Below are 230,686 nucleotides of genomic sequence, written 5' to 3' on the forward strand. Positions count from 1 at the left end.
GTGGCACATGGTTACGGAACGATCCGCCTAACAGAACTGGATCACGAGTTTACAGCCATTGGCCCGGATTCGCTCGTCTTTACCGGCGATATTCGAGGTGGGCTCGAAGGCATGCACGTTTACAAAATCAACGATTTTTATTATCTGTACGGAACCTACGGTGGCGTTGACGGGATTCAGGTGGCCCTGCGGTCGAAAAATATTTATGGCCCCTACGAGCAAAAAGTGGTGTTGGAAGAACGAACACCGGGTGTCAACTTTGGCGTTCATCAGGGAGCGCTCATCGAAACGCAAAGCGGCGAATGGTGGACCATGCTCTTTGTCGACAGCGGCCCGTTTGGGCGCATGCCCAACTTACAGCCGGTGACTTGGGTTGACGGCTGGCCGATGGTCGGTGTTGACGGGAAAGCCGTTGTAACTTATCGTAAGCCCAACGTTGGTCAGGAATTTCCGGTGAAAGATTTTCCCCGCTCGGATGAGTTTGATGGCAACACGCTCGGCATGCAATGGGGCTGGAACCATAATCCGGATTCAACCCAATGGTCTTTGACTGAGCATCCGGGAGTTCTTCGGTTGAAAACAGCTAAAGTTGTTACCGGCTTGCTGGAAGCCCGCAACACCTTAACTCAACGTCCGTTCACGCATTACGATCAATCCATTCCTTCCGTCGCAACGACTAAAATTGAAGTGGCAAATATGAAAGAAGGTGATATGGCTGGTCTCGGTATTTTTCAGGAAGACTATGCCTTTATTGCCGTGAAACAAGTTGCAGGTGAGAAACAGCTGGTCATGGTAAATAGAGGCGAAACGATTGCTTCTGTTCCGCTGAACGAGGCGACGACCGTTTATCTGCGAACAATAGCTTCAAACAAAACCAAGCTGGCAACCTTCGAATACAGTTACGATAACCAGTCGTTCGAACAATTAGGCAATGAACTGACCATGGCCTTCAGCCTGAAAATGTTTACCGGCAACAAATTTTGCCTGTTCAACTATGCAACCAACGAATTGGGCGGCTACGTCGATTTCGACTGGTTTCGGGTTGAATAACGAACAATTTAAAATCATACTAAACCCAAATAAAATGAAAAAACATATTCATGCCGTGGTGATTTTCATACTCACTGGCATTGGAAGCTTTGCACAAACAAAAGCTCCGGAAATTAAAGACGATTTTCAACCGTCAGAACTCAACCAGCCCGGTAAAGAATATCCCATGGTAAACTCGCAGGGGTATGCCCGTTTTCGGATTGAAGCTCCCGAAGCAAAAAGTGTGGTGGTAAGCCTTGGTTTAGGAGGAACAAAAGGTGGTACTCCGCTTACAAAAAACGACGATGGCGTTTGGATGGGAACGACTTCGGGGCCAATGGACGAAGGCTTTCATTATTACCATGTAACGATCGATGGCGGCGTTTTTAACGATCCGGGAGCGTTGAATTATTACGGCTCGGCTCGCTGGGAAAGTGGTATTGAAATTCCGGCACACGACCAGGATTTCTACGCGCTCAGGGATGTTCCGCATGGAAATGTACAACAGATTCTTTTTCCATCACCAAGTACTGGAACTTCGCGCCGGGCTTTTGTTTACACACCTCCGGGTTATTCAAAAAGCCAATCAAAACGTTACCCCGTTCTTTACCTGCAACATGGTTGGGGCGAGGACGAAACCGCTTGGACCAACCAGGGACGAGCCAATCTGATTATGGATAACCTGATTGCTGAAGGAAAAACGGAGCCTTTTATTATTGTGATGACCTATGGAATGACCAACGATACCAAATTCGGTGGATTGCGCGATTTCAAAATTGAACCGTTTCAAACGGTGTTGGTGGACGAACTGATGCCTTATGTGGATGAGCATTTCCGCACAATTCCCGGTCAGGCACACCGCGCAATGGCCGGTTTGTCGATGGGAGGCATGGAAACAAAAATGATTACCTTAGCACGACCGGATGTGTTCGCGTACTATGCCTTGTTGAGTGGAGGGACCTACAAGCCCGAAGAAATTAAGGATAAGTCGCAGGTGGATTTGATCTTTCTGAGTTGTGGTAGCCGCGAGAACCCGGATGGGGTAAGAAGCGCAGCGGACGCACTAAGAAAGGCGGGGGTTAATGCGGTTTCCTTCGTGTCGGAAAATACAGCGCACGAGTTTCAAACCTGGCGACGTAGTTTACGCGAGTTGGCTCCGCTTTTGTTTAAAAACTAACGACTGAATACTTGAAAATGAACTTGAACTTGTTAAAGGCGTCGTCGGCGCTGTGTTTCATAATGCTCTCGTTTATGTTGAAGGCACAAAACGACGGGAACTTAAAACTATGGTACAACAAACCAGCCGAAAAATGGGTCGAAGCACTTCCTGTTGGGAATGGACGTTTGGGGGCAATGGTTTTCGGCGATCCCTCAAAGGAAACCATTCAGTTAAACGAAAACACGATTTGGGCGGGACAGCCCAACCGCAATGACAATCCCAATGCAAAAGCTTCGCTCGGAGAGGTTCGAAAGTTGATTTTTGAGGGAAACTATAAGGAAGCTGAACAGATTGTTAACCGCGATTTTATCAGCAAAACTTCGCAAGGAATGCCCTACCAAACGGCTGGCAATCTGAGGTTGAATTTCCCGGGGCACGAGGATTTTTCGGATTATTACCGTGAGCTCGATTTGGAGAAAGCCGTCGTGTCGTCGCAGTACAAATCGGGTGGAGTGACCTACAGAACAGAAATGTTTTCTTCTTTTCCCGATCAGCTAATGGTTGCCCGTATTTCGGCAGATAAAGCCGCAGCACTCGGTTTTTCGGCAACCTTGGATCGCCCTTCCGAAGTAACATTGAAAGCAACAGCTGACAACGAACTGACCATGTCGGGTGTGAGCAGCGATCACGAAGGCGTGAAAGGCGCCGTTCAATTCGAGGTGAAAGTGAAGATTTTAACCGAAGGTGGGACGGTTACGACATCCGACTCATCCCTAACGGTTAGCGAAGCGACAAGTGCAACGATCTACATTTCAATTGCTACTAACTATAACAATTACCAGGATATTAGCGGAAACGCAGATGCTCGGGCAACAGCCTATTTGCAACAAGCCTTACCGAAAAGCTATAAGCAACTTCTTTCGGATCATATTGCCGATTATCAGAACTATTTCAACCGGGTGAGCCTCGATTTGGGAACCACCGATGCAATTAAAAATCCAACTGATGTTCGGGTGGCCGAATTTGCCAGCGGGAACGATCCGCAGCTGGTGGCCTTGTATTTTCAGTTTGGCCGTTATTTGCTCATTTCGTCATCGCGTCCGGGCGGGCAGCCTGCCAATTTGCAAGGGATTTGGGCCGACGGATTGGTTCCGGCCTGGGACAGCAAATACACGGTGAACATCAATACCGAAATGAATTACTGGCCCTCGGAACCGACCAACCTGACCGAAATGAACGAACCATTGGTACAAATGCTGAAAGAACTTTCGGTAACCGGGCAAAAAACCGCGCAGGATATGTATGGTGCGCGCGGCTGGGTGCTGCACCATAACACAGACTTGTGGCGCATTAATGGCCCGGTAGATGGTTCGCAGTGGGGCATGTGGCCTATGGCAGGAGCCTGGTTCTCGCAACATTTGTTTGATAAGTACGCTTTTAACGGCGACAAGGAATACCTGGAAACGGTTTACCCGGTGATAAAAGGTGCCGCGCAATTTTTTCTGGATTTTCTGACCGAAGAACCGGAACAGCACTGGCTGGTGGTGGCGCCCTCGGTGTCGCCCGAAAATACGCCGGCAGGGCACGCTTCCAACATCTCAGCCGGAACAACAATGGACAACCAGTTGGTTTTCGATTTATTCAATACAACAGTAAAAGCAGCTCATATTCTGGATACGGACCCTGAATTTGCGAATCAGGTGAAAGCTGCTCTGAGCCAGTTGCCCCCCATGCAAATTGGCCAATGGGGACAGTTGCAGGAATGGATGTACGACTGGGATAATCCCGACGACAAGCACCGGCACGTGTCGCATTTGTGGGGCATGTTTCCCTCGAACCAAATTTCCCCCTATCGCAATCCCGAATTGTTCTCGGCGGCAAAAACATCGCTCATAGCCCGTGGTGACGAATCAACCGGCTGGTCGATGGGCTGGAAAGTAAACCTGTGGGCCCGCCTGTTGGACGGCGACCACGCCTACAAGTTGATTACTGACCAACTCAGCCCGTCCATTCAGTCCGATGGTTCGCAAAAAGGCGGCACTTATCCGAATTTGTTCGATGCCCACCCGCCATTCCAGATTGACGGGAACTTTGGGTGCACTTCGGGTATTGCCGAGATGTTGCTGCAAAGCCAGGACGGAGCCATCCAGCTGCTTCCGGCGCTGCCTTCGGTTTGGAAAAACGGTCAGGTAAGCGGGTTGAAAGCAAGGGGCGGCTTTGAAGTGGCCATTGAATGGAAAAATGGGGAACTGGCTTCAGCCTCAATTCAATCCAGGATGGGCGGAAATTGCCGGATTCGTTCGTACGTTCCGTTAAAGGGAAAAGGATTGACAGAAGCTTCAGGCGCAAATTCCAACCCGTTTTATTCGGTGGCGCAAATCAAGCAACCGTTGAATCATTCTGAAAAAGCAATTGCTAAACCCGAGCTGAAACTGGTTTACGAATATGATGTTGTAACAGCGGCAGGACAAACCGTGGAACTGGAAAAATTATAAGCCGGCGACAGGCGGCCATACAATCCAATGTAGAGCCGGGCCTGCCAGTATCGCTCTTCGAATGCAGTTGGCGGACGAGAGCATCGGTTTAGCCCATCTGAACCTTGACCGCAATAGGACAATAGCGGTCAAGGTTTTTGCTGTCTGCTGGCTTTCATGCCTTCGGGGGGCTCAGGACACGACCATATCTAATTTTAAAATTGATTTATCTAATATTTAATAGCTGTTTTGATTTCACCACTTATCATTGTTGGGTTGAATTTTTTGACGAAACCTGATTTTAAACCTAACTTATGATGACACGAGTGACAAAAATGGTCATTGGGCTTCTATTTACTTTTTGCTCCCTCACAGCCAGTGCCTGGCAAGGAATGCCAACTCCCCAACTTCATGTCGAAGGCCGGTATTTAAAAGATCCGCACGGAAACACAGTCAACCTGCATGGTTTTGCACAAACCTACAGCCCTTGGTTCAACGAGCGGGGGCAATATTGGACGAATTACGATGTTGATGGCTGTTTGGAATACAACCAGGGAATTATTGATGGCGTTTTGAATGCCGGATGGAAGGTTAATTTCCTGCGTTTACACATGGATCCGTATTGGAGCAACACCCCCGGCTGTACGCCCGATGGCCACGAGCTGCCAAATTGTTTTGATGAAGCGCGGTTTCGCAAATACCTCGATGAGGTTTTTATACCGATGGCCGAATATGCCATCTCCAAGGGATTGTATGTGGTGATGAGGCCTCCGGGGGTCTGTCCTGAAGTGATTGGTCTGGAAGACGACTATAACTATGCCCAATACCTGATGACGGTTTGGGATATTGTTTCATCCCACCCGAAAATTAAAAATAACGATGCCATCATGTTTGAGCTGGCCAACGAACCGGTGAAGGTAAAACTGGCCGATGGTTCGGTGGGCAATAATAGCCAGGCTCATTTTGATGTGCTGAAAGCAATCTTTCAACCGGTTGTGGACCGGATTCGCGAAAATGGATTTCACAATGTGGTCTGGATTCCCGGATCGGCGTATCAGGCGCAGTACAAAGGCTACGCTATTAATCCGGTTGAAGGCGAAAATATTGGCTATGCCGTGCATATCTATCCCGGATGGTTTGGCAGCGCCGATGGCTATGAGGTTTTTCAGCGCGAGTGGGATAAAAATGTCAAGCCGGTTTCGGATTTTGCACCAATCATGATTACCGAAATGGACTGGGCCGACGAAAAATACGATTCATCCTGGGGGAAAGGCTATACCGGTACTGCCGGAGCTGATGGCTTTGGCGCTAACTTCAAGAAAATCGCCGATGATGCAGGCAATGCAAGCTGGCTGGTTTTCACCAATGCTGATTTGCTCGCTAAGTTTACCGACGTGGCGCCCGCAGAGGGCGAGCCCTATACGTTTCTCAATGACCCCGAGGCTTGCCCCTGGCCGGTTTATCATTGGTTTCAGGATTATGCTGAAACCCAGTACCCCCGACCGGATTTTAGCCGCCGCCCAACAGCCGACAATGGCGACGGCACCTATACCAATCCCTTGATATTTGCCGATTTCCCCGACCCGGATGTGATTCGCGTGGACGATACCTATTATATGGTTTCAACCACCATGCATATTTTCCCCGGAGCTACAATATTGAAATCGTATGATCTGGTGAACTGGGAATATTGCAGCAACCCGCTCGATAAAATTGAATCGACGCCTTGTTACAATATGGATGCCGCCTGCGACCGCGAAGAGGGCCTTTTCCGCTATGGTCACGGGCAATGGGCAACAAGTTTAAAATATAACGACGGTACCTACTACCTGCTTTTTACAACTTTGGAAGAGGGAAGCTACCTTTTGACAGCCAGCAATCCGGAAGGTCCTTGGCAGAAGACGAAACTGTCCGGTTCGTTTTACGATCCTGGTTTGTTTTTCGACGATGATGGCAAAACTTACGTCATATTCGGAATAAATACCCTGAAAATTGCGGAGCTGGACGATGATTTTGAAGTTGTTCCCAACTCGGAAAAGGAGGTTTACAGCTGGACGGTGAAGGAAGGGCTGGAAGGAAGTCACCTTTATAAAATCAACGGCTACTATTACATTTACGGTACTTACGGCGGCTGGCCGGCCTATCAGGTTGCTTTGCGGGCGACCAGCATTTACGGGCCTTACGAAGAGAAACTGCTTCTGAACGATGATAACATTCACCAGGGAGCGCTCATTGAAACCCAAACCGGCGAGTGGTGGACAATTTTATTTTACGATAAAGGCGCTTTCGGCCGTCTGCCGAACTTGCAACCCGTCAGCTGGGAGGACAACTGGCCGGTGATCGGTGTTGATGGCAAAGGGGTGACCACTTACACGAAGCCGAATGTCGGACGCGAATATCCAAAAAACTTTCTGCCCACAACCGATAATTTTCGCAACTACCAGTTGGGAATGCAGTGGGGCTGGAATCATAATGCCGACGACTCGAAGTGGTCGTTGACAGACCGTCCGGGATATCTGCGTTTGGAGACCGTGAAGGTTGTTGAGGATCTGAAACATGCCCCAAACACCCTCACCCAGCGCATCTTCGGGTATCCTGACGACCTGACGCATTCTTATGGAACGGTCAAAATGGATGTTGAAAATATGCAGGAGGGCGATGTGGCCGGGCTTGCAGTATTTCAGGACCCCTATGCTTACATCGGCGTGAAGATGGTGAATGGCCAAAAGTGGTTGTACCAGGTGAACAACAGCCTGGCCACCACTGGCGAGGAATTTACAGGGACCGAGCTGTACCTGCGGGCCATTGCCAATTATACCACCAGCCAAGCGAGCTTTTATTATAGTCTGGATAACGAAACTTACACCAAGTTCGGCAGCGATCTGGATATGAAATTTGATTTGTCGGTATTTACCGGCAATAAGTTCTGCCTGTTCAACTTTGCCACGCAACAAACCGGAGGCTACGTTGATTTTGATTGGTTTACAACCGAACCTGTTTTCACCGAAGACAGCTATTACGATGATTCGTTTGTGGGGTACAGCGAGGAGGAGCTGACCCTCTCGGATTTGCTTGTTGAGGGTGGCGATATTCAACTGTTAACCGGCGGGATGTCTACTTTTACGGTGACCGCGGTATACGCCAGTGGCCGGACCAAAGACGTCACTCTCAGCGCAACTTACGAAAACTCAAATCCGGATATCATCGAAATTGTGAACGGGAACATCGTGGCCAATGCCGATGGCGAAGCAACCATTGCGGTGAGCTACAAGGGGGAACTGGGCGACCCGATGACAAGCTACTTTACGGTGAGTTCATCCACATTTCCGTTGTCCGATGAGCTTTTCGACCCTTCGATATGGGAAACCGGTTCCTTCGACGAAACCACCGGCAGCCTGATCACCGGGCAGTATGGCTTTGGCGGTTGGCAATACGCTGCCGGTATCGACATTTCCGACTACAAGTACCTGGTTGTGAAACTGGCCAGTGCCGGAGCTTGCGGCGCATCGTTCCGGCTGTTCGACAGCAATAATTACTGGAGTTCGCCGGCTGCCTACGATCTTACCGGTAAAACCATGCAGGTGGTGACTCTGGCATCGATGACCAATGGCGACGGAGCAGTTGTGGATCCTTCCCACCTCTACATTGTCGGGTTTTGGTCGACCGGGGGCTGCACGATTGAGATTCAGGATGTTTACCTGTCGAATACGGATGATTACATACCTACTGCTACCGACGATATCCCCTTGCAGGACGACTATGACGAAAATGCCATCGTAGATGTTTATTCCATGCTGGGGGTGAAAATCCGCTCCGGCGTCATCCGGCGAAACGCCACAAAGGGCCTCCCTGTTGGTGTTTATATTGTTGGTGGCGAAAAAGTGGTTGAAACGCGGATCTGGTAAAGCCTCTGTAAGCTGTTCGGCTTATGATGAGAATTGAACGAATTGATTTGGTTTTAATAGGACAACTTAAAGTAGTTAGATTAAGCAAGTAGTAGTGAGGGGAGGATTGGTTGTTTGCAGCTGGTTTCCCCTTTTACTGCTGTTGGCTATAAGTTTTCATGAAAGAGGTTGATTGGAAAATACTATTTTAGACCGCTTAAACTATTTTCTGTTGGGTGATTTGCCTGAATCACTGCAATCCAGTAGAACGAATTGTTTTAGCTCTGTTTAAACAATCGGGAAGAATATGAAATTTATTGGTCGGGATGAATGTCGACTTAGAAATTGCGGGTATGAAATTAAGAATTCAAATACAGATAGTCTCCGTCTTTTTATTACTCATCGCACAGGCGATTCCTCTGAGGGGCGCGGCAAATGTCCAATTTTACAATATCAACGAGGAATATGGAGTCTCCATACGCGAAACCAATAGTGTTTGCAGCGACCTGAACGGCTTCATCTGGATTTCCTCGAAGATGGGAATTGTGCGTTTTTCGCAGAATGATATCCGTACTTATCAGCTTCCCTATGAGACGGAGGATGTGATTACGGTAAAACTGCAGTACAAGTTTGAAGAACTCTATGCTTACACCAACAACGGACAGATTTTTAAATATGATGCTATTCGCGACCGTTTCATTTTGCTGGTGAATATCGCCGAGAGCCTGAATAATCCGTACCTCTCAGTTAATTCAATCCTGATCGACAGTCAAAAGCGGATATGGGCTGCTTCCTCTTTTGGCCTGTACTGTTACGATACTTCGAGCGGATTAAAGTCGCTGGAGCAGAACGAGACGGTCCATTACCTGGGCTGGTACGACGAAACCCATTTTTTCTACTTCCTCGACGGAGAGGTGAGATTGTTTAATACGATTCGGTTGACTTCAGCCTGTTATTATAAATTACCTGATAAGCTAACTTGTGCCGTCTCGAGTATGTGGTTCGATAAAGCACAAAACGAACTTTGGTTGGGCACCTTGGGCGAAGGGCTTTGCCTGTTGACTGGAACGCCGGATCGTCTTCAATTTATTAATTTCAACCAGATACCGAATCAACCAATCCTGGCGATAGAACCGAGCTCAGATTCAATTTTGTTCCTGGGCATCGACGGACAGGGCGTATGGGAGTTTGACCAGACAAACCGCCGAGTGGTTGCGGTCTATAAAGAGGATGCGGATCGTCCAAACTCCTTGAAAGGGAATGGGGTGTACGATATTTATTGCGACCCCAACAACCGGGTGTGGGTCTGCACCTACAGCGGTGGAGTCTCCTTTTTCGATCAGGAGAACCCGATTGTGACCCAAATCGGGCATTTGGTGAATAATCATAATTCACTAATTAATGATGAAGTGAATAGTGTCCTTGAGGATTCGGACGGTAATGTCTGGTTTGCAACAAATAATGGAATTAGCCGGTGGAATGAGAAAACGAACCGGTGGAACTCCTATTATTATAATAACGAGGAGCATGCTCAGGTGTTCCACGATCTTTGTGAAGATGATCAGGGGCAGATTTGGGCCGGCACCTATTCGTCGGGGGTGTATGTGCTGGATCGAAAAACCGGCCGGCAACTGCATCATTATTCGCTTGAGGAGTCAGGTGGCACATTCAACAATGATTTTGTGTTTGATATCTTAAAAGACGGGCAAGGAAACATTTGGATTGGAGGGGTGCGCGGCGATCTGATCTGTTATTCCCCGCGAAGCAAAAAGTGCAAGTCGTTTGAGGGGATGACTGTGAATGTCCTGCTTGATTATAGTGAAGATAAACTGTTGATTGGTACAACCTTTGGGCTACAGTTGTTTGATAAAGAAAAAGGAACAACCGAAACCTTGGTCGATGGTTATTTGGTATACGACCTGTATGTGAAAAATAACAATATCTGGTTGTGTACCAGCGGAAATGGGCTTGTTAAGTATAATATCGAAACGAAAAAGACAGCGTTGATAACAACCGATTCGGGCCTTCCTTCCAATTTTGTAAAAAGCATTGCCTGGGCCGATGGCTATTTCTGGATTGGCACCGAACAGGGCTTGTGCAGGCTGCGCGAAGAAGATAGCGAGCTGCTTACCTTTGGTTCAAATATTGTGCTCAGCAACGTTTCGTTTAATCAAAATGCCTTTTCGGTTCTTTCGAACGGGAAACTGGCCTGGGGAACCAACAAAGGTGCTGTTATTTTCGACCCGAAGGCTGTTGTCCCCACCAAGGATCATGGCCAGATATTTTTTCAGGACCTCACCATATCGGGTCGTTCCATTCGCGACATGGCTTCGATCGACTTAACCAAACCGCTCGATAGCCTTGAGGATATTTCACTTCGGTATTATCAGAATACTGTCAGCATGGAGCTGATTCCGATTGGAGTGATCTCGCCCGGTTCCAGGTTTTCGTGGAAACTTGATGGTTTGGATAAACAGTGGACGAAGCCGGGCAACAACCGAATTCTGTCGTATTCGAACATTCCGAGCGGAGACTATACACTGCGGATTCGAATGTTCGATAGTTCATTGACCGATGTGCTGGCCGAACGATCGGTCAAACTTCATATCATTCCTCCGTTTTGGGAAACCTGGCTGTTTCGGATCGCAGTGTTTGTATTCTTAGTTGGAATGGGAATATTTCTGTTTGCATTTTATATCGGCCGGCTGAAAAAGCAGCATTCGGACGAGAAAATTCGCTTTTTTGCCAATACGGCACATGATATGCGCACCTCGTTAACATTGATAAAAGGCCCGATTGAAGAACTCAATAAGGAAGAAGGCTTGTCGGCTAAAGCATTGCAGTACTTACATATTGCGACCGAGCAAAGCCGACGTTTGTCCAAGGTGGTTACCCAGTTGATGGATTTTCAGAAAGTTGATATCGGAAAAGAACGTTTAACGCTGACGATGGTGGATCTGGTTAAGCTGATCGGTAACCGGATCATGATGTTTGAGTCGTATGCAAAAACCAAAAACATCGAACTGAAGTTTAAATCCGAGTTCCCCGAATTTGTGACCGCTGTTGATGAAGTGATGATCGAGAAAGTGATTGATAACCTGCTGTCCAATGCCATCAAATATTCCTATGCCGATGTTTCGGTTCATATTAACTTTCAGGTGCCAGGCAACAAATGGGTGCTCGATGTGCAGGACATTGGCTTGGGAATCAGTAAAAAGGCCCAGCGGCAGTTGTTCAACGAATATTATCGCGGCGAAAATGCGGTGAACGCGAAAATCGTCGGATCGGGTATTGGCTTGCTGTTGGTGAAGAATTACGTGAATCTGCACGGAGGGAAGGTGAGCTGTTACAGCCAGCAAAGCGTGGGTTCCAGTTTCAGTATTTCAGTCCCGGTGATGAAAACCATGGACGCACACGAGCCTGAAAATAAGCAGAACGATACTGTACCGAACGGTCATGTCGCAGCGAAGGTTGTCCGAAGTACAGTGCTGATGAGTGAAATGCAGTCACTGTCCAGGAATAAAATGAAAGTTCTGATCGTGGAAGATCACGATTCTTTACGCGAGTTCCTGAGATCGACCATGGAGGAGGAATTTCAAATTGAATTGGCTGAAGACGGAGAGCAGGCCTGGGAAATGATTCAGAAAAATACGCCCGACCTGGTGGTTTCAGATATCATGATGCCGCGAATGGATGGATACGAGTTGTGCGAAAAATTGAAGTCGAATTACGAAACTTCACATATTCCGATCATTTTATTAACGGCCTTGTCGAACAAATCGCAGCACCTGAAAGGACTTGGGCTTGGCGCCGACGACTATTTGACCAAGCCATTTGATGTGACCTTGCTTCAGCAACGGATTAAAACGATTATTCAGAATCGCGAATTGATTAGGGACAAGGCGCTGAAAATCATCAAGCAGACTGAGAACGATGAAGCCATTCTGGATAATGAGCTAAACGATAAGTTTTTGAAGCGGATGGGGGAAGTGGTGCGCGAAAATATCGCCAACTCGGAGTTTACGAAGGACGATTTTGCAGCAGCGATGAATGTGAGCCCTTCATTGCTGTATAAAAAGATTAAATCGCTGACCAACCAGTCGCCAACCGATTTTATCAAATCCATCCGATTGGATCATGCCTTGGATTTGATTCAATCGCATAAATATACCGTAACCGAAGTCAGCGAGTTATGTGGCTTTTCTTCGGTGGGCTACTTCAGTACCGTATTCCGGAAACACTATGGCAAATCGCCAACTCAAGTGGTCTGAGTCTGTGCTGTCAGTCAGGGCAAAAGCCGGGATCCCGTTTTTCAGGATTCCGGCTTTTGCTTTTCAGGAAGTGGGTGAATGCGAGCCTGGCCGACCGCAATGTCATCAACGATTGGCCTCCGGGGAGCACTGCTGCTTTCATCGCGTGGGCTGGTTCCCAGGGGGGCGGGAGGTTTCTTGCTGTTTTCCTCAGCATTGCTTTTCCGCCGATTCGCTCAATACGCGTTCCGGTCTGTGCCCGCCAAAGAAACCTGGCATTCATTTTTTTGCCTGGTTTTTAAATAAATGATTCTGTAATGGGCAGTAGTATAGGTGTTTGTGTGCTTGTTGTTGTGCCGTATCCGAAATTGAAAATCAAATATTCAAAATTGAAAGCCCCCTGAAGCAGTCCGATCTACTTTTGATTTCAGTAGGTGTCGAAGTCTGAACGGAACATCGAATGCAGCTCGATAGCTAACTAAACAATTACTCGCTATTAACCTAAATGATAAATAAAATGAAGAAAAAAATCTCCATTTCTATTCTTCGTGGAGTTGTGCTTTTGCTCGGTGTTTCAACCGGTTTGATTTCCTGTAATTCTTCGATTAAAGCAAACAAGGTGCAGTTTGCGTCGGATAGCCTGGTGGCTCATTTCGATTATTTCACCTATAAGGGTGAGGATGATTTTTACAAGGAGAATCCGCTACCCGGCGACGACTATTATTATAACCCCATACTTCCGGGCTGGTATTCCGATCCAAGCATCTGTTCCAATGGTAAGGATTACTTCATGGTCACGTCAACCTTTTCGTTCTTTCCGGGAGTGCCGCTTTTTCACAGTACCGATTTGATGAACTGGAAGCAGGTGGGGCATGTTTTGGACCGCCCCGAACAATTGCCGCTCGATGGACAACGGACCAGCGAAGGAATTTTTGCGCCGGCCATCAGCTATAATCCGCACAATCAAACCTGGTACATGATTACCACCAATATCCGCAAGGGCAACTTCTTTGTGAAAACCAAAGATCCCTTTGGTGCGTGGTCCGACCCGGTTTGGCTGCCCGATGTACATGGCATCGATCCTTCCTTCTTCTTCGACGACGACGGTAAAGCGTACATTGTGAACAACGATGAGCCCGACGGTGGTTCCACTTATGAAGGGCACCGTGCCATCCGTGTTTTGCAATTCGATGTGGAAAGCGAAAAGACCTTTGGCCCGAGTATCATGTTGGTTAACGGTGGCGTCAACCTGGCCGAAAAGCCGATCTGGATTGAAGGGCCTCATCTCTATAAAATCAATGGCAATTATTTTCTGATGTGTGCTGAAGGGGGAACTTCGGTCAATCACCGTGAAGTGATTTTTAAAGGTGACACGCCAACCGGAAAATTTAAGCCCTGGGCTAACAACCCCATTCTTACCCAAAAACATTTAGATCCCGATCGGGCGCTTCCGATTACTTGTGCCGGTCATGCCGATTTGATTACAAAAGATAACGGCCAGTGGTGGTCCGTGTTTCTGGCCTGTCGGCCTATTGATAACGAATTTGAGAACCTGGGACGCGAGACCTACCTGATGCCTGTTCACTGGAGCCAGGATGGCTTTCCCTACATCACCAAGGGCGACGAGCTGGTGCCGCGCATCATTCAAATGGAAGGGGTGAAAAGGGATACAAGCGCAACTTTCGGCAACTTCGAGAAAGTGGACGATTTCGATCGGTCCGAGCTAGCCCTGGAATGGATGGCTTTGCGGGGGCCGGCAACCGGGCTGTACTCCTTAACCGAAAATCCGGGCTATTTAACACTGAAATGTGCCGATGTAGCCTCGAACGAGTTGAAGACGCCGGCTTACCTGAGCCGCCGCCTGCAGCATCACAAATTTGAATGCAGTACCAGCTTGTATTTCAATCCCCAATCCGAGTCGGAATCCGCCGGTCTGCTGCTCTACAAAGATGAGACGCATCAATACCTGATGGTGCTGGCCAAGGTCGGCAACCAATTGCAAACCCAGCTGAAGAAGGTGGGCCGAGGAGGAGCCGAGCTTCTTGCTTCTCAGAAGATCGGCCAGACCGACGGGCCGGTTAAGCTAAAAGTTTCGTCGAACGGCCGCGAGTTTAGTTTCTTCTATACCACAGCTGACGAGTGGAATTTGCTGGCCTCGAAAGTGGATGCCCGCTACCTGTCAACCGCCGAGTCCTACGGATTTACCGGAACCAACATTGGGCTCTATGCTTCCTCAAAAACCGAATAATCGAACGACTGATAACCGGCAGCTTCAGGCTGCGGGTTGTCCTGATAAAATGATTAATAACCTAAAAATTATGAATTTATGATTGAAAACTTTCTGAGTGAGAAATCGCTGCAAAGCTGCCTTTTCTTTCGGGTTCTGAAACGAAATTGGCATGAACGGTTCAGGATTGTCCATGACCATCAGGGACAAATTTCCATTTGAACGATGAACTCTTATGTCAATTTAATTTGAGAATGTAATGAAAAAAACAAATGATCTATTATCTCAAAAAGAATCCTTGCCAAACAGCCTGAGGATTGGACTGTCAAACTGCCTTCTGGTTCTGATTTTTGCTCTGTTTTCGGTTTCTGCTTTTGCTCAAAATAGCAAGCAAATCAGTGGGGTGGTTACGGATAGCCAGGCGAATCCGGTTATTGGTGCTACTGTCATGGTAAAAGGCACTACGATCGGAACAGCAACAGATGTAGACGGGAAATTTACCTTAAATGTTCCCGAGGACACCAGAGTACTTCTTGTTTCATTTATAGGAATGGAACCCAAAGAAGTTGAGCTCAAAAACAAAACAAGTTTTAAAATTTCGCTAAGCGACCAGACGACCGAGTTGGGAGAAACGGTTGTTGTTGGTTACGGACAACAGAAGAAGGAAAGTATTGTGGGCGCCATTGCGCAAACAACCGGAGATGTGCTGGAGCGATCGGCTGGTATTTCCAACGTCGGACAGGCATTAACCGGTAACCTTCCGGGGGTTGTCACGATCTCAAGTACCGGGATGCCCGGGGAAGAGGATCCTCAGATTTTGATTCGTTCAGCCAGCTCGTGGAACAACAGCGAGCCGCTTGTACTGGTCGATGGCGTTGAACGTCCGCTAGGTGCAGTGGATATCGGATCGGTTGAGTCCGTTTCGGTGTTAAAGGATGCGTCAGCCACCGCCGTTTTCGGGGTAAAAGGTGCAAACGGGGTAATTCTGATTACCACCAAACGCGGTCGCGAAGGTTCTGCCAAAATTGATGTGGCGATGAGCGCTACCATGAAAGTGCCTTCAAAACTGCCCAATAAACTGGACTCGTACGATGCCCTGATGGCCCGGAATTATGCAATCGAACATGAGCTTGATTTGACTCCGGAATCGTGGGCTTACATTACGCCACAGGACATTATTGAAAAATACCGCTATCCCGCTAACCTGGAAGAAGCAGAACGCTATCCAAACGTGGATTGGCAGGATGAGCTGTTCAAAAGCTTTGCCATGTCCTACAACGCGAGTGTCAATGTTTCGGGGGGAACTAAAGTCGTGAAGTATTTTGCTGCTGCTGATTTTGTGCACGAAGGCGACCTTTTCGATATTTATGACAACGGCAGAGGTTATCAGTCGGGATACGGTTACAACAGGCTTAACGTACGCAGTAACCTCGATTTTCAATTAACAAAAACAACGACCCTTAAAGTAAACCTGGCCGGTTCCAACGGAGCCAAAAAAAGTCCGTGGAACCAGACAAACTCGTCGGATTGGGCCGTTGCTCAGCAATGGGCCGGTGCTTACAATATTGCGCCCGATGTTTTCTTGCCCGTTTATTCTGACGGTTCGTGGGGGTACTATCCCAATATCGTGAATGTTACGAACTCGGCAGCCAACCTGTCTTTATCAGGGGTTATGAACACCACAACTACCCGGATCAACACCGATTTCATTCTTGATCAAAAATTGGATTTTATTACCAAAGGTTTGAGTATTAGAGGAACGGTGTCCTGGGATAACGTATTTGTTGAATACAACCGCGGTGTCAACGACCTGTACAACGATGCCCAGTACAAATGGATCGATCCTGATACGGGCACGGAATATTATGCAAATGATTTCGACAATAATAATAAGTTCGATTTTATGCAAGGGGTTCTCTGGACGATTGAAGGAGGAACCATGCAAAACTGGGCAACCCAGCGTAACCTGGATTATCAGGTGCAATTAAACTGGTCACGTCAGTTTGGCAAGCACGATATTTCGGCCATGGGATTAGGTAGTCGTAAAGAGCGGGCAACAGGTAGTGTTATCCCTTCATATCGCGAAGACTGGGCATTCCGTACCACTTACAACTATGCTTCAAAATACTTCCTGGAATACAATGGCGCTTACAACGGTTCCGAAAAATTTGATACCAAATACCGGTTCGGATTTTTTAATTCCGGGGCTATTGGCTGGATGATTTCTGAAGAAAATTTCATGCAAAACATCGGTTTCCTGGATATGCTGAAACTACGGGCATCGTATGGTGAAATTGGTGACGACAGCGGCAGTCGCTGGTTGTATATGACCCAATGGGCTTATGCCAATGGTGCAGGAGCGAGTTACATGGATCTGAATGCGACGCAAAGTCCCTATAAATGGTACACCGAAACATCAGTCGGTAACCCCGATGTACGATGGGAAAAAGTAAGTAAGCTCAATGTGGGCGCCGATTATGCTTTCTTCGATGGCTTACTGGCAGGTAGCGCTGAGTATTTCCGCGATGTACGTACCGACATTTTAATTGCCGGTGGAGATCGTTCTGTTCCTTCATACTTTGGAACAACCCCGGCTACTGCAAACCTTGGAGAGGTACATACACATGGTTATGAGTTGCAAGTTCGCATCAATAAGCGGTTATCAAATTCAATGCGTCTTTGGGCCGATTTAAGCATGACCCATGCTGTAAACGAGATTATTAACAGGGATGATCCGCAGTTGTATGCCGATTACCAAAAGCAGGCCGGATACAGTATCGGGCAGACCAGATCGTATGTTGATGCCGGTTATCTGAACTCTTATGATGCCCTTTACGGCAGCCCGGCTTACGATGCAAACGATGCGAATAAATTAACCGGTGACTATTACATTATTGACTTCAATGCCGACGGTGTTGTGGACAGTGAAGACCAGGTGCCGTATGGCTATTCAAGTTCTCCGCAAAATACCTATAACGCGACGATCGGTTTTGAATGGAAAGGCTTTAGCGCATTCGCTCAGTTTTATGGGGTAAACAATGTAACACGTGGTGTCTCGCTTACCAGTTTTGGCAGTATGCTGAATACTGTATACGATCAGGGAAGTTGGTGGTCGGTTGACGATCTGAATGCCGATGTTACGGTTCCTCGTTACGTGTCAAGCACAAGCGGTTACAGTCGGGGTACCCAGTACTTGTACGACGGGTCTTACGTTCGTCTGAAAAATGCTGAAGTTGCTTATACATTAACCAATGGATTTGTTAAGCGACTAGGAATGAGTAGCCTGAAACTCTATTTGAGTGGAAACAACCTCTGGGTGTGGTCGAAAATGCCTGATGACCGTGAATCCAACTTTGCCGGATCGAGCAATACCGGAGCTTATCCTACCATGAAACGCTACAGTTTTGGTGTCAGATTTACATTATAAAATTAGAGACGATGAAACAGCATAAATACAAAATTCTGCTATGGGGCAGTCTACTGTCATTTCTAACATTCGGGTTATTCTCCTGTGAAACTTATTTGGAAAAATCGCCCGATTCAGTTGTATCAGAAGAAACAGCTTTTGAGAATTTTACAAATTTCCAGGGCTTTATCGAAGAAATGTATAACTGCATCCCGGATAAGGAAAAGAAATATTGGACGACTTCATTTAACTGGGGCGACGACGTAATTTTCAATCCCTCAGGTAACTGGCATGTTACTCATCAGATTGATCTGGGTAACTTTTGGGCCTGGCAGGTGGGTAAATTAGGACAGGATGGTTGTTGGTTTGACGACGCATCTGCCAATCCTACTTCCAGCTCAAGGTTTGATCATGGACTTTATTCACATGCGTGGTATTGTATCCGGAAAGCCAATATGGGCCTTGCCAACCTGGATAAGCTGGTCTCGGCAACGGATGAAGAGCGTGATCTTATCGAAGGTCAGTTGTATTTTTTCAGAGCGTGGTGGCATTTCGAGATGATGGAATACCTGGGCGGATTACCTTATGTTGATCAGGTATTGCCTGCCGGCGAAGCACTAACCCTGCCACGGGAATCGTACCAGGAGTGTGCCGATAAAGCCGGTGCGGATCTGAGAAAAGCAGCCGACCTGCTGCCCATCGACTGGGACAATACCACTGTTGGGAAAAATACCCTGGGTAAAAACCAGTTGCGTGTCAACAAAATTATGGCCTTGGGTTATCTGGGGAAAAACTATCTGTGGGCCGCCAGTCCTTTAATGAAAAACGGCGCACAAACCGGTGGCGGAAATACCTATAATTACGATGAGAGTTATGCTCAAAAAGCAGCCGAAGCCTTTGGCGAATTGTTAGCTTTAGTTGAAGGTGGTGAAACCCAATACGAATTGGCCGAGTTCAACTATTCCGATGTCTACAATCATAAAAGGGCAAGTGGTGCTACGAGTTGCTATAGCGACATATTTTATACCTCGGGCCAAAGCTGGTTGATGCCGGGTAGTACTGAAGCGATCTTCAGGGGGCCGTCAAACGATTACAACGGTAGTAACTGGGGAGCCACCAAAACTTGGGGGCCAACGATTAATAACCTGGTTGAAGGGGGAGAAATTCGTACCCCGGCTGCCAATTATGTCAATTTATATGGAATGGAGAATGGCTTGCCTTTGGACGATCCAAATTCAGGCTTCGATCCGGAATACCCATTCAAAAACCGCGACCCGCGCTTTTACCACGACATTGTATTCGACGGCTTCAAGTACGTGAACGGTACCATGACAAACGACATGGAGTATTTGCGTTATTGCGGGCTTGCGACTAACGGAACCATGAGATCGGTTACAAACGGTAGCCGTACCGGTTATTTCATTCAGAAATTAACCCCGCACACGGCCAACAAATACGACGGGTTGTACAACTGGAGCGGTAACCTCCACGTGTACCTGCCTTACATGCGTTTGGGCGATATTTATACCATGTATGCCGAAGCTTGTGCTGCTGTTGGTGGCGCCAGCGCAAAAGCATCCAATTTCTCGAAAACGGCCGAAGAGGCCATTAATACCTTGCGCGACCGCGTGGGAGCTGGCCATGTGGGCGCTTCTTACACGGGGAGTCGGGATGCTTTTATCGATGAAGTGAGAAGGGAACGTGCTGTTGAACTGTCGTTCGAAGGATTTCGTTTTAACGACCTGCAGCGCTGGTTGCTGCTCACCGAATACCCGTATAATATTAAAACGTCTCAGGAATTCGACCGGGTTGAAGACAATAGCTTCTTTACGGACAATGACCCCAAAGATGCTAGAGTATCCAACTTTAGGGAAGAACTTATTTTAACTCGCGATTTCGGAACGAAACACTATTGGTTTCCTTTAAAAATTGAAGATGTATCCATGTATCCGGAGTTCTACCAAAACCCCGGGTGGTAATCTTACTGAGTTAAAGTAGCATGTAATATTAAAGGAATTAAAAAATGAAATATATACAAAGACGATTCATTTTATATGCAATGTTTGCATTACTTCCCTATTTGTCGGAGGCACAAACAGTTGCGCTAACCGGATCTGATTCGCTTAAGAACGATGAAGATCAGTTGGTTCAGGTCGCCTACCGGAAGGTAGCACAAAACGACCTTCTGGGAGGAGTTTCTGTAGTCAATTACGAAGAGTTGACAAAGAAAAATTATAATACCTATACCCTCGATAACCTGCAGGGCTACATCGGTGGCTGGAATGGTAATTCGTTGTGGGGAATGGACGAATACCTGGTTTTGGTCGACGGGGTTCCGCGCGACGCAAATAACGTTTCACCAACGGAAGTTGCCCAGGTTACTTTTCTGAAAGGGGCATCGGCAGTGGTGTTATACGGTAGCCGGGCAGCCAAGGGTGTCATCTACATAACAACCAAGAGAGGGCAGGAAGGAAAACTGAAAATTGATGTACGTGCCAATACCGGCATGTCCGTTCCCAAAAGTTATCCGAAATACCTTGGCTCGGCAGAATATATGACGCTGTATAACGAGGCCCGCGCAAACGATGGTTTAAGTGCTTTATATAGCGATGAAGAGATCTACAACTACGGTTCAGGAGCAAATCCATATCGTTACCCGAATGTCGATTTTTATTCGTCGGAATTCTTAAAAAGTGCCTATAACCGAACCGATGTAAGCACCGAGATCTCAGGTGGAGGTGAGCGTGCACGTTTTTATACCAATGTTGGATTTAATTACGCTGACGATCTGCTGAATTTTGGCGAAGCCAAAAAGAATAATACCAATCGTTTAAATGTTCGCGGTAATGTAGACCTGAAACTGAACGATTTTATCACGGCTTATATCGATGCCAATGTCACTTTTTATAATTCGAGAAGTGCCAACAGTAACAATGGTAGTTACTGGAGTTCGGCAGCAAGCTTGCGTCCGAACCGTGTTGCTCCGTTAATTCCGCTGAGTTATATTGATCCGAACGATTTGGCTTCTCATGAGCTAATTAATGGAAGTAACAATATTATTGGCGGTCAGTATTTTCTTGGCGGAACACAGGTTGATCAAAGCAACGTATTTGCCGACTATTATGCAGCCGGACACAGCACCTGGACCAGCCGCCAGTTTCAATTCGATACCGGTCTTGATTTCGATTTGAAAGGATTGCTGGACGGACTTGCGTTCCACACCTTGTTTGCTGTCGACTATGCCACCTCGTATTCTACTTCCTACAATAACTCGTATGCTGTTTACGCACCAAGCTGGTACAATTACAACGGTGCCGATGTTATTGGCGGTTTAACCAAGTACAATAAAGACGAAAAATCGGGTGTGCAAAACATCAGCGGAAGTACAAGTAACCAAACGGTTGCTTTCTCGGGGTATTTTACCTACAAAAAATCGGTAAATGATGTGCATAACTTTTCTGCCATGCTGTTAGCTTCAGCTTTTCAGAAAACACAAACAACAGTTTATCACAGGACCAGCAACGCAAACCTCGGATTTCAGCTGTGCTATGATTACAAGGACAAGTATTTCGCCGATTTTAGCACCGCTTTGGTTCACTCGGCAAAATTAGCCGAAGGTCACCGCGAAGCGCTTTCTCCCTCATTGACCTTGGGCTGGAAATTGCACAACGAAGATTTTCTGGCCAATTCGTCCGTAATCGACGAACTTGTATGGAGTGTTTCCGGAAGTATTTTGAATACCGATTTGGATGTGAAATACGGCGACGACGAGTACTACTTATACGAAGGAACCTACACCCAGGCCGACGGTGCCTGGTGGGGCTGGTACGACGGGGCATCGGAACACTCGACCAACTCGGTTAGAGGCGCCAACGAGGATCTCACCTTTATTAAAAGAAAAGAATTCTCGACGAATGTGAATGCTTCTTTATGGAACAGGTTGATTACGGTGAATACGTCTTTCTTCATGAATTCGATGGAAGGATTGATTATCCGGCCATCAACGCTTTTCCCCAACTATTTCTTTACCTACTATCCCGACGCTTCGTTTATTCCGTATGTCAATTACGACAACAACAAACGCACCGGGGTTGATTTCAGTGTCAATTATAACAAGAAGGTTGGAGAAGTTGACTTTTCATTAGGCGTGTCGGGTACTTATTATACGACAAAAGCTACCCAGCGCGATGAAAATTACGAGTACGACTACCAAAACCGGGTTGGAAAAGCAATTGATGGTATCTGGGGATTGGAAAGTGCCGGTTTGTTCCAAAATCAGGAGGAGATCGACGCATCTGCGGAGCAAACTTTTGGTGGCACCGTTAAACCCGGCGACATCAAATATGTTGACCAGAACGACGATGGAGTTATTGATGATAAAGACAATGTATTTCTGGAAAAAGGTGGCTGGTACGGCGCTCCCCTCACCTTGGGCGTTAACCTGACAGCCAAGTGGAAAGGCCTTACATTCTTCGCTTTGGGAACCGGAAGTTTTGGCGCTTATGGTATGAAAAACAATTCGTACTACTGGGTTTATGGCGATGGCAAATATTCGGAGCTTGTTCGCGACAGATGGACTGAAGCGACGGCAGCAACAGCCACTTACCCCAGGTTAACCACCGAAAGCGGAAGTAATAATTTCCGGAGTTCTGATTATTGGTTGTATAAAACCAACCGTTTCAATCTGGCTAAAGTTCAGGTAACCTACGACATACCGGAACAAAAGTTGGGGAACTCGATCATTAAAGGGCTCTCTGCTTATGTCAGCGGATCAAACCTGTTAACGATTTCGAAAGAACGCGAAACCTTGGAATTAAGCGTAGGTAGCGCTCCGCAAACACGATTCTATAATGTCGGTATAAAAGCCACGTTCTAACGGATAAGTAATAAAAAAGTAATTCGATTATGAAAAATATATTAAAACTTTTAATACTGGTCGTTCTGTTGCCGGTTGCCGCTTGCGACGATTTGCTTGAACCCGCAATTGAGAACAACAGGGGACTGGAGGCTATGTATGAGGAACCATCTTATGCACAAGGTATTTTAGCCAACGCATATATTCTTCTCCCGTACTCAGGCACGCCGAATAGCGACCTGGCAACCGACGATGCTGTTTCTAACGATAACAGCAATAGTTATCTGGCAATGGCAACCGGTTCGTGGACCTCGGAGACTAATCCGGTGTCGCAATGGCAGGGGCGCCGAAACGCAATTCAGTACATTAACCTGTTTCTCGAAAATGTGGATCAGGTTGTCTGGAGTAAGGACGAAGTCATTAGTTCGATGTATAATGATAAGCTGAAAGGTGAAGCTTACGGCTTGCGTGCCATTCAGTTATACTATCTTTTATTGGCTCACGGCGGATGGACCAGTGGTGGCGAATTGTTGGGTGTGCCAAACCTGACAGCGTCTGAAAACACGTCTTCAGATTTTAACGTGCCGAGAAACACCTTCCAGGAATGTATCGATCAAATCATGTCGGATGCCGATGAAGCTATCGATCTGCTTCCGCTTGATTTTGGTGATATTTCCAGTTCCGAGATCCCTGCTAAATATGTGTCCCTGGGAGTAACAAATTCGAGCGACTACAACCGTGTTTTTGGAAACCTGATGCGTGGCCGTCTTACCGGTCGTATTGTTGAAGCGGTGCGTGCCCAGGCTGCACTCTTAGCCGCCAGCCCTGCTTATAGTGCAGGAACTACGGTAAGTTGGGAGGATGCTGCCAACTACGCCGCGACTGTTCTGGACCGTATCGGTGGCGTTAGTGGTTTGGCCGCAAACGGAAATACCTGGTATGTCAATACTTCCGAAATTGCAAGCCTTGCGGCCGGGGCAAATCCTGCTGAGATTATCTGGAGAAGCGATGTTAGTCAAAGCAATACGCTGGAGGCTGATAACTTTCCTCCTTCACAGTATGGCGACGGGCGTGTAAACCCAACACAAAACCTGGTCGATGCTTTCCCGATGTTAAACGGTTACCCAATCGACGACGCCAATAGCGGCTATGACGAGAATAACCCGTATGCGAACCGCGACCCGCGTTTGTCGGATTACATTGTGGTTAACGGAAGTACCCAAGGCCCGAATAGCGACGTAATTACAACTGGAACCTATGGTACCAATAACGATGCAATTAACCGCGAGAGTGGATACTCAACCCGCACTGGTTACTACCTGCGCAAGTTGTTACGCTACGATTGTAACCCGAATCCGAATTACGATACCCAGCAAAAGCACTATACAGCGCGCATTCGCTATACCGAAATTTTCCTGAATTATGCCGAAGCTGCCAACGAAGCCTGGGGGCCAACCGGAAACGGAGGGCATACCTATTCAGCTTATGATGTGATTAAAGCAATTCGCGAAAGAGCCGGAATTGGCACAGCGAACAACGATGCTTACCTGGAATCGGTTAAAGGCGACAAGGAGCAAATGAGAGAGCTGATCCGGAATGAAAGACGCCTGGAGCTGTGCTTCGAGAACAAACGGTTCTGGGATTTGCGCCGGTGGAAAGTGTCACTGGGCGACCTGAACGAAACAGCTGCCGGAGTGCAAATTGATCAAACAAACGGCACCTTAAGCTATACCCCTGTCAATGTTGAATTGAGAACATACAAGGACTATATGTATTATGGCCCGATACCTTATGGTGAAGTACAAAAGTGGAGTAACCTGCAACAAAATGCAGGCTGGTAATTCACCGATTAATAACATGATAAAGATTGTAAAATATGAAACAGTTTAAATTAATATTGATCTTATCTGTCGGATTATTTTCCTTACTGGTAACTTCTTGTCATAACCAGGAGTTTGATTTCCCTGACTATGATTATTCTTCCGTTTACTTTGCCTATCAATATCCGGTGAGGACGATTGTTCTGGGTGAAGACAGAACGGCCGACAATACCCTGGATAACGAGCATAAATGTAAAATCTATGCAACAATGGGTGGTGTGTATTCCAATGATAATTCGATTGCAATTGACATTGCTGTTGATAATTCGTTGTGCAATAATTTATACTTCGACGAGGACTTTGCTTCTCCCGTTACTGCAATGCCATCGAACTATTTTTCAATGGCAGCTGATCAGATTGTGCTGGACAAAACACTGACTGATGGTGTTGAAATCCAATTGACAGATGCCTTTTTTGCCGATCCGGACGCATTGACCAATACCTATGTGATCCCATTGCGGATGACTAGTGTGGCCAATGCTGATTCAATTCTTTCAGGGCAACCAAAGTCAGCCACTGCCAATAGTGTGAACTCGGCGGATTGGGACGTGCTTCCCAAGGACTATGTGCTTTATTGCGTCAAGTTTATTAACCCATGGCACGGGTATTACCTGCGCCGTGGTGTTGACCAGATTACTGAAGGAGCTTCAAGCACGACCAATGTCAGACACGAAACTTATGTGGAAGACGATGAGGTTTGTGAAATGACAACCGCTTCATTAACAACCGTTGAATATCCGGTAAGTGTTGTAAATACCAGTAATGTGGCCGAAACATGTACATTGCTCCTAACCTTCAATGGGAATGGATGTACCGTTTCAACAACCGATGAGGGTTTCACGGCTTCGGGTAGTGGCTCTTATGTTGTTGATGGTGAAAAGAACAGTTGGGGAAATACGGACCGTAGTGCAATCTATCTCGATTATACCATTGACATGGACGGTAAAACCTACGCGACAAAAGATACCCTTGTTGCCCGTAACCGAGGTGTTGTTTTGGAAACATTCTCTCCATCTTATAACGAAAATTAATCGCTTAAATCAAGATGAATATGAAATATTTAAATAAAATATTGCTTGGTGCGGTTACGCTTTCGGTAATGGTATCTTGCGTCGACGATAGTTTGCTGGACTACAAGGTGGAAAAACCGGAAAGCATTGCCCAGCTGGAGTATCTGAACGATTACGATGTGCTGAAATCTTATGTCGATCGCAGCACTGACCCCGACTTTAAGTTGGGGGCTGGTGTGTCGGTTGGCGATTTCAACAAACAAGGGTTGGCATACAGCCAAATCGTCAGCAATTTTGATGAAATGACGGCCGGCTGGGAAATGAAACACGGCGCTGTCGTACAGAGCGACGGAAGTTTGGATCTTACGAGTATAGAGAAATTTGCAGCTACAGCCCAAGAGGGTGGCCTGAGCATTTTTGGACACACCCTGTGCTGGCATGCCAATCAAAATGCAACTTACCTGAATGGCGTAATTGCCCCCTTAGCCGTCGAACCTCAGGTTATTGCCAACTCGTTGGATCAGAGTGGTCTGGAAGATGGCTCGTTTAATGGCTGGGGAACGGATAACAGCGGAGAGGGTATTACCATCGAAACCGGTGGAGGAATGGCTGCCGGCACCGATGCTATAAAGCTGGTTGCCTCGTCAGCTTCATCAGAGGCAACGGAACTTCAGCTGACAACTCCGGATGTTACCCTCGTTGAAGGGCATGCCTATAAAATTATTCTTTACATTAAGTCAGATCAAGTCGGCGAAGGACGTCTTTCCTTCCAAGGCTTGTCAAACAACACACCATCAAAAGACTGGATGGGGACGGGGGCAGCTACCGAAACCTTTGTAACACAAAAATACTGGAAAAAGGTAGAATGCCAGGTAAACGATTTTGAAGCCGGTACATTTAAAGTTAATCTGGACTTAGGCTATCAACCTGGCGTTACTTACTATGTTGATGTCGATAACTTCTTTGTTATCGACACCCAGGGAGAAGCTTCTTTTGTTAACCTGATTAACAATGGCGATTTTGAAGCCGGAAATATTAACGGCTGGGGAGGCTGGGGAAATTCCTCTACGCGAACCTTGTCTGCTGATGGCGAAGGATATGGCGGATCTGGTTACTGCATTAAAGTTTATAACCCGTCGGCGGTTAATTTCTGGGAAGTGCAATCTGCTTACACGTTTGATGCTCCTTTGGAAGAAGGAGAAGAATATGTGTTGAGTTTTTATATCAGACATGACAATCCGAATGGAGACATCAGACCAGAGTTACAAAGTAGTTCGTGGCAGGATGGTGCAGACGGTTTTGGAACCGTTTACCTAAATAACGACTGGACTAAAGTGGAATTACCGGTTACTCCAACTTCTGGTGAGCGTATTAATTTGATTATCAGTTACGGCTCAATGGCGGGAACAGTCTACATGGATAATTTTGTGCTTGCGAAAGCCTCTGGCGGTTCTTCGGAAGAAGGATTTGTTGTCGAAAAAAGCGATGAGGCCAAAAAAGAATTGGTTGACGCAGCCTTGACTGATTGGATCTCTCAAATGGTCACAAATACCAAAGATTACGTCAAAGCCTGGGATGTGGTCAACGAACCAATGGATGACGGCAGCCCTTACGACCTGAAATCGGGCATCGGTAAAACAGACTTGGCAGCCGATGAGTTCTACTGGCAGGATTACCTGGGCAAAGATTATGCTGTTATGGCTTTCAACCTGGCTGCTCAGTACGGAAACAGTGACGATAAATTGTTCATCAACGATTATAACCTGGAGTACAATCTGGATAAGTGTAAAGGCTTGATCGCTTACGTGGAGTATATCGAGAGTAAAGGTGCCCGGGTCGATGGCATCGGAACCCAAATGCACATTAACGTCAGTTCGGATAAGGATAAGATTAGCCAAATGTTCGAACTGCTCGCTGCTACCGGGAAATTGATTAAAATTTCGGAATTGGATATCGGTATCGACGGCAAAAAAACATCAGAGGCGACTGACGAAGATTACCAAGCGCAAGCAGAGATGTACAAATATGTTGTCCAAAAATATTTTGAACTGATTCCCGCAGCGCAACGATATGGAATTACGGCTTGGAGTCCGCTTGATAGTCCGGCGAGCTCATCGTGGAGGGCAGGAGAGCCCATTGGTTTATGGACCGAGGGGTATTCCAGAAAGCCTGCTTATGGCGGATTCGCCGATGGATTTGAGAGTAACTAAGAAGCATATATACTATTTTGTCATTGGAAGGGAGATTGTCTGTTTGGGACAGTCTCCCTTTGTTTTATTTGTGCCGGCTTCGGATTACAAACCGGAGATACAATATTGGGTAAATAAGAAGACTTCCTTGGATTGATACAGGCGCTACAGATCTCTTAAAATGACTTTGTGTATAAAATTAGAACTGAAATATTCGAAATTAGAAGTCAGCTTCGGAGAGGTGGTTTATTTTTGAAAGTACGGAATAGCTTATTGGCTGTTTCGCTGAGCGAAAATACAGATTCGTTTAAAACCAAATTTATCAAACCAATTCAATGACTAAACCAAACCAATTACAGCTATCCCTTTTGGGGATATTTTTCCTGCTTTTGTCGGGATGTTCAACTGATACGAATGACGAAATTGCAGTATCCGTTTCTCTAGCTTTCGATGAAAGTTCTCTTCCAACTGAAGATCTTCCTGCTGATGGTGGCGATGTTGTTCTGGACGTGAATTGGGCTAATACGAATTGGACGGTTAAGGCAGGAGATGCTGTAAGCGGTGAAAAATTTATTAGTCAAATTACACCCGGTTCAGGAGGGGATGCCGATAAAGGTGACTCCCAAACTACTGTCACAGTTTCCTTTTCTGCAAACCAGACGATGAGCGCTAACCAGCAGAAAATTATCCTACGTTCGTATAGTGGCGGGCAAGCTGACACAATTATTCTGAAGCAAGCCGCTAAACCAACTCCCAAGATTAATATTTCTTTAGACCCCAATACCAGCTATCAGACAATTTCCGGATTTGGTGGCGCCAATATGATCTGGGGTACGGATTATTTAAGCGAAAGTGAAATGAACTTAGCTTTTGGTACCGGGGATGATGATTTAGGACTCTCAATATTGCGGGTACGTTTGTCCTCGGATAAAAATGACTGGGCTGGATTGGTAAATACCATTAAGCTGGCGAATGAGCGTAAAGTAAAGGTACTGGCCAGTCCCTGGTCTCCGCCGGCAGAATGGAAAAGCAATAGCAGCACCGACGGAGGCGGACATTTGCAGGAAGAGCACTATGCTGATTTTGCGAACTATATTAATGAGTTTATCCAATATATGGATTCACAGGGTGCCACGGTTGATGTGGTTTCAATTCAAAACGAACCCGATTGGCTAGCCGGTTACGAAGGTTGTGAGTATACCATCGCTCAACTGTTAAATTTTATGAAGAACAATGCCGGTTCCATTTCCGGAGCCAAAGTTCTGGCTGCTGAGTCTCTAAATTCGAATCATGCTTATACGGACGACATTTTGAATGATCCGAACGCCGCAGCGAATCTCGATATTGTTGGCGGACATTTATATGGCTCGGGACTGACAAGTTATCCGCTTGCAGTGCAAAAAGGGAAAGAAATATGGATGACAGAACACCTGCTAAATCTGGACAGCGGTAATAATCCGGATAATTGGACAGCAGATACCCCTGTTGGTCGTGTTTGGAACGAAACCATGGAAATGGTGACGGAAATTCAGACCTGTTTGAGTTATAACTGGAATGCTTATATCTGGTGGTATATCCGTCGGTATTATTCGTTTCTGGGAGATGGTGAGCGAGGAACAACTCGTGGCCAGATTCTGAAACGAGGTTATGCGATGTCTCAGTTCTCAAAGTTTATCCGTCCGGGATACGTTCGAATTAAAGCAGAACTTGATAACACAACAACAGCATTGAGTTTGACGGCTTATCAGGGTGATGATAAGTTGGTAATTGTTGTTGTCAATCCCTCTGATTCCGAAATTCCGGAGGTGACCATCGCATTACCCAGTTCCGCATCATTGGCCACTGCATACACGACCTCTGAGCTTGTTAATCGCAAGAAGGAGTTGCTTGTTTCGAATGATTCGGGAGTCGGGTTAAACATACCCGCAAAGAGTATAATAACGATTGTTGTCACGAATTAGGACAGAAAAATTAGAAACAAAAAGCAATTCAGGAATATGTTTTTTATAGGTAAAATGAGGAGGCTGCTGTTTTTCTGTACATTATGCGCATTGATGAGCTGTAACGCGCAGGTGAATCAGATGATCGGCGGGCGCCAACGAATTCGGATTAACAACGATTGGCACTTTTTCAAATACCCTTCAGACTCACTTGCTGATAAGTTGATTTACGATGTTCGTCCGCAAACCGACGAGGGCAATCTGGTGAAAGACGCCGATTCGAAACCGACAGAAAGTGTCGGTCTAAAGTCGAAAGCCGATGTTTTAAAGCCCTGGATATTACCTTCGGCCAACAAGTTTATCGCCGAAGCAAACCCACGGCACCTGCGCCCCGAAGGGAATCCTGGTGGCGATTTCCCTTTTGTGCAGCCTGATTTCGACGACCACGAATGGGAAACGGTCAGGCTACCCCATGATTGGGCCATCAAAGGCCCGTTTCAGGAAGGCTGGGATTCGGAAGTGGGAGGCGGCATGGGCCGTTTGCCTTCAAACGGGGTCGCCTGGTACCGTAAAAAGATTGCTGTTCCGGCCTCGGACAAAGGCAAATCCATTTTCCTGGATATCGATGGTGCCATGTCCTACGCCATGGTTTGGTGTAACGGGCACTTGGTTGGTGGTTGGCCCTATGGTTATGCATCTTTCCGGCTCGATTTAACGCCTTATTTGGTTTATGGGCGAGACAACCAGTTGGCTATTCGCCTGGACAACCCGAACTATTCGTCACGCTGGTATCCGGGCGGCGGGCTGTACAGGAATGTCTGGCTTGTCAAAACCAATCCGGTTCATGTCGGGCAATGGGGCACTTACATCAGTTCAAAAAATAGTTCAAAAGAATCGGCAACAGTTCTTTTAGACCTGAAACTCGATAATGATTCCCCGACAGATGCTTCAGTTCAGCTTGAAAGCAAAATATACGCCTTGGATGCTGAAGGAAACCGGACAGCGACAGCTGTTGCCTCATTTTCGTTGGTGGATGCGATGGTGCCCGCGGGGGAAAGCGTTCAGCTGAAGGATTCTGTTTTGGTCGAAAACCCGGCACTCTGGGGGCCGTCTCCATCTCAAACCCAGAATTTGTATGTGGCAGTAACCAATGTTTTGAAAAATGGCGAAACGATTGACACTTACGAAACCCGTTTTGGCATCCGCGACATTCAAGTTGACCCCGATAACGGGCTAGTTGTAAATGGTGAAAAAATTAAAATTCAAGGGGTAAACCAGCACCATGATTTAGGTGCATTGGGCTCCGCATTCAATAAGCGGGCTGCTGAACGGCAGTTGCAAATACTGGCAGAAATGGGCTGCAACGCCATTCGACTGGCTCACAATCCACCGGCGCCGGAGTTGCTCGAACTAACGGACCGCATGGGATTCCTGGTAATCGACGAAATTTTTGACTCGTGGGAGCGAAAGAAAACGCCGTACGATTTTCATTTGATTTTCCCGGATTGGTCGGAACCGGATACACGGGCATTCATCCGTCGCGACCGGAATCATCCCTCGGTAATAGACTGGAGCTTCGGGAACGAAGTGGGCGAACAATATACCGGTGCTGCCGGCGCAGCAGTGGCTCAGCGACTGGTTGATTTTGTGAAACAGGAAGATCCGATACGTCCGACCATCACGGCGATGAACTTTGCCAAGCCGTTTATGGAATTGCCCGCAGTTGCCGATATGATCGGCCTGAACTACCAGGGCGAAGGAATCCGGCAGGACAAGATGTTTGAAGGAACCGACCGGATTCGTACAGCCCCGCAATACGAGGCATTTCACGCGAAATTTCCGGATAAAATGATTATAAGCACCGAAACAGCTTCGGCTTTTAGTAGTCGTGGTGTGTACCTTTTCCCCGTAACCGATGCGGTTAGCTCACCGGTTCGCGACGGGATGGGCGGCGATTCAAAATTGGCACAGGTCAGTTCGTACGAGCTGTACGCGGTTGATTTTGGCTCCAGCGCCGATAAGGTGTTTGCTGCCCAGGATGCGCATCCGTTTGTGGCCGGCGAATTTGTATGGAATGGTTTCGACTACCTGGGTGAACCGACACCTTATTATCAGTCGCGCAGTTCCTATTCCGGAATCATCGACCTGGCTGGCTTCCCCAAAGACCGTTTTTACCTGTATCAGTCGCGCTGGCGCCCCGATTATCCGATGGTGCACATTCTGCCGCACTGGAACTGGCCGGACCGGCTCGGACAAATTACCCCGGTGCATGTGTTTACCTCAGGCGACGAAGTGGAATTGTTCCTGAATGGAAAATCGCTGGGTAAAAAGAAAAAAGGCGAATACGAGTACCGCCTGCGTTGGGACGGTGTGCTTTACGAACCGGGCGAGTTGAAAGCTGTAGCTTATAAGAATGGTCAAAAGTGGGCTGAAGAAGTTGTTCGCACGACCGGTGACGCGACTCAGTTGTTGGCCGAAGCAGATCGCAGCGAACTAATTGCCGATGGCGACGACCTGGCATTTATAAGCGTGAAAGTCGCCGATAAAGATGGCCTGACGGTGCCGGATGCGTCGAATCTGATTCAGTTTAAGATACAGGGCCCGGGCGAAATTGTAGCGACCGACAATGGCGATCCAACCAACATGAAATCATTTGCTCTTCCCGAACGGGAGGCTTTCAATGGCTTGGCCTTGGTGATTGTTCGCGCTAAGGTAGGCGAGCCGGGAACCATCACCTTAACGGCCGGATCAAATGGCTTGCAAATGGCGCGGATTCAAATCCGAGGAAAATAAAATGCCGGAGAATTGTCATTTGAATCTCAGCTTTTCTGAAAATTGATTTATTAAAACCGATATAACTAAAAAATTATGGAAATAATGAAATTGACACTTTTTTTCGTTTTCCTACTATCGATTTCCAAGGCTTTATTGCTCTTTTTTATTGGTCTTCTGGTTAAAGCACTTTTTGAGTCACTCGTACCTAATTTATTGAATAATTATGCAATGAATTGCGGTGGAGACTGGACTTCTAGTAATCTGGTTAAGTGGGGGAAATGGATAGGCGTGGCAATCATTTTAGTCGCCGTGCTCTACGGTGTACAGTCCTTCGTTCAGTGGCTGGTGAGCATGCAGATTCCCAATACGGTACGAGAAATGATGTTGAACAATTAAAATATGAAGGGCTTCTGTTGTGCTAATCATCGATAATCCTTCGGCCTAATAAATGATAGAAAATAAAGCCAAAAAACAATGATTGAAAAAATTGACAATTTAATTTTAACCAGAACAATGAGGAGGACTATTTTGTGGCTCGTTGTTCTTTTCCCGTTGTTCGCAACAGCGCAGCCTCAGCCGGGCAGCATTACTTTTTTAAAGGCGAACGGAAGTATCTCGGTTGCCGAAAATGGCAAGGCTACGCCAGTCGTTATTAGTGGAAACGATTTTCCAGGAATTAAGACAGTGGCAGGTTGGTTCTGTCGTGATATTGAAATGGTCTCTGGACAAAAACCAGACTTTTTTCAATCTGAATTACCCGCTGAGAAACAGTTAATTCTGATTGGTACCATTGGTAAAAACCAGTGGATTGACCAGCTAATAACGGACGGTAAAATTGATGTTTCAGACTTAAAAGGCCAGTGGGAGCGGAGCCTCACGCAGGTGGTCGAGAATCCGTTTCCGGGAGTCGAAAAAGCGTTGGTGCTGGCTGGTAGCGATAAGCGCGGAACCATTTACGCCATGCTGAATTTGTCACGTGCCATGGGCGTTTCACCCTGGTATTGGTGGGCCGATGTTCCGGTTGAAAAACACGAATCGGTGTATGTAAAGGCCGGCCGCTCTGTTACCGAAAGCCCCAAAGTAAAATACCGTGGCCTGTTCCTGAATGATGAGGAACCGGCGTTGGGAAGCTGGGTGCGTGAGAAGTTTGGCGGTTTCAACTCTAAATTTTACAGCCAGGTATTTGAGCTGACCTTGCGTTTGCGCGGGAACTTTCTGTGGCCGGCCATGTGGGGAAAAGCCTTTTTCGATGATGATCCCGAAAATGGTGTGCTGGCCGATAAATTGGGTATTGTGATGAGCACTTCGCACCACGAGCCGATGGGACGGGCACAGGCCGAGTGGCACCGCTACGGCTCCGGCCCCTGGGATTACAACAAAAATGCTGAAGTACTTTCCGACTTCTGGCAGAAAGGCATGGAGCGCAACAAAAACTGGGAAGCCATTGTCACCGTTGGCATGCGCGGCGATGGCGACGAGGCGATGGAGGAAGGGACCAACATCGCCTTGCTGGAGAAAATCGTGAAAGATCAGCGTAAAATCATCAGCAAAGTAACCGGCAAAAAGGCCGGAGAAACGCCGCAGGTGTGGGCGCTTTACAAGGAAGTGCAGGACTATTACGACAAGGGCATGCGTGTTCCCGACGATGTGACCCTGCTGCTGTGCGACGACAACTGGGGCGATGTGCGTAAACTTCCGGACGTAAACGCGCCGGTTCACAAAGGTGGTTACGGGATGTATTATCACGTGGACTACGTTGGAGGCCCGCGAAGTTATAAATGGATCAATGTCAGTCAGATTCAACGAATTTGGGAACAAATGAACCTGACCTACAGTCACGGGGTGGACCGTATATGGGTGCTCAATGTGGGCGACCTGAAACCCATGGAGTTCCCGATTAGTTTTTTCCTGGACATGGCTTGGGATCCCACGGCCTTCAATGCCCAGAACCTATATCAATATACCGAAGAGTGGTGTTCGGAGCAGTTTGGCGAGCAATATGCAGCCGATGCAGCCCGGATTCTCAACTTGTACACCAAATACAATCACCGGGTGACGCCTGAGTTACTGGATGAGAAAACATTCAGCCTCGAAAATTACACGGAGTTTGAACGGGTGCGCAACGATTATCGCGACCTGACGCTGGATGCGCTGCGGATTTATAACTTCTTACCAAATGCGTATAAAGATGCTTTCGACCAGTTGGTGCTTTTCCCCACTAATGCAACTTCGAACCTGTATGAAATGTACTATGCGGTGGCGAAAAACCACCAGTTGGCAGCCGAGAACAAGCCGGAAGCCAACGACTGGGCCGATGTGGTGGAAACCTGTTTCGTCCGCGATTCGCTGTTAACCATTCATTATAACCAGCAAATAGCCGGTGGAAAATGGAACCACTTGATGGATCAGACGCACATTGGCTATACAAGCTGGGCTGACCCGAAAACGAATATTCGACCCAAGGTGATACAGGTTGAAGTGCCGGAAGTTCCGAATTCGGAGCTCGCGTTTGAGGAAGCCGATGGCTATGTTTCCATCGGGGCGGCGAATTATCAGAAAGCGAATGGCTCGGATAAAATTCATTGGGAGGTGATTCCCGATTTGGGCAAAACCGGCTCCGCAGTGACGACTTTCCCGCAAAACGCTTATCCGGCAAAGGGCGATTCGGTTTACCTGGAATATGCCATTGATTTTAAATCGACCGGTCAGTTTGATGTGCAGGTGCTGGTTTTGCCAACGCTGAATTTCAACGCCAATAAAGGCTTGCGTTACGCCATTTCGTTTGATGGAGGCGCCGAGCAAATCGTCAACTTCAACGGGAAGTATCGCGGCGAATTGGGACAATGGCAGGCCGAACGGATCATTGCAACAACAACGCAGCACCACATTCCGCAGGCCGGTTTGCACCGTTTGCGCATCCGCGTGCTGGAACCGGGAATTGTACTGCAAAAAATACTAATCGACACCGGAGGTTTGAAGCCCAGCTATTTGGGTGCGCCTCAAAGTAAGCAAATCAAATTTTAAGAGATGAAAAGATATGAACTGACTTTCGGGCTGTTTCTTTTACTGCTGTTCACGAGCCTTTCGTATTCGGCCAAAGCTGCTGTAAAACTCCCCCGTCTGGTGAGCAAGGGCATGGTGCTTCAGCGCGATGTGCCCTTGAAAATCTGGGGTTGGGCCGATCCATCCGAAAAAGTGAAGGTGGAATTTTTAGGTGAGAGTTACAAAACCAAAGCCGACCAAAAAGGGAACTGGACGCTGGAGCTGCCGGCAACTCCCGCTGGCGGCCCGTACACCATGAACGTAAATGAGCTGGAGCTGACTGATATTCTGGTTGGCGATGTGTGGCTTTCGTCGGGGCAATCGAACATGGAATTACCGGTTCGCCGGGTGATGGATTTGTATGCCGGCGAAATTAAGCAGGTCGATAATGACAACATTCGCTTGTTTCGTTCTTCAAGCCGAAAAGAACCGGAAATGGCACAGATCGATTACCCCGATGGCGCGTGGTTGCCGGCGACGCAGCCAAACATCGGCGAGTTTTCGGCGGTGTCGTGGTTTTTTGCCAACGACTTGTATCAAAAATACCAGGTGCCCATCGGCATCATCAGCACAGCGATCGGTGGTTCGCCGGCCGAGTCTTGGTTAAGTAAAGATAAGGTTGAAAAATACCTGGATGCCTGGAAAGCGGACAAAGCACACGGTGATTCCATCCGGGCGAAAATGAAGGCTGAAGAACCGGAGAAGCTGGCCTATAACTGGAATGTTGAAGTGAATAAAAATGATCCCGGCGCCGGAAAATGGTCCAAAGCGGATGTTGATGTTTCCGGTTGGCCGCAAATTTCGCTTCCCGGATATTGGTCCGATAAAGGCGTGGAGTTGCGCAATGGCTCCATCTGGTTTTGCAAGGAATTTGAGCTGGCCGATTCGTTGGCGACGCAGGAAGCCGTTTTGCGTTTAGGGCGAATTATCGATGCCGACTCGGCTTTTGTGAACGGTGTTTTTGTTGGCAACATCACCTATCAATATCCGCCGCGCATTTACACGGTACCGCAAGGGGTGCTGAAAGCCGGCAAAAACAAGCTGATGGTGCGTGTTTTCAGCCAGGGATGGCGTGGTGGTTTTGTGGAGGAAAAGCCGTACGAATTGCGGGTGGGCTCGCAGGTTATTGACCTCACCGGCGACTGGAATTACCATGTTGGGGCGAGTCTTAACCCGCCTGTTGTTCCCGGCGCTCCGGGATTTATGCCCGGCGGCTTGTACAACTGCTTGGTCGCGCCGGCCTTGAACTTCGGCCTTAAAGGCGTGATCTGGTTTCAGGGCGAATCGAACACCGGACGAGGAAAGGAATACGAGCAGCTGTTTAAAACAATGATCCAGGATTGGCGGGTACATTTCGCTCAGCCTGAATTGCCATTTCTGTTTGCGCAGCTGGCTAACTTGGGATTGCCGCAAAAACAACCCGTTGAAAGTGGTTGGGCCGAAGTTCGCGATGCCCAGCGTCGCACGCTGGAGCTGCCCAATACCGGCATGGCTGTAACTTTCGATATTGGCGAGTGGAATGACATTCACCCTTTAAATAAAAAAGAAGTAGGCAGACGCTTATTTCTGGAGGCCGAACGGGTTGCGTACAGTGATAGCCCGGTGGTCAGCTCGGGCCCGTTGTACGAATCGATGAAGGTGGAGGACGGAAGTATCGTTCTTCAATTTAAATCGGTAGGCGAAGGTTTGTATGCCAACAGCCTGTTGAACGGTTTTCAGCTTGCCGGTGAGGACGGTCGCTTTGTTTGGGCCAATGCGGTGGTGCTGAGTAAAAACACCGTGAAGGTTTGGAGCAGAAGTGTTTCTAATCCCCGGGCAGTGCGTTATGCGTGGGAAGATAATCCGGCTGATGCAAACCTGAAAAACAAGGAAGGGCTTCCGGCTTCACCTTTTACAACCGAACACAACTAACTAAAATGAAAATAATGACGCAGAAGATTTCTGTATTGGAGAAAATTGGCTACAGTCTTGGCGACCTGGCAGCCAACCTGGTTTTTCAAACCCTGATTACTTACCTGGCCTATTTTTACACCGACATTTACGGACTGGAAAACAACCATGCTTCCATCATCATGTTGTCGGTGGGGCTGGTTGCCGCTTTCCTGTTTAACCCTATAATCGGAGCGCTCGCCGACCGTACCGAGTCGCGCTGGGGAAAATTCCGTCCGTGGATTTTGTACACGGCTGTTCCGCTTGGTGTAATGGCGCTGCTGGCATTCAGCACTCCTGATTTTTCGTACAAAGGGAAGCTGATTTACGCTGCCGCTACTTACACGCTTTTGTTGCTGTTGTATGCGGCCAACAACCTGCCGTATTCGGCCTTGAGCGGGGTGATAACCGGCGATATGGGCGAGCGAAACAGCATTTCATCGTATCGTTTTGTGGCCGTGATGTTTGCCCAGTTTTTTGTGCAGGTATTTATGTTGCCCATTATTGAATATGCGGGCGGCGGAAATAAAGCAGCCGGTATGGAAACGGTGATGACCTGGCTGGCGATTATCGGAACGGTGATGTTGCTGATTACCTTTTTGACAACCCGCGAGCGGATTATTCCCAAACCGGAACAAAAATCGAGTTTGGCCGAAGACCTTTCCGATCTGGTGAAAAACCGTCCCTGGCTGATTATGCTCACGGTGACAATCCTGATTTTTGTGACATTGGCGATGAAAGGTGGTTCGTACGTGTATTATTTCAATAACTATGTGGATGCTGAAACGCTTGCGAATTTTATTAGTCCGATCTTAGGCGCTTTGTCGGCTATCGGCCTTAACTTTTTTGGTTCCGATCCGGTTTCGGCCGGCTTTGGCTTGTTTAACGCCGGAGGGATTATCTTTATGATTGTCGGCATTTCATTTTCTAAAAAATTGGCCGACAAATACGGGAAGCGCGACGTGTACATCAGCGGCTTGCTTGTTTCCACCATCTTCATTTTCATTTTCTTCTTTTTCCCGGCAAAGAGCGTGGGGCTGATGTTTACTTCTCAAATTTTTCACGGTTTCTTCTACGGCATCACGATCCCGATTCTTTGGGCCATGATTGCCGATGTGGCCGACTATTCGGAGTGGCGGACAAACCGTCGCGCAACAGCGATCATTTTTTCGGCAATGATGGTAGGGCTGAAGGCCGGCCTCTCCATTGGCGGCGCGTTGGTGACCTGGATTTTGGGCCTTTACGGCTACATCCACAAAGACGCGACCATGGTAGCCGGCCAGGAAATTATTCAACCTGAATCGGTGGCTGCAGGCGCGAAAATGTTGGTTAGTGTTTTCCCGTCCATTCCATTTTTGCTGGCTGCAGTTTTGCTCTTTTTTTATGTCATTAACAAGAAGATGGAAACGCAGCTTCAAAACGAATTAATGGCAAGGCGTAATGAAAATTGAAACAATAATTGAATCTCATTGATATGAAAAAAATGAAATATAGTTCCTTCCTTTTCGCCCTCGTGGTATTGCTTTCCGGCGGGTGTGATGGTGCAAAAGAAAAGCAGCACGAGACGCTGAAGGACGCTTTTGCCGGTCAATTTTACATTGGCACAGCGCTTAACGAATGGCAAATTACCGGGAAGGACACTGCAGCAGTTAACGTTGTAAAAGAGCAGTTCAATGCCATTGTCGCTGAAAACTGTATGAAAAGCGGCGAGATACAACCGGAAGAGGGCACGTTCGATTTTTCGCTGGCCGACCCGTTTGTTGACTTTGGCGAAAAAAACAACCTGTTCACGACCGGGCATTGCCTGATCTGGCATTCGCAGGCCCCACGCTGGTTTTTTACCGATAGCCTGGGCAACGACGTTTCGCGCGAGCTGTTGATCCAGCGGATGAAAACGCATATTGAAACCGTGGTTGGGCGCTACAAAGGACGAATAAAAGGCTGGGACGTGGTGAATGAAGCGATTATGGAAGACGGCTCGTTCCGAAACAGCAAGTTTTACCAGATTATTGGTGAAGATTTCATCAAGCTGGCTTTTCAGTTTGCCCACGAAGCCGATCCCGACGCCGAGTTGTACTACAACGACTACAACGAGTGGTATCCGGGCAAACGGGATGCGATCGTGCAAATGGTTAAAAAATTGAAAGCTGAGGGCATTCGGATTGACGCTGTCGGTATGCAAGGGCATATTGGTTTGGACGGCCCCTCGTTGGACGACTACGAAGCAGCCATAACAGCATACACCGGCGCAGGTGTAAAAGTGATGATCACAGAACTGGATCTATCGATTTTGCCGAGTCCGAAACCAGGTGATTTAAGCGCCGACATTGCTACAAACTTCGAATACCGGAAGGAAATCAACCCTTATGCAGACGGACTTGTTCCGCAGGAAAAGCAGGACGAATGGGATGCCCGTATGGTGGATTTCTTCAAGTTGTTTCTGAAACATGCCGATGCCGTCAGCCGGGTAACGCTTTGGGGCGTTTCGGATCGCGGTTCGTGGAAAAATGATTTCCCGGTTCGCGGACGCACGGATTATCCGCTGCTTTTTGACCGGAATTACGAACCAAAACCAGTGGTGGCAAAAATTTGTAACGAAAGCCCCCTCTGACTCCCCCGGGGGGGGAGGAAAGAAAACCCAGCCCCGATTTGCAGGGTGATTCAAATGAAAAGATTGTCCAAAATAGAAATAATTTAACACTCTTCGTTCCCCTCCTTCGGAGGGGTTAGGGGAGGCTAAAATTTAAAGCATGAAAAAAGCAAGATATCTAGTTCCGGATTTATATACAGCTGATCCGGCAGTGCATGTATTTAACGGTAAACTGTATATTTATCCTTCGCACGATATAGAATCGGGCATTCCGGAAAACGATAATGGTGATCATTTCGATATGCGCGACTATCATATCTTTTCGATGGATGATATCGAAGGTGAAGTGACCGATCATGGTGTTGGATTGGATGTAAAAGACATTCCCTGGGCAGGACGTCAGTTGTGGGATTGCGACTGTGCCCACAAGGACGATAAGTATTACCTGTATTTCCCGTTGAAAGACCAAACCGACATTTTCCGTATCGGTGTTGCGATTAGTGACAAGCCTGAAGGACCTTTCATTCCGCAGGAAGCTCCCATGAAAGGTAGTTATTCTATTGACCCTTGTGTCTTCGAGGATGAAGATGGTTCTTACTACATGTATTTTGGTGGTTTGTGGGGCGGGCAGCTGCAGCGCTACCGCAACAACAAAGCCATGGAATGCGGACAGGAGCCCAAGGATGATGAACCGGCGCTGTCATCGCGCGTGGTGAAATTGAGCGACGATATGCTGGAGTTTGGGGAAGAGCCGAAGGAACTGCTTATCGTGGATGAAAATGGTCAGTTGATCACGGCCGGCGATCACGACCGTCGTTTTTTCGAGGCTTCGTGGATGCACAAGTACCAGGGGAAATATTACTTCTCCTACTCAACCGGCGACACCCATAAATTGTGCTATGCCGTGGGCGACAACCCTTACGGACCATTCACCTACCAAGGCGTGATTTTAACGCCAGTAGTGGGATGGACAACCCACCACTGTATTGTTGAATTCAACGAAAAATGGTACCTGTTCCATCACGACTGCGTGCCTTCGGGCGGCAAAACCTGGCTGCGAAGCCTGAAAGTTGTGGAACTGGAATACCATGAAGATGGTACCATAAAAACGATTGAAGGAATCGGTAACTAACAGGGCCCTTGTTGGGCAATGCTATCAACGAGAGAGGGTGCCGGCTTATTCCGACACCCTCTGTTCGTATTGAGGACAAGGTGCAACAAATGCTATTCTGATTTCACCTGTATGGCTTTAGATCATTGATTGCAGTGGCGAATTAACCGGATCAGGCCGCTTTCAGTTTTAACCCTGACTTTCTCTTTTTGGATATACTTTTCGATGTCTGGTTGATACGATTTTAACTCCTCCAGCAGTATTTTCGGGTTCTTGATTACTTGAGGGATTGCATCACCCTCGGCGATTAAATATTCGTCGTCCAGGGGAGTAAAGCGATTGGGTTGTGCATCCTGAAATCCAATGGCTTTCGTGGCTTCTTTCAATTCAATGCGGTATTTTTTATAAAGCTTGATGTTTCCGTTAACCAACAGTTCCAGGACCCCTTGTTCAGTCTCATTTTTTGTCCGATACTCCGACTCTAAAAAGGTGTGGGAACCAAGCTTGAATTGATAAACTTGTCCCGAATTGCTAATTTCCAGAATTTGGCCATTGGCATTTTTAAATTCGATTTTATCGGAATAAATGTTGTATCTCAAAGGTACATTCTCAATCAGAATGCTGTCATTGATGATAACTTTTCCGACTACGAAATTCTCGTCAAGAAATGGAGAGCCTTCGATGTTCGTATAGGTGTTTTCGTTATTTCTCTTGTAGGTCAGGTGATCCGATAAGCTGCTTAAATCACGAATTGTAAACGCCTGTGAATATCCAATCAGGTTGATAAAAAGAGATAGCCCAAGCAATGCCAGTTTCTTCATCGTTGTGTTTTTTTAGGTTTGAAATATGGTTGTGAGTTTAAATTTAGGCAGGCTCGCTGCGGTTCGTATTAAAATTTAGATAATAGTTTTGCTATTAGGAATATTCTGCATGAAAAAAACGGCCATCTCTGGGCAAGTGATGTAGAAACAGTCTGTTACCTTCGAGTCGTTCGTTTTGTCGATCTCAGATTATTTGATTTTCTGAAACAAATTCCTCACCTTGGTCATTAAAGTCTGACTCAAACCAATTGATGTGATCAAATCGAAAAGCGAAGAAGAACTGATTCGCGAGTTAAAGCAGGGCGATCGAAAGGCTTTTCAGCTCCTGTTTGAACTGTATGCGAAACGCATTTTTGCATTTGCAAAGGGCTATTTAAAGTCCGCTAGCGACGCAGAGGAAATTGTGCAGGATGTCTTCGTAAAGGTTTGGCATGCCCGGGAATCAATTAATACCGAACTTTCCTTTAAAGCGTACCTTTTTAAAATTACCTACAACGGCATTCGTGAATATTTTAACAAGCAAAGTCGCGAGAACCGATACAAACATGAGATTCTGGATTATGCCATCGAATTCGACAACCGGACCGAAGAGCGCATTGACTACAAGTCCCTATTGGATTTGGTGGAAGAAAAGATTGAACAGTTGCCTCCACGGCAGCGCGAAATAATCTTGTTGAGTAAAAAGCAAGGCGTGCCAACCAAGGAGATTGCCGCCCTGTTGGAAATATCGCCCCGGACAGTTGAAAAACACCTGTCGGAAGCGCTGAAGCAATTGAAGAAAGAGCTCAGTGATGATCAGGTTGCAGGGCTCTTGTTTTACCACCTGTTTCTTGATCCGAAAAAAAAGTGAAAAAAAATCGACTTCTGACTACGTAGTTTTTCGTTCCCATCCATATTACTTATGTAGGCGTTCAATTTTTAGCCTGAAGAATATGGGAGATCGTAAAAAAGCAATAGATAATTTTTTCCGGGGCAAATACTCCCGGAAAGACTACTTTTCCATCCAATCGGAATTTGAAAAAGAGAAAGCCGATGAGGATTTTCTTTTCGAATTGGAACAACAATGGGATACCTTAAAGGATGAACCTGCCGAAGGATTTCACAGGCAGACGGTTTGGAATAATGTTGTTAACCACTTGGATTTTAATCAAGCAGGCAAAGTAAGAAAGCTTTCCTTCCTGACAGTTTTTCAGCGGGTAGCAGCCATTCTGTTTATCCCCCTGGCGATCGGCTTTCTATTCTATGTTTACACTTCAAAATCAGTTCGCCAAACCGAGGCATGGGCCGAAATTACCTGTCCTCCGGGTGTGCGAACCGAATTTCATTTGCCCGACGGGTCAACCGGAGTATTAAACGGTGATTCAAGACTGAAGTATGCGGTCAATTTTAGTTCGAACCGGACGGTCGAATTAGTCGGGCAAGCCTATTTCGATGTGGTGAAGGATAAAAAGCATCCGTTTAATGTGGCTACCGATCAGTTGAATGTGCAGGTGTTGGGAACCACCTTCAGCGTTTTGGCTTATCCCGGGCAAGCACGCGAAGAAGTAGTTTTGAAGACCGGAAAAGTAAATGTTTCAACTGCGGATCAAAAGCCGTTGGCCCAGCTGTCGCCCGATCAACAATTTGTACTGGATACGGAGAACCGGAAATACTACACCACAAATGTTAACGCAACAGCTCTGGTTTCGTGGATTGAAGGCAGGCTCGTATTTAAAAATGAATCATTCGATGCTGTTGCCGAACGCCTGAGCCAATGGTACAATGTGGAGATTGAGATTGCCGATGCCAACCTGAAAAAATATAAATACTACGGAACCTTCGAAAACGAATCGATTGAAGAAGTGCTCCATCTCTTAAAACTAACCGCACCCATAAAATATAAAGAAATTGACCGGGTAAAACTGGACAATGGAACCTTTTCGAAACGTAAAATAATATTCGCAACAGATGAAAAAAGAGTAAATGATTTCAACTAAAAAATGGGAGGTGCTACCAACACCGTCCCATTTGTAAAGCAGTCAAAAACAGCAAAAAATTTAACTACTTAATCGTTCAAATTTATGAAAAAAAATCGAACGCTTAGGGGTAATACCCGAGGCTTGTCAAAAGTATTGAAGATTATGAAACTCACGATGTTTCTCATTCTTGTTTTCGCGTTGCAAACTTTTGCAACCAAATCCTACTCGCAGCGAACCCAGCTGACTCTCCAACTGAATAATGTCAAGGTCTTAAATGTGTTGAATGAGATCGAAAATTCGACCGATTACTATTTTCTTTTCAATAAGGATATGGTTAATGTCGATCGGCGTGTGTCCATCTCAGCTAACCAGGAAGAACTGGACGCCGTATTAAAAGAATTGTTCGCAGGTACGAATGTTAGTTATGTCATTTCCGACCGGCAAATCGTATTGACAACGGAGGGCAAAACCAATAGTCAAACACAGCAACAGCAAAAAGTCATAAAAGGCAAGGTCACCGACACTGCCGGAAGTCCGCTTCCCGGTGTAACAGTGGTTGTAAAAGGTACAACCCAGGGTACAATTACGGATGTGGATGGTAATTTCAGCTTAAGTGGCATAAGTTCGACAGATGTGTTGCTCTTTTCATTTATTGGTATGATGACGAAGGAGATGCCCGTTGGAAGTCAAACGACGGTAACAGTTGCCATGCAGGAAGAAACTGTTGGTGTAGAGGAGGTTGTGGTTGTTGGTTACGGCACCCAAAAGAAGGCGAACCTGACCGGAGCTGTCGGTAACGTACAGATGGAGGATCTGGAAAGCAGACCTTTGACTAATGCCAGTTTGGCTTTACAAGGCACTGTTTCCGGGGTTTATGCCCTGCAGAATTCCGGAAAACCGGGTGACGATAATGCCATTATCGATATCCGCGGGGTCGGAACATGGACAAACAATGCGCCCTTGATCATCATTGATGGATTCCCGGGATCGATGTCGGATGTCAACCCGAATGATATCAAATCAATATCCGTTTTGAAGGACGCTGCATCATCTTCAATTTATGGTAACCGCGCAGCTAACGGTGTAATTTTGATTACCACCAAACGGGGAGCTTCCGGTAAAATGCAAGTAAGCTATACCGGTTATTATGGTGTGCAGAAAGCAACCCGGTTGCCCAGTGTTTTAAACTCGGTTGAATACGCAACCCTTCGTAACGAAGCTGCTGATAATGCAGGTGTTGTTCGAACCTATTCGGCTGAGGATATCGAAAAATTTGCGGCACACAACGATCCGATGTATCCCGACATCAACTACTTTGATGTTTATTACGGCCAGGCAAATACACAAAATCATCGGTTAAGCATGACCGGAGGTAGCGAAAATTTGCAGTTTGCATTTATGCTTGGACATCTGGATCAGGATGGTATCATGGTGGCGACTAATTATAAGAAGACCGATTTCCGTTCCAATATTGATGCCTATTTTTTGAATGATAAAAAATTGCGAGTGTCGACTAAGTTGGCTGGTAATTATGGTATTAAAGGTGAACCGACCAGCGTTTGGAATGCAACCTGGTATGCGACACTTGCGCCAGTTTACCCACTCCAAAATGCTGATGGGGAATACATGAGTGTAAACGGCGAATTGAATCCTTATGCCGAAATTAAAGCGGGTAGTACCTCCAAGACGAAACGCTATAACTTCAACGGTCAGTTAGAAGCTGAATACACGATTGTTGAAGGTTTAAGCGCACAGGCTACTTACGGCTATAATGTTGTGACTTCGAACACAAATGCGTTTAATGCGAATGTCGTTTTGGCCAATAAGGACGGAAGTTATAAAACAGAATCATCCGATTTGAGAGTCACTGATGCGACCGACGTGCAAACAATGTTGACGACTTTGCTCAAATACAATAGCACCTTCGGAAAGCACAGCCTCAATTTATTGGCTGGTTACCAGGAAGAAGAATTTACCTACGACTGGCAGGATGGTTATCGGCGTAACTTCGTTAATAACACCCAACGGGTTTTAAATTTGGGAGATGCGGCGACTCAAACGAATAACGCCGGAAGTTACGATTTGGGGTTACGATCTTATTTCGGGCGAATAAATTACATCTACGATGAGAAATACTTGTTCGAAGCGAACATTCGGCGCGATGGTTCTTCTCGATTTGCAAAAGGAAATCAATGGGGTACATTTCCTTCATTTTCTGCCGGATGGATCATGTCAAAAGAAAATTTCATGTCGAACGTTGAATGGTTAAACTCGTTGAAAATTCGTGCTTCCTGGGGGCAACTTGGAAACGAAAATATTGGCAACGGTCGTATGTATACCGCGAGCGATATTCTGAGCTCCGGAGTTAACTACTCATTCGGGGGTGACTTGTATTCGGGAGTAGCAGTGCGCGATTTGACCAATAAAGAGTTAACCTGGGAAACTTCTCAGCAATTGAACTTCGGTGTTGACTTGACTTTGGCTAACGGCTTTGAAATGACGGCCGATTATTTCGACAAGAAGACAAAGGATTTGCTGTGGCCGCAAGGAATTCCTTTGACAATGGCAAAGAATGCCCCTTATGTCAATAATGGAGAAGTTCAAAATAAAGGGGTTGAAGCTTCCTTTACTTACCGGAAAAAATTCACAAATGGGATGAATTTCCGCGCCACTTTCAATGCGTCGCACATTGTGAATAAAATTACAAAGATGTCTCCGGAGGACATCGCGTCGCCAAAAGCTAAGATTGTAGGTTCCGCCATCAACTCGTTCTATGGCTATGAGATGGATGGAATTTATCAGGTGGACGATTTTGACTACGACGGTAGTACATACACCCTGAAGCCGAATGTAACTTCTGTTGTTAACTACAACGCCCAACCCGGGGATATCAAGTTTAAGGATCTTAGTGGTGATGGTGTCGTTGACCCGAATAATGACAGGACGGTAATCGGGAAGCAATATCCTGACTTGACCTATTCATTGAATTTGAGCATGGAATGGAAGCGGTTTGATTTTAGTGCCTTCTTCCAGGGGGTTGCCGGCATCGAGGGGTATCTCTACTATGAAATCGCGACTCCTTTTAGTGGCGTTGCCAACATGGGCTCGTGGTGGAAAGGTCGGTGGACTCCAGAAAATCCATCCAATAGCTTGCCTCGGTTGGTTTTAGATGAAACCCGAACCAATATCCATTCATCGTTCTACATGGAGGACGCTTCTTATCTTCGTTTGAAGAATATTGAGTTAGGCTACACGTTCAATCCGAGACTGGTCTCAAAAATTGGTTTGGGTTCGGTACGTGTTTATGGTAATATTCAAAACGCCTTTACAATTACGAATTTTAAAGGTTTTGATCCAGAGCAAAATGTTGATCAAACCAGAGCCGAGGCTTTCCCTCAAGTTCGGGTAATGACTGTGGGTTTAAATGTTAACTTTTAAAAGATCAGAATTATGAAAATTCTAAATAGAATCATCACAATATTTATTGCGTCAGCTGTCTTATTCGGTTGTGCCGAAGATCTTCTGGACAAGACGCCTAAGGACGCTTTATCTCCGGTAACCTTCTTTCAGAACGAAACGCAAACTTTAATGGCCTTGGTCGGGGTGTACAATGCCATTCAACCTAATGCCACGCCCACCCATTTTTATCAATTTGAGTTTATGTCCGACAATGGGTATTGCCAGGCGGCCTGGCAAGGTTCTAACGAGGTTGGGTCGTGGAGTACCAACTCAACAAGTTGGGCTCCGTATGCCAAGTGGACACTGGATTATGCGATCATTTCCAGAGCAAATGAATTTATGCAGAATTTAGAGAACGCTCCGGTTAGCGATGATGTTAAGTCGCAGATGATGGGCGAGGCAAAATTCCTCAGAGCTTACGCTTATTCTGATTTGATCACTTACTTTGGTGATGTTCCTTTGATTACCAGTGTGCAAACACTCGAAGATGCTTATGTATCGCGAGATGCCAAAAGCGATGTGCTTACCCAGATTCTGAAAGATTTTGATGATGCGATCGCTGTTCTTTCTCCGACGGCTTCCAGCCCGGGACGTGCAACTAAAGGTGCCGCACTGGCTTATAAAGCAAAAATCTTGCTTTTCAACGAACAATGGGCCGAGGCTGCGATAGCTGCCAAACAGGTCATTGATCTGGACGTTTATGACTTTTTCCACGACTATGTTGGTCTTTTCGAAGAAGCCAATGAAAATAATGAAGAAGTTATTTTCGACATTCAATATACCACATCACAAACCCAACCCTGGCCTGCCGAGCCGTTCGTACTGGGTACCTGGCAAACATCCAACATTACAGCCGATATGATTAACTCGTATTATATGACCAATGGTTTGCCGATAACCGATGCAGCATCTGGATATGATGAACAGGACCCGTTCACAAACAGGGATCCGCGGTTGGACGCCACCGTGGTACTGCCAGGCACAATGTATGGTGAGGCGACTTTTATTCCGGCAAGCTATGCCGAATATCCTTGTGGTGCGAAACCACGCAAATATGCTGAATATGGGGTTGCCGACGTAAATATCAGCACCTTGAATACCATTTTGATGCGTTATGCCGATGTTTGCCTGATGCGTGCCGAAGCATTGATCGAGTCAGGAAGTACTGATCAGGAAATTTATGATTTGATTGATGACGTACGCGCCCGGGTTGGGATGCCTACTGTTGAATCAGTTGAAGGGACCGGACTAAGCCAGGACGAACTTCGTGAAATCGTGCGTCATGAGCGGAGAGTTGAATTCTGTATGGAGGGAACCCGATATGGCGATATGTTGCGCTGGAAAGACGAATCGCTGGTTCACGACGTGTATGGATATGACAAATCGAAATTGTCCGATCCGGCAGATCCGGCCAAATGGGTGTTCTCGCAAATTAAAATTGCACCACGGACATTTAATGCGGCAAAAGGATGGTTATGGCCAATTCCACAAGCCGACATTGATATTAACGAGAACTTACTCCCACAGAATTCGGGATACTAATCAAGAGGATACTAATCAAGAGGAGTGATTTTAATTGCTCCTCTTGGCTTATTAATAGATCGAGTACGAGGGGGTGATGAGTTGCCGATTTTGAGTGTTGAATAACTAGACGTCAATCAATGAAAATAAAACGAAAAAAGCTGTTGAAAAGAACGATTTCCTTATTCTTCCTGTTTACCGCCGCCACAGCTACTGTAAACAGCCAGTCTGTCAATTGGCTTCGCAGTACCGAAAACAAAACCTGGGAACAGAAAACATTAAAACTTGAAAAAGCGCCGGCAACAACTCCTGTGCTTGAGCTAAAAGGAGATGAAGAGCTTTTAACTTTCAAGGCTTGGGGCACCTGTTTTAACGAACGCGGCTGGGATGCTTTAAATATGCTTCCACGCCAGCAGCAGGACGCAATTCTTGGGCAATTGTTTGCTCCGGATGGCGATCTTCGGTTTTCCATTGGTCGTTTCTCGATGAATGCCAACGATTATGCCCGCGACTGGTACAGTTGCGATGAAGTGAGCGGCGATTTCCATCTGAAGTATTTCAATATTGACCGCGATAAAACCACCTTGATTCCTTTCATCAAAGCAGCTCAGGAGAAGAACCCGGATTTAACCTTCTGGATTTCGCCCTGGTCGCCACCGTCGTGGATGAAAATTAACCACTACTATTCGGTGGTGAGCAATGCCGAATACAATGAGTTGGATTCCAAACTGGACTATTTGCTTTTTGAAGATTGTGCGAAAAGCTATGAAGGGGTATTTCCGGGGAAACTGGCGGTAAACGATTATTTCATCCAGGATCCACGTTACCTGCAGACTTATGCCAATTATTTCTGCAAGTTCATCGATGCCTATGCTGCCGAAGGGATTCCAATTAACCAGGTGATGTTCCAGAATGAGCCCTGGAGTTACACGCCGTATCCCGGTTGCGCCTGGACGCCCGAGGGAATTATTCGCTTTAATGCCGAATACCTTGCTCCGACCTTAAAGAAACAACACCCGGAAGTAGATTTGTATTTCGGAACGATCAATACCAACCACTACAAAGTTATTGACGAGGTGCTTTCCGATCCGCGCATGCCGGAAACCTTTACAGGTGTCGGTTTTCAATGGGAGGGAGGGCAAATATTGCCTCGTATTCGCGAAAAATACCCCAACTACAAATACGTGCAAACGGAGAGTGAATGTGGATGGGGCTCGTTCGACTGGGGCGCGGCCGAGCACACCTTTAACCTCATCAATCACTACCTGGGCAATGGCTGCGAAGAATACACCTTCTGGAATGCCATCCTTGCCGACGATGGCGTGAGCGGCTGGGGCTGGAAACAGAACGCCTTGATCCGGGTTGACTCGAAAGCAAAAACAGCCACCTATACACCGGAGTATTTTGCCGTGAAGCACTACACCCGCTATCTGGCACCGGGAAGCAAAATCATGGCTTTTAAAGGTGGGAAAGAAGATAAGTTCCCGGTTATGATCGTTAAAAATCCGCAGGGCCAGTACCTGGTATTTGCGGGCAACTTCAACGATGAGAATAAAGCACTGACCGTGCAAATTGGAGAGCGGTTCCTGAACGTGACCTTGGCAGCTCACTCTTTAAACACATTTCAAATTTCTGAGTTTCGGCTTTAGGGGGACGGCGGCGAAATAGCGTCGTAAAAGTGAAACGTTAATCCGCAGGTGTATTTCAGCAGCATCTGTCGATTTTGTCACCCTAATCAGTCAAATCTGTGACAAGTCCAAACAGGCTTGTTGAATAACTTTGAAACAATATAAATGTGTAAACCAAGATCAATAAAAATGAACAAATCAAAGACTGGATTAATAACTGCAATCCCAAAATGTTTCCTGTTCTTTGCGGCGATTATCTCGCTCGCTTTCAATAAGACAAAACTTTCGATGACAGACGTATCCCTGTTTGTTGTGAAAAGAACCTTCAATTACATACTGCTCGTTGCCTTTTTCGGCCTTTTTACGGTTGCTTGTTCTTCGAAATGTGATTCGAACTCCGCCAATATCGTTAGGAAGCAGAATTTCGATTTCGATTGGCGATTTGCATTGGGAGATCAACCTGATGCGGGTAATTCGAATTTCGACGATTCGAGCTGGCGACAGTTGGATTTACCGCACGACTGGAGTATTGAAGGCCAAATAGAAGCGGAAAACCCCACCGGGAACGACGGCGGCTATTTTCCTGCAGGAATTGGCTGGTACCGGAAAAGTTTCACGATTCCCAAAGAATGGAAGGGGCAAAAAATCGGGATTTATTTTGAAGGTGTTTACATGAACTCTGAAGTGTTTGTCAATGGAAAATCCCTCGGTGTTCATCCCTACGGATACAGCTCATTCGATTACGATCTTACACCATACATTCATTTTGGAAAAGAAAACCGGATTGCAGTCCGGGTCGATAATTCGCTGCAAAAAAACTGCCGCTGGTACAGTGGCTCCGGCATTTACCGACATGTTTGGCTCATGGTTAATTCCCCGGTGCATATTGCTCATTGGGGCGTTGGTATTACGACACCCGAAGTGAGCAGGGAAGTTGCTTCGGTTGAGGTGAATACCCTGGTTGAGAATGAAACCGGAAAAGCTCAAAATGTCGAGCTGATTACAGTTCTGACCGATAAAAGTGGTAAAACTGTTGGCAAATATGAGCTTAGCATTGAACTGGAGCCGAATAGTGAAAAAGCGGTGACACACCGGATGCAAATCAATAATCCGTTGCTGTGGAGCCCGGATGCTCCCAACTTGTATGTCGCTGAGTCGATCATCAAAAAAGGAGACATCGAATTAGATCGTGTGCAGAACAGCTTGGGGATTCGTTCCCTAAAATACTCGGCCGAAAAAGGTTTTGTGTTGAATGGAGAAACGATTAAGCTGAATGGTGGTTGTGCGCATCACGACAATGGTGTTTTGGGTGCCGCAGCTTATGACCGGGCCGAAGAACGGAAAGTTGAATTGTTAAAAGCCGCAGGTTTTAATGCCGTCCGTACGTCGCATAATCCACCCTCCGAAGCATTTTTGGATGCCTGCGACCGCTTGGGACTTTTGGTAATCGACGAAGCATTTGATGGCTGGAAACAAGCCAAAGATCAGACACCACACGACTACTCAACCCTATTTGATGAAAATTGGCAATCTGACCTCGACGCGATGGTTTTGCGCGATCGTAATCACCCGGCAATTGTGATGTGGAGTAGTGGTAACGAAATTATGGAGCGTACATCGCCGGAAGCGGTAAAAACGGCCCGCATGCTGAACAGTTATATTCGTCAGCTGGATCCTACCCGGCCGGTAACATCGGCAATGACCAGCTGGAATCAGGGATGGGAAATCTTTGATCCGCTGATGGCCGAACATGATATCTGCGGTTACAATTATATGATGCATAAATCGGAATCGGATCATGAGCGGGTTCCGGAACGGGTCATTGTTCAAACCGAGTCGTACCCGAAAGATGCTTTTTATAACTGGAAAATGGTGCAGGATCACGATTACATTATCGGTGATTTTGTGTGGACTGCAATGGACTACCTGGGCGAATCCAGTATTGGCCGCTATTATTACCCGGGAGAACCCGATGGTCAGCACTGGGAACGCAACTTCTTCCCCTGGCACGGCGCGTATTGTGGCGACATCGACCTGATCGGTTGGCGAAAACCCATTTCGCACTATCGAAATATCCTCTGGAACGATATCGAAAAACTGTACCTGGCAGTTCGCGAACCAAATCCGGCCGAAGGCGCGATTAAAACAACCATGTGGGCTGTTTGGCCAAGCTGGGAAAGCTGGAACTGGCCCGGATTTGAAGGTAAAAAGATCGACGTTGAAGTCTATTCGAAATATCCCAAAGTCCGGTTATACCTGAATGATAAGTTGGTTGGTGAAAAACCAACGGGCGTGGATCAGCAATTTAAAGCAACTTTTAGCTTGCCCTATGCTCCCGGCAGCTTGAAGGCCGTCGGCGTTGTTGATCAACAAGAAGGCGAATCAACAATACTGAAAACTGCTGGTAACCCGGCGAAAATCAGGTTGACAGCTGACCGCATGGAACTTAAAACGGATGGACAGGATTTGTCCTACGTTACGGTGGAAGTAACCGATGAAGACGGCAATCTGGTTCCCAATGCAGCGAATGAACTCGAATTCTTCGTTTCGGGAGAAGGCTCAATTGCCGGACTCGGTAATGCAAACCTGAAAGATACAGAGCAGTACGTTGCGAGTCGATGCTCGGCGTGGAAAGGCCAGGCGCTGGCCGTGCTCAAAAGCTCTAAAGAACCTGGTGCACTCAAATTGACGGTAAGTTCGCCCGGATTACAGGAAGGCACGATGATGATTAAGATTGAACCGGAGCAAGATTGATTTTCGCAACAGAACTAAAAACGATAGTCAATATTGTTTGCGTTGTAATCTTTTAGGTAATGTTGAAGGTTCCGGGAGAGCTGGAAGGGGTATTTCAGCAGCATTTGTCGAATTTGTTCTCCCATTCTATCGAATCTGTGACATTCCGGAGGACGCGTGTTGAATAATTTTGAGACAATCATGAAATTTAAATCAAGAATAAATACAATGAACAAATCAAAGACTGGACTAATCACTGCAATGACAAAATGTTTCCTGGTTTTTGCGGGACTCATTTCGCTCGTTTCGTGCCAAACTGAGCCTCCGAAAACCGATGCTTACCTGTTTGTTTACTTCACCGGAAACGGTCCGGGCGAAGAAGCCATTCGTTACGCGGTTAGTACCGATGGCTACAATTACCGGGCGTTAAATGATAACCAGCCGGTACTCGATTCCAAAAAAATCAGTACTTCGGGTGGTGTCCGTGATCCGCATATTTTGCGTGGTGCCGATGGCAAAACCTTCTACATGGTGGCCACCGATTTGTATGTGCCGGAACAGGGCTGGAACAATTATGCCATGATCCTGATGAAATCAACAGACCTGATTCATTGGGAAACATCAGTGATCAATATTCCGGAAACTTACCCCGATGAGTTTGGCGAGGTCGACCGCGTTTGGGCACCGCAAACCATTTACGATGAGCAAACCGGGAAATACATGATCTATTGGTCAATGAAAGATCGTGGTGCACATCCGGATATCATTTATTACGCTTATGCCAACAAGGATTTTACCGGCCTGGAGGAAGCTCCCAAACAGTTGTACTTTCCACCTGCTGAAAGCAACACCAAGGCCTGTATCGATGGCGATATCATTCCTTTCGAAGGTCAATTCTACCTGTTTCACAAGGCTGAAGACGGTGACCCCGGCATCAAATTGGCTATTTCCGACAAGCTGACGGAAGGCTACCAGCTGGTGAGTGACAAGCGTGTCGACAGCCAAACCGTGCCCGTTGAGGGAAGTGGCATTTTCAAACTGAATAATTCGGATGATTATATCCTGATGTACGATATGTACACCAGCGGTCGCTACCAGTTTACCAAGAGTGCGGATTTGCAACACTTTTCGGTAATCGACGAAGAAATCTCGATGAACTTTCACCCGCGGCACGGCACGGTGTTGCCAATTACGTGGGAAGAGTACAACCGGTTGATGACAACCTATGGCAAAACTGACGATTTGTTTATTTCTGCCACTTCTGATCAATTGAAAAAGAGCAATGTGGTGATCGATGGCGAGAAAAAGACCATTTATCTTCCGGTGAAAGTTGGAACCGACTTAGCTGCTTTCGACCCGATGATGACGGCCTGGAAAGGCATCACCGTTGCACCGGAAGGGCCGCAGGATTTTTCCAAAGGCTCGGTTGAATATACTTTTACCATTGTCGGACAGGATCCGGTGAGCTATTCGGTTTTGGCTTCGGAAGACCACAATCCGGCATTGGTTGGCTTTTATGCCGACCCGCAGGTTTTATACTCACAAAAGACAGGCAAATACTATATCTATCCAACCTCTGATGGTTTTACCGGTTGGTCTGGCTATTACTTCAAGGTGTTTTCATCGGATGACCTGGTGAGCTGGACGGATGAAGGCAAAATCCTGGATCTGAAAGCGGGCGACGTGCCATGGGCTGATGGTAGCGCCTGGGCGCCAACCATTGTTGAAAAGAAAGTCGGCGACGATTATAAGTACTATTATTATTTCAGTGGAAACTACGTTGCCGGCGGCGGCAAGCAAATTGGAGTGGCAGTAGCCGACAATCCAACCGGACCGTTCGTGGCCGAAAAAGAGCCGATGATCAAAGAATCTCCCGCAGGTCGGGGACAGCAAATTGACCCGTGTGCCTTTATCGATCCTGTTTCAGGAAAGTCGTACATTTACTGGGGCAACGGTTACCTGGCAGCTGCTGAGTTGAATGACGATATGATTTCAATAAAACCGAAAACAATCAAGGTTTTAACGCCCAAGGGAGGTACACTCGCAGATTATGCTTTTCGTGAAGGGATCTACGTTATTTACCGCGACGGCACCTACTACTTTATGTGGTCGGTTGATGATACCGGTTCTGCAAATTACCATGTAGCTTACGGTACTTCCAAATCACCCATGGGCCCGATTAAAGTAGCTGAAAAACCAATTGTGTTGATTCAGGATGCCGCCAATGGCATTTACGGAACGGGGCACCACTCCGTCGTGAAGCTTCCTGGCAAGGATGAATGGTACATCGTTTACCACCGCATCAACAACAAACATTTAAATGATGGTCCCGGGTACCACCGCGAAGTTTGCATTGATAAAATGGAATTCAATGCTGATGGTACGGTTAAGCAAGTTACGCCGACTGTAAAAGGAATTTCCCCAGTTCAATAATAAATGATTAGACGAAAAGATATGAAGTTGAAATTATTATTCCCGCTTTTGCTTTGCCTGCTTGGCATTGGCTCGTTGCATGCTCAGCCAGGCTTTGGCAAAGCAATGCTTACCAACAAAGATTGGAAATTTATGCTGAAGGATGTCGAAAATGGCCAGCAGGCCGGTTTGGACGACAGCCGTTGGCAGACCATTGATTTGCCTCACGACTGGAGCGTGAAGGGGCAATTAAGTCCGACATTGGCCAGTGCAACCGGTTATTTGCCTGGTGGTATTGGCTGGTATCGCAAGCATCTGGAGGTGCCCGCCGACAAAAAAGGTGAAAAAGTGTACCTGTATTTCGGAGGCGTTTACAATCGGAGCGAGGTGTTCGTGAACGGCGAATCGCTGGGTAAGCGGCCCAACGGGTACATTTCCTTCATGTACGACGCAACGCCTTACATTAATTTTGGTGAGGAGAATGTGATTGCCGTTCGGGTGGATCACAGCCAGTCGGCCGATTCGCGCTGGTACACCGGTTCGGGTATTTACCGCGACGTCTGCGTGGTTTACGCCAACCCGGTTCATTTGGCGCAATGGGGTGTTTATGCTTACCCGGAGCAACTGGGAAAAGGTTATCAGTTGCAGGTTGAAGTGAATGTTGAAAACGGTTCTTCTGAATCGTCTGCTTTAACCGTGAAAAACGAACTGTTTGACGGATCAGGCAAGTTGATTGCCCAATCAGCCGGTAAATTGAAAGTAGAGGCCAACCAAGCAGGTAAAACTCATACTGCATTGAAAGTGGCGAGCCCCGAACTTTGGTCGCTCGATACGCCGAATTTATATACCCTGAAAACTTCGGTTTACAGCGGAAATGATTTAATTGACGAAACGACTACAACAACCGGTTTCCGCCATTTCACCTTCGATGCGAATAAAGGTTTTGCCTTGAATGGCGAATCAATGAAGGTGAAAGGTGTGTGCTTGCACCACGATGGCGGCGTGCTGGGATCGGCCGTTCCCCGTGAAGTCTGGAAAAGAAGGCTGATCACTTTAAAAGAAATCGGTGTGAACGCCATCCGCACCAGCCATAATCCGCAAGCTTCGGATTTATATGACTTGTGTGACGAGCTTGGTTTGCTTGTTCTGGATGAAGCCTTTGATGAGTGGGAATACCCCAAACGCAAATGGCTCGAAGGCTGGAATGTTGGAACACCGGGCTACCAGGGAACCTTCGACTTTTTTGAAGAATGGGGAGAACGCGACCTGGCAGATCAGGTGATGCGGGATCGGAACCATCTTTCCATTTTCGCCTGGAGCATTGGCAACGAAGTGGATTACCCGAATGACCCGTATTCACACCCGGTGTTGGCCGGCGGGGCTGAAACGGGTTTCACCCAACCAATTTTCGGAGGTTACAAGAAGGATGCTCCCGATGCCATGCGCCTGGGCGTTATTGCCGAGCGCCTGGTGAAAGTGGTGAAGCAGTACGACCAATCGCGCCCGACAACGGCCGGTTTAGCGGGTGTGGCTATGTCGAACCAAACCGGTTATCCGTTTGCGTTGGACATCTGCGGTTATAATTATACCGAAAGTCTGTATGATCACGATCACGCCGAGTACCCCGAACGCGTGTTGTTCGGTAGTGAAAACCGTCACGAGATTGGCGCGTGGAAAGCAGTGACATCGCGTGATTTTGTTTTCGGCCAGTTCCTTTGGACGGGAATTGATTACCTGGGGGAATCCGGTCGCTGGCCGTCGCGCGGTTTCTATTCGGGGCTGCTCGACTTTGGTGGTTTTATCAAACCGCGGGGTTATTACCGCCAGTCGCTGTGGGCTGAAAAGCCAATGGCTTACCTGGGAACCTACCCGACACCGGGACATGGCAGCAAGAGCCAGATGAAAGATGTGTGGTCGCAGCTGGATGCTGACAATGCCAGTGGCAATTACGAAGAAAAAGTTCCTTCGATGGATGCCTGGCCAATATGGAACTACATGGAAGGCGAGTTGATTCGTGTGGTTTGTTACACGAATGCTGCACAGGCTAAACTACTGTTAAACGGGAAAGTGGTCGGGGAGAAGAAACCTTATAACGACGAAACCGGAATCATTTTCTGGGATATTCCTTACCAGAATGGCAAGCTGGAAGTTATTGGTCTGGATACTGATGGCCAACAAGTGAGCAGCTATACGCTTCAATCAACAGGTCGACCTTACGCGATCGAAGTGATCGAAGGAGATAAAACCATAAGCAAGAACGGTGTGGCTCAGATTGCGATCCAGGTTGTTGACGAAAATGGCATCCCGGTGATGCTGTCGGACGACGAGGTCGCTTGCCGGATTTTGGGTGATGCCGAACTTCTCGGCCTGGAAGCCAGCAATAACGAAGATATGGGCGACTATACCGATAACAAGCAGCGTGTATTCCACGGCCGGTTGATTGCCTACATCCGCGCCGGGGAACAATCGGGAGATGTGAAAGTGAAATTCTCGGCTAACTGGTTGAAAGCGGCTGAAACGCAATTTACAGTAGAATAGAATAGTCAGATATACTCATTTTTCTTACCGTGCTCCTGATTGATGCTTTGCGAAAGTCAGGAGCACTTTTTTGTGCCGGTGATTCACCTTAAATTGATTCTTTATAAGTTATGCTTGTGCTTGCGGTACAATGGTGGAGGTGCTTAGCCTATCCCAAACACCACCAGCGGGCTGGATGGAATGTGTTGGAAAATTGATTGAACGGGCACAAAAGGCAGGGTGATTTTGTGATTTAAGTCATTATCAGTTAGAGTTGTATGGTGTGAAATCCGACCTTCACGGGCGAATTGGGAGTTTGCGGCTTATGAGCCGGCGATTGGCTTTGGCTGGCAATTGTATTTCAACCTAACTTTGCCTGAATCCTAAATAATTGTGAAATTATCTTTATGCAGATTGGTCCTACGGTGGTCGTTATTCAATAAAAATTTCTAGTTTTGCTACTCAAATACGCATTTGGTCGGTTAGGCTAATTTTCGATTTGTTACGAATTTAGCTCATTCTGATTTGATGCAATGAATTAATAGATAGTTGCTTGCCTTTATCTGGCTGAGGTGGTTAATCATCGTTTCATGCTTTATGTTGGCTTGGATGGATAAATTGCGGGTGTTAACTCAAGTTAAATTGGTTTTGCAAATGAAGATACTACGATATATTTTCGCATCTATATATTTGAATGTTTCTGTGCGGTTCCGCTTCTGCCGGTATCCGCTGTCAACGGCCGATCGATATTGAGCTGTTTCGAAAACATTCAACCAAACATTTGTCAACTATAGGATATGATCTTTCATTCAGCCGTTGAACCCATATATTTTTTATTGCCTGTTTTGGGATTCCTGATTGGTCTGTTCGGCACCATGCTGGGCGGTGGCGGCGGTTTTTTCTTTTTACCGATACTGACACTCCTGTTAAATGTGCCGGCACAAACGGCAGTCATAACCTCACTGGTGGCAAGTATGCCTATTGGGCTGGTTGGCTCGTGGGGACATCACCGGAATGGCAACATTGATTTGAAAGTTGCGGCAATGTTTGTCGTTGTTGGCATTGTCGGGGCATTTGCCGGAGCAGCAATCACCAGTCGCATAAGTTCGGAACAGCTAAAAGCATTTTTCGGTATATATTCAATTTTGATAGCTGCTCACATTATATATGGTAGTTTGAAAATGAAAAAAGAACAACAAAGCGAACAGCATGTTGCGGTAACGAAGAGCGAAAAGCTTGTCCGTAGTTCGTTTTTCGGATTGACGGCAGGGTTGATAACCGGAACTTTCGGAACCAGCGGAACAGCACCGGTATTGGCGGGTTTATTCTCGCTCCGGATTCCGATAAAACTGGTAATCGGAACGTCGCTTTTGGTGGTTCTGGTAAATACGGTTTTTGCCATCGGAGCCCACCTTTTTGTAGGACAGGTAGACCTCACCCTGGTTTATTTTTTAACGATGGGCTCAGCGCTCGGTGCAGTTACCGGCCCTCGTTTGCTGGCTAAGTCGAAACGGGTTGACCGTTCCGAAACAAAAGCTCGCTATATGTATGCCTTGGTGATGGTGGCTATCGGAATTTTAATGATTATCAGATAAAAGATAACCGGATATGATTCAAACAATCTATGTAATAATTCTAGCTTATTTTATTTTAGGTGGTGTTGGCTTTTATTTCATTAACCGGCGCAAGGATCCGGCAGTTGCCCGCGAAAGCTACACCAAGTTTATCGCTTACTTTTTTATCATCAATATCTTGTTTTTCAGCATTACCATAAATCCACTCATTTTTCGATATGTGGCCTTGCTGATTGGTATGGTGGGGCTTTATGAGCTGTTTAAACTGTTCCGAATTCGCAACAGAGCCCACAAATCATTCTTTTTGGCCGCATTGCTGATCTATTTTGGTTTGTTGGTTGGCTTCTTCTTGTTTAGTCGTTTCCCCAAGGAGTTGATTTTGTATGCTTTTTTAGTGTTGTCAATTTTCGATGCTTTTAGCCAAATCAGCGGGCAATTGTTTGGGAAAACGAAAATTTTGCCCCGCATCAGTCCCAATAAAACCGTTGGAGGAATGGTCGGCGGAGCCTTGTTTGCCATTGGCAGTTCATTCGTATTGAACGACCTGTACCCGGGCACAATGCTAAGCGCGGTGCTTCTGGCGGTTGGGATCGTTATTTTTGCTTTCCTGGGCGATATTGCAGCATCCTATTATAAGCGGCGCTTCGAGGTGAAAGATTACAGTAAACTAATTCCCGGGCATGGCGGATTTCTCGATCGCTTCGATAGTCTGATAGCCGGTGGTGCCTGGGTCGCGTTTTTTGTATATGTGTTCAATTTTTAACAGAACAAAGAAATTTTAGAATGGGAAATATTATTGTACTATCCATTGTTTATCTGATCGGGATTGTTGTATTGCTCGCCTTTAACGAGCTGAACTATCGGCGACTTAACCTGAAGGGGGAGTTTACCCGCAAATTTGCACACTTTATGGCGACCCTGGCGGTCGTTCCTTTTCCCTATATCTTCCCGTCACATTGGTACATCCTGGTGCTGGCGGGCTTGTTTTTTGCCGTGCTTTTTATTACACAGTACAGCAAGCAGCTTAAATCAATTCACGATATTGAGCGAAAATCGATCGGCAGTTATTTGTTACCCTTGTCGATCTATGTTACCTTCCTGATTGCAAGCTTACTCGATAATAAATTTATCTATATTCTGCCCATGCTTATTTTGGCGGTTTGCGATCCGATGGCTGCTATTTTGGGCATCAACATTAAAAACTACAATGGCCGGATTAAACTGTTTGGTCATAAGTTTAACAAAACCTGGCTGGGCTCGGGCGCTTTTTTAGTAACCAGCCTGGTAATTAGTTTGATTGCCCTTTATTTCCACCGTGGTGTGTTCGATTTGAAGACATTCTGGCTGGCAATGCTCGTGGCGGTCGTTAGTACCTTGGGCGAGTTCTTTAGCTGGCGTGGGTCCGATAACCTGAGTATACCGATGAGCGTAGTTTTAGTATTACTACTTTGCTTATAGAAATTTTCTTTCGTAATTTGACTTGAAGAACAGAAAACAGACATTATAACGCCTTTGAACAGACAATTAGAAGAGAAAACTAAAATTTTACTTTCATGAAGAGAATCATTATAAATGGAGCAAATGGCTATGTTGCCTCGAACTTTATCAACGAGTTGCTCAAACAGCACTACGAGGTGATCGCTTTTGTTCGCGGAAATCAAAAATATTCGGCAGACCAGCGGATGCTCGATGTAATGGCCGACATTAACGATGGCGTATTTCAACAGCCTAAGAACCTGCGTATCTTCAACTATTCCCTGTTGGACGAAAATTTCGGCTTGTCGGAACAAACGTTGCATGAGCTTTTTCAGGGCGATGTTGATTATTACCACTTTGCGGCAAGCTTGAAATACGATTTTAAGGCTAAAGATGAAATTTTTCAAACCAATATGGATGGTGTGGAAAACTCAGTTGCCGTATTTTCGAAGTATGCGGCTGCCGATTCGCGTTTCTTCTTTATCAGTACGGCCTATTCGTGCGGAAAACTCGCCGGCCGTTTCGAGGAGAAGTTCTACGATGTTGCCGAAATCGATGCCTTTCGCAACTATTATGAGCAGTCGAAGCGCTATGCCGAAAATCTGATTCGGAAACATATCGAAAATGACGGACTGAACGCGCATATTTTGCGTTTATCGCAGGTTGTGGGAAATAATAAGACGGGCGTTACAAAAACCGACTATGGAATTTTCGATTTCTCGCGGCGGATTCAAAGCTTGGCGTTGCGGAATCCTAATCTGGAATTACGAGCCAAAATTGATCCGGAATCGACTCAAAATCTGATTCCCATCGACAAGGTCGTGAGTTATCTGTTGCAGACCGTAAAAATTGAGCAACTGCCGGTGATTATGAATATGGTTTCCAAAAATGCCATCCGAAACAGCGATATCCTCAATAGCCTGCATCGTTTATTGCCCATTAAACTGGTTCCCCAAGTGGAGCTTGATAAGGCAGAGATGAATGTTTATGAGCGGATTATATCGATCGGGATGTCCTTCACAGCAAGCTATACCGGAACCAATATTGAATTTGATACCACCAAGCTGGACGAGGTAATGGAAGCCGATGACAATGAGGCCAGCCCGGAGTCGATTCACCGTATGATTGCCTATTTTCTCGAGGAAAATTCAGATAAGAAAGCTAAAGTTGCCTGTTAACCTTCCACAAAACAAAAAACAATGAAACAGATTACAGTAAAAGGAGAAAAGATTATAAATGTGCCCAATTTTATCAGCCTTTACCGGCTGTTGGCCTTTCCCCTAATATTTTATTTTGCATTAACCGGGCAGGAAAAATATTACGTTATTTTTCTTTGCATCAGTCTGGTGAGCGATGTCCTCGATGGCAATATTGCCCGTTATTTTAAACTGCAAACCAATTTCGGAGCAGCACTCGATAACCTGGCCGATATTTGCACTTATGCCATGGCTTTGCTGGGCTTGTTCCTGTTTAAATGGACCGAAATTGAACCGCATGCCTGGATTTTGTATTTGTTCCTGACCGTTTTTGTGCTTAGCTATATTGTTGCCTTTGCCCGGTTTGGTAAGATTCCCGGCTTACACCTGTACTCAGCAGTGTCGGCAGGCTATATCCAAAGTATCTTCTTTTTTGTGCTTTTTGTATTTGGCTTTTATCCCTGGATGTATTACCTGGCAGTGGGCTGGGGGGCTTTTGCCTACATCGAGAAGATTTTTGTTTTGCTGAAGCTGGATGATATCCGCATTGGTGTAAAAGGACTCTACTGGCTTTTGAAAAGCCAGAAAAGCCGTTCCTAAAGTTCAGAATCCATGTTAAGGATATTTGCTATCGCCATTTTTATGGCAATTGTAAGTTCCGGGGTTTTTGGGCAGAGCGTTTCGGGTGTTGTGCGGGAAGCCGATTCGAATGAAAGCATTCCCTTTGCCAACATCTGGATTAAAGGAACCCTGCAGGGAACCCAATCGGAACTGGACGGGCGCTTTACCATACCGGCGCCCAAAGGAGATACCCTGGTTGTGTCGGCCGTTGGCTTTGTGCAACAGGAGTTTATCCTGAAGCGCAATCAAAAGAATGAACTGACGGTTCAGATGCAAAAAGATGTGAAGAAAATTGATGAAGTTACGGTCAAATCCGATATTCCTTTTGCCCGGGTGGTCTTCAATCAAATTCAGAAGCATAAAAAGGAAAACCGCGAAAAGCTCGAGAGCGTACCGGCGTATAAAAAACTGGAAAATACGACTGTCTATATTGCGGTCGACACAACGGCAAAGGTGAGCCGGTTTTTCAATAATATGTCCGATGTAACGGTTAGTCTGGAAGGACAGGATATGCGCTTTTCGCCGGTTTACCTCGAAGAACTTGCCGAAGATGTAAAGGGAGACTCGGCTGATGTGGTCTATGTGAAGAAGGACGGTATTTTTCCGCGTTCCGAGTCGTTCATCGAAAGCTTCATCCTGAAAAATGTGGCCGTTAAGATGGACTTCTACGACGACCATATTGTTATTATGGATCGGGGATATGTCTCCCCGTTAAGTCGAACGGCACTCTTGTATTACGACATCTATTTCAATGATACAATTTACCAGGACGGGCAGAAATATTATCATCTGACTTATGCTCCCAAGAATCCGCGAAATCCGCTTTTCTCGGGCAGCTTTACCGTTGATGCCGAAAACTATGCGCTGTCGAAAATTGAAGCCTTTATTTCGGGCAAAGCCAATCTGAACTTTATCAACGGGTTTCGGGGCTGTGCCAAATATCAGCTTGACCACGACGGAAATTATTTTTTTGATGCCCAGCAGGTCGATATTAATATGTCGCTCAAGTCGAATAAAGATTCGGCGGCTTACAGTTCGCGACGGCTGGAAAGTGTGAGCAGCGGAAACTGGTTGATTAATAAGACGACGAGTTACTCGACATCGCCGCGACTGGATGCCGTGAAAACGCGCGACTGGAAATCACAGCCCGAGTTTGCTCTCAGCTCACTGGATGATGAAACCTACCGGAGTGTGGATAAGCTGAAACAGGCACCAATCGTCAAAAATGTCGATAAAATTGGTGGTGTAGCCCTAACCAGCTTCTACAATATGGGCAAGATTGACCTGGGGCCGGTGTTCGATATTTACTCGACCAACATGATTGAGGGGAACCGTTTTTCGATTCCTGTGCGGACTAGTGAGCAAATGTTCGAGCGTTACTCCATTGGTGGGTTTATTGGTTATGGTACAAAAAATAAGGAATTTAAATTCGGGGCCAATTTTGATATGCAGCCCGGAAAAACCGATAAGTTTTTGTTCCGTTTTCGTTATTATAACGATTATAACCTGATCTCGCAGGATCGCTTTTTGCGATTTATTAAGCATAACCCGAACAACAAGGGAAACAGTAACTTCATTGCGGTTTTCACCACCAAAGAGAAAAACCCGTACCTGAAGGAAGAGAAATATCTGGAAGCACGAATCGAGTATAACAGCCCGAACGACTTTCACCTGGAGGCTTCGCCCTATGTCAATTGGAATTACAGCACCTCCTATGTGTCATTCACCAAAGATGGGGTGCCGTACGAGAAGTTCACGAACTACGGGGTGTTGGTAGACGCCCGCTTTGCCTTTGGCCAGCACTACGATAAGTATTTCTTCGATCGGATTTACTATGTAGACCCAATTCCGGTGATTGATGTTGGAGTCGATTTCGGACGCCTGTCGGTACCGGGAATGGACGGAGACCAAGGCTTTTATGCCCGTTTCCATAGTTCCATTCAAGGGCGGATTTTGTTGGGACAGATGTTCGTAAACTATATGCTCAATGGCGGTTATTTGTTTGGCGATGCGCCATTCGATCAGCTCGACCTGCCGGTGGGCTCCATGTCGCTGGGCTATGCCAAGTTTCGATTCAATCTGTTGCATCATGCTTCGTTTGCCCACAATGCCTACGTAAACCTGCATTCGCATTTGAACGGAGGAGGGGTATTGCTCAATAAAATACCCTTGATTCGGAAACTGAAATTGCGGGAGGTGGTTTCACTAAAAGCTCATTACGGCGACTTAACAAAGTCGTATCATGGTGTGTTCGATCTGCCCGACTTCTTTCGGAACGAAAAGAATACACCCTATGCCGAAATTGGCTTTGGGGTAACCAATCTTTTCAAAGTTTTGCGGGTTGAATATGTGCGTCAATTGGGCAGTACCTACCGGAATAGCGATTTCACCTATAAAAATGGCATCTTCTTCCGGACCGAAATGAGTTTTTAAACTATATTCAAGGAATGAAAAATCTGAAGGGAAAAGTCGTTTGGATTACCGGAGCATCGTCGGGGATTGGTGAAGCACTGGCGATTGCCTTTGCCCGCGAAGGAGCCTTTCCGGTGTTGTCGGCGCGTAATAGGCAAAAGCTCCAACAGGTGCAGCAGCAATGCTTGCAGCACACCGCAGAATGCTGGATCCTGCCACTCGACCTGTCTGACGCGGCTGCCCTGGAAGGAGCCGCGGAGGCAGTTGTTCAACAAGCCGGGCGTATTGACCTGTTGGTGAACAATGCCGGACGTAGTCAGCGTTCGCTCGCCAGGAATACACCGCTGCAAATTGATCGGGAGATCATGGAGCTGAACTTCTTCAGTGTTGTTGGCTTAACAAAATTGGTGTTGCAGCAGATGCTTCGGCAAGGATCCGGACACCTGGTGGTGATCAGTAGTATCACCGGAAAGTTTGGTTTCCCCTGGCGTACGGCCTACAGTGCTTCGAAACACGCTGTACAGGGCTATTTTGAGGCCTTGCGAGCCGAGCTGGTCAACGAGCATATCGATGTGACCATCGTGTCGCCGGGCCGCGTTAATACAAATGTGTCGAAGAATGCAATCACCGCGACTGGTGAGGCCTACGATAAAATGGACGACGGGCAGGCAGCAGGTATGCCCGCCGACGAGTGTGCTGCGCAAATTGTTAAGGCGATCAAAAAGAATAAAAAGGAAATACTGGTGGGCCGTAAAGAGTTGCTGATGGTGTACATCCGGCGTTTTTTGCCTGCTTTGTTTTATAAATTAGTGACCAGGATTAAGAACTAGAGCTGAGGCTCTTTAAAATAGAATCACTCTATGAAAAAAAATATTGTTGGTATTCAGCAGGTTGGAGTTGGTGTAGTGAACGCCAAAGAAGCCTGGAAATGGTATCGGAAAGTATTTGGCATGGACATCAATGTCTTTGAAGATACGGCAACAGCCAAACTGATGAAGCATTATACCAACGGCCAGGAATGTGAACGTTACGCCGCACTGGCGATGAATATGGAAGGTGGCGGTGGTTTCGAGATCTGGCAGCATACCGGGCGAAAGCCCCAGGCACCGGTTTTTGATGTGCGTTTGGGCGATACCGGAATTTTCATCACCAAGATGAAATGTCGGGATGTGCGAAAGGCCTACCGTGAACATCAGGCCTTGGGGGTTCAGTTGTTGTCGGAGCCGACTAGCGATCCGAAAGGAAACCTGCACTATTATCTGCTCGATCCGTATAACAATATCTTCGAGGTGGTAGCCGATTCGTATGTTTACAGGAAGGAAAAATCGGTAACAGGCGGCGTTGCCGGCGTGGTGATTGGAGTTTCGGACATCGAGGAAGCCCGCAAAGTATATTCCGGCATTCTGGAATACGATCAGCTTGTCTACGACGAAAGCGGGCAGTTTGCCGATTTCGAAGCCTTGCCTGGTGGTGGCGAAAAATACCGCCGTGTGTTGTTGAAGCATAAAGGACGCACCGGTCCGTTCAGCAAAATATTGGGGCCCACCCAAATTGAGTTGGTGCAGGCACTCGATCGCAAGCCCGACCACATCTTCCGGGAGCGTATTTGGGGCGAGCTGGGGTACATTCATCTGTGTTTCGATATTCAGGGCATGGAATGGCTTCAAAAGGAATGCGACGAAAAGGGTTTTGCCTTTACGGTAAATTCGGCCGATAGCTTCGATATGGGCGTTGCTGCGGGGCATTTCTCCTATATCTCCGATCCCGACGGAACACCGATTGAATTTGTGGAAACCCATAAACTTCCCATCGTCGAAAAACTGGGATGGTATATGAACCTGAAAGGTCGCGATCCGAAGAAATCGTTGCCCAATTGGATGGTGAAAACACTTCGTTTTAACCGCGTGAAGGATTAGTGCGGAAGTGGCTGAAATGGGCTCCGATTGCCGGAGTGAAGACTAAAAAAGAAGAGAACCGCGATCGAAATCAACGGTTCTCTTACAGATGGGCAGGAGCCTCTCACGGGACTCGAACCCGCGACCTGCTCATTACGAATGAGCTGCTCTACCAGCTGAGCTAAAGAGGCTGAAATGATAGCCCGAAGTTAATTGCTTCGGGCTATCGTTGTTCTCGGCGAACAATATATTTTTCAGAAAATAACTATTTTTTGGCGAAAGCAATCTTGATTACTTCCTCGAAATAGTTCACAAAGTGGGGAGTGATCCCTTCTTTCAGATAGTCGGGCAAGGCCTCAAAATCTTTCCTGTTCTCGGCGGGGAAAATCAGCTCGAACACTTTCACCCGGCGGGCAGCAATGGTCTTCTCGCGAACGCCTCCAATGGGTAAAACCTTGCCGGTCAGGGTTAGTTCGCCGGTCATGGCCAACCCCTTGCGGACCGCTTGGTTGATTGCCAGCGAGTACATCGCCAGGGCCATGGTGATTCCTGCCGACGGACCATCCTTGGGCGTTGCACCGGCCGGGACATGCAGGTGTACCAGATGGTTTTTGAAAAACTCCCTTTGGTCGTTCTCGAGTAAGCTTTGAACGTACGAGTAGGCGATTTCAGACGATTCCTGCATCACGTTGCCGAGCTGACCGGTTTGCTTTAAACCCGGTCCCCGGCCTTTTACACCTTGTGCTTCGATGTATAGCGTTGCTCCCCCCAGAGCAGTCCATGCCAGGCCCAGTGTCACTCCGGGAAGCGATTTTTGGTATAGCTCTTCAGTGGTGAATACCGCTTGTCCCAGAAATTCGCTCAGGTTGTTTTTGCTGACGTTGATTTTAGTGTCGCCGTTCTCTGTCAGTAACAGCGTCGACTTGCGCATAATCTTTTTAATTTGATTTTCCATATCGCGGACACCGGCTTCGCGGGCATAGCTGTCGGCAATTTCGACGAGGGCTGCGTCGGTAATATTTACTTCGCTGGCTTTCAGTCCGTGTTCCTTGCGTTGTTTGGGAATCAGGTAGCGTTTGGCGATTTCCACTTTCTCTTCCAGTATGTAGCCGGAAAGCTTGATAATTTCCATCCGGTCGAGCAAGGGGCGCGGAATGGTATCCAGCTGGTTGGCAGTGGTCACAAACAGGATGTTCGATAAATCGTAGCGCACATCCAGGTAGTGATCCAGAAAGTCGCTGTTTTGCTCCGGATCCAGCACTTCCAGTAAGGCCGATGCCGGATCGCCCTGGTAGCTGGCGCCGATTTTATCAATCTCGTCGAGCATGATCACCGGGTTGGAAACACCAGTCCGTTTCAAACTTTGAATCAATTTGCCGGGCATGGCACCGATGTAGGTGCGTCGGTGGCCTTTAATTTCGGCTTCGTCGCGCATGCCGCCAACCGAGAAACGGTAGAACTCGCGCCCCAGGGCATCGGCGATCGATTTGCCGATAGAGGTTTTGCCAACCCCCGGAGGGCCAACCAGACAAATGATCGATCCGGATACTTTGCGCCGCTTGACGATGGTGCTCACAAATTCCAGGATGCGTTGCTTCACATCGTTCAGCCCGTAATGTTGCTCATCGAGTATTTGGCGCGCTTTGGCCAGGTCGTAATTGTCTTCCGAAAACACGCCCCAGGGCAGATCGGTTAGCCAGTTCAGGTAGGTCCGCGAAACCTGGTACTCGGCCGAGCCACTCTCCAGTGTTTGCAGTTTGTTCAGCTCTTCCTGAATAACACCGGCGACCTCATCGGACAAGACGAGCTTTTGAATTTTCTTTTCAATCGTTTCTGTCTCGCTGGTTTTATCGTCTTTTTCCAGTCCCAGTTCCTGCTTGATAATTTTTAGTTGTTCACGCAGGAAAAACTCGCGCTGCTGAGAGGATATTTTCTCTTCAATCTGTTTCTGAATGTTTTGTTGAAGCTCATTTAACTCGATTTCCTCTTTCAGTAGTTTCAGCAACAAGTCGCTGCGGTGAAAAAGATCGATCGACTCGAGCACCGGCTGCAGTTTGTCGCCGTCAGCCGTCAGAAACGACGCCACCAAGTCCATTAGCAGGCCGGGTTTCTCCATACCAACCTGCGACAGAGCCAGCTTCATCTGTTCCTGAAACATGGGGTTTAGCTGTATCAATTTTTTGACCAGGTTAATGATTGCCAGAGTGTACGCTTTCAGCTCGTTGCTGATTTCCTGCTTTTCTTCGTATTCGTACTCAACCTGCCAGTGGGGAATCCCCAGCCGCGTCACTTCCCGCTTGTAATGAAAACGCGTGACGGCCTGTGCAAAAAACTGGATGCTGTCATCGGTCTTGTTGATGATCTTTAGAATCTTCAGCAAAGTGCCCGTTCGGTGTTTGCGCGAATCAAAGAAATCAGCTTTGTTCTCTTCCTTGATGTAGGAGACACCTATGAAACCACCGTTTTTCTCGATGGAATACAGGACAGCCTTTACAACTTTGCGGTTCACGAAATTTAATGGTAAAGCCAAGCCGGGAAAAACAGGGCGATTCTCGAGAGGAAGGACTACAATATTATCCGGATAAACCTCCGATACCAGCACAATTCCGGCATTTTCAGTGGTGTTGTTTTCCATGTTGTTTCAAATTTTAGAAGACCTTCAGTTCTTTCGTTCCAGCCGGAAATTAAGATATCTATTTTTCCGCAGGAAACGATGGTTACAGGTTTTCAAACATAAAACCAAAGCCCGATTGCGAACGAATTGACAGGCGAAACTGCCATTTTGGTCGGCTTCGTATCTGGCAGAAACGAAAAAACGACAGTTGCGGTAATCAATAGATCGTTAGATTTTCAGATTTCAGACTGTTCGACATTTGTAATGTCATTTGTATTCATCGCATCACGGAGTCTTTGCATTTGCCGAATTTCAGCAACGAAAGCTGAGATTAAAAAGAATAAAAAATGATTGGCGCACACATCTCAATTTAGATGGCTTCGTATTTTTTAATAGTTTTGACCTGGTTAAAACGGTTTTGGGTTCTTTGAGCTTTAAATTAAAAAACAATTTTTATGTGGTATCGTATCTGTATCGGTCTTTTGTTGATCTGTGAACTTGCTGTTAGTCAGTCGACACAGCCCGCGTATAAAGACCCGGCCTACTCGGCTGAAGTGAGAACAAAAGATTTGTTGCAACGCATGACCTTAGAGGAAAAGGTGGGGCAAGTTCTTTGTTTTATGGGATGGGAGATGTATGAGATTAAAGGAAATGATGTTGTTGCTTCCGATCAGTTTCAAACCTTGGAAAAGGAGCAGCTGGCTGGTATGCTGTGGGCAACTTTTCGTGCCGATCCATGGACTAAAAAGACACTCGAAAACGGATTAAATCCGGAATTAGCGGCTAAAGCTGCTAACGCTTTGCAGCGTTATAGTATTGAAAATTCCCGTTTGGGAATCCCGATGTTTTTTGCAGAAGAAGCTGCCCATGGGCACATGGCTATCGGAACAACGGTGTTCCCCACTGGTCTGGGGCAGGCTGCAACATTCAACACAACACTCATTGAAAAAATGGGGCAGGCGATTGGTGAGGAACTGCGCCTGCAAGGTGCGCACATTGCTTACGGGCCAATTTTAGACCTGGCTCGGGAACCACGTTGGTCGCGCGTAGAGGAAACTTATGGTGAGGATCCGATCCTGGTTGCCCGGATGGGCGAGGCGATGGTTGCTGGTTTGGGCGGCGCCGACGTGACCCGGCCGGGGAGTGCCATTTCAACCTTGAAACACTTTATTGCTTACGGAGGCCCCGAGTCGGGGGTAAATGGAAATGCGTCGGTGGTGAGTCGTCGCGATCTGCTGGAGAATTATTTCCCGCCATTCCGCGATGCTATTGACGCCGGCGCTCTGTCGGTGATGACTTCGTATAATTCAATCGATGGAATTCCTTCGACTATGAACAAAGAATACCTGACCGGCATTTTGCGCAATGAATGGAACTTTCAGGGCTTTTCGGTTTCCGACCTGTACAGTGTGCAGGGAATTATGGGCTCGCACTTCGTGACCCAAACGGTGCAGGAGGCAGCGATCAAATCGATTGAGGCCGGGACGAATGTCGATTTGGGTGGAATTGCCTATGCCGAATTGCGGCAGGCTGTGAAGGATGGAAAGCTGGCCGAAAGTGTGATCGATTCGGCTGCGTACAACGTATTGCGCTGGAAGTTTGCCATGGGCTTGTTCGATAATCCTTACGTAGATCCGAAAGAAGCGAAAAAGAAAGTGCACAGCGATGCCAATATTGCATTGGCGCGGGAGTTGGCTCAGCAATCAACTGTTTTGTTGGAAAACAAAGGCGTGTTGCCATTCAATAAAAAAGGGATTAAAGTAGCGGTCGTTGGTCCCAATGCCGATGTGATGTACAACCAATTGGGTGACTATACCTCGCCGCAACCGGCCGAAAATGTGGTGACTGTATTGGAGGGAATTCAAGCTAAAGTGGGCGCTAAAAATGTGATTTATGCCAAAGGATGTGCTATCCGCGATACCACGCAAACCGATATCGCATCGGCCGTAAAAGCTGCCCAAAGTGCCGATGTTGCCGTAGTGGTTGTTGGTGGTTCCAGCGCCCGCGACTTCAATACCGACTACCTGGCTACCGGCGCAGCCATAGCCAACAGCAAATTGGTAAGCGATATGGAAAGCGGCGAAGGAAACGACCGCATGACCTTAGGCCTGATGGGCGATCAAATGAAACTGCTGAAAGCCGTTAAGGCAACCGGAAAGCCGGTGGTGGTTATTTATATTGAAGGGCGGCCGTTGAACATGAACTGGGCATCGGAAAATGCCGATGCTTTGCTGACTGCCTGGTATCCGGGTGAGCAAGGTGGAAATGGTATTGCCGATGTGTTGTTTGGCGACTACAACCCAACGGGCCGTTTGCCAATTTCGGTGCCTCGCGGAGTGGGCCAGTTGCCGGTTTATTACGATAAGAAGAATCCTGTTGCTCACAACTATGTGGAGGGAACTTCGGCTCCCTTGTACACCTTTGGTGAAGGCAAAAGCTATTCAACCTTCAGCTATGCAAATCTGAAGATTGAAGCGGTGGATGATTTTACTTACACTGTTTCGTTCGACCTGACCAATACGGGCAAGTACGATGGGGCAGAAGTCCCGCAATTGTATTTGCGTGACGAACATGCGTCGACCGTTCGCCCGATTAAACAGTTGCAGGCTTTCTCGCATGTTTTCCTGAAGAAAGGCGAAACCAAGCCGGTTTCTTTCACGATGACGAAGGACATGTTTAGCTTGATTGGTGTTGATTACAAGCGGGTGATTGAACCGGGCGACTTTAAAGTGATGATTGGCTCGTCGTCGAAAGATGCGCAGTTGGAAGGAACAATAACTTTGGAAAAAGGATTTCAATATTAAGCTGATCAGTTCAGTTTTATTAGCAGAATGATGTCATCCCGAACTTGTTTCAGGATCTTTCAATAAAAAAAGTCATCCCTAATTTAATTGGGATGACTTTTTTGTTTTAGTCGATGGGATTTCCAAATGTCAGAGTGTCCTTCCGGACAGGAGTTACTTTTTGGCTTGACCCCAAAAGTAACCAAAAAAGTCAAGGCTGATTTTTATCTGCAAGCGCCATCTTACGAAAAGCTAAGTTCAGCCGGGTGATCTCCACTCCGGCAGCTGCCGGATCGGAGCTTCCCGGTTTCTCTAAGCTTTTCGGTTGATTCCGCTTTTGATAAAAATAGGCCAACCCCGACCGAGTGAGATTTGCTTATCCCGGTTCTTTAAAACACAATGCTCAGGCTTCAGTATTGGTTGTTTGATCGTGTTCGTTGGCCGTTAAAACGCCCGCGCGAGAGGGTGTTTTGACAAGATTTTTGCTTCCCGGCCTATGGCAGGCAGGCTTTTCATCGATTGGAAAAGGAAGAGCCAGTCTGGCTTGAGGGCCGAGCAATTAAAAAGATGAAACTTGACAAACATCCAGTGATAGTTATTGTGGACTCAATTCTTAATTTCAAGCCACAAAAAATCCCGATTGGATGATCATCCAACCGGGATAGCTATGATGTTTCGAAAAACTTCGACTAGTAAGCAGTAATGATACCGATGAAGTCTTCAGCTTTCAGTGAAGCACCACCGATCAAACCACCGTCAACGTCCGGGTTGGCGAACAACTCAGGAGCATTGCTTGGCTTACAACTACCACCGTAAAGAATTGAAATTTCTTCAGCAACTTCAGCACCGTATTTGGCAGCAATAGCTTCACGGATGTCTTTGTGCATTTCCTGAGCTTGCTCAGTTGAAGCAGTTTTACCAGTTCCGATTGCCCAGATTGGTTCGTAAGCGATGATCACTTTTTTGAAGTCGTCAGCGCTCAGGTTGAAGATTGTTTCTTCCAATTGGTTGATGACATATTCTTTTTGTGTTCCAGCTTCGCGAATTTCCAAAGCTTCACCACAGCAGTAGATCGGAGTTAATCCGTTTTCCAATGTCAAAGCCACTTTTTTGTTCAAAATTTCGCTTGTTTCACCGTAGTATTCGCGTCTTTCAGAGTGACCTAAGATAACGTATTGAGCACCTGTTGATTTTACCATCGATGCAGAAACTTCGCCAGTGTAAGCCCCTGAAGCTTCAGCTGCACAGTTTTGAGCTGCAACGCCTACACGTGCGCCATCCACTGATTCAACAACTTTGGTGATATGTGTAAAAGGAGCTCCTAAAACAACAACAACATCTTCCGGTCCTTTAGCAGCAACTAATTGGTTTACAGCTTTTGCTAATTCAACACCTTCCTGAACGGTAGTGTTACATTTCCAGTTACCGGCAACAACTTTTTTTCTCATTTTTATTTGATTTGTGGATAGAAATTATGATTTCAATTGTCGAGCCCAAAATTAGAAAAAAGGAGGATAAACCGAGCCTGTTTTTAAAGGGTATTTGGGGAATTTAACCTTTGTTTAAACCCTTTTTGAATTAGAAATTCAGTGTTCGCCAACCTTCTTTTAGGTAGTTGGTTAACGGAATCCCCATGGGACGTACGTCGATGTCGAGCTCTTTCAGGTCGGCTGCAACATTATACATGTTGGCACAGGCAATGCAGGCCTCGACAACCACTCCTGCATCCATCATCTTTTTTACATCTGCTTGCAGGTCTTCATTTTCAGCCAGTAGTTTAGCCGAGGGACCCCAAACAATCAGGACAACATCTTCGAACCAGCCCTGTTTTTTGGCATTTAAAGTATACATGAAGCAAACTTTCTGCGCCACTTCCGGGTCGCCACTCGACCAGATGACGGCTAGTTTGTTGGTGGTCTCATTCATTTTTGCCGGGTTTTGTGCTTGCGCTGAAAAGCTGATTCCTGAAAGCACGAAGAGGAATAAAAGTAGTTTTTTCATGATAAAAATAGGTTATAGCAGGCAAGTTATGAACCGAGTAGAGGAAATCAAAGTCGGTCATCCGCTTTTAAACATTTTTTATCAATTCTTCAGGGCTTTTAACGCGGATGCAAATCTTTTATCTCCAGCAAATCGAATTCCGAATAGCTAAGTTGGTTCGCTTGAATGAATGCTTTATTGATCTGAAACAATACGCTGTTGAAGCTGTCCTGGGGAAAGGTGTTTTCAGCCGAAAATTCCTCGTCGTCGAATTCCCTAAAATTTAGCTCGCAGGCCGAAAGTTCCCATTGTTCCTCATTTAAATAGAGCAGGGGGAGGCCATGCGTACGGCAAATAAAGGGGCGATGTGCGTAAACCTGACAAACGGAATCTTTCAGGAAAATGCAGCTGTTGTCGTTTGCCCCGGCGGTTTCTACCGGTTTATCGTTCAGGCTTTGCTGAATGGCATAGTACTCCACCGGAAAAATCCGATAGTTCATGCAGCACAAGTCGCAGCCTTTGCGGCACTGCATCTGGTTGTGGTGAAGCGTTGATAGTTTTTCAGCGAGCTCATCAACCTGGCTAATGAATTGTTGGTATCGTTCAAAATTGTAGTTCATTGTTCTAAAATCTACGGTAATAGTCTATGGATGGACAAAAAAATAACCTGAAGCAGCCAACGTTTTCGTTTCGCCGTTTCAGGTATTTGCGATATCTCGATTAGTAATTTATTCAACAAATATCAATCCCGGATTGCTGCCTGTGATGCTGCGTCCTCCTTCCGGTGTAACCAGAAAACTGTTTTCGATGCCCACCATGCCGATTTCGGGAATACCCTTCTTGGGTTCCACGGCGAACACCATGTTTTCCTGAATGGGCATTTTGAATCCTTTGGCGAGTACGGGTAATTCATCAACTGTCAAGCCGATGCCATGTCCTAAGAACTTGACCTGACGGTTGCCAAAGCCCATGAAGTTTTGCTTGAACTCATCGCTTAGCTCGGCCATGATTGTCTCGTAAATCATCTCTGGAGTGTTCCCTGGCTTGAGCATTTCGGCCACCCGGTTTTGGATGGCAACACATTGTTGGTGGATGCTTTGAACCTCTGCAGGTAGCTTCTCGCCAAACATATAGGTCATCGTTTTATCGGAGTGATAGCCGTTAACACCCAGACCCATATCGACAAACACCAGATCCCCTTTTTTCAGCTTGCGATCGCGGCTTCCCAGGCTGGGGACGGCGGCGTTCAACCCCCGGTTTCCGCCGGGACCATCAAAATTGGTTGGAATCAGCGAGCTGGTGCCAAAGCCCAGCTGTGCCACAACAATGTCGGTATCGTGCATGGCAAAACGAGCAGTGCCCTGATGCCCTTCTTTTACCATCACCTGGTAAAGTTCGGCTGCCAAATCAGCTTCACTCATGCCTTCGCGCAGTAGTTCCGGTACTTTTTCTTCCAGTACCCGTTGGTGAATCTGGCCTGCTCTTTCCATAAATGACAACTCCCAGGCGCTTTTCACGGCGCGCGTCATCGAGATTTGAAAATCGAGCGGCTTAAACGATTCGAAGGGAAAATATTTTTGTACCCGACTGAACATGGCTAAGGGAACAAATTCCGTTTCCAGGTATATTACTTTCGGTATCGCCGAATAGTGGGCCGAAGCTTCGCGGTAGCTGCCCATAGGCCGGATATTCGCAAATTGCGACTCGCGAATTGCTCTTTCGTAGCTACGGCGCACCCAGTAGGTGGCATCCTTGTCGCGTTCAATGACCAACATCCCCTCGGACATTGATCCGGTGAAATATAAAAGGTTTACCTTACTGAAAATCATCGCCATTTGCCAGTCCGGATTTTGGCTGGTCATGATTTGGCAAAAGGACGCCATCCTCGCTTTCAGCTCGGCGGCGGGTGTTTGTTCACTCATAAATATCTATTTGGGATACAAATATAAGGTTCTCGATTGATTCGGTTTGGCCAGTTACGCCAAGATTAAGAACTGTTAACGAAACCGCATTTCGGAGAAGAATTCTGCAGGGGTCCAAAACGAATATTAACAACAGGCTGAAGTTTTTCACATTAGGCGTGTTTTAGTGCTTTGAGGCCAATACTTCCTAAGGAATTTCTATCTTTGCAGCGTCTTTCAGACGGCCTTGCGGGGAAGATGATTTAACGAGCTCTATTCGGGTATTTTAGATTCTTTGGCGGGCAAATTAAAAAATCGGGCAAAAGCCCAAACATGTCAACTTTATCTTAAAAAGAGATTCAACATGATTTCATTTTTTAAAACTCCTCAAGGCACGGTTCTCGCTGTGCAATCAACAGGTTCCTTTGCTGAAACTGACATCGAAAAACTGCTTTGGCTATTTGGCGAAGCAACTTTTGTTGATGGTGAATCAATCGAAGGCTTTTTTGTTGGCCCACGTCGCGAAATGATTACACCGTGGAGTACTAATGCTGTGGAAATTACCCAAAACATGGGCCTTTCAGGCATTATCCGTATTGAAGAGTTTATGGCCGTTCCGGATGACAAAGCAGGTTTTGACCCCATGCTTCAACGGATGTACAACGGTTTGAAACAAGATATTTTTACCATCGATAAAAAGCCGGATCCGATTATCGGAATCGAAGACATTGCTGCCTACAACGAGCAGGAAGGTTTGGCTTTAAGTGAAGATGAAATCGCGTATCTGAATGAGGTTTCAGAAAAACTGGAACGCAAGTTGACTGACAGCGAAGTGTTCGGTTTCTCACAAGTAAACTCAGAGCACTGCCGTCACAAAATTTTCAACGGTATTTTTGTAATCGACGGGGTTGAAATGGAAAGCTCGCTTTTCAAAATGATCAAAAAAACCTCGGAGACGAACCCGAATAAAATTGTATCGGCTTACAAGGATAACTGCTCGTTCGTGCAGGGACCAACAGTTGAACAATTCGCTCCGAAGACGCAGGATAAGCCTGATTTTTTCGAAGTAAAAGATATTGAAACAGTTCTTTCGCTGAAAGCCGAAACGCACAACTTCCCGACAACAGTTGAGCCGTTCAACGGTGCAGCAACCGGTACCGGTGGTGAAATTCGCGACCGTATTGCCGGTGGAAAAGGGGCTTTGCCAATCGCTGGTACTGCCGTGTACATGACTTCGTACCCGCGTACCGAAGATGCCCGCAACTGGGAGCAAGCAATGGAAGAGCGTCCGTGGTTGTACCAAACACCGGAAGAAATCCTGATTAAAGCATCGAACGGTGCCAGCGACTTTGGTAACAAATTTGGTCAGCCGCTGATCTGTGGTTCTGTATTGACTTTTGAGCACTTCGAGAACTACAAAAAATACGGTTTCGACAAAGTAATCATGTTGGCTGGTGGTATTGGTTTTGGTCGCAAAAAAGACAGTCTGAAAGACTCGCCAACAAAGGGTGATAAAGTTGTTCTGTTGGGTGGCGATAACTACCGCATCGGTATGGGTGGTGGTGCCGTATCGTCGGTGGCAACCGGTGAATTTGAAAACGCCATCGAGCTAAACGCGGTACAACGTGCCAACCCGGAAATGCAGAAGCGTGCTTACAACGCCATCCGTGCCTTGTCGGAAGCAGATGAAAACCCGATCATTTCAATCCACGACCACGGTGCCGGTGGTCACCTGAACTGTTTGTCGGAATTGGTGGAAGAAACCGGTGGCCTGATTGATACCGATAAATTGCCTTGTGGGGACCCGACCCTGTCGCAAAAAGAGTTGATCGGTAACGAGTCGCAAGAGCGTATGGGCTTGGTGATGCACGAAAAACACGTGGATCTGTTGAAGACCATTTCAGATCGCGAACGTGCTCCGATGTATGTAATCGGTGAAGCAACCGGCGACATGCAGTTCACTTTTAAGAACTCGAAAACAGGTGAAACACCAATCGACTGGCAATTGTCGTATATGTTTGGTAATCCGCCAAAAACGGTTTTGACCGATACAACATCGACTGAAAAATTTGAAGAACTGGCTTACGAGCCTGCTAAAATAGAAAGCTACCTGGAAGATGTTTTGCAACTGGAAGGTGTGGCTTGTAAAGACTGGTTGACTAACAAAGTTGACCGCTCGGTAACCGGCCGTATTGCCAAACAGCAAGGTGCCGGTAAATTGCATTTGCCGTTGAATAACCTCGGTGTAATTACCCTCGACTATCAAGGAAAAGCTGGTTTGGCTACCTCTATCGGTCACGCGCCGGTAGCAGCGATGATTGATCCGGCGAAAGGTTCAATCCTGTCAATTGCCGAATCATTGACCAACATCATTTGGGCGCCGATGCCGGATAAAATCCGCAGTGTATCGTTGAGCGCCAACTGGATGTGGCCGGCAAAAAATGCCGGAGAAAACGCTCGTATCTACAGTGCGGTAAAAGCAGCCAGCGATTTTGCTTGCGCGCTAGGTGTGAACATCCCGACCGGTAAGGACTCGATGTCGATGACTCAGAAGTACAAGGACGATGTGGTTTACTCTCCGGGTACCGTGATTATTTCGGCTTCGGGTGAAGTTACCGACGTGAAAAAAGTGATTGAACCGGTATTGGTGAACGACGCCAGCAAACCGGTTTATTATATCGATTTCTCATCAACAGCTTTGGCTTTGGGCGGTAGTGCCTTTGGTCAGATTGTGAACAAGATCGGACAAGAAGCGCCGACTGTTGCTGATGCGGAATATTTCGTGAAGACTTTCAACACCGTTCAGGATTTAATTGAAGACGAGTTGATCGTAGCTGGTCACGACGTTGCTTCGGGTGGATTGATTACCACCTTGTTGGAAATGTGTTTCAGCGACAACGAAAGCGGATTGAAACTGGATCTTTCAGGTTTAGGTGAAGCGGACAGCGTAAAAGCTTTCTTCAACGAAAACCCGGCAATTGTTGTTCAGGCGGCTGATGCAGCGGCTTTCGAAAGCAAACTGAATGCAGCTGGTGTTCGTTTTGTGAAAATTGGTACTCCTGCCGAAGCTCGTGAGTTCACGGTTGTAAACGGTGCTGCTGGCTTCAATTTAGATATTGACTCACTGCGCGAGTTGTGGTTTAAAACATCATACCTGATGGATCGCAAACAAAGCGGCGAAAAACTGGCTTTGGAGCGTTTCAAAAACTATAAGAAAAACGAGCTGGTTTACGATTTCAAAGACTTTACCGGTAAAGCTGCCGACTATGGTATCGACCTGAAACGTCGTACAGCAAGTGGAGTAAAAGCGGCGATCATCCGCGAAAAAGGGGTGAATGGCGACCGTGAAATGGCTTACATGTTGTATCTGGCTGGTTTCGATGTGAAAGACGTTCACATGACCGACCTGATTGCCGGACGCGAGACACTGGAAGATGTGAACCTGATTGTTTATGTTGGTGGTTTCTCAAACTCCGACGTACTCGGTTCAGCCAAAGGATGGGCGGGTGCTTTCAAATACAACGAGAAAGCCCGCGTTGCCTTGGAGAACTTCTACAAGCGTGAAGATACCTTGAGCTTGGGTGTGTGTAATGGTTGTCAGTTGGCTGTTGAGCTGGGCTTGATTTACCCGGAACACGAGCAGATGCCGAAGATGCTACATAACGAGTCGCACAAGTTTGAATCGAACTTCGTGGGCGTTGAGATCGCTGAAAACAACTCGGTGATGTTGAAAACAATGGCCGGCATGAAATTGGGTGTTTGGATTGCGCACGGAGAAGGAAAATTCAGCTTCCCGTATGCCGAGAGCGAATACAATATTCCGTTTAAATACGCCAACAAATTCTACCCGGGTAACCCGAACGGTTCCGACTACGATGCAGCTGCAATCTGCTCGAAAGATGGTCGTCACCTGGCGATGATGCCTCACCTGGAACGCGCTTTCCGTCCGTGGTTGTGGCCTTACTACCCGGCCAACCGCAAAAACGAAGAAGTTGCTCCCTGGATCGAAGCGTTTGTGAACGCACGTAACTGGATCATCGAAAAAACAAAAGCATAAGACTAAAAAGCATAAATCAGAAGCGGCTGTCCCCTGGGGATGGCCGTTTTTGCATTTATGAAAGCTGATGGACGCGCCGATACAATGCTCCAATGCATATAAGCCTAAGCCGTAAATGCGTCATGAAAATGCTTGTGCCGAATTATACCGATTAGCCATTGTAATTTCAGCGTTTCGCTTAAAGCTCATTCTGAAAAAAAAATTGGCATTAGGACGACGTTCTTCCGAGAAGATCAAGGTGAATTTTACGCTGTCGGGCTACTTCGAGCTTGAGGCGTGCAGCTCAAAGCTTGTTGCTTTGCTATGCCTTTACCTCAAAGGGAATGCGGAAGTTGCAGCCTGCTTTGAAGTTGGTGCAGCCGTAAGCTGTTTTGCCCTTCACGATCTTGCCCACATTGCATTTGGGGCACGTGCTGTCTTCTTTGATTTCGGTGCTTAAAACGATTGCCGAATCATCATCAATCAAAAGCCGGCCGTCAATTTTCAGATCGTCGTAGGTGAAGCCTTTTATCAGCGGGCTTTTCTTTTTACCGGCCAGGGCTGCGACTTGCTTATCCGTTAATTTTTTACCGAACAGCTCGAAGGGAATCATAAAGCGGCAGCCGTTTTTCCATTCCGAGCATCCCCAGGCTGAGTTGCCTTTCAGGAGGTTTCCGTTACCACATTTGGGGCATGAAAGGTTTTTAGCGGCTTTGGCGGCTTCTTTTTTCTTTTGCTGCTTAGCTTCTTCTTTGGCTTTGGCCCTCAGTTTTTCTTCGTCCTCCAGAATGGTGATTTGTCGGCGTGGCGAAGTTTTCACCTGGTTAATTACCTCCGATACCATCTGCTTCATTTCGTCCATAAACCGGGCAATGTCGAGCTCGTCGTTCTCAATCTGGCGCAATTTACGTTCCCACTGGCCGGTTAGCTCGGCCGATTTCAGCATATCATTTTCAATGCTGGCAATCAAATCAACTCCTGTAGGCGTGGCCACCAGTCGTTTGCGTTCCTTTTGGATATAACGGCGGCGGAACAGCGTTTCAATAATGTTGGCCCGGGTTGAAGGGCGACCGATGCCGTTTTCTTTCATTAGTTCCCGTAGCTCATCATCATCCATATTTTTGCCGGCTGTTTCCATGGCACGGAGCAGCGTGGCTTCGGTGTAATACTGAGGCGGTTGAGTTTGCTTTTCCTGTAAATCGGGTTGATGCGGGCCATGCTCGCCGGTGGTGAAGGCCGGTAAAATACGATCTTCGCTTTTATCGTCTTTGTCGTCATTTTTAAAGACAACACGCCAGCCGGGTTTTAGAATTTGTTTGCCGGTTGCTTTAAAAGCATGCTTGCCGATACTGGCTTCCACGGTGGTGTTGGCCGCCTGACAATCGGGGTAGAACACCGCAATAAACCGGCGGCAAACCATGTCGAAGACCTTCCGTTCAATTTCGGTTAGGTCGATGCGGTTTTGCCCCGTTGGGATGATGGCATGGTGATCGGTGATTTTCTTATTGTCGAACACCTTTTTCGATTTTCGAATCTTCCCGGCCTCGATGACGGGCTGGGTCAGCGATTCGTAGCCCTTCATATTTTTCAAAATAGAAGGCACTTTCTTATAAATATCGTCCGATAGGAAGGTCGTATCCACACGCGGATAAGTCGTCACCTTCTTCTCGTAGAGCGACTGAATGGTGCGCAGCGTATCGTCGGCACTGAGGCTGAATTTCCGGTTACATTCCACCTGAAGCGAAGTCAGGTCGAACAGGCGCGGCGGATGTTCGTTGCTCTTTTTCGTTTCAATCTTGCCGATATACAGGTCGATGCCTGAGATTTCCTGCAGCACGGTTTGGGCATCTTCGGGCTTTTGAAAGCGGCCGCTGGTTGCCGAAAACACGGTGTCGCGATACAGGGTTTTGATTTCCCAGTAGGGGACAGGCTTAAAGTTCTCAATTTCCAGCTGGCGTTCCACGATCATGGCCAGCGTAGGCGTTTGCACGCGGCCAATTGAAAGCACCTGTTTGTTTTGTCCGTATTTGAGGGTGTAGGCGCGGGTGGCATTCATCCCCAGCAGCCAGTCACCAATGGCACGGGCGCTGCCGGCCTCGTACAGCTTGTCGAAGTCGGCAGCATCCATCAGCTTATCGAACCCCTCGCGGATGGCTTCTTCGGTTAATGATGAAATCCACAGCCGCTTGATCGGGGCTTTGGCGATCGCTTTGGTTAACACCCAACGTTGAATGAGTTCTCCTTCCTGGCCGGCATCACCACAGTTGATGATTTCGTCGGCCTCGTGAATGAGCTTTTCCAGCGTTTTGAATTGCTTTTGCACACCTTTATCGTCGATTACTTTAATGCCGAAACGGGGTGGAATCATGGGCAAATAACGCATGTCCCAGTATTTCCATCTGTCGGTATAGTCGTGTGGCTCTTTCAGGGTGCACAAGTGCCCAAAGGTCCAGCTAACCCAATAGCCATTTCCTTCGAAGAAGCCGTCGCGGCGGGTTTTAGCACCCAGGATCTGCGCAATTTCTTTGGCAACACTTGGTTTTTCGGCAATGCAAAGTTTCATTCGTGGCAATTCGGATTTGTCGTGTTTGTTTGAATGTTAGGTATTTCGGATTGTAGTCGGTTGGCGTAGCTCAGACCAGCCGGATGCCATCCTCCTCAATGGTAATTAAACGTTGTTTGTAGAGCGAGCCGATGGCTTTTTTAAAGTTTTTCTTGCTAATTCCGAATAATTTTGAGATTTCGTCGGGCGCTGTTTTGTCATTGGCCGGAAGAAAACTGCCGGCTGCTTTTAGTTTGTCGAGCACCCCTTGGGCAATGCTGTCAATCTTTTCGTAGCCTGGTTTTTGAAGTGCCAGGTCGATTTTTTCGTCGGGACGAATGTTTTTGATGTAGCCCTTCAGTTTGTCGCCTTGTTTGAGCGGTTGAAAAACTTCATTTTTAAAAATCAGTCCCCAATGGCTATTGTCGATGATGGCTTTGTATCCCAGGTCGGTTTTGCCGGCGATAATCAGGTCAACTTCCTCGCCCGGTTCGTAATCAACCGGCAGGTTGTCCACAAATTTATCGAGTTTTGAGGAGCCCACGATGCGTTGTGTTTCGTGGTCGAGGTACACAAAAACCAGGTAGCTGCGTCCTTCTTCCATGGGGAATTGCTGTTCGCGGAAAGGTACCAGCAGGTCTTTTTGTAAACCCCAGTCCATGAAGGCACCAATGGGGGTTGTTGAAACCACCTGTAGCATGGCGAACTCGCCAACCATTGCTTTGGGTGTTTCGGTTGTTGCCACCAGCCGGTCTTCCGAGTCGAGATAAATGAAAACATCCAGCTCGTCGCCTGGCTGACACTCCTCGGGAACATAGCGCTTCGGTAATAAAATTTCGCCTTGCGGGCCACCGTCCAGGTAAACACCAAAGTCAACGGTTTTAACAATTTCCAGTTTGTTGATTAAACCAATCTCTGCCATAAATTTGTTTTTGTATGTGTGCAAAGGTAGTGCTTTCAGCCGAGATTACCCGCCCTTTTAATTGGCACAACAAAGCAAGGTGAACTGATATGAAAAGTGGGTGGATTAATAGCTTTTTGTCTCATGGCTGTGCTGAAGGTGTAATAAAACGATTATTTTTGTAGCAAACAGGAGCAATCCGGCAATCGGTAAATCCTTTGGCAGGGGAGGGAAGCCGGAAATGTGAGCAATAAATTTTATGAAAGAAATGGAACGAAGCAGCGGCGTGCTGATGCACTTGAGCTCGTTGCCGAATCAATACGGAATTGGCACTTTGGGTAAAGATGCCTGGGAGTTTGTCGATTTTTTGGCAGAGACCAATCAGCGCTTATGGCAAATTCTGCCGGTGGGGCCTACGGGCTACGGAAATTCACCATATCAGTCGTACTCGGTTTTTGCCGGCAATTTACTTTTTATTAGCCTGGAGCAGTTGGTGGAGGATGGTCTGCTGGAAGATGATCGTCTGGCGCAGTTGCCCGAGATGTCGGTACATCAGGTTGAATACGACTTGGTGCTGCAGGAAAAAACACTTGTGCTGCGGGAGGCCTACGAAAACTTCAAACTTAATTTTGACGATTGGAAAGAAGATTATTATACCTTCCTGGGCGAACACTCGTGGTGGTTGACCGACTATGCCTTGTTTCGTGCGCTGAAAACAGACAATGACGACTTGTGTTGGAATGCCTGGCCGGATAAGCTCCGTAAACGCGATTCGCACGTGATTGATATGGCTTTGTTGGAACAGGATGACGAGGTGAATTACCATCGTTTTGTACAGTTTATCTTTTTCCGGCAGTGGTTTCAGCTGAAGAACTATGCCAATTCTAAAGGGGTGCTCATTTTTGGTGACCTGCCGCTTTATGTGTCGCTGGACAGCTCGGATGTATGGGGTAACCCGGACATCTTCGAGTTGGATGAGCAAGGGCAGATGACTCGGGTTGGTGGTGTTCCGCCCGATTATTTCAGCGAAACCGGTCAGTACTGGGGCTGCCCCGTGTTTGATTGGGATCGTTTGGCCGAGCGGGAGTATGACTGGTGGGCTGCCCGCATTCATTTCAACTTGCGGATGTTCGATTTGGTGCGCATTGACCACTTCCGTGGGTTGGAGTCGTTTTGGTCGATTCCGGCATCCGAAGAAACGGCCATCAACGGCACCTGGGTTCCGGCTAAAGGGCGTGAAATGTTGCGTTTGCTGAAAACACAGCTGGGCGATTTGCCGGTTGTTGCCGAGGATTTGGGGATTATTACCCCCGAAGTTGAAGCGCTGCGCGATGCTTTCGGGCTGCCGGGGATGAAGGTGTTGCAGTTTGCTTTTGCCGGCGACGAAACCGATGTGAACCTGCCGCATAATTACGGCACTAATTTCGCCGTTTACACCGGCACACACGATAACGACACCACCCTGGGCTGGCTGAAGTCAGCGACCAAACAGGAGCGTAAAAGCCTGAAAAAATACTACCGCGGGAGCTGGAGCTCCATGCATCACCGTTTGTTGGAAAGTGCCTGGGCATCGGTGGCCCGCATTGCAATTGTGCCCATGCAGGATCTGCTGGAGTTGGATGGGAAACACCGGATGAACACCCCGGGTACGGTTGAAAACAATTGGGAGTGGCGAATGGAGTGGAAGATGCTGAAAAAAAGTCAACGCGATTTCCTGGCCGAGCTCACCCGAAAGTACAATCGGGTGGTCAACGTTCAATAGCCTTTCCTGCCGACAAGCCCGAGTGAAATTGAGCCGTGGAGCTAACTCCAAAGGTTACCGCGCTGCGGCGATTGCCGTGGAGCTAACTCCAGGAGGTGTTGAGAGTAAACGGCCATGACTCCTGTATTGCTGGAATTAGATGAAGTTCACCAAGGCATCCATAAACAATTTGGGTTGTTCGGCATGCAGCCAATGTCCGGCGTTGGGGATAGTGGTGATTTGTGCTTCGGGGTAAATTTCTTTCACCATTTTCACATCCTCTTCGGTCAGGTAATTCGATTTGGCTCCGCGGATGAACAATACCGGATAGCTCAAGATGGGGATGCGATCTTCGAGCCAGCGGTAGTTCATCCCGCTGATTACCTCGTCGAGCGAATCATAAAGCACTTCAACATTTACCCGACATTTAAACCGCTTGGTCTCTTTGTCCAGGTAGATGCTTTTTAGCAGAAACATCACCAGATCCTGGCTGCCCAGCTTCAGCATCAGGAACTCCGCGATTTCGTCACGCGACTCGTAAGCCTCGCAATTGTTCTGCAGTTCCATGAGCGTTTCCAGGATCAGCTGATGTTGATAATATTGGCTGCTTTCACCCAGATCCAGGTAGTCCTTGGGGGCAATGTCGGCAATAATCAGTTTTTCAATCTTCTCGGGGTATTCGGCTGCAAAGTACATGGCTGCTTTTCCGCCCATACTGTGCCCAATAACAATCGCTTTCGAAATATTGTGTGTGTCGAAGAACTCAGCCAGATCTTCTTTCATCGCCTCATAAGTATGCTCATCGGCATTGGGCGAGCGGCCGTGGTTGCGCTGGTCAATCAGGTAGACATGATGGTGTTTGCCCAACTTCTTGCCAACGGTCAGCCAGTTGTCCGACGAGCCGTACAGCCCATGAATAATTACAATGGTTTTGCCTTGTGAGCCTTCTTCCCTGAAAAATAATTCCATCTGTTGTTTGTTTCCTGCAAAAAAATGAAGGCGTAGCGACCGGTGCTTCTGTTTCACCGATGGATACGCCTGTTTGAGTTGTGTGTTGAATGAGCATAAGAGCAATTTGGAGCACTTGCTTCTTAATCCGCATACCCGAACCTGGTTGCTAGGGTCTGAGACAGTCCATATATTCCTTAATGGTTTGGTGAAGCCCCAGGTAAAGTGCATCAGCAACCAACGCGTGGCCGATTGAGACTTCATCGATGTCGGGAATCATGTCGACCAGATATTTCAGATTCTTCAAATTGAGGTCGTGCCCGGCATTGATGCCCAGCCCCAGGGATTTGGCAACTTTGGCCGCTTCAACAAAGGGAGCAACGGCTTTTTCGGCATCCTCCATATATTGGCTGGCGTACGGCTCGGTGTATAGCTCAACCCGATCGGCACCAAGGCGGTAGGCCCCTTCAACCATCAGCGGGTCGGGATCAACAAAGACTGATGTCCGGATTCCGGCTTCTTTTAGTGTTTTGATGATGGGACGCAGAAAGTCAGCCTCCTGAATGGTGTTCCATCCGTGGTCTGAAGTCAGCTGCCCCGGCTTATCGGGCACCAAGGTTGCCTGGTCGGCCTTCACATCAATCACTAATTTTATGAAATCTTCACTTGGATAGCCTTCGATGTTTAATTCGGTGTAAATGTGTGGTTTAATATCGTATACATCTTGTCGGCGAATGTGTCTCTCATCGGGGCGAGGATGAATGGTAATCCCTTCAGCGCCAAATTTCTGACAATTAATGGCGGCATCAACAACACTGGGCATCGAACCACCTCGCGAATTTCGCAGTGTTGCTATTTTGTTTATATTTACACTTAGTCTGGTCATAATAATTAAATCGATGTGCAAATTTACAATTTAATTGTTTGAACCTGAAAATTAAGATTGAAAGAATTGTTAGCAAGAGAACTCATATCAGATGTAATTCCGTCATTGCGCCTGACCGACAACGGCCAGAAAGCATTGAACTGGATGGAAATTTTTCGTATTTCGCATTTGCCCATTGTGGACGATCATCGCTATATTGGCCTGATTTCGGATAAAACCATTTACGATTTGGATTTGAACGAGGTTGAAATGGCTGATTGCTGCGATAATTTGCTGCAACCTCACGTGCATCGAAATCAGCATATTTACGAAGTGGTGTCCATTGTCTCGGAGATGAAGCTTTCGTTGGTGCCGGTTTTGGATGACGATCACCAGTATCTGGGCGTGATCAGCGCAACCGACCTGGCACATAAATTTGCCGATTTGGTCGCCGTGAAAGAGCCCGGAGGTGTCATTGTGTTGGAGCTCAATCCGATCGATTATTCCTTGTCGGAAATTGCCCGGATTGTAGAGGGTAACGATGCCAAAATCTTAAGCTTTTACGTTTCGAGAGCCGAAAATGCGAATCAGCTTTTGGTGACCTTAAAGGTGAACCAGATGGATCTGTCGGGTATTATCCAGACCTTCGTGCGTTTCGATTATACCATACGTTCGGTTTTTATGGATGAAAGCATCCTGAAGAATATGTATGACGATCGATTTGAATTATTAATGAAATACATGAATATTTAGAATTAAGCATGACGAGCGTAGCTGTTTTTGGACTCCGTATTGACTCTTCCTTTATGCCCGACCTCAATCGGCTGTTTGCGCTGCTTCACGAGCGCGGCATTCCAATTTATATTTACAAACCTTTTTACGACTCCATAGAGGATCGTTGCTCCTGCAACTCGGGCATCGCAGGTTTTTTCACTTTTGGCTATGAGTTGCCCGAGTCGGTCGAGTTTCTCTTCAGCATTGGCGGCGACGGAACGCTTTTGAAGTCGATGCTAACCTTGAAGAATAAATCAATCCCCGTGATTGGCTTTAATACCGGGAGATTGGGCTTTTTATCGGCCATTTCGAGGGAGGATATGGCTGAAGCCATCGAGATGATCTTTGCCGGGCAGTATGAAATTGAAGAACGTTCGGTGCTTCAATTCGAAGAAGGTACCGATTTATTTGGCGATTTTAACTATGCGTTAAACGAGGTTACGGTCACTAAAATGGATAATTCATCCATGATAAGTATTCATACTTTTTTAGATGATGAATATTTAACAACCTATTGGGCCGACGGGCTGATCATCAGTACGCCGACCGGTTCAACGGCTTATTCGTTAAGTGTGGGAGGACCTATTTTGCCGCCAAATTCGAACAGTTTCGTGATTACGCCTATTGCGCCTCATAACCTAACCATGCGGCCGATTGTTGTGCCCGATAATTGCCGTATTCGGCTGAGCGTGGAAGGGCGGGGGCAACAATTTTTGTGTTCGCTTGACTCGCGATCGCAAGCCATCAATTTCCCGGGGACGGTTGAAATTCGAAAAGCCAATTTTCAGGTTAAAACACTGAAACTCCCGGGTTATGGCTTCTTTAGCACTTTGCGTAACAAATTGATGTGGGGAACCGACCGTCGAAATTAATTTTCTGACTTAACAATTTTTAACCTCAATTTGGGTTTTATAGTATGCGGCAAGCATGATGTTTTGAGAATTATATTACTTTTGTAGCCTTTGGAAGGTGTTATGTTCAGATGTAATATTGATGCTTGAAACAACTGGCAATGCTGTCTTTTTTCAACCCGTTCATCAAAAAAAAGATTGTACATGAAAAGATTGTTTCTCGTAGTCTTGGGCTTGATCTTAATTCAATTTGCACAAGCTCAACAACAAACAGCTGACATCGGCCTTTGGGGTGGCTTAGGTACATATTCGGGTGATATGACCTATGTCAAAACATCAAGTTCTTTGGGACCCGCTGCCGGAATATTTTTGCGCTATAATTTTAATCCGCGCTATTCCATCCGGGGGACCGTCATGTTGGAAAGAATGAAAGCTGAAGGTGAATACGAATCATCAGCCTGGGCGTTCAGTAAAACAGTTACCGACGTCTCGGCCATGTTCGAATTCAACTTTTTTAAATACATCATTGGAAGTAGTAAGCATAGCATTACAACTTACCTGATTGGCGGATTGGGTGTAAGTATGTATCCTTATCAGTTTGACGCGGACTCATTAAATGCCGTTGGTGCTTATGTTGATCCTGCTGCTGACGATAAGAATGTTGCTGCGTTAAATATTCCCTTTGGTTTTGGGGTTAAATTTAATATCGGCGAAAGATGGAGCGTGGGGCTGGAAAGCCAGTTTCGGAAATATTTCGACGATCGAATGGATAACCTGGATGATCCTAAAGCTTTTGTTGATCCAACAACCAATGTTTTGACAGAGTACCGAAGTACACTCCATAATAATGATTGGACCTATCATCTGGGGGTGCATGTTTGCTACCGGTTTTACCAGGGAGGCAAAAAATGCCCGGCCTATGATAATATAAATTAGAATGACTTTGAAAGATAAACTTAATACGAATAAGATCCCTGAGCACGTCGCAATTATCATGGATGGAAACGGTCGATGGGCCGCTTTACATGGCAATGAACGTGTATTCGGACACGAGAATGGAGTCGAGTCTGTTCGCTCTGTAGTTGAAGGAGCTGCCGAAATCGGTATTAAGTACCTTACTCTTTACGCCTTTTCCACCGAAAATTGGTCGCGCCCGCAAGCCGAGGTCGACGCCCTGATGGGACTGTTGGTGCACGCTATAAATAATGAAACAGAAGAGCTGAAGCGAAAGAATGTCAAGCTGAGTATGATCGGCGATGTGAATAGCTTGCCTGGCGAAGTGCAGCAAAAATTGAATTGGTCGATCGAAGAGCTGAAAGACTGCAACGGGCTTCAGTTGGTTCTGGCGCTAAGCTACAGCTCCCGGTGGGAGATTACTGAGGCAATGCGCCAAATCGCAGTCGATGTGAAAGATGAAAAGATAGAACCTCAAGATATAAACAAAGAACTAATTGATAAATATTTAGCTACGAATGGAATCCCCGATCCTGAGTTACTTATCCGCACGAGCGGCGAAGCTCGAATAAGTAACTTTTTGTTATGGCAGATCGCCTATACCGAGTTTTATTTTACGCCGGTATTATGGCCCGACTTTAACAAGGAAAACTTGTTTGAAGCGGTGTACGACTTTCAAAACAGAGAACGTCGTTTCGGAAAAACCAGTCAACAAATTGTGAGCTAAACAATAATCAGGAAATGCACAAAATCAAAATTTTCTTCGTATTCCTTATGATGAGTGTGGCTGCCTTTGCTCAGGAAGAAGGTACCAACTTTTCAATTTACTATTCAAGTCCAAAGAAATATACGATAGCCGATATTGAAGTTGTCGGAATTCGCTATTTGGATACGAACGTGTTAATTCAGGTCTCCGGACTAACAGTAGGGGAGGAAATTACCGTTCCGGGTGAGGAAATCTCCAACGCCATAAAAAAGCTTTGGGGAAATCAGATGTTTTCTGACGTTCGTATTGAAGCGACCAAAGTTGTCGGAGATCAAATATGGCTGCAAATTCAGTTGCAGGAACGGCCGCGCCTGGCGGATGTGAATTTCTTTGGTGTCAGCAAATCGGAACGCGATGATATTACAGAACGCGTATTGTTATTAAAAGGTAGTCAGGTTACCGATAATCAACTGATTAATGCAGAGCGAATTATTTCCGGAATCTTTCACGAAAAAGGATTCTTGAACACGGAGGTGAACATCGTTCAACGTGACGATACAAGCCAGGTAAATAGTGTTATCCTGGATATAATGGTGGATAAAAAGGAAAAAGTTAAGGTTGAACAGATTGTTTTTCATGGTGTTGGAAACTTAAGCGATAGTCAATTGCGGAAGGCCATGAAGAAAACAAATCAACGCGGAATAAGGAACTTCTTTCGTACTAAGAAGTTTCTTCAAGATAAATATAAGGAAGACAAGGGGTTAATTATTGATAAATACAATGAAAGAGGATATCGCGATGCTACCATTGTAGCCGACACGATTACTCCTTTGCCAAATAGCCGCGTGAAGATTGATATTTATCTTGATGAAGGCGATAAATATTACTTTGGTGATGTTCGATGGATGGGGAATACCGTGTATCCTTCTGATTATCTGGATGCTGTGCTTGGTGTGAAGAAGGGGGATGTGTTCGATCAGAAGACTTTGAACAAGCGCTTGAATGAAGATGAAGATGCAGTAAGCAACCTTTATTTAGATAACGGTTATCTTTTCTTCAATCTCGAACCGGTAGAGGCTAGTATTGAGGACGATACGATTAATTATGAAATGCGGATCTACGAAGGAACGCAAGCAACTATTAATAAGGTAATTATTGAAGGGAATACAAAAACTCATGAGCATGTGGCTCGTCGTGAGTTGCGGACCTACCCGGGTGATCTTTTTAGTAAGGCACTGATTATTCGTTCAGTACGTGAGTTGTCGCAGTTAGGACACTTTGACCCTGAAGCAATTAATCCCGTTCCGGTTCCTCATCCAGAGGACGGTACGGTAGATATTAAATATGAGCTGCAGGAAAAGGCAAACGACCAGATTGAATTGTCAGGTGGTTGGGGGGCACGTATGTTTGTGGGTACCATTGGTTTACGTTTCTCTAACTTCTCCGTTCGCAATATCCTTAACAAAGAGGCCTGGCGTCCGCTGCCAACCGGCGATGGACAAACCCTGGCAATCCGCGCACAAACCAGTGGAAAATTTTATAACTCATACAGCCTTTCATTTGTGGAGCCTTGGTTAGGAGGTAAAAAGCCAAACTCATTCTCGATTTCACTTTCACGTTCTCGGGTAAACTACTCTGCAAATAATTATTATAACAGTAGTTACAGTCCTTATGGAAGTGGTTACTCCAGTTATAATTATGGCTACGGCTACGGTTATGGATACAATTACGATTACGAAGAATCGTCGGCTGATCAAATTCAGATCACTTCGTCTGTTTCTCTCGGTTATGGTTACCGGTTAAAATGGCCCGATGATTATTTTCAGGTTTATCACGAAGTAGCCTACCAACGTTACAAGTTGCAGAACATGGCCAACTATTATTATTTCCTGAGTGATGATAATGATGACGGAAGTGGGCAATTTAACAATTTGAGTTTCAAAACAACTTTTGCCCGAAACTCAGTTGACCAACCACTGTTCCCGCGGAGCGGATCGGAATTTTCACTTTCGTTACAATTCACTCCTCCATTTTCGCTGATCAATGGAGTTGACTATAGTCGAACGGATTTGACAAGTGAAGAAAGGTACAGTTGGATTGAATATCACAAGTGGAAATTCAAAGGTGGATGGTATACTCCTTTGTCTAAAAACAGAAACTTGGTTTTGCGCACGAATGTAGAGTACGGATTCCTCGGCTATTATGATAAGGATAGGCGATCGCCCTTCGAGAGGTTTAGGGTTGGTGGATCCGGAATGTCGGGATACAATTTTTATGGTGCCGACATTGTTTCACTGCGTGGTTATCAGGATTATAGTATGAGTCCGACCACAGGTTCGAATATGTATGATAAAGTTACCCTGGAGTTGCGCTATCCGGTTACCTTGAAGCCTTCGGCCACGATCTATGTGCTTGGTTTTATGGAAGGTGGGAACGCGTGGATGAACTTCGAAGACTATAATCCATTCGATCTCAAGCGATCAGCGGGTCTCGGTGTGCGAATATTCCTGCCGATGTTCGGTCTGATGGGGATTGACTGGGGCTATGGTTTCGACGATATTAACGGCGACGATTCCGTCTCCGGAAGTCAATTCCACTTTGTTATTGGACAGCAGTTCTGATACTTAGCGCTTTGGCTTGGATTTTGTGTTTATTGGTTTTCAGTAGGAACAATTAAATGGAACACACATGAAAAAGATCGCATTTATTGTTGCATTTCTGCTTGTTGCAGGTGCGACCTGGGCACAGAAATATGCCTTTGTAGATACAGATTATATTCTGGAAAATATTCCGGCCTATACCGCTGCTCAACAGCAATTGGATCAGATTTCCAATCAGTACCAGAAGGAACTTGAAACTATGCATGCTGAACTGGAAAAAATGTACAGTGATTACCAAACCGAGGCAGTCTTGCTATCGGATGATATGAAACGCAAACGCGAAGATGTAATTATTTCGAAGGAGAAGGAATACAAATCCGCTCAGCGACAGTATTTTGGTCCCGAGGGAGAACTGTATAAAAAGCGTGAAGGATTTGTTAAGCCCATACAGGATGATATCTTCAATGCAGTGCAGGAAATCGCAAACGAAGGCAGTTATGCCGTGATTTTTGACAAGTCGGGAGGAATGTCGATGTTGTATACCAATCCGAAGTTCGACTTAAGCGATCAGGTTTTGCAAAAACTTGGTTATAAGAATTAATATTCTAAATTTGTTCACCAAAATTAACATCAATATAAGATTATGAAAAACGTTGTGAAAATTTGTCTGGTAGCGATTATGTTGTTTTCAGCAGGAATTGTTAAAGCACAAAACTTGAAGTTTGCGCATATCGATTCACAAGCTTTAATACAAGAGATGCCTGAAACTGCAGCTGCCCAAAAAACACTGGAAGCTCAGGCCAAAGGTCTTGAGGATCAGTTAGCCAGTATGCAAAAGGAATTTCAAGATAAAGTAGCAGAATATACTCAAAAAGCAGATTCATTGACCGATATCGTGCGTCAGGCTAAGGAAGAAGATTTGCAGAATCTGCAACAACGGATTCAAACATTCAATCAGAGTGCACAGCAAAAGATGCAGCAAAAGCAAGCTGAGTTGATGCAGCCGATTCTTAAAAAGGCAAACGAAACAATTGAAGTGGTCGCTAAAGAGCAAGGGGTTATTTATGTATTCGATTCCAATGCTGTGTTGTATAAATCAAACGCAAGTATCGATTTACTACCGTTGGTTAAGGCAAAATTAGGCATGTAATTTCAAGCTATAAATTATCGAAAAGCCATCTGTTTCAGGTGGCTTTTTTTATTTTTGTCGAAAAGCTATTACATGTCATCAGAATATCATCCCATTGGTGTTTTCGACTCAGGCTATGGCGGACTGACTGTGTTGAAGGAGTTTGTTAACCAACTTCCCGAATATGATTTTTTGTATCTGGGCGACAATGCGCGTACACCCTACGGTACCCGCTCGTTCGATGTGGTGTACGAGTACACGCTTCAGGCTGTTAAAGCTTTGTTCGAGCAAGGTTGCAGGTTGGTGATTTTGGCTTGCAATACGGCCTCTGCAAAGGCTTTACGGACTATTCAGCAACGCGATCTGCCACAGATCGATCCCGCCAGGCGGGTGTTGGGCGTGATTCGTCCCAGTGTTGAATATGCGTCAAAATCGACCAAAAACGGGCATGTTGGCATTCTGGCAACTTCGGGTACTGTTGCCTCCCGATCGTATCCCATAGAGCTCGAAAAATGGTCGGGTGGCTGCGTGACAAATACAACCCAGCAGGCCTGCCCCATGTGGGTACCGGTGGTCGAAAATAGTGAGATCGGTACCGTTGGAGCCGATTATTTTATCCGGCGAGATTTGGAACGCCTGTTTAATAGCGATCCGCAGTTGGACACTTTAATTTTGGGCTGCACTCATTATCCGCTCTTAATCGATAGCATCCGGCAGTATTTGCCCAAGCCTGACGTGGAGATTGTGGAGCAGGGGAAGATCGTTGCAGCCAGTTTAGTCGATTACCTGTCGCGACATCCCGAAGTGGACCAGGCGTGCACGAAGAACGGACGCCTGAATTACCTGACGACCGAGCAGGTTGAACTCTTTGAGCGTCGGGCCCGGCAGTTTATGGGGCAGGAGGTAAAGGCGCAGAAAATTCACCTTTAATACCGGAATAGATCGTTAGGTGTTCCGATTTCAGACTATCGGACATTTGTAACGCAGAATGTTTTGACAAACCACTTGTCGAATCCGCAAGGCGCGGAAGGGGAGGTTATTCTGCAAAAGCGGCGAAGCATTTATACCGTTTTACAGGCTTTTGAGTGGGACTATTGGCCGAATAAATAAACAGGAAGGCCCAAAGTCATCGAACCTCCCTGTTTTGATCGGGCTGAGTTTGCTCTTATTTTACCACAATTGAGGAGGATACACCCCGGCTTGGGTTAATTTTGCAATCTGTCCGACTACGTAGTCTTTGTCTTCGGGGTAGGTAACACCAAACCAAGGTGAATCGGCTTCAAGAACCTTTGTTTTCACTTCACCTGATTGAATGAGCTCGAAGACTACGCTCGGGATGTAGAACTCCGACTTGGGCAGTGTCATTTTTTCATCCAAAAATGCTTTGAACTGTTCTTCCAGGTGCTTGAAAATGGTGGGGTGGAAGCCCCAGAAATTCATCGATGCCGGCGTGTTTTCCGCCACTTCAACCAAGGCCTTGTCGTCATTTTCGAAAACAATTACATCGCCTTGGCGACGAATTTGGTGACGTTCTGTAATCTCAACCAGATTACCCTCGCTGTCGGCTTTGCAAATGCCGCGGCTCACTGTTCCGTTCTCCGAAAGGGTATTTTTCAGGAGGTAACCAATCATGCTGTAGGTGTTCTGCGAAACCTGCTTATTGAAGAAATCGGCCATTGCTTGAAAGGCCTGCGCTCCGTAAAAGTCGTCGGCGTTAATGGCCGCAAAAGGCTCGCGGATGACGTCTTTGGCCATTAGTATGGCATGTCCGGTGCCCCAAGGTTTTTCACGTTCTTCGGGGCAGCTGTATCCCACGGGCAGCTTATCGAGCTCCTGAAAAACGTATTCAACTTCAATTTTTCCGTTTAGTTTTTCATCGAATCGTTCTTTGAAGGCTTCGGCAAAACTTTCGCGAATCACAAAGACGACTTTGCCAAAACCCGCGCGAATTGCGTCGTATACCGAATATTCAAGAATAGTCTCTCCGTTTGGCCCGAAGGGGTCGATTTGCTTTAATCCTCCATAACGGCTCCCCATACCGGCAGCCAGGATTAGTAGTGTTGGTTTCATATTGTTGTTTGGATGGTTAATTATTTCGTGTTTTCTGCTTCCTGGGGCTCACCGTACCAACCCGCATAGGTGCTGTATGCATTGGCAATGCGGTGTAGTTCGTTTGCCGCCAGCTCGGGACTGAGTGATTTTATTTTTTTTGCCGGGATACCCGCGTACACACTGTTTGCTTCAACAAAAGTACCTTTAGTAACCACCGAGCCTGCGGCAATAATGGTATTGTCATTCACAACTGCATCGTCCAGCACTACGGCGTTCATCCCAATCATTACATGGTTTTTGATCGTGCAGCCGTGAACTATTGCGCCGTGAGCAATAATAACATCGTCCCCAATATTGGTAGGCGACTTTTGATAAGTAGCGTGAATAACGGCACAGTCCTGGATGTTGGTGTTATTGCCGATTCGGATGGAATGTACATCGCCGCGGATTACTGCACTGTACCATACACTGCAGTCGTTTCCCATTTCAACATCGCCTATAACAGCCGCATTCTCAGCTAAAAAGCAATTTTCTCCGAACTTCGGAGTTTTTCCTCGAAGTGTTCTTATAAATGCCATAGTCTGTATTGTTTTTTAATTGACTTGTAAAGATAGTAATCCCTTTAATAACGAAACATGATCTTGATTAGCTTATTAATAAATGGTTATTTTTATACCGATGTACAAGCGAAGCAGAGGAGGTGCTCAGGATATCGGCTGGCAATTTATTATTTTTAAGGGCTCTTTTTTTGACATTCATAAGCATTATTGTAGGTATCTAAAATATTTATTACATGAAAGACGCAAAAGTTATAGAACTTGAAGAAGTGGCTATCAGGTTCTCCGGAGATTCGGGGGATGGTATGCAGTTGACCGGAACATTGTTCTCGGATGCATCTGCATTGTTTGGGAATGATATTTCAACTTTCCCGGACTATCCATCTGAAATCCGCGCGCCTCAGGGTACTGTTGGAGGAGTATCCGGCTTTCAGGTTCAGTTTGGTAAAAAGCAAATTACAACACCGGGAGATTATGCCCATGTGCTGGTTGCGATGAACCCTGCTGCCGTGAAAGCAAACGCAAAATTTATGAATCCCGGTGGAACAATCATCTTTGATGCGGATTCATTCACTCAAAAAAACCTGGATAAAGCAGCCTTTAAAACCGATGACCCCTTTGCGGAGTGCGATTTGATTGATTACACCAAAATTCCGGTGCCAATCACAAGCTTGACTCGTGAGAGTTTGAAGGACTACGGTTTGGATAACAAATCCATTCTGCGAAGTAAAAATATGTTCGCTTTAGGATTGGTTTGCTGGATGTTTGGTCGTCCGCTGGACTATATCGAGGGGTATCTGAAGAAGAAATTTGCCAAAAAACCGCTGGTTGTTGAAACAAACCTGCGCGTGTTGCACGACGGTTACAACTACGGAATGAACATGCAACACATGACGCCGCAATACATTGTGCATCCGGCGGCTATTGAACGCGGTATATACCGTAATATAAACGGTAACAATGCTACTGCATGGGGACTGTTGGCCGCCTCGGAAAAAGCTGGCTTAGACCTGTTTTTAGGCTCTTACCCAATTACTCCGGCTACCGATGTGTTGACAGCTCTGGCTGAAAGAAAAGATTTAGGCGTGAAAACCTTCCAGGCTGAAGACGAGATTGCGGGTATTTGTACGGCTATTGGCGCTGCTTTTGCCGGCGACTTGGCTGTGACCTCCACTTCGGGTCCTGGTTTCGCTCTGAAGTCTGAAGCACTTGGCCTTTCAGTGATGGCTGAGCTTCCCCTGGTTGTTGTGAATGTACAGCGTGGGGGGCCGTCAACCGGCTTGCCAACTAAAACCGAGCAATCAGATTTAATGCAAACGCTATACGGCCGTAACGGAGAAAGTCCGGTTGTGGTGCTGGCAGCAAGTACTCCTTCCGATTGTTTCTACTATGCATTCCTGGCAGCAAAAATTGCTTTGGAGCGTATGGTGCCCGTTGTTTTGTTGACGGATGGTTTCTTAGGAAACGGTAGCGAGCCATGGCGCGTGCCATCGATGGATGAGCTGCCTTCAATTACACCGCGTATTGCAAAAGATAGCGCGTCTTTTCAACCTTATAAACGCGACGAAAAAAACTATGCCCGCGAGTGGGCCATCCCGGGTAGGGAAGGTTTCCAGCACCGTGTAGGTGGACTGGAGAAAAACCTGAGTGGTTCGGTGAGTCATGACCCCGAAAATCACCAGAAAAACACCGAATACCGGGCCGAGAAAGTTGAACGGGTGGTGGATATGCTGCCTCAACTGGAAGTGTGTGGCGAACCGGAAGGCGACTTGCTGGTGGTAAGCTGGGGAGGAACCTACGGACATACCTTAAGCGCTGTTCGTGAAATGAGAAATGCCGGAAAGTCAGTTTCATTAGCGCATTTCAATTTCATTAAGCCACTGCCGGCCAATACAAAAGATGTTTTCAGCAAGTTTAAGAAAATTGCGGTATGTGAGCTCAATATGGGGCAGTTTGCCGGTTATTTGCGCGATAAAGTGCCCGGATTTACTTACCATCAGGTGAACAAGGTGAAAGGTTTACCATTCACTGTACTGGAGCTTACACAAAACTTTAATCAATTACTGGAGGACTAATTAATGGCTGAATTCAACTATACTGCAAAAGATTTTAAGAGTGAAAACGAGGTTCGCTGGTGCCCCGGCTGTGGCGACTATGCAATTATGAATGCCGTGCAGCGCACCATGGCCGAAATGAATATTCCGCACGAAAAATTTGCGGTTATTTCAGGTATCGGCTGTTCTTCTCGTTTCCCGTATTATATGAGCACCTTTGGTTTCCATTCCATTCACGGGCGTGCTACTGCAATTGCTTCGGGTGTGAAAACCGCAAATCCCGATCTGAACGTTTGGGTAATTACCGGTGACGGTGATTCATTGGCGATTGGTGGAAACCACTTTATCCACTTGGTGCGCCGTAACATCGATGTGAATCTGGTGCTCTTCAATAATAAGATTTATGGTCTTACCAAAGGACAATATTCGCCAACTTCCGATCGTGGTGTTGTGACAAAGACTTCGCCATTCGGAACCGTTGAAGACCCGTTTATTCCCGGTCAGTTGGTATTGGGGGCGAGCGGTAACTTTTTTGCCCGCGCGGTCGACGGAAATGTGAAACATACGCAGGAGGTGTTGAAACTTGCCGCAGAGCATGAAGGAACTTCCGTTGTTGAAGTGCTTCAGAACTGTGTGATCTTTAACGATGGAATTCATGCAGAGATTGCTGATCCCAAGTTTCGCAACGAGCGGCAGTTGTTCCTGGAGCACGGCAAACCGATGCTTTTTGGCAACGAAAGCGAAAAAGGCCTTGTGTTCGAAAATGGCAAGCTGAAAGTTGTAACCATCGGAACTGACGGATATACCCTGGGCGATATTTTGGTTCACGATGCTAAAACAGCTGATCCGACTCTGCACCTGGCATTGATCAATATGGCCTTGCCCGAATTTCCGGTTGCAATGGGCGTTATTCGCAGCGTTGATGCTCCTGTTTACGATCAGGCTGTGAGAAGCCAGATTGAGACGGTACAGGCTTCTCGTAAGATTTCGAATGTTGACGAGCTGTTGCGCTCGGGTAACACCTGGAAGGTCGATGAAGAATCGAGCAGTGAACCTGTTCCTTTCTTCCTGAAAAAATGTCCGCTGAAAGACGCTTAAAACACGCAATATTTCATTTCAGAAAGGAGGCTTCGGCCTCCTTTTCTTGTTCTGGTGAGTCATGTACCGCTAGCTACGATACTATTGGGTATTCGAAGAGGGAAGAAGAATAAGTCAACTGCTTGATAAATGGATCTTGAACCGAGGAGCGCAGCTAGTTTGCTTGCCACTGGTGATCGATCGAATGCCGGATTTTTGAATGTAATCTGGCGATCGGCTTCACAAGCGTTGTGGAAATTTTACAATTGCTAAACATATCTACTTTGTATTGTAAACGTTTTCATATATGTTTGTTGGGCTATTATTTCAACCAGCTGGATAAGCTTTTTTGCAGAAACGAACCGAATGAACTTTAAACTGACCAAAACAATCCCGAATACGGCTTTGCAGACCGAAAAGCAGTTTGAATCTGTTTTTCGGGAATATTTTGTTCGATTGTGTTGTTTTGCTGATCGTTATACAAACAATGCCGAAGAGTCGAAAGAGGTTGTTCAGGACGTTTTTTTGAAAGTGTGGAATAAACGCGACCTGCTGCCGTTGGATGATGACCTGAAATTCTACCTGTTTCGGTCGGTAAAAAATGCCTGTTTAAACATGCTGCAACATAAACGCGTGGTTGACAAATTTCAGTCGGTACTATATCTGTTGTATGCGGCCAATGAAAAGGATAACATGGTCGTTCAGTCGTTGGAAGCGGCAGAGCTGCAGGATGAAATTAATGCGGCCATTGCTGGTCTTCCTTCCGAATGTAGGCGCATTTTCCTTTTAAGTCGCGAATCCGGGCTAAAATATGCCGAGATAGCTGAAGAACTGAATATTTCGGTAAAAACAGTCGAAACGCAAATGAGTAGGGCTTTGTCGTGTCTGCGTAGCTCATTGAAAGACTATTTGTAACGAGCGCCTGTCTGCAAATCAAAAATAAATCACAAAAAAATCAAATTTGTTGTCAGGGTAAATTGAGGGTGACCTGTATTGCTTATTAGAAACACCGTGCAGATGAATCCAATTATCGACGAAAATATGCTTGTACGCTTTGTCCTTCGGGAAACCACGGAGGATGAAGATCGTGAAATTATACAGTGGGCATCTCAAGCTGAAGGCAATCGGGAGGAGCTTCGAAGCTTCTACGAAACTCATAAGTTGACTCAACGGGATGGCTTGGCGACAACAATGAATGTTGATCAGGAATGGGCTGCATTCTATTCAAATCACATCGCACAGTCCAGATCAAACAAGCCTGGCATCATTTCTCTGCCGAAAAAGTGGATGGGGGTTGCTGCTTCGGTTTTATTGGTGGTAAGTTTGGGACTTGCAGGCCTGCAAACTTACCGTTTAGCGCAAGTTAGCCCCGGCGGACAGGGATTGTTGACCGTTCGGGTACCTTCAGGCGAGAAATCGAGTCTCGTCTTATCCGATGGCACAATTGTTTGGTTGAACTCGGAATCAAGCCTTCGCTACGATGCTAATAATCCCCGGAAAGTAAGCCTGACAGGGGAGGGCTATTTCGAAGTGTCGAAAGATCCGAGCCATCCGTTTATTGTTGAAACTCCTTCGGGGATGAACATTCGGGTATTGGGAACTGATTTCAATGTTCGCAATTACGAAGGTGAGCCATTTGAGGCAACGCTGGATGAAGGAAAGATTGAATTGTTTGGGAAAAAGCTCCAAACAAATCAGTCGATAAAGCCCGGCGAGCAAGCCGTTTTGAGTGATGGTGCTCTTAAAATTAAGCAGGTGAACTCAAGCATCTACAGTGTTTGGCGCAACAACGAACTGAAATTTGAGGATGCCAATTTCGCAGAATTGGTACCCCGCATTGAACGTTGGTATGGCGTAACGATTGACCTGGATCCCCGGCTGGCAACACGCGATTATTTCACCATGACGGTGAAAACGGAAAGTATACGGGAGTTATTCAAAATGATGCAGCTAACATCAAATTTTAACTATGAAATAAACGGGAGTGAAGTACAACTAAAAGCAAATTAAAAAAAAGGAAAGTGTTGCAGCACTTCCCTTTCCATTTATTACGGTTGCAGCCGTAACAAATTCGTTAATAATAAACACTACAAACTTATGAAAAAAATCGGTATGACATTTCGGATACCGCTCTGGTGGTTTCCGAAACAAACTTTGCGTATTATGAAACTAACAAGCCTATTTATTTTGTTGGCTTTCCTGCAGGTTTCTGCCAATGTTTATTCGCAGAATAACCAGGTGGTGCAGATAAAAGCAACAAACCAATCAATTGTCGACGTGCTAAAGACGATTGAGGATGAAACAAACTTCACCTTTCTATTCAACCGGGCCAATGTTGATGTTGATCAGAAAGTCAATATGAATCTGGAGTTCTCAGATGTCGAAAAGGCGTTGGATCAGTTGTTGGAAGGAACCAACATCAAGTATCGGACCTTCAATAACAGTTATGTGCTTTATTCCGATGATAACAGCTCCGCTTCGGGTACTGCCAGCCAACAAACCAAGACTGTAAAAGGGCAAGTGACCTCCGAAAAAGGCGACTTGATACCCGGAGTTACCGTTTTTGTTAAAGGCACGAGCATCGGAACAATTACCGACACCGACGGAAAATACAGCTTGCAGGGAGTACCGGCAAATGGCACATTGGTTTTCTCATTCGTCGGAATGAAAGCGCTGGAAGTACCGGTGCAAAACTTGTCGGTGATCGATGTCACAATGGAAGAGGAGACTATCGGCTTGGAAGAAGTTGTAGCGATCGGTTATGGTACTGTTAAAAAGAAAGATTTGACCGGAGCTGTGTCGACCGTGAAAGCTGATGAGATCAGTATTGCCCCGGTTGTAAACCCAGTGGAAGCGATCCAGGGGCGCGTTGCCGGTTTGGATATTACCCGTGGCGATGGTCGGGCAGGAGGTTCTACCAGTATCCTGTTACGTGGTAACCGTTCGTTGACCGCCAGCAGTGAACCAATTTATATCATTGATGGAATTCAGGGGAGCATTTCAAACCTAAATCCCAACGATATTGAATCAATGGATATTCTGAAAGACGCTTCATCAACGGCAATTTACGGTTCTGCGGGGGCCAATGGGGTGATTATCGTTACAACGAAACAAGCTAGAAGAGGAAAAATTCAGGTCGATTTGGATTCTTATGTCAGCGTGAATGGTTGGCCTTCCTACCCCAGTGCTTTGCAAGGCGATTCCTGGTTGAACTACCTGGAAGAAGGCTACTATGCAACCAATGGAATTCATTCGTCGAGTATGGATGAATTGTTGACAGCTTGGGGAATTGGTTCTGTCAGTTCGTATGTCAATGATAATAAGTGGGTCGATTGGGTTGACGAGACCTTACAAACCGGGGTGCAACAAAACTATTCTGTTTCAATCCGTGGCGGAACAGAAACGGTACAGGCCAATTTCTCTTTGGGCTACAATAAAGTCAACGGAATCTATAAAAACGACTTTCAGGATAAAGCAACCATGAGAAGTAGCATCAATGTTAACGCTGCTGATTGGATTAAATTTGGTCTTCAAACCGGCTTGACCTACACCAACGGAGAAACCCGCAGTAGCCGCATCAACAAAGCATTTGGGCTTGAGCCGATCGGAGACGTATACGACCAAGACGGTAACATTAATGTTTATCCGGCGGGTAAAGAAGCGGGCATCGTGAGTTTGTTGGCCGATGATATTGACGGAACCTATAAAAACAACACCAAAGCTATTGCGGTAACCGCAAACCCCTTTGTGGAACTTACGCTTGCAAAAGGGCTGACAGTTCGTTCTATTTTAGGAACTTCAATTACTGCCAGACGCAACGGGGTTTATAATAGCGACCACACTTACATGATGCTGATTGGTAGCGCCAATGAAATCAGCAATGCTAGTTACAACACTTCATTAGCCTACAGCTACAACTGGGAAAACATCCTGAACTACAAATTTACCATCGGCGAAGATCATGATTTCACAACGACGCTGATTTCGTCTTATGCACACAGTCAACATGAAAGTTCGAGCAGTTACAGCGAAGGATTCTTGTACGACGATTTTGAGTTTTATAATCTGGATGCGGGTTTGAATCCTATCGTCAGCTCATCTTATGGTCATTCAAAAAGAATGTCAGTTGCTGCTCGTGCAATCTACTCTTACAAAGGAAAATATATTATCAACGCATCCGTGCGGGAGGATGCCGCGTCGCAGCTGGCAAAACAATGGGATATTTTCCCGGCAGGAGCATTTGCATGGCGCGTTTCGGACGAGAATTTCATGGCGGGTACTAAAAACTGGTTGAGCAACCTGAAGCTTCGTTTGGGCTATGGTGTATCCGGAAACTCCAATATTTCGGCTTACGTAACTCGCTCAGAAGTGACCAGTGGTGTCGATGCCCTGAACCTGGGAGGAGGTCAACTTGTGACCAATATTCCCACGCAAGCTGTTGGTAATACCGACTTAGGCTGGGAGAAATCGTACAATATGAACATCGGCCTGGATTTTGGCTTATTCGATAATCGGATTGATGGTTCGCTGGAATGGTACGATACCGATACCAAAGACGTAATTTACGCCCGAAACCTGCCTTATTCAAGTGGCGGATATACGGCTAAAATTCCGTACACCATGAATATGAATATTGCCCGCATGAGCAACAAGGGACTCGAATTGACATTGAATACCCGGAATATTCAAACCGATAAATTCAAGTGGAATTCAACCTTCACGTTTGCGCGCAACTGGGAAGAAGTTACTTCCATTGATCTTGGAAGCGGTACAACTGTTGATGATTTGGTATCGTTGGGATTGTTCATGGGATCTCCTAAAAATACAGTTTACGACTATAAAAAGATCGGCATTTGGCAAACCGGGGAAGAAGCCGACGCCGCAGTGTTCGGACTGGCTCCGGGCGATGTGAAAATTGAATCAAGTTTGACCAAAGTTTCGGATGGTGTATGGGAAAAAACAACAACTGATGATGACGGAAACGCTGTGGTAACGCAATATACTGCCGAAAATCCCTATACGATAAATGCATCCGACGACCGCCAGATTGTTGGTCAGGGATCTCCTAAGTGGACTGCCGGCTTCCAAAATAGTTTCAAATACAAAAATTTCAACCTCGATATTTTCATGACCGCTCGTTGGGGACAGATGATCGAGGGGGAATTGTTGGGCTATTTCGGCTACGGTAACAAAAACTTACCGGACATGTACAATTACTGGACGGAAGATAATCCAACAAATGATTTCCCCAGACCTTATTTAAGCAGAAGTACCGATTATTCATCCCCGACTGCCGGCTTGAATATTGTTGACGGTTCGTTTGTGAAAGTCAAGAATATCACCTTGGGCTATACCTTCCCCAAAAAGACGTTGAATACGCTGAGACTTTCAAATCTCTATCTGTACGGAACGCTTTATAACCCATTCGTATTTGCCAAGAGTGATATCCTGGATGGTGTTGATCCGGAGACGAATGCTTCAGATTCATTCCCGTTGTACAAGCAGGTGGTGTTTGGTGTTAATGTTTCATTTTAATCTAGAATCGTATTATGAAAAAGATATTTATCAAAGCCGTATTAATGGCAGTTATCGGAGCAGGTTTGCTAACGGCCTGCGATTTGGACGAATTCAACCCCTCGACAGTTAGTGCAGATATTGCCTACAAAGATCCTGCGGGCTTCGAGAGCCTGATCAACTATTGTTATGATGGTCTATACTATTTCTATGGTAAGATTGATGGTATTGGCATCATGGAAATGGGAACCGATTTGTGGATAAGCGAGACCAAAGAGTCGGGATTCACCCTGTATAACAGTAATATGAATACAGAATTAGGAACACTGAAAGTATTCTGGCAAGGATTTTATTCAACCGTCAATTACTGTAATACGGCCATCTACTATGCCGATCAGGTAGAAGGTTATACCGAAGACGAAAAAAATGCCAAAGTAGCCGAAGCTTATTTTTTGCGTGGCTGGAGTAACCTGCAGTTGGTCGAGCAGTTTGGCGGCGTTGTTTTAAGCACGGAGCCCTCTTCTGTCGCCGGGGTTGACAATAATCCAGTGAGAAGTACAGAGGCCGATTTTTATGACTTAATTATTAGTGACCTGAAGTTTGCCTGCGAACATCTACCAATTAGTCAAGGTGCCGAAAGAGGCCGCGTGTCAAAGAAGGCCGCCTATGGAATGCTCGCGAAAGCCTACTTGCAACGTACTCGCCTGGAAGAGTCTAATGCTTCGGAATATGCCCGTTTGGCCCTTGAAGCAGCCCAGGAGTTGATCGATAACCAAGGCCAATATGGCGTCGCCTTGTACCAAAGCGATGACAATGAGTCGGGTTATACCAAACTTTGGGATGGTCTGAATAATAAGGACAATAGTGAGTTTCTGTTCCTGGAAGCCGTCGATCATGAATCCTCTCTTAATCCTGATTGGTCAAACCGTGGACGTACTCGCCAGTATTACCTGATGGATCTGAAAACTGTTGGAGCCGAGTGGGGAACAACGGAGAAATATTGTGCTTGGTACGGGCGTGCCAACGATCGTGGATTTAAGCCAACCAAGTATTTGTTAACCGAGATTTTCGAGCCCGTAGAAGATCCGGCGGATACGCGCTTTGATGACACTTTCTTTACGGATTATTATAACTCCCGTTGGAGCGACTATACAATCTCACAGGAATTGGTTGATAAATATGGAAAAGATGCGTCGTTGGTCGGTCACGTCATCAAAAATACCGTCTGGACTTACGATACAGATAAAAGTTACTATGGCGTGAATGCCTCCGGTAATGTAAACATGGTTGATGAAGATGAAGATGGATACTTAGACGGATTGAGTGTATTTACACCAAATTATACTATTCCTGCTGAAGAAAAAGCATTGATGCCTTTCCTTTGTGTTGATCCAACAGATATGTTCGATGCTTCCGGACGATGGGTGACATCGGAAAGCAGTTCCATGGGAACCTATTACAAAGAAGTATATCCCTCAATGAAGAAATTTTCTTCTTTGTACTGGATTTCCAACAACCAAAGATGGCAGGGAGACGTGCCTATTCTGCGACTCGGAGAGGTTTATCTGATTGCGGCTGAAGCTGCCCTAAGATATAACAATGATCAGTCACTGGCATCGACTTATGTTAATGCGATTCGTGAACGATCAGCAATCGCCAGTAGAGCCAGTGAAATGGATGTTGCCGATAGTCAGGTTACGCTTGATTTTATTTTAGCCGAAAGAGCGCGGGAATTAGCGGGCGAACAAACTCGTTGGATTGATTTGAAACGCTTTGGCAAATTGACGGATTCATATTTGGCGGAAACCAATCCGGATATTCTAACTTTCGACGAAAGTAAACACATCGTGCGTCCAATCCCGCAGTCATTTCTGGATGCGATTGCCAATCCTGGCGAATTTGGAACCAATGGATACTGATTTGATTTCATAAATAGTTCATTTGTTTGGGTGAACATTTCAAAGAGGAGAAGGCAGAAATGTCTTCTCCTTTTCGTTTTTCTGAAGGTGTAAAATAGTGTAGAAACGTTTTCAATTGGAAAAATAATTAGCTAATATTAAAGATCAATATATCAGTTTAATGCATGATGTAAACGTTAACATTAATTTTCTAATAATTAGAAGATTATCGTTTTGGTGGAGTGCTGCTCAATTTTCAGATTTACAGAAAGGAAGAGCGAAAAATGACGTTTCATTAGCGTAACGAACTGGAATCGAAGCTAAAAAATCGTTCGCAGAGCGAAAAACTAAATCGAATGAAACGACTGACAGTACTTTTTTTAAGCCTGAACCTCCTTTTTGCCTGTTCTTCACCGAAGATAAGTATCCGGATCTCGGAGTGCTCGGTGGAGGGGTTTTCAAACCAATTGGCATTAATCGAAACTCAACATCCCCGTTTTAGCTGGAAGATGCAATCTGATCTTGACGGAAATAGTCAGTCAGCTTATGAAATTGTTGTTGGGCTGGACTTAAAAGAAGTCGAGATAAATCCTGTTTGGGATTCGGGTAAAGTAGAATCAAAACAATCGCAATTAATAGCCTTTGCCGGTCAGCCGTTAAAAGCCGGAACCAAATATTTCTGGAAGGTGAAAGTTTGGGATGAAAAGGGGAATGAATCTGGTTGGAGTGAAGTTGAATCCTTTCAGTTTGGCTTGCCGGATGAAGCCGATTGGAGCGGTGCACAATGGATCGGTTACGAAGATCTCCCTGCCGGTAAAAGACTGGTCGAAGGAATTAGCGGCTATGGCGATGCGTCGAAAGACAAGGTGGAGGAACGCGCTGTCGTTCCCATGTTTCGTAAGCCATTTGAAGTGACTGGTGATCTGGCTTCAGCGACACTTTTTATCAGTGGTCTGGGGCAATATGAAGCATCGCTTAACGGACAAAAAGTCGGGGACGCTTTTCTGGCTCCGGGATGGACGCATTACGATAAAACGGCTTTGTACAATAGTTACGATGTAACGGACTTGCTCGAAAAAGGAGATAATGCGCTGGGCGCAATCGTTGGAAATACCTTTCATTACAACAACCGCGAGCGCTACCGGAAACTGATTATTGCCTATGGTTTTCCAAAATTGATCTGCAAGTTGCAACTTAAATATAAGGATGGTCGCACCGAAACAATTGTCTCCGATCCGAGCTGGAAAACGTCTCCATCGCCAATAACTTACAGTGGTATTTATGGAGGAGAAGATTATGATTCGAACCTGGAACAACCGGGATGGAATAAAGCCGGTTTTGACGATCAGGCCTGGCAGACAGCCAAATTGGTGCAGGTTCCGATGGGCCAGTTAAAAGCAGACCCGAATCATCCGGTGAAAGTTATGTCAGCTTTCGAGCCGATTGCGATCAAGCAAATAAATGACTCAGTTTGGGTTTACGATTTAGGACAAAATACTTCGGGAATTATCGATGTAACGCTAAAAGGAGAAAAAGGCCAAACCGTGAAGTTTTCTCCGGGCGAATGTTTAAAAGATGATGGCACCGTTAGTCAGCGAGGCAGTGGTTCACCCTATTATTTTAAATATACGTTGAAAGGCGAGGGCCCGGAAAACTGGAAGCCTCGGTTTTCCTATGTTGGTTTTCGGTACGTACAGGTTGAAGGTGCACGGCCTGATTCTGTTGATTCACAATTTCCGACTGTGGAGAGGATGCAATCCTTGCACACTCGCAATTCTGCACCTCAAGTAGGAAATTTTGATTGTTCCAATGAGCTTTTCAATCAAATTTTTGATCTGATCAACTGGGGCATCAAAAGCAATCTACAGTCGGTAATGACGGATTGTCCGACCCGTGAAAAGTTGGGCTGGATTGAGCAAACCCAGTTGATGGGAACCAGTGTACATTTCAATTTCGACATTTATAAGCTTTACCAAAAGCTGATTGCGGACATGGAAGACGCCCAGACCGAAAAAGGTTTGGTGCCGAGTATTGTGCCCGAATACATCAATTTTGAATATTACGATGCAGCTTTCCGCGATTCGCCGGAATGGGGTAGTGCCTCTATTATCCTTCCCTGGCTGATTTACAAATGGTATGGCGATGCAGAAGTGATGACGCAGGCCTGGCCAATGATGCAGCGTTACATGAACTATTTGGAAAGTAAGGCGACGAATAACATTCTTTCGCACGGTTTGGGCGACTGGTACGATGTTGGCCCGAATGAGCCGGGATTCGCGCAGTTGACGCCGGTTCCGCTGGTGGCAACCGCAACCTATTTCTACGATGCCCAATTGATGGCTAAAGTTGCCGCCAAATTGGATAAAAAGGAAGAGTCAGCCCATTTCGAGGAATTGGCTCAAAAGATTAAAACGGCGTTCAATAACGAATTTTATAAAGCCGATTTGGGCACTTATGAAACCGGAAGTCAGACGGCTTTGGCAATGCCTTTGAGCCTTGGTTTGGTTGACGACGCCAATGAGCCTCAAGTTTTGGACAATTTGATCAAACAAATTGAGTCGGATGGCAAAGCGGTTACGGCAGGCGATGTTGGATTTCACTACCTGGTGGATGCGCTGACCCGCTTCGGAAAATCGGAATTGCTTTATGAAATGAATAACCGCGACGATGTTCCCGGCTATGGTTACCAGCTGAAAATGGGAGCTACCTCACTGGCCGAGTCGTGGCAGGCTCTGCCCACAAAATCACTGAATCACCTCATGCTGGGGCACCTTATGGAGTGGTTTTACCAGGGGCTGGGCGGTATCCGGCAAGCTGACAATTCGGTCGCTTACAAATCAATCGTCATTCAGCCGGAGATCGTTAACGATCTGACTTTTGCAAATGTATCCTTCAACTCTCCTTACGGAGCAATTGTCAGTAATTGGAAGAAGAATGAAGACTCATTTACACTGCATGTGGAAGTTCCGGTGAATACGACTGCGAAAGTAATCTTTCCGCTGGAGGGCGATGTGCAGGCTTGGGGTTTGCAATTGCCGGAAAAGGATATTGAACTGATTCAGACGCTGGAGAAAGTAAACGGCAAGTCTGTTTTCGAAATTCAATCCGGCAGCTACGAATTTGAACTAAAAACGAAACAATAAACCGGTCAACGACCGCAATGGAATAAACATGAAAAGAACAATTTTTGCATTAGCAATGGCAGCGCTTGCTGTAGTTGCGTGCTCTCCCCTAAAGAAGGAATTACCGGAGTCGGTGTCTCTGCAGAAGATGGACGAAATTTATAACGAGGTGAAAACGCCTTATAAATATGGGCTTGTTATGGTGCCCGACAGCAATTCGTACAAAATGGATTGCCCTACTATTTTCCGCCACGACGATCAGTGGGTAATGACCTACATCATATTCGACGGACGAGGTTACGAAACGCACCTGGCGTTGAGCGACGACCTGATCCACTGGAAAGAGCAAGGAGCGATTATGCAGTTTTCAGATACAACCGACTGGGATGTAAATCAGAAGGCCGGTTATCCGTCGCTGATTCATTACGACTGGGGCGGCGATTATGGCATAGACAGCTACGACGGGAAATATTGGATGAGCTACTTTGGTGGTAACTCAACCGGATACGAAAAAGGTTTGCTGTCGGTTGGCATGGCTTATACCACAGAAGATCCGGCGACTTTGCACCAGTGGGATCGATTGGAGAAACCGGTGATGACATCGAAAGATGAAGACGCCCGTTGGTACGACAATAGCACAATCTACAAGAATTTTATCATCAAAGATGAAGAGCGTCTTACAGGGCATCCGTTCGTGATGTATTATAATGCACGTGGTGACAGTATCAATCCGGATCGTGGTGCCGAGCGGATCAGTATGGCTGTTTCCGACGACATGGTCAATTGGAAGCGCTTTGGCGACGAACCGGTTTTGAATCACCACAAAGGTATTACCGGCGATGCTGTCATTCAGAAAATCGGCGATGTGTATGTGATGTTCTTTTTCCGTGCCTACTGGCCCGATGGGCAAACGGTTGTTTACAACAGCTTTGCTGCTTCGTACGATTTGGTGCATTGGACCGAATGGAATGGCCAGCACCTGATCGAGCCTTCAGAAAACTACGACGATTTATTTGCTCACAAAGCCTACGTCATCAAAGTTGACGGCGTGGTTTATCACTACTACAATGCTGTGGATAAACTGGGCAATCGCGGAATCGCCTTAGCCACTTCAAAAGACTTAGGCAAAAGCCCGATGACTTTTAATTCAACGGAAGAATCAACGGTGAAGTAGACCTGAAGGCAAAAGGCTGAAGTCAAAAGTCAAAAGAAACAGCTTTGCGGTCATTGTGACCTTCTTCGAGCGCTTTGCTGTTAAAAAACGAAACATGATGAAACAAAACCTGAGACAGATATTTTTTCTATCGTTGATGATAATAACCGTACTTACCGGTTGTCAGCAGCGTCAAATTGCAGATCGGCAAAACTTCGACAAAGACTGGAAATTTATGCTGGGCGACGACTCGCTCGCGTTTCAGGCGGGTTATGACGATGGAAGCTGGCGAAAACTGAATGTCCCCCACGACTGGAGCATCGAAGGTGAGTTTAGCGCAGATGCGCCATCAACCACCGAAGGCGGGGCGCTGCCAACCGGAATTGGCTGGTACCGAAAGAGTTTTCGTTTGGAAAAACCGACGAGCGATAAACACTTCTACATTGATTTTGATGGTGTTTTTTGCAACAGCGAAGTCTGGATTAACGGCCATTTTTTAGGCAAGCGTCCTTATGGCTACATTTCATTTCGCTACGATTTGACGCCCTATTTAGCCTACGGTGAAAGCGAAAATATCCTGGCTGTTCGGGTTGATAATTCGGCTCAGCCCGCTTCGCGTTGGTACACAGGTTCCGGAATTTACCGCCATGTGTGGCTGGTTGAAAAGAACCCGGTTCATCTGGTGCATTGGGGAACTTTTGTAACCACTCCCGAAGTTTCTGAAAAGCTGGCGAAGGTGAAGCTGGATATTCAACTTGAAAATACAGATACCCTGCAACAGGACGTGCTTGTGAAATCGTCGGTTTTGGATAGCCAGGGAACAGTTCTTGCCAAAGCCGAATCGACATTGACGGCGACGAATGGAATTTCATCTTTGACCCAAAATTTTGAGTTGAATAATCCGGCACTGTGGTCGCCCGAAAATCCCAATTTATACCTGGTAAAAACGGAAGTTTTCAAAGAGGGAAAGCTCGTGGATGAGTACAGCACGCCACTTGGTTTGCGTTGGTTCGAATTCACGCCGGACAAAGGCTTTTCCCTGAACGGCAAACCTTACAAGTTACATGGCGTCAATCAGCACCACGACCTCGGAGCATTGGGCGCTGCTGTAAATACGCGTGCCATGGAGCGCCAATTGGAAATTCTAAAGGAAATGGGGGTAAACGGCATTCGCATGGCTCACAATCCTCCGGCTCCCGAACTGCTGCATTTGTGCGACAAGATGGGCTTCCTGGTGATCAACGAAGCATTTGATGAATGGAAGAAAACAAAAGCCAAGAAAGGCTATCACCTGTATTGGGATGAATGGCACATACGCGATTTGGAGGACATGATTTTGAGGGACCGTAATCATCCTTCAATTTTTGTTTGGAGCATTGGAAACGAAATTCCCGAGCAGTTCGATACAACCGGAATTCGAATTACCCGTGAGTTGGCTGATATCGTCAAATCGTTGGACACGACTCGACCAATAACAGCGGCTTTAACGGAAACTGATCCTGAAAAAAATAATCTCTACAAATCCGGAGTACTGGATTTGCTGAGTTTCAACTATAAACACGAGGAGTATTTGAAATTTCCGGATCGTTACCCGGGCGAGTGCATGCTGGCGTCTGAAAATATGTCGGCTTTGTCAACCCGCGGGCACTACGATTTTCCATCGGACAGCGTGCGCATTTGGCCGCCGGCCTACAATGCTCCGTTTGATGGAAATCCGGATCTGACGGCTTCATCCTTCGACAACTGTATCGCCTATTGGGGGGCAACCCACGAAGATACCTGGGCGGTGGTGAAAAACAACGACTTCATCCCCGGCATGTTCATTTGGTCGGGCTTCGACTACATCGGCGAGCCTTTGCCGTACCCGTACCCCGCTCGCAGCAGCTATTTGGGAATCATCGACCTGTGCGGTTTCCCCAAAGATGTGTATTACATGTATCAAAGTGAATGGACTGATAAAACGGTGTTACACCTGTTCCCGCACTGGAATTGGACCGAAGGACAAACGGTCGACTTGTGGGCTTATTACAACAATGCGGACGAGGTGGAACTGTTTGTGAATGGTGTTTCGCAAGGCCGGAAGTCGAAAGAAAAAGATCAGTTTCATGTGATGTGGCGGGTGCCGTTTCATGCCGGAAGTATTCGGGCTGTGAGTTACAAAAACGGAGAACAAGTGGCTGAACAGGAAATCCACACGGCAGGTCAGGCCGCAAAAATCGAGTTGATAGCAGATCGCAACAACATAAAGGCTGATGGAAGTGATCTTTCTTTCATCACGGTGAAAGTGACGGACAAGGACGGAAACAGGGTGCCCGATGCAGCCAACCTGATCAATTTCAATGTTGACGGAGAAGGTTTTGTTGCCGGGGTGGACAATGGTTACCAGGCCAGCACCGAGCCATTCAAAGCCAACTATCGGGAAGTATTTAACGGTATGTGCCTGTTGATCGTGCAAAGCACCGAAAAAGCCGGATCGATAAAAGTCACTGCCAGCAGTGAAGGGCTGAAAGCAGAGACGCTGGAATTAACGAGCAAATGACTTGCAAAGTCTTCTTTGCGGTCTTCGCGAAAAACTTTGCGCTCTTTGCGGTAAATAACTGATAACCGGGACTAAAAAACTGATTCAATGATTATGACGAATAAAATGCTTAAAACAGGTGCATTAGCTATAGGGCTGTTGGCTTCGGCGGGAGCTTTCGCGCAGGGAGAAACCGGCGTTTTGGCCGGCATTCCGCCGCAGAAGACAACGGAGATGGCTGAGCCCTGGGAAAACCCGGAAGTGAGCGGCATCAACCGCGATGCCTCACGCGTGACAGCTTATTCGTTTGCAACAACTGAAGAAGCACTGAAAGGCGATCGTGAAACCAGTGGCCGTTACGAGAGTTTGAATAGTGACTGGGATTTCTATTTTGCCATGAAACCTGCAGATGCTCCAAAAGACTTTTACAAATCGAAAGTGAGTGGTTGGGATAAAATTGAAGTGCCCTCGAATTGGGAAATGAAGGGCTACGACAAGCCGATTTATAAAAGTGCAGTGTACCCGTTTCGCCCGATTAATCCGCCTTACGTGCCGCAGGATTACAACCCGGTTGGTTCGTATCAGCGGTCATTTACGATTCCTGCCAATTGGAAGGATATGAATATTACCTTGCATTTTGGCGGGGTGAGCTCGGGATTCAAAGTTTGGGTGAATGGTAAATTTTTGGGGTATGGCGAAGACAGCTGCCTGCCTTCCGAATTCAATGTGACTCCTTATTTAAAGGATGGTGAAAATATTGTTTCTGTTCAGGTGATTCGTTGGAGCGACGGGGCTTACCTGGAAGATCAGGACCATTGGCGCATGAGCGGCATTCACCGCGAAGTGTACCTGATGGCAGAGCCCAGGCTTCGCATTGCCGATTTCTTCTATCAAACCAAATTGGACGATGATTATCGGGACGCGACCTTCAGCCTTCGCCCGCGTATTGAAAACCTGACAGGCGACAGCGTAAAAGGCTACGAACTGGAGGCGATGTTGTACGACGCTTCCGGAAAGCCAGCATTGAAAGAGCCCCTGTGTAAAAGTGCTTTGGATATTTTAAACGAAGCCTGGCCACGACTTGACAATGTGAAATTTGGGCTGCTGGAAACCAAATTGGAGAATCCTCTAAAATGGAGCGACGAAGAACCGAATTTATACACGCTGGTTTTGACGATGAAGGATAAAACGGGCGCTGTAACGGAAGCCAAAAGCTGCAAAGTCGGATTCCGAAAAATTGAGTTTGATCCGGTTACTTCAAAGCTGTTGATCAATGGTAAGGAGACCTACATTTACGGCGTTAATCGTCACGATCACGATCCGGTGAAAGGTAAGGCGCTTTCCCGCGAAGATATTTTAAAAGATGTGCGGCAAATCAAACAGTTCAACTTCAATTGCATCCGCACTTCGCACTATCCCAACGATCCCTATTTCTACGATTTGTGCGATGAATACGGAATTTTGGTCATCGATGAAGCGAACTTTGAGACGCATGGTTTGGGTGGAAAGCTGGCCAATCAGCCAAAGTGGTTGAATGCCCATTTGCAGCGGGTGGTTCGCATGGTTGAACGCGATAAAAATCATCCCTCGGTGGTTATTTGGAGTTTGGGGAATGAAGCTGGTCGTGGTCCGGCAACCGCAATTATGGCGGCTTATTGCCATGATTACGACATTACCCGACCGGTCCACTACGAGCCTGCTATGGGCGACCAGAAGGTGAAGGGCTATATTCCACCTGGCTCTCCGAATTACCCGAAGGATCATTCGCACCGGATTCAGACTCCGCTCGATGAATCGTATATCGATATTGTTAGTCGTATGTATCCTGCCCTTTACACTGGGCCGCTGTTGGTCAACCAGGATAACGGAGATAACCGGCCAATCTTCTGGTGTGAGTATTCGCACTCGATGGGGAATTCTACCGGAAACATCAAAGAATGGTGGGATCAAATCCGTTCAACGCCTCGCATGATTGGTGGTTGTATTTGGGATTATAAAGATCAGGGGTTGCTGAAAAAGGATGAAAACGGAACCGAATTTTACGGTTATGGTGGCGATTTCGGCGATACCTTGCTAAACGACAATAATTTCTGCATAAATGGAATTGTGGCTTCGGATGGACGCCCAAAGGCTGCCATGTTCGAGTGCAAATGGGTGTTTCAACCGGTCAGTTGTGAGCTGTTGGATGCTGATGGATTCAACGTGAAAATCACCAACCGTCATGCTGTTCAAAACCTTTCCGTTTATGTGCCGACCCTGAAATTTCAGGAAGATGGGAAGGTGATCAAAACGGTTCAGTTGGACCCGATTGCCTTGGCAGCCGGAAAGGATACAATAATCAGTTTTAAAGATGAACGGCCAAAAATAAAGGCTGGAGCTGAGTATTTGGCGACTCTTTCCTTCAGTTTAAAAGATAAAACAAGCTGGGCTGATACCGGATTTGAAGTGGCTTTTGATCAATTTGCCTTGACAGGGCTGAGTTCGGAAACTTCTTTCGGAAAATCGCAACCCGGGATTGAAATGCAGGAAACACCAGAGGCTTTTGCGCTGACTGGAAAAAACTTCAACCTGAAATTCGACAAAACAAACGGAGCGCTGAGTTCCTATAAATGGAAAGGCGAGGAACAGCTGTTTGCGCCGCTGTTGCCGCATTTTACCCGTCCGCTCACCGACAATGACGAGCGAGGGTGGAAACCGCAGAAGAAATTGAAAGTTTGGTACAATGCCGTGCCCAAATTGCAATCGGTTGAAACAGATACAAAAGCAGATGGAACGATCGAAGTTCGAAGCAATTATGAGATTGTTCCGGATAGCGCTTCTTGTTCCGTTGTCTACACCTTGCGAGGCGATGGTGCATTGAAAGTTGACTATGAACTAAAAGCTTCACCGGAGCTGCCCCATATTCCGAAAGTGGGTATGCAATGCGGTATTGCTGATGCCTATCGTCAGATCAGCTGGTACGGAAAAGGCCCGCTGGAAAACTATTGCGATCGCAGCTTTGGCTTTGAGGTTTCAACTTATTCGCTCCCAATTGATCAATTTATCGAGCCTTATGTCATGCCTCAGGAAACCGGTAACCGCACGGATGTTCGTTGGATGTATTTGTCGAACGAGCAAAAATCGGAAGGTTTGCTGGTCGTGGCCGACAGCCTTTTGAGCATGAGTGCCTGGCCGTGGACCGAAGCGAATATCAACGCCGCGAAACATACCAATGAACTAAAAGAAACGGGCTACCTGACGCTGACTATTGATTTGAAGCAAATGGGAGTTGGTGGTAACGATAGCTGGTCGGATGTTGCTGCGCCGGAACCACAATACCAGATCCCTTCGAGTACTTACCACTATCGTTTTTACCTGGTGCCTTTTGCTGCCGGGAAGAACGAGATCAACAAGCAAATCTTTCAATACAAGTTTTAGTTCAAAGCCAAACTGACGAATGAAACGAATCAAACCGATACAAATCCTTTTAGCCATTGCCCTGGTGGTACTTGCAATTTCTTGCGAGCAAGAAAAAGCTCCAAAGGCAAAAGTTGAAACGCCAACGGCTGATGATGCTACTGTTTGGACTTTCTGGCACTGGGTGCATGGAGCTGTGAGCAAAGAGGGCATTACCGCCGATCTTGAAACAATGAAAAAGCAGGGGATTGGTGGTGCGTACATTTTTGCGATTCGCGATACGGCAGGTCTGTACGAAAATCAATTGGTAACCTACAGTCCCGAGTGGTTCGACGTTGTGAAATACACGGTGAAGGAAGCCAAACGTCTGGGGATATCTTTGGGTTTCAATACTTGCGATGGATTCACAACTGCCGGGGGGCCCTGGATTACGCCGGAACTATCGATGCAAAAGGTAGTTTGGGCCGATACGATTGTCGAAGGTGGGGCGCAACTCCATTTTTCGCTGCCACAGCCAGAGGATTATAAAGGCTATTACGAAGACATTGCCACTTATGCCTATCCGGTTGCCGACTACGAGCAAGATTCGTGGGTGATCCAGCCGAAAGTTAGCTCAAATATGCAGGAAGGCGATTTGCAGTATTTGGCTGAAAAGAATAACGATAAAACTTTCACATCTAAAAATGAAGGTTGGATTGAATACGCGTTCAATGAACCTTTTACTTGCCGGACGATTCAGATTTCAACTGGATGGGCAAATTACCAGTCGAACCGTTTGATTGTGGAGGTAAGTAATGATGGTGAAAAATTTTGGGAACACACACGTCTGGTTCCTCCACGCAGTGGCTGGCAGGATTTGTACCAGCCCAATACCCAGGCAATCCCTCCGGTAACGGCGAAGTATTTCCGTTTCGTTTTTGAGAGGGGAGGCTCGGAACCTGGTGCGGAAGACATTGATGATGCCAAGTGGAGTCCCAAATTACAGTTGAAGGGCTTGCGACTGTTGTCGTCGGCTCGCATCAATCAGTTTGAAGGGAAAAATGCGTCGATCTGGCGTATTGCCGACGAAACAAAAATGGATGCAGAGGATGGACAATTTGTTCCGCTGAATACGCTGATTAATGTGACTGAATATGTGTCTGCGGATGGTGTTTTAAACTGGCAGGCTCCCGAAGGAAAATGGAAGATCATCCGCATGGGACATACATCAACCGGAGCCGAAAATTACATTGGCGGTGGTGCCCGTGGTTTGGAATGCGACAAGTTCAGCGAAGATGCCGTCAAACTTCAATTTGATAAGTGGTTTGGCGAAATTTATAATCAGGTAGGTGAGGATGCTCACGGCACACTTACCCGAATGCTTTGTGATAGTTGGGAGTGCGGTAGTCAGAACTGGACCGCCAAATTTCCCGAGGAATTTGAAAAACGCAGAGGGTACAGTTTAATGGCTTATTTGCCGGTTATGGCTGGTATTCCGTTGGAAAACACGGATGTTTCTGAAAGCGTGTTGCGCGATGTTCGGGAAACAGTAGCCGAATTATTTGCTGATAAATTTTCGGGTACAATAGCCGCTGAAGCCCATCAGCTGGGGGTGAAGTTTGTCGAGGAAAGCAACGCGCCAACAGGAGTTGTCGATGGCATGTTGCACCAGAAATATGTCGATTATCCGGCGGGGGAATTTTGGTTCCAAAGCCCGTCGCACGATAAACCCAATGATGTGCTGGATGCAATTTCAGCAGCACACATTTATGGCAAACCGGTTATTCAGTCCGAAAGTTTTACCGAGATCCGTTTGGATTGGAATGAAACGCCGGCGATGCTTAAACCGTACGCCGACAGAAACCTGGCATTGGGGATCAACAAAATTGTCAACCATGTTTTTGTCCACAGCCCGTGGCTGGACAGGAAGCCGGGCATGACATTGGACAAGGTCGGAACCTTCCTGCAACGCGGGCAAACATGGTGGGAGATGAGCCATGGATTTTGGACTTACCTGGAGAATAGTCAGCGGCTGTTGCAAAAAGGGAAACCGGTTGTGGACATTGCTGTGTTTACCGGTGAGGAGATTCCCAGACGTGCGCTACTGCCGGATCGTTTGGTCAACACCCTGCCTGGCTTGTTTGGCAAGCAACGTGTTGCCTCTGAAAAAGAACGTTTGAAAAACGAAGGCTTCCCGAAATACGAAATGCCCCGGACGGTCAGCACACAGGCTAATATGGCCCGTCCGGAGAATTGGATCGATCCGTTGCGCGGCTATGCCTACGATTCGTTCAACAAAGATGCATTGCTGAATCTGGCGACTGTTGAAAACGGGAAAGTTGTGTTTGCTTCAGGAATGAAGTATTCGATTTTGGTGATTCCGGGAAATCGCAAGATGGCTCCTCAGGGAGGTGAACGCATGAGTATTGAAGTTGCCAGGAAACTGCTCGAACTGTTAAATGACGGCGCGACGATTTTGATGCAACAAAAGCCAACAAAAACAATCAGCCTGAATGAAGATCGGGATCGCTTGAATGACATTCTCGACGAAATGTTTTCCGGCACTGAAAAAAGCACTGAGCTTAACGGTGAAAAGCTGAAATATATTCAGAAAGGAAAAGGACGATTAATCTTTGGTTCGTTTGAAAATTCAAACCTCGAACCCCTCGGCGTTCATCCTGATTTTACGTCGGATGCGACGGGTAAATTAGCCTGGAATCATCGGAACTCAGATGAGGGAGATATCTACTTTATTGCCAATCAAACCGCTGATAGCTTAACCGCAACCATGTCCTTTCGGGCGAATAGCAAGGCTCCGGTTCTTTATAATCCAGCTACAGGGACATACGCCGCATGTATTTACAAAACGGACGAAAATGGTCGGGTGATGATAAAATACCCTTTTCATTCGTACGAATCCGTTTTTGTACTCTTTGGAGATAAAGCTGAAGCAGCCGGTGAAAAACTGCAATTGGCGCATTTGTCGTCGGTTGACACAATTAACACGGTATGGGAAGTAAGTTTCGCCCCGGATTTTGGAGGTCCGGAGAGACCTCAAACATTTGAAACTTTGAGCGATTGGTCGAAAAATGCCGATGACGCGATTAAATATTACTCGGGTGAAGCGGTGTATAAAACCACCTTCAATTGGGATGGTGATACCACCGGCCTGTGGTTAGACTTCGGGAAAGTTTGCGATGTAGCTGAAGTTAGCTTGAATGATAGCGAACCGGTTGTGCTGTGGACTGCTCCCTACCGTTTGGCGACAAAGGGGCTAGAAAAGGGTGAAAATAGATTGACTATTAAAGTTTCCAATACCTGGAACAACCGCTTAATTGGTGACCATCGTTTGCCGGAAGATCAGCGCATCACCTGGACGACCGCTCCCTACCGATTGGAGGGGCAACCGTTGCTTCCGGCAGGTTTGCTGGGACCTGTAACTTTGCAATGGCAAAAGTGAAATGAGTAAAAGTTAGCTGCTATTTAGGGTTTGACTTTAAGTCAAGCCCTAAATGGAGAGCCCCTCAATAGATAGAATATTGTACTGAAGAATTAACAAACGAAAGATAAACGAGATGAAGTTTTTGATGAAACGAAATGTATTGATGATCTTGCTTTTGGCAGTCGTATTTCAGCTACGTGCCGAAGTGAAAATGCCCGCTTTGTTTGCCAATAATGCCATTCTACAGCAGAAAAGTGAAGTTGGCATGTGGGGCTGGGCCGACGCAAAAGCAACAGTGGAAGTGACTCCTTCCTGGAATAACAAAACCTACACGGTCAAGGCCGATAAAGATGGAAAGTGGAAGTTGCAGCTTGAAACACCGGAAGCTGGTGGCCCTTTCGAAATAAAGATAAGTGATGGCACCGAGTTGGTGCTGGAAAATATTTTGATTGGCGAAGTTTGGTTGTGCACCGGCCAGTCGAATATGGAAATGCCAATGAAAGGTTTTCCGGGGCAGCCTGTTGTCGGCTCAAACATGGATATTTTAAAATCAACCAATGATCAGATCCGTTTAATTACTGTTCCTCGCAGTTCGCAAACTGTGGCGCAGGATAATTTTGATGCCAAGTGGAAAGAAGCCGATCCGGCAGCCGTTCGCAATTTTAGTGCAACGGGCTACTATTTTGGACGCCTATTGCAGGAAATGCTGGGCGTTCCGGTTGGTCTGATCGAGGTGAGCTACGGCGGTTCCTGTATTCAGGCCTGGATGAGCCCGAAGACTTCGGTTTCATTCGAAGATAAGCAAGTACCCGCTCCGGGTGACAGCATTCCTGTCGTTAACCGTACTCCGACTGTCTTGTTCAACGGAATGTTGAATCCGGTGATTGGTTACGGAATTGCCGGTTGTATCTGGTACCAGGGCGAAACCAACTACATTGAGCCCGATCGTTACGAAGAACTTTTCCCGACCATGGTGGCCGAGTGGCGTTCGCTGTGGGGAATCGGCGATTTCCCGTTCTATTATTGTCAGATTGCGCCTTTCGATTACTCGGTTTTCACGCCGAAAGAATACCACGAAAAATACAATTCGGCTTACCTGCGTGATGCACAGCGTAAAGCGGAGGCAAAGATCCCGAACAGTGGTATGGCTGTGTTGATGGATATTGGCGAGAAAACCAGTATTCACCCGATGCACAAACAGGAAGGTGGCGAACGGCTGGCTTTGTGGGCCTTGGCAAAGACCTACGGATTCAGAGATTTCGCCTATAAGAGCCCTTCCTACAACGCCTTCGAGGTAAAAGGAAGTCAACTCATCGTCTCTTTCAACGACGCCTCCAATGGTTTGACGACTTATGGAAAAGAGCTGACCGGTTTCGAGATTGCCGGCGAGGACAAAGTTTTCTACCCGGCAGAAGTCTTTTTGAGAAGCAAATCAGTTGTATTGTCTTCACCAAGGGTTGAAAAGCCTGTAGCTGTGCGCTATGCTTTCGACGACTTTACAGTAGGAACCCTTTACGGAACAAACGGCTTGCCGGTGTCATCTTTTAGAAGTGATGATTGGTAATTTGAATATTTGAGGATTACAGTTTTAGAAGAAAGAATGTGAGCTGAGCGTGTAATTTGATTGCCGCTCGCTCACGCTCTTTGAAATGAAGAAAAATGAAGAAACACATTCAGATAACGATTGCGATACTTTTGCTGTTTGTTGTGAAGCTTTCGGCACAACCTGCCGGGCTGAACGACTACAATTTGGTTTGGACCAGACAGAGTGCAAATTCATCCGAATCGATGCCTTGCGGTGGTGGCGATGTTGGCCTGAATGTGTGGGTTGAAAATGGCGACCTGCTCTTCTATGTTTCGCAAAGCGGCACCTTCGACGAAAATAACTGCATGTTGAAGTTGGGACGTGTTCGGGTGAAGCTGTCGCCGAATCCGTTCGACGGTGAAAATTTCAAGCAGGAATTACATCTCAAAGAAGGTTTTGTGACCATTCAGGGTGACCACAATGGGGTAAAAGCAACCGCCAAACTGTGGGTGGATGTTTTTCGTCCGGTAATTCATGTTGAAGTGGATGCCAATCAACCTGTTTCAACAGAAGCAACTTACGAGAGTTGGAGAACCGAAGATCGTCCGTTGCGGAAACTGGAAAGCTTTGCCAATTCGTACAAATGGGCTGCGCCGGAAGGCTTGACGACCAAGGCCGATCAGGTTGAGTTTTCGGAAGGTGGCGTTTTGTTTTGCCACCGAAACTCCGGTGAAACGGTGTTCGACGTGACTGTTCGTCAACAGCAGCTGGATGCCGTTAAAGATCAACTTGACAACCCGCTCGAAAACCTCACTTTCGGTGGTTTGATGCAGGGGACAAATATGGTTCCGGCCGGAGAGACATCCGGAAAATATGTCGATACTGAGTTTAAGGGATTCAAACTGCAAAGTAAGACACCTTCAAAGAAACAAGAACTGAAAATCTACCTGCATACTGCTCAAACTGCAAGTCGGGAAGTCTGGAAGGATGAACTTTCAACTCTGCGTTCGCAAAGCCAGAAGCAGGGCACCAAAGCTTATCAGCAAACACAAAAGTGGTGGGCTGATTTCTGGAATCGAAGTTTTGTTTTCATTCAACCCAATAACAAAAACGAACAGTCGGTAAGTTGGCAGGTAGGACGGAATTACCAGTTGTTTCGTTATATGTTGGCCTGCAACGCGTACGGTAAGTATCCGACCAAATTCAACGGCGGCCTGTTCACGGTCGATCCGGTTTTTACGGATTCAACGCGGGCGTTCACTGCTGATTTCAGGAACTGGGGCGGCGGAACATTTACCGCTCAAAACCAGCGATTGGTGTATTTCCCGATGTTGAAAAACGGCGACTTCGACATGTTGTCGTGTCAATTCGATTTCTATTTGAATACGTTGAAAAATGCGACGCTTCGATCTCAAAACTATTGGGGACACGACGGTGCTTGTTTTACCGAGCAGTTGGAAAACTTTGGTTTGCCCAATCCGAGCGAATACGGTTGGAAGCGGCCGGCCGATTACGATCCGGGCCGACAATACAATGCCTGGCTGGAATACCAGTGGGATACTGTGCTGGAGTTTTGCCACATGATCCTGCAGGATCAGCAGTACTCGGGAGCTGATATCTCAAAATATCTGCCGTTGATTGAGAGCTCGCTCAGGTTTTTCGATGAGCATTACCGCTATCTGGCGCGCGAGCGTGGATCGAAAGAGTTGAACGCTGACGGCCAGCTGGTTTTGTATCCGGGATCGGCTTGCGAAACCTACAAAATGGCCTATAACAGCACGTCGACAATTGCGGCTTTAAAAACCGTTACTGAAGAATTACTGGCCTTGCCCGAGGAATATTCTTCAGCAATAGACTACAATTTTTTCGCGGAAATGGTGAAATGCATTCCGCCGATTAGTTTTCGCGAAATTGAGGGGCACAAAACCATTGCTCCGGCCAAGTTGTGGGAGCGGGTAAACAATGTAGAAGTTCCGCAGCTGTACCCGGTTTATCCTTGGGGAATGTATGGGGTTGGCCTGCCCGATTTGGAAGTTGCGCTGAACACCTGGAAATATGATCCGGATGCTTTGAAATTTCGCAGTCACAAAGGCTGGAAACAGGATGCGATTTTTGCTGCCCGGTTGGGATTGACCAATGAGGCAGATTCGTTGGTCACCCTGAAATTGAAAGATTCCGGTCGGCGCTTCCCTGCATTCTGGGGGCCGGGCTTCGACTGGACACCTGATCACAATTGGGGTGGTTCGGGGATGATTGCTTTGCAGGAAATGCTGGTTCAAACCGTTGGCGATCAAATTTATTTGTTGCCAGCCTGGCCTCGCGATCGCGATGTTCATTTTAAACTGCATTTGCCGAAGCAAACCACCGTTGAACTCAACTACGAAAATGGGCGGGTGGAACAGTTGACGGTAATTCCGGAATCGCGAAAAGCGGATATTCAAAATCTGGGCGATTTGATGCAATAACAAGCGATGAACCTTTTCAAAATAAACCTAAAACGATAAACGAATAATTAACGGGATATGATCAACTTACTGAAAAACCGACTAACAATTGCCAGCTCATTGCTGTGTGTCGCGTTCACTTTTCTCTTCGTGGACGGAAATGCGATGGGCGGCAATCAGAATAAATTAGCTGCCGTGAACCTGAGAACAGAATACAAGCACAACCCGATTGGATTGGGCATGGCAGATCCTCGATTGAGTTGGGAAATGCAGGATTCGGAGCGCGGAAGCATGCAGCAAGCGTACCAAATTCGATGTGCAGCAACGGCAGCCGAATTGAAGAACAAAGCCAATTTATTGTGGAGTACCGATTGGGTTGAGAGCGAGCAGTCCAATCAGCTGGCCTATGCCGGGCAGCAACTGGCATCCGGCGAACGGGTTTACTGGCAGGTGCGCATTCGCAACAATCGCGGGAAGGAATCTGCCTGGAGCGAACCGGTATTTTTCGAGCTGGGCTTGTTAAGTCATGCCGACTGGAAAGCCCAATGGATTGAGCCGAAGCTGGATGAAGATGTGGCAAAATCGACACCATCTCCTTATTTGAGAAGAACGTTTCAGGCCCCGAAGCCGATCAGCAAAGCAACCGCTTACGTGACTTGCCATGGTTTGTACGAGTTGAGTATGAACGGCTCGAAAGTGAGTGACGATTTGTTTACCCCCGGTTGGACCAGTTATCAGGAGCGTTTGCAATACCTGGCTTACGATGTAACCAATTTATTGGCGAAAGGCGAAAATGCGATTGGCGTCGTTTTGGGCGACGGTTGGTATCGCGGTTTTCTGGTTTGGCAGGGAAACAAAAATACGTATGGTGAGAAAGTGGCTTTGCTTTTTCAACTTCAGATTGAATACACTGACGGCACTTCAGAGTTGATTTGTAGCGATGAAAACTGGAAAGCCGGCAATGGCCCCATCCTGAAATCGGATATCTACAACGGCGAGACTTACGACGCGCGTCTGGAACAAGCCGGCTGGAATACAGCTGATTTTGATGACCGTAAATGGAATGGCGTAGAGACGAAAGATTACGGTTACGACAACCTGGTGGCTTCGGATGGCGTTCCCGTTCAGGTAACGCAGCGCATTCAACCGATTGAGAAGATTATCACTCCGAAAGGGGAACTGGTATTCGATTTCGGGCAAAACCTGGTGGGTTGGGTACACTTTAAACTTAAAGGAAATAAAGGCGACAAAGTTGTCCTGAATCACGCCGAAGTGTTGGATCAGGAAGGCAATTTCTATACCGCAAACCTGCGTGTAGCAAAAGCGGAGGACGAATATATTTTCAAGGGTGACGGTATTGAAAGCTTTGCGCCGCGTTTCACTTTTCACGGTTTTCGCTATGTGAAGATCAGCGATTACCCGGGCGAGGTGACGGTAGACGATCTGGAAGCTTGCGTAGTGCATTCGGCCATGACGGAGACCGGCGATTTTGTATGCTCGGATACGCTGGTGAATCGCCTGCAAAAAAATATTCAATGGGGTTTGCGCGGAAATTTCCTCGACGTGCCAACCGATTGTCCGCAACGCGATGAACGTTTGGGCTGGACCGGCGACGCACAGGTTTTTGCGCCAACGGCCTGTTTTAACGTCGATGCAGCTCCATTTTACACCAAGTGGATGCAGGATTTTCCGGTCGATCAAAAAGAGAATGGCAGCGTGCCTTGGGTCGTGCCCAATGTAGTAAAAGACGGTGGCGGTACCGGTTGGTCAGATGGTTTTGGAGCAACAGCCTGGGCCGATGCTTCGGTGATTATTCCTTGGACAGTTTACCGTGCTTATGGCGATACCGGAATTTTGGAACGGCAGTACGCTTCGATGAAAGGCTGGGAAGAATACATGATTCGCGAATCGGGCGACAACTATGTGTTCAGTGCAGGCTTCCACTTTGGCGACTGGCTGGCTTTTGCCGAGTATTATTCGTATTACTACAATGCACCCGACTATGGTTATGCGGGAGCAAATACCGATAAAGAGCTGATTGCAACGGCATACTTTTACCACACAACCGGATTGATGCAAAAGATTGCTGAAATCCTGGGCAAAAAGGAAGATGCTGCTCGTTATGCGGCTATTCTGCCCAAAATAAAAGAAGCTTTTAACCGGGAGTTCGTTACTGAAACGGGACGATTGACTTCGGGCACGCAGACGGCCTATGTTTTGGCCTTGTGCTTTAAACTGCTTCCGGAAAACTTAGTTCCGGTTGTAGCCAAACGCCTGGCCGACGATGTCAATCATTTCGGCCACCTGACAACCGGCTTTGTTGGAACACCATTGTTGTGCCAGGCTTTGAGTGATTACGGCTACCCGGATGTTGCCTACAAGTTGCTTTTCAATAAACGTTATCCGTCGTGGTTGTACCCGGTTACAAAAGGGGCGACTACCATCTGGGAACGCTGGGATTGCATCAAGCCCGACGGCTCATTTCAGGATGTGGGGATGAACTCCTTCAACCACTATGCATACGGAGCTGTAGGCAACTGGCTGTATCAAATGGTAGCTGGCTTGCAGGAAGATCCTACGGTGGCGGGCTATAAAAAGATCGTCGTTAAACCAGTGCCAACGGAACAGCTTCAATTTGCCAAGGCGAATTATCACTCCATTTATGGTGAAATTCGTTCGGGATGGGAGCGAAAAGAAGATGCTTTTGTGCAAACGGTGGAAATTCCGGCGAATACTTCAGCTAAAATCTACTTGCTGGCGAATGACGAAACTTCGGTTTCGGAAAGCGGAAAGTCAATTGCAAACCGAAAGGATATTGAGAGTGTCGGACGCGAAGGGGATTATCTGGTTGTTGAAGTTGGTTCCGGCACCTATTCATTTCAAATTCAAAACTCAAACTAAGTCATGTTAAAATATTCAATCACGTCAATTTTATGGGTACTGGCTGTTTCCTTTGTACAGGCACAGGACAAGAGCCTGGTAGATACCTCGAAGAGCAAGTTCGCGAAACTGGAATCGGTGAATCTGACCGATGTGCGCTGGACAACCGGTTTTTGGGCCGATCGGTACCGGGTTTGCGAAGACAGTATGATGCCGCACATGCTCGATATGTACCTGAACGATTCGATCAGTCATGGTTTTGCCAACTTCGAGATTGCCGCCGGACTGAAAGATGGCGAGCATATCGGCCCACCGTTTCACGATGGCGACTTTTATAAAATGCTGGAAGCGGCTATTGTAATCGCAGCCGAGAACAATGACAAGGCTCTGAACCAAAAGATCGATTCAATCATTACCGTGATTGGTATGACGCAGCGTGCCGATGGCTATATCCACACGCCGGTGATTATCAAAGAAAGAGAGCATCCGGAGCAGAAAGCGGAGTTTGCCGAGCGCATGGATTTCGAGACCTACAACATGGGGCATCTGATGACAGCGGCTTGTGTGCATTATCGCCTGACCGGAAAACGGAACTTGCTGGACATTGCCATAAAAGCAACCGATTTTCTTTACGACTATTATAAAAATCACGCATACGAGCTGGCACAAAATGCGATATGTCCGTCGCATTATATGGGTGTGACCGAGATGTACCGCACCTTGGGTGACCCGCGTTACCTGGAGCTGGCAAAAGGATTGATTGATATTCGCGACCAGGTGAAAGAAGGACACGATCACAACCAGGATCGCATTCCTTTTCGCGAGCAAACCAAGGCGCAGGGGCACGCCGTTCGTGCCAATTACCTCTACGCCGGAGCCGCCGATGTGTATGCCGAAACCGGGGACGAGACCTTGATGACAGCACTGGATTCTATCTGGCACGACCTGGTTGAAAATAAAATGTACATCACCGGTGCCTGTGGGGCCTTGTACGATGGGGTTTCGCCAAGCGGAACCACTTACGATCAACCGTCGATTCAGCAGGTTCACCAGGCTTACGGCGAGGATTACGAGTTGCCCAACCTGACTGCGCATAACGAGTCGTGTGCAAACATTGGTAACCTGCTTTGGAACTGGCGGATGTTGCAGGTTACGGCCGATGCCAAATATGCCGATGTGATGGAGCAGGTCATGTATAACAGTCTGCTGGGGGCGGTGAGCCTCGATGGTATTCGTCATTTCTACGCTAACCCGCTGGCTGTGGCCGACGAGGTTTCGCATGATTTGCGCTGGTCGAAAGATCGTGAGCCGTATATCACTTACTGCAACTGCTGTCCGCCAAATACCGCCCGTACGGTTGCCGAAATCAGCAATTACATGTACAGTTTGTCGAAAGATGGCTTGTATGTGAATTTCTACGGTGCCAATGATTTGAATACCACTTTGGAAGACGGTGACGCTCTTCAACTCAGCCAGCAAACAGATTATCCCTGGGATGGAGCGGTTGTGCTGACGATTCAAAAAACATTGAAAAAGGAAATGACCCTGCATTTGCGTATTCCGGCCTGGTGTAAGGGTGCAGAATTGAAAGTGAATGGTGAGCCAATGTCAGCCGACGTTCAACCGGGAATTTATGTCGCAGTTTCGCGCAAATGGAAAAAGGGCGATCAAATTAGCCTGGATATGCCGATGCTGGTTCAGCTGATGACAACCAACCCGATGGTGGAAGCAAACCGGGGATTGGTAGCCGTGCAGCGCGGACCGGTGGTGTATTGCATGGAAACAGCTGATTTACCGAAAGGTGTTGATGTGTTTAATGTTGCTGTTGATGCCGCGAAGGAGCTAAAACCGGAATCGATTGAAATTGATGGTGCAAAACTGGTTGCGTTGAAAGGCGAAGGTGTTTTACTTCGCGATAGCAGCTGGAAAAACAAGTTGTATCAACCTGTAAATTTAGATGAAAAAGAAACACGGATTCCGCTCCGTTTTGTGCCTTACTACGCTTGGGATAACCGGGGGAAAGGGGAGATGAGCGTTTGGATTCCGCTAAAGAAATAGTTAGTTTTTGTTTATTTGATTGTGATTGATTGTTTGTAGAGCCTTGGCTGAAACTTGTTTCGGTCAAAGCTTCTTTTGTCTGAAAGTATGACTACGCAGAGGCGCTAAATTTGCCATGTCGATAACTGGTTTTGATTAGAAGTGGACCGACAACCCGACAATTTTTGAAAACAACGACAACAGCATCGTCGAAAATAGTAAACTTTCATTCCTGTTGGTGATTCTCCGTAATCATGAAGGTTTTTAGTGGAGAAGTCTGAACACGAAGATGTGGATGCTATTCCCTCATCGCAATACCGGCTGTGAAATTTTCACGAGAATCAGAACATACCCCGGGAAGCTTCTGAAAATTTCACGGGGCGCACTGGATGTGCGGCGAGCCTTCTGAAAATTTCAGAAGCACCGCAGCACTCGAATTCATGCTTCTGAAATTTTCAGAAGGTCCAAAGTACTCGCCGGGAGGTCTGTGAAAATTTCACAGCCTTCAAAACAGTTGCTGTGGGGGCTGTGAAATTCTCGCAGGATGTGTCTTTACCGGTTGGGGTAACTATTTCCAGCAAGGGAAGCAAGCGATGTGTGTGGAATACGGTATATTGGTTTGAAAATTAAACTGAAGTTCGCGACGGCTTCGAAATCTAAAAGGCCCGAATCCGATGATCCGAGCCTCTGCAAATTTGTATGTAAAAGTTCTATTTGTCTGTTTCAATGGCGGCTAAAATAAATGGAGCAACACCTTTGGTGTCGTTGGTATTGATCTTTTCCGTTGTGTAGTATTCGTAACTTCCGTCGCGATAGGTAGGGCTTCCTCCCAAACCGCAACTTCCGCAAATATTCACCATGCTGGGTAGTCCGTCATCGCCGGTAACAATGAAGGTCTTCACCATATCGTCGAAAGCATCAGCAGCAATTTCTTTGTACTTTGGATCGAGGTAGCCTTTCTTCGCACCTTTGGCAAAAGCATAAATGTACATAGCCGTTCCCGAGCCTTCCAGGTAGTTTCCTTCACGATCGCCCTGATCCAGCACCTGGTACCAGGCGCCCGATTTCGGATCGCGAACTTTTAGCAGCGCATCGCAGGTTTCCTGTAGTATTTTGATGATTTCAGCCCGGTCTTTGTGATCCTCGGGCAGATAATCCAGCACATCAACAATGGCCATCACATACCAGCCCATGGCGCGACTCCAGAAGTGCGGCGACTGGCCGGTTTCCGGATTAGCCCACTTTTGCTCTTTACTTTCGTCCCAGGCGTGGTACAACAGTCCCGTTGCCGGATCCAAGGTTTTTTCATGCACCAGGATGATTTCGTGGGTAGCCACATCAAACCAGCGCGGATCGTTAAAGTCTTTGGCATATTCAGCCAGGAAAGGCATACCCATGTAAACACCATCCAACCAAATTTGCCAGGGGTAGATTTTTTTGTGCCAGTATCCGCCTGTTTTTGTTTTTGGGTGATTTTCCATTTGACGAACAAACTGGCCGAGCGCTTTTTTGTATTTTTCGTCTCCGGTCTTTTTCCACAAAATCAGGAGGTTTTTGGCCGGGTTCACATAGTCGATATTGAATTTTGTCGAATCGTAGCGGGCTACATTTCCATTTTCGTCGACCATTGCGTCGATATCTGTTTTCATGTAGGCCGAATATTTTGGATCGATGTTTCCCAGTTTGTCGATCGCCATTCCCAACAGAGCAACATCGTACGACCAACCGCGACGGGTACGGCCATTGTAATAACCGAGGCTGTCACTGCGGCTCATCACCGCGTCGGCCATTTTGATGCTCCACTTTGTGGGTAATTCGGTTGTTTCTGTTTTTTGCTTGCTCGAACCTGAAGAGCAGGCCGTAAAGACGATGAATAAAAAGAGATAAGCTAAGTACTTCATGTTTGTTTAGTTTTAAATTGAATAATATCTGCTTCGAATTTGTAGGTCACCGGGCATGTAGCCCCAGCGCTAGGGTGTTCGGATACTCAAATGGAATCACGTTCACAAAACCTCGGAAAAATACAACTATCTCCATGAAATCGTTTACATTTGTCGGGAATTTTATAAATTAGTAGAATCTAAAGGATACTTGAACCTCAAATTAAAGTGATATCATGGCAAGCATGAATGAAGTCGCCAAGCGCGCAGGTGTTTCTATCGCTACTGTTTCCCGGGTACTGAACAACAGCGAAAGTGTGAATGAAGAAACCCGGATGAAAATTCTGAAAGCCATAAAAGAGCTGAAATACCAGCCTAGTAGGGTTGCCAAGCGCTTGCGCTCAAAAAGTGGTGCCGGCAATTTGCTGGGCGTGCTTATTCCCGATATCCAAAACCCGTTTTATGTTGATGTGTTGCGGGGTATCGAAGATGTCGCCTACCAAAATAATTATGTCATCATCATGTGCAATTTTAGTCAGGACGAGAAAAAAGAGGCGATGTATCTGGAGATTCTCGAATCGGAAGCGATTGATGGCTTGATTGCTGCACCGGCTCATGAAGAGGATCAGCGGGTGAAAAAAATCGTTCGCAACGGCTTGCCGGTAGTCTGTGTCGACCGTGGGTTGAAAGGGATGGACGTTGATGTGGTTTGGGTGAATAACCAGGAAAGTGCCTACCAGGCTGTTAGTTTCATGATTGAAAAAGGCTACAAACGGATTGCCCACATTGGCGGTTTGCCAACCATCCCGTCAAGTAGGCTACGTTTGGAAGGCTATCGCAATGCCATGCAGGATCACGGTTTGGACTTGGATGAAAACCTGATCATTCAAGGCGACTCAAGTTACGCCAGTGGTATGCAGGTTACCGAAAAGCTGTTGAGTATGACGAACCCGCCGGATGCGCTGTTTACCGGTAACAACCTGATTACTTTGGGGGCACTGGAAGTGATTAATGGTAGAAAGCTTCAGATACCAAAAGATATTGCCGTGCTTGGTTTTGATGACATGAACTGGTCCAATGCACTGAACCCGCCGTTGACTGCCGTGCGCCAACCAGCCTACGAAATAGGCAAGCGTGCCGGTGAGTTGCTGATTCAGCGGATTAAAGATCCGAAACGCCCCTGCATTCAAATGACGCTGAATTCGGAGCTGAAAATACGACATTCCTGCTAGTGTGAATATCGTTTACATGGAATAATGCCTTTAAATAAGCGGCATTATTTTTTTGTTTTAATTTGGATGATGTAAACGTTTACATTATCTTCGACCTGTCTTTGAAGATGATCTTGGTGCTTTACCTCAAAACATCCTTTCGGTGGATCGAGTAATCACGTCTTCGAAGATTTTAGAATCAAATAAGAAAGAAATTAATGGAGCTAATCAAATTAAATACGCCCTCGCAATTGGTTATCGGAGACGGGAGCTTGGCACAATTTTTTGAAGATTTTGCGAAAAAAGGATACCAACGCCTTTTTGTGTTGAGCATTCCCGTGGTGCGCCCACTTTTGCAGGCTTACTTCGATCAACTTAAACAAGCCGGTATTCTGGTCCAAGTGAATGAACAGATTGCAGCTGAGCCAAGTTTCGCAGAAGTTGAAGGAATCCTGGCCGAAGCGCGTGCATTTAAAACCGACGCTGTTGCCGGGATTGGTGGTGGGAGCGTATTGGATGCGGCAAAATTTATCGCTGCCCAATTGGGGAACACACAATCAACTTCCGAAATTATTGGTATTGGAAACCTGAAAGGCCGGTCAACTTATTTGGCTTGTTTGCCAACAACTGCCGGAACGGGTAGCGAGGTTTCCCCGAATGCCATTTTCCTCGATACAACCGACAATGAAAAGAAAGGTGTCATCAGCCCGTTTTTGATGCCCGATGCTGCTTATATCGATCCGTTGCTGACTGTTGGTGTTCCGCCGGCAGTAACTGCTTTCACCGGGATTGACGCTTTCACGCACTGCCTCGAAGCATTTATCAACCGTTTTGCCCATCCGGTTATCGATCGTTTTGCGCTGGATGGCATGCAACTGATTTTTAAGAATCTGAAAAAGGCTTACGATCAGGGCGATGATTTGGAGGCCCGGGCGGCTGTTGCTTTGGGAAGTGTTTATGGCGGAATGTGCCTTGGTCCGGTGAATACGGCTGCGGTGCATGCGTTGGCTTATCCGCTGGGAAGTAAGTACAAAATTGCACACGGTCTGTCGAATGCCGTGATGCTGCCTTACGTGCTCGAATACAATCTTCCTGCTGCAACCGAACGTTTTGCAATTATTGCTAAGACGATTGGAGTAGAAGCCTGCTCTTCGGATGAAGAATATGCCGCGAAAGGGATTGAGGCCATCAAAAACTGGATTGTCGATCTGAATATTCCCTTGAAGCTTTCTGCTTTGGAGATACCGGGAACCGCTTTGGAAGATATTGCTACTTCGGCCCTGAAAGTACAGCGCTTGCTGCGGAATAATGTTCGCGAAATTAGCTTTGATGACGCATTGGAGATTTACCGAAAAGCTTACTAATTACGAAAAACCGAAAAGAAACGACTAAATAATAATGAAAAAGAACAACCCCTATAAAGGCGTCATTGTGCCGATGATATCGCCGCTCAAGGATGATTTATCAGTTGATAAGCAGGCGGTGAAAAAGATTGTCAGCAATTTTCTGAAATACGATGTCGCTCCCTTTATCGCAGGAACGACCGGCGAAGCAAGTTCTCTGTCTTTTCAGCAGAAGAAAGATTTAGTTGAAGCGACCGTTGAAGTGGCGAAAGGCAAAGCGGTTGTTTATGCCGGAATCTCGTCGAATTGCCTGCCTGAATCCATTGAAATGGCCAAATGTTTTGCCGATATGGGAGCTGACGTGGTGGTGGCAAACGTGCCTTCGTACTACCCGCTGACCGATGCACAGGCTGCCCGCTTTTGCGAGCAACTGGCCGACGCCAGTCCGGCTCCGCTCATCTTTTACAACATTACCGCTACTACCGGCTATTCCATTCCTTTGGATCTGATCGAAAAGCTGAGCTATCACCCGAATGTGGTGGGATTGAAAGATTCTGAACGTGATGAAAAACGTCTGGATCAGGCTTTGGATTTGTGGCGCGACCGCGAAGATTTTGTTCACCTGATTGGTTGGGCAGCGATGTCGGGTTATGCGTTGAAAAACGGTTCGGACGGCATTGTTCCGAGTACCGGAAACTTTACCCCAAAATTGTATGCCGATTTGTATGCGAATGCGCTAAATGGCAACTGGCAACAGGTTGAACAATTACAACAACTAACGAACAACCTGGGAGCACTGTACCAAAAAGGACGCACGCTGGGCGAGTCATTGGCTGCCCTGAAAGTGATTATGGACGAACAAGGGTTGTGCGGAACACAGGTTATGCCGCCGATTTACTGCATGGAAAATGGGGTGGAGGCAGACTACCGAAAAGAAGTGAAAGCCTTCTTGAGTAATTTAAATCTTTAAGAACGAACACGATGAAAGATAAAATTAGATTAGCAGTAACCATGGGCGATCCGGCAGGGATTGGCCCGGAAATCGCTGCCAAAGCTTTTGCTGATCCAACTGTTTTCGACAAGTGTCTTCCACTGTTGGTGGGCAATGTTGAAGTAATGAAAGAAGCCATTAAGCTGACAGGAGTTGATTTGAAAATCAACCCGATTAAAGATGTAAAAGAAGCCAAACTGAGTTTTGGTACCATTGATATTTACGACATTCCGGTTGATAAAAGTAAAATTATACACGGGAAAGTGACCGCAGAGGCGGGCGATCTGGCTTTTAAAGCGGTTCGTAAAGCCATTGAATTGGCGATGAATGGTGATGTTGACGGCACGGTTACCGGGCCAATTCACAAAGAAGCGATCAACCTGGCTGGCCACCATTTTTCGGGACACACTGAAATTTATGCCCATTTCACCGGAACCGAGAAATACACCATGTTGCTGGCCGACGAGAAAATTAAAGTGACGCATGTGAGCACGCATGTTTCGCTGCGGAAGGCTTGCGATTTGGTTAAAAAACAGCGTGTGTTCGATGTGATCCGCTTGACAAACGACGCATTAAAACGAATCGGTATTGCGAATCCCCGGATCGGTGTTGCCGGTCTGAACCCGCATGCGGGCGACGGTGGTTTGTTCGGAAGCGAAGAAACGGAAGAAATACTGCCGGCCATCAACGAGGCAAAACACCTCGGTGTACAGGTTGCTGGGCCGTATCCTCCGGATACTTTATTCTCACTGGCCAACGGTGGAAGTTTCGATGGTTGTGTGGCCATGTACCACGACCAAGGACACATCCCATTCAAGCTTGTTGGCTTTATTTGGGACGAAGAAAAGCAGGCCATGAAGAGCGTGAAAGGTGTTAACATTACGCTTGGATTACCAATTATCCGTACATCTGTCGATCACGGAACAGCGTTTGAAATTGCCGGAAAAGGCATTGCCAGCCCTGATGCCCTTGTGTTTGCGATGGATTACGCAATTAAGCTCTATCAAAATCAATAAAATAAAGACGATGATAGCAGTTATTGCAGATGATTTCACGGGAGCTGCCGAAGTTGGGGGAATTGGCCTTCAATATGGATTGAAGGTCTTGATCGAGACGGAGGTGACCGGGTCAGGAGATGCAGATTTATTGATTATTGCTGCTGACACGCGGTCGATGTCCGCCGACGATTCGGTTGCCAAAATCGAAGAAATTACCCAAAAACTTCTGCTGCTGAAACCGGATTTTATATATAAAAAACTGGATTCTGTTCTGCGTGGAAATGTCTACGAAGAACTGATCAGCCAGCAAAAAACGGAAGGGAAATCAAGGGTTTTGATTATCCCGGCAAACCCGCATTTTAAAAGATTAGTCAAAGACGGCGTGTACTATGTCGACGGGACTCCACTTGCAAAAACTTCCTTTGCTTTCGACCCGGAGTTTCCGTTGAAATCGAGCCGTGTAAAAGATATTTTAGGATCTGATCCGGAATTGATTTCTTCGCTGAATTTAGGCGAGGAGCTACCGGATGCGGGTTTCATTGTTGGAAACGTCGAATCGGAAAAGGATCTGTCGAGCTGGGCTGAGTTATTGGATGACCAGACTGTTTACGGCGGAGGAGCTGGATTCTTCGAGGCAATTCTGATGAAAAACCACGAATCGCAAAGAGCAGACGTCGAGTTTAACAGTAGCGAGGAGCATCATTCGCTGTTTATTTTTGGCAGTACTTTCCCCAAAACGTTCGAGCTTTTCAAAAAGATGAAAATGGCAGGCTTGATGTTTATCAACTTGTCTGAAGACTACTTCAAACTTTCGGATAAAGATCCGTCTGCGATTCAGGAAATGGCCGAAAATGTCGCATCCTGGTTGGGGCAGGAACGGAAAGTCGTCATTACAACTATCTTTACAAGTTCGAAAGTACCGGCAATCTCTCCGGACCGAATCCGGAAGGAAATCGGGCTGTTGGTGAAAAAGATTTTTGAGTTGACGAAAATTCAGGAGCTGTACATCGAAGGTGGTGCTACGGCAGCTCAGATCTTCCAAAAGCTTGAAATAACCAGTTTGAGGCCAGTTGGAGAGTTGGATTACGGTATTATTGAAATGGAGGTGGACGATTATCCGGGCTTGTGCCTGGTAACCAAGCCGGGCAGTTACCTCTGGCCCGAATGTATTATTCCGGAACTAAATTAAACGAAGCCCCCCAAAAAATATCAAACCAACCAATTAAACTAATCAGATCTAGACACGATGAATCCTACACCGAACATACATTTCCTCGACTACTTTATCATGTTTCTGACCTTGGTCGTCTCCCTGGGAGTCGGCTTTTGGTTTTCGAAACGTCAAAAAGATACCAACAACTATTTCAAAGCTGCCGGATCGATTCCTTCCTGGGCGATCGGAATTTCGATTTTGGCAACACTGATAAGCAGTATCACATTTTTGGCCTATCCCGGTGAAGGTTATACTTCAAACTGGATTCGGCTGGTTCAGGGCTTGATGGTGCCGATTGTTCTTGTTGCGATTGTGGGATTTGTTGTGCCTCTGTTTCGGCATGTCATTCAGCTAAGTACCTACGAATACTTTGAAAAACGTTTCGGCAAATTTGCCCGTTTTTACACGTCGATAAGCTTCATCCTGACGCACTTTTCCAAGATGGGAACGGTGTTTTTCCTGATTTCATTGGCGTTGAGTAAAATGATTGGATTGGATACTGTAACGATTATTTGGATTATCGGAGCTGCAGTAATTCTTCTTACAATGTTAGGCGGAATTGAAGCAGTTATCTGGCTGGATGTGATCCAGGGTTTCTTGCTGATCATTGGAGGTGTGATTGCACTTGGTATTTTGCTGTTTACGCCGGAAGGTGGCCCGATGGAAGTTTGGCGCGTGGCGATGGCAAACGACCGCATTGGCTTTGGCCCGTTTGATTGGGATTTTGTGCACCTGACTTTCTGGGTAATGGCATTAAATGGTGTGTTTTACGCCATTCAAAAATACGGAACCGACCAAACAATCGTACAGCGCTATTTGACAGCGAAGACGGATAAAGCCGCTATCAAAGCCTCGCTGATTGGGGTTTTGCTGAGTGTACCGGTTTGGGCCATGTTCATGTTTATCGGTACAGCACTGTTCTCGTACTACAAAATTACCGGGGCTCCGTTGCCTGCCGATATCGAAGCGGACGCTGTGTTCCCGTATTTCATTTTAACAAAACTGCCGGTTGGTATTGTTGGCTTGATTTTGTCGGCCTTGATGGCAGCTGCGATTTCCAGCCTCGACTCGGATTTGAACTGCCTTTCGGCGATTTTGATGGAAGACTATTACAAACGCATTTTCCCGAAAAGTACCGACAAACAGCAATTGATGATGGGACGCTTGTTTATCGTTTTGGCTGGTTTGGGTGCAATCGCTGTCGCCTTGTTCTATGTGAATGCCGGTAGCGAAGGCGTTCTCGGAATCATCTTCACGCTTTATGCCATTTTCTCGGGTGGTATTGCCGGAATGTTCCTGTTGGGAATTTTCAGTACACGGGCCAACAAGCAAGGTTTGTATTGGGGAATCGGAGCCAGCATTCTTTTTACGGCATGGGCGCTGCTCACTTCAACACCTATCGGAATGGAAGGAAAGAAAACCATCCTTTTGGACCTGGGAAATTTCAATTACACGCAGCATAAATACATGATTGGTGTATACAGTCATGTGGTGCTGATTGTCGTCGGTTACGTTGGCAGCCTTTGTTGTAAAGGTGGTTCAACCGATATTTCGCTGACCTGGGTCGGTTGGAAACAGAGACAAAAACAGCTAAACAAAGCATAAAACAGAAACAAATGAAAATGAAAAATCTACTCGTTGCGGGTTTGTCGGTTTTGACGTTGGCGGCATGTCAGCCAGCGGCAAAAAAGGAAGAACCCAAAGGAATGGAACTATTAAAAGTGTCGGCTAACCATCGTTTTTTCGAAACGGAAGATGGCGAACCTTTCTTTTGGCTAGGGGATACCGGCTGGTTGCTCTTTACAAAATTGAACCGCGAAGAAACTGAGAAGTATCTGGAAACACGAAAAGAACAAGGCTTCAACGTTATCCAGGTGATGGTGTTGCATGGCTTGGGAGCGGTGAATGTTTACGGCGATTCAGCTTTAGTGAATCACAGCGTTGCGACTCCGAATGTTACTGAAGGAAAAGACTTCAGCGATTCAATTCAATATGACTACTGGGACAACATTGATTATGCCATCGATTTGGCGGCCGAAAAAGGCTTGTACATGGCCTTGGTGCCGGTGTGGGGAAATAATGTGAAAGATGGCGGTGTTTCGCGCGACGAAGCTGCTGTTTACGGCAAATGGATTGCCGACCGTTACAAGGACCGCAAAAATATTATTTGGTTGAACGGTGGTGACACTTTTGGCAGTGACTCTACAGCAACCTGGAATATTCTGGGGAATGCGCTGAAGGATAACGATCCTAACCATTTGATTACCTTCCACCCGCGTGGCCGCATGCAGTCGAACGACTGGTTTTTGGATGAACCGTGGATGGATTTCAATATGATCCAGTCCGGTCACCGTCGTTACGATCAGGACGACACCGAGCGCGGCTATGCGCAGGACAACTACAAGTACATTTTTGAAGACTGGGATTTGGCTCCCGTTCGCCCAACAATCGACGGCGAACCTTCTTACGAAGGAATTCCACAGGGATTGCACGATACGTTGCAACCCTTTTGGAACGATGCTGATGTGCGTCGCTACGCTTACTGGTCGGTGTTTGCCGGAGCTTTTGGATACACCTACGGCCACAGCGCGGTCATGCAGTTTTACCAGCCGGGCGACAAAGCGGCTGCTTACGGTGCAAAAGATTATTGGACAAAAGCGATTAACGATCCGGGTGCAACCCAAATGAAATATGTGAAAGAGTTGATGCTGTCGCGCCCTTATTTTGACCGGGTACCCGATCAAAGTTTGATTGCCGGTGAGAATGGCGAAAAGTATGATTTCCTGATCGCAACCCGTGGCAACGACTACGCATTCATTTACAGTTATAATGGTCGCGATATTTCGGTTCAGATGGGTAAAATTGCTGGCGAAAAGGTAAAAGCCAGCTGGTTCAACCCACGAAACGGACAGTTCGCTGCAATTGGAGAGTTCGAAAATACCGGTGTGCAATCGTTCGATCCTCCGGGAGATGCCGGCGACGGACACGACTATGTGTTGGTTTTGGATAGCGTAAAGTAGATTGACGATGAAGAATAAAATAGTATTGTTGGTAGCTCTGTTCGGAACATTGATTTCCTGTTCAAAGGAAAAGGAAGTGTACCTGTTCAGCACTTTCCGCGAACCGGCCGATAAAGGTTTGTTTTTCGCGTACAGTGAAGATGGCTACCATTGGAACGATTTGGGTGGCCCGTGGTTGGCTCCGGAGGTCGGCACACAAAAAGTAATGCGCGATCCATCGGTTGTGCAAGGGCCCGACGGTACTTTTCACCTGGTTTGGACATCATCGTGGCGCGGAGATTTGGGCTTTGGCTATGCCAGCTCAAAAGATCTGATTCACTGGTCGGAAGAGCAACTCCTTCCGGTGATGACGGATACTTCGACGGTAAACGTTTGGGCGCCCGAGCTTTTTTATGACGACGAACAGGATCGTTTCATCATTATCTGGGCATCTACCATCCCCTTCAAATTTGAAAAAGGCGAAGAGGAGGAAAAGAACAACCACCGCATGTATTACACCACAACGAAGGATTTCAAAAGCTTTACGGAAACGAAACTGTTTCTCGATCCGGGCTTCAGTGTCATCGACTGTGTGATTGTTAAACGTGGGGCGAAAGATTATGTGCTGGTGTTGAAAGACAACACGCGCCCAAGACGTGACATTGAAGTGGCCTTTGGCGAAAGTCCGCTTGGGCCTTGGCACGATATTTCCGAACCTTTCACCGGCTTCAAATCAGAAGGACCGACGGTTGTGAAAGTGGGCGAGGACTACCTGATTTATTACGACGACTACGGAAATATGAGATACGGCTGTGCCCGGACGAAAGACTTCAAATCGTTTGAAGACATTTCGGACCAGGTGACACTACCGGAAGGGCATAAGCACGGCACGATTTTTAGAGTAAAACAATCGGTTGTAGATGCGCTGTTAAAACAATCGAAGGCAGATAAAGGACTTTAGTTGATATGAGATAGCCGGAATCCGGTTGACCGTTTCGACCTTCGCCGGATTCCATTTTTTAGAACGCAATTCAAACAGATCAAATCAGAAACATGAACTTTGGAAAGAAATTAATCAACACGTTTGTTCTGGCAGCTGCAGTAACCGGGCTTTCGCAGGCTCAGGAACTGCCGCACTACACCGGAGAAACGCTCAATAATCCCGATTATCATCACGGGCAACTATCGCCGGCCTTGGGAGTCCACAATATTCAAACTTTCAGGGCAAATCGCGAATTTCCGGAACAGGCTGATGGTTTGGGCTGGACTTACAACCATGCGCCAATGCTGGCGTACTGGAATAATACCTTTTTCCTCGAATATCTGAGTGATCCGGTTGGCGAGCATATTGCGCCGGGTGCAACTTTGATTCAAACCTCAAAGGATGGCAACGAGTGGACGAAACCCGAAGTAATTTTCCCGCCCTACGACATACCTGAAGGATTCAGCAAAGAAGGTGATACCGCAGTGGCTCACAACCTGCAATCCGTTAACCATCAGCGCATGGGCTTTTATGTGAGCTCGAATAACAAATTGCTGGTGCTGGCTTACATCGCGATTTCGCTGAACGAAAAAGACAGTCCGAATGACGGAAACGGCATTGGCCGCGTTGTTCGCGAGGTAAAAGTTGACGGTACTTACGGGCCAATCTATTTCATCCGATATAATCATGGGTGGGATGCGAAAAATACAACACTTCCTTTTTATAAAAAGAGCAAAGACAAAGCTTTTGTGAAAGCCTGTGACGAGTTGCTGGCGAACCGACTAATGGTGCAGCAATGGAACGAGGAGGCAGATCGTGACGATCCGCTGATTTCGTTGAAAGGCGATTACAAGGCTTTCAATTTTTACCATTTGCCCGATGGAAAAGTTGTCGGTTTGTGGAAGCACGCTTTGGCAGCAATTAGTGAAGACGAAGGTCAGACCTGGACCAAGCCAACCCGTGCTCCCGGTTTTGTAAACAGCAATGCCAAAATATGGGGACAACGCACATCCGACGGGCATTACGCGACAGTCTACAACCCGTCTGATTTCCGCTGGCCATTGGCGATTTCAACCAGCACCGACGGTTTGGATTACACGAACCTGTTGTTGGTGAATGGCGAAGTTTCGCCGATGCGTTACGGTGGGAACTACAAATCGTACGGCCCGCAGTATGTTCGCGGAATTGCTGAAGGAAACGGTATTCCGGCGGATAGCAATCTGTGGGTGACTTACAGTATGAACAAAGAAGATATTTGGGTTTCGAAAGTTCCGGTTCCGGTTGTTGACAAAGAAACTTCGGATGTAAACGACGTTTTCAACCAGATGCCGGAAGGTAACGAATTGGACCGATGGAATATTTTCTGCCCGCTTTGGGCTCGTGTTGACATTGAGAAAGATGCCAGCGGCACCCGCTGCCTGATGCTCAATGATCAGGATGAATTTGACTACGCGAAAGCGGAACGGCTTTTCCCGCGTGCAGCCAATGTCTCTGTCGAGTTCAAGGTGAAGCCGGCCCAAAATGACCATGGCCAACTGGATGTTGAACTGGTGGATGCCAAAGGAACAGCTGCGATGCGTTTGGCTTTCAGTAAAGATGGCTATCTGCAGCAGAAAAACGGTTACCGAATGGGAAATATCATGCCGTACAATGCCGGGCAGGAATACACCATTCGCATTGAATTGACTTGCGGCAACCGCTTTTTCGATGTTTATGTTGACGGAGAAAAGAAAAAGACCGGGCTGTGTTTTGCTCCGGTACACGCCGTTGAGCGTTTGACTTTCCGCACCGGCGATGTTCGTCGTTTTCCGGATGTGGACACACCAACCGACCAGGATTACGACCTGAAAGAAACAGGTAAACCGGCGCAGTTGGCGAAATTTTCAATCTATTCGGTAACGACTAAAGAATTGTAAGAATGAATTTCAAATTGAAAAGAATAGTTTTTTCATATAGCATAGTTGTGGCAGTTTCCCTGGCAGGTTTGTTCCAGGGAAACCTTTATGCCACCGGCAAACAAAAGGACAAGAGTATTCTGAAAGTTGACGATTTCAAGCATTTCGTGGACTATTTCAATCGTATGGAAGATGAAAATCTTTCGTTTGCGATCCCAAATGCAGAAGCCTGGGATTGGATGAAAGCAAACATCCCGTTGTTTGAATGTCCGCAGGATAACTTTGAAGAAATCTACTATTACCGCTGGTGGACTTACCGCAAGCACATAAAAGAAACACCGGAAGGTTGGGGAATCACCGAGTTTTTGGTTGATCGCCCGTACGCTGATAAATACAACCTGATTGCCTGTGCCATTGGTCATCACATTATGGAAGGCCGCTGGTTGCACAACCCGGAATATATTCAGCAATATGCGCATGTTTGGTACCGTGGGAATGAAGGAAAACCAATGAACAAGCTGCACAAATTCAGCAGCTGGACACCTTATGCCATGTTGCAGGCTTACTATGTGAATAGCGACAAGGATTATTTAGTCGACATGTTGCCGGATTTGACGGCTGATTACAAGCGCTGGGAGGAAGAGCGTCGCAATGAAAACGGACTCTTCTGGCAGAATGACGTGAAAGACGGTATGGAAGAACAGATCAGTGGTGGCCGTCACGAGCGGAACGAACGCCCGACCATTAACAGTTACATGTTTGGCAACGCCGAGGCTTTGGCCGAGATTGCAGAACTGGACGGTGATCAGGCAACGTCGAAGTTGTATGCCGCGAAGGCTGATACTTTAAAGGAACTGATTGATGCAAATCTTTGGGATCCGGAGGATCAGTTTTTTGAGACGGTGAAGGAAAAAGGAGGTTTCGCAAAAGTTCGCGAGCAAATTGGTTTCATTCCCTGGTATTTCAATATTCCAACGGCCGAACAATCGGTTGCCTGGAAGCAGATCAACGATAATAATGGTTTTTCAGCTCCCTTTGGCTTGACAACAGCCGAGCGTCGGCATCCGGATTTTCGCAGCCACGGTTGCTGCAAATGTGAGTGGGACGGTGCGAATTTGGCCATTCGCAACCGCTCAAACGTTGACAGGATTGGCGAATTTGCTGAATGATTACAAGCAGGATGTGGTGACCGACAGCACCTATTTCCGCCAAATGGAATTGTATGTTGAGTCGCAATATTACCGCGGTCGCCCGTATGTTGGCGAATATTTGGATGAAGTAACCGGCTATTGGTTGAAAGGCGATCAGGAGCGCAGCCGCTATTACAATCACTCAACCTTTAACGATTTGATGATTACCGGTTTGGTTGGTTTGCGCCCTCGGGCTGATGAAGTGCTGGAAGTGAACCCGCTGGTTCCGGCAGGCAAGTGGGATTGGTTCTGTTTGGACAAGGTGCTTTATCATGGCAAAATGGTCACCATCGTTTGGGACAAAACCGGCGAAAAGTATGGTAAAGGCAAAGGTTTGTACCTGTTGGTTGATGGCAAAGAAGTTGCCCGACGCGCTGACCTTGGAAAGCTGACAGGGAAATTGTAAAGTCAAAAGTTTGAAATCAAGAGGCAAAATTTACGATTTACGATCTACAATTTACGATTGACTATTCTGTGAAACTCGGTGTCCTCTGTGGTTAAAATAATCGTCAAATAACTTTGAGGGGAAAACATGAAAAACACACAAATGAAACGAATTATAACCTTTACGTTTTTGCTGGTTTTGGCATTCCAATTTCAGGCTGAAGCGAAAAAAACAAACTGGCGCAAAGGAATTTTGGTGGATGAATTCATCTACACCGAAGCGCCGTATCCGTCGTGCCACTCGGCAACCATTGCGGAGACTTCGGAAGGACTGGTTGCCGCCTGGTTTGGTGGAACCAAAGAACGCAACCCGGATGTTGGTATTTGGGTGAGCCGCCAGATCGATGGCAAATGGACTGAATCTGTAGAAGTGGCAAACGGCATTCAAAACGACACGCTGCGCTATCCAAGCTGGAACCCGGTGCTGTTTCAAATGCCCGGTGGCGATCTGCTGCTGTTTTATAAAATCGGTCCCAGCCCGTCGGAATGGTGGGGTATGATGATGCGATCGTCTGACAATGGAAAAACATGGTCGCAAGCGGAACGCTTGCCTGATGGCATTTATGGGCCAATCAAAAATAAACCGATTTTACTGGCTGACGGTACGTTGATGTCTCCTTGCAGCGTGGAAGGTGATGGCGGCTGGCGTTCGTATTTCGAGTTTACCAAAGACGAAGGAAAGACCTGGGAAAAGGGTGACTACATCAACGATGGCAAAATGTACATGGCCATTCAACCGGCCATCCTGACTTATCCGGATGGACGGATGCAAACGCTGGTTCGCACGCGAAATGCCGTTATTGCTTCAAGTTGGTCGACCGATCAGGGCAAAAGCTGGGGCTTGATGCAACCTTCGGGGCTTCCGAATAATAACTCGGGTATCGATGCTGTCAGTCTGAAAGATGGTCGTCAGCTGGTGGTTTACAATCATGTAAAAACGCCCGTGAATGCGCCCAAAGGACACCGCACTCCGCTGAATGTTGCTGTTTCAAAAGATGGTAAACATTGGGAGGCGGCACTGGTGTTGGAGGACTCAGAGATCAGCCAGTATTCATATCCCGCAGTGATCCAAACATCAGATGGCTTGGTGCATTTTGTGTACACCTGGCGTCGCAAGCGGATTAAGCATGTGGTTGTCGATCCGAAGAAATTGAAGACTAAAAAGATTGTCTACGAGCAGTGGCCTGAATAGCAGATGTAAGTCAAAAGGTAAATTTGAAAAGTCAAAAGAAGGAAGGGATTGTATTCCGTTTTTGCACGAACTCGAGCCTAAACAAATAATGACTAATTAATGACAACCAATTGACAATTAAATGAGATAACAATGAAAAAAACGAGACTCCTCATAACTATCAGTCTGTTGTTGTTTGCTTTTGGCGCAAATGCCCAGCTGGTGAACTCGGATAACAAATACCAGCGTCCGCTCAACGAAGTGTTGAAGGATATCGAGCAACGGTACGATGTTCAGATCAGGTTTTCGGAGAAAGACATTGCCGGATTGGTGCTCAATTATGCAGACTGGCGCTTTCGTCCGGATTTGGAAGAAACACTTCGGAATGTGTTGTCACCCTTCGATTTGGTTTCCAATCTGGAGGAAAAATCGGGCGTCTACAAGGTTGAAGAGTTTCGCTATCACAGGAAAACAGTAGCCGAAGCCCAAGAGTTTTTGGATTACCTGTCCGGTTTGTATTCCAATAAAGAAGAATGGGAAGCCCGGCGGGCAGAGCTAAAAAGCTGTTTGCCCTCAGCCGTAAGATTGGATAAAGCGCCCGCTTCACCAGGGACAAAGCCAATTTTAACTAAAATCCGCAAGATGGATGGCTACACCATTCAGAATATTGCACTGGAGATTTTGCCCGGTGTTTACGCATGTGGCTCGATTTATCGCCCTGCGAAGATCAAAGGGAAGATTCCGGTTGTGCTGTGCCCGAATGGCCATTTCGGCGACGGACGCTATAATCCCGATATTCAGAAACGCTGCGCCGGTTTAGCCCGGATGGGAGCGATGAGCATTAGTTACGATCTGTTTGGTTGGGGCGAGTCTGGTTTGCAATTCGATATGAAATATCACCGGAAAGCATTGGCAAATACCATTCAGGCTTTGAACAGCATTCGCTTGCTCGACTATCTTTTGAGCCTTGATTATGCCGATTCGGATAGGGTTGGAATTACCGGCGGTTCAGGTGGCGGTAGCCATACCATGCTGATTTCTGCAATCGATGATCGGATTGACGTAAGCGTTCCGGTTGTCATGATGTCCGCAATTCACTATGGAGGCTGCCCTTGCGAAAGCGGGAACCCCATTCACCTGTGCGGCGGCGGAACCAACAATGTGGAAATTGCCGGCTTGTTTGCGCCAAAACCACAATTGATTGTTTCGGATGGGGGCGATTGGACGGCAAATGTTCCCGAACTCGAATTCCCGTTTTTAAAGCGGATCTACAGTTTTTACGGCCCTGACGCAGTGGTTGAAAATGTCCATCTCCCCAATGAAAAACACGATTATGGCCCTTCAAAACGAATTGCCATGTATCATTTCATGGCGAAATATCTCAAGCTGGACGAATCAAAAGTCTTCGATAAAGCTGGCAATCTGGATGAATCGGCGATAACGGTTGAAAAAGATAACGATCTGAAAGTATTTGGAGATAACGGTGAAAAACTTCCAGTGAATGCGTTGACGGATTTTGAAAAGCTGGAGGCGATGTTTCAATAGCATTGCCAGGTGAAGCCAGTGATCTTCATTTCTGGATAGATTTCAGTCAAATAATAAATCAAACTGCTTTTTGTTGAACCTATGAAATTAATCATCCAAATAGTTTTTCTCCTGCTTGTAATCGTTTACATTCAGGGAACGTCATTTGCTCAAACAACACAGGTGAAGTACCTCTCCGGCATCGGGGTTGATCATCCGGTTGAGTGGGATTTTTTCTGCACTGCTGGTCGCAACTCGGGAAAGTGGACTAAAATTGAAGTTCCTTCGTGCTGGGAGCAACAAGGATTTGGCAAGTACGATTATGGGCATGCCAAAGATTCTGTACGCGGTAAAGAGCAGGGCTTGTACAAATACGAATTTTCTGTTCCAGCCGATTGGAGTAAAAAGCAGGTTGACATTGTATTCCAGGGATCGATGACGGATACCGAAGTCAAGATTAATGGCAAGTCAGCCGGATCAATTCACCAGGGAGCATTTTATGAATTTCGTTACAACATCAGCAAATTATTGAAGTACGGGCAGAGCAATCTGCTTGAAGTACGGGTATCCAAACAATCGGCCAACGAGTCGGTGAACAAAGCAGAGCGTCACGGCGACTACTGGATTTTCGGTGGGATTTTTCGGCCTGTTTATCTCGAAGCGATGCCGATAAATCACATCGAACGGGTGGCAATTGACGCCAAGGCGGACGGTACATTTGCGGCTGATGTTTTTCTGGCGGGTACAGTGAAAAGCGGTGAGCTGCGAGCACAAGTATTGACATTGGACAACAAGGCGGTTGGAAAGTCTTTTTCAGTTCCTGTTGAAAAAGGCGCATCAAAAGTGACGCTTCAATCCACAATCGAAAATATTAAAAGCTGGAACCCGGAAGATCCAAATCTGTACAATGTAAAGTTTGAATTGGTTTCGAACGGTCAGCCGGTTCATGCAACGGCTGCTCGTTTTGGCTTCAGAACCATCGAGGTTCGTCAGCGCGATGGCATCTATGTGAATGGTGTCAAGGTGAAATTCAAGGGTGTCAACCGCCATACCTTTCGCGCTGAATACGGCCGTGCATCCAGCAAGGCACTGAGCATTGAAGATGTTGAGCTGATCAAGTCGATGAACATGAATGCCGTTCGTATGTCGCATTATCCGCCGGATTCGCACTTCCTGGATGTTTGCGATTCGCTCGGCCTGTTTGTGCTCGATGAACTAACCGGATGGCACGCCACCTACGATGACGTTGTTGGCCCCAAACTGGTGAAAGAAATGGTGACGCGCGATGTGAACCACCCATCCATTGTGCTATGGGACAATGGCAACGAAGGTGGGCACAACCCCAATTTCGATGCTTATTTTAAGGAATACGATATTCAGAAACGCGTGGTCATTTATCCGTGGATGGAGCACAACGGAATTGCGACACAGCACTATCGCCCGTACGATTACGGTGCCGGAACCTTTTGGAACGGTCGCCTGATTACCATGCCTACCGAGTTTTTACATGGTATGTATGATGGTGGCCACGGTGCCGGTTTGTACGATTATTGGGAATATATATGGAATAAACCCAAGGCAGCCGGCGGTTTCCTGTGGGACCTGTTCGATCAGGGCATTTTGCGTACCGATAAGGATGGCGAGCTTTATGACACCGATGGAAACCACGGTGCTGATGGCATTGTGGGCCCCAACCTGGAAAAAGAAGCCAGCTATTACGCGATCAAGGAAATTTGGTCGCCAGTGAAATTGGAGGAGCGCGAGATTACTTCTGGCTGGGATAAGAAATTGGGCGTTGAGAACCGATACATCTACACAAATCTCAAGGAATGTCAGTTCAGCTTCAAACTTGAGAAATTACATCTGCCAAATCATAAGGTGATCCAAATGGTCGAAGTGGGAACCATTCCTGCTCCGGATTTGGCGCCGGGCGAAAAAGGGCAGCTGCAAATTCCGGTGCCTGCCAACTGGGCTGATTTTGATGTGATGGAAATCACTGCAACCGATTGTTTTGGCAAAGAATTATACAGCTGGAATTATCCGCTGATAACGGCTTCGGCGATGGCTGACCGTTTAATGAATCAGGCCGAAAAGACTGAAAAGTTACAATTGACAGACGCAGGTGACTATTTATTGGTTCAGGGAGCGGATGTTCAATTTACCATTAATAAAAAGAATGGATTCCTGCAGCAGGTTCGCAACGAAAAAGGCATCATTCCGTTTACCAATGGCCCTGATATCAGTGCCGGGCTAACGGCTTTCAAAGGACTGGAAACAAAAATAGTTGGCAAGGACAGCATTACAATTACCTGTCATTTTCAAACCGAAAATGCGGATTCTTCGCGCATGAAGGAATTTATCTGGACATTTTACCCGAATGGTTGGGCCAAGCTTCATTTGTATTATTTCCCGCCTGAATATGACAAGGATTTCGATTACATGGGTGTGAATTTTTCGTATCCGGAAGAGTTGGTAAACGGAGTGGAATGGTTGGGGAATGGCCCTTACCGTGTTTGGAAAAACCGCACCCAAGGTGTTGAATTTGGCGTTCACCAAAAAGATTACAACAATACAATTACCGGAGTTAGTCCTCTGGTTTATCCCGAGTTTAAAGGTTATCATGCCAACCTTTACTGGGCTCGTATTCAGTCGAAAGAGCAATCGTTTACGGTTGCTATTTCAACCGACGATGTTTTCCTTCGGCTTTACACCCCGGCTGATCCCGAGCAATACGATAAGCGTGTTTCACCGGTCTTCCCGAAAGGTGACATCTCGTTTATGCAGGCCATCCCGCCTATCGGAACAAAGTGCAACGATCCGTGGAACATGGGGCCGTCGGGTCTGAAAAACAAGTTCTTCGATTACGGGCCATTTGACGATTGGCGAATCCGCAGCCAGCAAATGACGCTCTACTTCAATTTTTCGTCGAACCAATAAAACTAGTGAAGCAAAGAAATAGAAGCTAAACCGTGATCTTGAAATTTAGCACATACGAGAATCCTTGTTTTTTCTGTTCGGGAATCTGAAAATCAGGTAATCCGATGATCTAAAATCAAACCAATGAAACAAATCAAACTGAAAAAATACATCATCTGCCTGGTCCTGGCTATTGTCAGTGCTTCTGCGTTTGCATCCGAAATTTGGGTTTCGCCCACAGGAAAGGACTCGAATCCGGGAACTGAAGCCTTGCCCATGCAATCCATTCAGCAAGCACTGTTGAAAGCCCGCGAGCTGAGATCGGATAAGGCAGCATCAACAAATGATGGCATTCAAATTATTTTGAAGGCAGGAGAATACCAACTTCAGGAGCCAATCCTGTTGGAGCCGGAGGATTCAAACACAAGCATTCGCGCAGCCAAAGATGCGAAAGTGACCATCAGCGGTGGCCAGCATGTTACCGGTTGGCAGCAGGTTGGCAAGTCCATTTACAAGGCTCAGCTGGATCGGGACACGAAGCTTCGGACTTTGTTTGTAAATGGCAAACGGATGCGTATGGCCGGAACCGACATTCCGGTGAATGGGCTGGGCGACTGGGGAACTTTCAATATTAAAGGTGACGAAGATTGGGCTTTCGGTGCAGGTTCTGCCATTGACGGAATTAAGTTTGCCTCAACGGATATTCAACCGTACCAAAACCCCGAAGATTTGGAGTTGGTGCAATTCAATGTTTGGACCGAAAAGATTCTTTGTGCCCGCGATATGGCGCAATTGGGTGATACAACCGTTATCCAACTTCAGCAGCCTTACGGTGCCATTGCCACAACGATGGCCTGGGCCGGAAAAATTAACTACGATAAGACTTTCGTCGTTCGGAATGCCTATGAACTGCTGGATTCTCCCGGTGAGTTTTATTTCAACCGAAAAAGCAAAACGCTGTATTATTACAGCAATGGCGCGGATCTGGCAACGGCCGAAGTGATTGCCCCAACCGCCGAAGGTTTGGTGCATATCAAAGGAGAATCGACCGAAAAGCGGGTGCACGATATCCGCTTCGAGGGAATCACTTTTTCCTACGATCACTGGCCATTGATGGATGTTGCCGGATCGCATGGCTTTGCCGGTATTCAAAGTTTGGGTTTGGCCGTGAAATACATTCCCGGCGGCAACTGGCACGAAACAGAATACAACAGCACCGATGTTCCGCGTGGCGCTATTCAGGTTGAAAATGCCGAAGGAATCGAATTTATCGGCAACCGTTTTGAGCACATCAGCTCGGGTATTGCCATTAACCTGGTGAACGATGTGCAAAACAGCCGGGTTGAAGGAAACTATTTCAACGACCTTTTAGGAAATGCGGTCAACCTTGGTCATCCGCAACACTACAAAATTGGCGATGGCGACATTTACGCGAAAGGTGTGGAAGGGCTTTGCGAAGGCAACCGTGTGGCCAATAATTACCTGCGTAACGTTAGCCTCGACTTCCGCCAGCTTGAAGGAATTACTTCATTTTTTGTAGCCAATACCGAGATCGTTCACAACGACATTGACGGCACGCCTTACGGAGCGATCGTTTGCGGCTGGTGGTGGGGCAATTCGGGTATCCCGGCTTCAACACTCGCAAAAAATAACACCATCAGTTTTAACAAAGCGGGCAATACGCACAAAGTGCTCGACGATGGCGGTATTATTTACCTGTTGGGCGAACAACCCGGCACGGTGGTCGAAGGGAACTACCTTTACAACGGGCCTCGGTGCATTTATCCCGACGACGGTTCGGCTTACCTGACGATTACCGGAAATGTGGTGGATAATGACAGCTACAAATGGATGTGGCTTCACCTGTGGACCAAGCGTTGCCACGATATTACGGCCCGCAACAACTATGTGAAGAACAACCTGCTGATGGATAATGGGACCAACGACAAGATTGATGATACCCATAATTTTCGCGATGAAAAATGGTCGGATGAAGCTCAAAAGATGATCGATTTCGCGGGTATTGAGTCGAAATACAAGGCTATTATCCCGGAAAGCGAACCTGCGAAAATCAGTATTCACCCTAATGGATTTAAAGAACGGGATGTTTTTCATTAGAGTCGTGATACTTGAGTCTTGAGTCTTGAGTAGTGAGTAGTGAGTCGTGAGTAACCAGCAACCAGCAACCAGTAACCAGCAACCAGTAACCAGTAACCACTAACCCGAAATACAATGAATTTTAACCGAGTGAAAAAGACATTTTATACGCTTCTAACCGCGCTTATTTTCTGGTCGTGTACCGGAAAAGGAAAGGTCGCGATTGTATCCAAACAGCAAGGTTCGCGCGAAAAATATGCCGTTGAACGGCTTTCAGCCCAATTAACAGAAAGTGGCTATCAGGTTGAAGTCGTTTCATCGGCTGATAGTGCAACCGGCGCAAAAATCATCTTGCAACAAATTGCACTGGATTCCACAGCCGTTAAAGGAAGTCCTGCAGCTTTGCCGGAAGAAGGCTATGCCATCGAAAGTAGCGGCCGCGATATTCAGCTTTCGGCAACCGGTACTTCGGGAATCCTGTATGGCTGCCTTTACCTGGTCGATCAACTGAAAGAAAAAGGGAAGTTGCCTGAAAATATCAGCCTTACTGACCAGCCGGAAATGGTGATGCGCGGTACTTGCATTGGCCTGCAGAAAACAAGCTATTTGCCCGGAAGGGGAGTTTACGAATATCCCTACACGCCCGAAAATTTCCCCTGGTTTTACGATAAGGAGCTTTGGATTAAGTACCTCGATAGGTTGGTTGAAAATCGCTACAATTCACTCTACTTATGGAATGGACATCCGTTTGCCTCGCTGGTGAAGTTGAAAGATTACCCGTACGCGGTAGAGGTGGATGATGCCACTTTTGAGAAGAACAAGGAGATGTTTGCCTTTCTGACCAAAGAGGCCGACAAACGTGGAATCTGGGTCATCCAGATGTTCTACAATATTATCCTGTCGAAACCATTTGCCGAGCACCATCACCTGAAAACACAGGATCGCAGCCGCGGAATTACGCCGCTCATTTCAGATTATACCCGAAAAAGCATTGCTGCTTTTATCGAAAATTACCCGAACGTGGGTCTGTTGGTGACTTTGGGCGAGGCCATGAACACGATCGATGATGATGTCGATTGGTTCACCAAAACCATTATTCCCGGAGTACAGGATGGTTTGAAAGCGACCGGATCCGAGCATGAACCACCCATCGTGCTGCGCGGTCACGATACCGATGCCGAGAAAGTAATGGGCGCTTCCTTGCCGATTTACAAGAACCTGTACACCATGTTTAAATACAACGGCGAATCGCTGACGACCTATGAACCGCGAGATGCCTGGGAGTCTATTCCTACGGCTCTAAGCAAACTGGGATCGGTGCATATCTCGAATGTGCATATTTTGGCTAACCTGGAGCCTTTCCGCTACGGTTCGCCCGATTTTATTGAAAAGAGCGTGCAGGCCATGCACCGCGATCAGGGCGCAAACGGCGTGCATGTGTATCCGCAGTCTTCGTATTGGGATTGGCCCTATACCGCCGATAAAACCGAACCTCGTCTGTTGGAAATGGATCGCGATTGGATTTGGTACGCTGCCTGGGGACGTTATGCCTGGAAAGCCAAACGCGATAGTCTGGATGAAGTGAATTACTGGTCGGGTAGGCTGAATGACTTCTACGGCAGTAAAACGGCCGGCGAAAATATATTGAAAGCCTATGAAGAAGCAGGTGAAATAGCGCCCAAACTGCTGCGATCGTTCGGTATTTCCGATGGAAACCGTCAAACTTTATTGCTGGGGATGTTCATGGGGCAGCTGGTCAATCCGCAGAAGTATAATGTGTACAGCAACTTTTGGTCGTCGAGCGGCCCCCTGAAAGAGGTGCTGCAGGTGTATGCTGAAAAAGAATTTAAGGGTGAAGCGCACCAGGGCGAGACACCTCCGCAAATTGCTGCCCAGGTCGTTGAACACGGGCGAAAAGCAGTTGGGGCGATTGATGCAGTTTCGGGCCAAATCACCGAAAATAAAGACGAGTTTGCACGACTTCAAAACGATATGTACTGCTACCAGGCCTTTGCCGATTGCTTTGCCGAGAAGGTGAAAGCGGCCATGCTGGTGCTCAATTATAAATATTCGAATCAGGTTGAAGACCTGGAGGCTGCTTTGCCGCATCTGGAGAAGAGCCTGGAATATTTTCAGCAATTAGTTGACCTGACCAAGGATTCCTATCTGTATGCCAACAGCATGCAAACGGCTCAGCGCCGGATTCCCATTTCGGGGGTCGACGGTACGAATAAAACCTGGGCCGAGTTGTTGCCGCACTATCAAACCGAGTTCGACAATTTCAAGCGTAACCTGCAAATGTTGAAGGACAATGGCGGACAAATGAAAGCCGATCATCCAATTTTGAAATCGGTAGATGTGCAGGTGCTCAATAAAGGTGTAAAACGCTATCCGCTGAAAGAAGGCGTACCGGTTTATTCAGACAATAAAGCGAAGATTGCCGCTGTGGCTGATGAGTTGAAAGGCTTGTCGGGCGTGCAGTTTTCAGATAACGAACAACGGGCAGAAGGAACAAGTTTGAAGTTTAAATCCGACAAGCCGGTGAAAGTTGTGGTAGGCTATTTCAACACAAACAGTTACACCATTTTGGAGCCGCCAACCCTGGAAACCAACGCCAACGCCAACGATCGCGGACAGGCGGATATCAAAATAGCCAATGCCATCGACCTGCCGGGCTTGTACCCGGTAAATGTGTACACCTACCGTTTTGACGCAGGTGAACAGGAGCTGGTGTTGGGGAAAGGCCGTGTATTGATTTTGGGCTTTATGGATGCTGATCAGGAAATCGAAATTCACGATGCGGGTATGGTCGACGATCCCAATGGCCCGGCAGTGGATTGGCTTTTTTATTAGGAGAATCGAAGCTGAATTGTAAAGCTATTAGGAGCTAAAATAATGCACTTGATTTCATTTTTAGTCCTTCGATATTTCTTATTTCTTATTCGGTATTTTGAATTGGAGAATAAGAAATACGGAATGAGGAACAAAAAATAAGAAAGGTGATGTACATCAGAAAGTAGTGGAACACAATTGTTCTTTCTGCTTTCAAAATTTCAGAAAACTAACGATATGAAAAGAATTTTGTGGTGTTTGCTGCTCGTGTTGGGCGGAATAAGTTTGAAGGCGCAGAGCGGCAAACTGAAACTTTGGTACGATAAACCGGCCGAAAAATGGACAGAGGCGCTACCAATCGGTAACGGCCGCCTGGCCGCGATGATTTACGGAACAACCGGTGCAGAACAGATTCAGCTGAATGAGGAAACCTTATGGTCGGGTGGTCCCAACAACAATACCAACCCGGAGATGGCGAAGATTCTCCCCGAGATTAATCGCCTGTTTTTCGAGGGAAAGTATCAGGAAGCGGATGATTTGGCCAATGCCGAAAAACGTGCGAAGAATAATGGAATGAAATACCAGCCTGCCGGTAATCTGTGGGTGACTTTTCCCGGACACGATCAGGTAACGGATTATTACCGCGAGCTGGATATTGAGAATGCCATTACAACGGTGAAATATAAGCTCGATGGCGTGGAATATACCCGTGATTATTTTGCTTCGTTGGATAACGGAACCATTATGGTGCGTTTTACCGCGAGCGAAAAGGGGAAAATCAATTGTCGGCTGGGGCTCGATTGCGAGCTGCGCAGCAAAATCACGATAGAGGCGGATTCAACAATCAACCTTTCCGGAATTACCGACGATCATGAGGGCGAGCTGGGACAGGTTCGTTTCAATGCTTTGGTCAAACCTCAGCTTGAAGGTGGCGCGCTCGAATTGGACGGCAAAGAGTTGGTGGTTAAAGATGCTAATGCGGCAACGGTCTATATTTCCATCGCTTCAAACTTTAAAAACTACCACGATATTAGCGGCGACGGTTTTGCGAAGGCAGATTCCATTTTAAAAGCAGCGATGGGCGGCGATTATCAAACGGCCAAAGCGAAGCACGAAGCCATTTACCGCAATTATTTTGATCGGGTGAGCCTCGACTTGGGCGACAGCGGTGCATCTGCAAAAACAACCGATCAGCGTGTGGTCGATTTCAAGAACGGCGACGATCCGCAATTGGTGAGCCTTTACTTCCAGTTTGGCCGTTACCTGATGATTTCCGGCTCCCAACCGGGAAGTCAACCCATGAACCTGCAGGGGAAATGGAACGACCGCGTTGATCCGCCCTGGGATTGCAAGTACACCACCAATATTAATGCTGAAATGAATTACTGGCCGGCCGAAATGACTAACCTTTCAGAGTTGCACGAACCGTTCCTGAAAATGGTGAAGGAGCTTTCGCAAAGTGGCCGGGAAACAGCTAAAATACTTTACAATGCGCGTGGTTGGGGCTTGCATCACAACACCGACATCTGGCGCATTACCGGCCCGGTCGACTGGGCGCGCTCGGGCTTGTGGCCTACCGGCGAAGCTTGGGTAAGTCAGCACCTGTGGGAACACTATATGTATACTGGCGACAAGGCTTTCCTCCAGGAAGCCTATCCGGCCATGAAAGGTGCTGCCGAGTTCCTGCTGGATATTTTGATTGAGGAACCCACGCACGGCTGGCTGGTCGTTGGCCCTTCGGTGTCGCCCGAAAACAGTTACCTGCCCAAAATCAATGTTGGCGTAGGCAACACCATGGATAATCAACTGGCCTTCGATCTGTTTTCGAATGTCATCCGCACAGCCAAAATACTGGGAGTTGATGCCGCCTTTGCCGATTCACTGGCTGCGGCGAAAGATCGTCTGCCGCCAATGCAAATCGGGCAGCACAGCCAATTGCAGGAATGGATCAATGATTGGGATCGCGTCGATGATACGCATCGGCATGTATCGCACTTGTACGGCGTTTTCCCTAGCAACCAGGTTTCGCCTTACCGCACGCCGGAACTGTTTCAGGCAGCTAAAAACTCGCTCATCTATCGCGGCGACGTATCTACCGGTTGGTCTATGGGCTGGAAAGTGAACCTGTGGGCACGCTTCCTTGATGGCGATCATGCGCTGAAGTTGATTGGCGATCAGTTGTCGCCGTCGGTTCGGAGGGCTAACGGAAAAGAGACTGGCGGAACCTACCCGAACCTGTTCGACGCGCATCCGCCTTTCCAAATCGATGGAAACTTCGGATGTACTGCCGGAATTGGGGAGATGTTATTGCAGAGCTACGATGGCTGCATCGATCTTCTGCCTGCTTTGCCCTCCAAATGGCAAAAGGGTGAAGTGACTGGCTTGGTTGCCCGCGGTGGCTTTGTGGTCGATATCCGTTGGGAGAATGGCAAAATAGCAGAAATAACAATTGAATCGAAGCTGGGCGGTAACCTTCGCCTGCGATCTCGCAATCAATTGATCGATGTTGACGGTGCAACGCTAACAGCCGCTAAAGGAGACAATCCGAATCAATTTTATCCGGTCAATCCGGTGAAAGAACCGCTGATCTCGAAGAAGGCGAACTTGAAGAAACTGAAACTGGCAAAGACCTACCTGTACGATGTCCCGACAGAGGCTGGCAAATTTTACTCGTTTAAATTGAAGCAATAAGTCATGACTAGCATAAGCAAAACAATAAAATGGAAGGTAATTGGTCTGTGTTCAATTTTGCTGGGGGCAGTTTCTGCCACGCAGGCACAGCCTTTGGATCAACAAAGTTTGGTTCGCGGGCAGATTTTGCTGAATAAGGATTGGCAAACCCGTTTGCTGGACGAGGAGAATTCAGCTGATTTCAGCAATCCTGATTATAAACCCGATGGTTGGAAAGAGGTCGATATTCCGCATAACTGGGACGATTACGGCGGCTATCGCCGGATGGTGCACGGTAATTTGCATGGCTCGGCCTTTTACCGAAAGGCGTTTTCGGTTGAGAAGATTGAAAAGAATAAACAGTATTTCCTTTGGTTTGAAGGTGTTGGTTCTTACGCGACTGTTTGGATCAATGGCGACTCTATTGGCTACCACGCCGGGGGCCGCACATCTTTTACCATGGACGTGACTTCAGCTATCAAAGAAGGCGACAACCTGCTGGCTGTTCGTGCCGATCAACCGGCCGAAATTCGCGACCTGCCCTGGGTGTGCGGTGGATGTAGCTCGGAGTGGGGCTTTTCGGAAGGGAGTCAGCCACTTGGCGTCTTTCGCCCGGTGCACCTTATTGTCACCAACAACGTTCGGGTTGAACCGTTTGGCGTTCACATTTGGAACGATAAAAATATTAGTGCCGAAAAGGCAAGCTTGAATCTGACCACTGAAGTCCGGAATTATGACAACAAAGTGAAGAAACTAAAATTGGTCAATCGGCTGTTGTCAGCTGAGGGAGCAGTTGTTGCCGAGATTCAAACAGAAGTTGCTGTGCAGCCAGAAACAACAGATACGGTCGCCCAGCAAATGCCCGATATTAAAAGTCCAACGCTTTGGTCGCTCGAAAATCCTTATTTGTACTCGGTTGAAACTTCAGTTTACGAAGGGAAAAAACTGCTCGATCAGTTGCATACGCCGTACGGAATCCGCTGGATAAACTGGGACATTCATCATGACGGCGCCAGCAATCGCTTCTATTTGAATGGAAAACCGGTGTTGATTAACGGAACTGCCGAGTACGAGCACTTGATGGGCCGCAGCCACGCATTTACCGATCAACAAGTGAAAGCACGGGCCGAGCAGATTATTGATGCAGGCTACAATGCTTTCCGCGATGCACATCAGCCGCACAACCTTCGTTATCAGGAATACTGGGACGAAAATGGTTTGCTTTGGTGGCCTCAAATGGCGGCTCACATTTGGTTCGATAATCCCGCTTTTCGGGATAATTTCAAACAGTTGCTGACGGATTGGATGCGGGAGCGACGCAACAGCCCTTCCATCATTCTTTGGGGGTTGGAGAACGAAAGCACGCTACCCGAAGATTTTGCCAAAGAGTGTTCAGACTTGATTCGAAAATTGGATCCCACAGCCAGTTCGCAGCGGCTGATCACGACCTGCAATGGCGGCAGCGGAACCGATTGGAATGTGATTCAGAACTGGTCGGGGACCTATGGAGGAAAGCCGTTTGAGTACGATCAGGAGCTTTCGAAACAGTTGCTGAATGGCGAATATGGCGCGTGGCGTAGTATCGATCTGCACACTGAAGGAGAGTTTGAGCAAGACGGAGCCTGGAGTGAAGATCGCTTCTGCTTACTCATGGAATCAAAAATACGGCTGGCAGAAAAGGCCGGCGACCGGGTTTGTGGTCAGTTCCATTGGCTGCTGAACTCGCATGAGAATCCGGGACGTACGCAGGGGGGCGAAGGATTGCGCGAGCTCGACCGTGTCGGTCCGGTTAACTACAAAGGAATAATTTCGGCCTGGGGAGAGCCGCTTGATGCGTATTACCTGTACCGGGCTAATTATGTGTCGTCCGAAAAACAGCCGATGGTTTACATCGTTTCGCATACCTGGCCCGATCGCTGGCTGATGCCCGGAAAAAAAGACGGTATCCGGGTATTTTCGAATTGTGAAGAGGTTGAACTGTTCAATGGCGTGCAAGAAACATCGTTGGGGCGGCAGAAGAATCCCGGGCGAGGCGAGCACTTTGTTTGGAACGATGTGGATATCGAAAACAATGTGCTGTATGCCGTTGGTTACGAAAATGGTCAGGAAGTGGCGCATGATGTGATCGTTTTGCATCACTTGCCCAGAGCGAATGGAATTGAAAAGCTTGCGGGTGACGTTCAACCCTTAAGTCAGCATAAAATTGAAAATTACCTCTATCGTGTGAATTGCGGTGGGGCCGATTATACCGATCAGAACGGAAATTTATGGATGGCCGATGTGCACTGGGATGGCGGCGAAAGCTGGGGCTCCCGCTCTTGGACGGACGACTATCCTGGCTTGCCGGCTTTTTATGGCAGTCAGCGCCAAACCTACGATCTGATAGAAGGCACCTTGGATTGGCCGCTGATTCAGACTTTCCGCTACGGACAAGACAAGCTTAGCTATCACTTCCCGCTAACGGATGGCGACTATCAACTTGAACTTTATTTTGTTGAACCATGGTATGGAACAGGCGGAAGTCTGGCTTGCGAGGATTGGCGCGTGTTTGACGTTGCTGTAAATGGCGAAACGGTTCTGAAAGATTTGGATATTTGGAAAGAAGCGGGACACGATTATTTGCTGAAAAAGACCATTCCAGTTACCGTTCGTGGCGGGAAACTTGATCTTTCATTCCCGGATGTAAAGTCGGGGCAAGCCGTTATTTCAGCGATCGCGATTTCAACAGCTGACAAAAATGTGAAGGCTGCTCCGGTATCGGGGAAGCTGCTTCAACTTGACGAAAACACAACTGGGTGGGCAGCAAAAAGCTGGCTCAATACCGGGGATCAGGTGGATGCGGCAGGTTCTGCTCAATTCTCCGGACTGGCATCGGTACTTTATGGCGCTGAATGGCTGCAGCCGAAAGCTATTTCGGATTCAAAACCTCTTCAATTTAAAGCAGCTCAGGATGCTGATATTTATATTGCTCTGAAAGATTCAACACAAATACCACGAGGATTTACGAAGGCTAATAAACTGGCAATTCAGTTGGATAAGTACACAAAAGAAATTCGGGTTCGAAATAGCGAAACCGGTGAGTTTTGGGACGAAGAAAGAACCTTCCACGGACTTGATTATTCGCTTTACCTGAAACGGGTGAAAGCCGGTGAGTTGGTTGAACTGCCAGCTTTCGATGGCCAGAATACGCTGGCATTGGTTGCGGTTGTTCCGGTTTCAACATTGGATGCAGCACGCGATTTACGGCCTTCGGTAACTTACCAGGCGGCTGAGGCAGAAAATGTGGGAAATGGGCAGGCCGAAGAAAAATGGAACAAAGCAGCCAGAAGAGTGGAAGGCACCGGTGATGCTATTGTTTGGACCTTCCAGGTTGGACTGGCGTCGAAATACGGATTGGAGATTCGCTACTCCAATCCTTCCGACCGCGCGATTCATGCCGAATTGAGCATTGAAAGTCTGGACGGGCGACCAATGAGTTCTGTTGATCTTGAATTTGATCCGTCGGGTGATCGATGGCGCAGCTTGCGAACGGATACCGGGTCGATTATCAATGCCGGAACTTATAAGCTCAGCATCAAACTAAAAGAGGATGGGCCTATGTGGTTTAATTTTTTGAAGGTGCAATAGTGGGATGCTTCTCAGCAGGTTCATGGTTGAATTCATCCTGCTGTTGCCCGTGCGAAATGGGTTCAGATGAGAGGCAGTCATGGGTTAATGACTTGATTGGTAGCTGATCATGGCCTTGTTGGATTTTGGTGAAAAACGATTACAGTATCACCTGATCCGGTTCCGGTTAAAAGGATTAAAATTAGTTGTGTATGTAAATGTAAACGATTACATTTGGACGGATCGGGCATCGCTTATGTTCTGATAAAACAATTTTTTAAGGCCAAAATCGTCAAGCAATTATAGCCCGGTTTCGAGGAGAATATGCAGAAAAACAAGACCCAATTGCAGCAGATGATGAGGTGGCAGATGTTGCAAATGATGAAACTCCCGGTACATTGAACCATCGACAGAATTTGATAAAATAGATTTGGTGGTAGCAGGAAATTCCGGCTATCGCTTTTTAAACCATTCATAAATAAATTTTAAGACATGAAGTTTAAAGAGATTTTTGGTGTTTGTGTCCTCTTGTTACTGGTAACGGCAACGACTGTTCAAGCACAATATCCAACAATTCCTGATTCTGTAGAACAGGCAGCCGAAGAATTATTGAGAAAGACCGAAGAACATTCCGACATGGCGTGGGAAAAGGCAATACCGGCTATTGAAAAAGATGCTGCCAATGGAAAGCCATACATTCCTTGGGCCAAGCGGCCAACCGATTTGCCACAAGCCAGTATTCCCGCTTTCCCGGGCGCTGAAGGTGGTGGTATGTACACTTTTGGTGGTCGTGGCGGACAAGTAATTACCGTAACCAACCTGAATGATGATGGGCCCGGAAGCTTCCGCGAAGCGTGCGAAACCGGTGGCGCGCGCATCATTGTTTTCAATGTTTCAGGGATTATTCGCATTAAATCGCCTTTGATTATCCGCGCGCCTTACGTCACAATTGCCGGGCAAACAGCACCGGGCGATGGTGTTTGTATCGCCGGAGAAAGCGTTTGGATCAACACGCACGATGTGATCATCCGGCACATGCGTTTCCGCCGGGGTGAAACCGGGGTCGGCCGCCGCGACGATGCCATTGGAGGTAATCCGGTTGGAAACATCATGCTCGACCACATTTCGGCTAGCTGGGGCTTGGATGAAAACATGTCAATTTACCGTCACATGTACCAGACAGATCCACGTAAGGAGAAAGAAAAACTGGGTACGGTGAACATCACCATCCAGAATTCAATTTTTTCGGAAGCGTTGGATACCTGGAACCACGCATTCGGGAGCACCATCGGCGGCGAAAACTGTTCTTTCATTCGCAACCTTTGGGCCGATAACACCGGTCGCAATCCGTCGATCGGCTGGAACGGTGTTTTCAACCTTGTGAATAACGTCATGTTTAACTGGGTGCACCGCTCGGTTGATGGCGGCGACCATACAACCCGCTACAACATCATCAATAACTATTTTAAGCCAGGACCATTGACACCGGTCGATTCACCGGTCGCTCATCGTATTTTGAAACCCGAATCACGCTTTAGCATGAACGATCGTCAGGTTTACGGTTTGGTTTATGTCAACGGAAACATCGTTGAAGGGAACGAGAAGGTAACCAAAAACAACTGGGATGGCGGTGTTCAGATTGAAGGCATGGAAGATGCGGGCGAGTACACTTCGTATATCAAATCGGACAATCCGCACCCAATGCCTTATCTGACGATTTACCCGGCGAAAGAGGCTTTCGAATTTGTATTGGACAATGCCGGTGCGACTTGCCCAAAACGCGATGCTGTTGATGTTCGTGTGACCAAACAGGTCAGAACCGGTGTGGTTGAATATCCGAAGAATGTTGATTTAAGCCACGTTCCTCATTTCGAACACCGTCGCCTGCCGGAAGATTCGTACAAAAAGGGAATCATTACCGATATCGCACAAGTTGGCGGATACCCCGAATACACCGGTAAGCCTTACAAAGACTCGGATGGCGATGGTATGCCGGACGCCTGGGAGAAAAAATATCAATTGAACCCGGATGACCCGTCAGATGCCAATGGCGACATCAACGGTGATGGTTATACCAACATCGAAAAATACATCAACGGAATTGATCCGACGAAGAAGGTTGACTGGACGAAGAAGGAAAATGATTACGACACGTTGAACGAAAAAGACGGTAAACTTTTCTAATCGATTAAAATAGAATTATAAAATGAAGAAGGTGTTCAAACGCTTTGGTCATACCGCGATTAAAGCGTCAAAATGTGCTTTTTTACTGCTACTATCTCTTGGAGTTTTCAGCTCCGTCAATGCGCAAAAAAAACAGAAACCAACACCGCCGCTTCAACAAGCCGAAAACGGGAATCTGGTTTACACGCCGGACTCGCTGGGAAACCGGATCCCCGATTTTTCCTACGCTGGCTACAAAACCTCGTCCGAGCCAATTCCTTTCGTACCAGTTAAAGTGGTCGTTGAACCTGTTGCAGGTGATATGACCGCGACAGTACAACGTGCAATCGACTATGTTTCGAGCTTGCCAATCGATCAAACCGGTTTTCGGGGAGCTATTTTGTTGAAAGCAGGAAACTATCAACTGGATGGTCGGTTGACGATCAACCAATCGGGTGTTGTTTTGCGCGGTTCAGGTTTTGGCGAGACGGGGACCGTTTTGATCGCCGCGGGCAAAAGCCGCGAAACGCTGATCCGTGTCGAAGGAAAGCCGGTTGAGTTGAATGAAGCGCAAACCAGCATTACACAAGCTTATGTTCCTGTGGGCGCTTTTCAATTTCAGCTTGAAAATGCCGCTCAATTTAAAGCTGGTGATCAAATCGCCATTACCCGACCAAGTACACAGGAATGGATTGACCGGCTTGAGATGAACGAATTTGGCGGAGAAACGGGCTGGCTGGGCTGGAAACCTGGCGAACGCGACATTCGTTGGGATCGAACCATTGTTGCCGTGAAAGGAGATTCGCTGGTGCTGGATGCTCCGTTAACAACAGCGTTGGACAAAGCAATTGGCGGAGCTTACGTTCAAGCTTATCAGGAAGACGGAAGAATTCAGAACATCGGTATTGAAAACCTAAACATCATATCAGAGTTCAATTCTGAAAACGCCAAAGATGAAGAGCATTGCTGGAATGGCATTAGCTTCGAAAATACAACAAACAGCTGGGTGCGCCGGGTTCAATTTAAACACCTGGCAGGATCTGCAGTGGCTGTTTACGAGACTGCTTCGAAGGTAACGGTTGAAGATTGTCTATCTTTTGAGCCTGTTTCCGAGATCGCTGCTTTGCGCCGCTACACCTTTTTCACCGCCGGTCAACAATGTTTGTTCCTCCGGCTGGATGCTGAATTTGGCTATCACGATTTTGGAACCGGCTTTTGTTCTGCCGGGCCGAACGCATTTGTGCAGTGTGAATCGCATCTGCCGGTAAGTTTCAGCGGTGCGATCGACAGCTGGGCTTCGGGCGTGCTTTTCGACATTGTGAATGTTGATGGCAATGCGCTGAGCTTCCGCAACCGCGAAATGAACGACTACGGTTCGGGCTGGACGGCTGCAAACTCCATGTTTTGGCAATGCTCGGCAGCGCGGATCGAGTGCTACAGCCCTCCGGGGGCTACCAACTGGGCGTACGGCGCTTGGGCGCAATTTGCCGGTAACGGTTACTGGAACAACGCCAACGAACATATTAAGCCGCGAAGTTTGTTCTTTGCGCAATTGCGCGAACGAATTGGTGCGGACAACACACCGAAAGCACCGGTCATCGATTACACAACCAATGGCACCAGTAGCCCGTCTGTGGAGCTTGCAGCCGAATTGACAGAATACGCCGAAAACCCTGCAGTCACACTGATTGAGTTTATCAAACAGAAGGTGAACGAAAATCCGATTTCGCAGGAGGCCGGAGATGCCAAACTTTTCTCTCAAATTAAGTTGAAAAGCAACGTTGAGAAGGAAGTGGAAGCTGCACCGGTAATGGAGATTTCAAACGGCTGGCTGGTGCGCGGAACTGCGGTACTGACCGGACAACGCCACGCAGTTCCCTGGTGGAGCGGCAACATGCGTCCACGAAAATTGGAACAGGCAAAACCCGCTGTTACGCGTTACGTTCCTGGTCGTCAAGGTTTGGGCTACACCGATCGCCTGATAGATGTCATCCAGTGGATGAAGGATGAAAATAAGATTGGCCTGGAGCAGAATTATGCGCTTTGGTACGATCGCCGTCGCGACGACCACGAGCGCATCCGCCGCATGGATGGTGAGGCCTGGGTCCCGTATTACGAATTGCCTTTTGCCCGTACCGGGAAAGAATTGGCCTGGGATGGTTTGAGTAAATATGATTTGACAAAATATAATCCCTGGTATTGGCGGCGCCTGAAGCAATTTGCCGATTTGGCCGACCAGAATGGTTTGGTGCTGATTCACCAGGATTATTTTCAGCACAACATTGTCGAGGCTGGTGCGCACTGGGTCGATTCGCCCTGGCGCACGGTAAACAACATCAATCACACCGGTTTTCCGGAGCCTGTGCCTTTTGCCGGCGACAAGCGGGTGTTTATGGATCAGCATTTTTACGATGTAAGCAATCCGGTTCGCCGGGAACTGCACCGTCAATATATTCGCCAGTGCCTGGAGAATTTCAAAGATAACAACGGCGTCATTCAACTGACCAGCGCCGAGTTTACCGGCCCGCTGCATTTCATGCAGTTTTGGCTTGATGTAATTGCCGGCTGGGAACAGGAAACCGGCCGCGATGTCATGGTTGGACTGAGTGCTACAAAAGACGTTCAGGATTCAATCCTGGCAGATCCGCTTCGCTCAAAAATTGTCGACCTGATTGACATTCGTTACTGGAGCAGCCGCGACGACGGTACCCAATTTGCCCCGCTTGGCGGGCAGCACCTGGCGCCTCGCCAACAGATGCGCCTCGAAAAAATCGGCAAGCGATCTTTCGACCAGGTTTACACCGATGTGTTGAGCTACAAAAAGGCATTTCCTGCAAAAGCAGTGATGTATTCGTTCGATCAGTCGGACAAGCTGGCCTGGGCAATTTTTATGGCCGGAGGTTCTTTGGCTGGTATTCCTCCGGTGAAAGCGGATGGTTTTCTGAATGCCGCTTCATCCATGCACGCAGAGGCAACGAACATGGAAGGCCTTTACAAACTGGCTGCTGCCGATGGCGCCTGCATTTTCTATTTAGATAATCGTTCTCCGGAATATGCCGCAGAATTGGGCGCCGGAAATTACCAGTTGATCGAGATTGACCCGGCCACCGGCGAGCAAGTTGGCAAAGAGGTTCGGGTGAAGGGTGGAAAACAAATTCAGCTTCAAACCGCAGGAAAATCGGAAGCGGTTTTCTGGTTTCGAAAGTTGTAAGTTGAATTGCAAACGCAACAAAAAAACAAACGTTTAAATAGTATGCTTATTGCTGCGCTCTGTTTTCACTCATTTGGTGTTTCCGCCTGGCAGGAGAGCTGAGTAACCGAATCAGATATTGAATTTGATATTCCTTAGATAAGGTTTTTTAACATTTCTTGTCAGTCATTAACGTAACTTTCAACTAGTTTTGAGGTACATATTAACAAGTAACAAGAATTTTTTTCATAGAATAGTTTGATTAGTTTGAGAAAAGGACGGGCCACCGTCCTTTTTTTATGGGCTGACAAAAGATCAAGCTTTTCCCATGGCTCCGACTAATTTTCAGCTATTGCAAGTAAGATACCGTCATTTTGTCTTATCATAACATTCTTCCCGCTTTTGGCTTTTCTTTTGCTTGCCTGTCTATATCCTGTTCGGTCTTAGCGGTCGACAGGGCAATCCAAATCGAATAAATATGGAGCTATGAATTTTAATAATTTCACAATTAAATCGCAGGAAGCTTTGCAGCATGCCTTTCAAGTGGCACAGGCAAAGCAACAACAGGCCGTTGAGCCAGGTCACATTCTGAAGGGCTTGTTACATTCGGCCGAAAATGTTACCGGCTTTTTGCTGAAGAAGTTGGGCGTTAATGTCTCTGTATTTCAGCAAGCCTTGGATCGAATTGTTGATGCCTATCCGAAGGTGAGCGGGGGAGAGCAGTATTTGTCGTCGTCGGCCAATAGAGCCTTGCAGAAATCGTTGGATTTGTCACGCAAAATGGGAGACCAGTTTGTTTCGGTGGAACATATCTTAATGGGACTGCTGGAGAGTGGCGATACGGTTGCCAGCATGCTCAAAGACAGTGGGGTGCATAAAAAGGATCTGGAGGCAGCTGTCAGTGAGCTGCGAAAAGGAGCAAAAGTTGAAAGTCAGACTGCCGAAGATCAGTTTAACTCATTAAGTCGTTTTGCCATCAACCTGAATGAACAGGCTCGTAACGGCAAGCTCGATCCCGTCATTGGGCGTGACGAAGAAATCCGGCGTCTATTGCAAATATTATCGCGGCGTACCAAGAATAATCCGGTCTTGATTGGCGAGCCCGGGACTGGTAAGACAGCTATTGCTGAAGGATTAGCGCATCGGATTGTTCGCGGCGATGTGCCCGAAAATCTGAAATCAAAGCAGCTTTTTTCACTGGACATGGGTGCATTAATTGCCGGTGCAAAATACAAGGGCGAATTCGAAGAGCGCTTAAAGGCTGTTGTCAACGAGGTCATTAAATCCGATGGAGAGGTGATTCTGTTTATCGACGAGATTCACACCTTGGTAGGTGCCGGCAAAGGAGAAGGGGCGATGGACGCGGCCAATATTCTGAAACCGGCCTTGGCACGGGGCGAGTTGCGGGCTATTGGCGCAACAACGCTGGACGAGTATCAAAAATATTTCGAAAAAGATAAGGCTTTGGAACGCCGTTTCCAGATCGTGATGGTAAATGAGCCCGACACGCTGAGTGCGATTTCAATCTTGCGGGGTTTGAAAGAACGCTATGAATCGCACCACAAAGTGCGCATTAAAGATAACGCGATTATAGCAGCGGTAGAGCTGTCGCAGCGTTACATTTCAGATCGCTTTTTGCCCGATAAGGCCATTGATCTGATGGACGAGGCTGCTGCTAAATTACGGCTGGAGATGGACTCGGTGCCCGAAGAGCTGGATGAAATCGAACGGAAGATTAAGCAGCTCGAGATTGAGCGCGAAGCTATCAAGCGTGAAAAGGATGATGCTAAACTGGCCGTGTTGAACGAGGAAATTGCAAACCTGAAAGAGGAACAGTCGCGTTACCGGGCACAGTGGGAGATGGAGAAATCAGTCATTGATGGTATTCAACAGAATAAAACCGATATCGAAAATCTAAAATTCGAAGCTGAGCAGGCTGAACGTAGCGGCGATTATGGCAAAGTGGCCGAAATTCGCTATGGCAAGCTGAAAGAAGCCGAAGCTGAAATTGAACGTTTGCAGACCGAGCTGAAGCAAATACAGGGGGCGGCCTTAATTAAAGAAGAGGTGGACTCGGAAGATATTGCCGAAGTGGTAGCCCGCTGGACCGGTATTCCCGTGAGTAAGATGATGCAGAGCGAGCGCGAGAAGCTCCTTCACCTGGAAGATGAGTTGCATAAGCGGGTCATCGGGCAGGAGGAAGCCATAAAAGCGGTGTCGGATGCGGTGCGCAGAAGTCGTGCCGGCTTGCAGGACGAGAAGCGTCCAATCGGATCTTTTATTTTCCTGGGGACAACCGGTGTTGGTAAAACAGAGCTGGCCAAAGCGTTGGCCGAATACCTGTTCGACGATGAAAACATGATGACCCGCATTGATATGTCGGAGTATCAGGAGAAATTCTCTGTAACCCGCTTAATTGGTTCGCCTCCCGGATATGTGGGCTACGACGAAGGTGGTCAGCTGACTGAAGCCGTTCGGCGTAAACCCTACTCGGTTGTTTTGTTCGACGAGATTGAGAAGGCGCACCCGGATGTGTTCAATGTCCTTTTGCAGGTGTTGGACGACGGCCGGCTGACTGATAACAAGGGGCGATTGGTAAACTTCAAGAACACGATTATCATCATGACTTCCAATCTTGGATCTCATTTAATTCAGGAGAGCTTTGAAAAGATGACTAACGGCAATAGGGAAGAGTTTTTTGAGCAAACCCGCGCACAGGTGCTGGATTTGCTGCGTAAGACAATTCGCCCGGAGTTTCTAAACCGGATTGATGAAACCATCATGTTTACTCCCCTTAGTCGCGAGGATATGAAGGGGATCGTGCAAATACAATTCACCCGGATTATGAAACGGCTGGGCAACCAGAATATCCGTATTCGGATTTCCGAAGCAGCTGTTCAGTGGCTGGCAACGGCTGGTTACGATCCGCAGTTTGGAGCAAGGCCGGTTAACCGCTTATTGCAAAAATTTGTGTTGAATGAATTGTCGAAAGAAATTCTTTCCGGTCAGTTGTCGGCCGATCAACAAATTGTGATCGACCTGAAGAATGACGCATTGGTCTTTTTGACCGAATAAAAAACAGAGCATAGACATCGAGCTGGTGTCTATGCTTTTATTTCTTCTAAAATTGCACGAAGTTCCCGGTGTGCCCGGTCTATAAGTGTTTCAAACTCGGCTACATGTTCCTCGTAGCTCTCAATTTCTTCCAGCTTTTGGGTTTTTAGCTGCAGCTGCTTTAAGCGCATACCAAGATCATTCATACCAAAAGTCATAACCGACGATTTCGCTTTATGCGCCAGTTCACCCAGCTCTTTATACTTTTTTTGACTTAAATAATCCCGGAGTCCTGTTTTAAATTCAATAATTTGTTCGAAAAACATTTCTATGAATTCCCTGGTTGTTTCGGGATCCCCGCCAGTTACTTCATTCAAATAATCTAAACTGGTTACTTTATTTTCATTCATCGCGTAAAGTTAATTGGCCTTTTCAATTCTCTGAAAGACAATGATAGTAAAAAAAAATTACTTGTATTCAAGCAAGCGAGTCCATTATGGCAAAATACAGATAAACTTTTCCTGACATATTTCATAATTTAGAGTGTTCGTAAGCTTTAGTTTTACACACCTAAAAAAGGAAAACGCATGAAGAAGACAGTTTTTAATGAAATACATAAAGCAGCAGGAGGGAAAATGGTTGAGTTTGCAGGCTTCGAAATGCCTGTTGAATTTGCCGGTATCAAAACCGAGCATCTTGCCGTGCGCGAGAATGTGGGGGTTTTTGATGTTTCTCACATGGGCGAATTTTGGGTGAAAGGTCCGCATGCTGCCGATTTGGTACAGTATGTTACCACCAACGATATTTCCGTTATGCAACCGGGCCAGGCTCAGTATTCCTGCTTGCCCAATGGCAAGGGCGGAATTGTTGACGACTTACTGGTGTACTATTACGAAGCCGAAAAATACATGCTGGTGGTGAATGCGGCCAATATTGAGAAAGACTGGAATTGGATTGTGTCGCAAAACAAGTTTGGTGCCGAGCTCGAGAATGCTTCCGATACGATTAGTCAGCTGGCTATCCAAGGGCCCAATGCGCTTGCTGTTCTTCAGAAACTTTGCGTAATCGATTTGGCGGGCTTAAAGTACTACACGTTTACAACAGCTGAGTTTGCCGGCGTGAAAGAGGTCATTGTTTCGGCAACAGGCTACACCGGAGCCGGTGGTTTCGAGCTGTACTTCCACAACCAGGATGCTGAAAAAATTTATCAGGCCATTTTCGAGGCCGGAGCCGAATTTAATATTCAGCCCATCGGGCTGGGAGCCCGCGATACCCTTCGTCTGGAGATGGGCTATTGCTTGTACGGCAACGATATTGACGATACGACTTCGCCCATAGAGGCTGGACTGGGATGGATAACCAAATTCAATGAGAAAAACGATTTCATTAATAAAGACTTTTTTGAAGTACAGAAAACCGAAGGGGTAAGCCGCAAGTTGCGTGGATTTGAAATGGTTGATCGGGGGATTCCCCGTCATGGCTACGAACTGTTTGACGAGACTGGCCATAAAATCGGTGAAGTTACCTCGGGAACGCAGTCGCCGGTTTTGAATAAAGGGATTGGTATGGGCTATGTGGCCAAAACCTATTCTGCCATTGGAACGGAGATCTATGTCGGAGTCAGAAATAAAAAATTGAAAGCAAAAATTGTACGGGTTCCATTCCTGAAACAGTAGGAACGGAAAACTTACAACTTTACTTTAACCTTTGCCCGTCAAATTATTTTTGGCGGGCTTTTTTGGTTCTCGGCATCAATTATCTTTTATCTTTGCGCTTCCAATAACGTTGAAGCTGAAGATGAAAAACACGAAACTTAGGTTAGAAACCTGTTTATCTCCTGCCTTGTACCCCAAGCATGCCCATGACGAAAACATTGTTGTTGTGGTTGATATCCTCCGTGCAACATCGTCGATATGCACCGCGCTGCACAACGGGGTGAAGCGGATCATTCCGGTTGCCACTGTTGAAGAAGCCCGAACAAAAAAAGAAGAGGGATTTATTGTAGCCTCGGAACGAGATGGTTACGTGCTCGATTTTGCCGACTTCGGAAATTCACCCTTCAACTTTACTGCTGAGCGGGTAAAAGACCGCGAGATTGTTTATTCAACCACCAACGGAACACGCTGTATCCACATGGCCAGTCATTCCCGGGCTGTTGTTATTGGTTCGTTTCTGAATTTGACTGCTTTAACCGATTGGCTGCTTCAGCAGGATGCTCCGGTGTTAATCTTCTGCGCATCGTGGAAAGACCGCTTTAGCCTGGAAGATACCGTCTTTGCCGGTGCACTGGCCGAGAAATTACTCGAATCCGGTAAATATGAAACCATTTGCGATGCTGTAACTGCCTCGCTCGACTTATGGTCGCTTGCCAAAAATGATTTGAATGGCTATATCCAGAAAGCAGCCCAAAAAGGACGACTGGCTGCCAAAGGCTTGGATGATTGTATTGAATTTTGTCATCAGCCGGATTTTACCAAGGTCGTTCCGCAGTTTTCAGGTGGAGATTTGATCCCGGTTTCCTAACTTTGTATGGCCCATAGATAAGCTGTTGCAAAGATTTGTGAGCTCGTAAGGGCAACTGATGAGCCAGACTGTTGGCTATTCTGAAAGCCCGGCTTCGCGATTGATCTCATCGTCGACTGGCCATAAATAATGAAAAGAATACAAATGAATTAATAAAATATTTTTTAACCCTAAAATAACATACCATGAAGAAGCATAATTTTTATGCAGGACCCTCAATCCTACCCGAATTTACCAAACAAAAAGTAGCTGAAGCAGCTGTTGACTTCGCCGGTACCGGACTTTCTGTGATGGAAGTTTCTCACCGTTCAAAGGAATTTGTTGCTGTTATGGACGAAGCTGTTGCCTTGGTTAAGGAATTGCTGAACGTTCCGGAAGGTTACTCGGTGTTGTTTTTGCAAGGTGGTGCCAGCCTCGAGTTCCTGATGGCTCCATACAACCTGATGAAATCAAAAGCAGCTTACCTGAATACTGGTTCGTGGGCAGGTAAAGCCATGAAAGAAGCGAAATACTTTGGCGAAGTTGTAGAGGTAGCTTCTTCAAAGGACAAAAATTTCAACTATATCCCCAAAGCGTTCGACGTTCCTGCTGATGCTGACTACCTGCACATCACAACGAACAATACAATTTTTGGTACTGAAATTAAAACAGACTTGGATGTGCCCGTACAATTGGTGGCCGATATGTCTTCTGATATTTTCAGCCGTCCGATCGACGTGGCTAAATACGATATGATTTATGCCGGTGCTCAGAAAAACCTCGGACCGTCAGGAGCCACTTTGGTTATTATTAAGGACGAAGCTTTGGATAAAACAGGTCGCACAATTCCGACCATGTTGGATTTCCAAACACACATCAAAGCTGGTTCAATGTTTAATACGCCTTCAACCATCGCTGTTTATGCTTGTTTGCAAACGCTGGTTTGGTTGAAAGAGCAAGGTGGTGTTGAAGCAATGGAAAAAATCAACATCGAAAAAGCAGACTTGTTATATGCTGAACTGGATCGCAACAAATTGTTCGTTCCAACAGTTCCGGCTGCTGAAGACCGCTCTCGCATGAATGTAACATTTGTTATGGCTGAAGGTTACGAAGCGTTGGAAAAGGAATTCAACGATTTTGCCACATCAAAAGGAATGATTGGACTGAAAGGACACCGTTCTGTTGGTGGTTTCCGCGCGTCGATTTACAATGCCATGCCTGCCGACAGTGTGAAAGCACTGATCGAGGTTATGAAAGAATTCGAAGCCAGTCACTAATTCAATATAAAGAAAAAGCAGGATGGGGGTCCTGCTTTTTCTTTTTTCAGCGAAAACTAAACGACTTGAACTATGAAAAGGGTATTAATAGCAACGGAAAAACCGTTCGCATCGTCGGCTATCAGCCAGATTGCCGACTTGCTTCATAAAGCCGGTTATTCTCTTAACCTGCTGGAAAAATATTCATCCAAAAACGAGTTATTAGATGCCGCCTCTGAGGTCGATGCGCTGATTGTGCGCAGTGATCAGGTCGATCGCGAACTGCTGGATGCCGCAGCGAAGTTGAAAATTGTTGTTCGTGCCGGTGCCGGCTACGATAATGTGGACACGGCCTATGCGAAAGAAAAATCGGTGGTGGTGATGAATACGCCCGGCCAGAACTCGAATGCGGTGGCCGAATTGGCTATTGGTCTTGCTATTTACGGTATTCGGGAGTTTTTCGGGGGTAAATCGGGAGGCGAGTTGCGCGGACGAACACTTGGCTTGCACGGCTATGGTTATGTTGCACGCAATGTTCATCGCATTGCCCGCGCGTTGGGGATGAAGGTGCTGACATACACCCGTTTCAGCAAAGCACAGGCAACATCGGAAGGCTTACAGGTAACCGGCTCGTTGGAAGAACTGTACGCCCAATCGGATGTGGTGTCGATTCATGTGCCGGCCCGTGGCATTCACCTGAAGTCAGTAAGTATGGCCGTGCTGAAACAGCTTAAAAAGAACGCAATCATCATAAATACAGCCCGCAAAGAAGTGATTGATGAGGAAGATCTATGCGCGTTTATGACCCAACGTGATGATGTGAAGTATTTGTCGGATCTTCGTCCGGATTGCGCGGCTGTTTTTGAGGAGAAGTTTGCCGGTCGCTATTTTTTCACGCCTAAAAAGATTGGAGCACAAACCCAGGAGGCAAACACGAATGCGGGGCTTGCCGCTGCTCGTCAAATTGTTGCCTTCTTTGAAGAGGGTGACGAAACCTTCCGGGTGAATAAGTAGTTTTGTGTTGCTGCGCATAGCGAGCAGCCCGGTTGATATTTGGGTTTTCGCATTCCGGAAAGATGATTGCTGCTCATCCGACTTGTTGGGAAAACATCTGGTAAAAGCAGGAGAAATGTAGGCCTTTTGGTTCGGATTTTCTATTTTCGAAGATACGAACTAAAATGACCTGCTATGGCTATCCTGAAACCTTTTAGGGGGCTTCGCCCTCCGCAGCAAATCGTCGAAGATTTGGCCTGCTTGCCTTACGATGTGATGAACACGGAAGAGGCTGCCCGCATGGCTTACGGAAAAGAAAATTCCTTATTGCATATCACCCGTGCCGAGATCGACTGCCTTACCGGAGTCGATATTCATTCCGAACTTGTATACCAAAAGGCTGTCGCGAATTTTCAGGCCTTTCAGCGTAAGGGCTGGTTGCTCGAAGAGGAGGAGGAGCGTTTTTATATTTATGCACAAACCATGAATGGCCGCACTCAATATGGTCTGGTTGGGGCTGCTGCCTGCGAGGATTACCATCGGGGGGTTATCAAAAAGCACGAGCTAACCCGCCCCGATAAAGAGGAAGACAGGATGGTGCTCACCCGATATCTGAATGCGAACGTGGAACCGGTGTTTTTTTCCTACAAAGCGGTTCCGGAGATCGATGAAATTATTGCGAGAGTTGTTGCCGAAAATCAGCCGGAATACGATTTTGTGGCCGAAGATGGTTTCGGACATCAATTTTGGGTGGTGCGCGATCAGTCGACCAACCGGACGATTGAATCGTTATTTGCAAGTAAAGTTCCGGTTACTTACGTGGCCGACGGGCATCACCGTACCGCAGCGGCTGCCCGCGTAGGGCTGGAACGCAAAGCCCAAAATCCGAAGCATTGCGGCAACGAGTCGTACAATTATTTCATGGCTGTCCATTTTCCGGATAATCAATTGCAGATCATGGATTATAATCGTCTGGTGAAGGATCTGAATGGCTTGTCGGGAACAGAATTTCTTGAAAAACTGGAAGCTGCTTTTACCATAACAAAAAAGGGAGAGGAACCTTACAAGCCTTCGCGGCTACACGAGTTTAGCTTATATCTGGATGGTTGCTGGTATTGCCTGCAATCGAAGGAAGGAACTTATAACGATGCTGATCCGATCGAACAGTTGGATGTGACCATCCTTTCGGAACAAGTGTTGCGCCCGATTCTGAATATTCAGAATCTGCGGACTTCCAAACGGATCGAATTTGTTGGCGGAATCCGGGGGATGGAAGCGCTGAAAAAGCAAGTTGACACAGGAGCCATGAAGGCGGCTTTTGCCTTATTTCCGGTATCCATGCGCCAGCTGATTGCTATTGCTGACAGCGGGAACATTATGCCACCAAAAACCACCTGGTTCGAACCCAAACTTCGTTCCGGTTTGGTGATTCACAAACTCGATTAGCAGCGCTTAGCCACCGAGCAATAAAAAAGCCCGACAGTTCATGTTCGGGCTTTTGGGTCTTATCCGTGATTAATCTTCATCATCGTCATCATCATCGTCGTCGTACGAATCATCCTCGTCCTCGTCTTCGTCGGGGATGTCCATATCTTCCGAATATTTGTCTTCGTATGCTTCGCGGCTTTCATCTTTCAAGGTGCCATCGTCATCGTAGTCATCATCGTCGCTAATAATGTCGATTGCTTCCTGGGTGGTCATACGAACCAAATAGTAGCGATCTTCAGTCTCAAACGGAAGTGCGCTAACCAACATACCGTCTTTATTGGTGAAGCTGATCAGGTTCTGGCTAAATCCGTTGGGATACTCCAGTTTGATTTGTTCTTTGATTGCTTCGTCTAACTTTTCGTAATCTTTGATTACTCTGGGTTTACTGATAGGTGCCATAAAAATTCCTCCTTATCCTCTTAGCCCTAAGGGCATTGGTCATTCGTTCTTAGTCGTTTTATTATGGTCGCAAAATACAAAATTGAAAGAATAAAAAAATAGCTTGAAAAGCATGCAGCAAAAAAAACTTGCATTATCGGCCAAGCTATGCTTGTGTTTGCAGTTTACCCATTTGCAGAATAGTAGGTTACACTAATTTTAATGTTTAGAAAATATTTTCGATTTCGATGATTGGCATATTTTTCAAATCGAAAAAGGCATTAATTATGGCTACTTTTTCGTAACTCTGCAGGTCGTCCGGTGTTATAAATTCCTCTTGGATATGGCCGGTCTCCAGCAGCTTCTGGCGTTGGGTTCCTTGTAACAAGGGCGAGGCAGGAGTCAGCCAGCTGTGACCATCAAAAAACAAGAGATTGCCGATGCTACAGTCGGTGATTGCTCCCTGGCGCACAATAATGATCTCATCAGCCTGGCCACGCTGTTCAAACAGTTTGTTTAAGATGCTTCGGTCGGCAAATTTCAGGTGGTAGTCTATTTGCGGGCAGTTCACGATCTTCAGACTTGTGAATGAGCGTTCTTTCTGCGGGATAAAGTCAATCCGATCGATTTGCCGGGAGTAAAGCACGCGACAACGGTACAGACCATCCATGCAGCTTTCCGGAACAGCAATAAGCTCGTTCAGCTCGAGCGGTGGTAGTGGGCCGAAAAGCTCCCGGCGAGCTGCATTCAAACGGCGGTTATGGTAGTCCAGGTTGAAAAGTTGCCCGTTGTCGAGCTTAATGGTTTCCAATAATTGGCACATATACTTTTTTTATCAGTTCTTCGTATTCCTCGCGGCAGTTGCTCAGGTATGTAATGCCACCGCCGCTTTTAAAGGTAAACTTATCACCGTTTTGTTCCAAATAGCGGATGAGCACGCAGCTATCCACATTTTGGCCATCAAACACCCCAAATATGCCGGTATACCAGCTTCGTTGGTATTGCTCGGCGGCCTCGATTACTTCAACTGTTTTGGCTTTCGGAGCGCCGGTAATCGAGCCGGCGGGCAGCAAGCTGGCGAAGATGTCTCCCAAATGCGCGTGATAGTCGGCAGCAAGCCGGCCCGTAATCTCGGAGCTCATTTGCAGTAGTTTGCCCCGGTTCGATTGTATCTCGTCCAGATAGCAAAAGCGTGTTACTTCAACCTGGTCTGCAATCCGGCTGAGGTCGTTCCGGATTAAATCGACGATGGTATGATGCTCGGCCAGCTCCTTTCGATTGGTTTTCAGAAGCTGTTCCGCATTCGGAAGAGTGGCGTCAATGGTTCCTTTCATGGGGTACGAGGAGATCTGGCCATCTTTAATTCGTACAAAAATCTCGGGCGAGAAACAAACAAACTCATCTTTCAGATACACCAAATAAGGCGATTGGCTTTGGTGGGCAATTTCGTCCAGCCTGAGGTTGGTCGATACCGCTGTTGGCATGGTGAGGTTCAGCAGATAACTGTCGCCGGCATGAATGTGTTTTTGCACTAAATTGAAGGCTTGCTCATAGCGCGCGAAGCTTACCGGTTCGGCTTGCCAGCTAACCGGATGATTGTTGTAAGGGGTGGCTGTGAAGTTGCCGTGTTGCGGTGTGCGCCAAAACAGCTCGGGGGCACACTCGTGCCATTCCAGTACCCGGGCTTTCCGGCATTCAAAGTCGAAAAGAAAAACAAAAGGACGTCTTTTGTGTCCCAGCTTGTTCATCTTTCTGATTATATCGCTTGTAATGGTATACATGAGGTGCACAAAGATAGAAAAACCGGTGAAAAGCGATTTGCTCTTTCGAATGTCGGCTGTCGATGCTCGCTTTCCCGGCTGTCGCCGATGTTTGTTTTCCCGAACGCTAAGTTCTGTGTATTTTAGCCGCCGAATAAAACAAAGAAAATTATGAAGATTCGTTTTTATCTGGGAGCCCTGGTGGCTATTTTGCTGGCATCCTGCCAGTCAGCTACGCGACAGTTGACCCCGGAAACATACCGCGCGGTATTTGACGCGCAGGATCAACAGGAAATTCCGTTCCTGTTTAAAGTGAAGTCGGCAACAAGCCTCGAAATTTATAATGGCGACGAAGTTATTGTCGTTGATGAGATCAGCTATTCCAACGATTCGGTAACCATTCAACTGCCGGTGTTCGACAGTTTTATAAAAGCCAGGATCGATGCCGGCGGCCGTTTGGAGGGCTATTACTCCAAGCCGGGGGCAAGCTACAAAGTGCCCTTTCGGGCTGTCGTTGGCGATCATCGTTTTACGGTTGCTGCGGAACCGACAGTTGATATCACTGGTGACTGGCAAGTGTTGTTTGGCAAGGACTCGACCGACCAAACTAGTTGGGCAAAAGGTTCGTTTGAGCAGGACGGCAGCCGCGTTACCGGCACTTTTCGCACACCCACGGGCGATTATCGCTTTTTGGAAGGGGTGATGGATGGAAACCAGCTGAAATTGTCAGCTTTTGATGGTGTGCATCTGTTTTTATTTACCGCCACCGTGGCCGACAGCAGCCTGAATGGCACCTTTTACTCGAAAAACAGCTGGAAAGAAAGTTTTAGCGGAGTTCGGAATGAACGCTTCGAACTGCCGGATCCGGAGAGCCTAACGACCCTGAAGGAAGGATATGAAAGCATTAGCTTCAGCTTTCCCGATGAGCACGGCGCCCTGGTTTCGCTTAGCGACGAACAGTTTAAAGACAAGGTGGTTGTCGTGCAGATTATGGGAAGCTGGTGTCCCAATTGCCTGGATGAAACCCGCTATTTTGCCAGTTATGCCCGAACGCATGCCAATCAGCCTCTGGCCTTTGTAGGCCTGGCTTTTGAATATGCCAAGACCGACTCCGCTTGTTTTGCTGCTATTGCGCGATTAAAACAAAATGTTGGTGTTGATTATCCGATTTTACTGGCCATGAATGGCACGGAGAATCGCAAGGAAGCATCGGCAAAGATCCCCGGGCTGAGCCGGATAATGTCTTACCCAACCAGCATCATCATCGATAAGCAAGGCCACGTGCGGCGTATTCATACCGGGTTCGATGGTCCGGCAACGGGCGACAAATACACGGCTTATCAAACCCGATTCGATCACTTTATTCAAAAATTGATGGCCGAATAGGGATCATTTATTTTTCCCGGATAATCCCCGTGAGCAGGCCAGCTTGCGCAGGGGGATTGTATTTGGATGTCCGTTAAATCATCGATACAATTGCCTGTCAGAACATGGCCTGCTCAAATCAGCAGCCCATAAATTGTCCGGAGGATGTAAACCTTCTGGTTGTGCTGTTGTTTCCCTTTACTTAGTATATTCTTTTTGCTCATGAACACAAACCGAAGACCCCGTACAAGTCAGGTAGCTGTAAAGCGCCTGGTGTTGTTAAATCGTTACTACCGCATTACCCGTTTCTACGACTTTATTCGCGATACTTCCGTAAAAGGCGGGATTGTTATTGCCGTATTTGTGGCCATACTCGTTGGGCTCGAATATTTTGTGCTCGACTTTGATGTGCTGCTAAATCAGCTGGTGGAAACGTATTCGCCAGCCGTGGTGTTTTCTACCTTTTTTGCATCCGAAACGGTTTTAGGGTTGTTGCCTCCCGAAATTTTCATTGCCTGGGCTTCGAAGGCTGATACACCGTGGTTGTTTCTGGCTGTTTTGGCATCGCTGTCCTATCTTGGAGGTGTGGTGGCTTACCTGGCCGGCAACCGACTGTTTTTAATCCCTTCGGTGAAGGATCACATCGAAATGAAGATTGCCCGGCATATTGTGAACTTGCGCAAGTGGGGCGGGCTGTTTGTGTTTATTGGAGCCATGTTGCCCTTGCCGCACTCTATTGTTAGTCTGGCCTGCGGATTGATCAAATATAGCTTTCGCAGTTATTTGCTGTGGGCGCTCTTTCGGTTTGTTCGTTTCGTGATTTATGCCGTCATCTTATTTCAAATTTTTTGATCGGCTCCCTGGCTTCCACATAACCTTTTTATTTCGGTAAGTCATCAAATTGGCGGAGTTTTTCGAGTTCGTTGTCCCAATTCGCTTTGCTGCCAACAAATATGTGGGAATCGGGTCTGATGTGTATATCGGTGTCAAGGCATCCGGCCGGAATAACTAACATCTTTCCGTCATCGGCAGTATGGGGGAGGGCCGAACCACATTCGATGCAAAAACTTTTCGAATGACGAGTCCCCTGAAGGTGAAAGATTTTAACCAGCGGCTCTCCCGATAGCCATTTCAGACTGGCCGAAGAAGAAAATAAATTGGCCGCGTGAGCCGATCCGGTATCTTTTCGGCAACGGTTGCAATGACATAGAAAGAAGCGGTGGAAATCACCTTCGATTTCAAACCGAATGGCTCCGCAAAGGCATGATCCGGTGTATTTCATTGGTATTGACTTCAAATTTTCTTCAAGATACAAAAAAACTAAGTGTAGCGAATGAAACGTAAATGCAGCTTTTCAAGCTGACGGAAGCGATCGGTTTTTCTGCTTTTTCTGCATTTCTGTCAGGTGAATTTTGTTTGGAGCACTTCTTGATGAATTTGATTTTCGTATCTTATTACATCAGATCACATTTATGGACAATACAGACATCAAAAGACAATACCGAACAATTTGCGACCATTTGGCTAAACGCCGCTTAAAATCAGCATTCGATCAACTGGAAAAGCTGATCCTAACCAACGCGTTGGGACTATTTCACGATCAGTGGCGGGAACTTAACCAGACCTACCACTATATGTTGCAGTATACCGTGGAGGGTATTCGCGATCCGGAACGCCAGAAAATTTACCGCCGCTTGATCGATTCAACTTACGAGTTGGCCGATCAGGTGTACGAGGCCTTACGCCTGAAGCATGCTTCGTCGGTTGAGTATGAAAAGAAACGCGGGTTTAAGGAGCATTTTATTAGCGATTTCGACTCGTTTTTGAGCCAGCTGGAGGCTGACACCGAAGATCCGAAGGAAGCCCGGCAAAAACATCAGCAAATACGTCGCTTGTTTTATTACCTTTGGTTTCAGGATCGTTTTAGCGAGCAGGGGCTATTGTTCCTGGGGCGTTTTATGAACAGCCCTTCAATCTTAATAAGTTACAAAGCCTTTGTGATTACGGCGGTGAGTTTGAGTTTACAGCGGCAATTCGACGAGCAGAAGTTCTTCTTTCTGTTTAATGCCTATGAATCCGAAGAGCAGCAGATTAAACAGCGCGCGCTGGTGGGGCTGTTGCTGGCCCTTTATCAGTACGATTCGCGCTTGCCCTTTTATGGCGGTATAACCGGACGATTGAAGCTGTTGAATGACGATCCGGAATTTAAGCGAAACCTCGAGCGCGTCATCATTCAGCTGATACGGGCTAAGGAGACCGAGAAGCTTCAGCAGCGCATCCGCGATGAGATTATGCCCGAAATGATCAAAATAAGCGAACATCTGAAAGATAAAATCGAGCTGGATAGCCTGATGGAGGATGGTATTTCGGAAGATAAAAACCCCGAATGGCAGGAGATGATTGAGGAGTCGCCAGTGCTGATGAATAAAATGCAGGAGTTTTCGGAACTGCAAATGGAAGGAGCCGATGTTTTTTTGGGCTCGTTCGCGATGCTGAAGTCGTTCCCCTTTTTCAGTGAAATAGCCAATTGGTTTATGCCATTTTTTGCGCAAAACCCGGATTTGGATAAAGCACTCGATTTGTCGGACGATTTAACCCGTCGGTTTGTGGAGGTAATGGGCAAGGCGCCTTTGTTATGTAATTCGGATAAGTATTCATTTAGTTTGAGTCTGAGTCAAATACCGCAGCAAAACCGCGAGTTTATGTTTCAGGGGATGCAGGCGGAAATGGATCAGTTTCAGGAAATAGAACAAGATGAAGCGCTGAACGATCCGGGCCGTATCGCAGGCTTGTTGTCCAATCAGTACATCCAGGACCTGTACCGCTTTTATAAGTTGCATCCGCGACGTCACGATTTTGACGATCTGTTTGGCTGGCGCTTCGACTTCCACAATAAATTAACGCTGGGCGCTATTTTGAAAGAAGATCGGGCAATTGTCCGGAACATTGGCGAGTACTACTTCACGAAGAATTATTTTGACGAGGCTATCGGAATTTTTGAGTATCTGCTGACCGACGCGCAGGATGGAGAGCTGTACCAAAAACTGGCATTTTGCTACCAAAAATCAGGGAACTACGAAAAAGCCCTTGATGCCTATCAAAAGGCTGAGCTGTATGACCTGAACCGGATATGGAACCTGAAGAAAATAGCGCTTTGTTACCGTAATTTAAAGCAGCCGCTGAAAGCGCTCGAATACTACAACGAAGTGGAGGCGCTGGATCATGACGATCTGTCCAATCATCTCAATACCGGCCATTGTTTGCTCGAGTTGGGACGTTTTGATGAGGCTCTTCAGTATTATTTTAAGGTGGAATATTTGAAACCGGGCAACCGAAAGGTGTGGCGCCCTATCGGCTGGTGTTCGTTCCTGACGGGCAAACAGAAACAGGCTGAAAGTTACTTCGAAAAGCTGATGGCGGAAAACCCCAGTCAGCACGACCTGATGAATATGGGGCACGTGCAATGGGCCTTGGGTAACCGCAAAGCTGCTCTGGATTATTACAAACAGGCAATTTCGAAGCCCAACTTTACCGAGGCCGACTTTATGGATGTGTTTGCCGAGGACCTTCCGCAGTTGCTAAAGCAGGGAATCGATCAGGACGATGTGCCCATTATGCTCGACCAGCTGCGCTATTTTGTTGAAGAATAACAGGCGGGAAGTTCACCTTATTTTCGTCGTTTCATTCGTCGGTAATAAATCAGGAAGATGACCAGCAAAACGGGGATAACAAGGTAAAGAATTACATTGAGGGTGGTAAATTCAACCGGTTCGGGCACTGTTGGCGGGTACATATCGGGGGTTTGGCTCATGGCCGGAATGGTCATGAATAGAAGCGCCAGAAGGTATGTTATTCGCTGTTTCATTGCTTTGTCGTTTTATTGTTTCGGCTCTGTTATTAAAGCAATTAAACGGATCGGTTTGTTCAATGTCAGAAACCCGGCGATAAGGCAAAGCTCGGTTTCAAGAAAATTATATCTTTAAATATTGAAGTATAACATTAAAATAAGCGATGAATAAAGATATACGTTGGCAGCAACGGTTTATAAATTTTAACAAAGTATTCAATCAGTTAGCCAAGTTTATTAAGCATGAAGAATTGAATGAAATGGAAGAGCAGGGACTTATAAAAGCTTTTGAATATACTTATGAGTTAAGTTGGAAAACACTTCAGGATTTATTGAGAGATAAAGGGTATCATCAAATTGCCGGACCGAAACCTGTAATTGAACAAAGCTTTCAAGATGGATATATTTCCAACGGGAAAGGATGGATGAGAATGCACCAGAGTCGAAATTTGGCAAGTCATACTTATGATGAAAAAACTGCGGCAGAAATAATTAAAGGGATACGAAGCGAATACTTTCCTCTGTTACAAGACTTCATGACTCGACTGAACGAAGAGAAATCAAATTATCAGAAATCCTTATTTGATGAATAAAGATCTAAATGTAGGATTAAGCAGTGAGGACTTAGAGCGTATCGTTCGGATTATTAAACAGTGCTCTAAAGTTGATGAAGTAATATTGTTTGGTTCCAGAGCTAAAGGGACTTTCACAAATGGTTCTGATATTGATATTGCATTAAAAGGCGATCATATTTTACGCGATGATGTACTCGATTTATTAATCGATCTGGAAGCGTTGAATCTCCCATACAAGTTTGATTTAGTTGTATTTAACCGCATCGAAGAGGATGCTTTGATTGCGCATATTTCCAGTGTGGGAATCAGCTTGTAATCGTTTTTTGCCTACCGCCGATACCATAAACCGCTATTTCCTCGATCCTGCATACGCAGCCGCCACTCTTTGGGGTAATAGTTGTTGAAACGGGTTCCCAGGTTTTTGACAAAGCCCAGCGGCGTTCCTGCAAAGGCTGCCAGTTGCCAGTTTTTACCACTTAGCTGTAACTGGAAGTTGTCGCGGGCAAGGTATTTTAAAGCATCCTCCTGTGTCAGCTCAAGGAGTTCGAAAGCCTCCGAAACTCGCTCGTTAAGCATTGCCAGCTCGTGCTCGGGCAAAATATCTTTCTTTTTGAGGGTTCCGAAATGTGTTCCTCCTTTTACCAGATTCAGCTTTTCGAACAGCAGTAAAATTTCGCGTTCCCAGGCGGCTGGGATAAACTTAAGTTGGTCGTTATGCTGAAAGAAGATTTTGTTCTCCGTGGTCTGGATCCAGCCATTGGGTAAGCTTGCCGGGCGTTGCAGGCGCGTTTTAAACTTCTTGGGGAAACGAACCGCCGTGGTCTCTTCCGTCTTCTTTAATACTGAAATGAAAAAGCCTTCACCTTTAACTTTATGCGGCAGGAAACGATAGCCATAGATGCCATTGTGCTCCAGCTCATCGATGTTCCATTCGTCCTGAAGCGGAATACGTACACTTTCGAATCCGCCTTGCGAGCGGAGCCAATCGAGGTTTTCCTCATTTTCGGCAGGGTTGAAGGTACAGGTACTGTAAATCAGATAGCCCCCTTGTTTCAGGGCGGGCCAGCTTTCGGCCAGGATGCGACGCTGGCGAACCGAGCACAGCTTGGCATTCTCCGGACTCCATTCGTTGGCCGCTTCCGGATCGCGACGAAATAATCCTTCACCCGAGCAGGGCGCATCAATCACCAATACATCAAACAAAGCACCGAGCTCGCCAAACTGCTTGGCATCGCTGTTGCTGACAACAAAGTTGCTGTGTCCCCATTTGGTCAGGTTCTCGATTAGGATGGGAACCCGCGAGCGAATGACCTCGTTCGAAACCAGCAAATCGTCATCCTGAATCAGACTATTCAGGTGGGTCGACTTTCCTCCGGGAGCAGCGCACAGGTCGAGCACCATTTTGGGCCCTTCAACGTTCACTTGGTTAAAGGCTTGTTCCAGAAACATGGAACTGGCTTCCTGCACATAGTAGGCGCCGGCATGCCATAGCGGATCGAGCGCAAACACGGGGCGTTCGTCCAAAAAGCAGGCTTGATTGGCCCACGGCACCGGTGCTAAATTCGGTGCTGAGCGATACTTCTGTTTATTCAGTCGAACGCTTACACGCGCTTGAAAATCCAATGCCTGAATAAAATCGTCGGCTGTTTGCGGAAACTGCTCGCGGATGCGGCCAACAAAGTCGGATGGCCAATGGTTGCTTGGAGTTGTCATGGCTCAAAAATAGAACTTTTTACCCGTTTCGCATTCGCTAAAAACAAATGTGTATAAACACGTATCTGTTTCAAGCTGAAAACCTTTTTCTTTGCATACTAGTTTATTCTAGTGCAGCGGCTTTTGTTTTTGACGACTTTCCTGTTGAAATCATTAATTTTAAGCCGCATTTAAAAAGAGGAATATATCATGAGCGAAGAATTAGCAAAACAACTCAATACCGAATTGGGCGAAAAAGAAACCGTTGAAACGCTGAAAGCGCTGGCCGAGAAATTTGCCGGAAAGATTGTTTTTACAACCAGCTTCGGGATCGAAGACCAGGTAATCACCGACCTGATTTTCAGAAATGATATCGATATTAAAGTCGTGACACTCGACACGGGCCGCTTATTTGAAGAAACTCATAAAGTGTATGCCCGCACGATTGAGAAATACAACAAGCCCATTATTCCATTCTACCCAAAGCACGAACCTTTGGAAAAATTTATTGCTGAAAATGGGCCGAACAGCTTTTATGCCTCGGTTGAAAACCGGAAAATGTGTTGCCATATTCGGAAGGTAGAACCGCTGGGCCGCGCGCTGGAAGGTATGGCGTGCTGGATTACCGGCTTACGTGCCTCGCAGTCGGCTAACCGCGAAGGCCTGGAGTTCTTTAATTGGGATGGCGGATTTAAGGTGGTAAAATACAACCCGCTGTTGCATTGGGAACTGGATGATTGCCGCAAGTATACGCTCGAAAATCATGTTCCGTATAATGTACTGCACGATCGCGGATTTGTGAGTATCGGCTGTGCACCTTGTACCCGCGCCATTCAGCCGGGCGAAGATTTCCGCGCCGGACGCTGGTGGTGGGAAAGCAATTCGAAAAAAGAATGCGGTTTGCATCAGCATTGATGCGAAGCGATCAGTCGCACTATACAGTCGCCGTTCCTGGAGCAAACACTCCGGGAACGGCGATTTTGGGTAGTTCCAAGTTCCAAGTTCCAAGTTCCAAGTCTCAAGTCTCACGACTCAAGTCTCACGACTCACGACTCACGACTCAAGTCTCAAGTCTCACGACTCATGTCTCTTTACACCACTCGTCGTCCAAACGGAGTCAATGCTAAGCTCATCAGTTTAAAATGTTGTTTGGCGAAGGGAATTCCGATGATGGTAATGGCGAACAGCAGGCCAAATACCAGGTGGGTGAGGGCGATCCAGATGCCGCCAATCAACAACCAGATGATATTCATGATGGTTGACAGGCAGCCCGGAGCGTAGTCCATATATTCAATTTTAGCTCCGAAAGGCCATAAGGCCAAAAGCGACAATTTGATGGCTTGCAAACCGAAGGGGATTCCGACAATGGTCAGGCACAGCAGCAGACCGGCGATCAGGTATTCCAGGAAGATCAAGATACCCCCGAAAATAATCCAGATGAGATTTCCTAATAGCGACATAGTTTGGTTTTAATTTGATTTCACGCCTAAAATAGTCAATCGGCCTGTTATGGAGCCTGTTTATTCGGCGAGTTTGCTAATTGAACAGGTAAACGGCTCAACTAGCGGATCCGCACTTCGGTATCGGGCAATGCCACTTTTAGTTTTTCAACCAACGAATCGAGCTTCACATTGTAGTGTACCGGGTACAGAATTGGCGGTTTCAGCTTCCTGGCAACCTTTACAAACATATCTTCATCCATTACAAAAGGCATCATCATCGGAATAAAAGCGATGTCGGGTTTCATGAAAAAGCGCATTTCGTCGATGTATTCCGTGTCGCCGGCAATATAGACCGTCTTATCGCCAAAAACCAGGAAATAACCATTGCCATCGCCTTTGGGATGATAGGGCACATCGTCGGGCCGCAGATTGACCACATTGTAGGCGGGCACCGCTTTAATATAAATTTCCTTAAAGGTTGTTTGCTGGTTGTTCTCGAGAAACTCGCCAAAGTCCATTTTCGGAATGCAGGATTTCGAGGCAATGACCCTGGTATCGGATTTCGATAAAAACTTAATTACGCTGGTGCTGAAGTGGTCGCGGTGATCGTGGGTAATTAAAATGAGATCGGCCTTGGGCAACATGGTGATATCGCCCACATTGGGGATGGGGTCGACATAAATGTTTAGCCGGTTGAATTTGAAATGGTAGAAACAGTGGCCGATAACGGTAATTTCCAAATCGCCTTTCGAGCTTGGCACAATATCCTTAATCCGGTATTGCGACTTTGCTTGTTGTGGCCAAAGTGCACCAACAATAATAAACAGGCAGAGGGTCGTGAGTTTGATTTGTTTCATGGGATGCTAAAATATCAAATTTAACTATCCGGTAAAAGCAGGAATCGTTAATTTTCGCTTGAATGCGGGGAGGGGAGTGTATTCGTGTTTTCCGTGTTGAACTTCGCTTCGTGTTCGGTGTTTTCTCTTCTAAATAAACAAACTTATCCGATGAAATTCATTCCTGTAGTAGCTGTTTCGCTGTTCATTAGTCTTCTGTGGTCTTGTCAGCTCAAAATGGCACCCGAGCGTGAGGGTGTTTCCGATTCTGTTGAGCAATCCGCAATCAATTTAGGGGGAATTTTGGCCGAACAGACCGATCGTCTTTCTTCCGATAAGTCGCTGTGCCCCGAAGCGACGGGCAATGCTGTTGGTTCGCTCCGGCCCTTGACAGACCGCCTTCAACAACTAAAGCAAGCCGGTGTAAGCACGCCTCCGGACGATTTTATGGCCACCTGGCGGGAAAAGCAGCATGCGGTGTTAGCCAATTTTGAAGTCCTGGACGAAAATACGCTGGCTTCGTGGAGGCGCTTAAATGCCGAACTGCTGAGGTATTTCGGAGCCGTTTGTTTTGCCGACGAGCTGGAACGGATCTTTTACAACAGTCGGTATGCCGATGTGGTTAACGATTCGAGCTTGAAATCGACCTGTTATACGCGTCGTTACGATCGGATTTATGTGAACCTTTACACCAGCTCGACTTTCGATTTTGTTCATACAACCGGTGGAAATGTGCGCTTGATTCAGGAAACAGCTTATCCGAATGAAGGAAAAATCAGTATAAAGTTTGAGCTCGACGATAAGCGTTATGTCGATTTGTTTATTCGCATTCCGGAATGGGCGCAAACAGCCTCGGTAACCGGCAAGGGCGTAAAGTATCCGGTTTATCCGGGCGAGTATACCGAAATAGCAAGCAAGTGGAAAACCGGCGATCAGGTTGAAGTGCTGTTGGGCATGAAACCGCAAATAATTGGAAGGGCAAACGATCGTTGGGGATTTTCGTTCGGACCGTTGCTATTGACCTACCAAGCCGATAGCTTGCCCCGGCATACCGGAACCAACAATCCGCTTGCTCAGCTGCAAATGGTTTCACCTCCGGGGAAAATGCCAACCTTCACGTACGCCGGTATTCCGGAGCATACCCTGGTGCTCCAACCCTTTTATGCCGAAAGCAATGGCGAAAAACGTACGGTCTGGATTAAATAGGGATTATAAAATGAGCAATTTCAGAGGCGAAGTTTTTAGCCTGGATGCAGGCTCATCGTAAAAAGCGTTTTTTATTCTGATTCAGTAAATCTATATTTACGTACCAGAACAGAACAAAACAGATTGAACAAAACTATGAAAAATTATTTTCTGCTATTTCTCTTCAGCCTGGGGGTAAGCTTTGCCTCCTTTGCACAGCAAATCTTTCCTTTTCAAAATCCCGATCTGCTGGTTGAACAACGAGTCGATGACCTGGTTTCACGGATGACCGTTTCCGAGAAGATAAGCCAACTGATGGACGAGGCGCCGGCGATTGATCGCTTAGCAGTTCCCCAATACAACTGGTGGAACGAATGTTTGCACGGGGTGGCTCGCGCCGGCTATGCCACCGTTTTCCCGCAATCCATTTCCATTGCTGCTTCCTGGGATCAGGATTTGATTTTTGATGTGGCTTCGGTTATTTCAGATGAAGCACGGGCGAAACATCACGAGTTTGTGCGACGCGGCGAACGGGGCATTTACCAGGGATTGACTTTCTGGTCACCAAACATTAATATTTTCCGCGATCCGCGTTGGGGACGGGGACACGAAACTTACGGCGAAGATCCGTATCTGACAGGCCAAATGGGCATGGAGTTCGTTCGTGGCTTGCAGGGCGACGACGATAAATACCTGAAAGTGGTGGCTACGGCAAAACATTACGCGGTTCACTCAGGGCCGGAGCCACTGCGTCACGAATTTGATGCCCAAGTGAGTGAGCGCGATTTACAGGAAACCTATCTGCCGGCGTTCCGCACCTTGGTTGTCGATGGCGGCGTGTACTCCGTGATGGGAGCCTACAACCGTTTTCGCGGAGAAGCCTGCTGTGCCAACACCGGGTTGTTTGATATTCTGCGGAACAAGTGGAATTTTGATGGCTATTTCGTCTCTGACTGTGGCGCCATTGCCGACATTTGGGAGTATCACAAAGTTGTCCCCGATGCCGCTTCGGCTGCTGCGCTGGCGGTAAAGGAGGGCTGCGACCTAAATTGCGGGAGTACTTACAATTCGCTGAAAGAGGCCGTCGAGAAAGGATTGATTACGGAAGATGAGTTGGATGTTTCGGTGAAGCGGCTTTTCGCTGCCCGCTTCAAATTGGGCATGTTCGATCCGGTTGAAAATGTGCCTTACGCACAGATTCCATTCTCGGTTAATAACAATGCGGCACACCATGTGTTGGCTCGTCAGGCCGCGCGTGAGAGCATTGTTTTGTTGAAAAATGAAAGCCAAACCTTGCCCTTTTCAAAAGACATAAAAACCATTGCTGTAATCGGACCAAACGCCGACGATATTGAATCGCTTTGGGGAAACTACAGCGGTGTGCCCAGCGATCCGGTTACGGTGCTGAAAGGCATTCAACATAAACTCAGCCCGCAAGCGAAGGTGTTGTATGCGCAAGGTTGCGATCTGGCTGATGGTATTCCAGAGATGAAGGCGATTCCTTCAATTTATTTGGAAACGGCCGATGGCGAGCAAGGTTTGAAAGCCGAATATTTTGCCAACAGCAAGTGGGAGGGGGCCCCTTTGTACACGCAGGTGGACGACAATATTGACTTTTGCTGGGATATCGACACGCCCGACCCGCGGCTGGCACCCGGCAGTTACAGCATTCGCTGGACGGGCTATCTGGTTGCGCCCAAGAGCGGAACTTATTATTTCAGCGATTGGGGAAAGCCTTTCATGACCATCAAAATCGGGGATGACGAGAAAGGTGGAAAGAATGAACATCATCCCAGAATGCGGGAACTGAAAGTGGATTTAAAGGCTGGTGAAAAGTATAAAGTTGAAGTGAAATACCAAAACTATTACGGTGATGCAACTGCCCGATTGCTGTGGTCGGTTCCGCAGGAAGATCGATTGCAGCAGGCTGTGGAAACGGCCAGCCAGGCCGATGTTGTTGTGCTGGCTTTGGGGCTGAATGAGCGGCTGGAAGGCGAAGAAATGAAAATTCAGATTGACGGGTTTTCCGGTGGCGACCGCACCAGCCTTGATTTGCCGGCAACACAGGTCGAGTTAATGAAAGCGGTTGTGGCAACCGGTAAGCCGGTGGCTTTGGTGCTGATCAACGGAAGCGCGCTTTCGGTGAATTGGGCCGCCGACAACGTCCCGGCAATTTTAACAGCTGGTTACCCCGGCCAGCAAGGAGGAAATGCCATTGCCGACGTCTTGTTTGGTGATTACAACCCGGCTGGCCGTTTGCCTGTAACCTACTACAAATCGGTTGAACAGTTGCCTCCGTTTGAGGATTATAACATGGATGGGAGAACTTATCGTTATTTCACGCAGGAGCCGCTTTATCCGTTTGGCTTCGGACTGAGCTATACAACTTTCAACTATTCGAATCTTCAAATCAGCCCCAATATATTGATGGGCGATAAAGTTGCTGTTTCTGTTGATGTAACGAATACCGGAGATTTGGATGGTGATGAAGTGGTTCAATTATACCTGACCGACGAAAAAGCCTCGACGCCACGTCCGATCCGCCAATTGGAAGGTTTCAAACGGGTGCACCTGAAAAAAGGCGAGACGAAGACCGTCAATTTTAACCTGGAGCCCCGTCAGCTGTCGATGATTAACAGCAAAGATGCTCGGGTGGTTGAACCGGGCTGGTTTACAGTGTCTGTCGGTGGTGAGCAACCCGGATTTTCGGGGCGCGCAGATGCTTCGAGTACGGCTACTGTCAGCGGACGTTTCGTCGTGAAAGGCAAACCAATTTTATTGGACGAGTAAACTCTGATTAAATCATAAATCAAATCCCGGTTGCCTTTAAGCCGGGATTTTTTTGTTTTTGGCCGGCTGAAACATCCTGCAAGATGATTATTTCGATTTTTTTTTATTAGAAAAAGCAGGTATGAATGAAAATGGCTAAATATTAGGAGAATAAACGGTATTCTGGCAAGAAAGAAGAATTGTTGCAAACGTTTGCATTTGCAGCCGATCTCTTCGTTTTTCGCGTGATGCTTATAAAGCATTTTCGGGTTTCACCTGCTTTTTCCTATCTTTAAATTCAGGCCGAAACAAGTTTGCTTGAAAACTGTCGGTCGGAAAACTAAACTAACATCACCCGGGATCTGAAATTATGCCAAATTTTGATCAGCTTTTCAGAAAATACCATCACCAGCTTTTTCTATATGCCCGTAAATTTGTTGCCGATGAATCGGTGGCGCTTGATATTACGCAGGACGTTTTCGCGCAGGTGTGGGAGAAAGAAAAACTGAGTTTACCGGATGAACACCTGAAAGCTTATCTCTTTCATTCGGTTCGCAATCATTGCCTGAATCACTTGAAACACGAACGAGTTATCCGAAGACACCAGCAGTTTCAACAGGATGAGTTGAGCAAGCTGGAAATCCAATATTATGAGAGTGGCGAAAAATCACTCATTCAAAAAGAAAGTCTCGAGCGCATTTACGAGACCGTGAATTCATTGTCAGAAGTTAACCGGGAGATCATTGAGCTTAGCCGTTTTGAAGGCTTAAAAAACAAAGAAATTGCTGAGCGTTTAGGCATCCCCATACGCACTGTTGAAACCCGGATTTTCAGAGCCTTGAAAGAACTGCGGCAAAAATTATCTCAAAAATTTATTCGTATTCTGTTGAATTTATGTCGGTTGAAAGATAAAGTGTAGATTTTTTGCTTTTTCTGACGTAGTTTGTCCGTCTCGGTTGTGTTAGGGGTGTACACGGAAAATAAATGCCCGGATTATGAAGACGACCGAGAGAATTGAACAACTAATTGCCTCGTATTTGAACGGGGAGTTATCGCAGGAGGAGAGAACTGAACTCATGAATTGGGTTCGGACAGATCCGTCCAACAAAGCACTTTTTTACGACATCAAAGACATTTGGGACAGCGCCAGACCGGCTTCTGTTGATGTCAACCAACAGTTAATTCATTTTTACAAAACACAAGCTCAGAAGAAAAAGAAAAGGGTTTTGCCCGTTTGGACCAATGTTGCTGCTGCGGTCGCTATTTTGCTTATTGGATTGTTTGCTGCCCAGTTTATTCCGTTTTTCCAAACGGAGAATCGAAGTATGGTCGAGTCTTTTCAGGTGCCCATGGGATCGCATTCTCAGGTTGTACTCGCTGATGGCACAAGGGTAAATCTGAACTCCAACAGCAGCCTCCGGTTAGATCCGGATTTTTCGACGACAAACCGGAAAGTAAGCCTGGAAGGAGAAGCCTATTTTGAGGTAAAATCTGACAAGTCAAATCCTTTCGAAGTCCGTACGCATAAATTCAATATTGTTGTTACGGGAACGAAATTCAATGTTAACTCGCATCGTGAAGATAGAGACATTGGTGCGACCTTGGCGGAGGGGAGGATTCAACTTGAAGCCCGTAATATGAAAACGATCGTATTAAAACCTGGACAAAAGATCACCTTTAATCAACAAACGATGAAAGCTGTTTTGAGTGAAGCAGATGTTGCATCGGATATTGCCTGGGTAGAAGGGGAATTGAATTTCAGAGATATACCATTCCCCGATTTAATCCGCCGGTTAGAACGGTGGTACGATGTTAAATTGGAATACGACGGTCCAGATTTCGACTCCATGACCTACACGGGCCACTTCAAAAATCAGGAAACAATATGGCAGGTGCTGGATGCCCTGAAACTGACTACCTCTATTGATTATACAAAAGTAAATTTACGGGAATTTAAACTCTACCTAAAGTCAAATAGTATGTAAAATAGAAAAGGCGGTTTGTCGCCACAACATCCCGCCTTTAACAATCAATAATTAATTGTCTAAACGTCTCAAAAGTATGAAAAAAAATCGTAACGGGAGGGATTATGCCCTATGGGTAGATCTTCCCAAAATCTTTCGAATTATGAAATTATTTTCTTTGTTCATGTTGGCCTGTATGTTGCACGTTTCCGCTGCGACAAAAGCTCAAAATACCAAGCTTAACATTGCAGGTAAAAATTTGACGATTGAACAAGTGATGAGCCGGATTGAAGACCAGTCTGAGTACTCTTTCTTCTATAATGCAAAGGAAGTTGACCTTTCAAAGTTTGTCAACATTGATTTCAAAGATCAGGCAATTGATGAAGTGTTGGAAGAATTACTTGCAGGTACGGGATTAACCTATACCATAAACAACAAGTTGGTTATTATTCATCAGGAGGAGGACACTAAACAGGCAAAGATGAGCCAGCAGGGCGAAGTTACAGTTACCGGTACTGTTTCCGACGATACCGGATTTGAGCTTCCGGGAGTGACCGTACTTGAAAAAGGTACAACGAACGGTACTATTACCGATGGTACCGGAAAGTATACGCTGAAAGTTAAAAGTGACGCAGTTTTACAATTTTCATTTATCGGGATGAAATCGCAGGAAGTTGCCGTTGCCGGTCAGACCGTTATCAATGTAAAACTGGCGGAAGAAACAATCGGATTGGAAGAAGTTGTGGCTATTGGTTATGGTGTTCAAAAGAAGAGCGACCTGACAGGGGCATCCAGTCGATTGACGACAGAAGAGATGAACAAAGCAACTGCGTCATCGCCTGTAGAAATGATGCAGGGACGGGTTTCCGGTGTTAACATCACCCAAAACAGTGGTGAGCCGGGCACCGGTATGTCAGTGCGTATTCGCGGTTCAAACTCCATTCGTTCCGGGCAGGAGCCTCTGTATGTAATAGATGGTGTTCCACTGGATAATACGAACCTTACACCGGAAGGTGGCGGTACTGCGGGTTATGGTGGTGGCTCCAATAAAAACCCGTTGAGTTTCATAAACCCTGACGACATTGAAACAATTGATATTTTGAAGGATGCTTCTTCAACGGCTATTTATGGTTCCCGGGGGGCAAACGGAGTTGTTTTGATTACGACAAAAAAAGGTAAAGCAGGGAAAGGAACAATTTCCTACGATGGCTATGTTGGTATTTCTCAAATACGTGAAAAACTCGATTTGTTATCAGCAAGTGACTTTCGGTCGTACACGAAGCCTGATGGTTCGAAACTATTGGATTTAGGCGCTTCAAACGATTGGCAGGATGAAATTTACCAATCGGCAATATCTCAAAGTCACAATATTTCAATGGGCGGTGGAAGCGAAAAGTTCACTTACCAGGCAGCCATTGGTTATTTGGACCAGGAAGGGATTGTCAAATCAACTGATATGTCAAAAATAAACGGTAGCGTGAAAGTGACCCATAAGGCATTCGACGATAAAGTCAAGATTAACGCCGGTCTTATCGCTTCGCACATAGAAGACACGCGGGCTCCGATTACCGAAGCCGCCGGTTCGGGATTTGAAGGGGACCTTATTTTGTCGGCTCTCAAACTCAATCCAACTTTCCCAATTAAGAATGAAGATGGTACCTATTACCAGCATTCCGTTTCTACACGTAACCCGGTGGCTATGTTAAACCTGGTAGATGATGTTACGCAAACCGATCGCATTTTGGCCAATTTATCAGTTGACGTGCAATTAGCCAAAAACTTAAATTATAAGCTGAACCTGGGGGTTGACCGAACTGTCGCCGAAAGACGGGTAAATCAATTCGCTGGATTAAGCTACCTCCCCAACAAAGGTGAAGCCGATATTAATTCCATATCGGCCTCCAACAGGCTGATGGAGAACTATATTACCTACCTTAAAGACATTGGCGATGACCATTCTTTTAATTTCCTTTTGGGTCATGCTTACCAATCATTTAAAGGGACCACTTCTGCAATGAACGTTGACGGCTTTGAAGTGGCAGACATCAAGTACACAGATAACCTGGGCTATGGGAATTCCAGCGCCGCCGAAGTTAAATCTTCTGCTTACGAGCGTGAGCTACAGTCATTCTTCGGACGTATCAATTACTCTTACAAAGACAAATACCTGCTAACTTTTACCGGTCGTGCGGACGGTTCGTCCAAATTTGGTAAAAACAACAAGTATGGTTTCTTCCCGTCGGCGGCCTTTGCATGGAGAGTAATGCAGGAAGATTTTATGCAGAATACCGGTGCGCTCAGCAACCTGAAATTACGTTTGGGCTGGGGGTTAACCGGTAACCAGGAAATACCGGACAAGATTTCGAAACTTTCGGTGGGAACCGAAGCGAACGCCAACTGGTTTGTTGACGGATCATTTCTGCCGGGTATTACTTTCACCAGGACGCCGAACCCCGATATCAAATGGGAAACAACCACGCAAACAAATATTGGATTGGATTTTGGATTTTTCGAAAATCGGCTGTCAGGAACGATTGACTATTTCAATAAAAAAACCAAGGATGTATTGTTGGAAATTCCGGCAAAGGCACCTGCCCCAACAGCAACGCAATGGTTGAATGTTCCGGATCTGGAGATTGTTAACGATGGTATTGAGCTGGGATTGAACGGAGTCGTGATGAGCAAAAAAGATTTTACCTGGGACATGGGAGTGAATTTGGCCTACATTAAAAATGAGGTTAAAAATCTCCCGGTGAAGTTAATACAAACCGGCGCCGCAGCAGGCCCGGGATTAACCGACGTACGGGTACAGATTATTACGTCAGGACAGCCGGTTGGTACTTTTTACGGTCGGGTTTTCCAGGGATTTGATGCAAATGGATTTAGCGTCTATAAACAAGTTGCCAATTCAGATGGTACAACAAGTGATGCATTTGAATACCTGGGGAGTGCATTACCCGATTTAACCTATAGTTTGAGTTCAAAGTGGCAATATAAAAACTTTGATGTCAGCATGTTTTGGAATGGTTCTCAGGGAAATAAAGTTTATAATAATACGGCAAATGCAATCTTTACCAAGGCATCTCTCAATGGTGGAGGTAATGTAACCCGGGATGTTTTGACATCCAAAGAAAGCCCTTCCAATTCGAATCCATTTTCATCCCGCTTTGTTGAAGACGGCTCATTTTTGAGACTTGCGAATGTGACGATTGGTTACACCTTTAACACCAAATCAATCGAGTGGTTGGGTAAAGCCAGGGTGTATGTAACCGGGAACAACTTGTTGCTTATTACTGATTATTCAGGCTACGACCCGGAAATTAACTCGGATGCCAACGTTTCCGGTGTTCCTTCATTGGGGATAGACTTCACTAGCTACCCTAAGCCAACCACATTTACTTTCGGTGTTAACCTGCAGTTTTAATTTTTAAATACAATTGAAATGAAATCATATAAAATCATATTATTCAGCGCAGTTTTAGCCTTGTTGGGGACAGTGGGGTGTACTGATCTGGAAGAAAACATTCTGGACGAACAATTAGGGGCCAATCTGGTTAATGATCCGACGAACGTGCAATCATTGATCAATCCCCCATATGCCAGCCTAAGACGTACAATTGAATGGAGCAAATATTGGGGATTACAGGAAGTGACCAGCGATGAAGTGATTATTCCGACCCGAGGAACAGACTGGGACGACAATGGTGCCTGGCGACAATTGCACCTGCAGACCTGGGATTCAGACCATATTCGTTTTAAACAGGTTTGGGAGTTTCTGACCCAAGGTATTTCCCGTTCGAATACAGCTATCAATTACATTGCAAAATTCCCGTCAAGTGAAACGAACACTTTGTATATTAATGAAGCCCGTTTCCTGCGTGCCTACTACATGTACCTGATCAACGATCTTTTCGGACAAGTTCCTTATCGGAGCGCCAGCGAACAGGATTTCTCTGTCTCTCCGGTTGTGCTGGACCGCAAAGCGGCTTGCGATACGATTATTAGCGAGTTGACAGCGATTATGCCGAGTTTGAAAACGAAAGCAGAAGTTGGATCCACCCGGGCAACTGTTGGTGCTGCCGAAGCTTTACTGGCCAAAGTGTATTTGAACTATGAAACATACACCGGCGAAGCCAAATGGACGGAAGCCATTCAATATTGCGATATGCTGATCGGTGATGCAGATTATGCTGTGGCCAACGATTACTGGACAATGTTTCAATGGGACGTTGCAGAGCATCAGGAGTTTATTTTGAGAGTGCCGATGGATGATAATGTGGACTATGGCAACGATATCCAATGGACGAACTTTGCACTGCACTACAGCCAGGTCTTTGGTAATTTCACCAGTTTATGGAATGGTCCTTCAACAACTTCCACTTTCTTTAATACCTGGGATATGGAAAACGATGCTCGTTTTTACGATGCCCGCATTATGAGCGAAACCGGTTTTAACCAGGGATTTTTAGTGGGACAACAGTACGGAATTGATGGAACAGCTTTGGAACAACGTAACGGTGAACCGCTGATTTTCGTTCCGGAAATCAATTTGGCCAGTTCTCCTGAAAATGCCGGGATTCGTGTCATCAAATTTGCTCCGAATCCCAACACGGTGGATCAGTTCCGTTCGCCCAACGACGTTCCAATTATGCGTATTTCTGATATTTACCTGATTCGTGCTGAAGCGAAAATGCGTAATGGTGACGAACCGGGAGCGCGAGCTGATGTGAACTATATCCGATCGAAAAGAAGTGCGTCGGGTAAAACTCTTCCGCAATTAACAAGCGTTACGCTGGATGATATTCTGAAGGAGCGTGGCTATGAATTGTATTGGGAGGGAATGCGTCGTCAGGATTTGGTACGCTTTGGAAAGTTCACCGAAGCCTGGCAGGAAAAACCGGCAACGACCGCCACTAGGAACATCTTCCCGGTTCCGACTTCCGCAGCCGATGTAAATGAAAATCTCGACCCTAACCTGGGCAGCTAAACCTGTTATAATTATTGTGGCCGTCGAAATTCGGCGGCCACTTTCTTTTAAGTATTGTATGTAGAAGTTCGCTCGCCTGAACAGTTGGGAGGGCCGTCGGTTATTGCCAATAAACAATGATTGCCGAAAATAAAAAACAAAGAATGATGATTCACAAATTCAGATTAATTGCACTACTGGTTTTGACGACTTTTTTCTGCGGAAACCTCCAGGCCCAGGTTGATCCTCCGCGGCAGTATCCGCAGTTGTTTAAAGGCGTGCAGCTTCAACATGTATTTAAAGATCAAAAGACATTTGTGGATTGCAATCCGAAGGTTGATCCTCTTTTGCTGGACGAGCTATATCGGGAACAGAAAGCAAAGCCAGGATTTATATTAAAAGATTTTGTTGGTGAGTATTTCGATACGATTCAAAGCGATACGACTGCCATGTTGCATCATCTTCATTTTTTGTGGAACGAGCTGACACGTCAGCCGGATCAGAAACAAGAGTACTCCACTCTTTTGCCGCTCCCAAATCCGTACATTATTCCCGGAGGTCGTTTCAAGGAAATCTATTACTGGGACAGCTATTTCACCATGCTGGGCTTACAGGTTGACGGCAAAACCGACATGATCCGGAATATGGTGGATAACTTTGCGTATTTGATTGATACGTATGGTCACATTCCAAATGGAAACAGGAGTTATTACCTGAGTCGCTCGCAGCCGCCTTTTTTTGCATTGATGGTTGAGTTGTTAGCAAATGCAAACCACGACGACGGCGTCTATCTTCATTACCTGGATGCCATGGAGAATGAATACGACTACTGGATGTCGGGAGAAAAGCTCGTGCATCTGGGAGAAGGGGTGAAACTCAATCGCTATTGGGATCAGGAAAACACGCCGCGACCGGAGTCTTATTGGCACGACGCTGAGTTGCTGGAACCCTCTGGGAGGGATTCTTCGCTCTTTCGGGATTTGAGATCAGCAGCTGAGTCCGGCTGGGATTTTTCAACCCGCTGGTTCAAAGACAGGCAAGACCTGAAGACGATTCAAACCACACAATTAATTCCCGTCGATTTAAACTGCTTGCTTTATGAGGTTGAAACGATTTTGGCAAAAGCATACAAATTAAAAGGTGATGAGCAAATGGCTGCTTCCTATTCCGGGATGGCTCAGAATCGAAAAAATGCGATTCTGAAATATTGCTGGAATGATCAGCTTGGTTTCTTCACCGATTATAATCTCTCAACCAAACAATGTACTTCTCAACCAACTTTAGCCGGATTGTTTCCGCTATTCGCTCGAATTGCTTCCGCCGAACAAGCCCAAAAGGTGATCGCTAAAGTTGAATCTGAATTTCTGAAAGCCGGGGGCTTGGTTACCACTTTGGTTGAAAATCCTGGACAGCAGTGGGATTATCCCAATGGCTGGGCGCCGCTGCAATGGGTCGGCTATGTCGCGTTTAAAAATTACGGAAAAACGGAACTGGCACATGAACTTGCTAATCGATGGATTCAGCTCAATGCGAAAGTCTATTTTGAAACCGGGAAGATGAAGGAAAAGTACGATGTGGTTGATCCGGATCGTCCCGGAGGAGGAGGCGAGTACGAAGGGCAGGATGGTTTTGGCTGGACGAACGGTGTTTTCCTGAAAATGTGGGATGAGCTTCATGCCGAAAAAATGTAAAAACTATTATAGAACTATACCATGAGAACAAACCGAATTAAAGAATTTAGCTTCGCCATCTCAATCATACTGAGTCTTATCTTGGTAGTTTCCTGCGGCGAAACGAAGAGACAGGCACAAATCGGGGATGGAATCGCCATTTATTACCCTGGGAATTTTATACCGGAACGCGTATTGCCCTCAATGGCTCTGCTGGAAGAGCCCGTGGAAAAGGGGAGCGTTTCTTCAGGAATGAAAATCAAACCTGAATTTTACCAGGAGAATGGTAAAAATTGTGCCCGGATTGCCGTTGACGAGGGAACAGATTTATATGGAACCGGAGAAGTTGCCGGAGACCTGAATAGAACGGGCAAAGAAGTGACGTTGTGGAATACTGACAATTATACTTATGCCAAAGACGAAGGCAAAAGACTTTACCAATCCCACCCTTGGATTTTGGGTGTTCGTAAGGATGGGACTTCCTTTGGCATCTTGGTTGACAATACCTGGAAACAGGAAATCAAACTCACCAACCCGATTGAAATTACTTCAGAAGGGCCAGCTAGCCGGATTATAGTGATTGAGAAAGAAACACCACAAGCCGTGTTGGAAGCGTTGGGACAACTGACCGGAACAATGGAAATGCCGCCACTTTGGGCATTGGGCTACCAGCAATGCCGGTATTCCTATTTCCCCGACAGCCGGGTGAAAGAAGTGGCAAGCGAGTTTCGCAAACGCAATATACCCTGTGATGTGATCTGGATGGATATTCATTACATGCAGGACTTTAAGATTTTCACCTTCGATTCCATTCGGTTTCCTAATCCGGCAGAGTTGAATGATTACCTGCACGGCATCGACTTTAAGTCGGTCTGGATGATTGATCCCGGTGCCAAAAAAGAGGAAGGTTATTTCGTGTACGACCAGGGGACGGACGGAAATTATTGGGTACAGGACAGCACCGGTAATGCTTTTGTTGGCTCTGTTTGGCCGGGCCCTTGTTCGTTCCCCGATTTTACCATGCCTGAAACACGCGCCTGGTGGGGCGGATTGTACAAAGATTTTATGGCGACGGGCATTGATGGTGTTTGGAATGATATGAATGAACCGGCTGTTTTTGATGGCCCGGATAATACCATGCCGGAAAACAATTATCATCGCGGTGGAGGTGAACTGCCGGCTGATGTGCATGCCCGCTATCACGACGTTTACGGCATGTTGATGGTGAAGGCCAGTCGTGAAGGAATTTTGAAAACCAATCCCGACAAGCGACCGTTTGTGCTGTCGCGTTCCAATTATTTGGGCGGCCAGCGTTATGCCGCAACCTGGACCGGCGACAATGCATCGACCTGGGAACAATTCAAAATGGCAACTCCGATGGTGCTTAACCTGGGGCTTTCCGGGCAGCCGTTCAGCGGCCCCGACATCGGCGGGTATAAAGGAGATCCGGACACCAGTTTATTGGCCAATTGGATGGCGGTTGGGGCTTTTTATCCGTTTAGCCGCAATCACACAGAGGTAAATGGAGCGAATCAGGAACCGTACGCCTATGGCGATGAGGTTGAGGAAATTTCCCGCATTGCGCTGGAGCGCCGCTACCGACTGCTGCCTTATTTGTACACTTTGTTTCACGAAGCTTCAGAGACCGGGCTTCCGGTGATGCGCCCCGTTTTCTTCGCTGATGTGACCGATTTATCGCTTCGAAATGAAGATGAAGCTTTCTTGTGGGGAGGTGATTTGCTGATTGTTCCGAAGTGGGCCGAGAATCCTGCTTTGCCAAAAGGAACATGGACGAGTATTTCACTTGTCGGGGAAGACACTCAAAATGATCCTGTTCAACCAGATCTGAAATTGCGTGGAGGCGCCATTATTCCTTTGGGAAAAGTTATTCAGTCGACAGAAGACTATAGCACCGACTCGCTGACACTATTGGTTTGTTTGGACGAAGCCAAAAAAGCTGAAGGAGAACTATATAGCGACGCTGGTAACGGTTTCGAATACCGAAACGGGCAATATGCCATCGATCAGTTTAAAGCTGGTGTATCCGGTGAAAATAAACTTGTTGTTAGCTGTTCAAAAGTTGACGGCGATTTGGTGGAAGAAGGTTGCTATTATCGGGTTGGCCTGGTAACCGAATCCGGAATCCAATATTCGGATTGGGACAATGATGGTGAGATCGAAATGCCTTTAGTTCCCTAAAACTGATTAATCGAATTTAAACTGAAATAAAAAATGAAAAGAAATACAAGTTGGATCATTCTGCTTTTACTTTTAATTGTCTTGTCGACAGTTTGTTGTCAGTCGCCCAAGCCGAAAGTTGATTCTTCCGTTGACCGTAAGTGGTGGAAGGAAAGTATTCTTTACCAAATCTATCCGCAAAGTTTTAAGGACACCGATGGCGATGGCTTTGGGGACTTCAAAGGTGTGATCGAAAAGCTGGATTACCTGGAAAGCCTTGGTATTACCATGGTGTGGATGAATCCTTTTTTCGAGTCACCACTGGTAGACAATGGTTATGATGTGAGCGATTACCGCGCTGTTCATCCCCGATACGGAACCATGGAAGATTTTGACGAAATGCTTGCCGGTATGCACGAGCGTGGAATCAAGTTTGTGCTGGATGTCGTTGCTAACCATAGCAGTGTTGAACATGAATGGTTTAAGCAGTCGCGCAGTTCTCGCGACAATCCTTACCGCGACTACTACCACTGGTGGCCTGCCGAGAAGGGTGAGCCTCCTTTCCGACACAGTCTGTTCGATCCGGAAGGCGCCTGGGAATACGACTCGTTAACTAATGCATATTATCTGCATTATTTTGCGGCTGCTCAACCCGATTTAAATTGGGAAAATCCGAAGGTGCGACAGGAAGTTTATGACATCATGAAGTTCTGGGCCGAAAAAGGGGTTGACGGATTTCGAATGGACGCTTTTCAATTTATTAGTAAAGACACAGCGTTCCCCGTGTGGCCGGAGGGTTACGAGAAAGATTTTGCAAAATACTGCGGAATGGGGCCGGACATACACCCCTATTTGAAGGAATTATATAACGAAGTGCTTAGTAAATACGATGTTTTTGCAGTATCCGAAGGTGTTGGAACTACTTTTCAGGATGCTCACGATTTGGTAGATGCAGATCGGAACGAGCTGCAGATGGCTTATCATTTTGATTACGTGTCGATGTCGGGGACAACCGATGGTTACAAGTTGTCCGAATTTAAAAAGATATTTAGTCGTTGGGACAGCGCTTTTGCAGATAAGGGTTGGCTTGCCGTCTTTCTGTCGAATCATGACAATTCCCGCATGGTGAACCGCTTTGGAAATTCAAGTCCCGAATTCAGAACTGTTTCAACCCAAATGTTGAATACCTTTATTTTGAGCATGAGAGGCACACCTTACACGTATTATGGCGATGAGCTGGGAATGACCAATATTGATATGCCAACGATCGAGGAATATGTGGATGTATCGGCTCTGGGTGACTATGGAAAGGCTAAAGCACAAGGGAAGGACATGGATGAGTTTATGAAACAGCTAAACTATTATTCGCGGGAGAATGCGCGCACGCCGATGCAATGGGACAGTACAGCTAATGCTGGTTTTACAACAGGTATTCCCTGGAAAAAAGTTAATGAAAATTACAAGGAAATCAATGTGGCTGCAGAGAACAAGGACCCGCATAGCGTCCTGAATCACTTCCGCAAAATGACCAGGTTGAGGCTGGATAATTTGGTATTTGTTTATGGTGATTACCAACTACTGCAGGCTGAACATCCGGATATTTACGCTTTTACCCGAAGCTTGGACGATCAAAAGATGCTGGTTCTTCTAAACTTTTCAGACCATGATTCAAGCATTGACCTGGCGGAAGCAAAAGACATTCGCGAGATAATGATCAACAATTACGATGATGTAACCAACGAAAACGGGAACGTAACGTTGAAACCTTACCAGGCGGTCATTTTCGAACTTGAATAAAACGAACAATAAAAAAAAGGTCGAACGGCAATGTTCGACCTTTCTTGTTTCCAATCGTATGTTTTTTAATCCAGTGGTGGATATTTTTTGACATTCGTTTCACGCATCATGTTGTAGATGGCGTCGTAGATCCGTTCAACGGTTGGTTTGGTGAAGTATTCACCATCAATACCGTAAGCCGGACGGTGTTCGGCTGCCGGTAAAGTTACCGGAGCAGTGTCCAAATAATTGAACGCTTTTTGTTCATCAATCACTTTTTGCAGCATGTAGGCTGAAGCACCTCCGGGAACATCTTCATCAACAAAAATAACCTTGTTGGTTTTCTTAATTGATTCCACAATGCGATGGTTAACATCGAAGGGCATTAACGTTTGCACATCGATGACTTCCACCGAGATGTTTTTCAGTTCTTTCAGCAATTGAGCCGCTTTTACGGCATGATGGGTATTCCAGGCATAAGTTACCAGCGTAACATCGCTTCCTTCATTTAATACCTCCGGAACGCCCATGGCAACCTTGTACTCACCCAGGTTTGAGGGCAGCTGTTCTTTCACGTTATAGCCTTTCAGCGGTTCGATAACCAGTGCCGGGTCGTTCCCTTCGAGCAGGCTGTTGTACATACCTGCCGCCTGGGTCATATTCCGGGGGACGCACAAAAAGATGCCGCGCATAGCCCCTAAGATCATTTGCATGGGGGAGCCGGCATGCCACATTCCCTGGAGCTGATGTCCGCGTGTGCGGATGATCATTGGTGCTGCTTGTTTGCCCATGGTCCGATATTGCATACTTGCTAAATCGTCGCTCAAAGTGGGCAAACCGTACATCAGGTAGTCGAGGTACTGGATTTCAGCAATCGGGCGGAATCCGCGCAAAGCCAAGCCTACACCCTGACCAATAATGGTTGTTTCGCGAATACCGGTATCCGACACGCGGTGTTCGCCAAAAGCTTCCTGCATGCCTTTCATCCCCTGGTTCACGTCGCCCATAAAGCCGGTATCTTCACCAAAGGTGACCAGGTTCGGGTATTTCGCAAACAGTTTATGGAAGTTTTCAGCAAGAATATCGTGACCGTTCACCATTGGTGCGTCTTTGTCAATCTGAACCGGCACCGCTTCAACATTCAGGGTCGAATCAACCCCTTCGCGGTGCAACTGGCGGTTGTACATCACCTTTGTGCGGGCTTCGAATTTCCCGAGCCAGTTTTTCAGATCTTCTTTTTCAGCTGTTAGCCCATCAATGCCGTGCAGTTCAAACTTCAGCCTTTTGGCAAAGCTGAACAGGGCTCTGCGCGTCGGGAAAAGTTTGTTTTTAACAGCGTTAAATTCGTCCGAGTGGTCGACCGATTTTATGTTTTTATTGGCAAGCTGACTGACAATTCCGGCCAGGCTTTCAGTTTCAGCGCTGTAGCTTTCGGTATAGTGTTTCCAAGCGGTATCGCGAGCCTGTCGAGCTCGTTTTGTTGCTCTTTTTTCAATCTCTTCAAGTTGCGCCTCGTCTGCTTTGCCGGTTTCAAGAATCCATTTTTTGAACTGGCTGATACAGTCAAATTCTTTTTCCCAGACCAGGCGCTCTTTGCTTTTGTAACGCTCGTGCGAACCCGAGGTTGAATGGCCTAACGGTTGGGTAACCTCCTGTACGTGAATCAGTGCAGGCACCTGCTTTTCGCGGCATTCTGCGATACTTTTTTCGAAGGTTTTGACCAGATCTTCATAATCCCATCCTTTACAGGTATAGATCTCCAGTCCGTTTGTATTTTTTTCTTTTTTGAAACCTTTCAGTACTTCCGAAATACTTTCTTTGGTTGTTTGCAGCTTCTTGGGAACACTAATGCCGTAGCCGTCGTCGTATACAGCAATGGCCAATGGTACTTGCATGATGGCCGCTGCATTGATGGTTTCGAAAAACATGCCTTCCGAAGTACTGGCATCGCCGATAGACCCGAAAGCTACTTCGTTACCATTAACGTTGTTGTTTAATTTTTCTTTCAGTTCCGGATGCTCACGGACAAGTTTCGAGGCTTGCGCCAAACCCAGCAGACGAGGTATTTGTCCCGCAGTGGGCGAGATGTCGGATGCCGAATTGTAGGTGGTCATCAAATCTTTGATCTGCCCGTTTTCGTCAATGTTGCGGGTGCTGAAGTGGTTATTGAAATTTCGCCCGCCGGTTGACGGGTTAAAGTTCAGATCGGTATCTCCGTAAATCATGGCGAAGAATTCCTCGGGTTGAAGCAGGCCCAAATACAGCATGAAGGTTTGGTCGCGGTAATATCCCGAGCGCCAGTCGCCCTTGCGGAAATTCCGGGCATAAGCGATTTGTGTCAGTTCTTTACCATCTCCGAAGATGCCAAAGTGGGCGCGTCCGTTATGGACTTCCCGTCGGCCCAGTAAACTTAGTTGTCGGCTAAGGTAGGCCAGGTAATAATCATCGAGGATTTCGGTTAGTGCTTTGTTTTCAGTTGATTCCAATACGACGGTTTTCTCAAGGTACATATCAACACTTTTGATTAATATTTTCTTCAACTTTCATTTAAGTCAGTTGCAAAGGTGTCAAAAAATTTACCATTAAAACGTTTGTTCAGGCCTTTTGTTTGTGCACTAATTGTTGCAAAAAAGCAATGATTAAACATATTGAAAGCGGGCTGTTTTTTGGCCTTTGTCGTTAAAGTCCATAAAATCAGATTGTTTTGTCTCTTATTGGAGGCGCTGGTTGTTTTTTCAGCGACGAACCTTCTCCAAATTATAAGCCATAGCACCGATGGCTCACTGCCGAATAAATTCCGAATGGCTCATTCGTGTTCGTTTAATTCTTTTTTATTTGATCAAAATCTTCGCTTCCGGCTATTGCAAAATTGCTTTCCGTTTTCTTATCTTTCAACCTATGACAGAAAGCATTATCAATTATTTGCAGGATGAACTAACCGAGCAGTTAGGCTCTGATTTTCAGGTTCAACGCAAGGAGGCTGTTGACGGCGGTTGCATTAATCATGCTTACCGGTTGCACACAACCAAGGGCGTGTTTTTTCTGAAGTGGAACTACTCCTGCGCCGACGATTTATTTATTCGGGAAGCTGAATGCCTGCGTGAGCTAAAGCGCGTGGCCGGCGATGCCTTGCTGGTGCCGGAGGTCATTCTGGCCAATGAAGCGGATGAGTTGAGTGGTTTTATCCTGCTCGAATATTTGGAAAGTGGAACTGTGGCCGGGCAAGAAGCGAAGCTGGGACGAGGTTTAGCCCGTTTGCATCGGCATCAGCCGAGCGAGTTTGGTTTTTTTCATGATAACTACTGCGGAGCAACACCGCAGCTGAACGATTGGAACGAATCGTGGGTGGAGTTTTTTGCCCAAAATCGGCTGGGCTTTATTCTCCGATTAATCAAAAACAGCCGCGATATTTCGGCGACCGACCTGCGTGTGTTTGAAAATCTGATTGACCGGCTGGATCTTCTTTTGCCCCATAATTCAAAAGCATCGCTTATTCACGGCGATTTATGGTCGGGCAACTACCTGTACAGTTCGCGCGGGCCGGCCCTTATTGATCCGGCTTCGTATTATGCCGATCGCGAGATGGAATTGTCGATCATGCAAATGTTTGGCGGTTTCTCGTCGAAGACATGGGCCGCCTATAATGAGGCTTTCCCCTTAGCTTCCGGCTGGGAAGAGCGGGTACAAATTTATCAGCTTTATCATATTCTGAACCACTATTATTTGTTTGGTGGTGGCTATCTGCAACAAGCGGTAAGTATAGCCCGGAAGTATTTGTAATTGATATCCGGATGTTCAGCTATTGGATTGCAGGACAAAATCAGAGGACTTTTGTTTTAGAGATTGGTATCAATCCTCGTGATTGATTGATTGATTGATTGATTGATTGATTGATTGATTGATTGATTGATTGATTGATTGATTGATTGATTCTCGACTCATCATGCGGTTCTAAGATCAGATAATCCGAAGATCCGGTAATCCGTCACAGACGATCTAAATTTCAACCAGCTTACTTTTAATGGCATACATCACCAGTTGGGCCGTGTTTTTGCACTCGCTTTTTTCCAGGATGTTGGCTCGGTGCTTGTCGACGGTGCGTTTCGAGATAAACAGCTGATCGGCGATTTCCTGGTTGGAAAAGCCCTGACAGATCAGGATCAGAATTTCAATTTCACGATCGGAAAGTTCCGATTGAGGCTCGCGTGTTTTACTGCTTGTGCGAAGGCTGTTGACCAGGTTTTGCAGCAGCTCCGACGAAAAGTAGTTACCGCCGTCGGCTACCGTGTCGATGGCCGTTTTCACCTCGTTCATGTCCGAATTTTTCAACAGAAAACCTTTTACGCCGGCATCCACCATCTGGTAATAGTAATCCTCTTCGCCGTACATGCTGAGGGTGATAATCTTTAGGTTGGGATATTTTTCCATTGCTACATTGGCCGCGGCAATGCCATCCATGACCGGCATTTCAATGTCGAGCAGGACAATGTCCGGCAGTTCTTTTTCCAGTAAAGCCAAAAATTCCTGACCGTTACCGGCTTCTCCGGCAACTTCGTATTTGTCGATGGTGTTGAGTAAAATCCGCAGTCCGTTACGAAAAAGGGTGTGGTCGTCAACCAGCATGATTTTACAAGTCGAGTCATTCATTTTCTGTACCTACTTTAATGTTAACCAAGGTTCCTTTGCCGGGATGGCTGTCGACATTAATTTCACCTTTGAGTGAGTTAATGCGCGAAAAAATATTGGAAAATCCCATGCCGCTGTTGTTAGGCTGGTTCAGGAGTTTATCCATCTCAAAGCCTTTCCCGTCGTCTTTGTACACAATGGTAATATTTTTTTGCTCGATGTTCAAATCGATATCAATCTTTTTGGCCTTGGCATGCTTGATGGTGTTATTGATTAATTCGCAGATAACCCGGTAGAGAACCACCTCGGTATTATTTTCCAGCCGGATATCTCCCAGGTTGGACTTCAAGCGAATTTGTAGGACTTTGGTTGCGTTAATTTTGTTGGTGAAATTGCGAACGGCACGCGACAGCCCGAAGTTGTTGAGCACATGCGGGCTGAGGTTGTCCGATACTTCTTTTAGCGATTTAATTGCTTCGTTGATCACCATTTCGGTGTTTTCCACAATTTGTTTCGAGCTTTTATCGTGTTCCAGCTGTGCCAGGGTCGATATGGACATTTTTACCGTCGAGAGCAGCGGCCCCAGACCGTCGTGCAGATCTTTGGCAAAACGTTTGCGTTCTTTCTCTTCGGTCTGGATGATGGCATTCAGGAACATCTTTTCGGTCAGGCGCCGCGAGTCCTCAACGCGCTTCATGTATTTGAAGATCTTTTGAATCAGGAACACGCCAATGGCGAAGGTCAGCGACATGGCTACCCCCGACCAAACCATAAATTCGCCCAGATCCTGGGATTCAAAGTTGCTGACATAGGGCAGTAGCTCTACCAGCAGACGCACCGCCATCACTGAGAAGCCAATGGTGAGCAATACCCACGAAAAGTTGTACTTGGTTTCCTTGATCAGCTTGATGGCGACAATGACCGCAAATACCTGCAGAATGATGGAGACAACTAAGATAACTTGAAGGATCATCTTTCTTACATTTTGATGGCCGCGACATTCGGGCGGCTAATTGGTTGAACCACAAATGTACAAACAATCGGCACTTTTCAGCTGGCCCCCGGAACTTAAAAAAGCTCTTTTTCGCCGATCAAAAATTTGTACTTTTAATCTTCCGAAATCGTTCGGAAATCCAAATTAACGCTAATCATTCAGCATGTCGCAACTACAAATTTACAAAGCTTCAGCCGGCTCGGGAAAAACCTTCCGACTGGCCATTGAGTACCTGAAAATTGCTCTTTCGGACGAATGGAACTACAAAAATATTTTGGCGGTGACCTTTACCAATAAGGCAACCACCGAGATGAAGGAGCGTGTAATTGAAGAGTTGTATAAGCTGAGCCGGAACGAGAAAACAGCTTACCTGGACGTGCTAAAACAGGAGATGAGCCTGGCCGAACCGGAGTTGGTTCTTCGTGCGCAAAATGCGCTGAAACACCTGCTGCACGATTATTCGCGCTTTTCCATCAGCACGATCGACAGTTTCTTTCAGCGGGTGATTAAGGCTTTTAACCGCGAGCTGGGCATTAACACGGCTTATCAGGTTGATTTGGAGGATGACCGGATTTTAGACGAAGCGGTTGACCAACTGCTTTTGTCGATTGACGATGATCCGGATTTGTTGTCGTGGTTGAAACAGTTTGCCGAGGATAAGATTCGCGAGGGTGGCGGCTGGAGTTTGAAGGGCGATATCCTTTCGCTGGGACGACAGATTTACAACGAAACCTTTCGTCAGCTGAGCCCGGTGCTGAATGAAAAGCTCAGCGATAAAAAGTTTATTCGGCAGTATCGCAAAGATTTGCGCCGCATCATCGTCAATTTTGAAGAAACGCTGAAGCAAATCGGCGAACAAGGCCTGGAGATTATGCGGCAGGGCGGTGTTACGGTCGACGATTTTAAGTACAAGAAGGCGGGAGCTGCATCAGCTTTCGATAAGTTGGTGAATAATGCCTTTGCACCTAGTAGCCGTGTGCTGGCAGTGGTTGAGGATGTGGCTGCTTTCCACGATAAAAAGGCTTCGGCTCATATTGTCAATATAGCTCATCAATTGCAGCCACTGTTGGCACAGGCCGTTAATTTTCACACCGAAAACATTGCCAGTTACAATACAGCTAAAATGATTGTCGATCAGCTATACACGCTGGGTATTTTGGTGGATTTGCAGCAAGTGGTGCGTGAGCTGACCCGCGAAAAAGGGGTGATCCTGATCTCCGAGTCGGGCAACCTGCTGAAGCAAATTATCGACGATTCGGATACGCCTTTCATCTACGAAAAAACCGGTGTGTACTACAAACACTTCATGATCGACGAGTTTCAGGATACCTCGGGCTTGCAGTGGGGCAACTTTCGTCCGCTGGTGGGCAACTCGCTGGCCGAGGATAATCTGGGAATGTTGGTAGGCGATGTGAAGCAGGCCATCTATCGCTGGCGAAACGGCGACTGGAACCTGCTGGCTTCGGAGGTGATGCAGGCATTTCCGGCCAATGGGGCCGAAGAGAAGCAGTTGACTCAAAACTGGCGCAGCTCGGGTACTGTGATTCGTTTCAACAATCGCGTATTTCAGGTGGTGCCGCAGTTGATGCAAACCCATTTTTCGGGACAGATTCAGGAAGCTGGTTTGAACGATGAGCTGTTTGGCGATGCCATTCTTCGGATTTACAACGAGGGCCTGCAGGAAATCGGCCAGCAAAGCTTGAAAGATGCCGGTTATATCCGGATGCGTTTCCTCGAAAAGAAGAAAAGAGGCGAGGAGCCCACCAACGAAGAACTGGTACTGGATGAATTGATCGAGTCAATTCAGGCAGCACAGGATCAGGGAGTGACTGCTCGCGATATGGCTATTTTGGTGCGTACTAAGGCCGAGGCTAAAGTGATTGCCGATCGCTTGCTGACCGAAAAGGCATCGGGCGATGGGCATTATAATTTCAATGTGTTGTCGGGCGAGAGTTTGTATGTGAAAAATGCGGCATCGGTGGCTTTTCTGGTGTCGATGTTGAGGTTGCTGAAAGATCCGGATGATCAGCTGTCGATGCCGTTTGCCAACTACCAGTATTATGCAACCATTGCTCCGGTGTTAAATCGGCTAAACAAGCAGGTCGACTGGGCGGTGGAGCAGCAGGATGATGCTCAGCTGTTCATGGACTTTGCTCCGCGCTACGAACCGGAGCTTAACGAGCGCTTCGAAGATTATCGCAATCAGGATAACAAGTTGTACGAATTTTTGACCGGCAGCTACTTTAACCACCAGTTGGCAGCACAGAATTTACAGGAAATCATTTTCAGCCTGAGTAATCGTTTTTGTTTGTTCGACTTTGCCGACGAGCTGGCTTACTTGCAGGCTTTTATCGATCATGTTTCAAACTACATGAAAAACCGCAGTGCCGACCTGGCCGGCTTTCTGGCCTGGTGGGACGAGGCGGGGCAGCGCAAAACCATTGCCGTGTCGGAAGCGTTGGACGCCATTCGTATTCAAACCATTCACAAGGCGAAAGGCCTGGAATATGCTTGCGTGTTTATCCCGTTTTGCGACTGGTCGCTGGGTATTTCGGGCCAACATGCGCCCATGTTGTGGTGCCGTCCGCTAGTTGAGCCTTTTAACCAGTTGGAATTGGTGCCGGTGAAATTCGGTAAGTCGATGGGCTTGTCTCACTTTTTCCGCGAGTACTTCAGCGAGATCCGCAACAACTACATCGATAATCTAAACATGCTTTATGTGGCCTTTACGCGGGCTAAAATGGCGCTTTATACCTGGTCGGAGTATGGTAAAACACTGGCAACAACGGGCGATTTACTGAAGATGTGTGTCAATATGGAGGAGGGGGTGCCGTTTAACGGTCGCGAAGATATTTGCAGCCCGCTTACCGAACACTTTGATGAAGAAAAACAGCTGCTGGAGCTTGGTGCGTTAACGGCCAGCGCTCGAAAAGAAAAGAATGAGAACCAATCGCTCAGCCTGAGGCGGTTTCAGTTTAAAGATTTCAGCACTTACCTGCGTTTGCGAAAGAATCATGAGAATTTTTTCGAGGCCGGCGATTCAACAGAACAAAAAATTAACCGCGGACGATTGGTGCACGATGTTCTTTCGCGTATTGAGACAGCCGATCAGTTGGAAAAAGCTTGCGAAGAGCTGGTATTTAAGGGGATGATGACTGATGCGGAAGCCCGGGAGATGCACGCGGAACTTCAGGACTTGCTGGCCGACCCCGAAGTGACCTCCTGGTTCGATGGCAGCTACCGCATACTGAACGAGCACAATATTATTACGGGCAAGGGGGTGAAGCGCCCCGACCGCATTATGCTTTCGCCTGACGAAGTGATTGTGGTTGATTACAAATCGGGTGAGTTTGAATCGATGAAGTACGTTAAGCAAGTGAGCGATTATATGGATGCGCTTCAGCAATGTGGTTATCCCAACGTGAAAGGCTTTATCTGGTACACCAAAATGAATAAGCGCGTTGTGGTGAAGTAAATCGATTCTGTTTATTCATTCTGTAGTTTCTTTTTCGCCTTTTTCAACGCATCTTTTTCTTCGCTCGAAATCTCCGGCATTTGGATGTTCATCTGTTGTAAGGTCTCGACAATGATATTGCCGATGGCAACATGCGTGAACCATTTATTGTCGGCCGGAATGATGTACCAGGGCGCTTCTTCGGTCGATGTTGCACGCATGGCTTGCTCATAAGCATGCTGGTAGTCGTCCCAATATTGGCGCTCGCGGATATCGGCCGAGGAGAACTTCCAGTTTTTGGCCGGCTTGCGGATGCGTTCCATGAACCGTTTTTTTTGCTCGTCTTTGGACAGGTGCAGGAAGAACTTGATGATGGTGGTGCCGTTTTCGGTGAGTGTTTGCTCGAAGTCGCGGATTTGGCGATAACGCCGTTCCCAAAACTCAGTGGTGATATCGTTGGTTGCATGAACATCCGGCAGGTTCTCGTTCAACAAAAACTCGGGATGAACCCGGGTAATCAGCACATTTTCGTAATGCGAGCGGTTAAAAATCCCGATTTCGCCACGCGGAGGTAGCTTGTTGTAATGCCGCCAGAGATAGTCGTGATCCAGCTCGTTGGCCGAGGGACTTTTGAAACTATAGACCTTGCAGCCTTGCGGGTTCAACCCGCTAAATACATGTCGGATGGAGCCATCCTTGCCGGCAGCATCCATCGCCTGAAAGACAATGAGTACCGATCGTTTATTTTCGGCATAAAGCTGGTATTGCAGATCGGCCAGCTCTTTAATATCCTGTTTCAGCTGATGTTCGGCCTCTTTGCGATTCGCAAAACCGTTGCACGAGGCCGGATCGTAATTTTTTAAACGAATTTGCTGCTTAGCCTGAACCTTAAACAGATCGGTGTTGAGTTGCTTCGATTTCATAAGCGTCGTGTTTTAATGCCGGCTCTGCGATTGATTGAACAATGAGAAAATCATCAGCAGCCGAAACTTTGATCATTAAAGGTAGCAAAAGCAGCAGGCGAAAAGCAATTTTGAACTTTAATTTGTTTCTTGCTTCTGAATTGCCGATTAATAGGCTTAGGGGGTACTTCCGAAGTATCTCCCTCGCCTCAAAGATGACGGCAGTCGGGTCTGAGCCGACTCGAGTACTCTCCGAGCATACTGGAGTACTCTCTGAGTGAACTGGAGTACTCTCTGAGCCGACTGGAGTACTCTCCGAGTGAACTGGAGTACTCTCCGAGCCTACTGGAGTACTCTCTGAGTCGACTCGAGTACTCTCCGAGCCGACTCGAGTTAGTAAAAAGGTGACTGCAGTTAGTTCGGAACCTACTCGAGTTAGTTCCGAAGTGGGTAAAGTCGGTTTTCGATAGGGTAGGCCTACCGCAGAGGTGTTCACCGTGGGGAATGGTCATCCAACGGCGCTGATTGTTTCGGTATGCGAACTTTTTTTTGCGCTACATGAAGATGATTGGAGAACAGGTGCCGACAACCAGGAGCGGAAAAACGATCCCGACAATCAGGCCGATCCCGATATACCGGCGTTCTTTCAGGAAGCTCTTGATGACTTTGACTTCAACAATCGTTAATAGAACGATTGAGACGGTCAGCACCAGAATTGTCAGCATCAGGCTATCGATTAATCCCGCGCCAAAGAGTAAAATTCCGAGGCCGAATCCTGCGGCCATGGCGATTGCGAAGTTGAGGATGAAACCGAGTATAAAGTCCTTGACTTTGTTACCCTTTTGTTGATAGTAGTCTTCCATGGTTTTTGGTTTTTTCAATGTATTGTTTCAAATTGATAAAGAGCAGAGCAACGATTGATACATATTGAAAGAAGGACAGCCCAAAGAACAGCTGATCGTTGTAACGAATGAACTCTTCGAAAAAACGGAGCGTGAAATAGCTGTTCATCAGCGCGTAGAAGAGGTAGCCCGGCGGTGCACTTTTGATCCGGATGAGGGCGTAAATGAAAAAGGCCATGAAAAACACCGTTTCGTAAAGCTGGGTGGGGTGGCGAAACAGGGCATCGCCAAAGTCAACCCCACAGAACAGGTCGGTTGGCGTACCGTAGCAGCAACCCCGCGAAAAACATCCGATCCGGCCAATGGCCACCCCAATAGCAATAGCCGGGGCAAATAAATTTCCTTTTTTATCGGTTATTCCGAGCTTGCGTTTGATATAGATCACTGAAATTGTGCCACCAATTAAGCCACCGGTAATGGTTCGCCCCGACAGGATTGGGCCAATATTCGGGTAATTGTCCAGAATAACCTGGTAGTTGAAAATCCAATAGGGGAGTTTGGCACCCAGGATTCCGCCAACTACACCGGTAACAACCACATAAAAGGCGTTTTCGCTGGCCTGCTTGTAGCGTTTCGCCAACAGGTAGTACACCGCCAGTCCGACAAGCAATCCCAGCACGACGAAGAAGGTATAGGAATTTATTTCGAGCTGGCCGATCCTGAAAATGACCGGAAAGATCCCCCAATTGTCCGGATATGTGTGATTGTCGATCATTTTTTTAAGATACTGCAGCTCCCTTCTGCATAACAGGCGTATAGCGCTTCGCCCGGGCATAAGCCGAGCATCGAAACGGTTTTCAAAATGGCAAATGCCAGCACATACCACCAGCCCACAGTTGGAAACAGAAGTGTCAGCCCGATGCAGATGGCGCAAAGTGCGGTTCCTAAACTGTGGGCAAAGCGTAAGCCTTTCTCGTGCACTTCGATCATTCGCGATGGCCGGATCTTTTCAATGGTTTTGGAGTAGAGGACGATCAAGGGGGCGCGTTGGATTTTGAGCCAGGCCGAGAATCCCAAAATCAACAGGACGATGATTAGCAAGGGCAACGATTTGAAGGCATACGCCAGCCACACCAACAGGGTGACTGTTATTTTGCAAAAGCGGAAGGCATTAATGGGTATCTGTTTCATGGCGGAAAAGTTTAGGAATGAACATGCCGGTTTTCTGAATATAGTCGCTGTAACCCGGCAGGCTTTGCTTCAGTAAGTTTTCTTCCTGCTTAGCCCGGTAATACATAAAGGGCAGGAAGATGAGCGTGTTGGCCAAAAAGGCCAGGTAGTTCGGGTACACCAGGCAGGCTCCGTAAAACATGCCGATCAGCGAGCTGTACAGCGGATGTCGGATATATTTGTAAATGCCTGTGCTGACCAACCGCTGATTGGCGTACAGCGTAACCTGGTTTGCCCAGTTTGTTCCCAATGTTTTTCGGCTGCGAATGTTGATGTATGTTCCAGCTACAATGGCGATTAGGCCGATCGGTTTCAGGATTATCAGGATCGTTTCGGGGAGTTCCAGATGGCCCAGTTTGAAGCGGATGAGCAGGTAGAAGAAGATAAAAAAGGCCGTCATCGAACCGGTTTCAACAACACTCTTCTTTTCCTTCCGAACCTGTCGGTTTTGCTCCGCAAAGTTGATCAGGATGGCGGTCATCAGCGCCACCAGGCAGAGCAAAATAATGATATCGGAAACCAGGTTGATCATTTTCGGTAGAGCATATTATAGGTTGAAAATGGTATTCGCTTCATATCGGGTGTCAGGATGTGAACGCATTCTTTTTGCGCCGATTTCAGGTCGAAATTGTACTTGTCGATGAAAGAGGTAATGCTGATTCGAAAGGTATTTTCATCGATGAAGTTTCTCTTTTCCTGTTCCGATTTGGCCCGGTAGTTCCGGGGGATGTACTTATAAATGTTGTTGATCAGTTTAAAGCAATCGCACAGTTGCAGGTTATTCCGGATATGCTCAACCTGATCGTCCAGGAAGCGGTCGGCATCGAACGCAAAGGTATTTTCGATTACCGGGAGGTAACTGTCAATTTTTATGGTTCTGGGCAGCGGAATAAACTGTCCCTTTTTGTCTTTCATGAGATAGGAAATGGCTACCCGTTCCACATTGCAGGGAAGCGGAATGATATCGCCGGGTTTGAATAGATCGTTGAGCTGATTCTCCAGTTGTTTAACGATTCCCGAAAGGGTACTCCTGCTCAAACTAGCCTCTGTGTTAATGCGTCCGAAATAACTCACCGGTTGAAAACTAATACCGCGGATGCCTTTCTGCTTCATGCCATATTCTACGATTGCCCCGATCTCGTCGTCGTTAACTCCCTTCTCAATGGTGGAGACCAAGGTTATCGGAACGTTTTCCTCGAGCAAATTAGCCAGCGCCTGCTGTTTTAGCGCTCTTAAGTTTTTTCCCCGGAAATGCACGTGCGTTGTTTCTTTAAAGCCATCAAACTGAAGATACACTTCAAACCGCTCCTTGAATTGACTCAGCTGCCGGACAAATGCTTTGTCGGAGGCTATTCGCACCCCGTTGGTGTTCAGCATCACAAAGCGGATATTTTTGGACAGCGCCAATTGGATAATGTCGATGATCTGCGGATGAATGGTTGGCTCTCCTCCGCTAATCTGAAGGATCTCGGCGTCACCATTCTCCAGGCTCACGTAGTTGTCCAGAATCCGATCGATCTGTTCCAGCGATAAATACTCTTCTTTGCCGCTGTTGGCGAAGCAGATCGGGCACTGTAGGTTGCACTGGTTGGTGACTTCAATTAGCCCAATGCAGGTATGTTGGTCATGATCGGGGCACAAGCCGCAGTCGTACGGGCAGCCTTTTTGCAAACTTGTTTGGCTGATTGTTGCGGTGCCTGGTTTATCGTATCGTCTTTTGTTGAGGTGGTAGTCGGCATCTTCTTCCAGCAATTCGAGCTGTACGCCATGCTCCGGACAGGTTTTCTGCAGAAACACCTGCCCGTTTTTTAGCAGAATTTTAGCAGGAACAGGTTGCATACATGCCGAACATAAGCTGGTTGTAGCCTCGTGGAAGGTATAGTCGCGGTTCGTTTTCATCTTCTAATATTACCTCTTTCTTTTTAGGCGTCAAAAAAGGAAGAAATGAAAAAACGGACCGTGAGTCACAGCCGTTCTTTCGCTGTAATATTCGTTTGTACGAAACGTTCTTTGAAAGAGTTGATCCGCGGAATTTTCCTGCTGATTTGTGGTCTCCGAAACGAGTGGGGAACTGATCCCTATCGGCTGTTCTATTCTGAAAAAGTCTTTTGGAACCTATTGGCCCAGAACAAAAATAGCAGGCCGCTTCTGAATGTCGGGTTTCGACTTCTTCCAGGCAGCGATCGATTGTGTTCGGATAAATTCGGTTTCCAGCGTCAGGTCGCAGGCGATGCACAGCTTGGTCTGTGGCTGGCAGTTTTGCAGCAGGTCGTCGAGCAATTGCAGGTTGCGGTAAGGCGCTTCAATAAACAGCTGGCTTTGATTTTCGGTATAAATGCGTTTTTCGAGCAGTTTGATCTGTTGTGCTTTCTCGTTCTTTTTGATGGGCAGATAGCCGTTGAAGGCGAAATTCTGGCCATTCATTCCCGAGGCCATCATCGCTAAAAGAATGGAAGACGGTCCGACCAACGGTACAACCTGAATATTTTTCTCGTGGGCAATGCGCACCACATCGGCTCCCGGATCAGCCACGCCGGGGCAGCCTGCTTCCGACATGATGCCTATGTGCAAGCCCTTCGTAATGGGTTCGAGATAGCTGTGCAGCTGTTTCTTGTCGGTGTGCTTGTTCAACTCGTAAAAATGAAGACTGTCAATGTCAATTTCGCGGTCAACTTTCTTCAGAAAACGGCGTGCCGTGCGCACATTTTCAACAATAAAATGAGAGATGGAATGAATAATATCGCGGTGTGTAGCCGGTATTACAGTATCGAGATCGCTGTCGCCGAGCGTAATTGGAATAAGGTATAAATGGGCCATTCAAAAAATTTTCTTCAAAATTAATTAATTCAAACAGACCACCTCTTCATTTCGTTTTTTTGTAGCTTTGGAAGATTCTCAAAAGATACACTCCGACTATGTATATTGAATTTTTGGGCACCGGAACTTCGCAAGGTGTGCCGGTTGTGGCCTGCGATTGTAAAGTCTGTCAATCGGAAAATCTGAAAGATAAAAGGTTGCGCTCGTCGCTGTCGGTCCGGGTTGACGGACTGAACCTGTTGATTGATGCGGGTCCCGATTTCCGTCAACAGATGCTGCGTGTCGGGCAGAAGCGGCTCGATGCCATTTTATTGACCCACGAACATACCGATCATATTTTCGGACTCGACGATATTCGCGCTTTCAACTGGGTGCAAGGACATCCAACCGATATTTATGCTGAAGAACGGGTGCAGAAGGTGCTGCGCCGCGTGTTCGATTATGTGTTCGAGGAGGTGAAATATCCCGGCATTCCGCAAATGAACCTGCATCCGGTGGAAAATGCTCCGTTCAGCATTCAGTCGATTCGGATTATACCGATTCGGGGCTTTCATCATCGCCTTCCCGTATTTGGTTACCGTATTGGCTCCCTGGCTTATCTAACGGATATCAATTCGGTTCCCGACGAGGAGAAACAAAAGTTGAATGACCTTGATGTGTTGGTGGTGAATGCCCTGCGTATGGAAAAGCATATTTCGCATTTTAATCTCGACGAAGCCCTACAGCTAATTGCTGAGGTGAAGCCCAAACGAGCATATCTGACCCACATTTCGCACCTCATGGGGCTGCATGCCGATGTGGAAACGTTGCTGCCCGAAAATGTGCATCTGGCTTACGATGGTTTGTCGCTCGAGCTTTGAGGTGCCGGCTTCCAGAGTGGTTTCAGAAAGGGGAGAGCAGTCAGCAGGAATCCGGTTCCGGTAGCAATCAGGGCCCACGACAAGCTGAAGTTGTCGGTTAAGTACCCCAGCGCCGGTCCGATGATGGCAAAGTTGATGCGGATGACAAAATTTCGCAGCGACAGGATTGTTGCCCGCACTTCGGAACGGGTGTCGCGGTTGATGTAATCCTTCAAGATAGGATGGGCAATACCGCGTACCAGGTAGAAGAAAAACAGGAAGCTGATACCGATCAGGCTAACTTCCCATGCCGCCAGATAGAAGCCAATGGTGAAGCCCAGAATGATAATCAGCAAGGCATTGCGCTGTCCCACTTTGCGCTCAATGCGGTACGAAAACATCGATGAAACTCCGACCGAGAGGTTCAGCACCGTCCACATCACACCAAATAGCGAAACCGGCAAATTGGCGGCCTTAAAGTAAGGCTGTACAAACCAGGCGAAAGTCAGCGAGGCAGTTCCCGCAAAGGATGAAATCAGCAAAGCTGCCCGCAGTCGTGTATGTTGAAAAGTCTCGCGGACGGTTTGCAGCGTCGTTCCAAAGCCTTTGGCCAGCGCCGTGGATTGCACCTTGGGCTCCTTTAAAAGAAAGGCTGCCGGAATGGCTACTGCGGCAATCAACAGCTGAACATAGAACGGCATGCGCAGGCTGAATGTGGCCAGCAAACCGCCGCAAACACCGGCAATGGCTTCGGCAAAGTTGCCGGCCGAGGTGATCCAGCCTTCCTGCTTCATGTAGTCTTTTTCGCGTTTGGCGGCTTTCATGCTGTCGTATAGCAAGGCCGAGTCGGCACCCGAAATAAAGCTGTAGCCAATGCCCAAAATTACCTCGGCAGCGGCAAAGGCCCAGAATTCGTACGAAAGGCAATAAACCGCCATGCCAGCGGTACCCAGGAAACTTCCCAGGATCAGTGTTTTTTTGCGTCCCCACACATCGGCCAAATAGCCCGACGGAATTTCCATAACCACCATGGCTACCGAATAGATGGATTTCAGCATAAAAATTTGCTGCATTCCCAGGCTGTTATCCTGGTAAAAAAGCACCACTACCGGCATCACCAGGTTGAACCACTTGGCAAACTTAATCAGGTAGAGGTTGATCAGGTTATTTCGAAGCATCCGTGTCATTGGCTGCAAAAATAACAACTTTCAGGAGCTTGCCGTTTGTGCGTTGTTGCGTTCAGTGCAAGTGCTTTCTGCTGTTCTGTACCGTGGATTTGCAACTTTATGCTGCCCAAAACCAAAGATTCTTGTTATTTTTGAAGCGAAGAAATTATTATTTGATATTAAACACGCTTTTATATTGACATTATGAAATTATATTTTCCGGAGAACTACAGTTCACCGCTCGATCTGAAGCAAACCGAGAAAGCCATTAAGCTGGTGAAAGACTTTTTTCAGCAGGATCTTTCCTCGGAGCTGAAATTGAGCCGCGTAACAGCACCCCTGTTTGTGTTAAAAGGAACAGGCATCAACGATGATTTAAATGGCACTGAACGTCCGGTAAGCTTTCCGGTAAAGGAGCTGAACGACCACCAGGCCGAAATCGTTCATTCGCTGGCTAAGTGGAAACGCATGGCTTTGGCCGACCTGGATTTTGAAGCCGGCTATGGTCTGTATACCGATATGAATGCCCTCCGTCCCGATGAAGAGCTGGATAATATTCACTCAATTTATGTTGACCAGTGGGATTGGGAGCGGGTGATTGTTCCCGAGGAACGGAATCTGGAGTTTTTGAAGAAGATTGTCCGGAAGATTTACACGGTTCTTTTGCGTACTGAATTTTATGTCTATGAGCATTATCCGCAAATCAAACCGATTTTGCCCGAAGAAATCACCTTTATCCATGCCGAAGACCTGGAAGCTCAATACCCTACGCTGACGCCTAAAGAGCGCGAAAACGAAGTGGCTAAAAAGTACGGAGCCGTTTTCATTATCGGAATCGGAGGTGCACTTCCCGGCGGCGAGAAGCATGACGGCCGTGCTCCGGACTACGACGACTGGTCGACCGAAACAGCGGAAGGCTATAAGGGGCTGAATGGCGATATCGTGATCTGGAATCCGGTATTGGAAAGCGCTTACGAGATCTCGTCGATGGGCCTCCGTGTTGATCAGCAAGCTCTGCTTAAACAGTTGCAGCTGACCAATACCGAAGAACGCGCGCAACTGATGTGGCACAAGCGACTGTTGGCAGGCGAACTGCCGCTTTCTATCGGAGGCGGTATCGGACAGTCGCGCATTTGCATGTATTTCCTCCGTAAGGCACATATCGGTGAAATTCAGTCGAGTATTTGGCCCGAGGAAATGTACGACCAATGCCGCAAGCATAATATTCACTTGGTTTAAATCTTTAGGGTGGTAAAAAAGAAGGCAAAAAATGCCCGTTGGGGGTTGCTTTCTATGATATTTTTATATCTTTGCCACCGCTTTCAGGAAAGCTGTTAATCGTTCAGTTTCGAACGTTGTTTTCGAAAGCAACAATAAGGATGCCTCGGTAGCTCAGTTGGATAGAGCAACTGCCTTCTAAGCAGTAGGTCATGGGTTCGAATCCCGTCCGGGGTACTGAATGGAGATGAGAGAGTTAACTGATTAGTTGATTCTCTTTTTTTATGCCTGTTTGCCAGCAACAGATTCAGCAATATTGATTTCTATTTGAAATTACCAGATGAATTTTATTCACTCGCCGGAGCTGGTGGTGATTGATAAGGTTTCCGGCTGGTAGCAGCGGCCTGTATATTTGCTGCCGATCAGCAATTGAATCGAGTCTTTAATTTATTCCCTGCCTTATGTCTCTTTGATTGTCTTTGGGAATTATCCATTTTCATTTTGGCGTTTCGCTTAATACTCAGGTTGAGAAATACTTGGTATAAGCTGGTGTGATGTATTTTTATTGTGTTTCGTTTGTCTATTAATAATATTGTTTTGTAACTTGGTTGGCAAATAATCCAATACACCGACTAACAACCAATAAAAATGATCAAGGAACAGCATAAACTGGGGCGTTTGCTGGAGATTATGATTTATTTGTCCAGTGGAATCCGGCGAAGTTTACACGAGCTGTCCGAGCGGTTTGAAATTTCTGAGCGGACGGCTTTCCGCTACATCCAAACCTTTCGGGATGCTGGTTTTATTATTCCAAAGCCGCACGACGGCTTATATCAAATCGATAAAAGTTCCCCCTATTTTAAAGAGATTAGCGAGCTGTTGCACTTTTCGAAAGAAGAAGCCTTTATCCTTCAGCGGGCCATTCATTCTATCAGCGACGAAAATTTGCTGAAGCAAAAATTGGTGGCCAAATTGTATGCCCTCTACGATTTCGATCGGGTTGCCGATACGATTGTCAAGCAGGAATACTCGGAAAATATTCACCAGCTCATGCGGGCCATCCGCGAGAAGCGCAAGGTGATCCTGAAAGGTTATTTGTCGGCAAACTCGAATGAGGAAAAAGATCGGCTGGTGGAGCCTTTCGAGTTTACCACCAATTATGTTTCCATTTGGGCCTACGATACGGAAGATGGGATCTGTAAGACTTTCAAGAATACGCGGATTGCATCGGTGGTGGTGCTCGATGAACCCTGGTGCGATGAAAGCCGGCATGCAACGCTTCCGATGGATGTTTTTCGGATTAATGCGCCGGAGCAGCAGTGGGTGGAGCTGGAGTTGAGCATCCGGGCCGGGGAGCTTTTGAAAGAGGAATATCCCTTGTCCGAGGGATACATTACCGAATTGGCGGAGGGGCGTTTCCGCTTTGCTGCGCCGGTGAGTGGTTTCGAAGGGGTGGGGCGCTTCATCATGGGGCTGGCCTCCGAAATTCGGGTGCTGTCGCCGCCCGGGCTCAAAGAATTTATTCAAAATAAAGCAAAAAAAATCAGCACTGACATAAGTTGACAGTACGAGAAACGAAATTGGGCTTCTCATTCAATTTTTAACTTATGGAACGGATACATTACAAAAATTTTTCGGTAGCTGGATTTAGCTACTACGAAGGTGTGCTGGTGTTTAACAAGTTGAAAATCGGCACCAAACTTACACTGCGGGCCGAGCCCGACAATAAATACGATCCGCTGGCAGTGGCCATCTACTACAAAAGGCACAAGCTGGGCTTTGTGCCGCGCAACTCAAACTATTCGCTGGCAAAGCTGCTTGGCGCCGGCCACCGGATCTTCGAAACAAGAGTGCAGTATGTCGATCAAACGGCTTCGCCCGAGGACCAGCTGGGCGTGGTGGTTTTTATTAAAAGTGAAGAAAAACCGGAGCAGGCTTAAAAGGCTGCTCCACAACTAAAATAACCGCATCGCAATGAGATTCAAAATTACCTTTAACCGCACCACCAGGCAACGCATGTTGCCCATGGATTACCAGTATTACATCAGCGCCTGGATTTACAAGGTGCTGAAACAGGCCGACAGTGATTTTGCCCAATTTCTGCACGAAAGAGGCTACGGGCAAAGCGACTCGAAATTGTACAAACTTTTTTGTTTTTCGCGGCTCAATTTCGGGAGGCCGAAGTTATGGAAAGAGAAAAAGCTGTTCGAAATCTCGGCTCCGCAAATCGAGCTGCAGATCTCGTTCGACGTTGACCAGGCAGCCACCAACTTCATCAAAGGCCTCTTTATGAGCCAGGAATTTTACCTTGGCGACCGGTTTAACGGGATTGATTTTAAGGTGACTGGTGTTGAAGCTTTGCCCGAACCCGAATTCCGGGAAACCATGCGCTACCGCCTGCAAACGCCCTGGGTGGTTAGTTTTCAGCCCGAAGCAGCCTGCAACCCGCAGTACCTCTCGCCCGGCGACGAGGCCTTTGATGCACTGGCCACAAAGCACCTGATTGAAAAATACAACAACACCCGACAGCCATTGTCCATCGGTACAGAACAAGTCGGCATGCGCAGGTTGACCGATTTTAAACGGGCCGGCTTTGTGGTCAAGCCCGGAACCGCGCAGCAAACCCGGATTGTGGGTAACCTCTTCGACTTTGAACTAACAGCTCCGGTTGAGCTTCACCGCCTGATTTGGAATGCCGGTGCGAGCGAAAAAAGCAGCAGTGGATTTGGATGGGTCGAAATAGTTCCAGCTAACTTTTTGTCCGGATCGAACCGAAATGGCTGCGATGGCCACCGAAATAAAGCCGGATTGAACCGAAATATTGTCGGATCAGTCCGAAATGTCAGCGGATGAACTGGAAATACCTGCGGATTGGACCGAAATGCTTGCGGATTGGACCGAAATAGCAGCTGACGATACCGAAATAACCGCGACCTGGGTCGAGAACCCTGGAAACGACCAATTATAAACTTAAATGAAATAGACAATGAAACAAACGCAAATGAACCGGAAACATAGGGTTGAGGCCTTCTTCCAACCCTGACAGGTTTCTAAAACCTGTCAGGATTAAAACGAATATGAACATGAAACAAAACTACAAAACAGTCGACTACGAGTGGCTGACAAAGGCCACGGGCGATCCGTTTGCGGATGCGGGCGGATATGCCATTGAATATCTTTCGGAGAAATTCCCCGAAAAGGATATTCTTGAACTGATTGACTACATTACGACTATCTACGTTAAGAAATGGGGCGGAAAACTTGACGCATTTTTCCTAAACTCAAAAATCACAAACAACGCATTTAAAGGGAACAAAAAAATTGAAGAAACCAAAAAATATTTCAAGAGCTTAGTTGATGAATCTGAATCAATAGAATTTGGATACTGCCGAGTGACTGGACGAGAAGCAAAATTATTTTTTGCTGGAAGGAATAATTCCGTCATGACTGGCTCTGGTAAACTCATCAACTTTCATCACTTTTTCCAAAGAGGAATTTCCCTTTCAAAAGAAGCATTGATTCGGATACACTTTGTGCCATTTGCATGTCAGCAATTACAAGGAAAAATTAGCTTGATGCAAAGCAGTAATCGGACTCTAAACAACTTGTTTGTGAAATTAACAGTTGAAAAGAACCTTCACGAAATTGGTGTTGGATTATCTGAAGGTATTGCAAAATCGGACTATAAAAAGCCGGCCAATGCTATTTTCGACTTTGTTGACTCAGCTCTTTCACAATTAGCTGAATTTCGAGAAGGCAATATCCTGCCATCGTTGACATTGTATCACTTTACAAATTTTGGGGCTACTCCAGAGATTCAACTTTATCAACTTCCGGCGAAAGTCTTCTTATTTTATAGAACCTGTTTGCAACCCCGTTTCAAAGAGGATTGGCAGAAGTTTGTACGTTCACATTACTACGATGGGAAACACAAGGGAGCTAAATACAATCTGCAATCTGGGAAGTTCGAATTGGTAAAATCGAAGGAAACCGAGGTTATTGACTTCGATGATTACAAACAATGGTTTAACCGGATTTTGAATAAACTCTTAATAGACGAAAACATCCGACCTGAGATTTTGCGCTGGTCGCGTAAGCATCCATTCAATTTTGAAATAGTATCCATCTATCAACAAAACATTATAGGTATGAAAAAAGAAACCATCCTTAAAATCAAAGAATTGGCCGCGTTCCTAGTCAGGGAGGAAGATGCCGACAAAATCAAAAAGCGTATTAAGGCACTCGACGGGGCTAAGAATGCATCGGCATTGCGCCGCTTTATTTTAAAAGACGTAGTGGCCGCAAACTATGTGGCCATGAATGAAAATCCAATAGTGACTGTCGATGACTATGTGAACTATCTGTTCCCCGATGGCTCTTATTGGGCCGAAATCAGGGATATTCTGCTTATTGCCATCTATCAGGAGCTGCATGAAAGGGATTTAATTTCCGAAGAGCTTAAAGTAGAATTGGATTCAGAAGTTGAAGAAGAAGTAATTAACGATTAAATCAAATTAATAATGAAAAACATTAAGACACAAGGATTCGTCTTGATAGACGTAGATGTTGTGGCATTGAACAATGCCGGAAAAAACACGCAAAGCAACAACGACAATGCAATTGCAACTAAATCCATCCGTAAAAACGGACGTAGTTACGTTTATGTATCTGGTCAGGCTTGGCGTTATTGGTGGCGCGAAGCTCTGCAAAAGAATCAAGGCTGGGGCTTATCCCCAATTACTAGAGACGGTAAAATTGCGTTTACCAATGCCGACCCGTTGAAGTACGCAGATGACGATGTGTTTGGTTACATGCGTGCAGCCAAGGATGCGCAATTGGGTGAAAACGGAGAACCAGTAAAAGACAAAAAAGGAAACATCAAAATGACCAACGTAACGGTTACCCGTGTATCTCCGTTGAAAAACTCAGCAATCATTTCGGCCGCAAGTGTCCGTCCCGAAGAAAATTGGTCGAGCATGTCACGCCAGCAAGGTGATGCGGTTCCATACGAAAAACAAGAATATTGTGCCATTATGAAAGGCATGTTCAGTTTAGACCTTTCGATGGTTGGAACTTTCTCGAACTACGACAGAACTGGCTATAAGAACCTTTCGATTACATTACAGGAAGAAGCTCTTAAAGATGGTGCCGAAGAAATTAATGATCCGTTTGTATTCGACGCAAAAGGAAATCCCAAGAAAATGATTCGGTTGGCAAAAGATGTTCGCAAGAAAAGAGCCAACGATACTATTCAAGCACTCAAGACCATTTCAGGAGGAGCTATGCAGACTAATAATATGGGCGATGTAACTCCCAAATTTGTTATTCTGGCAACCACTACAACCGGCAACCATCCGTTCAGTCATGTAGTCGGGAGCAAAGGACAACGCGACGAAGAGGTGGTTTTCAATTCAGAAGGATTGGTTGAAGTGTTGAAAGACTACAAGGATACTTTCGAAGGAACTGTCTTTATCGGTCGTCGAAGCGGATTTATGGACGAGATCGGAGATGACCTGAGAGCGTTGGAAGCGACGAAAGATATTCCGGCGGTGAAAGTACTATCAGTAAACGAAGCCATCGACCAGTATTGCGAACAAATGAAATCACAGATCGAATAATGAGAGCATTCCGTATCAAAATTAACTCGTGGACTTCGAGCTTTCGATACCCGAACTTGATTTCGGGTTTTCAACCTACGCTTGAAGTTCCGCCAGTGAGTACGGTTATGGGCTTAATTAATGCGGCATCGGGTAAATATTTGGAGAACCGACAAATTGAGTTGGGCTATTATTTCGATTTCAAAATCAAAACCGTTGATTTGGAAACAATCTATCAAATCAAAGCAAATGATAAGAATTATCCGGACAACACCGTGAAATCGAATGTAATCCAACGTGAATTTCTTTACGATTGTCAGTTGTTCCTTTATTTAACTGAAGAGGCATTGGTTTCCTGTTTCCGCCAACCCGTTTACCAACTTTTGTTGGGACGAAGCGGCGACTTGGCCGGAATCGAAAGCATCAAGGAAGTAAAACTGAAAGAGGTAAGCAATGCTCGATTTGCCGGTCAGGTCATCCCTTTCAACGGGAACTACTTGCCGGGACAAATTCAGGCCTTGCCCAAATACTTCAGCAATACAATTCCTCGTAAAAATATGGGAACCGAACCGTACTCTGTAATTTCCTACAACAATCCGGTCAATTCGCAATTAACCGGATTCAGGTCTGAATTGGAAGAATTTGATAGTGACATTTACTTTCATAAGTTTGAAGTATGACAACTAATACAAAGGAGGTTCTGGCTAAATCGGAACCTCCAATATCCTTAAAACAGCATGTCGATGAGTGCCTATGCGTTTACGAATCGCTTCGGAAAGCTTTTGGCCGTTTGCCGGTGGACGATTTGAATCATTTCTGGGAGCTTGTTCGTTTAGGTATCGTTTTTCACGATTTGGGAAAATCGCATTCCGAATTTCAGAAGATGCTTGAAGGGAAGCGGGCAAACTGGTACCAGCAGCGACACGAGCTGTTTTCAACGCCTTTTATCGATCGGTTAGATTTGTCTGAAGAGGATAAGTTGCTTTTAAAGCTGATTGTTGCCGGGCATCACAAAGATTTCAATTTTTTGTTCGAGCATATTCA

General features: G+C 46.8%; 147 protein-coding genes and 2 tRNA genes (1 of these 149 cut by a window edge). 115 read left to right on the top strand and 34 right to left on the bottom strand.

Annotation, left to right across the window (positions count from 1 at the left end; translation table 11 throughout):
* The 20 genes from C8N47_RS04675 to C8N47_RS04775 form a co-directional block, all read left to right on the top strand.
* Positions 1 to 1,050, top strand: a 1,050-nt coding sequence (locus C8N47_RS04675; RefSeq protein WP_170111290.1) for a glycoside hydrolase family 43 protein, incomplete at its 5' end; no start/stop codon positions are given.
* Between the two features lie 34 nt (positions 1,051 to 1,084).
* Positions 1,085 to 2,206, top strand: a complete 1,122-nt coding sequence (locus tag C8N47_RS04680) for an alpha/beta hydrolase-fold protein (protein ID WP_107821376.1) — start codon at positions 1,085 to 1,087, stop codon at positions 2,204 to 2,206.
* Positions 2,207 to 2,223: 17 nt separating this feature from the next.
* Complete coding sequence (locus tag C8N47_RS04685) at positions 2,224 to 4,683, top strand: glycoside hydrolase family 95 protein (RefSeq protein ID WP_107821377.1); 2,460 nt, start codon at positions 2,224 to 2,226, stop codon at positions 4,681 to 4,683.
* Between the two features lie 293 nt (positions 4,684 to 4,976).
* Entirely contained in the window at positions 4,977 to 8,567 is a 3,591-nt protein-coding gene (locus C8N47_RS04690) for a family 43 glycosylhydrolase (protein ID WP_170111291.1), read from the top strand.
* 332 nt (positions 8,568 to 8,899) lie between these two features.
* Positions 8,900 to 12,817, top strand: a complete 3,918-nt coding sequence (locus tag C8N47_RS04695; protein WP_107821552.1) for a hybrid sensor histidine kinase/response regulator transcription factor — start codon at positions 8,900 to 8,902, stop codon at positions 12,815 to 12,817.
* Positions 12,818 to 13,313: 496 nt separating this feature from the next.
* On the top strand, positions 13,314 to 15,044 hold the full coding sequence (locus tag C8N47_RS04705; protein ID WP_107821553.1) for a glycoside hydrolase family 43 protein: 1,731 nt from the start codon (positions 13,314 to 13,316) through the stop codon (positions 15,042 to 15,044).
* A gap of 238 nt (positions 15,045 to 15,282) precedes the next feature.
* A complete protein-coding gene (locus tag C8N47_RS04710) occupies positions 15,283 to 18,450 on the top strand; it encodes a SusC/RagA family TonB-linked outer membrane protein (protein WP_107821380.1) in 3,168 nt (1,055 codons plus the stop codon).
* A gap of 11 nt (positions 18,451 to 18,461) precedes the next feature.
* Entirely contained in the window at positions 18,462 to 20,408 is a 1,947-nt protein-coding gene (locus C8N47_RS04715) for a RagB/SusD family nutrient uptake outer membrane protein (RefSeq protein ID WP_107821381.1), read from the top strand.
* 44 nt (positions 20,409 to 20,452) lie between these two features.
* The gene (locus C8N47_RS04720) at positions 20,453 to 23,305 is read left to right on the top strand and encodes a SusC/RagA family TonB-linked outer membrane protein (RefSeq protein WP_107821382.1); all 2,853 of its coding nucleotides are present in this window, start codon (positions 20,453 to 20,455) and stop codon (positions 23,303 to 23,305) included.
* A 29-nt stretch (positions 23,306 to 23,334) separates the two neighbouring features.
* Positions 23,335 to 25,125 (top strand): RagB/SusD family nutrient uptake outer membrane protein, encoded by a 1,791-nt coding sequence (locus C8N47_RS04725; protein ID WP_107821383.1) that lies wholly within the window; start codon positions 23,335 to 23,337, stop codon positions 25,123 to 25,125.
* Positions 25,126 to 25,160: 35 nt separating this feature from the next.
* A complete protein-coding gene (locus tag C8N47_RS04730) occupies positions 25,161 to 26,195 on the top strand; it encodes a DUF5627 domain-containing protein (RefSeq protein WP_107821384.1) in 1,035 nt (344 codons plus the stop codon).
* A 20-nt stretch (positions 26,196 to 26,215) separates the two neighbouring features.
* Positions 26,216 to 28,384, top strand: a complete 2,169-nt coding sequence (locus C8N47_RS04735) for an endo-1,4-beta-xylanase (RefSeq protein ID WP_211316040.1) — start codon at positions 26,216 to 26,218, stop codon at positions 28,382 to 28,384.
* 314 nt (positions 28,385 to 28,698) lie between these two features.
* Positions 28,699 to 30,324: a glycoside hydrolase gene (locus C8N47_RS04740; RefSeq protein ID WP_245915668.1), complete on the top strand. Its 1,626-nt coding sequence runs from the start codon at positions 28,699 to 28,701 to the stop codon at positions 30,322 to 30,324.
* A gap of 93 nt (positions 30,325 to 30,417) precedes the next feature.
* The gene (galB, locus tag C8N47_RS04745; protein WP_107821387.1) at positions 30,418 to 33,096 is read left to right on the top strand and encodes a beta-galactosidase GalB; all 2,679 of its coding nucleotides are present in this window, start codon (positions 30,418 to 30,420) and stop codon (positions 33,094 to 33,096) included.
* A gap of 84 nt (positions 33,097 to 33,180) precedes the next feature.
* Positions 33,181 to 33,474, top strand: a complete 294-nt coding sequence (locus tag C8N47_RS04750; RefSeq protein ID WP_146161432.1) for a hypothetical protein — start codon at positions 33,181 to 33,183, stop codon at positions 33,472 to 33,474.
* Positions 33,475 to 33,591: 117 nt separating this feature from the next.
* Entirely contained in the window at positions 33,592 to 36,102 is a 2,511-nt protein-coding gene (locus tag C8N47_RS04755) for a glycosyl hydrolase 115 family protein (protein ID WP_107821554.1), read from the top strand.
* Between the two features lie 3 nt (positions 36,103 to 36,105).
* On the top strand, positions 36,106 to 38,031 hold the full coding sequence (locus C8N47_RS04760; protein WP_107821389.1) for a sialate O-acetylesterase: 1,926 nt from the start codon (positions 36,106 to 36,108) through the stop codon (positions 38,029 to 38,031).
* Between the two features lie 14 nt (positions 38,032 to 38,045).
* Positions 38,046 to 39,500 carry an MFS transporter gene (locus C8N47_RS04765; RefSeq protein WP_211316042.1) on the top strand — a complete coding sequence of 485 codons (1,455 nt, stop codon included), beginning with the start codon at positions 38,046 to 38,048 and terminating at the stop codon, positions 39,498 to 39,500.
* 23 nt (positions 39,501 to 39,523) lie between these two features.
* Positions 39,524 to 40,660, top strand: a complete 1,137-nt coding sequence (locus C8N47_RS04770; protein ID WP_107821391.1) for an endo-1,4-beta-xylanase — start codon at positions 39,524 to 39,526, stop codon at positions 40,658 to 40,660.
* Positions 40,661 to 40,799: 139 nt separating this feature from the next.
* Complete coding sequence (locus C8N47_RS04775; protein ID WP_107821392.1) at positions 40,800 to 41,771, top strand: glycoside hydrolase family 43 protein; 972 nt, start codon at positions 40,800 to 40,802, stop codon at positions 41,769 to 41,771.
* A 122-nt stretch (positions 41,772 to 41,893) separates the two neighbouring features.
* Here the strand turns inward: C8N47_RS04775 and C8N47_RS04780 are convergent, their stop codons facing one another.
* Entirely contained in the window at positions 41,894 to 42,571 is a 678-nt protein-coding gene (locus C8N47_RS04780) for a hypothetical protein (RefSeq protein WP_107821393.1), read from the bottom strand.
* 253 nt (positions 42,572 to 42,824) lie between these two features.
* On the opposite strand from C8N47_RS04780, the gene C8N47_RS04785 reads away from it, so the two are divergent.
* From C8N47_RS04785 to C8N47_RS04860, 16 genes are all read left to right on the top strand, one after another.
* Entirely contained in the window at positions 42,825 to 43,421 is a 597-nt protein-coding gene (locus C8N47_RS04785) for an RNA polymerase sigma factor (RefSeq protein WP_170111292.1), read from the top strand.
* An 82-nt stretch (positions 43,422 to 43,503) separates the two neighbouring features.
* Positions 43,504 to 44,547: a FecR family protein gene (locus C8N47_RS04790; protein WP_170111293.1), complete on the top strand. Its 1,044-nt coding sequence runs from the start codon at positions 43,504 to 43,506 to the stop codon at positions 44,545 to 44,547.
* 84 nt (positions 44,548 to 44,631) lie between these two features.
* Positions 44,632 to 47,967, top strand: a complete 3,336-nt coding sequence (locus C8N47_RS04795; RefSeq protein ID WP_107821396.1) for a TonB-dependent receptor — start codon at positions 44,632 to 44,634, stop codon at positions 47,965 to 47,967.
* Positions 47,968 to 47,979: 12 nt separating this feature from the next.
* Positions 47,980 to 49,530 (top strand): RagB/SusD family nutrient uptake outer membrane protein, encoded by a 1,551-nt coding sequence (locus tag C8N47_RS04800; protein WP_107821397.1) that lies wholly within the window; start codon positions 47,980 to 47,982, stop codon positions 49,528 to 49,530.
* Between the two features lie 119 nt (positions 49,531 to 49,649).
* A complete protein-coding gene (locus C8N47_RS04805; RefSeq protein ID WP_107821398.1) occupies positions 49,650 to 51,158 on the top strand; it encodes a glycoside hydrolase family 30 protein in 1,509 nt (502 codons plus the stop codon).
* Between the two features lie 267 nt (positions 51,159 to 51,425).
* Positions 51,426 to 53,891 carry a glycoside hydrolase family 2 TIM barrel-domain containing protein gene (locus C8N47_RS04810; RefSeq protein WP_107821555.1) on the top strand — a complete coding sequence of 822 codons (2,466 nt, stop codon included), beginning with the start codon at positions 51,426 to 51,428 and terminating at the stop codon, positions 53,889 to 53,891.
* Between the two features lie 240 nt (positions 53,892 to 54,131).
* A complete protein-coding gene (locus C8N47_RS04815) occupies positions 54,132 to 56,303 on the top strand; it encodes a glycoside hydrolase family 43 protein (RefSeq protein ID WP_107821556.1) in 2,172 nt (723 codons plus the stop codon).
* Between the two features lie 3 nt (positions 56,304 to 56,306).
* Entirely contained in the window at positions 56,307 to 58,820 is a 2,514-nt protein-coding gene (locus C8N47_RS04820; RefSeq protein WP_245915669.1) for a glycoside hydrolase family 2 TIM barrel-domain containing protein, read from the top strand.
* 776 nt (positions 58,821 to 59,596) lie between these two features.
* Positions 59,597 to 60,394 carry a sulfite exporter TauE/SafE family protein gene (locus C8N47_RS04825; RefSeq protein WP_107821400.1) on the top strand — a complete coding sequence of 266 codons (798 nt, stop codon included), beginning with the start codon at positions 59,597 to 59,599 and terminating at the stop codon, positions 60,392 to 60,394.
* A gap of 13 nt (positions 60,395 to 60,407) precedes the next feature.
* Positions 60,408 to 61,136, top strand: coding sequence for a phosphatidate cytidylyltransferase (locus C8N47_RS04830; RefSeq protein WP_107821401.1), 729 nt, complete (start codon positions 60,408 to 60,410; stop codon positions 61,134 to 61,136).
* Positions 61,137 to 61,156: 20 nt separating this feature from the next.
* Positions 61,157 to 61,831 (top strand): diacylglycerol/polyprenol kinase family protein, encoded by a 675-nt coding sequence (locus tag C8N47_RS04835; protein WP_107821402.1) that lies wholly within the window; start codon positions 61,157 to 61,159, stop codon positions 61,829 to 61,831.
* A gap of 95 nt (positions 61,832 to 61,926) precedes the next feature.
* A complete protein-coding gene (locus C8N47_RS04840; RefSeq protein ID WP_107821403.1) occupies positions 61,927 to 63,027 on the top strand; it encodes an SDR family oxidoreductase in 1,101 nt (366 codons plus the stop codon).
* Between the two features lie 21 nt (positions 63,028 to 63,048).
* Positions 63,049 to 63,645 carry a CDP-alcohol phosphatidyltransferase family protein gene (locus C8N47_RS04845; protein WP_107821404.1) on the top strand — a complete coding sequence of 199 codons (597 nt, stop codon included), beginning with the start codon at positions 63,049 to 63,051 and terminating at the stop codon, positions 63,643 to 63,645.
* Positions 63,646 to 63,657: 12 nt separating this feature from the next.
* Positions 63,658 to 66,099 carry a DUF5686 and carboxypeptidase-like regulatory domain-containing protein gene (locus C8N47_RS04850; protein WP_107821405.1) on the top strand — a complete coding sequence of 814 codons (2,442 nt, stop codon included), beginning with the start codon at positions 63,658 to 63,660 and terminating at the stop codon, positions 66,097 to 66,099.
* A 14-nt stretch (positions 66,100 to 66,113) separates the two neighbouring features.
* Complete coding sequence (locus C8N47_RS04855) at positions 66,114 to 66,908, top strand: SDR family oxidoreductase (protein WP_107821406.1); 795 nt, start codon at positions 66,114 to 66,116, stop codon at positions 66,906 to 66,908.
* Positions 66,909 to 66,938: 30 nt separating this feature from the next.
* Positions 66,939 to 67,994 carry a VOC family protein gene (locus C8N47_RS04860; RefSeq protein WP_107821407.1) on the top strand — a complete coding sequence of 352 codons (1,056 nt, stop codon included), beginning with the start codon at positions 66,939 to 66,941 and terminating at the stop codon, positions 67,992 to 67,994.
* Between the two features lie 97 nt (positions 67,995 to 68,091).
* Here C8N47_RS04860 and C8N47_RS04865 read toward each other — a convergent pair.
* Together C8N47_RS04865 and lon are read right to left on the bottom strand one after the other, a co-directional pair.
* Positions 68,092 to 68,164: transfer RNA gene (locus C8N47_RS04865), tRNA-Thr, on the bottom strand.
* A 74-nt stretch (positions 68,165 to 68,238) separates the two neighbouring features.
* Entirely contained in the window at positions 68,239 to 70,608 is a 2,370-nt protein-coding gene (gene lon, locus C8N47_RS04870) for an endopeptidase La (RefSeq protein WP_107821408.1), read from the bottom strand.
* 434 nt (positions 70,609 to 71,042) lie between these two features.
* Here lon and C8N47_RS04875 point away from each other — a divergent pair, with 434 nt between their 5' ends.
* A complete protein-coding gene (locus C8N47_RS04875) occupies positions 71,043 to 73,391 on the top strand; it encodes a glycoside hydrolase family 3 N-terminal domain-containing protein (protein WP_107821409.1) in 2,349 nt (782 codons plus the stop codon).
* A 668-nt stretch (positions 73,392 to 74,059) separates the two neighbouring features.
* On the opposite strand, the gene tpiA is transcribed toward C8N47_RS04875, so the two are convergent.
* From tpiA to C8N47_RS04895, 4 genes are all read right to left on the bottom strand, one after another.
* Positions 74,060 to 74,818 carry a triose-phosphate isomerase gene (gene tpiA / locus C8N47_RS04880; RefSeq protein ID WP_107821410.1) on the bottom strand — a complete coding sequence of 253 codons (759 nt, stop codon included), beginning with the start codon at positions 74,816 to 74,818 and terminating at the stop codon, positions 74,060 to 74,062.
* Between the two features lie 130 nt (positions 74,819 to 74,948).
* Positions 74,949 to 75,371: a DsrE family protein gene (locus C8N47_RS04885; RefSeq protein WP_245915671.1), complete on the bottom strand. Its 423-nt coding sequence runs from the start codon at positions 75,369 to 75,371 to the stop codon at positions 74,949 to 74,951.
* A gap of 98 nt (positions 75,372 to 75,469) precedes the next feature.
* The gene (locus C8N47_RS04890; protein ID WP_107821411.1) at positions 75,470 to 75,970 is read right to left on the bottom strand and encodes a YkgJ family cysteine cluster protein; all 501 of its coding nucleotides are present in this window, start codon (positions 75,968 to 75,970) and stop codon (positions 75,470 to 75,472) included.
* A gap of 108 nt (positions 75,971 to 76,078) precedes the next feature.
* Complete coding sequence (locus C8N47_RS04895) at positions 76,079 to 77,272, bottom strand: M24 family metallopeptidase (RefSeq protein WP_107821412.1); 1,194 nt, start codon at positions 77,270 to 77,272, stop codon at positions 76,079 to 76,081.
* A 343-nt stretch (positions 77,273 to 77,615) separates the two neighbouring features.
* On the opposite strand from C8N47_RS04895, the gene purL reads away from it, so the two are divergent.
* Positions 77,616 to 81,308 (top strand): phosphoribosylformylglycinamidine synthase, encoded by a 3,693-nt coding sequence (gene purL, locus C8N47_RS04900; RefSeq protein WP_107821413.1) that lies wholly within the window; start codon positions 77,616 to 77,618, stop codon positions 81,306 to 81,308.
* Between the two features lie 301 nt (positions 81,309 to 81,609).
* Here the strand turns inward: purL and C8N47_RS04905 are convergent, their stop codons facing one another.
* A complete protein-coding gene (locus tag C8N47_RS04905) occupies positions 81,610 to 83,850 on the bottom strand; it encodes a type IA DNA topoisomerase (protein ID WP_107821414.1) in 2,241 nt (746 codons plus the stop codon).
* 70 nt (positions 83,851 to 83,920) lie between these two features.
* A complete protein-coding gene (locus C8N47_RS04910) occupies positions 83,921 to 84,751 on the bottom strand; it encodes a CvfB family protein (protein WP_107821415.1) in 831 nt (276 codons plus the stop codon).
* A gap of 247 nt (positions 84,752 to 84,998) precedes the next feature.
* Here C8N47_RS04910 and malQ point away from each other — a divergent pair, with 247 nt between their 5' ends.
* Complete coding sequence (gene malQ, locus C8N47_RS04915; protein ID WP_170111294.1) at positions 84,999 to 86,492, top strand: 4-alpha-glucanotransferase; 1,494 nt, start codon at positions 84,999 to 85,001, stop codon at positions 86,490 to 86,492.
* A 135-nt stretch (positions 86,493 to 86,627) separates the two neighbouring features.
* Here the strand turns inward: malQ and C8N47_RS04920 are convergent, their stop codons facing one another.
* Together C8N47_RS04920 and C8N47_RS04925 are read right to left on the bottom strand one after the other, a co-directional pair.
* Entirely contained in the window at positions 86,628 to 87,440 is an 813-nt protein-coding gene (locus tag C8N47_RS04920; protein ID WP_170111295.1) for an alpha/beta fold hydrolase, read from the bottom strand.
* Between the two features lie 148 nt (positions 87,441 to 87,588).
* A complete protein-coding gene (locus tag C8N47_RS04925; protein ID WP_107821418.1) occupies positions 87,589 to 88,305 on the bottom strand; it encodes a pyridoxine 5'-phosphate synthase in 717 nt (238 codons plus the stop codon).
* A gap of 57 nt (positions 88,306 to 88,362) precedes the next feature.
* Here C8N47_RS04925 and C8N47_RS04930 point away from each other — a divergent pair, with 57 nt between their 5' ends.
* From C8N47_RS04930 to murI, 8 genes are all read left to right on the top strand, one after another.
* Complete coding sequence (locus tag C8N47_RS04930) at positions 88,363 to 89,037, top strand: CBS domain-containing protein (protein ID WP_146161433.1); 675 nt, start codon at positions 88,363 to 88,365, stop codon at positions 89,035 to 89,037.
* Positions 89,038 to 89,045: 8 nt separating this feature from the next.
* Positions 89,046 to 89,930: an NAD kinase gene (locus tag C8N47_RS04935; RefSeq protein WP_107821420.1), complete on the top strand. Its 885-nt coding sequence runs from the start codon at positions 89,046 to 89,048 to the stop codon at positions 89,928 to 89,930.
* Positions 89,931 to 90,113: 183 nt separating this feature from the next.
* Entirely contained in the window at positions 90,114 to 90,845 is a 732-nt protein-coding gene (porG, locus tag C8N47_RS04940) for a type IX secretion system protein PorG (protein ID WP_107821421.1), read from the top strand.
* 1 nt (position 90,846) lies between these two features.
* Positions 90,847 to 91,590: an undecaprenyl pyrophosphate synthase gene (locus C8N47_RS04945; protein ID WP_107821422.1), complete on the top strand. Its 744-nt coding sequence runs from the start codon at positions 90,847 to 90,849 to the stop codon at positions 91,588 to 91,590.
* Positions 91,591 to 91,604: 14 nt separating this feature from the next.
* Positions 91,605 to 94,190: an outer membrane protein assembly factor BamA gene (gene bamA / locus C8N47_RS04950; RefSeq protein WP_107821423.1), complete on the top strand. Its 2,586-nt coding sequence runs from the start codon at positions 91,605 to 91,607 to the stop codon at positions 94,188 to 94,190.
* A 67-nt stretch (positions 94,191 to 94,257) separates the two neighbouring features.
* Entirely contained in the window at positions 94,258 to 94,770 is a 513-nt protein-coding gene (locus C8N47_RS04955) for an OmpH/Skp family outer membrane protein (protein ID WP_107821424.1), read from the top strand.
* 42 nt (positions 94,771 to 94,812) lie between these two features.
* Positions 94,813 to 95,319, top strand: a complete 507-nt coding sequence (locus tag C8N47_RS04960) for an OmpH/Skp family outer membrane protein (RefSeq protein ID WP_107821425.1) — start codon at positions 94,813 to 94,815, stop codon at positions 95,317 to 95,319.
* Positions 95,320 to 95,391: 72 nt separating this feature from the next.
* Positions 95,392 to 96,228, top strand: coding sequence for a glutamate racemase (murI, locus tag C8N47_RS04965; RefSeq protein ID WP_107821426.1), 837 nt, complete (start codon positions 95,392 to 95,394; stop codon positions 96,226 to 96,228).
* Between the two features lie 240 nt (positions 96,229 to 96,468).
* Here murI and C8N47_RS04970 read toward each other — a convergent pair whose 3' ends face one another.
* Positions 96,469 to 97,368: a nucleotidyltransferase family protein gene (locus tag C8N47_RS04970; protein ID WP_107821427.1), complete on the bottom strand. Its 900-nt coding sequence runs from the start codon at positions 97,366 to 97,368 to the stop codon at positions 96,469 to 96,471.
* Positions 97,369 to 97,388: 20 nt separating this feature from the next.
* Positions 97,389 to 97,928 carry a gamma carbonic anhydrase family protein gene (locus C8N47_RS04975; protein WP_107821428.1) on the bottom strand — a complete coding sequence of 180 codons (540 nt, stop codon included), beginning with the start codon at positions 97,926 to 97,928 and terminating at the stop codon, positions 97,389 to 97,391.
* Positions 97,929 to 98,143: 215 nt separating this feature from the next.
* Here C8N47_RS04975 and C8N47_RS04980 point away from each other — a divergent pair, with 215 nt between their 5' ends.
* From C8N47_RS04980 to C8N47_RS05050, 15 genes are all read left to right on the top strand, one after another.
* A complete protein-coding gene (locus C8N47_RS04980) occupies positions 98,144 to 99,982 on the top strand; it encodes a 2-oxoacid:acceptor oxidoreductase subunit alpha (protein WP_107821429.1) in 1,839 nt (612 codons plus the stop codon).
* Between the two features lie 3 nt (positions 99,983 to 99,985).
* Positions 99,986 to 101,059 carry a 2-oxoacid:ferredoxin oxidoreductase subunit beta gene (locus tag C8N47_RS04985; protein WP_107821430.1) on the top strand — a complete coding sequence of 358 codons (1,074 nt, stop codon included), beginning with the start codon at positions 99,986 to 99,988 and terminating at the stop codon, positions 101,057 to 101,059.
* Between the two features lie 345 nt (positions 101,060 to 101,404).
* Entirely contained in the window at positions 101,405 to 101,953 is a 549-nt protein-coding gene (locus tag C8N47_RS04990; protein ID WP_107821431.1) for an RNA polymerase sigma-70 factor, read from the top strand.
* Positions 101,954 to 102,055: 102 nt separating this feature from the next.
* Positions 102,056 to 103,048 (top strand): FecR family protein, encoded by a 993-nt coding sequence (locus tag C8N47_RS04995; protein WP_107821432.1) that lies wholly within the window; start codon positions 102,056 to 102,058, stop codon positions 103,046 to 103,048.
* A gap of 153 nt (positions 103,049 to 103,201) precedes the next feature.
* The gene (locus C8N47_RS05000) at positions 103,202 to 106,573 is read left to right on the top strand and encodes a TonB-dependent receptor (protein WP_170111296.1); all 3,372 of its coding nucleotides are present in this window, start codon (positions 103,202 to 103,204) and stop codon (positions 106,571 to 106,573) included.
* A 14-nt stretch (positions 106,574 to 106,587) separates the two neighbouring features.
* Positions 106,588 to 108,471 carry a RagB/SusD family nutrient uptake outer membrane protein gene (locus tag C8N47_RS05005; RefSeq protein ID WP_107821434.1) on the top strand — a complete coding sequence of 628 codons (1,884 nt, stop codon included), beginning with the start codon at positions 106,588 to 106,590 and terminating at the stop codon, positions 108,469 to 108,471.
* A 335-nt stretch (positions 108,472 to 108,806) separates the two neighbouring features.
* Positions 108,807 to 111,593, top strand: a complete 2,787-nt coding sequence (locus C8N47_RS05010; protein WP_107821435.1) for an alpha-L-rhamnosidase — start codon at positions 108,807 to 108,809, stop codon at positions 111,591 to 111,593.
* Between the two features lie 28 nt (positions 111,594 to 111,621).
* Positions 111,622 to 112,746 carry a glycoside hydrolase family protein gene (locus C8N47_RS05015; protein ID WP_107821436.1) on the top strand — a complete coding sequence of 375 codons (1,125 nt, stop codon included), beginning with the start codon at positions 111,622 to 111,624 and terminating at the stop codon, positions 112,744 to 112,746.
* A gap of 94 nt (positions 112,747 to 112,840) precedes the next feature.
* Positions 112,841 to 115,264 (top strand): beta-galactosidase GalB, encoded by a 2,424-nt coding sequence (galB, locus tag C8N47_RS05020; RefSeq protein WP_245915673.1) that lies wholly within the window; start codon positions 112,841 to 112,843, stop codon positions 115,262 to 115,264.
* An 87-nt stretch (positions 115,265 to 115,351) separates the two neighbouring features.
* Positions 115,352 to 118,660 carry a glycoside hydrolase family 2 TIM barrel-domain containing protein gene (locus C8N47_RS05025; protein WP_211316043.1) on the top strand — a complete coding sequence of 1,103 codons (3,309 nt, stop codon included), beginning with the start codon at positions 115,352 to 115,354 and terminating at the stop codon, positions 118,658 to 118,660.
* A 19-nt stretch (positions 118,661 to 118,679) separates the two neighbouring features.
* Complete coding sequence (locus C8N47_RS05030) at positions 118,680 to 122,078, top strand: glycosyl hydrolase (protein WP_107821437.1); 3,399 nt, start codon at positions 118,680 to 118,682, stop codon at positions 122,076 to 122,078.
* Between the two features lie 127 nt (positions 122,079 to 122,205).
* Entirely contained in the window at positions 122,206 to 123,624 is a 1,419-nt protein-coding gene (locus C8N47_RS05035) for a sialate O-acetylesterase (RefSeq protein WP_107821560.1), read from the top strand.
* 95 nt (positions 123,625 to 123,719) lie between these two features.
* On the top strand, positions 123,720 to 126,050 hold the full coding sequence (locus tag C8N47_RS05040; protein WP_107821438.1) for a DUF5703 domain-containing protein: 2,331 nt from the start codon (positions 123,720 to 123,722) through the stop codon (positions 126,048 to 126,050).
* A 57-nt stretch (positions 126,051 to 126,107) separates the two neighbouring features.
* Complete coding sequence (locus C8N47_RS05045) at positions 126,108 to 128,930, top strand: alpha-L-rhamnosidase (RefSeq protein WP_211316044.1); 2,823 nt, start codon at positions 126,108 to 126,110, stop codon at positions 128,928 to 128,930.
* Between the two features lie 3 nt (positions 128,931 to 128,933).
* Entirely contained in the window at positions 128,934 to 130,967 is a 2,034-nt protein-coding gene (locus C8N47_RS05050) for an aceric acid hydrolase (protein WP_107821440.1), read from the top strand.
* A gap of 689 nt (positions 130,968 to 131,656) precedes the next feature.
* Here the strand turns inward: C8N47_RS05050 and C8N47_RS05055 are convergent.
* Positions 131,657 to 132,847, bottom strand: a complete 1,191-nt coding sequence (locus C8N47_RS05055; protein ID WP_107821441.1) for a glycoside hydrolase family 88/105 protein — start codon at positions 132,845 to 132,847, stop codon at positions 131,657 to 131,659.
* Positions 132,848 to 133,062: 215 nt separating this feature from the next.
* Between C8N47_RS05055 and C8N47_RS05060 the strand changes: the two genes are divergently transcribed.
* The 21 genes from C8N47_RS05060 (at position 133,063) to clpB (ending at position 171,336) form a co-directional block, all read left to right on the top strand.
* Positions 133,063 to 134,058 carry a LacI family DNA-binding transcriptional regulator gene (locus C8N47_RS05060; protein ID WP_107821442.1) on the top strand — a complete coding sequence of 332 codons (996 nt, stop codon included), beginning with the start codon at positions 133,063 to 133,065 and terminating at the stop codon, positions 134,056 to 134,058.
* A 197-nt stretch (positions 134,059 to 134,255) separates the two neighbouring features.
* Positions 134,256 to 135,401: an iron-containing alcohol dehydrogenase gene (locus C8N47_RS05065; RefSeq protein WP_107821443.1), complete on the top strand. Its 1,146-nt coding sequence runs from the start codon at positions 134,256 to 134,258 to the stop codon at positions 135,399 to 135,401.
* 34 nt (positions 135,402 to 135,435) lie between these two features.
* Complete coding sequence (locus C8N47_RS05070) at positions 135,436 to 136,350, top strand: dihydrodipicolinate synthase family protein (protein WP_107821444.1); 915 nt, start codon at positions 135,436 to 135,438, stop codon at positions 136,348 to 136,350.
* An 11-nt stretch (positions 136,351 to 136,361) separates the two neighbouring features.
* Positions 136,362 to 137,387, top strand: a complete 1,026-nt coding sequence (pdxA, locus tag C8N47_RS05075; protein WP_107821445.1) for a 4-hydroxythreonine-4-phosphate dehydrogenase PdxA — start codon at positions 136,362 to 136,364, stop codon at positions 137,385 to 137,387.
* Positions 137,388 to 137,397: 10 nt separating this feature from the next.
* A complete protein-coding gene (locus C8N47_RS05080) occupies positions 137,398 to 138,558 on the top strand; it encodes a four-carbon acid sugar kinase family protein (RefSeq protein WP_170111297.1) in 1,161 nt (386 codons plus the stop codon).
* Between the two features lie 57 nt (positions 138,559 to 138,615).
* Complete coding sequence (locus C8N47_RS05085) at positions 138,616 to 140,187, top strand: sodium:solute symporter family protein (RefSeq protein WP_107821447.1); 1,572 nt, start codon at positions 138,616 to 138,618, stop codon at positions 140,185 to 140,187.
* A gap of 17 nt (positions 140,188 to 140,204) precedes the next feature.
* A complete protein-coding gene (locus C8N47_RS05090; RefSeq protein ID WP_107821561.1) occupies positions 140,205 to 141,602 on the top strand; it encodes a glycoside hydrolase family 140 protein in 1,398 nt (465 codons plus the stop codon).
* A 7-nt stretch (positions 141,603 to 141,609) separates the two neighbouring features.
* On the top strand, positions 141,610 to 142,542 hold the full coding sequence (locus C8N47_RS05095) for a glycoside hydrolase family 43 protein (protein ID WP_107821448.1): 933 nt from the start codon (positions 141,610 to 141,612) through the stop codon (positions 142,540 to 142,542).
* Between the two features lie 92 nt (positions 142,543 to 142,634).
* Positions 142,635 to 144,479 carry a sialidase/neuraminidase family protein gene (locus C8N47_RS05100; RefSeq protein ID WP_107821449.1) on the top strand — a complete coding sequence of 615 codons (1,845 nt, stop codon included), beginning with the start codon at positions 142,635 to 142,637 and terminating at the stop codon, positions 144,477 to 144,479.
* A 14-nt stretch (positions 144,480 to 144,493) separates the two neighbouring features.
* Positions 144,494 to 145,627 carry an MGH1-like glycoside hydrolase domain-containing protein gene (locus C8N47_RS05105; protein WP_211316045.1) on the top strand — a complete coding sequence of 378 codons (1,134 nt, stop codon included), beginning with the start codon at positions 144,494 to 144,496 and terminating at the stop codon, positions 145,625 to 145,627.
* On the top strand, positions 145,608 to 146,054 hold the full coding sequence (locus tag C8N47_RS18830; RefSeq protein ID WP_211316046.1) for a glycosyl hydrolase family 65 domain-containing protein: 447 nt from the start codon (positions 145,608 to 145,610) through the stop codon (positions 146,052 to 146,054). The genes C8N47_RS05105 and C8N47_RS18830 overlap by 20 nt, the downstream gene beginning before the upstream one ends.
* A gap of 141 nt (positions 146,055 to 146,195) precedes the next feature.
* On the top strand, positions 146,196 to 147,284 hold the full coding sequence (locus tag C8N47_RS05110) for a sialidase family protein (RefSeq protein ID WP_211316047.1): 1,089 nt from the start codon (positions 146,196 to 146,198) through the stop codon (positions 147,282 to 147,284).
* A 132-nt stretch (positions 147,285 to 147,416) separates the two neighbouring features.
* Positions 147,417 to 148,808 (top strand): DUF4974 domain-containing protein, encoded by a 1,392-nt coding sequence (locus C8N47_RS05115; protein ID WP_107821451.1) that lies wholly within the window; start codon positions 147,417 to 147,419, stop codon positions 148,806 to 148,808.
* Between the two features lie 81 nt (positions 148,809 to 148,889).
* Positions 148,890 to 151,724, top strand: coding sequence for a glycoside hydrolase family 2 TIM barrel-domain containing protein (locus C8N47_RS05120; RefSeq protein WP_107821452.1), 2,835 nt, complete (start codon positions 148,890 to 148,892; stop codon positions 151,722 to 151,724).
* Positions 151,725 to 151,847: 123 nt separating this feature from the next.
* Positions 151,848 to 153,821, top strand: coding sequence for a right-handed parallel beta-helix repeat-containing protein (locus C8N47_RS05125; protein ID WP_107821453.1), 1,974 nt, complete (start codon positions 151,848 to 151,850; stop codon positions 153,819 to 153,821).
* 129 nt (positions 153,822 to 153,950) lie between these two features.
* Positions 153,951 to 156,653, top strand: coding sequence for an alpha-d-galacturonidase (locus C8N47_RS05130; RefSeq protein WP_211316048.1), 2,703 nt, complete (start codon positions 153,951 to 153,953; stop codon positions 156,651 to 156,653).
* Positions 156,654 to 156,869: 216 nt separating this feature from the next.
* A complete protein-coding gene (locus C8N47_RS05135) occupies positions 156,870 to 159,323 on the top strand; it encodes a glycoside hydrolase family 95 protein (protein WP_107821455.1) in 2,454 nt (817 codons plus the stop codon).
* A 3-nt stretch (positions 159,324 to 159,326) separates the two neighbouring features.
* The gene (locus C8N47_RS05140; RefSeq protein ID WP_107821456.1) at positions 159,327 to 162,929 is read left to right on the top strand and encodes a malectin domain-containing carbohydrate-binding protein; all 3,603 of its coding nucleotides are present in this window, start codon (positions 159,327 to 159,329) and stop codon (positions 162,927 to 162,929) included.
* Positions 162,930 to 163,400: 471 nt separating this feature from the next.
* On the top strand, positions 163,401 to 165,092 hold the full coding sequence (locus C8N47_RS05145) for a pectate lyase family protein (RefSeq protein WP_107821457.1): 1,692 nt from the start codon (positions 163,401 to 163,403) through the stop codon (positions 165,090 to 165,092).
* A 22-nt stretch (positions 165,093 to 165,114) separates the two neighbouring features.
* Complete coding sequence (locus C8N47_RS05150; protein ID WP_211316049.1) at positions 165,115 to 168,282, top strand: DUF6298 domain-containing protein; 3,168 nt, start codon at positions 165,115 to 165,117, stop codon at positions 168,280 to 168,282.
* Positions 168,283 to 168,747: 465 nt separating this feature from the next.
* Positions 168,748 to 171,336, top strand: coding sequence for an ATP-dependent chaperone ClpB (clpB, locus tag C8N47_RS05155; RefSeq protein WP_107821458.1), 2,589 nt, complete (start codon positions 168,748 to 168,750; stop codon positions 171,334 to 171,336).
* A 29-nt stretch (positions 171,337 to 171,365) separates the two neighbouring features.
* On the opposite strand, the gene C8N47_RS05160 is transcribed toward clpB, so the two are convergent.
* Positions 171,366 to 171,725: an Hpt domain-containing protein gene (locus C8N47_RS05160; RefSeq protein ID WP_107821459.1), complete on the bottom strand. Its 360-nt coding sequence runs from the start codon at positions 171,723 to 171,725 to the stop codon at positions 171,366 to 171,368.
* 177 nt (positions 171,726 to 171,902) lie between these two features.
* Here C8N47_RS05160 and gcvT point away from each other — a divergent pair, with 177 nt between their 5' ends.
* From gcvT to C8N47_RS05185, 5 genes are all read left to right on the top strand, one after another.
* The gene (gcvT, locus tag C8N47_RS05165) at positions 171,903 to 172,991 is read left to right on the top strand and encodes a glycine cleavage system aminomethyltransferase GcvT (RefSeq protein WP_107821460.1); all 1,089 of its coding nucleotides are present in this window, start codon (positions 171,903 to 171,905) and stop codon (positions 172,989 to 172,991) included.
* 121 nt (positions 172,992 to 173,112) lie between these two features.
* On the top strand, positions 173,113 to 173,838 hold the full coding sequence (locus tag C8N47_RS05170; protein WP_107821461.1) for a 2-phosphosulfolactate phosphatase: 726 nt from the start codon (positions 173,113 to 173,115) through the stop codon (positions 173,836 to 173,838).
* A 185-nt stretch (positions 173,839 to 174,023) separates the two neighbouring features.
* The gene (gene serC / locus C8N47_RS05175; protein WP_107821462.1) at positions 174,024 to 175,094 is read left to right on the top strand and encodes a 3-phosphoserine/phosphohydroxythreonine transaminase; all 1,071 of its coding nucleotides are present in this window, start codon (positions 174,024 to 174,026) and stop codon (positions 175,092 to 175,094) included.
* Between the two features lie 72 nt (positions 175,095 to 175,166).
* Entirely contained in the window at positions 175,167 to 176,087 is a 921-nt protein-coding gene (locus tag C8N47_RS05180) for an NAD(P)-dependent oxidoreductase (protein ID WP_107821463.1), read from the top strand.
* Between the two features lie 174 nt (positions 176,088 to 176,261).
* Complete coding sequence (locus C8N47_RS05185; protein WP_107821464.1) at positions 176,262 to 177,512, top strand: DUF1015 domain-containing protein; 1,251 nt, start codon at positions 176,262 to 176,264, stop codon at positions 177,510 to 177,512.
* A gap of 69 nt (positions 177,513 to 177,581) precedes the next feature.
* Here the strand turns inward: C8N47_RS05185 and C8N47_RS05190 are convergent, their stop codons facing one another.
* The 3 genes from C8N47_RS05190 to C8N47_RS05200 form a co-directional block, all read right to left on the bottom strand.
* A complete protein-coding gene (locus tag C8N47_RS05190; protein WP_107821465.1) occupies positions 177,582 to 177,953 on the bottom strand; it encodes a hypothetical protein in 372 nt (123 codons plus the stop codon).
* A 205-nt stretch (positions 177,954 to 178,158) separates the two neighbouring features.
* Positions 178,159 to 178,755, bottom strand: coding sequence for an aminotransferase class IV family protein (locus C8N47_RS05195; RefSeq protein ID WP_107821466.1), 597 nt, complete (start codon positions 178,753 to 178,755; stop codon positions 178,159 to 178,161).
* On the bottom strand, positions 178,730 to 179,680 hold the full coding sequence (locus tag C8N47_RS05200) for an aminodeoxychorismate synthase component I (RefSeq protein WP_245915674.1): 951 nt from the start codon (positions 179,678 to 179,680) through the stop codon (positions 178,730 to 178,732). The genes C8N47_RS05195 and C8N47_RS05200 overlap by 26 nt, the downstream gene beginning before the upstream one ends.
* A gap of 183 nt (positions 179,681 to 179,863) precedes the next feature.
* Here C8N47_RS05200 and C8N47_RS05205 point away from each other — a divergent pair, with 183 nt between their 5' ends.
* Complete coding sequence (locus C8N47_RS05205) at positions 179,864 to 181,078, top strand: TlpA disulfide reductase family protein (protein ID WP_107821468.1); 1,215 nt, start codon at positions 179,864 to 179,866, stop codon at positions 181,076 to 181,078.
* A 201-nt stretch (positions 181,079 to 181,279) separates the two neighbouring features.
* Entirely contained in the window at positions 181,280 to 181,909 is a 630-nt protein-coding gene (locus C8N47_RS05210; RefSeq protein ID WP_211316050.1) for a YqaA family protein, read from the top strand.
* A 28-nt stretch (positions 181,910 to 181,937) separates the two neighbouring features.
* Here C8N47_RS05210 and C8N47_RS05215 read toward each other — a convergent pair whose 3' ends face one another.
* Positions 181,938 to 182,339 carry a GFA family protein gene (locus C8N47_RS05215; protein WP_107821469.1) on the bottom strand — a complete coding sequence of 134 codons (402 nt, stop codon included), beginning with the start codon at positions 182,337 to 182,339 and terminating at the stop codon, positions 181,938 to 181,940.
* A gap of 190 nt (positions 182,340 to 182,529) precedes the next feature.
* Between C8N47_RS05215 and C8N47_RS05220 the strand changes: the two genes are divergently transcribed.
* The gene (locus C8N47_RS05220; protein ID WP_107821470.1) at positions 182,530 to 184,707 is read left to right on the top strand and encodes a tetratricopeptide repeat protein; all 2,178 of its coding nucleotides are present in this window, start codon (positions 182,530 to 182,532) and stop codon (positions 184,705 to 184,707) included.
* A 17-nt stretch (positions 184,708 to 184,724) separates the two neighbouring features.
* On the opposite strand, the gene C8N47_RS05225 is transcribed toward C8N47_RS05220, so the two are convergent.
* Positions 184,725 to 184,922 carry a hypothetical protein gene (locus C8N47_RS05225; protein ID WP_107821471.1) on the bottom strand — a complete coding sequence of 66 codons (198 nt, stop codon included), beginning with the start codon at positions 184,920 to 184,922 and terminating at the stop codon, positions 184,725 to 184,727.
* Positions 184,923 to 185,068: 146 nt separating this feature from the next.
* On the opposite strand from C8N47_RS05225, the gene C8N47_RS05230 reads away from it, so the two are divergent.
* Complete coding sequence (locus C8N47_RS05230) at positions 185,069 to 185,497, top strand: nucleotidyltransferase substrate binding protein (RefSeq protein WP_107821472.1); 429 nt, start codon at positions 185,069 to 185,071, stop codon at positions 185,495 to 185,497.
* Positions 185,490 to 185,795, top strand: coding sequence for a nucleotidyltransferase domain-containing protein (locus C8N47_RS05235; protein WP_107821473.1), 306 nt, complete (start codon positions 185,490 to 185,492; stop codon positions 185,793 to 185,795). The genes C8N47_RS05230 and C8N47_RS05235 overlap by 8 nt, the downstream gene beginning before the upstream one ends.
* Before the next feature lie 11 nt (positions 185,796 to 185,806).
* Here the strand turns inward: C8N47_RS05235 and C8N47_RS05240 are convergent, their stop codons facing one another.
* The gene (locus tag C8N47_RS05240) at positions 185,807 to 187,192 is read right to left on the bottom strand and encodes a methyltransferase RsmF C-terminal domain-like protein (protein WP_107821474.1); all 1,386 of its coding nucleotides are present in this window, start codon (positions 187,190 to 187,192) and stop codon (positions 185,807 to 185,809) included.
* 189 nt (positions 187,193 to 187,381) lie between these two features.
* On the opposite strand from C8N47_RS05240, the gene C8N47_RS05245 reads away from it, so the two are divergent.
* Positions 187,382 to 188,086: a phosphoadenylyl-sulfate reductase gene (locus C8N47_RS05245; RefSeq protein ID WP_107821475.1), complete on the top strand. Its 705-nt coding sequence runs from the start codon at positions 187,382 to 187,384 to the stop codon at positions 188,084 to 188,086.
* Between the two features lie 176 nt (positions 188,087 to 188,262).
* Here the strand turns inward: C8N47_RS05245 and C8N47_RS05250 are convergent, their stop codons facing one another.
* Both C8N47_RS05250 and C8N47_RS05255 read right to left on the bottom strand, forming a co-directional pair.
* A complete protein-coding gene (locus C8N47_RS05250; RefSeq protein WP_107821476.1) occupies positions 188,263 to 188,631 on the bottom strand; it encodes a YccF domain-containing protein in 369 nt (122 codons plus the stop codon).
* A gap of 101 nt (positions 188,632 to 188,732) precedes the next feature.
* Entirely contained in the window at positions 188,733 to 189,470 is a 738-nt protein-coding gene (locus C8N47_RS05255) for an MBL fold metallo-hydrolase (RefSeq protein WP_107821477.1), read from the bottom strand.
* Positions 189,471 to 189,620: 150 nt separating this feature from the next.
* Between C8N47_RS05255 and C8N47_RS05260 the strand changes: the two genes are divergently transcribed.
* The 9 genes from C8N47_RS05260 to C8N47_RS05300 all read left to right on the top strand — a co-directional run bounded on the left by C8N47_RS05260 (position 189,621) and on the right by C8N47_RS05300 (position 205,978).
* A complete protein-coding gene (locus C8N47_RS05260) occupies positions 189,621 to 190,655 on the top strand; it encodes a glycoside hydrolase family 127 protein (RefSeq protein WP_107821478.1) in 1,035 nt (344 codons plus the stop codon).
* 135 nt (positions 190,656 to 190,790) lie between these two features.
* Entirely contained in the window at positions 190,791 to 193,424 is a 2,634-nt protein-coding gene (locus tag C8N47_RS05265; RefSeq protein ID WP_107821479.1) for a glycoside hydrolase family 3 C-terminal domain-containing protein, read from the top strand.
* Between the two features lie 349 nt (positions 193,425 to 193,773).
* Positions 193,774 to 194,322 (top strand): RNA polymerase sigma-70 factor, encoded by a 549-nt coding sequence (locus C8N47_RS05270; RefSeq protein WP_107821480.1) that lies wholly within the window; start codon positions 193,774 to 193,776, stop codon positions 194,320 to 194,322.
* 76 nt (positions 194,323 to 194,398) lie between these two features.
* A complete protein-coding gene (locus tag C8N47_RS05275; protein WP_107821481.1) occupies positions 194,399 to 195,388 on the top strand; it encodes a FecR domain-containing protein in 990 nt (329 codons plus the stop codon).
* Between the two features lie 142 nt (positions 195,389 to 195,530).
* Positions 195,531 to 198,791: a TonB-dependent receptor gene (locus C8N47_RS05280; protein ID WP_245915675.1), complete on the top strand. Its 3,261-nt coding sequence runs from the start codon at positions 195,531 to 195,533 to the stop codon at positions 198,789 to 198,791.
* An 18-nt stretch (positions 198,792 to 198,809) separates the two neighbouring features.
* Entirely contained in the window at positions 198,810 to 200,354 is a 1,545-nt protein-coding gene (locus C8N47_RS05285; RefSeq protein WP_107821483.1) for a RagB/SusD family nutrient uptake outer membrane protein, read from the top strand.
* 143 nt (positions 200,355 to 200,497) lie between these two features.
* Positions 200,498 to 202,024 carry an alpha,alpha-trehalase TreF gene (gene treF / locus C8N47_RS05290; RefSeq protein WP_245915676.1) on the top strand — a complete coding sequence of 509 codons (1,527 nt, stop codon included), beginning with the start codon at positions 200,498 to 200,500 and terminating at the stop codon, positions 202,022 to 202,024.
* Positions 202,025 to 202,045: 21 nt separating this feature from the next.
* Entirely contained in the window at positions 202,046 to 204,202 is a 2,157-nt protein-coding gene (locus C8N47_RS05295) for a TIM-barrel domain-containing protein (protein WP_107821484.1), read from the top strand.
* A 33-nt stretch (positions 204,203 to 204,235) separates the two neighbouring features.
* A complete protein-coding gene (locus C8N47_RS05300; protein ID WP_107821485.1) occupies positions 204,236 to 205,978 on the top strand; it encodes a glycoside hydrolase family 13 protein in 1,743 nt (580 codons plus the stop codon).
* A 65-nt stretch (positions 205,979 to 206,043) separates the two neighbouring features.
* On the opposite strand, the gene C8N47_RS05305 is transcribed toward C8N47_RS05300, so the two are convergent.
* Positions 206,044 to 208,467, bottom strand: a complete 2,424-nt coding sequence (locus tag C8N47_RS05305) for an alpha-ketoacid dehydrogenase subunit alpha/beta (protein ID WP_107821565.1) — start codon at positions 208,465 to 208,467, stop codon at positions 206,044 to 206,046.
* Between the two features lie 388 nt (positions 208,468 to 208,855).
* Between C8N47_RS05305 and C8N47_RS05315 the strand changes: the two genes are divergently transcribed.
* Positions 208,856 to 209,737, top strand: a complete 882-nt coding sequence (locus tag C8N47_RS05315; RefSeq protein ID WP_170111298.1) for a fructosamine kinase family protein — start codon at positions 208,856 to 208,858, stop codon at positions 209,735 to 209,737.
* Positions 209,738 to 209,953: 216 nt separating this feature from the next.
* Here C8N47_RS05315 and C8N47_RS05320 read toward each other — a convergent pair whose 3' ends face one another.
* Both C8N47_RS05320 and C8N47_RS05325 read right to left on the bottom strand, forming a co-directional pair.
* Positions 209,954 to 210,604: a response regulator gene (locus C8N47_RS05320; RefSeq protein ID WP_211316051.1), complete on the bottom strand. Its 651-nt coding sequence runs from the start codon at positions 210,602 to 210,604 to the stop codon at positions 209,954 to 209,956.
* Positions 210,597 to 211,556 (bottom strand): sensor histidine kinase, encoded by a 960-nt coding sequence (locus C8N47_RS05325; protein WP_107821489.1) that lies wholly within the window; start codon positions 211,554 to 211,556, stop codon positions 210,597 to 210,599. Before C8N47_RS05325 ends, C8N47_RS05320 begins: the two co-directional genes overlap by 8 nt.
* 184 nt (positions 211,557 to 211,740) lie before the next feature.
* On the opposite strand from C8N47_RS05325, the gene C8N47_RS05330 reads away from it, so the two are divergent.
* Complete coding sequence (locus C8N47_RS05330; protein ID WP_107821490.1) at positions 211,741 to 215,052, top strand: UvrD-helicase domain-containing protein; 3,312 nt, start codon at positions 211,741 to 211,743, stop codon at positions 215,050 to 215,052.
* An 11-nt stretch (positions 215,053 to 215,063) separates the two neighbouring features.
* On the opposite strand, the gene C8N47_RS05335 is transcribed toward C8N47_RS05330, so the two are convergent.
* The 7 genes from C8N47_RS05335 to C8N47_RS05365 form a co-directional block, all read right to left on the bottom strand.
* Positions 215,064 to 215,954 (bottom strand): polyphosphate kinase 2 family protein, encoded by an 891-nt coding sequence (locus C8N47_RS05335; RefSeq protein ID WP_107821491.1) that lies wholly within the window; start codon positions 215,952 to 215,954, stop codon positions 215,064 to 215,066.
* Positions 215,955 to 216,487: 533 nt separating this feature from the next.
* On the bottom strand, positions 216,488 to 216,796 hold the full coding sequence (locus C8N47_RS05340) for a hypothetical protein (protein ID WP_107821492.1): 309 nt from the start codon (positions 216,794 to 216,796) through the stop codon (positions 216,488 to 216,490).
* Positions 216,768 to 217,550 (bottom strand): prolipoprotein diacylglyceryl transferase, encoded by a 783-nt coding sequence (locus C8N47_RS05345; RefSeq protein WP_170111299.1) that lies wholly within the window; start codon positions 217,548 to 217,550, stop codon positions 216,768 to 216,770. Before C8N47_RS05345 ends, C8N47_RS05340 begins: the two co-directional genes overlap by 29 nt.
* Positions 217,547 to 217,966, bottom strand: a complete 420-nt coding sequence (locus C8N47_RS05350; RefSeq protein ID WP_107821494.1) for a DUF4395 family protein — start codon at positions 217,964 to 217,966, stop codon at positions 217,547 to 217,549. Before C8N47_RS05350 ends, C8N47_RS05345 begins: the two co-directional genes overlap by 4 nt.
* Positions 217,947 to 218,537 carry a methyltransferase family protein gene (locus C8N47_RS05355; RefSeq protein WP_107821495.1) on the bottom strand — a complete coding sequence of 197 codons (591 nt, stop codon included), beginning with the start codon at positions 218,535 to 218,537 and terminating at the stop codon, positions 217,947 to 217,949. The genes C8N47_RS05350 and C8N47_RS05355 overlap by 20 nt, the downstream gene beginning before the upstream one ends.
* On the bottom strand, positions 218,534 to 219,904 hold the full coding sequence (locus C8N47_RS05360; protein WP_107821496.1) for a radical SAM protein: 1,371 nt from the start codon (positions 219,902 to 219,904) through the stop codon (positions 218,534 to 218,536). The genes C8N47_RS05355 and C8N47_RS05360 overlap by 4 nt, the downstream gene beginning before the upstream one ends.
* A 216-nt stretch (positions 219,905 to 220,120) precedes the next feature.
* Complete coding sequence (locus C8N47_RS05365; protein ID WP_107821497.1) at positions 220,121 to 220,822, bottom strand: SAM-dependent methyltransferase; 702 nt, start codon at positions 220,820 to 220,822, stop codon at positions 220,121 to 220,123.
* Between the two features lie 98 nt (positions 220,823 to 220,920).
* Here C8N47_RS05365 and C8N47_RS05370 point away from each other — a divergent pair, with 98 nt between their 5' ends.
* Positions 220,921 to 221,682: an MBL fold metallo-hydrolase gene (locus tag C8N47_RS05370; protein ID WP_107821498.1), complete on the top strand. Its 762-nt coding sequence runs from the start codon at positions 220,921 to 220,923 to the stop codon at positions 221,680 to 221,682.
* Here the strand turns inward: C8N47_RS05370 and C8N47_RS05375 are convergent.
* On the bottom strand, positions 221,655 to 222,848 hold the full coding sequence (locus C8N47_RS05375; protein ID WP_107821499.1) for an MFS transporter: 1,194 nt from the start codon (positions 222,846 to 222,848) through the stop codon (positions 221,655 to 221,657). The genes C8N47_RS05370 and C8N47_RS05375 overlap by 28 nt on opposite strands.
* Positions 222,849 to 223,031: 183 nt before the next feature.
* Here C8N47_RS05375 and asnA point away from each other — a divergent pair, with 183 nt between their 5' ends.
* From asnA to C8N47_RS05420, 9 genes are all read left to right on the top strand, one after another.
* Complete coding sequence (asnA, locus tag C8N47_RS05380; protein ID WP_107821500.1) at positions 223,032 to 224,066, top strand: aspartate--ammonia ligase; 1,035 nt, start codon at positions 223,032 to 223,034, stop codon at positions 224,064 to 224,066.
* Positions 224,067 to 224,208: 142 nt separating this feature from the next.
* Positions 224,209 to 224,282 (top strand) — tRNA-Arg (locus tag C8N47_RS05385).
* Between the two features lie 411 nt (positions 224,283 to 224,693).
* The gene (locus tag C8N47_RS05390) at positions 224,694 to 225,608 is read left to right on the top strand and encodes a helix-turn-helix transcriptional regulator (RefSeq protein ID WP_107821501.1); all 915 of its coding nucleotides are present in this window, start codon (positions 224,694 to 224,696) and stop codon (positions 225,606 to 225,608) included.
* 44 nt (positions 225,609 to 225,652) lie between these two features.
* Positions 225,653 to 225,985 (top strand): HIRAN domain-containing protein, encoded by a 333-nt coding sequence (locus C8N47_RS05395; RefSeq protein WP_107821502.1) that lies wholly within the window; start codon positions 225,653 to 225,655, stop codon positions 225,983 to 225,985.
* A 34-nt stretch (positions 225,986 to 226,019) separates the two neighbouring features.
* Positions 226,020 to 226,898, top strand: coding sequence for a CRISPR-associated endoribonuclease Cas6 (gene cas6, locus C8N47_RS05400; RefSeq protein WP_245915677.1), 879 nt, complete (start codon positions 226,020 to 226,022; stop codon positions 226,896 to 226,898).
* A gap of 230 nt (positions 226,899 to 227,128) precedes the next feature.
* Positions 227,129 to 228,553 (top strand): type I-B CRISPR-associated protein Cas8b1/Cst1, encoded by a 1,425-nt coding sequence (locus C8N47_RS05405; protein ID WP_107821567.1) that lies wholly within the window; start codon positions 227,129 to 227,131, stop codon positions 228,551 to 228,553.
* 12 nt (positions 228,554 to 228,565) lie between these two features.
* Entirely contained in the window at positions 228,566 to 229,663 is a 1,098-nt protein-coding gene (gene cas7i, locus C8N47_RS05410) for a type I-B CRISPR-associated protein Cas7/Cst2/DevR (protein ID WP_211316052.1), read from the top strand.
* Positions 229,663 to 230,322: a type I-B CRISPR-associated protein Cas5b gene (gene cas5b, locus C8N47_RS05415; protein WP_107821504.1), complete on the top strand. Its 660-nt coding sequence runs from the start codon at positions 229,663 to 229,665 to the stop codon at positions 230,320 to 230,322. The genes cas7i and cas5b overlap by 1 nt, the downstream gene beginning before the upstream one ends.
* On the top strand, positions 230,319 to 230,686 hold the 5' portion of the coding sequence (locus C8N47_RS05420) for a CRISPR-associated helicase/endonuclease Cas3 (RefSeq protein WP_107821505.1). Its footprint extends 1,969 nt past the window's final position; 368 of the gene's 2,337 nt are visible here — the first part of the coding sequence; the start codon lies at positions 230,319 to 230,321; the stop codon falls past the right edge of the window. Before cas5b ends, C8N47_RS05420 begins: the two co-directional genes overlap by 4 nt.

The organism is Mangrovibacterium marinum (genome assembly GCF_003046625.1).
Classification (GTDB): domain Bacteria; phylum Bacteroidota; class Bacteroidia; order Bacteroidales; family Prolixibacteraceae; genus Mangrovibacterium; species Mangrovibacterium marinum.

Coding starts and splice junctions, on each gene's coding strand:
- C8N47_RS04680 (WP_107821376.1), top strand. CDS start 1,085: ATGAAAAAACATATTCATGCCGTGGTGATTTTCATACTCACTGGCATT.
- C8N47_RS04685 (WP_107821377.1), top strand. CDS start 2,224: ATGAACTTGAACTTGTTAAAGGCGTCGTCGGCGCTGTGTTTCATAATG.
- C8N47_RS04690 (WP_170111291.1), top strand. CDS start 4,977: ATGATGACACGAGTGACAAAAATGGTCATTGGGCTTCTATTTACTTTT.
- C8N47_RS04695 (WP_107821552.1), top strand. CDS start 8,900: ATGAAATTAAGAATTCAAATACAGATAGTCTCCGTCTTTTTATTACTC.
- C8N47_RS04705 (WP_107821553.1), top strand. CDS start 13,314: ATGAAGAAAAAAATCTCCATTTCTATTCTTCGTGGAGTTGTGCTTTTG.
- C8N47_RS04710 (WP_107821380.1), top strand. CDS start 15,283: ATGAAAAAAACAAATGATCTATTATCTCAAAAAGAATCCTTGCCAAAC.
- C8N47_RS04715 (WP_107821381.1), top strand. CDS start 18,462: ATGAAACAGCATAAATACAAAATTCTGCTATGGGGCAGTCTACTGTCA.
- C8N47_RS04720 (WP_107821382.1), top strand. CDS start 20,453: ATGAAATATATACAAAGACGATTCATTTTATATGCAATGTTTGCATTA.
- C8N47_RS04725 (WP_107821383.1), top strand. CDS start 23,335: ATGAAAAATATATTAAAACTTTTAATACTGGTCGTTCTGTTGCCGGTT.
- C8N47_RS04730 (WP_107821384.1), top strand. CDS start 25,161: ATGAAACAGTTTAAATTAATATTGATCTTATCTGTCGGATTATTTTCC.
- C8N47_RS04735 (WP_211316040.1), top strand. CDS start 26,216: ATGAAATATTTAAATAAAATATTGCTTGGTGCGGTTACGCTTTCGGTA.
- C8N47_RS04740 (WP_245915668.1), top strand. CDS start 28,699: ATGACTAAACCAAACCAATTACAGCTATCCCTTTTGGGGATATTTTTC.
- galB (WP_107821387.1), top strand. CDS start 30,418: ATGAGCTGTAACGCGCAGGTGAATCAGATGATCGGCGGGCGCCAACGA.
- C8N47_RS04750 (WP_146161432.1), top strand. CDS start 33,181: ATGAAATTGACACTTTTTTTCGTTTTCCTACTATCGATTTCCAAGGCT.
- C8N47_RS04755 (WP_107821554.1), top strand. CDS start 33,592: ATGAGGAGGACTATTTTGTGGCTCGTTGTTCTTTTCCCGTTGTTCGCA.
- C8N47_RS04760 (WP_107821389.1), top strand. CDS start 36,106: ATGAAAAGATATGAACTGACTTTCGGGCTGTTTCTTTTACTGCTGTTC.
- C8N47_RS04765 (WP_211316042.1), top strand. CDS start 38,046: ATGACGCAGAAGATTTCTGTATTGGAGAAAATTGGCTACAGTCTTGGC.
- C8N47_RS04770 (WP_107821391.1), top strand. CDS start 39,524: ATGAAAAAAATGAAATATAGTTCCTTCCTTTTCGCCCTCGTGGTATTG.
- C8N47_RS04775 (WP_107821392.1), top strand. CDS start 40,800: ATGAAAAAAGCAAGATATCTAGTTCCGGATTTATATACAGCTGATCCG.
- C8N47_RS04780 (WP_107821393.1), bottom strand. CDS start 42,571: ATGAAGAAACTGGCATTGCTTGGGCTATCTCTTTTTATCAACCTGATT.
- C8N47_RS04790 (WP_170111293.1), top strand. CDS start 43,504: ATGGGAGATCGTAAAAAAGCAATAGATAATTTTTTCCGGGGCAAATAC.
- C8N47_RS04795 (WP_107821396.1), top strand. CDS start 44,632: ATGAAAAAAAATCGAACGCTTAGGGGTAATACCCGAGGCTTGTCAAAA.
- C8N47_RS04800 (WP_107821397.1), top strand. CDS start 47,980: ATGAAAATTCTAAATAGAATCATCACAATATTTATTGCGTCAGCTGTC.
- C8N47_RS04805 (WP_107821398.1), top strand. CDS start 49,650: ATGAAAATAAAACGAAAAAAGCTGTTGAAAAGAACGATTTCCTTATTC.
- C8N47_RS04810 (WP_107821555.1), top strand. CDS start 51,426: ATGACAGACGTATCCCTGTTTGTTGTGAAAAGAACCTTCAATTACATA.
- C8N47_RS04815 (WP_107821556.1), top strand. CDS start 54,132: ATGACAAAATGTTTCCTGGTTTTTGCGGGACTCATTTCGCTCGTTTCG.
- C8N47_RS04820 (WP_245915669.1), top strand. CDS start 56,307: ATGATTAGACGAAAAGATATGAAGTTGAAATTATTATTCCCGCTTTTG.
- C8N47_RS04825 (WP_107821400.1), top strand. CDS start 59,597: ATGATCTTTCATTCAGCCGTTGAACCCATATATTTTTTATTGCCTGTT.
- C8N47_RS04830 (WP_107821401.1), top strand. CDS start 60,408: ATGATTCAAACAATCTATGTAATAATTCTAGCTTATTTTATTTTAGGT.
- C8N47_RS04835 (WP_107821402.1), top strand. CDS start 61,157: ATGGGAAATATTATTGTACTATCCATTGTTTATCTGATCGGGATTGTT.
- C8N47_RS04840 (WP_107821403.1), top strand. CDS start 61,927: ATGAAGAGAATCATTATAAATGGAGCAAATGGCTATGTTGCCTCGAAC.
- C8N47_RS04845 (WP_107821404.1), top strand. CDS start 63,049: ATGAAACAGATTACAGTAAAAGGAGAAAAGATTATAAATGTGCCCAAT.
- C8N47_RS04850 (WP_107821405.1), top strand. CDS start 63,658: ATGTTAAGGATATTTGCTATCGCCATTTTTATGGCAATTGTAAGTTCC.
- C8N47_RS04855 (WP_107821406.1), top strand. CDS start 66,114: ATGAAAAATCTGAAGGGAAAAGTCGTTTGGATTACCGGAGCATCGTCG.
- C8N47_RS04860 (WP_107821407.1), top strand. CDS start 66,939: ATGAAAAAAAATATTGTTGGTATTCAGCAGGTTGGAGTTGGTGTAGTG.
- lon (WP_107821408.1), bottom strand. CDS start 70,608: ATGGAAAACAACACCACTGAAAATGCCGGAATTGTGCTGGTATCGGAG.
- C8N47_RS04875 (WP_107821409.1), top strand. CDS start 71,043: ATGTGGTATCGTATCTGTATCGGTCTTTTGTTGATCTGTGAACTTGCT.
- tpiA (WP_107821410.1), bottom strand. CDS start 74,818: ATGAGAAAAAAAGTTGTTGCCGGTAACTGGAAATGTAACACTACCGTT.
- C8N47_RS04885 (WP_245915671.1), bottom strand. CDS start 75,371: ATGAAAAAACTACTTTTATTCCTCTTCGTGCTTTCAGGAATCAGCTTT.
- C8N47_RS04890 (WP_107821411.1), bottom strand. CDS start 75,970: ATGAACTACAATTTTGAACGATACCAACAATTCATTAGCCAGGTTGAT.
- C8N47_RS04895 (WP_107821412.1), bottom strand. CDS start 77,272: ATGAGTGAACAAACACCCGCCGCCGAGCTGAAAGCGAGGATGGCGTCC.
- purL (WP_107821413.1), top strand. CDS start 77,616: ATGATTTCATTTTTTAAAACTCCTCAAGGCACGGTTCTCGCTGTGCAA.
- C8N47_RS04905 (WP_107821414.1), bottom strand. CDS start 83,850: ATGAAACTTTGCATTGCCGAAAAACCAAGTGTTGCCAAAGAAATTGCG.
- C8N47_RS04910 (WP_107821415.1), bottom strand. CDS start 84,751: ATGGCAGAGATTGGTTTAATCAACAAACTGGAAATTGTTAAAACCGTT.
- malQ (WP_170111294.1), top strand. CDS start 84,999: ATGGAACGAAGCAGCGGCGTGCTGATGCACTTGAGCTCGTTGCCGAAT.
- C8N47_RS04920 (WP_170111295.1), bottom strand. CDS start 87,440: ATGGAATTATTTTTCAGGGAAGAAGGCTCACAAGGCAAAACCATTGTA.
- C8N47_RS04925 (WP_107821418.1), bottom strand. CDS start 88,305: ATGACCAGACTAAGTGTAAATATAAACAAAATAGCAACACTGCGAAAT.
- C8N47_RS04935 (WP_107821420.1), top strand. CDS start 89,046: ATGACGAGCGTAGCTGTTTTTGGACTCCGTATTGACTCTTCCTTTATG.
- porG (WP_107821421.1), top strand. CDS start 90,114: ATGAAAAGATTGTTTCTCGTAGTCTTGGGCTTGATCTTAATTCAATTT.
- C8N47_RS04945 (WP_107821422.1), top strand. CDS start 90,847: ATGACTTTGAAAGATAAACTTAATACGAATAAGATCCCTGAGCACGTC.
- bamA (WP_107821423.1), top strand. CDS start 91,605: ATGCACAAAATCAAAATTTTCTTCGTATTCCTTATGATGAGTGTGGCT.
- C8N47_RS04955 (WP_107821424.1), top strand. CDS start 94,258: ATGAAAAAGATCGCATTTATTGTTGCATTTCTGCTTGTTGCAGGTGCG.
- C8N47_RS04960 (WP_107821425.1), top strand. CDS start 94,813: ATGAAAAACGTTGTGAAAATTTGTCTGGTAGCGATTATGTTGTTTTCA.
- murI (WP_107821426.1), top strand. CDS start 95,392: ATGTCATCAGAATATCATCCCATTGGTGTTTTCGACTCAGGCTATGGC.
- C8N47_RS04970 (WP_107821427.1), bottom strand. CDS start 97,368: ATGAAACCAACACTACTAATCCTGGCTGCCGGTATGGGGAGCCGTTAT.
- C8N47_RS04975 (WP_107821428.1), bottom strand. CDS start 97,928: ATGGCATTTATAAGAACACTTCGAGGAAAAACTCCGAAGTTCGGAGAA.
- C8N47_RS04980 (WP_107821429.1), top strand. CDS start 98,144: ATGAAAGACGCAAAAGTTATAGAACTTGAAGAAGTGGCTATCAGGTTC.
- C8N47_RS04985 (WP_107821430.1), top strand. CDS start 99,986: ATGGCTGAATTCAACTATACTGCAAAAGATTTTAAGAGTGAAAACGAG.
- C8N47_RS04990 (WP_107821431.1), top strand. CDS start 101,405: ATGAACTTTAAACTGACCAAAACAATCCCGAATACGGCTTTGCAGACC.
- C8N47_RS04995 (WP_107821432.1), top strand. CDS start 102,056: ATGAATCCAATTATCGACGAAAATATGCTTGTACGCTTTGTCCTTCGG.
- C8N47_RS05000 (WP_170111296.1), top strand. CDS start 103,202: ATGAAACTAACAAGCCTATTTATTTTGTTGGCTTTCCTGCAGGTTTCT.
- C8N47_RS05005 (WP_107821434.1), top strand. CDS start 106,588: ATGAAAAAGATATTTATCAAAGCCGTATTAATGGCAGTTATCGGAGCA.
- C8N47_RS05010 (WP_107821435.1), top strand. CDS start 108,807: ATGAAACGACTGACAGTACTTTTTTTAAGCCTGAACCTCCTTTTTGCC.
- C8N47_RS05015 (WP_107821436.1), top strand. CDS start 111,622: ATGAAAAGAACAATTTTTGCATTAGCAATGGCAGCGCTTGCTGTAGTT.
- galB (WP_245915673.1), top strand. CDS start 112,841: ATGATGAAACAAAACCTGAGACAGATATTTTTTCTATCGTTGATGATA.
- C8N47_RS05025 (WP_211316043.1), top strand. CDS start 115,352: ATGATTATGACGAATAAAATGCTTAAAACAGGTGCATTAGCTATAGGG.
- C8N47_RS05030 (WP_107821437.1), top strand. CDS start 118,680: ATGAAACGAATCAAACCGATACAAATCCTTTTAGCCATTGCCCTGGTG.
- C8N47_RS05035 (WP_107821560.1), top strand. CDS start 122,206: ATGAAACGAAATGTATTGATGATCTTGCTTTTGGCAGTCGTATTTCAG.
- C8N47_RS05040 (WP_107821438.1), top strand. CDS start 123,720: ATGAAGAAACACATTCAGATAACGATTGCGATACTTTTGCTGTTTGTT.
- C8N47_RS05045 (WP_211316044.1), top strand. CDS start 126,108: ATGATCAACTTACTGAAAAACCGACTAACAATTGCCAGCTCATTGCTG.
- C8N47_RS05050 (WP_107821440.1), top strand. CDS start 128,934: ATGTTAAAATATTCAATCACGTCAATTTTATGGGTACTGGCTGTTTCC.
- C8N47_RS05055 (WP_107821441.1), bottom strand. CDS start 132,847: ATGAAGTACTTAGCTTATCTCTTTTTATTCATCGTCTTTACGGCCTGC.
- C8N47_RS05060 (WP_107821442.1), top strand. CDS start 133,063: ATGGCAAGCATGAATGAAGTCGCCAAGCGCGCAGGTGTTTCTATCGCT.
- C8N47_RS05065 (WP_107821443.1), top strand. CDS start 134,256: ATGGAGCTAATCAAATTAAATACGCCCTCGCAATTGGTTATCGGAGAC.
- C8N47_RS05070 (WP_107821444.1), top strand. CDS start 135,436: ATGAAAAAGAACAACCCCTATAAAGGCGTCATTGTGCCGATGATATCG.
- pdxA (WP_107821445.1), top strand. CDS start 136,362: ATGAAAGATAAAATTAGATTAGCAGTAACCATGGGCGATCCGGCAGGG.
- C8N47_RS05080 (WP_170111297.1), top strand. CDS start 137,398: ATGATAGCAGTTATTGCAGATGATTTCACGGGAGCTGCCGAAGTTGGG.
- C8N47_RS05085 (WP_107821447.1), top strand. CDS start 138,616: ATGAATCCTACACCGAACATACATTTCCTCGACTACTTTATCATGTTT.
- C8N47_RS05090 (WP_107821561.1), top strand. CDS start 140,205: ATGAAAAATCTACTCGTTGCGGGTTTGTCGGTTTTGACGTTGGCGGCA.
- C8N47_RS05095 (WP_107821448.1), top strand. CDS start 141,610: ATGAAGAATAAAATAGTATTGTTGGTAGCTCTGTTCGGAACATTGATT.
- C8N47_RS05100 (WP_107821449.1), top strand. CDS start 142,635: ATGAACTTTGGAAAGAAATTAATCAACACGTTTGTTCTGGCAGCTGCA.
- C8N47_RS05110 (WP_211316047.1), top strand. CDS start 146,196: ATGAAACGAATTATAACCTTTACGTTTTTGCTGGTTTTGGCATTCCAA.
- C8N47_RS05115 (WP_107821451.1), top strand. CDS start 147,417: ATGAAAAAAACGAGACTCCTCATAACTATCAGTCTGTTGTTGTTTGCT.
- C8N47_RS05120 (WP_107821452.1), top strand. CDS start 148,890: ATGAAATTAATCATCCAAATAGTTTTTCTCCTGCTTGTAATCGTTTAC.
- C8N47_RS05125 (WP_107821453.1), top strand. CDS start 151,848: ATGAAACAAATCAAACTGAAAAAATACATCATCTGCCTGGTCCTGGCT.
- C8N47_RS05135 (WP_107821455.1), top strand. CDS start 156,870: ATGAAAAGAATTTTGTGGTGTTTGCTGCTCGTGTTGGGCGGAATAAGT.
- C8N47_RS05140 (WP_107821456.1), top strand. CDS start 159,327: ATGACTAGCATAAGCAAAACAATAAAATGGAAGGTAATTGGTCTGTGT.
- C8N47_RS05145 (WP_107821457.1), top strand. CDS start 163,401: ATGAAGTTTAAAGAGATTTTTGGTGTTTGTGTCCTCTTGTTACTGGTA.
- C8N47_RS05150 (WP_211316049.1), top strand. CDS start 165,115: ATGAAGAAGGTGTTCAAACGCTTTGGTCATACCGCGATTAAAGCGTCA.
- clpB (WP_107821458.1), top strand. CDS start 168,748: ATGAATTTTAATAATTTCACAATTAAATCGCAGGAAGCTTTGCAGCAT.
- C8N47_RS05160 (WP_107821459.1), bottom strand. CDS start 171,725: ATGAATGAAAATAAAGTAACCAGTTTAGATTATTTGAATGAAGTAACT.
- gcvT (WP_107821460.1), top strand. CDS start 171,903: ATGAAGAAGACAGTTTTTAATGAAATACATAAAGCAGCAGGAGGGAAA.
- C8N47_RS05170 (WP_107821461.1), top strand. CDS start 173,113: ATGAAAAACACGAAACTTAGGTTAGAAACCTGTTTATCTCCTGCCTTG.
- serC (WP_107821462.1), top strand. CDS start 174,024: ATGAAGAAGCATAATTTTTATGCAGGACCCTCAATCCTACCCGAATTT.
- C8N47_RS05180 (WP_107821463.1), top strand. CDS start 175,167: ATGAAAAGGGTATTAATAGCAACGGAAAAACCGTTCGCATCGTCGGCT.
- C8N47_RS05185 (WP_107821464.1), top strand. CDS start 176,262: ATGGCTATCCTGAAACCTTTTAGGGGGCTTCGCCCTCCGCAGCAAATC.
- C8N47_RS05190 (WP_107821465.1), bottom strand. CDS start 177,953: ATGGCACCTATCAGTAAACCCAGAGTAATCAAAGATTACGAAAAGTTA.
- C8N47_RS05195 (WP_107821466.1), bottom strand. CDS start 178,755: ATGTGCCAATTATTGGAAACCATTAAGCTCGACAACGGGCAACTTTTC.
- C8N47_RS05200 (WP_245915674.1), bottom strand. CDS start 179,680: ATGAACAAGCTGGGACACAAAAGACGTCCTTTTGTTTTTCTTTTCGAC.
- C8N47_RS05205 (WP_107821468.1), top strand. CDS start 179,864: ATGAAGATTCGTTTTTATCTGGGAGCCCTGGTGGCTATTTTGCTGGCA.
- C8N47_RS05210 (WP_211316050.1), top strand. CDS start 181,280: ATGAACACAAACCGAAGACCCCGTACAAGTCAGGTAGCTGTAAAGCGC.
- C8N47_RS05215 (WP_107821469.1), bottom strand. CDS start 182,339: ATGAAATACACCGGATCATGCCTTTGCGGAGCCATTCGGTTTGAAATC.
- C8N47_RS05220 (WP_107821470.1), top strand. CDS start 182,530: ATGGACAATACAGACATCAAAAGACAATACCGAACAATTTGCGACCAT.
- C8N47_RS05225 (WP_107821471.1), bottom strand. CDS start 184,922: ATGAAACAGCGAATAACATACCTTCTGGCGCTTCTATTCATGACCATT.
- C8N47_RS05230 (WP_107821472.1), top strand. CDS start 185,069: ATGAATAAAGATATACGTTGGCAGCAACGGTTTATAAATTTTAACAAA.
- C8N47_RS05235 (WP_107821473.1), top strand. CDS start 185,490: ATGAATAAAGATCTAAATGTAGGATTAAGCAGTGAGGACTTAGAGCGT.
- C8N47_RS05240 (WP_107821474.1), bottom strand. CDS start 187,192: ATGACAACTCCAAGCAACCATTGGCCATCCGACTTTGTTGGCCGCATC.
- C8N47_RS05245 (WP_107821475.1), top strand. CDS start 187,382: ATGAGCGAAGAATTAGCAAAACAACTCAATACCGAATTGGGCGAAAAA.
- C8N47_RS05250 (WP_107821476.1), bottom strand. CDS start 188,631: ATGTCGCTATTAGGAAATCTCATCTGGATTATTTTCGGGGGTATCTTG.
- C8N47_RS05255 (WP_107821477.1), bottom strand. CDS start 189,470: ATGAAACAAATCAAACTCACGACCCTCTGCCTGTTTATTATTGTTGGT.
- C8N47_RS05260 (WP_107821478.1), top strand. CDS start 189,621: ATGAAATTCATTCCTGTAGTAGCTGTTTCGCTGTTCATTAGTCTTCTG.
- C8N47_RS05265 (WP_107821479.1), top strand. CDS start 190,791: ATGAAAAATTATTTTCTGCTATTTCTCTTCAGCCTGGGGGTAAGCTTT.
- C8N47_RS05270 (WP_107821480.1), top strand. CDS start 193,774: ATGCCAAATTTTGATCAGCTTTTCAGAAAATACCATCACCAGCTTTTT.
- C8N47_RS05275 (WP_107821481.1), top strand. CDS start 194,399: ATGAAGACGACCGAGAGAATTGAACAACTAATTGCCTCGTATTTGAAC.
- C8N47_RS05280 (WP_245915675.1), top strand. CDS start 195,531: ATGAAATTATTTTCTTTGTTCATGTTGGCCTGTATGTTGCACGTTTCC.
- C8N47_RS05285 (WP_107821483.1), top strand. CDS start 198,810: ATGAAATCATATAAAATCATATTATTCAGCGCAGTTTTAGCCTTGTTG.
- treF (WP_245915676.1), top strand. CDS start 200,498: ATGATGATTCACAAATTCAGATTAATTGCACTACTGGTTTTGACGACT.
- C8N47_RS05295 (WP_107821484.1), top strand. CDS start 202,046: ATGAGAACAAACCGAATTAAAGAATTTAGCTTCGCCATCTCAATCATA.
- C8N47_RS05300 (WP_107821485.1), top strand. CDS start 204,236: ATGAAAAGAAATACAAGTTGGATCATTCTGCTTTTACTTTTAATTGTC.
- C8N47_RS05305 (WP_107821565.1), bottom strand. CDS start 208,467: ATGTACCTTGAGAAAACCGTCGTATTGGAATCAACTGAAAACAAAGCA.
- C8N47_RS05315 (WP_170111298.1), top strand. CDS start 208,856: ATGACAGAAAGCATTATCAATTATTTGCAGGATGAACTAACCGAGCAG.
- C8N47_RS05320 (WP_211316051.1), bottom strand. CDS start 210,604: ATGAATGACTCGACTTGTAAAATCATGCTGGTTGACGACCACACCCTT.
- C8N47_RS05325 (WP_107821489.1), bottom strand. CDS start 211,556: ATGATCCTTCAAGTTATCTTAGTTGTCTCCATCATTCTGCAGGTATTT.
- C8N47_RS05330 (WP_107821490.1), top strand. CDS start 211,741: ATGTCGCAACTACAAATTTACAAAGCTTCAGCCGGCTCGGGAAAAACC.
- C8N47_RS05335 (WP_107821491.1), bottom strand. CDS start 215,954: ATGAAATCGAAGCAACTCAACACCGATCTGTTTAAGGTTCAGGCTAAG.
- C8N47_RS05340 (WP_107821492.1), bottom strand. CDS start 216,796: ATGGAAGACTACTATCAACAAAAGGGTAACAAAGTCAAGGACTTTATA.
- C8N47_RS05345 (WP_170111299.1), bottom strand. CDS start 217,550: ATGATCGACAATCACACATATCCGGACAATTGGGGGATCTTTCCGGTC.
- C8N47_RS05350 (WP_107821494.1), bottom strand. CDS start 217,966: ATGAAACAGATACCCATTAATGCCTTCCGCTTTTGCAAAATAACAGTC.
- C8N47_RS05355 (WP_107821495.1), bottom strand. CDS start 218,537: ATGATCAACCTGGTTTCCGATATCATTATTTTGCTCTGCCTGGTGGCG.
- C8N47_RS05360 (WP_107821496.1), bottom strand. CDS start 219,904: ATGAAAACGAACCGCGACTATACCTTCCACGAGGCTACAACCAGCTTA.
- C8N47_RS05365 (WP_107821497.1), bottom strand. CDS start 220,822: ATGGCCCATTTATACCTTATTCCAATTACGCTCGGCGACAGCGATCTC.
- C8N47_RS05370 (WP_107821498.1), top strand. CDS start 220,921: ATGTATATTGAATTTTTGGGCACCGGAACTTCGCAAGGTGTGCCGGTT.
- C8N47_RS05375 (WP_107821499.1), bottom strand. CDS start 222,848: ATGACACGGATGCTTCGAAATAACCTGATCAACCTCTACCTGATTAAG.
- asnA (WP_107821500.1), top strand. CDS start 223,032: ATGAAATTATATTTTCCGGAGAACTACAGTTCACCGCTCGATCTGAAG.
- C8N47_RS05390 (WP_107821501.1), top strand. CDS start 224,694: ATGATCAAGGAACAGCATAAACTGGGGCGTTTGCTGGAGATTATGATT.
- C8N47_RS05395 (WP_107821502.1), top strand. CDS start 225,653: ATGGAACGGATACATTACAAAAATTTTTCGGTAGCTGGATTTAGCTAC.
- cas6 (WP_245915677.1), top strand. CDS start 226,020: ATGAGATTCAAAATTACCTTTAACCGCACCACCAGGCAACGCATGTTG.
- C8N47_RS05405 (WP_107821567.1), top strand. CDS start 227,129: ATGAAACAAAACTACAAAACAGTCGACTACGAGTGGCTGACAAAGGCC.
- cas7i (WP_211316052.1), top strand. CDS start 228,566: ATGAAAAACATTAAGACACAAGGATTCGTCTTGATAGACGTAGATGTT.
- cas5b (WP_107821504.1), top strand. CDS start 229,663: ATGAGAGCATTCCGTATCAAAATTAACTCGTGGACTTCGAGCTTTCGA.